General features: G+C 60.7%; 177 protein-coding genes, 1 tRNA gene and 41 pseudogenes (2 of these 219 cut by a window edge). 103 read left to right on the forward strand and 116 right to left on the reverse strand.

The genetic code is table 11. The features are described 5' to 3' along the window. Positions 1–248, forward strand: the 3' portion of a protein-coding gene (locus tag H9K75_RS23325; protein ID WP_226858459.1) for a DUF3014 domain-containing protein. The gene continues 214 nt to the left of window position 1, outside the view; the window shows 248 of its 462 coding nt (coding positions 215–462); its start codon lies beyond the left edge, outside the window; its stop codon occupies positions 246–248. Between the two features lie 194 nt (positions 249–442). Beyond that, positions 443–1306 (forward strand): ferritin-like domain-containing protein, encoded by an 864-nt coding sequence (locus H9K75_RS01935; RefSeq protein WP_226858460.1) that lies wholly within the window; start codon positions 443–445, stop codon positions 1304–1306. 25 nt (positions 1307–1331) lie between these two features. On the opposite strand, the gene prmB is transcribed toward H9K75_RS01935, so the two are convergent. The 11 genes and pseudogenes from prmB to H9K75_RS01990 form a co-directional block, all read right to left on the reverse strand. Further along, entirely contained in the window at positions 1332–2237 is a 906-nt protein-coding gene (prmB, locus tag H9K75_RS01940) for a 50S ribosomal protein L3 N(5)-glutamine methyltransferase (protein ID WP_187724561.1), read from the reverse strand. Next, positions 2234–3397, reverse strand: a complete 1164-nt coding sequence (gene dapE, locus H9K75_RS01945) for a succinyl-diaminopimelate desuccinylase (protein WP_187724562.1) — start codon at positions 3395–3397, stop codon at positions 2234–2236. The genes prmB and dapE overlap by 4 nt, the downstream gene beginning before the upstream one ends. Before the next feature lie 31 nt (positions 3398–3428). After that, on the reverse strand, positions 3429–4592 hold the full coding sequence (locus tag H9K75_RS01950; protein WP_187724563.1) for a PilT/PilU family type 4a pilus ATPase: 1164 nt from the start codon (positions 4590–4592) through the stop codon (positions 3429–3431). A gap of 38 nt (positions 4593–4630) precedes the next feature. Beyond that, on the reverse strand, positions 4631–5464 hold the full coding sequence (gene dapD / locus H9K75_RS01955) for a 2,3,4,5-tetrahydropyridine-2,6-dicarboxylate N-succinyltransferase (protein WP_187724564.1): 834 nt from the start codon (positions 5462–5464) through the stop codon (positions 4631–4633). Positions 5465–5479: 15 nt separating this feature from the next. Continuing rightward, a pseudogene (gene dapC / locus H9K75_RS01960) lies at positions 5480–6681 on the reverse strand (succinyldiaminopimelate transaminase). Between the two features lie 49 nt (positions 6682–6730). Then, positions 6731–7414, reverse strand: coding sequence for an electron transport complex subunit RsxB (locus tag H9K75_RS01965; RefSeq protein ID WP_187724565.1), 684 nt, complete (start codon positions 7412–7414; stop codon positions 6731–6733). Between the two features lie 18 nt (positions 7415–7432). Further along, complete coding sequence (locus tag H9K75_RS01970; RefSeq protein ID WP_187724566.1) at positions 7433–8740, reverse strand: polyhydroxyalkanoate depolymerase; 1308 nt, start codon at positions 8738–8740, stop codon at positions 7433–7435. Between the two features lie 220 nt (positions 8741–8960). Next, positions 8961–10057 (reverse strand): annotated as a pseudogene (locus H9K75_RS01975) (GTP pyrophosphokinase). 61 nt (positions 10058–10118) lie between these two features. Beyond that, positions 10119–11164 (reverse strand): annotated as a pseudogene (gene dusA, locus H9K75_RS01980) (tRNA dihydrouridine(20/20a) synthase DusA). Positions 11165–11173: 9 nt separating this feature from the next. After that, positions 11174–13031 (reverse strand): annotated as a pseudogene (locus tag H9K75_RS01985) (AMP-dependent synthetase/ligase). A gap of 123 nt (positions 13032–13154) precedes the next feature. After that, a complete protein-coding gene (locus H9K75_RS01990) occupies positions 13155–13790 on the reverse strand; it encodes a GntR family transcriptional regulator (RefSeq protein ID WP_187724567.1) in 636 nt (211 codons plus the stop codon). A 358-nt stretch (positions 13791–14148) separates the two neighbouring features. Between H9K75_RS01990 and scpA the strand changes: the two are divergent. From scpA to H9K75_RS02035, 8 genes and pseudogenes are all read left to right on the forward strand, one after another. Next, positions 14149–16316, forward strand: a pseudogene (gene scpA, locus H9K75_RS01995) (methylmalonyl-CoA mutase). Beyond that, positions 16313–17329, forward strand: coding sequence for a methylmalonyl Co-A mutase-associated GTPase MeaB (meaB, locus tag H9K75_RS02000; protein WP_187724568.1), 1017 nt, complete (start codon positions 16313–16315; stop codon positions 17327–17329). Before scpA ends, meaB begins: the two are co-directional and overlap by 4 nt. A 64-nt stretch (positions 17330–17393) precedes the next feature. After that, positions 17394–18925, forward strand: a pseudogene (locus tag H9K75_RS02005) (acyl-CoA carboxylase subunit beta). Continuing rightward, positions 18895–21000: an acetyl-CoA carboxylase biotin carboxylase subunit gene (locus H9K75_RS02010; RefSeq protein WP_264293945.1), complete on the forward strand. Its 2106-nt coding sequence runs from the start codon at positions 18895–18897 to the stop codon at positions 20998–21000. Before H9K75_RS02005 ends, H9K75_RS02010 begins: the two are co-directional and overlap by 31 nt. 193 nt (positions 21001–21193) lie before the next feature. Then, positions 21194–21921, forward strand: a pseudogene (locus tag H9K75_RS02015) (sulfite exporter TauE/SafE family protein). A gap of 68 nt (positions 21922–21989) precedes the next feature. Then, positions 21990–22811, forward strand: a complete 822-nt coding sequence (locus tag H9K75_RS02025; protein WP_404826398.1) for a YdcF family protein — start codon at positions 21990–21992, stop codon at positions 22809–22811. A gap of 92 nt (positions 22812–22903) precedes the next feature. Continuing rightward, positions 22904–23374, forward strand: a complete 471-nt coding sequence (locus H9K75_RS02030; protein WP_187724571.1) for a VOC family protein — start codon at positions 22904–22906, stop codon at positions 23372–23374. Between the two features lie 15 nt (positions 23375–23389). After that, entirely contained in the window at positions 23390–23809 is a 420-nt protein-coding gene (locus H9K75_RS02035) for a PaaI family thioesterase (RefSeq protein WP_187724572.1), read from the forward strand. A gap of 79 nt (positions 23810–23888) precedes the next feature. On the opposite strand, the gene H9K75_RS02040 is transcribed toward H9K75_RS02035, so the two are convergent. The 11 genes and pseudogenes from H9K75_RS02040 to H9K75_RS02080 form a co-directional block, all read right to left on the reverse strand. Then, entirely contained in the window at positions 23889–24707 is an 819-nt protein-coding gene (locus H9K75_RS02040) for an alpha/beta hydrolase family protein (protein WP_226858461.1), read from the reverse strand. After that, a complete protein-coding gene (locus H9K75_RS23330) occupies positions 24704–25090 on the reverse strand; it encodes a hypothetical protein (RefSeq protein ID WP_226858462.1) in 387 nt (128 codons plus the stop codon). Before H9K75_RS23330 ends, H9K75_RS02040 begins: the two co-directional genes overlap by 4 nt. Continuing rightward, the gene (locus H9K75_RS02045) at positions 25087–25644 is read right to left on the reverse strand and encodes a VOC family protein (RefSeq protein ID WP_187724573.1); all 558 of its coding nucleotides are present in this window, start codon (positions 25642–25644) and stop codon (positions 25087–25089) included. Before H9K75_RS02045 ends, H9K75_RS23330 begins: the two co-directional genes overlap by 4 nt. Positions 25645–25691: 47 nt before the next feature. Then, positions 25692–25976, reverse strand: coding sequence for an ATP-binding cassette domain-containing protein (locus tag H9K75_RS23335; RefSeq protein ID WP_226858463.1), 285 nt, complete (start codon positions 25974–25976; stop codon positions 25692–25694). Then, on the reverse strand, positions 25952–26404 hold the full coding sequence (locus tag H9K75_RS23340; RefSeq protein ID WP_226858464.1) for an ATP-binding cassette domain-containing protein: 453 nt from the start codon (positions 26402–26404) through the stop codon (positions 25952–25954). The genes H9K75_RS23335 and H9K75_RS23340 overlap by 25 nt, the downstream gene beginning before the upstream one ends. After that, on the reverse strand, positions 26397–26564 hold the full coding sequence (locus tag H9K75_RS02055; RefSeq protein WP_187724574.1) for an ABC transporter ATP-binding protein C-terminal domain-containing protein: 168 nt from the start codon (positions 26562–26564) through the stop codon (positions 26397–26399). The genes H9K75_RS23340 and H9K75_RS02055 overlap by 8 nt, the downstream gene beginning before the upstream one ends. Beyond that, positions 26555–27181, reverse strand: a complete 627-nt coding sequence (locus tag H9K75_RS02060; RefSeq protein WP_187724575.1) for an ABC transporter ATP-binding protein — start codon at positions 27179–27181, stop codon at positions 26555–26557. The genes H9K75_RS02055 and H9K75_RS02060 overlap by 10 nt, the downstream gene beginning before the upstream one ends. Next, entirely contained in the window at positions 27178–28110 is a 933-nt protein-coding gene (locus H9K75_RS02065; RefSeq protein ID WP_187724576.1) for a branched-chain amino acid ABC transporter permease, read from the reverse strand. Before H9K75_RS02065 ends, H9K75_RS02060 begins: the two co-directional genes overlap by 4 nt. Next, the gene (locus H9K75_RS02070; protein ID WP_187724577.1) at positions 28107–28991 is read right to left on the reverse strand and encodes a branched-chain amino acid ABC transporter permease; all 885 of its coding nucleotides are present in this window, start codon (positions 28989–28991) and stop codon (positions 28107–28109) included. The genes H9K75_RS02065 and H9K75_RS02070 overlap by 4 nt, the downstream gene beginning before the upstream one ends. Positions 28992–29003: 12 nt before the next feature. Next, a complete protein-coding gene (locus H9K75_RS02075) occupies positions 29004–30146 on the reverse strand; it encodes an ABC transporter substrate-binding protein (RefSeq protein ID WP_187724578.1) in 1143 nt (380 codons plus the stop codon). Positions 30147–30236: 90 nt separating this feature from the next. Further along, positions 30237–31360 (reverse strand): annotated as a pseudogene (locus tag H9K75_RS02080) (porin). 207 nt (positions 31361–31567) lie between these two features. Between H9K75_RS02080 and H9K75_RS02085 the strand changes: the two are divergent. Continuing rightward, a complete protein-coding gene (locus H9K75_RS02085) occupies positions 31568–32482 on the forward strand; it encodes a LysR family transcriptional regulator (RefSeq protein ID WP_187724579.1) in 915 nt (304 codons plus the stop codon). A 28-nt stretch (positions 32483–32510) separates the two neighbouring features. Here the strand turns inward: H9K75_RS02085 and H9K75_RS24510 are convergent, their stop codons facing one another. The 7 genes and pseudogenes from H9K75_RS24510 to leuC all read right to left on the reverse strand — a co-directional run bounded on the left by H9K75_RS24510 (position 32511) and on the right by leuC (position 38100). Next, a complete protein-coding gene (locus H9K75_RS24510) occupies positions 32511–32846 on the reverse strand; it encodes a Bug family tripartite tricarboxylate transporter substrate binding protein (protein WP_264294017.1) in 336 nt (111 codons plus the stop codon). Then, positions 32843–33309 (reverse strand): annotated as a pseudogene (locus H9K75_RS24520) (tripartite tricarboxylate transporter substrate-binding protein). The gene H9K75_RS24510 and the pseudogene H9K75_RS24520 overlap by 4 nt, the downstream one beginning before the upstream one ends. A 248-nt stretch (positions 33310–33557) precedes the next feature. Continuing rightward, positions 33558–33851, reverse strand: coding sequence for an antibiotic biosynthesis monooxygenase family protein (locus tag H9K75_RS02100; protein WP_187724582.1), 294 nt, complete (start codon positions 33849–33851; stop codon positions 33558–33560). After that, a complete protein-coding gene (gene leuD / locus H9K75_RS02105) occupies positions 33826–34521 on the reverse strand; it encodes a 3-isopropylmalate dehydratase small subunit (RefSeq protein ID WP_187724583.1) in 696 nt (231 codons plus the stop codon). Before leuD ends, H9K75_RS02100 begins: the two co-directional genes overlap by 26 nt. 4 nt (positions 34522–34525) lie before the next feature. Beyond that, positions 34526–35446, reverse strand: a complete 921-nt coding sequence (locus H9K75_RS02110; RefSeq protein ID WP_187724584.1) for a ketopantoate reductase family protein — start codon at positions 35444–35446, stop codon at positions 34526–34528. Between the two features lie 11 nt (positions 35447–35457). Then, a pseudogene (locus tag H9K75_RS02115) lies at positions 35458–36629 on the reverse strand (enolase C-terminal domain-like protein). A gap of 3 nt (positions 36630–36632) precedes the next feature. Next, a pseudogene (gene leuC / locus H9K75_RS02120) lies at positions 36633–38100 on the reverse strand (3-isopropylmalate dehydratase large subunit). Between the two features lie 169 nt (positions 38101–38269). On the opposite strand from leuC, the gene H9K75_RS02125 reads away from it, so the two are divergent. The 6 genes from H9K75_RS02125 to H9K75_RS02150 all read left to right on the forward strand — a co-directional run bounded on the left by H9K75_RS02125 (position 38270) and on the right by H9K75_RS02150 (position 43470). Then, on the forward strand, positions 38270–38998 hold the full coding sequence (locus tag H9K75_RS02125) for a GntR family transcriptional regulator (protein ID WP_187724585.1): 729 nt from the start codon (positions 38270–38272) through the stop codon (positions 38996–38998). 182 nt (positions 38999–39180) lie between these two features. Further along, positions 39181–40863 carry a hybrid sensor histidine kinase/response regulator gene (locus tag H9K75_RS02130; RefSeq protein WP_187724586.1) on the forward strand — a complete coding sequence of 561 codons (1683 nt, stop codon included), beginning with the start codon at positions 39181–39183 and terminating at the stop codon, positions 40861–40863. Between the two features lie 45 nt (positions 40864–40908). Further along, positions 40909–41565 (forward strand): response regulator transcription factor, encoded by a 657-nt coding sequence (locus H9K75_RS02135; protein WP_187724587.1) that lies wholly within the window; start codon positions 40909–40911, stop codon positions 41563–41565. A gap of 100 nt (positions 41566–41665) precedes the next feature. After that, positions 41666–42607, forward strand: a complete 942-nt coding sequence (locus tag H9K75_RS02140; protein WP_187724588.1) for a hypothetical protein — start codon at positions 41666–41668, stop codon at positions 42605–42607. Further along, complete coding sequence (locus tag H9K75_RS02145; protein ID WP_187724589.1) at positions 42568–42765, forward strand: hypothetical protein; 198 nt, start codon at positions 42568–42570, stop codon at positions 42763–42765. The genes H9K75_RS02140 and H9K75_RS02145 overlap by 40 nt, the downstream gene beginning before the upstream one ends. Before the next feature lie 285 nt (positions 42766–43050). Then, positions 43051–43470 (forward strand): ribonuclease HI family protein, encoded by a 420-nt coding sequence (locus tag H9K75_RS02150; RefSeq protein ID WP_187724590.1) that lies wholly within the window; start codon positions 43051–43053, stop codon positions 43468–43470. 92 nt (positions 43471–43562) lie between these two features. Here the strand turns inward: H9K75_RS02150 and H9K75_RS02155 are convergent, their stop codons facing one another. Both H9K75_RS02155 and H9K75_RS02160 read right to left on the reverse strand, forming a co-directional pair. Then, positions 43563–43880, reverse strand: a complete 318-nt coding sequence (locus tag H9K75_RS02155; protein ID WP_187724591.1) for a hypothetical protein — start codon at positions 43878–43880, stop codon at positions 43563–43565. 52 nt (positions 43881–43932) lie between these two features. Next, positions 43933–44931, reverse strand: a complete 999-nt coding sequence (locus H9K75_RS02160; protein ID WP_319016867.1) for a DNA-binding protein — start codon at positions 44929–44931, stop codon at positions 43933–43935. Positions 44932–45093: 162 nt separating this feature from the next. Here H9K75_RS02160 and H9K75_RS02165 point away from each other — a divergent pair, with 162 nt between their 5' ends. After that, positions 45094–46077, forward strand: coding sequence for a site-specific integrase (locus H9K75_RS02165; protein ID WP_404826399.1), 984 nt, complete (start codon positions 45094–45096; stop codon positions 46075–46077). Positions 46078–46173: 96 nt separating this feature from the next. Here the strand turns inward: H9K75_RS02165 and bioB are convergent, their stop codons facing one another. Beyond that, positions 46174–47226, reverse strand: coding sequence for a biotin synthase BioB (gene bioB / locus H9K75_RS02170; protein ID WP_187724594.1), 1053 nt, complete (start codon positions 47224–47226; stop codon positions 46174–46176). Between the two features lie 578 nt (positions 47227–47804). Here bioB and H9K75_RS02175 point away from each other — a divergent pair. The 6 genes and pseudogenes from H9K75_RS02175 (at position 47805) to H9K75_RS02195 (ending at position 50640) form a co-directional block, all read left to right on the forward strand. After that, positions 47805–48095 carry a hypothetical protein gene (locus tag H9K75_RS02175; protein WP_187724595.1) on the forward strand — a complete coding sequence of 97 codons (291 nt, stop codon included), beginning with the start codon at positions 47805–47807 and terminating at the stop codon, positions 48093–48095. A 20-nt stretch (positions 48096–48115) separates the two neighbouring features. After that, the gene (locus H9K75_RS23350) at positions 48116–48268 is read left to right on the forward strand and encodes an SRPBCC family protein (RefSeq protein WP_226858466.1); all 153 of its coding nucleotides are present in this window, start codon (positions 48116–48118) and stop codon (positions 48266–48268) included. After that, the gene (locus tag H9K75_RS02180) at positions 48265–48588 is read left to right on the forward strand and encodes an SRPBCC family protein (RefSeq protein WP_226858467.1); all 324 of its coding nucleotides are present in this window, start codon (positions 48265–48267) and stop codon (positions 48586–48588) included. The genes H9K75_RS23350 and H9K75_RS02180 overlap by 4 nt, the downstream gene beginning before the upstream one ends. Positions 48589–48741: 153 nt before the next feature. Then, a pseudogene (locus H9K75_RS02185) lies at positions 48742–48989 on the forward strand (50S ribosome-binding protein YggL). A 116-nt stretch (positions 48990–49105) separates the two neighbouring features. Beyond that, entirely contained in the window at positions 49106–49858 is a 753-nt protein-coding gene (aat, locus tag H9K75_RS02190) for a leucyl/phenylalanyl-tRNA--protein transferase (protein WP_187724596.1), read from the forward strand. Next, a complete protein-coding gene (locus tag H9K75_RS02195) occupies positions 49855–50640 on the forward strand; it encodes an arginyltransferase (protein WP_187724597.1) in 786 nt (261 codons plus the stop codon). Before aat ends, H9K75_RS02195 begins: the two co-directional genes overlap by 4 nt. On the opposite strand, the gene H9K75_RS02200 is transcribed toward H9K75_RS02195, so the two are convergent. Next, on the reverse strand, positions 50631–51332 hold the full coding sequence (locus tag H9K75_RS02200) for a pirin family protein (RefSeq protein ID WP_187724598.1): 702 nt from the start codon (positions 51330–51332) through the stop codon (positions 50631–50633). The two genes, H9K75_RS02195 and H9K75_RS02200, sit on opposite strands and share 10 nt — an antisense overlap. A gap of 126 nt (positions 51333–51458) precedes the next feature. On the opposite strand from H9K75_RS02200, the gene H9K75_RS02205 reads away from it, so the two are divergent. The 5 genes and pseudogenes from H9K75_RS02205 to H9K75_RS02225 all read left to right on the forward strand — a co-directional run bounded on the left by H9K75_RS02205 (position 51459) and on the right by H9K75_RS02225 (position 56660). Next, positions 51459–52403 carry a LysR family transcriptional regulator gene (locus H9K75_RS02205; RefSeq protein ID WP_187724599.1) on the forward strand — a complete coding sequence of 315 codons (945 nt, stop codon included), beginning with the start codon at positions 51459–51461 and terminating at the stop codon, positions 52401–52403. 245 nt (positions 52404–52648) lie between these two features. Then, positions 52649–53773, forward strand: coding sequence for an NAD(P)/FAD-dependent oxidoreductase (locus H9K75_RS02210; RefSeq protein ID WP_187724600.1), 1125 nt, complete (start codon positions 52649–52651; stop codon positions 53771–53773). 71 nt (positions 53774–53844) lie between these two features. After that, positions 53845–54818, forward strand: a pseudogene (gene gluQRS / locus H9K75_RS02215) (tRNA glutamyl-Q(34) synthetase GluQRS). Positions 54819–54873: 55 nt separating this feature from the next. After that, positions 54874–55596 (forward strand): tRNA (guanosine(46)-N7)-methyltransferase TrmB, encoded by a 723-nt coding sequence (gene trmB, locus H9K75_RS02220; RefSeq protein WP_404826400.1) that lies wholly within the window; start codon positions 54874–54876, stop codon positions 55594–55596. Positions 55597–55643: 47 nt separating this feature from the next. After that, positions 55644–56660, forward strand: a complete 1017-nt coding sequence (locus H9K75_RS02225) for a GGDEF domain-containing protein (RefSeq protein WP_187724603.1) — start codon at positions 55644–55646, stop codon at positions 56658–56660. A 6-nt stretch (positions 56661–56666) separates the two neighbouring features. On the opposite strand, the gene H9K75_RS02230 is transcribed toward H9K75_RS02225, so the two are convergent. Together H9K75_RS02230 and H9K75_RS24525 are read right to left on the reverse strand one after the other, a co-directional pair. After that, positions 56667–57383, reverse strand: coding sequence for a LysR substrate-binding domain-containing protein (locus tag H9K75_RS02230; protein ID WP_226858468.1), 717 nt, complete (start codon positions 57381–57383; stop codon positions 56667–56669). Positions 57384–57469: 86 nt separating this feature from the next. Further along, a pseudogene (locus tag H9K75_RS24525) lies at positions 57470–57586 on the reverse strand (LysR family transcriptional regulator); the annotation flags it as partial. Positions 57587–57818: 232 nt separating this feature from the next. On the opposite strand from H9K75_RS24525, the pseudogene H9K75_RS02235 reads away from it, so the two are divergent. Further along, positions 57819–58945: pseudogene (locus tag H9K75_RS02235) on the forward strand (YeiH family protein). 255 nt (positions 58946–59200) lie between these two features. Further along, on the forward strand, positions 59201–60241 hold the full coding sequence (locus tag H9K75_RS02240; protein WP_226858469.1) for a hypothetical protein: 1041 nt from the start codon (positions 59201–59203) through the stop codon (positions 60239–60241). 215 nt (positions 60242–60456) lie between these two features. On the opposite strand, the gene H9K75_RS02245 is transcribed toward H9K75_RS02240, so the two are convergent. Next, on the reverse strand, positions 60457–61329 hold the full coding sequence (locus H9K75_RS02245; RefSeq protein ID WP_187724604.1) for a hypothetical protein: 873 nt from the start codon (positions 61327–61329) through the stop codon (positions 60457–60459). Between the two features lie 373 nt (positions 61330–61702). Here H9K75_RS02245 and H9K75_RS02250 point away from each other — a divergent pair, with 373 nt between their 5' ends. Continuing rightward, positions 61703–62440 carry a metallophosphoesterase gene (locus tag H9K75_RS02250; protein ID WP_187724605.1) on the forward strand — a complete coding sequence of 246 codons (738 nt, stop codon included), beginning with the start codon at positions 61703–61705 and terminating at the stop codon, positions 62438–62440. Positions 62441–62695: 255 nt separating this feature from the next. Here the strand turns inward: H9K75_RS02250 and H9K75_RS02255 are convergent. Then, positions 62696–62771 (reverse strand) — tRNA-Lys (locus H9K75_RS02255). Positions 62772–62863: 92 nt separating this feature from the next. On the opposite strand from H9K75_RS02255, the gene H9K75_RS02260 reads away from it, so the two are divergent. After that, positions 62864–63565: a hypothetical protein gene (locus H9K75_RS02260; RefSeq protein ID WP_187724606.1), complete on the forward strand. Its 702-nt coding sequence runs from the start codon at positions 62864–62866 to the stop codon at positions 63563–63565. Positions 63566–63585: 20 nt separating this feature from the next. Beyond that, on the forward strand, positions 63586–64179 hold the full coding sequence (locus H9K75_RS02265; protein WP_187724607.1) for a 2'-5' RNA ligase family protein: 594 nt from the start codon (positions 63586–63588) through the stop codon (positions 64177–64179). A 164-nt stretch (positions 64180–64343) separates the two neighbouring features. On the opposite strand, the pseudogene H9K75_RS25335 reads toward H9K75_RS02265, so the two are convergent. The 4 genes and pseudogenes from H9K75_RS25335 to H9K75_RS02285 form a co-directional block, all read right to left on the reverse strand. After that, positions 64344–65949: pseudogene (locus H9K75_RS25335) on the reverse strand (alpha/beta hydrolase). Positions 65950–66044: 95 nt separating this feature from the next. After that, positions 66045–66560, reverse strand: coding sequence for a glycine zipper 2TM domain-containing protein (locus H9K75_RS02275; RefSeq protein ID WP_187724608.1), 516 nt, complete (start codon positions 66558–66560; stop codon positions 66045–66047). Positions 66561–66581: 21 nt separating this feature from the next. After that, positions 66582–67825, reverse strand: a pseudogene (locus H9K75_RS02280) (arginine deiminase). 67 nt (positions 67826–67892) lie between these two features. Then, a complete protein-coding gene (locus H9K75_RS02285) occupies positions 67893–69314 on the reverse strand; it encodes a basic amino acid/polyamine antiporter (protein ID WP_187724609.1) in 1422 nt (473 codons plus the stop codon). Positions 69315–69941: 627 nt separating this feature from the next. Between H9K75_RS02285 and H9K75_RS02290 the strand changes: the two genes are divergently transcribed. From H9K75_RS02290 to argA, 3 genes and pseudogenes are all read left to right on the forward strand, one after another. Next, positions 69942–70355, forward strand: a complete 414-nt coding sequence (locus H9K75_RS02290) for a COG4315 family predicted lipoprotein (RefSeq protein WP_187724610.1) — start codon at positions 69942–69944, stop codon at positions 70353–70355. A gap of 419 nt (positions 70356–70774) precedes the next feature. Further along, positions 70775–71964: pseudogene (locus H9K75_RS02295) on the forward strand (acyltransferase family protein). Between the two features lie 214 nt (positions 71965–72178). Then, complete coding sequence (argA, locus tag H9K75_RS02300) at positions 72179–73525, forward strand: amino-acid N-acetyltransferase (RefSeq protein ID WP_187724611.1); 1347 nt, start codon at positions 72179–72181, stop codon at positions 73523–73525. 45 nt (positions 73526–73570) lie between these two features. Here the strand turns inward: argA and H9K75_RS02305 are convergent, their stop codons facing one another. Further along, positions 73571–74440 carry a tripartite tricarboxylate transporter substrate binding protein gene (locus H9K75_RS02305; RefSeq protein WP_187724612.1) on the reverse strand — a complete coding sequence of 290 codons (870 nt, stop codon included), beginning with the start codon at positions 74438–74440 and terminating at the stop codon, positions 73571–73573. Positions 74441–74718: 278 nt separating this feature from the next. On the opposite strand from H9K75_RS02305, the gene H9K75_RS02310 reads away from it, so the two are divergent. Then, positions 74719–75120 (forward strand): MarR family winged helix-turn-helix transcriptional regulator, encoded by a 402-nt coding sequence (locus H9K75_RS02310; protein WP_187724613.1) that lies wholly within the window; start codon positions 74719–74721, stop codon positions 75118–75120. A gap of 394 nt (positions 75121–75514) precedes the next feature. Here the strand turns inward: H9K75_RS02310 and H9K75_RS02315 are convergent, their stop codons facing one another. Then, complete coding sequence (locus tag H9K75_RS02315; protein ID WP_187724614.1) at positions 75515–76375, reverse strand: DUF4034 domain-containing protein; 861 nt, start codon at positions 76373–76375, stop codon at positions 75515–75517. Positions 76376–76479: 104 nt separating this feature from the next. Here H9K75_RS02315 and H9K75_RS02320 point away from each other — a divergent pair, with 104 nt between their 5' ends. Continuing rightward, positions 76480–77157 (forward strand): glutathione S-transferase, encoded by a 678-nt coding sequence (locus H9K75_RS02320; RefSeq protein WP_187724615.1) that lies wholly within the window; start codon positions 76480–76482, stop codon positions 77155–77157. A 65-nt stretch (positions 77158–77222) separates the two neighbouring features. On the opposite strand, the gene H9K75_RS02325 is transcribed toward H9K75_RS02320, so the two are convergent. From H9K75_RS02325 to H9K75_RS02345, 5 genes are all read right to left on the reverse strand, one after another. Then, on the reverse strand, positions 77223–77729 hold the full coding sequence (locus H9K75_RS02325; protein WP_187724616.1) for a disulfide bond formation protein B: 507 nt from the start codon (positions 77727–77729) through the stop codon (positions 77223–77225). Between the two features lie 61 nt (positions 77730–77790). Further along, positions 77791–78918 (reverse strand): sulfate/molybdate ABC transporter ATP-binding protein, encoded by a 1128-nt coding sequence (locus H9K75_RS02330; protein ID WP_187724617.1) that lies wholly within the window; start codon positions 78916–78918, stop codon positions 77791–77793. Positions 78919–78971: 53 nt separating this feature from the next. After that, on the reverse strand, positions 78972–79883 hold the full coding sequence (gene cysW / locus H9K75_RS02335) for a sulfate ABC transporter permease subunit CysW (protein ID WP_187725872.1): 912 nt from the start codon (positions 79881–79883) through the stop codon (positions 78972–78974). Positions 79884–79933: 50 nt separating this feature from the next. Beyond that, the gene (gene cysT / locus H9K75_RS02340) at positions 79934–80809 is read right to left on the reverse strand and encodes a sulfate ABC transporter permease subunit CysT (protein ID WP_187724618.1); all 876 of its coding nucleotides are present in this window, start codon (positions 80807–80809) and stop codon (positions 79934–79936) included. Positions 80810–80932: 123 nt separating this feature from the next. After that, positions 80933–81934, reverse strand: coding sequence for a sulfate ABC transporter substrate-binding protein (locus tag H9K75_RS02345; RefSeq protein WP_187724619.1), 1002 nt, complete (start codon positions 81932–81934; stop codon positions 80933–80935). A gap of 229 nt (positions 81935–82163) precedes the next feature. Here H9K75_RS02345 and soxR point away from each other — a divergent pair, with 229 nt between their 5' ends. Continuing rightward, on the forward strand, positions 82164–82646 hold the full coding sequence (gene soxR, locus H9K75_RS02350) for a redox-sensitive transcriptional activator SoxR (protein WP_187724620.1): 483 nt from the start codon (positions 82164–82166) through the stop codon (positions 82644–82646). 19 nt (positions 82647–82665) lie between these two features. On the opposite strand, the gene H9K75_RS02355 is transcribed toward soxR, so the two are convergent. Together H9K75_RS02355 and H9K75_RS02360 are read right to left on the reverse strand one after the other, a co-directional pair. Continuing rightward, the gene (locus tag H9K75_RS02355) at positions 82666–83868 is read right to left on the reverse strand and encodes an MFS transporter (RefSeq protein WP_187724621.1); all 1203 of its coding nucleotides are present in this window, start codon (positions 83866–83868) and stop codon (positions 82666–82668) included. A gap of 144 nt (positions 83869–84012) precedes the next feature. Next, the gene (locus H9K75_RS02360; protein ID WP_187724622.1) at positions 84013–84924 is read right to left on the reverse strand and encodes a LysR family transcriptional regulator; all 912 of its coding nucleotides are present in this window, start codon (positions 84922–84924) and stop codon (positions 84013–84015) included. A gap of 179 nt (positions 84925–85103) precedes the next feature. Here H9K75_RS02360 and H9K75_RS02365 point away from each other — a divergent pair, with 179 nt between their 5' ends. Then, a complete protein-coding gene (locus H9K75_RS02365) occupies positions 85104–85748 on the forward strand; it encodes an FMN-dependent NADH-azoreductase (protein ID WP_187724623.1) in 645 nt (214 codons plus the stop codon). Here H9K75_RS02365 and H9K75_RS02370 read toward each other — a convergent pair. The 3 genes from H9K75_RS02370 to H9K75_RS02380 all read right to left on the reverse strand — a co-directional run bounded on the left by H9K75_RS02370 (position 85667) and on the right by H9K75_RS02380 (position 88375). Beyond that, positions 85667–87115, reverse strand: coding sequence for a DEAD/DEAH box helicase (locus H9K75_RS02370; protein ID WP_187724624.1), 1449 nt, complete (start codon positions 87113–87115; stop codon positions 85667–85669). The genes H9K75_RS02365 and H9K75_RS02370 overlap by 82 nt on opposite strands. Positions 87116–87221: 106 nt before the next feature. Next, complete coding sequence (locus tag H9K75_RS02375; protein ID WP_187724625.1) at positions 87222–87968, reverse strand: LrgB family protein; 747 nt, start codon at positions 87966–87968, stop codon at positions 87222–87224. Then, positions 87965–88375, reverse strand: a complete 411-nt coding sequence (locus tag H9K75_RS02380) for a CidA/LrgA family protein (protein ID WP_226858470.1) — start codon at positions 88373–88375, stop codon at positions 87965–87967. The genes H9K75_RS02375 and H9K75_RS02380 overlap by 4 nt, the downstream gene beginning before the upstream one ends. Positions 88376–88778: 403 nt before the next feature. Here H9K75_RS02380 and H9K75_RS02385 point away from each other — a divergent pair, with 403 nt between their 5' ends. The 6 genes and pseudogenes from H9K75_RS02385 (at position 88779) to H9K75_RS02410 (ending at position 94141) form a co-directional block, all read left to right on the forward strand. After that, positions 88779–89528, forward strand: coding sequence for an energy-coupling factor ABC transporter ATP-binding protein (locus H9K75_RS02385; protein ID WP_187724626.1), 750 nt, complete (start codon positions 88779–88781; stop codon positions 89526–89528). A gap of 18 nt (positions 89529–89546) precedes the next feature. Continuing rightward, a pseudogene (locus H9K75_RS02390) lies at positions 89547–90139 on the forward strand (CbiQ family ECF transporter T component). A gap of 16 nt (positions 90140–90155) precedes the next feature. Next, positions 90156–90752, forward strand: coding sequence for a biotin transporter BioY (locus H9K75_RS02395; RefSeq protein ID WP_226858471.1), 597 nt, complete (start codon positions 90156–90158; stop codon positions 90750–90752). After that, positions 90745–92235 (forward strand): AMP-binding protein, encoded by a 1491-nt coding sequence (locus tag H9K75_RS02400; protein WP_187724627.1) that lies wholly within the window; start codon positions 90745–90747, stop codon positions 92233–92235. The genes H9K75_RS02395 and H9K75_RS02400 overlap by 8 nt, the downstream gene beginning before the upstream one ends. Further along, positions 92235–93419 carry a thiolase family protein gene (locus H9K75_RS02405; protein WP_187725875.1) on the forward strand — a complete coding sequence of 395 codons (1185 nt, stop codon included), beginning with the start codon at positions 92235–92237 and terminating at the stop codon, positions 93417–93419. The genes H9K75_RS02400 and H9K75_RS02405 overlap by 1 nt, the downstream gene beginning before the upstream one ends. Next, a complete protein-coding gene (locus tag H9K75_RS02410) occupies positions 93416–94141 on the forward strand; it encodes a nitroreductase (RefSeq protein WP_187724628.1) in 726 nt (241 codons plus the stop codon). Before H9K75_RS02405 ends, H9K75_RS02410 begins: the two co-directional genes overlap by 4 nt. Positions 94142–94249: 108 nt before the next feature. Here H9K75_RS02410 and H9K75_RS23360 read toward each other — a convergent pair whose 3' ends face one another. From H9K75_RS23360 to H9K75_RS02425, 4 genes and pseudogenes are all read right to left on the reverse strand, one after another. Then, positions 94250–94558, reverse strand: coding sequence for a winged helix-turn-helix domain-containing protein (locus tag H9K75_RS23360; protein ID WP_226858472.1), 309 nt, complete (start codon positions 94556–94558; stop codon positions 94250–94252). Beyond that, complete coding sequence (locus tag H9K75_RS23365; RefSeq protein ID WP_226858473.1) at positions 94516–94911, reverse strand: response regulator transcription factor; 396 nt, start codon at positions 94909–94911, stop codon at positions 94516–94518. Before H9K75_RS23365 ends, H9K75_RS23360 begins: the two co-directional genes overlap by 43 nt. A 278-nt stretch (positions 94912–95189) precedes the next feature. Further along, positions 95190–95992: pseudogene (locus H9K75_RS02420) on the reverse strand (MetQ/NlpA family ABC transporter substrate-binding protein). Positions 95993–96101: 109 nt separating this feature from the next. Beyond that, positions 96102–97201, reverse strand: a pseudogene (locus H9K75_RS02425) (DUF6817 domain-containing protein). Between the two features lie 152 nt (positions 97202–97353). Here H9K75_RS02425 and H9K75_RS02430 point away from each other — a divergent pair. Beyond that, positions 97354–98829 carry a hypothetical protein gene (locus H9K75_RS02430; RefSeq protein ID WP_187724629.1) on the forward strand — a complete coding sequence of 492 codons (1476 nt, stop codon included), beginning with the start codon at positions 97354–97356 and terminating at the stop codon, positions 98827–98829. Positions 98830–98900: 71 nt separating this feature from the next. On the opposite strand, the gene H9K75_RS02435 is transcribed toward H9K75_RS02430, so the two are convergent. The 7 genes and pseudogenes from H9K75_RS02435 to H9K75_RS02465 form a co-directional block, all read right to left on the reverse strand. Further along, complete coding sequence (locus H9K75_RS02435; protein WP_187724630.1) at positions 98901–99566, reverse strand: methionine ABC transporter permease; 666 nt, start codon at positions 99564–99566, stop codon at positions 98901–98903. Positions 99567–99570: 4 nt separating this feature from the next. Then, positions 99571–100619: pseudogene (locus H9K75_RS02440) on the reverse strand (methionine ABC transporter ATP-binding protein). A 272-nt stretch (positions 100620–100891) separates the two neighbouring features. Further along, positions 100892–101590, reverse strand: a complete 699-nt coding sequence (locus H9K75_RS02445) for an SRPBCC family protein (protein WP_187724631.1) — start codon at positions 101588–101590, stop codon at positions 100892–100894. Positions 101591–101706: 116 nt separating this feature from the next. Then, positions 101707–102132, reverse strand: coding sequence for a hypothetical protein (locus H9K75_RS02450; RefSeq protein ID WP_187724632.1), 426 nt, complete (start codon positions 102130–102132; stop codon positions 101707–101709). A 178-nt stretch (positions 102133–102310) separates the two neighbouring features. After that, positions 102311–102889: a hypothetical protein gene (locus H9K75_RS02455; protein WP_187724633.1), complete on the reverse strand. Its 579-nt coding sequence runs from the start codon at positions 102887–102889 to the stop codon at positions 102311–102313. Positions 102890–102924: 35 nt separating this feature from the next. After that, complete coding sequence (locus tag H9K75_RS02460) at positions 102925–103440, reverse strand: hypothetical protein (RefSeq protein WP_187724634.1); 516 nt, start codon at positions 103438–103440, stop codon at positions 102925–102927. Positions 103441–103491: 51 nt separating this feature from the next. Continuing rightward, positions 103492–104520 (reverse strand): annotated as a pseudogene (locus tag H9K75_RS02465) (sulfate ABC transporter substrate-binding protein). Between the two features lie 150 nt (positions 104521–104670). Here H9K75_RS02465 and H9K75_RS02470 point away from each other — a divergent pair. Further along, positions 104671–104943 carry an oxidative damage protection protein gene (locus tag H9K75_RS02470; protein ID WP_187724635.1) on the forward strand — a complete coding sequence of 91 codons (273 nt, stop codon included), beginning with the start codon at positions 104671–104673 and terminating at the stop codon, positions 104941–104943. Positions 104944–105038: 95 nt separating this feature from the next. Here H9K75_RS02470 and H9K75_RS02475 read toward each other — a convergent pair whose 3' ends face one another. Then, entirely contained in the window at positions 105039–105983 is a 945-nt protein-coding gene (locus H9K75_RS02475; RefSeq protein WP_187724636.1) for a LysR family transcriptional regulator, read from the reverse strand. A gap of 103 nt (positions 105984–106086) precedes the next feature. Between H9K75_RS02475 and H9K75_RS02480 the strand changes: the two are divergent. The 13 genes and pseudogenes from H9K75_RS02480 to galE all read left to right on the forward strand — a co-directional run. Then, positions 106087–107090: pseudogene (locus tag H9K75_RS02480) on the forward strand (zinc-dependent alcohol dehydrogenase family protein). Positions 107091–107241: 151 nt separating this feature from the next. Then, positions 107242–109148, forward strand: a pseudogene (gene mnmC / locus H9K75_RS02485) (FAD-dependent 5-carboxymethylaminomethyl-2-thiouridine(34) oxidoreductase MnmC). 230 nt (positions 109149–109378) lie between these two features. Next, positions 109379–111231 (forward strand): annotated as a pseudogene (locus H9K75_RS02490) (nitrite/sulfite reductase). A gap of 41 nt (positions 111232–111272) precedes the next feature. Further along, positions 111273–111656 carry a DUF934 domain-containing protein gene (locus H9K75_RS02495; RefSeq protein WP_187724637.1) on the forward strand — a complete coding sequence of 128 codons (384 nt, stop codon included), beginning with the start codon at positions 111273–111275 and terminating at the stop codon, positions 111654–111656. A 32-nt stretch (positions 111657–111688) separates the two neighbouring features. Next, positions 111689–112621, forward strand: coding sequence for a sulfate adenylyltransferase subunit CysD (cysD, locus tag H9K75_RS02500; protein WP_187724638.1), 933 nt, complete (start codon positions 111689–111691; stop codon positions 112619–112621). After that, positions 112621–113991: a sulfate adenylyltransferase subunit 1 gene (locus H9K75_RS02505; protein ID WP_187724639.1), complete on the forward strand. Its 1371-nt coding sequence runs from the start codon at positions 112621–112623 to the stop codon at positions 113989–113991. The genes cysD and H9K75_RS02505 overlap by 1 nt, the downstream gene beginning before the upstream one ends. Before the next feature lie 140 nt (positions 113992–114131). Further along, complete coding sequence (gene fdxA / locus H9K75_RS02510; protein WP_187724640.1) at positions 114132–114455, forward strand: ferredoxin FdxA; 324 nt, start codon at positions 114132–114134, stop codon at positions 114453–114455. A 43-nt stretch (positions 114456–114498) separates the two neighbouring features. Further along, entirely contained in the window at positions 114499–115566 is a 1068-nt protein-coding gene (locus H9K75_RS02515; protein WP_187724641.1) for an NAD(P)/FAD-dependent oxidoreductase, read from the forward strand. Between the two features lie 419 nt (positions 115567–115985). Further along, positions 115986–117326: a TackOD1 domain-containing metal-binding protein gene (locus H9K75_RS02520; RefSeq protein WP_187724642.1), complete on the forward strand. Its 1341-nt coding sequence runs from the start codon at positions 115986–115988 to the stop codon at positions 117324–117326. Continuing rightward, positions 117326–118663, forward strand: coding sequence for a glycosyltransferase family 2 protein (locus H9K75_RS02525; protein WP_187724643.1), 1338 nt, complete (start codon positions 117326–117328; stop codon positions 118661–118663). The genes H9K75_RS02520 and H9K75_RS02525 overlap by 1 nt, the downstream gene beginning before the upstream one ends. Before the next feature lie 118 nt (positions 118664–118781). Next, on the forward strand, positions 118782–120887 hold the full coding sequence (locus tag H9K75_RS02530) for a TolC family protein (RefSeq protein WP_187724644.1): 2106 nt from the start codon (positions 118782–118784) through the stop codon (positions 120885–120887). Continuing rightward, the gene (locus H9K75_RS02535; RefSeq protein ID WP_187724645.1) at positions 120884–121948 is read left to right on the forward strand and encodes an HlyD family efflux transporter periplasmic adaptor subunit; all 1065 of its coding nucleotides are present in this window, start codon (positions 120884–120886) and stop codon (positions 121946–121948) included. The genes H9K75_RS02530 and H9K75_RS02535 overlap by 4 nt, the downstream gene beginning before the upstream one ends. A gap of 30 nt (positions 121949–121978) precedes the next feature. Next, positions 121979–122926 (forward strand): annotated as a pseudogene (gene galE, locus H9K75_RS25340) (UDP-glucose 4-epimerase GalE); the annotation flags it as partial. Between the two features lie 84 nt (positions 122927–123010). Here galE and H9K75_RS25345 read toward each other — a convergent pair. Then, on the reverse strand, positions 123011–123469 hold the full coding sequence (locus tag H9K75_RS25345) for a CZB domain-containing protein (RefSeq protein ID WP_226858670.1): 459 nt from the start codon (positions 123467–123469) through the stop codon (positions 123011–123013). A gap of 452 nt (positions 123470–123921) precedes the next feature. Between H9K75_RS25345 and H9K75_RS02550 the strand changes: the two genes are divergently transcribed. Beyond that, the gene (locus tag H9K75_RS02550; protein ID WP_187724646.1) at positions 123922–125202 is read left to right on the forward strand and encodes a purine-cytosine permease family protein; all 1281 of its coding nucleotides are present in this window, start codon (positions 123922–123924) and stop codon (positions 125200–125202) included. A 66-nt stretch (positions 125203–125268) separates the two neighbouring features. Here H9K75_RS02550 and thiD read toward each other — a convergent pair whose 3' ends face one another. Then, positions 125269–126120, reverse strand: a complete 852-nt coding sequence (gene thiD / locus H9K75_RS02555; protein ID WP_187724647.1) for a bifunctional hydroxymethylpyrimidine kinase/phosphomethylpyrimidine kinase — start codon at positions 126118–126120, stop codon at positions 125269–125271. Between the two features lie 282 nt (positions 126121–126402). Between thiD and thiO the strand changes: the two genes are divergently transcribed. The 12 genes and pseudogenes from thiO to H9K75_RS02610 all read left to right on the forward strand — a co-directional run bounded on the left by thiO (position 126403) and on the right by H9K75_RS02610 (position 137320). Continuing rightward, complete coding sequence (gene thiO, locus H9K75_RS02560) at positions 126403–127497, forward strand: glycine oxidase ThiO (RefSeq protein ID WP_404826401.1); 1095 nt, start codon at positions 126403–126405, stop codon at positions 127495–127497. Between the two features lie 26 nt (positions 127498–127523). Further along, positions 127524–127721 carry a sulfur carrier protein ThiS gene (thiS, locus tag H9K75_RS02565; RefSeq protein WP_187724649.1) on the forward strand — a complete coding sequence of 66 codons (198 nt, stop codon included), beginning with the start codon at positions 127524–127526 and terminating at the stop codon, positions 127719–127721. 43 nt (positions 127722–127764) lie between these two features. Continuing rightward, a pseudogene (locus H9K75_RS02570) lies at positions 127765–128588 on the forward strand (thiazole synthase). A gap of 7 nt (positions 128589–128595) precedes the next feature. Beyond that, positions 128596–129495, forward strand: a complete 900-nt coding sequence (locus H9K75_RS02575) for a thiamine phosphate synthase (RefSeq protein ID WP_187724650.1) — start codon at positions 128596–128598, stop codon at positions 129493–129495. Positions 129496–129561: 66 nt separating this feature from the next. Then, a pseudogene (locus H9K75_RS02580) lies at positions 129562–131090 on the forward strand (3-hydroxyacyl-CoA dehydrogenase). Between the two features lie 57 nt (positions 131091–131147). Beyond that, the gene (locus H9K75_RS02585) at positions 131148–131927 is read left to right on the forward strand and encodes an oxepin-CoA hydrolase, alternative type (RefSeq protein WP_187724651.1); all 780 of its coding nucleotides are present in this window, start codon (positions 131148–131150) and stop codon (positions 131925–131927) included. 75 nt (positions 131928–132002) lie between these two features. Beyond that, entirely contained in the window at positions 132003–132722 is a 720-nt protein-coding gene (locus H9K75_RS02590) for a Crp/Fnr family transcriptional regulator (RefSeq protein WP_187724652.1), read from the forward strand. Between the two features lie 75 nt (positions 132723–132797). After that, entirely contained in the window at positions 132798–133445 is a 648-nt protein-coding gene (locus H9K75_RS02595; RefSeq protein WP_187724653.1) for a trimeric intracellular cation channel family protein, read from the forward strand. Positions 133446–133650: 205 nt separating this feature from the next. Further along, on the forward strand, positions 133651–134778 hold the full coding sequence (nadA, locus tag H9K75_RS02600) for a quinolinate synthase NadA (RefSeq protein ID WP_187724654.1): 1128 nt from the start codon (positions 133651–133653) through the stop codon (positions 134776–134778). Positions 134779–134886: 108 nt separating this feature from the next. Further along, positions 134887–136122, forward strand: coding sequence for an L-aspartate oxidase (gene nadB / locus H9K75_RS02605; protein ID WP_264293952.1), 1236 nt, complete (start codon positions 134887–134889; stop codon positions 136120–136122). Next, positions 136107–136340, forward strand: a complete 234-nt coding sequence (locus tag H9K75_RS23375) for a hypothetical protein (protein ID WP_226858475.1) — start codon at positions 136107–136109, stop codon at positions 136338–136340. The genes nadB and H9K75_RS23375 overlap by 16 nt, the downstream gene beginning before the upstream one ends. 224 nt (positions 136341–136564) lie before the next feature. Further along, positions 136565–137320 (forward strand): IclR family transcriptional regulator, encoded by a 756-nt coding sequence (locus H9K75_RS02610; protein ID WP_264293954.1) that lies wholly within the window; start codon positions 136565–136567, stop codon positions 137318–137320. Between the two features lie 80 nt (positions 137321–137400). Here H9K75_RS02610 and H9K75_RS02615 read toward each other — a convergent pair whose 3' ends face one another. The 5 genes and pseudogenes from H9K75_RS02615 to H9K75_RS02635 all read right to left on the reverse strand — a co-directional run bounded on the left by H9K75_RS02615 (position 137401) and on the right by H9K75_RS02635 (position 144085). Further along, entirely contained in the window at positions 137401–138546 is a 1146-nt protein-coding gene (locus tag H9K75_RS02615) for a D-alanyl-D-alanine carboxypeptidase family protein (RefSeq protein ID WP_187724656.1), read from the reverse strand. Between the two features lie 113 nt (positions 138547–138659). After that, the gene (locus H9K75_RS02620; RefSeq protein WP_187724657.1) at positions 138660–140198 is read right to left on the reverse strand and encodes a 2-isopropylmalate synthase; all 1539 of its coding nucleotides are present in this window, start codon (positions 140196–140198) and stop codon (positions 138660–138662) included. 333 nt (positions 140199–140531) lie between these two features. After that, entirely contained in the window at positions 140532–141548 is a 1017-nt protein-coding gene (gene ilvC, locus H9K75_RS02625; protein WP_187724658.1) for a ketol-acid reductoisomerase, read from the reverse strand. A 108-nt stretch (positions 141549–141656) separates the two neighbouring features. Beyond that, positions 141657–142148 carry an acetolactate synthase small subunit gene (gene ilvN, locus H9K75_RS02630; protein WP_187724659.1) on the reverse strand — a complete coding sequence of 164 codons (492 nt, stop codon included), beginning with the start codon at positions 142146–142148 and terminating at the stop codon, positions 141657–141659. A 156-nt stretch (positions 142149–142304) separates the two neighbouring features. Next, a pseudogene (locus H9K75_RS02635) lies at positions 142305–144085 on the reverse strand (acetolactate synthase 3 catalytic subunit). 288 nt (positions 144086–144373) lie between these two features. Between H9K75_RS02635 and H9K75_RS02640 the strand changes: the two are divergent. The 8 genes from H9K75_RS02640 (at position 144374) to H9K75_RS02675 (ending at position 150009) form a co-directional block, all read left to right on the forward strand. Further along, entirely contained in the window at positions 144374–144946 is a 573-nt protein-coding gene (locus H9K75_RS02640) for an RNA polymerase sigma factor (protein ID WP_187724660.1), read from the forward strand. Next, on the forward strand, positions 144943–145407 hold the full coding sequence (locus tag H9K75_RS02645) for a DUF3619 family protein (protein WP_187724661.1): 465 nt from the start codon (positions 144943–144945) through the stop codon (positions 145405–145407). The genes H9K75_RS02640 and H9K75_RS02645 overlap by 4 nt, the downstream gene beginning before the upstream one ends. A 26-nt stretch (positions 145408–145433) precedes the next feature. Then, positions 145434–146300 carry a DUF3106 domain-containing protein gene (locus H9K75_RS02650; protein ID WP_226858476.1) on the forward strand — a complete coding sequence of 289 codons (867 nt, stop codon included), beginning with the start codon at positions 145434–145436 and terminating at the stop codon, positions 146298–146300. A 21-nt stretch (positions 146301–146321) separates the two neighbouring features. Beyond that, positions 146322–146894: an RDD family protein gene (locus H9K75_RS02655; RefSeq protein WP_187724662.1), complete on the forward strand. Its 573-nt coding sequence runs from the start codon at positions 146322–146324 to the stop codon at positions 146892–146894. 185 nt (positions 146895–147079) lie between these two features. Beyond that, positions 147080–147706 carry a c-type cytochrome gene (locus tag H9K75_RS02660; RefSeq protein WP_226858672.1) on the forward strand — a complete coding sequence of 209 codons (627 nt, stop codon included), beginning with the start codon at positions 147080–147082 and terminating at the stop codon, positions 147704–147706. Positions 147707–147720: 14 nt separating this feature from the next. Then, on the forward strand, positions 147721–148818 hold the full coding sequence (locus H9K75_RS02665) for a c-type cytochrome (RefSeq protein ID WP_226858477.1): 1098 nt from the start codon (positions 147721–147723) through the stop codon (positions 148816–148818). A gap of 185 nt (positions 148819–149003) precedes the next feature. Beyond that, complete coding sequence (locus H9K75_RS02670) at positions 149004–149423, forward strand: diacylglycerol kinase (RefSeq protein WP_187724663.1); 420 nt, start codon at positions 149004–149006, stop codon at positions 149421–149423. Beyond that, positions 149407–150009, forward strand: coding sequence for an LOG family protein (locus tag H9K75_RS02675; RefSeq protein ID WP_187724664.1), 603 nt, complete (start codon positions 149407–149409; stop codon positions 150007–150009). The genes H9K75_RS02670 and H9K75_RS02675 overlap by 17 nt, the downstream gene beginning before the upstream one ends. A gap of 13 nt (positions 150010–150022) precedes the next feature. Here H9K75_RS02675 and H9K75_RS02680 read toward each other — a convergent pair whose 3' ends face one another. Both H9K75_RS02680 and H9K75_RS02685 read right to left on the reverse strand, forming a co-directional pair. Then, positions 150023–150361 (reverse strand): P-II family nitrogen regulator, encoded by a 339-nt coding sequence (locus H9K75_RS02680; RefSeq protein WP_187724665.1) that lies wholly within the window; start codon positions 150359–150361, stop codon positions 150023–150025. Positions 150362–150433: 72 nt separating this feature from the next. Further along, the gene (locus H9K75_RS02685; protein WP_187724666.1) at positions 150434–152089 is read right to left on the reverse strand and encodes an NAD+ synthase; all 1656 of its coding nucleotides are present in this window, start codon (positions 152087–152089) and stop codon (positions 150434–150436) included. 209 nt (positions 152090–152298) lie between these two features. Here H9K75_RS02685 and H9K75_RS02690 point away from each other — a divergent pair, with 209 nt between their 5' ends. Beyond that, positions 152299–153495 (forward strand): GNAT family N-acetyltransferase, encoded by a 1197-nt coding sequence (locus H9K75_RS02690; RefSeq protein ID WP_187724667.1) that lies wholly within the window; start codon positions 152299–152301, stop codon positions 153493–153495. 45 nt (positions 153496–153540) lie between these two features. Here the strand turns inward: H9K75_RS02690 and H9K75_RS02695 are convergent, their stop codons facing one another. Next, on the reverse strand, positions 153541–154068 hold the full coding sequence (locus H9K75_RS02695) for a chemotaxis protein CheW (RefSeq protein WP_187724668.1): 528 nt from the start codon (positions 154066–154068) through the stop codon (positions 153541–153543). A 263-nt stretch (positions 154069–154331) separates the two neighbouring features. Between H9K75_RS02695 and H9K75_RS02700 the strand changes: the two genes are divergently transcribed. Further along, a complete protein-coding gene (locus H9K75_RS02700) occupies positions 154332–155402 on the forward strand; it encodes an MBL fold metallo-hydrolase (RefSeq protein WP_187724669.1) in 1071 nt (356 codons plus the stop codon). A gap of 128 nt (positions 155403–155530) precedes the next feature. Here H9K75_RS02700 and H9K75_RS02705 read toward each other — a convergent pair whose 3' ends face one another. From H9K75_RS02705 to H9K75_RS02790, 19 genes and pseudogenes are all read right to left on the reverse strand, one after another. After that, on the reverse strand, positions 155531–156022 hold the full coding sequence (locus H9K75_RS02705) for a TssQ family T6SS-associated lipoprotein (RefSeq protein WP_187724670.1): 492 nt from the start codon (positions 156020–156022) through the stop codon (positions 155531–155533). 77 nt (positions 156023–156099) lie between these two features. After that, on the reverse strand, positions 156100–158205 hold the full coding sequence (locus H9K75_RS02710; protein WP_187724671.1) for a serine/threonine protein kinase: 2106 nt from the start codon (positions 158203–158205) through the stop codon (positions 156100–156102). Between the two features lie 107 nt (positions 158206–158312). Next, on the reverse strand, positions 158313–159080 hold the full coding sequence (gene tagF / locus H9K75_RS02715) for a type VI secretion system-associated protein TagF (RefSeq protein ID WP_187724672.1): 768 nt from the start codon (positions 159078–159080) through the stop codon (positions 158313–158315). Between the two features lie 54 nt (positions 159081–159134). Further along, positions 159135–159926: a type VI secretion IcmF C-terminal domain-containing protein gene (locus H9K75_RS02720; RefSeq protein ID WP_187724673.1), complete on the reverse strand. Its 792-nt coding sequence runs from the start codon at positions 159924–159926 to the stop codon at positions 159135–159137. After that, a complete protein-coding gene (tssM, locus tag H9K75_RS02725) occupies positions 159914–162241 on the reverse strand; it encodes a type VI secretion system membrane subunit TssM (RefSeq protein WP_187724674.1) in 2328 nt (775 codons plus the stop codon). Before tssM ends, H9K75_RS02720 begins: the two co-directional genes overlap by 13 nt. Before the next feature lie 176 nt (positions 162242–162417). After that, positions 162418–164082: a DotU family type VI secretion system protein gene (locus tag H9K75_RS02730; RefSeq protein WP_187724675.1), complete on the reverse strand. Its 1665-nt coding sequence runs from the start codon at positions 164080–164082 to the stop codon at positions 162418–162420. Positions 164083–164171: 89 nt separating this feature from the next. Beyond that, entirely contained in the window at positions 164172–165500 is a 1329-nt protein-coding gene (gene tssK / locus H9K75_RS02735) for a type VI secretion system baseplate subunit TssK (protein WP_187724676.1), read from the reverse strand. Between the two features lie 24 nt (positions 165501–165524). Continuing rightward, positions 165525–166139 carry a type VI secretion system lipoprotein TssJ gene (tssJ, locus tag H9K75_RS02740; protein ID WP_187724677.1) on the reverse strand — a complete coding sequence of 205 codons (615 nt, stop codon included), beginning with the start codon at positions 166137–166139 and terminating at the stop codon, positions 165525–165527. A 200-nt stretch (positions 166140–166339) separates the two neighbouring features. After that, positions 166340–166918, reverse strand: coding sequence for an RHS domain-containing protein (locus H9K75_RS02745; protein ID WP_187724678.1), 579 nt, complete (start codon positions 166916–166918; stop codon positions 166340–166342). 57 nt (positions 166919–166975) lie between these two features. Continuing rightward, positions 166976–167794: a hypothetical protein gene (locus H9K75_RS02750; protein WP_187724679.1), complete on the reverse strand. Its 819-nt coding sequence runs from the start codon at positions 167792–167794 to the stop codon at positions 166976–166978. A gap of 108 nt (positions 167795–167902) precedes the next feature. Next, positions 167903–168079 (reverse strand): annotated as a pseudogene (locus tag H9K75_RS25350) (RHS repeat-associated core domain-containing protein); the annotation flags it as partial. A gap of 135 nt (positions 168080–168214) precedes the next feature. Continuing rightward, positions 168215–168574, reverse strand: a pseudogene (locus H9K75_RS25710) (hypothetical protein); the annotation flags it as partial. 560 nt (positions 168575–169134) lie between these two features. Continuing rightward, positions 169135–171978 (reverse strand): DUF6531 domain-containing protein, encoded by a 2844-nt coding sequence (locus tag H9K75_RS02760; RefSeq protein WP_187724681.1) that lies wholly within the window; start codon positions 171976–171978, stop codon positions 169135–169137. A gap of 372 nt (positions 171979–172350) precedes the next feature. Then, the gene (locus H9K75_RS02765) at positions 172351–172785 is read right to left on the reverse strand and encodes a DcrB-related protein (protein ID WP_187724682.1); all 435 of its coding nucleotides are present in this window, start codon (positions 172783–172785) and stop codon (positions 172351–172353) included. A 290-nt stretch (positions 172786–173075) separates the two neighbouring features. Continuing rightward, the gene (locus H9K75_RS02770) at positions 173076–173774 is read right to left on the reverse strand and encodes an ankyrin repeat domain-containing protein (RefSeq protein ID WP_187724683.1); all 699 of its coding nucleotides are present in this window, start codon (positions 173772–173774) and stop codon (positions 173076–173078) included. Positions 173775–174072: 298 nt separating this feature from the next. Further along, the gene (locus tag H9K75_RS23380; protein WP_226858797.1) at positions 174073–174705 is read right to left on the reverse strand and encodes a hypothetical protein; all 633 of its coding nucleotides are present in this window, start codon (positions 174703–174705) and stop codon (positions 174073–174075) included. A 281-nt stretch (positions 174706–174986) separates the two neighbouring features. Then, a pseudogene (locus H9K75_RS25360) lies at positions 174987–177292 on the reverse strand (type VI secretion system Vgr family protein); the annotation flags it as partial. A gap of 327 nt (positions 177293–177619) precedes the next feature. After that, positions 177620–178429, reverse strand: coding sequence for an ankyrin repeat domain-containing protein (locus tag H9K75_RS02785; protein ID WP_187724685.1), 810 nt, complete (start codon positions 178427–178429; stop codon positions 177620–177622). A 13-nt stretch (positions 178430–178442) separates the two neighbouring features. Beyond that, positions 178443–179243, reverse strand: a complete 801-nt coding sequence (locus H9K75_RS02790; protein WP_187724686.1) for a hypothetical protein — start codon at positions 179241–179243, stop codon at positions 178443–178445. A 371-nt stretch (positions 179244–179614) separates the two neighbouring features. Between H9K75_RS02790 and tssB the strand changes: the two genes are divergently transcribed. The 7 genes and pseudogenes from tssB (at position 179615) to tssG (ending at position 186673) form a co-directional block, all read left to right on the forward strand. Beyond that, complete coding sequence (gene tssB, locus H9K75_RS02795; protein ID WP_187725879.1) at positions 179615–180163, forward strand: type VI secretion system contractile sheath small subunit; 549 nt, start codon at positions 179615–179617, stop codon at positions 180161–180163. A gap of 42 nt (positions 180164–180205) precedes the next feature. Further along, positions 180206–181707, forward strand: a pseudogene (gene tssC, locus H9K75_RS02800) (type VI secretion system contractile sheath large subunit). 53 nt (positions 181708–181760) lie between these two features. Continuing rightward, positions 181761–182294: an Hcp family type VI secretion system effector gene (locus H9K75_RS02805; RefSeq protein WP_187724687.1), complete on the forward strand. Its 534-nt coding sequence runs from the start codon at positions 181761–181763 to the stop codon at positions 182292–182294. A 76-nt stretch (positions 182295–182370) separates the two neighbouring features. Further along, positions 182371–183159, forward strand: coding sequence for a type VI secretion system accessory protein TagJ (locus H9K75_RS02810; RefSeq protein WP_187724688.1), 789 nt, complete (start codon positions 182371–182373; stop codon positions 183157–183159). An 11-nt stretch (positions 183160–183170) separates the two neighbouring features. Then, complete coding sequence (gene tssE / locus H9K75_RS02815; protein ID WP_187724689.1) at positions 183171–183707, forward strand: type VI secretion system baseplate subunit TssE; 537 nt, start codon at positions 183171–183173, stop codon at positions 183705–183707. Further along, positions 183707–185577 (forward strand): annotated as a pseudogene (gene tssF, locus H9K75_RS02825) (type VI secretion system baseplate subunit TssF). Before tssE ends, tssF begins: the two are co-directional and overlap by 1 nt. A 10-nt stretch (positions 185578–185587) precedes the next feature. Then, positions 185588–186673 (forward strand): type VI secretion system baseplate subunit TssG, encoded by a 1086-nt coding sequence (gene tssG / locus H9K75_RS02830; protein WP_187724692.1) that lies wholly within the window; start codon positions 185588–185590, stop codon positions 186671–186673. A gap of 162 nt (positions 186674–186835) precedes the next feature. Here tssG and H9K75_RS02835 read toward each other — a convergent pair whose 3' ends face one another. Genes H9K75_RS02835 through tssH form a run of 3 tightly spaced genes read right to left on the reverse strand, consistent with a single transcriptional unit; the run spans position 186836 to position 190894 of the window. Continuing rightward, positions 186836–187306 carry a hypothetical protein gene (locus tag H9K75_RS02835; RefSeq protein WP_187724693.1) on the reverse strand — a complete coding sequence of 157 codons (471 nt, stop codon included), beginning with the start codon at positions 187304–187306 and terminating at the stop codon, positions 186836–186838. A 28-nt stretch (positions 187307–187334) separates the two neighbouring features. After that, positions 187335–188063 (reverse strand): hypothetical protein, encoded by a 729-nt coding sequence (locus H9K75_RS02840; protein ID WP_226858478.1) that lies wholly within the window; start codon positions 188061–188063, stop codon positions 187335–187337. Positions 188064–188083: 20 nt separating this feature from the next. Beyond that, positions 188084–190894 carry a type VI secretion system ATPase TssH gene (gene tssH / locus H9K75_RS02845; RefSeq protein ID WP_187724694.1) on the reverse strand — a complete coding sequence of 937 codons (2811 nt, stop codon included), beginning with the start codon at positions 190892–190894 and terminating at the stop codon, positions 188084–188086. Between the two features lie 287 nt (positions 190895–191181). Between tssH and tssA the strand changes: the two genes are divergently transcribed. The 5 genes from tssA (at position 191182) to H9K75_RS02870 (ending at position 195739) form a co-directional block, all read left to right on the forward strand. Further along, on the forward strand, positions 191182–192234 hold the full coding sequence (gene tssA / locus H9K75_RS02850; protein ID WP_187724695.1) for a type VI secretion system protein TssA: 1053 nt from the start codon (positions 191182–191184) through the stop codon (positions 192232–192234). A gap of 57 nt (positions 192235–192291) precedes the next feature. Next, positions 192292–193734 (forward strand): FHA domain-containing protein, encoded by a 1443-nt coding sequence (locus H9K75_RS02855; RefSeq protein ID WP_187724696.1) that lies wholly within the window; start codon positions 192292–192294, stop codon positions 193732–193734. Between the two features lie 127 nt (positions 193735–193861). Further along, positions 193862–194500: a type VI secretion system-associated FHA domain protein TagH gene (gene tagH, locus H9K75_RS02860; protein ID WP_264294021.1), complete on the forward strand. Its 639-nt coding sequence runs from the start codon at positions 193862–193864 to the stop codon at positions 194498–194500. Next, positions 194497–195294, forward strand: a complete 798-nt coding sequence (locus tag H9K75_RS02865; RefSeq protein ID WP_187724698.1) for a PP2C family protein-serine/threonine phosphatase — start codon at positions 194497–194499, stop codon at positions 195292–195294. The genes tagH and H9K75_RS02865 overlap by 4 nt, the downstream gene beginning before the upstream one ends. 133 nt (positions 195295–195427) lie before the next feature. Then, positions 195428–195739: a hypothetical protein gene (locus H9K75_RS02870; protein WP_187724699.1), complete on the forward strand. Its 312-nt coding sequence runs from the start codon at positions 195428–195430 to the stop codon at positions 195737–195739. Positions 195740–195911: 172 nt separating this feature from the next. On the opposite strand, the gene clpA is transcribed toward H9K75_RS02870, so the two are convergent. Both clpA and dnaE read right to left on the reverse strand, forming a co-directional pair. Then, positions 195912–198671: an ATP-dependent Clp protease ATP-binding subunit ClpA gene (clpA, locus tag H9K75_RS02875; RefSeq protein WP_187724700.1), complete on the reverse strand. Its 2760-nt coding sequence runs from the start codon at positions 198669–198671 to the stop codon at positions 195912–195914. A 91-nt stretch (positions 198672–198762) separates the two neighbouring features. Beyond that, a pseudogene (gene dnaE / locus H9K75_RS02880) lies at positions 198763–202306 on the reverse strand (DNA polymerase III subunit alpha). A gap of 170 nt (positions 202307–202476) precedes the next feature. Here dnaE and H9K75_RS02885 point away from each other — a divergent pair. Then, positions 202477–203274: an outer membrane protein assembly factor BamD gene (locus H9K75_RS02885; protein WP_187724701.1), complete on the forward strand. Its 798-nt coding sequence runs from the start codon at positions 202477–202479 to the stop codon at positions 203272–203274. Here H9K75_RS02885 and H9K75_RS25365 read toward each other — a convergent pair. Together H9K75_RS25365 and H9K75_RS02890 are read right to left on the reverse strand one after the other, a co-directional pair. Continuing rightward, positions 203225–203883: pseudogene (locus H9K75_RS25365) on the reverse strand (helicase C-terminal domain-containing protein). The gene H9K75_RS02885 and the pseudogene H9K75_RS25365 overlap by 50 nt on opposite strands. After that, positions 203835–205361, reverse strand: coding sequence for an ATP-dependent DNA helicase (locus tag H9K75_RS02890; protein WP_226858479.1), 1527 nt, complete (start codon positions 205359–205361; stop codon positions 203835–203837). Before H9K75_RS02890 ends, H9K75_RS25365 begins: the two are co-directional and overlap by 49 nt. Positions 205362–205580: 219 nt before the next feature. On the opposite strand from H9K75_RS02890, the gene H9K75_RS02895 reads away from it, so the two are divergent. Beyond that, complete coding sequence (locus H9K75_RS02895) at positions 205581–206417, forward strand: PP2C family protein-serine/threonine phosphatase (RefSeq protein ID WP_187724702.1); 837 nt, start codon at positions 205581–205583, stop codon at positions 206415–206417. 36 nt (positions 206418–206453) lie between these two features. On the opposite strand, the gene H9K75_RS02900 is transcribed toward H9K75_RS02895, so the two are convergent. From H9K75_RS02900 to H9K75_RS02920, 5 genes and pseudogenes are all read right to left on the reverse strand, one after another. Further along, positions 206454–207146, reverse strand: coding sequence for a hypothetical protein (locus H9K75_RS02900; protein ID WP_187724703.1), 693 nt, complete (start codon positions 207144–207146; stop codon positions 206454–206456). A 13-nt stretch (positions 207147–207159) separates the two neighbouring features. After that, entirely contained in the window at positions 207160–208257 is a 1098-nt protein-coding gene (zapE, locus tag H9K75_RS02905) for a cell division protein ZapE (protein ID WP_187724704.1), read from the reverse strand. 137 nt (positions 208258–208394) lie between these two features. After that, a complete protein-coding gene (gene lpdA, locus H9K75_RS02910) occupies positions 208395–209822 on the reverse strand; it encodes a dihydrolipoyl dehydrogenase (protein WP_187724705.1) in 1428 nt (475 codons plus the stop codon). A gap of 245 nt (positions 209823–210067) precedes the next feature. After that, on the reverse strand, positions 210068–211348 hold the full coding sequence (odhB, locus tag H9K75_RS02915) for a 2-oxoglutarate dehydrogenase complex dihydrolipoyllysine-residue succinyltransferase (protein ID WP_187724706.1): 1281 nt from the start codon (positions 211346–211348) through the stop codon (positions 210068–210070). Positions 211349–211401: 53 nt separating this feature from the next. Then, positions 211402–214280: pseudogene (locus H9K75_RS02920) on the reverse strand (2-oxoglutarate dehydrogenase E1 component). Positions 214281–214527: 247 nt separating this feature from the next. Here H9K75_RS02920 and H9K75_RS02925 point away from each other — a divergent pair. Continuing rightward, positions 214528–215562: pseudogene (locus H9K75_RS02925) on the forward strand (AI-2E family transporter); the annotation flags it as partial. Positions 215563–215663: 101 nt separating this feature from the next. Here the strand turns inward: H9K75_RS02925 and H9K75_RS23390 are convergent. From H9K75_RS23390 to H9K75_RS02935, 3 genes are read right to left on the reverse strand one after another with little or no spacing between them, the layout of a single operon-like run. After that, the gene (locus H9K75_RS23390) at positions 215664–216662 is read right to left on the reverse strand and encodes a Bug family tripartite tricarboxylate transporter substrate binding protein (RefSeq protein ID WP_226858480.1); all 999 of its coding nucleotides are present in this window, start codon (positions 216660–216662) and stop codon (positions 215664–215666) included. 36 nt (positions 216663–216698) lie between these two features. Then, on the reverse strand, positions 216699–217103 hold the full coding sequence (locus tag H9K75_RS02930) for an AtuA-related protein (RefSeq protein WP_226858481.1): 405 nt from the start codon (positions 217101–217103) through the stop codon (positions 216699–216701). A gap of 3 nt (positions 217104–217106) precedes the next feature. After that, a complete protein-coding gene (locus tag H9K75_RS02935) occupies positions 217107–218489 on the reverse strand; it encodes an acyclic terpene utilization AtuA family protein (RefSeq protein ID WP_187724709.1) in 1383 nt (460 codons plus the stop codon). Between the two features lie 83 nt (positions 218490–218572). On the opposite strand from H9K75_RS02935, the gene H9K75_RS02940 reads away from it, so the two are divergent. Beyond that, positions 218573–219496 carry a LysR family transcriptional regulator gene (locus tag H9K75_RS02940; protein ID WP_187724710.1) on the forward strand — a complete coding sequence of 308 codons (924 nt, stop codon included), beginning with the start codon at positions 218573–218575 and terminating at the stop codon, positions 219494–219496. Positions 219497–219793: 297 nt separating this feature from the next. Further along, a pseudogene (locus tag H9K75_RS25370) lies at positions 219794–219971 on the forward strand (transposase); the annotation flags it as partial. A gap of 16 nt (positions 219972–219987) precedes the next feature. Here the strand turns inward: H9K75_RS25370 and H9K75_RS02950 are convergent. Beyond that, positions 219988–220632, reverse strand: coding sequence for a hypothetical protein (locus tag H9K75_RS02950; protein ID WP_187724711.1), 645 nt, complete (start codon positions 220630–220632; stop codon positions 219988–219990). Positions 220633–220770: 138 nt separating this feature from the next. After that, positions 220771–221253: a hypothetical protein gene (locus tag H9K75_RS02955; protein ID WP_187724712.1), complete on the reverse strand. Its 483-nt coding sequence runs from the start codon at positions 221251–221253 to the stop codon at positions 220771–220773. 270 nt (positions 221254–221523) lie between these two features. On the opposite strand from H9K75_RS02955, the gene H9K75_RS02960 reads away from it, so the two are divergent. Further along, positions 221524–222504 carry an IS481 family transposase gene (locus H9K75_RS02960; RefSeq protein ID WP_187724713.1) on the forward strand — a complete coding sequence of 327 codons (981 nt, stop codon included), beginning with the start codon at positions 221524–221526 and terminating at the stop codon, positions 222502–222504. A 447-nt stretch (positions 222505–222951) separates the two neighbouring features. On the opposite strand, the gene H9K75_RS02965 is transcribed toward H9K75_RS02960, so the two are convergent. The 5 genes and pseudogenes from H9K75_RS02965 to H9K75_RS25380 form a co-directional block, all read right to left on the reverse strand. Continuing rightward, the gene (locus tag H9K75_RS02965; RefSeq protein WP_187724714.1) at positions 222952–223353 is read right to left on the reverse strand and encodes a hypothetical protein; all 402 of its coding nucleotides are present in this window, start codon (positions 223351–223353) and stop codon (positions 222952–222954) included. 158 nt (positions 223354–223511) lie between these two features. Further along, complete coding sequence (locus tag H9K75_RS02970) at positions 223512–223916, reverse strand: hypothetical protein (protein WP_187724715.1); 405 nt, start codon at positions 223914–223916, stop codon at positions 223512–223514. Then, a complete protein-coding gene (locus H9K75_RS02975) occupies positions 223904–224515 on the reverse strand; it encodes an RHS repeat-associated core domain-containing protein (RefSeq protein WP_187725881.1) in 612 nt (203 codons plus the stop codon). The genes H9K75_RS02970 and H9K75_RS02975 overlap by 13 nt, the downstream gene beginning before the upstream one ends. Beyond that, entirely contained in the window at positions 224464–228105 is a 3642-nt protein-coding gene (locus H9K75_RS02980; RefSeq protein ID WP_187724716.1) for a DUF6531 domain-containing protein, read from the reverse strand. Before H9K75_RS02980 ends, H9K75_RS02975 begins: the two co-directional genes overlap by 52 nt. A gap of 593 nt (positions 228106–228698) precedes the next feature. Next, a pseudogene (locus H9K75_RS25380) lies at positions 228699–230686 on the reverse strand (type VI secretion system Vgr family protein) (its annotated part continues 270 nt past the right edge of the window); the annotation flags it as partial.

A 230686-nucleotide genomic window follows, 5' to 3' on the forward strand; every position in this document is an offset into this window, starting at 1 on the left:
GGCTGGTCGCGGTGATCGACCACCTGCTGACCACGCCCGAGCCACAGGGGCCGCTGGCGATCAAGCTGGTTCAGGTCCAGGGCGAGGTGCCTTCGCAGCAACCCTGGTTGCGCTATGAATTTGCCGATCCCCGGCTGCAATCGCTCTCGTCGGGCCAGAAGATTCTGTTGCGCATGGGGCCGCAGAACACGCAGCGAATCAAGAGCGCTCTGCGGGCTCTGCGCGCGCAAATTGCGTCCAGGTCTTGATCGGGCAGGTCTGAATGCGAGCAAAACCCATTTAAATTGTTTCAAACCTTGTACGGCAGGCAGACTGTTGGCATTGACTTACATGCGCCGGCAGAACTGTCATCAAAATGTCCACAGGGGGAAACCCAAGGACAAAAAAAGGATTGCCTGCCACCGTTTTCATCGGCCGCGCGGGCATTCCAGGATCAGGACTGATGCAGCAAATATCGACACAAATCCCGCTCGGAACCGACCAGAACGAGCAGCCCGAACGTGGGCACTGGCAGATTGACGATCTGGATTTCGACGCCATCGAGCGAAGCGCGATTGAAGACAACGAGGATCTCTTCTACCTGCTGATGAGCGCCTCGTTCATCGAGACCGGCTCCGAAACCTACGCCGCCAATCTCGCCGAGCACTACAGCGAATATCCCGAAATCACTGCCTGGCTGCGTGACCGCTGGGAATCGGAAGAACTGCAGCATGGCACCGCGCTGCGCAGATATGTAGAGGCGGTCTGGCCGGAGTTTCCGTGGCAGAAGGCCTATGACAGTTTCTTTGACGAGTATTCCAAGCTCTGTACGGTCGAGGAGTTGCACCCCGACCGGCATCTCGAGATGGTCGCGCGCTGTGTGGTCGAGACCGGCACCACCGCGTACTACCACACGCTGCGCGAGCAAAGCGACGAGCCGGTGCTGCGCGAGTTGCTCGGCAATATCCGCAACGACGAGGTGGGCCACTTCAAGCACTTTCTCAAGTACTTCAAGCAGTTGCAGGAGAACGCCCCTGTGGCTCGAACGCGCATTGCCGGGGCGCTGTACGCGCGCCTGAAGGAATTGCGCGAAAGCGATTCGGATGTCGCGCTGCGCCATGTCTACGCCCATCGCGGTAACTACTTCGCGCAAAGCCAGCACAGCTTTGCCGACATCGCCCAGCGTGCCTACGAATTGATCAGCTCACAATTGCCCGCCGATCTGGCGGTGCGCATGCTGCTCAAGCCCTTGCTGCTGCCAGCCAGGCTCGAAGGCTATCTGCACGCGCCGATTGCCAGACTTGCGACACGCGTGATGGCGCCCTGAACCCTGAGAAGCTCCAGGACGGAAGTTACGCCTTGTTCAGGCTTTCAAGCGCCTGGCGGGTCACCAGCAGCACCTGTTCGTCGCCTGAACTGGTGTCGAGCCAGAACACCGGCAGGGTGGGGAAGGCGGCTTCAAAGTAGGGCTTTTCGTTGCCGATTTCGAGCACCAGCACGCCGTCCTGATTGAGTTTCTGCGCAAGCACCGCGAAGAGCGCACGCACAAAATCCATGCCGTCCGCGCCGCCTGCGAGCGCCAGTTCGGGCTCGGCGCGGTACTCGTCGGGCAGTTTGCTCATGCTGTCAGCGTTGACGTAAGGCGGATTGCAGAGCACCAGGTCCCAGCCATCTTCGAGCAGGCTCATGCCGTCGCTCTGCACGAGCCGGACCCGCTCGCTCAGTCCGTGCCTGTCCACGTTGATGCGGGCCACGGCGAGCGCGTCGGACGAGATGTCGGCGCCAGTCACCTGCACGTCGGGATAGGTCAGGGCGGCCAGGCAGGCGAGGCTGCCGTTGCCGGTACACAGGTCCAGCACCTTGTGAGTCTGGTCGCTGAGCCAGGCGTCGATGCTGCCGTCGGCCAGTAGTTCGGCGATGAAGCTGCGCGGCACGATGGAGCGCTCATCGATGTAGAACGCAACGCCCTGCAACCACGCTTCGCGCGTCAGGTACGCGGCGGGCTTGCGCGTGGCAATGCGCTGGTCGATCAGCGCGTCGACATGCGAGCGGTGTTCCTGCGAGACTTCGCGCTGCGCAACGGAGTCGGGCGCATCGTCGTCGAGCGGGCTGTCAAGCGGCAATCCAAGCTGCCAGAGCACCAGCCAGGCGGCTTCGTCGTGAGCATTGGTCGTTCCGTGGCCGAACGCCACGCCGGCCTGTTCCAGGCGGGTGGCCGAGGTGCGGATCAGTTCGCTGACGGTGGCGGCGGCGCTCATGCGCGCAGCGCTCCACGGTCGAGCAGTTCCAGCGTGCGCAGGTAGACGTTCTTGAGCGGCTCCAGGTCCGCGAGCGCCACGTATTCGTCGATCTTGTGGATCGTGGCGTTGGGTGGCCCGAACTCGATGACCTGCTGGCAGATCTGCGAGATGAATCGCCCATCGCTCGTGCCGCCGGTGGTTGAGAGTTCGGTGTCCACGCCCGTGACCTCCCTGATCGCGCTCTGCACCGCGCGCACCAGCTCGCCGGGCGTCGTGAGAAACGGCTGGCCACCGAGCGTCCAGCTCAGGTCGTATTCGAGACCGTGGCGGTCGAGCACCGCGTGCACGCGCTTCTTGAGTTGCTCGGCGGTGGATTCGGTGCTGAAACGGAAATTGAAGTCGATCACCACCGAGCCCGGGATCACGTTGGTTGCGCCGGTTCCACCGTGGATGTTGCTCATCTGCCAGCTCGTGGGCGGAAAGAACGCATTGCCGCGATCCCATTCGATGGACGAGAGTTCGGCCAGCGCCGGAACCACCTGATGGATGGGATTGCGCGCCAGTTGCGGATACGCAATATGCCCCTGCACGCCGCGCACGGTGAGCTTGCCCGACAAGGTGCCGCGCCGACCATTCTTGATCATGTCGCCGGTCTTCTCGACCGAAGTCGGCTCGCCGACGATGCACCACTCCAGCGGCTCGGCGCGTTCGCGCAGGCGCTCGACGACCACCTTCGTGCCATCGACCGAGGGGCCTTCCTCGTCGCTGGTCAACAGCAGCGCGAGGTTGATGTCCGGATCGGGCTGGGCGGCCAGAAACTCTTCAAGTGCCACGACGAAGGCAGCAATCGAGGCCTTCATGTCACTCGCGCCGCGTCCGTACAAACGGCCATTGCGGTGCATGGGAGTGAACGGCGGGCTGCTCCACTGCTCAAGCGGTCCGGTGGGCACCACGTCGGTGTGGCCCGCGAATACCAGGGTGCGCGCACCGGCCGAAGCCGAACTGCGCTTGGCCCAGAGGTTGCTGACGCGGAAATCATCCGGGCCGCTGTCCATGCGTTCGCAGACGAAACCCAGCGGTTCAAGGCGCGCAACGAGGATTTCGAGGCAGCCCTCGTCATGGGGCGTCACCGAAGGGCGGCTGATGAGCTGTTCGGTCAGAAGCAGGGTGGGGGACATGGGCGCTGAGAAATGACGGGATCAGGCGCTTTTAGTGCGGATGCACGTCGAGCACAATTTCGGTGAATGACGGCTCGTCGTCATCGACGCGCTGGTGCGCCTCGGCCTGAGCCTGCGCCGCCTTGGATGCGAGCGCGAAGTCGTTTTGCAGACGCCACAACAGATTGGTGGGAGAGTCGGCGTAGGCAAGACCTTCCTTGCGGTCGATCTTGTTGTCCAGAATCATGTGCGCCAGCGCTTCCTCAAAGGTCTGGGAGCCTTCGGCCATGGATTTCTCCATCGCCTCGCGCACGCCGGAGAAGTCGCCTTTTTCAATCAGGTCGGCCACCAGCTTGGTGTTGAGCATGACCTCCACCGCCGGCAGACGCGCGCCCTGCGGCGTGCGCACCAGACGCTGGGAAATGATGGCCTTGAGGGCCGATGCCAGGTCGCCGAGCATCGTCGGTCGGACTTCGACCGGGTAGAACGAAAGAATCCGGTTGAGCGCGTGGTAGCTGTTGTTGCCGTGCAGCGTGGCAAGGCAGAGGTGACCGGACTGCGCATACGCAATCGCAGCGGACATGGTTTCGCGGTCGCGAATTTCGCCGATCAGGATCACGTCGGGTGCCTGGCGCAGCGCGTTCTTGAGCGCCGTCTGCAGCGAATTGGTGTCGGAGCCGATCTCGCGCTGGTTGATGATGGCGCGCTTGTTGGTGAACTGGTATTCGACCGGGTCTTCGACGGTCAGCACGTGGCCGGTCTGCTGCTCGTTGCGATGATCGATCATCGAGGCGAGCGTGGTGCTCTTGCCCGAGCCGGTGGCGCCGACAACGAGGATCAGCCCGCGCTTTTCCATGATCAGGTCGGACAGCACGTCGGGCAGGCTCAGCGTGGCGATCGGCGGAATATTGTCGGGAATGAAGCGGATCACGACCGCATAGCTGCCGCGCTGGCGCAGCGCGCTCACGCGAAAGCGTCCGACGCCGTCGAGCGGCACGCCCATGTTGAGCTCGCCGGTTTCCTGGAGTTCCTCGATCCGGTGGGGTTCGACGATTTCCGAGAGCAGATTCAGAGGCGCCTCGGTCGAGAGCATCTGGCTGTTGATGGGAACGCACTGCCCATCGATCTTGATGAGCGCCGGCGCATGCGCCGACAGGTACACATCGGATGCCTTCTTTTCTGCCATGAGGCGCAGAATTCTTTCCATCGTGCTCATGTTCTATCTCCCCGGGTGTGGTTTTGAGTCGCTGGCAATCAGTCGCGCAGCAGGTCGTTCAGGCTGGTGCTCGAACGGGTCTTGGCGTCCACGGTCTTCACGATGATGGCCGCATAGGTGCTGTATGCCACGCCGTCCTTGGTGGTCTTGGGCAGATTGCCGCTGATCACCACCGAGCCCGAGGGCACGCGGCCAAAGAGGGTCTCGCCGGTGTCGCGATTGAAGATCGGGGTGCTCTTGCCGATGTATACGCCCATGCCGAGCACCGAGTTCTCTTCGACGATCACGCCTTCGACGACTTCGGAGCGCGCGCCGATGAAGCAGTTGTCTTCGATGATGGTCGGGTTGGCTTGCAGTGGCTCAAGCACGCCGCCAAGGCCCACGCCACCGGAGAGGTGCACATTCTTGCCCACCTGAGCGCACGAGCCGACCGTCGCCCAGGTGTCGACCATCGTGCCTTCATCGACATAGGCGCCGATGTTCACATACGAGGGCATGAGGATCGCGCCCTTGGCCACGAAGCTGCCGCGGCGAGCCACGGCGGGCGGCACGACGCGCACGCCGGTCGCCGCGATCTCGGCTTCGCTCATGCCTTCGAATCGGGTGGGGACCTTGTCGAAGAAGTTCAGGTCGCCCGACTTCATCAGCACGTTGTCCTTGAGCCGGAAGGAAAGCAGCACGGCCTTCTTGATCCACTGGTGCACGGTCCACTGGCCCACGCCTTCACGCGTTGCCACGCGCAGCTTGCCGGTGTTGAGCTCGGCAATCACGTGTTCCACGGCATCGACCACTTCCTTGGGAGCAGCGGCGGGAGACATGCTGGCGCGGTTTTCCCAGGCGTTGTCGATGAGGGTTTGCAGTTGTTGAGTCATGGATCTGTTTCGTCTTCAGGTTCGGGATTGGATGAACTTCACGATGCGTTCGGCGGCTTCGCGGCATTCGGCAGTTTCGGCCACCAGCGCCATGCGCACACGCTGCGCGCCTGGGTTGATGCCGTTCGCCTCGCGGGCCAGATAGCTACCGGGCAATACCGTCACATTGTATTGAGCCAGAAGCGCCTTTGCGAACTCGGTGTCGCTCATGCCCAGCGATTGCGGCACACCGGCCCACAGATAAAAGCTCGCATCGGGCAGCGCGACATCCATCACCTTGGCTAGCATCGGGGTGATTTCGGCGAATTTCTGGCGATAGAGGGCGCGGTTCTCCACCACGTGCTGCTCGTCGTTCCAGGCCGCAATGCTGGCCTGCTGGATCGTCGGGCTCATCGCGCCACCGTGGTAGGTGCGATACAGCAGGAAGGACTTGATCAACTCCGCATCCCCTGCGACAAAGCCGCTGCGCATACCCGGCACGTTGCTGCGCTTGGACAGGCTGGTGAACATCATCAGCCGCTTGAAGTCGGTGCGGCCCAGCCGCGTGGCGGCTTCAAGGCCGCCGAGCGGCGCCTCGTCGCGGAAGTAGATTTCGCTGTAGCACTCGTCGGAGGCGATCACGAAACCATATTTGTCGGACAGGGCGAACAGCTTTTCCCATTCGGACAGCGGCATCACCGCACCGGTCGGATTGCCGGGCGAGCACACGAAGATGAGTTGCGTGCGCTTCCAGACCTCGTCGGGAACGCTGTCCCAATCGACCGCGAAATTGCGCTCTGCGACGCTGGGCGCGAAATACGGCTGGGCGCCCGAGAGCAGCGCCGCCCCTTCGTAGATCTGATAGAACGGGTTCGGGCAGACCACGGTCGCGCCGGGCTTGCCCGGGTCGATGACGGTCTGCGCAAACGCAAACAGCGCCTCGCGCGAACCGTTCACCGGCAGAAGCTGGGTGGCGGGATGGACCTTGACACCATAGCGGCGCTCAAGCCATGCCGCGCAGGCTTCACGAAGCCTGATGTCCCCGGCCGTCGCGGGTAGGCGGCGAGACCATCCATACTGCCCGCCAGCGCATTCTTGATGAGCTCGGGCGTGGGATGTTTGGGCTCCCCGATGCCCAGGCTGATCGCGCGGTGTTCGGGTGCCGGTGTGACCCCGGCAAAGAGTTCGCGCAGACGCTCGAATGGATAAGGCTGCAAAAGTGAGAGCAGGGGATTCATGATTGCAATTATGGTGGAAGCCTGTGGCGCCGCAGGGCTTGCGTTGAAATCACCCGCGCCGCGCTCGCGCACGTTCGAGCGCGGCGGCGATCATGGCTTTTTTTGGATCGACAGGCTGTGCTTGCGTCGAAGGCGGCAAGGATGCGCGGGGCTGCTCGGGGGTGGTGACTGTGGGCAGGCGGGATGGGCGCGCGACGTGGCGCACGTAGCGCTCGCGTGCATGTTCGGCCTGCTGATCGCTCCATGCCGACCAGCCGGTCGCCGTGCCGCTCAGGTTCTCCAGGCCGATGCAGTCCACCGGGCACACGGGAATGCACAGCTCACAGCCCGTGCAGTGCTCGGCAATCACCGTGTGCATGCGCTTGTTCGCGCCGATGATGGCATCCGTCGGGCAGGCCTTGATGCACAGCGTGCAGCCAATGCACCAGTCCTCATCGATCACCGCGAGCGTGAGCGGGCCTTCAAAACCATTTTCGGGATTGAGCGGTAGCACCGGTTTTCCGGTGATGCGCGACAAGCGGGCGATGCCTTCATCGCCTCCCGGAGGGCATTGGTTGATCGCGGCTTCGTCGGTCGCAATCGCGCGCGCATAAGCCGCGCAGTCGGGATAGCCGCAGCGCGTGCATTGCGTTTGCGGCAGGGCCGCATCAATGACAACGGCCAACCCCTCGAGAGGGTTGGCCGCGTGGCTGATGGAGGTGTTTCCAGTCAAAGGGGCGCGCTGCTCGGGCATGCCCGATGTTATGCCGGATCAGGCTGCCTGACGGTTTGCAGGGGTAGCTGCCTGCTTGACTGCGGGCTGGTGGGCCAGCACGAAGTCACGAACGCGCGGATACACCAGTTCGCGCCAGCGGCGACCGCTGAAGATGCCGTAGTGACCCGCGCCGGTGACCTCCATGTGCGAGCGGTCTTCCTTGGGAATGCCGGTGCAGATGTCCTGTGCCGCTTCGGTCTGGCCGGAGCCGGAGATATCGTCCAGCTCGCCTTCCACGGTCAGCAGGGCGGTGGTCTTGATGTCCTGCGGGCGCACGCGCTCGAGCTGGCCATCGGGCGACTTCACATCCCAGGTGCCTTCGACGAGGCTGTATTTCTGGAACACGGTCTCGATGGTTTCGAGGTAGTAGTCGGCATCCATGTCGAGCACGGCGTTGTACTCGTCGTAGAACTTGCGATGCGCCTCGGCGCTGGCGTCGTCACCGCGCACCAGATCCTTGAAGTAGTCGTAGTGGCTCTTGGCATGGCGATCAGGATTCATCGCGACGAAACCGCTGTGCTGCATGAAACCGGGGTACACACGGCGACCCGCGCCCGGGAATTTCGACGGCACGCGGTAGATCACGTTGTTCTCGAACCAGTCGATGCTGTGCTGCGTCGCGAGGTTGTTCACCGCCGTCGGCGAGCGGCGTGCATCGATCGGGCCGCCCATCATGGTCATCGTGAGTGGCGTCGTCTCGCCGCGCGAGGCCATCAGCGAAATCGCCGCGAGCACGGGAACCGTGGGCTGGCAGACGCTCATCACGTGGCAATTGCCGTAGCGGGCCTGCAGATGGCGGATGAAATCCTGCACGTAGTTCACATAGTCGTCGAGGTGGAATTCACCCTCGGACGTGGGAACCAGACGGGCATTCTTCCAGTCGGTGATGTAGACCTTGTGTCCGCTGAGCATGGTTTTCACCGTGTCGCGCAGCAGCGTGGCGTAGTGACCGGACAACGGCGCGACGATCAGCACCGCAGGCTGATTCTTGAGCGCGCTGAGCGTCGGCGGATCGTCCGAGAAACGCTTGAAGCGACGCAGTTCGCAAAACGGCTTGTCGAGCTCGACGCGTTCGTGAATGGCGACTTCCACACCATCGACGTTGACCGTGGAAATGCCGAACTGCGGTTTTTCATAATCCTTGCCCAGGCGATACATCAGGTCGTAACCCGCGGCCATGCGGTGGGCCACGGTGGTCTGACTGAACGGGGTCTGGGGATTGCTGAACATTTTGGAAGCCACTTGCGCGAGTTCGGCAAACGGTTCCATCAAAGAGCGCTGTGCTTCGTAGAGGGTGTAGAGCATCAGTGAGTCTATTTGGAGTAATGTTGCAGTGCAATATAACAGCGGATTTGCCGGATTGTCAGACAGTGAAATCACCTACTCGCCGTCGGAGTTCAGCTTCTCAGAGGGGCCGGATCACATCTGATCTGCAGATACATTGCAAACATTTGTTATAAAACGACACTACCGGATAAAACTCTGCGTCGAATCGGTTACGAAAGCACCGAGTTTTTCGCCAATCTCAAAGGTTTTGCACCGGCACGTTCACCAAAAGCCACGCCTCGAACGCCTCTCTTGAGCTATTGCGCAGCGCACGGCGGAAAACCGCCTTGTCACCGAGATAGAGGCAGTGGCGGATCACCGTGTACGGGTTGAAGCTGCTGCCGGGGTTTTGCTCGTCGAAGAACTGCTTATAGCGTTTGACCACGGCGATGTTCTCGCGCATCAGGGCGTTGAAGCGCGAGCGCGTGATGCTCGGCACCCAGTCGCGCACGTCTTCCACGAACAGGTCCACCTTGTGTGGATCGAATTCGAAGTCCTTGAAGAAATGCTGCGCGATCTTCAGGAACGTGAAGGCGTTGAGTTCGCTGCCCATGGCCACAGCCTGCCGACGGCTGTCGTCGCCGGTCTCCGGATCTTCCGGATTGGCGGTCTCGTCCACGGCGCGCAGCAGCTCGGCATCGGTGGCATCGCGAATCTGCCGGAATTCGCGGTCGGCCAGCTCAAACAATGCCGAGAGCACATTGATGCGGCGCTTGAGTTCGGCGGGAATCGACTTCTTGTACTTGATCTTGTGGTCCAGCACGCTCCAGGAATCCTGAATGATGGTGCGCACCTGTAGCTCGAACGGAATGTGCGCATAGGCCACGTTTTCCGGCAGCGCGGCCTGCTGCGCGTTGAGGCGCAGATCAAGGTGAAGGCCTTTGTAGCCAAACGAGGCCTCGGTGCTTTCCACGGCGCTGACCTTGTCGGTCACGTCGATCACGTCGAAATACCGGCTGACGATCTCAGCGACCTTTTCCAGTTCATCCTCGTACAGGCAGACCACGCGCAGGCCCACCAGATCGGTGATGTAGTGCTGGATTTCATAGTGCAGGCCCGCTTCCTCCAGCGTCGCCCGGTACTTGCGCGAGAACTTGCGCAGGCATTCCTCGCGGTCCTTGACGCGCCCCTCGACCTTGGAAATCTCGATGCGCTCCCCTTGGCGAGCACCGACTGCAAGAGCGCGATGTAGAACGCACAGGCGTGTTCGAGCACCGGCAATTCCTGCCCGTAATACCGGTGGAACGCGTGTTCCTCGGGCAATAGATCGTTTTCTGTGGGCAAGAAGCTGGGCATGCGCAATACATCCGGAAATTCAGGTCTGCCGTGGCATGAACCAATGGCGTGGGGCTCAAGTCTACCCAGCCATGGCCGCCGCGTCTGCTCGTGACGTGGAAGCGCCGGGCGGGGTTCGCGCAATCTGCATGACCTCGCGCGCGGGCAGCGCTTTCAGCCGATGATCGCTCCACACCTGACGCCAGCGACGCGCTCCGGGCAACCCGTTGCGCAGGCCCAGCATGTGGCGCGCAATCGAGTACCAGTGCGTGCCGTGGCTTGCGGCCTCGGACTCCATGTAGTCGACCATGCGTTCCTCGACCCGCTCCCGCGTGAGGCCATTGGCCGCATCGCCGAAGAAAACCTCGTCCCAGCGCGCCAGCCACCACGGGTTGTGATACGCCTCGCGCCCGACCATCACGCCATCGAGCGACTGCAATTGCGCGAGCACCGCGTCATCCGCCACGAAGCCGCCGTTGATGGCAAATGTGAGATGCGGAAAATCGCGCTTCAACTGCGCCACGACGTCATATCGCAGCGGTGGAATCTCGCGGTTCTCCTTCGGTGACAGGCCCTTGAGCCAGGCATTGCGCGCATGGGCAATGAATACCGTGCAGCCCGCGTCCGCCACCGTGCCGACGAAATCGCGCACAAAGCCATATTCCTCGCCCTTGTCGATGCCGATACGGTGTTTCACGGTCACGGGCACGTTCGTCACCACGTCCACCATCGCCTTCACGCAATCGGCCACCAGTTGCGGCTCATTCATCAGGCACGCCCCGAACGCGCCGCGCTGCACGCGTTCGCTCGGGCAACCGCAATTGAGATTGATCTCGTCATAACCCCATTGCTCACCGAGCCTGGCGCTGTGCGCAAGATCAGCGGGCTCGCTGCCCCGAGCTGCAGCGCAACCGGATGCTCTTCGACGCCAAACCGCAGGTGCCGCTCGACGTCGCCATGCACCAGCGCACCCGTGGTCACCATCTCGGTGTAGAGCAGCGCATGGCGGCTCAGCAGCCGATGCAGATGGCGGCAATGACGATCAGTCCAGTCCATCATCGGGGCGACGGACATGCGCCACGGGCTGAAGCGCGATGGATTCGAAAGGGTTGGTGCGTCGGTGTGCATGCGGTGCGTTCAGCGTCCTGCTGCGGGTTTCTGGTACAGGCCGTCAATGGCCTCGCCGTAGTAGGCCATCAAATTGTTGCGCTTGAGCTTGAGCGTTGGCGTCATGAAGGCGTTTTCGATGGTCCACGTTTCGCGGGTCAGGTGGATTGCGCGTGGCACGGCGTAGCGCGCGAAGCTGGTGGTCTGCCTGGCGATGCGCGTGAGCGCGGCTTGCTCGACTTCGGACTTGCTCAGGTTGGCCGGGTCTTCGGGGTCGAGATTCAGTTCTTGCGCGAGCTTGCGCCATTCCTCTTCATTGATCGACGCAACGCAGGCGATGAAGGGGCGGTTCTCGCCCACCACAAAGGCCTGTGCGAAAAGCGGATCGCCGGTGATGGCCATTTCCAGATCGCCCGGGGGCACCTTTTCGCCGGTCGAGGTGACGATGATTTCCTTGATGCGGCCCAGAATGCGGATGCGATCGCCGTCCACCAGTTCAGCCTGATCGCCGGTGCCAAGCCAGCCGTCTGGCGAGAGAATGCGCGCCGTGTCCTCCGGGCGTTTCCAGTAGCCCTTCATCACGATGGGGCCGCGCACTTGCAGTTCGCGATTTTCGCCGATGCGCACCTCGACGCCGGGCAGCGGACGTCCGACGGTGGAGGGGTCATTGTCGGTCAGCGTGTTGACGGACACGACCGGCGTGGTCTCCGTCATTCCGTAGCCCTGGATCAGCGGCAGTCCAAGGCCCAGAAAGCACTTGGCGATGCCGGGAGAGAGCGGGGCGCCGCCGCTCACGGCAACGCGCACGCGGCCACCGAATTTCTCAAGCAAGGGCTTGGCCACGAGCGCGCGCAGAAGCGGCCAGGGAGTATGCGCATCCAGCCACCGTTGTTCTTGTGGTCCGCATCGTCCTTGGGCGCGGGCAGTCCTTGTCCGGCGCAAAAACGCGTCCAGCCGACGGATTGCGCGGCCTGAAAGAGTTGCATCTTGAAGCTGGAGGCCGACAACACCTCGAGCAGCTTGGCATGCACGCGCTCATAGATGCGCGGCACCGACACCAGAATCGTCGGCTTAACGATCATCAGGTCCTGCGCGATCAACGCGACCGAACGCGCGTAGGCCACGCAGCTTCCCGAGGCAATGGGGAGGTAATAGCCACCGGTGCGCTCGAAGGTGTGGGACAGCGGCAGAAAAGACAGAAACACATCGGACGCCACTGGCGAGATGCGCTGCATCACCGCCTTCACGTCGGCGATCACATTGGCGTGCGTGAGCATCACGCCCTTGGGTTTGCCGGTCGTGCCGCTGGTGTAGACGATGGCTGCCAGATCATCGGGAGCAGGGGGCGGAGGCAGTAATTGGTCTGCGGGGGCGTGCGCCACCCATTCGATCAGCGGCGCTACGGGAATCTGGTGCGAGCGTTTGTCACCGGCGGCGGGCAGCGCCTCGCCTTCGGCAATGATGACCCCGCGCAGATGGGGAAATCCTCGCATACGTCGGCAATGTTCTGCCATTGCTTGCTGTCGGTCAGCACCAGCAGCGCGACTTCGGCGTCGTTGAGGATGTAGGCGATGCTGCCCGGGTTGTCGATGGCGTGCAGCGGCACGGGAACGCAGCCGGTGGCCATGACGGCCTGATCGATGCACATTGCGTTCAGCCCGTTTGGCAGAAGAATGGCGACATGGGCCTTTTCCGGCAGGCCGGTTTCCGCGAGTGCGCGCGAATATCGGGCGATTTCGGTTTCCGCTTCGCGCCAGGTCAGGCTTTTCCAGTCACCATGCGCGTCGCACTGGCGATAGGCCTCCGCGTTGGGGGTGAGGCGCGCGCGCGTGGCGAGCAATGCTGGAAGGGTATGGACGTCTTGTAGTTCGGTGACAGGCGAATTCATGCGGCAACCAGTAGGGGAGACGGTGGCCCGCATGCGACGAGTATGTCGATCTGCACACGGGCATCTAAACCGGCCATCTTACCCATTGGCGGGAAAACCCGAAGCCCGGCATGTCACGCGAGTTCAGCCCGCCGCGTTCAGGCCCTCGGCAAAATGGCTTTGCATGGCCTTGCGCGCCGCTTCGGCGTCACGCGCATCGAAAGCCGCCATCAGCGAGGCGTGCTCGGCGAGCGAATCTGCAATCCGCCCCGATTTGAGCAGCGAATTGTGGCGGCTGAGCTTCATCACCCGGCGAAGGTCCTGCACCATCTGGAACAGCCATTTGTTGCTCGTGGCCTCAAGGATGCGCATGTGAAACTGCTCGTTGATGCCGAAGAATTTTTTGCGGTCAAGCGTCGCCTGTTCCAGTTCGGCGTGCAGCGCATGCAGCTCGGCGCGTTGCAAATCGCTGGCAAATTCGGCCACCCACGCGGCGGCATCGCTCTCGAGCAGCGCGAGCAGGTGGTAGACCTGCTTCATGTCCTCATGCGTGACCTCGGTCACCCATGCGCCGCGCCGCACCTTCATGGTGATCAGTCCCTCCGACGCCAGCACCTTGAGCGCCTCGCGCAGTGGGGTGCGGCTGATGCCGAACTCCTCGGCGATCTTCGCCTCGTCAATCCAGCTTCCGGGCGCCAGTTCGTCAGAGAAGATGCGCTGGCGCAGCAGCTCGGCGACTTCTTCATACAGCGCGCGGGGAGAAAGGGTGGCAATGCTCATAGGTAAGGGTCGCGGAAGTCAATCAAGGCAATGCACTCGCAAGAAAGCTGTAACGCAGGGGGGCAGGAAGCGATGCCACAGTTGCCGCACGAAAATGCTCGACTGCGGGTGATCAGCTTCGCGTTGTCATCGGTAACTCACAACTCGCTAAAATTGACGTATACGTCAATGTGATGCTGACCATCCCGCATTGCATAAATCACGTAGGTGACTAGCCAACGCTCCGAATTTCCTGCAAAGGCATGATAATTTACGCTGAATTCAAAATTTTGGATCAATAATTATGAATTCTATGCGTCTTTTTGCATAATGAAATTTGACCCGAGCGCTCCACTTCTTTCAAAAGACCTCATCTGCCATGACCGAAGCCTCCAAACCCCGTGACAACTTTGCCGCTCCCAGCATGGACGAGTGGCACAAAGCCGCCGCCAAGTCCGCACCGAACGGCGACGTGTCGGCGCTGAACTGGGTCACGCCGGATGGCATTTCGGTCAAGCCGCTGTACACGGCAGAAGACACCCAGGGCCTGCAATACACCAACACGCTGCCCGGCATGGAGCCCTATATCCGCGGTCCGCAGGCCACGATGTATGCGGTGCGCCCGTGGACCATCCGCCAGTACGCCGGCTTCTCGACGGCCGAGGAGTCCAACGCCTTCTATCGAAAGGCGCTGGCGGCGGGCGGGCAGGGCGTTTCGGTGGCGTTCGATCTGGCAACGCACCGTGGCTACGATTCCGATCATCCGCGCGTGACGGGCGACGTCGGCAAGGCCGGTGTGGCCATCGATTCGGTCGAGGACATGAAGATCCTGTTCGACCAGATCCCGCTCGACAAGGTATCGGTGTCCATGACCATGAACGGCGCCGTGCTGCCGGTGCTTGCGGGCTATGTGGTTGCCGCCGAGGAGCAGGGCGTTTCGCAGGACCAGCTCTCGGGAACCATTCAGAACGACATTCTGAAAGAGTTCATGGTGCGCAACACCTATATCTATCCGCCGCAGCCGTCGATGAAGATCATTGGAGACATCATCGAGTACACGAGCAAGAACATGCCCAAGTTCAACTCGATCTCGATCTCGGGCTACCACATGCAGGAAGCCGGCGCGAATCAGGCGCTGGAACTGGCATTCACGCTGGCCGATGGCAAGGAATACGTGAACACCGCCACAGCCAAGGGCATGGACGTTGATGATTTCGCGGGTCGCCTGTCGTTCTTCTGGGCGATCGGCATGAATTTTTATCTGGAGATCGCCAAGATGCGCGCCGCGCGCCTGCTGTGGTGCCGCATCATGAAGGGTTTCAACGCCAAGAAGCCCAAGAGCCTGATGCTGCGCACGCACTGCCAGACCTCGGGCTGGTCGTTGACCGAGCAGGATCCCTACAACAACGTCGTGCGCACCACCATCGAGGCGATGGCGGCGGTGTTCGGCGGCACGCAATCACTGCACACCAATGCGCTCGATGAGGCGATTGCGCTGCCCACCGAGTTCAGCGCCCGCATCGCGCGCAACACGCAGCTCATCATTCAGGAAGAGACCCACATCACCAACGTGATCGATCCCTGGGCCGGCTCCTACATGATGGAAAAGCTCACGCAGGACATGGCCGACGCCGCATGGACCATCATCGAGGAAGTCGAAGCCATGGGCGGCATGACACAGGCCGTGGATTCCGGCTGGGCCAAGCTCAAGATCGAAGCCGCCGCCGCCGAGAAGCAGGCGCGCATCGATTCCGGCAAGGACGTGATCGTCGGCGTGAACAAGTACAAGCTCGCGAAGGAAGACCCGGTCGACATTCTCGAAGTGGACAATGTGAAGGTGCGCGACAACCAGATCAAGCGCCTGAACGACATGAAGGCCAAGCGCGACCAGACGGCGGTTGACGCCGCACTCGCCGCGTTGACCGAATCCGCACGCTCGGGCGAGGGCAATCTGCTCGACCTGGCGATCAAGGCGATCCGCCTGCGCGCATCCGTGGGCGAGGTCTCCGACGCGCTCGAAAAGGAATTCGGCCGCCATCGTGCCGATACGCAAAAGGTGACCGGTGTGTACGCGGCAGCATATGACTCCGCAGAAGGCTGGGAAAAGCTCAAGGCCGAAATCAGCGACGCCGCCGAAAACCTCGGCCGCCGCCCGCGCGTGATGATCGCCAAGCTCGGCCAGGACGGCCATGATCGCGGCGCCAAAGTCGTCGCCACCGCGTTTGCCGACCTGGGCTTTGACGTGGACATGGGCCCGCTGTTCCAGACCCCGAGGAATGCGCCCGTCAGGCGATTGAAAACGACGTGCACGCCGTGGGTGTCTCCACCCTGGCTGCCGGACACAAGACGCTGGTTCCGGCGATCATCGAAGAACTCAAGAAGCAGGGCGCGGACGACATCATCGTCTTCGTCGGCGGCGTAGTTCCCGCGCAGGACTATGAATTCCTGTACGGCGCAGGCGTCAAGGGCGTCTACGGCCCCGGCACGCCGATTCCCGCCAGCGCGAAGGATGTGCTGGAGCAGATTCGAAAGGCTCAAGCGGCGTGACTCCGGCGCAGTTGTTAGAAGGCATCCTGCACGGCTCTGCCGCAGTGCAGCGCCGCGCCATGGCCAAGGCGATCACGCTGCTCGAATCGACCCGCGCCGATCACCGTGCTCAGGCCGATGAACTGCTCACCGCCATGCTGCCGCATACCGGCAAGTCGTTTCGACTGGGCATCAGCGGCGTGCCCGGAGTGGGCAAGTCGACCTTCATCGAAACGCTGGGACTGCACCTGGTTGCGCAGGGCATGAAGGTCGCGGTGTTGACCATCGATCCGTCTTCCACCGTGTCCGGCGGTTCGATTCTTGGCGACAAGACGCGCATGGAGCATTTGTCGGTCAACCCGAATGCCTACATCCGCCCGAGCCCGTCGAGCGGCACGCTCGGCGGCGTCGCAGAGAAGACGCGTGAGGCCATGCTGGTCTGCGAGGCCGCCGCTTATGACGTGGTGATCATCGAGACCGTCGGCGTGGGCCAGAGCGAGATCGCGGTGCATGGCATGACCGACATGTTCTGCGTGCTGCAATTGCCGAATGCGGGCGACGATCTTCAGGCCATCAAGAAGGGCGTGATGGAGTTGGCCGATCTCGTGGTCATCAACAAGGCCGACATCGACCCAAATGCGGCCACGCGCGCCCAGGCGCAGATCACGTCGAGCCTGCGCCTGCTCGCCATGCACGGCAACCCCGATCACGCGCATCACAACGAGGCGCTGTGGCAGCCCAAGGTCGTGCAGATCAGCGCGCTCAAGGGCGACGGCGTCGAAGGCTTCTGGCATGCGGTGCAGGAGTTTCGCCGCCTGCAAACCGCCAACGGCAAGTTGCAGACGCGCCGCGAAAAACAGGCGCTCTCATGGATGTGGGAGCGCATCGACTTTGGCCTCAAGCAGGCCTTCCGCCATCACCCGCAGGTGCGCGAGCTGTTGCCGCGCATGCAGGCCGACGTGTCGGAGGGCCGGATCGCCGCATCGACGGCCGCAAGAACGCTGCTACAGCTTGCCGCGCAGCAGGGCGAATGAGCGGCGCGACAAAACCATCAACACTCAACGCAAAACACCTAGCATTTCACTGAAAGAAGCGACCATGCAAGACATCCTTGAGCAACTGGAAAAAAAGCGCGAACTGGCGCGACTCGGAGGCGGGCAAACACGCATCGACGCCCAGCACAAGAAGGGAAAGCTCACCGCGCGGGAACGCATCGAACTGCTGCTGGACGACGGCACGTTTGAAGAGTGGGACATGTTCGTCGAACACCGGAACACCGATTTCGGCATGGAGAAAACCAAGATTCCCGGCGACGGCGTGGTCACCGGCTACGGCATGATCAACGGGCGTCTGGTGTTCGTGTTCAGCCAGGACTTCACGGTGTTCGGCGGCGCGCTGTCGGAGACGCATGCCGAAAAGATCTGCAAGATCATGGACCAGGCGATGAAGGTCGGCGCTCCGGTGATCGGCCTGAACGACTCGGGCGGTGCGCGCATTCAGGAAGGCGTGGCCTCGCTTGGCGGATATGCCGACGTGTTCCAGAGGAACGTGATGGCCTCGGGCGTGATTCCGCAGATCTCGATGATCATGGGTCCTTGCGCGGGCGGTGCGGTGTACTCGCCTGCGATGACCGACTTCATCTTCATGGTCAAGGATTCGAGCTATATGTTCGTGACCGGCCCGAAGTCGTGAAGACCGTGACGCACGAAGAGGTGACGGCCGAGGAACTCGGCGGTGCCATCACCCACACCACCAGGAGCGGTGTGGCCGACATGGCGTTCGAGAACGATGTCGAGGCACTGATGATGCTGCGCCGTCTCTACAACTATCTGCCGCTCAACAACAAGGAAAAGCCGCCCGTTCGCCCGAGCCGCGATCCGGCAGACCGCGCCGACTTGAGCCTTGACACGTTGGTGCCCGAAAACGCCAACAAGCCCTACGACATGAAGGAGCTGATCACCAAGACGGTGGACGACGGCGATTTCTTCGAGCTGCAGCCCGAGTACGCCAAGAACATCATCATCGGCTTTGCGCGCATGGAAGGCCAGACCGTCGGCATCGTCGCCAACCAGCCGCTGGTGCTGGCCGGTTGCCTTGACATCAAGAGCTCGATCAAGGCCGCGCGCTTTGTGCGCTTCTGCGATGCGTTCAACATTCCGGTCGTCACCTTCGTGGACGTGCCCGGTTTCATGCCGGGCACCAGCCAGGAATACGGCGGCATCATCAAGCATGGCGCGAAGCTGCTCTACGCGTATGCCGAATGCACGGTGCCCAAGATCACCGTCATCACGCGCAAGGCCTACGGCGGCGCGTATGACGTGATGGCCTCCAAGCACCTGCGCGGCGACGTGAATCTGGCCTGGCCGCACGCCGAAATCGCCGTGATGGGTGCCAAGGGCGCCGTGGAAATCATCTTCCGCGAAGACAAGAACGACCCCGTCAAGCTCGCCAGGCGCGAGGCCGAATACAAGGAGCGGTTCGCCAACCCGTTCGTTGCAGGCGCGCGCGGCTTCATCGACGATGTGATCCTTCCCCACGAAACCCGCAAGCGTATTTGCCGCTCGCTCTCGATGCTCAAGAACAAGCAGATCGAGAATCCGTGGCGCAAGCACGGGAACATCCCGCTCTAAGAAGAAATACGCACGGAGATTCCATTCATGTTTACAAAAATCCTGATCGCAAACCGCGGCGAAATCGCCTGCCGCGTCATCGCCACCGCCAGAAGATGGGCATCAAGACCGTGGCGGTCTATTCCGACGCCGACAAGGAAGCGCGCCACGTCAAGCTCGCCGACGAGGCCGTGAATATCGGCCCGGCGCCGAGCCGCGAGTCCTATCTGCAAGCCGAGAAAATCATCGCCGCCTGCAAGCAGACCGGTGCGCAGGCCGTGCATCCCGGCTACGGTTTCCTGTCGGAAAACGAGGCCTTTGCCAAGCGCTGCGAAGACGAGGGCATTGCCTTCATCGGCCCCAAGGCGCATTCGATTGCGGCCATGGGCGACAAGATCGCTTCCAAGAAACTCGCCAACGAGGCCAAGGTCAACACGATTCCGGGCTACAACGATGCGATTGCCGGACCCGACGAGGCCGTGGAAATCGCCAAGAAGATCGGCTACCCGGTGATGATCAAGGCCTCGGCCGGCGGCGGCGGCAAGGGCCTGCGTGTGGCGTTCAACGACAAGGAAGCGCACGACGGTTTTGCAAGTTGCCAGAACGAGGCACGCAACAGCTTTGGCGACGACCGCATCTTCATCGAGAAGTTCGTGCAGGAGCCGCGCCACATCGAAATCCAGGTGCTGGGCGATTCGCATGGCAACGTGATTTACCTGAACGAGCGCGAGTGCTCGATCCAGCGCCGTCACCAGAAGGTGATCGAAGAAGCACCGTCGCCGTTCATCAGCGACGCAACGCGCAAGGCCATGGGCGAGCAGGCCGTGCAACTCGCGAAGGCGGTGAAGTACCAGTCCGCAGGCACGGTGGAATTCGTGGTCGGCAAGGACCAGGATTTTTACTTTCTTGAAATGAACACCCGCCTGCAGGTGGAGCATCCGGTCACCGAATGCATTACCGGCCTCGACCTCGTCGAGCAGATGATTCGCGTGGCCGCCGGCGAGAAGCTCATGCTCACGCAGGCCGACGTGAAGCGCGAAGGCTGGGCGATTGAATGCCGCATCAACGCGGAAGATCCGTTCCGCAATTTCCTGCCATCCACGGGCCGTCTGGTGCGCTTTCAGCCGCCGGAGCAGAACATGTTCCAGTCCGAAGCAGGCATCAAGGACGGCGTGCGCGTCGATACCGGTGTCTACGAAGGCGGCGAGATTCCGATGTACTACGACTCGATGATCGCCAAGCTCATCGTGCACGGCAAGGATCGCAACGACGCCATTGCACGCATGCGCGAGGCGCTCAACGGCTTCGTGATTCGCGGCATCAGCTCGAACATTCCGTTCCAGGCCGCGCTGCTGGCGCATCCCAAATTCGTCACGGGTGACTTCAACACCGGCTTCATCGCCGAGAACTATGCCCACGGCTTCAACGCCGAAGACGTGCCGCACCAGGACCCCGACTTCCTCGTCGCGCTGGCCGGTTACATGAACCGCCGCTACCGCGCACGCGCATCGGGCATCAGCGGGCAGCTCACCGGCCACGAGGTGCAGGTGGGAGCGAAGTTCACCGTGGTGGTGCTTGGCGCAACCGGCGACAACAGGCATTACCCGATCGAGGTGACCGACTACGACCTGGCCACGCGTTCGAGCACCGTGACCGTCAACGGCAAGCCGTACTCGATCCGCAGCACCGCAGGTCTCGGCGACGTGCGCGTGCAGGGCGAATGCAATGGCAAGCCATTCACCGCGCAAGTGGAGCGCGGCACGGCCAAGAACCCGCTCGCGCTGCGCGTGATCCACAACGGCACGCAGATCGACGCGCTGGTGCTCTCGCCACGCGGCGCCGAACTGCACGAGCTGATGCCGTTCAAGGCCCCGCCCGACATGTCCAGGTTTCTGCTCTCGCCCATGCCCGGCCTGCTGGTTGACGTGGCCGTGCAGCCGGGCCAGAAGGTCCAGGCTGGCGAAAAGCTCGCCGTGATCGAGGCCATGAAGATGGAGAACATTCTGTTCGCCGCGCAGGATGGCGTGGTCAGCAAGGTGGTTGCCAGCAAGGGTGAATCGCTCGCCGTGGATCAGGTGATCGTCGAGTTCGAGTGATCGCTGATCGCTGAATGAAGAAAGCCGCAGTCGATCAGGGTTGCGGCTTTCTTTTTTCAAGCCATCAACGCATTCAACCCTTTGACCAAGCGCTTCGGCCTGGAATCGGTTACTGAGAAGAAAAGGGGGCGCAAAAATGGAGACACTGCTGGTCTACGTGGCGCTTGGGGTGGGGGCGGGCCTGCTTGCCGGAATGCTCGGCGTGGGAGGCGGTCAGGTCGTCGTGCCCGGCCTGCTTTATCTCTTTCACGTGAACCATTTCCCTGAGCAGCATCTGGTGCATCTGGCGCTGGGCACGAGTCTCGCGACGATTGCCGTGACCTCGCTGTCGTCCGCGTGGTCGCACTACCGGCTCGGCTCCATCGACATTCCTTTGGCGCGGCGCATGGCGCCGGGGATCGTGGTCGGCGCGGTTATCGGTGGGCTGATGGCGGGATTGTTTCCCAGCCATGCGCTCAAGATCGGGTTTGGCGTGTTCCTGATTCTGCTGGGAGTGCAGATGGCGTTCGCGCTCAAGCCGAGGCCGGGGCGCGATCTGCCGGGCAGCCTGGGACTGTCGATGGTCTCGGCAGCCATCGGCTGGGTCTCCGCCATCGTCGGCGTCGGGGCGGCAGCATGGTGGTGCCTTACCTCACCTGGTGCAACGTAGACATGAAAACCGCCGTGGGAACGGCTTCGGCTTGCGGCTTCTTTCTGGCAGTTGCGGGCATGGTCGGCTATGTGGCATCGGGCTGGAATGCGCCCGGTCTGCCCGAGTACAGCGTCGGCTATGTGTACCTGCCTGCATGGCTGGCGGTTTCGCTGCTGTCCATCCTGTTCACCCGCGTCGGCGCGACGCTCGCGCATCGCTTGCGGGTCACGAGTCTCAAGCGCATTTTCTCGGTCTGCCTGCTGGTTGCGGGCGTGCGCATCCTGCTTTGAATAGAAGGGGCGGTGTCTTCAATATCGGAGAATGCCCCTCTGCGCCTGCCATCTGCCCGTTCGTTCCCTTGAATAACACCGCCACCGCTCATTCGCCGAGGAAGATTCTCCAACCGCCGTGGCTGCGTGCGCTTTGCAGCGTGATCGGTATATTGCTGCTGGGTGACGCGCTCGTGCTGATGATGTACGGGATGTTCAACGTCGGCATCATCGTTCCTGCCGTGACTGGCACGGCGCTGCTTTGCATGGTGATCTGGCGGGGCCGGATTTCGCTGGCGCTTGAGCGGCACGCGCTGCTGCGCCGTTTGTGGCGATTGGGATGGATGGTATTCGCCCTCTGGCTGATCAGCCTGCTCGCGTTCTGGCTGCGGATCGCGCAGCAAACGCATGACGACAAGCCTGCCGCAGCCGTCGATGCCATCATCGTGCTGGGCAGCGCCACGCGCGACGGTCAGCCTTCGCAAACGCTGGCGCAGAGGCTGGATGTGGCCGCGAGGCTGGCCAGGGCGCAGCCAGCCGCGCTGGTGGTGACGAGCGGTGGTGTCGATTTCGGCGAGGTCGAAAGCGAAGGCCGGATCATGTCGCGTTATCTCGAGCAGAAGCATGGCATTGCGCCGCAGCGCCTGATCATGGAAGAGAAAAGCACCAGCACCGCGCTGAATCTTTCACTGAGCCTTGCATTGCTGGCGGAACGCGGCGTCTCGTCCAATTCCTCCATTGCAATCGTCACCAGCGACTTCCACACGCTGCGCGCGCTCGGGATTGCGCAGAAGGCCGGATTGACGAACGCACACACGGTGGGAGCGCCCACGCCGCTTTCGATCCGCTTCAATGCCTGGTTGCGCGAGTATTTTGCGGTGGCGAGCAGCTGGCTGCTACGCGAGTTCTGAAAAGCACCGAAAATGCAGACTGACCGAGCGGCTGGCTGACGGATGGGCCGCAACCTTCACGAAGAATCATCAACCCAAGGAGTACTAATCAAATGGCGAGCGAACAACGTCCTTTCCGCGTTTTGGGAATTCAGCAGGTAGCCATCGGCGGCACGGACAAGGCGCGCATGAAGACACTGTGGGTGGACATGCTGGGCCTTGAACAGACAGGCACCTTCCAGAGTGAGCGCGAGAACGTGGACGAAGACATCCTCGCCATGGGCAAGGGCGCGATGAAGGTCGAGGTGGACATCATGCAGCCCATGGACATCGACAAGAAGCCGGCCGTGCACACCACACCGCTCAACCACATCGGCCTGTGGATCGACGATCTTCCAAGAGCCGTGGAATGGCTCACGGCCAAGGGCGTGCGCTTTGCGCCTGGTGGCATTCGCCCCGGCGCTGCGGGTTACGACATCACGTTCCTGCATCCCAAGAGCAACGAGGAATTTCCGATTGCGGGCGAGGGCGTGCTGATCGAGCTGGTGCAGGCTCCTGCCGACGTCATCGCCGCTTTGGGTTGAAAGGAGCGCAGCAGAATGTCCAGCCACGTTGATCAGTTCAATACCGCGAGTGAGGGCACCTTGCCAGGTTTGCTCGGCATCCGCGCCGTCAAGGCCGCGCGCGGCGAGCTGCACACCGAAATGCCGGTGCGCGCCGAGCTTATGGCGCCCAACGGCTATCTGCACGCGGGCAGCCTCGTCACGCTTGCGGATACCTCATGTGGCTACGGTTGCCGTGCCATGCTGCCCGAAGGCGCGAACGGTTTCACGACCATCGAACTCAAGTCCAACCATCTTTCGACCGCCCGCGAGGGTACGGTGGAATGTGTGGCAACGGTCGTCCATGCAGGCCGCACCACGCAGGTCTGGGACGCCGTTGTCAAGCACCGTGAAACCGGCAAGACCCTGGTGGTGTTTCGCTGCACGCAGATGATTCTGTATCCAGTGCCCAGGTAGAGACCGCTGCCATTCAAGCCGATGCCCCGCTCGTCGGGGCATCGGCTTTTGGGGCGCGCTAACTCCATCGATCAACCAGTCAGTCAACGAAGCCGCGCTCCGCAAGCCACGCAAGACAGAGCGCTGCGGCTTGCTCGCGTTGATCGGGCTGGCCGATGAAATAGTGATTGGCGCCTTTCAGCACGGTAAAGGTTTTGTCCTTGGCGGGCACGGCGTCAAAGATCTGGCGCACATGGGGCTGCGGCACGGCGTCGTCGGCACTGTGTTCGATTGCAAGGAACGGAACCGTGAGCGATGCCGCGCAGCGCACGCCGTCCGCATGGGTGTCTTCCGGCGACCATTGCGAGAGCCAGGAACGCAGCGTGGAAAAGCGCGCAATGCCGATGGGTCCGTTGTTCACGGTTTCGGGAACGCCCATGAAACAGGTGCCTTCGGGACGGTCATTGGGCTCGATGCTGGCATCCAGAAATCGCGGGTCCGCGAGCGTGCGGTGTGTGACGAAGCCGCGCTCCACCTCATTGCCGCCGCGTCGGCGCAGCGCCGCCAGCGTTTCCTTGACCCAGTCCGTGCGGCGCTGAAGCCTCGCGCGTTGTGCGCTGCGAAAGTGCGCGAGGAAATCGGCATCGAACGGAGTGCGACGGTCGGGCGCGTAGAGATCAAGCTCCGGGTCGATCCGCTCGGGGTTGTTTTCGTCGAGCACGCTGGGATCGATCCACTCGGCCAGCATGCGCGCGCGCCCCGTGTGTGCCGCCTGGAAAATGAACGCGTCAGCCGCGGGCAGCCTGGTATTGGCAATGCCGCACGGATCGCCCGCCGCGGTCTTCTCGATGGTTGGTTTTTCTGCCTGCGACTGGTAGAGCAGCGACAGCGAGCCGCCGCCCGACCAACCGATGATCACGACCTTTTCGTAGTTCCAGACCTCACGCGCATGGCGGATATAGGCCCGAGATCGAGCACCACGCTTTCCATGATCAGCGCGCTGTCGTTGCGCTGGTAGCGGCTGCCGGCGCACAGCACGTGCGCGTCCTGACGCGCGAGTTCGCGCGGCATGGGCAGAAGCTGTAGGGTCGTGGCCGGATGCATGAACACCAGCAGGGTTTTCGAGGGGCGCCCCACGGGCGTGTAGCGAATGCCCTCAAGGTTGACCGTTCCGAGCGTGCCGACGAATCCATAGACGTCCTTGTAGGCGTTGGTTTCGTTCAACTGAAGATGCACCCACTCGGTCTGCACCGCGTACTCGACGAGGCGAGTCCGGTCGTCGGATGTTCGTGCGTGCGTCAAGGCTGACCTCCTGAGGACGTTGGTTGGCCAGCGCTCGACGCCAGCCGGGCTTGCTTTTCGATGTTCCATGCGGCGCAGGCTTCGTGTGCTTCCTTGCGGTAGCGTTGATGTTCGATGGCGTCGGCCGTGTCGGTGGTGAGTTCGAGCCGGATGCCATTGGGGTCGAAGAAATAGATCGAACTCACGAAGCCGTCGTGATCGACCGGCCCGATGACATCGATGCCTGCATCCACGAGCCGCTTGCGCGCAAGCTCGACCGCCTCGACGTTGTCGACCTTGAGCGCAAGGTGATTGGCCCAGCGCGGCGTGTTGGGGGAGGGCAGCGGGAGCGTGTTGTTGCCAAGGTCGAAAAACGCCACGCAGCTTCCGTCGTGCATCTCAAAGAACAGATGCACGTAGGGGCAGTGTTCCTGCGTGCTTGGAATGATGTCCTGGCGCACCACGTGGATCAGCGGCAGGCTGAGCAGGTCTTCGTAGAACCGGCGCGTCTCCTCGGCGTCCCGGCAACAGTAGGCAAAGTGGTGAAGCCCTCGAATCGGTGTGAATGCTTTCATTTCAGTACCTCGTGAATGGATTCGGAATGGATATCGCCAGTTCCGCCTCAGGCGGACGCGAAATAGAGTTGGGAAAGGTCTTCGCGCGCGGCCAGTGCCTCGGCGCGGTCGGCACAGACCACGCGGCCCTTGATGAGCACATAGGCGCGGGTGCTGTGTTGGAGTGCGATGTCAAGCTTCTGCTCGACCAGCAACATCGTCAAACCGGACTCCTTCAGGACCAGCAGCGCCTCGAGGATCAGTTGAACCACCTTTGGCGCGAGGCCCAGAAACGGTTCGTCGAGCAGCAGCACGCGTGGCCGGGACATCAGCGCCCGCCCGATGGCGACCATCTGCTGCTCCCGCCCGAGAGCGTTCCCGCAAGCTGATCGCGACGTTCCGCGAGACGCGGGAACAGCTTGAAGACACTCTCCAGACGCTCCGCGACGGTGTGCCGGTTGCGGTCCGCCAGGCGAATGCTTCCCAGCATCAGGTTGTCGATCACCGACAACGGCGTGAACACGTGTCGGCCCTCGGGCACGAGCGCAAGGCCGTGCGCTACGATACGATGGCTGGGCATTGCGAGCAGATACTCACCGTCCATGAGCACCTTGCCCGAACGCTCAGGGAGCGTGCCGGTCAGCGCGGCCAGCAGCGTGGACTTGCCGGCACCATTGGGGCCGAGCAGGGCCACGGTTTCGCCGCGATGCAGTTGCAGATCGACGCCGTGGATCACCGGCGTCATTCCCCAGCCGCCCGAAAGTGCGTGCACGTCAAGCATGATGTCGTCCTCCCATGTGGCCGAGATAGGCCTCGATCACGGCCGCATCCGCCTTGACGAACTGCGGGTCTCCGTCGGCAATCTTCTTTCCAAAGTTCAAGACCACGAGTCGTTCCGCCACATCCATCACGAGCGGCATGTCGTGCTCGATCAGCAGCACGGCGACACCTTGCCCGGCAACGCTGCGCACGATGTTCGCGAGATTCGCGCATTCGGAATGCGTGAGCCCGGCGGCGGGTTCGTCGAGCAGCACCAGCCTGGGCCTGGATGCGAGACAGCGCGCGACTTCCAGAAGCCGCCCTGACCGAACGACAGCGTGTTGACGTCCAGGTCCCGGCAGTGCGCAAGACCGACGAATTCGAGCAACTCCAGTGCGCGATCCCGTGCTCCCTGCTCCTCGCCGACGTGCTGGCGAACCTGGGTCAGCGTCTTCCAGAGCGGCCTTTGCAGGCGCGCGTGCATCCCCACCATGACGTTCTCGATGATCGACATTCCGGCAAACGGATGGTTGTGCTGAAAGGTTCGCGCGATTCCGCGCCGGGCGACCTCGTGCGTTGCTAGATGGTTCATCGGCACGTCGTCAAACAGGATCTCGCCGTCGGATGGCGCGAGCGCTCCCGCGATCATGTTGAACGTCGTGGATTTGCCTGCGCCGTTCGGGCCGATCAGGCAGACGATCTCTCCAGCGTGTACCTCGAGATCGAGCGCGGAGACCGCGTGCAATCCGCCAAAGCTGCGCGACAGATTTCTCGTCCTGAGCAGAACGGGAGTGCTCATGATCGGCCTCCGATGTGCTTGAGGCGCTGGCCCAGGCCGATCAGCCCGCGAGGCTCGAGCAGCACGATCAGCACCACGACGACACCAAACACCAGCACGTGGTAGTGGCCGATGACCGGAGCCAGATAGAGCGGCAGTGCAAACACCAGCACGGCACCGATGATCGCTCCCCACATGCTGCCGACACCGCCGACGACCACGGCGAACAGCAGCAGAAACGAGTATTCGACGCCGAATGCGGCAGGATTCACGTTGCGATCAACGAACGCGTAGCACATGCCTGCGGCTGCGGCCATGACACTCGTGGCCATGTAGGCAACGACCTTGGTGCGAACCACGTCGATGCCCATGGCTGCGGCGGTGTTCGGGTCATCGCGCACGGCTCTGCAGGCGCGCCCGAAATACGAACGATCAAGCGCGCGCAGGGCGGCAACGGTGCCGAGCAGCAACACGGCGATCACGGCGGTGAACGGAAGCCCCTCTGCGCGGATGCCGAATACCGACGGCACGGGGTAGTTGGCCAGTCCATTGGCCCCGCCGGTCAGCGACCCACCCTCGTGCTGCAACACGGTGACCAGTTGGGCGAGCGCGAGCGTTGCCAGCGCCAGGTAGAACCCGGTCAGTCGCGTCGAAGGGATGGCGACCGCCAGTGCGATCAAAGCGCACAGAACCAGCGCCAGCACGGCGGCCACGGACACCGGCAGTCCTGCCTGATAGCTGAGAATCACGACCGAGTAGGCACCCAGGCCGTAGAAGGTGAAGTGCGAGAACGCAAGCTGTCCCGCCACCCCAAAGAGAAAATTGAAGCTCAACGCCATGGAGACCCAGATCAGCAGCTTGCGGTACACATCGGTCTGGTAGGGGCCCATGGGAATGGCGATCACCACCAGCACCAGCAGAAGGCAGAAATAACGGATGCTGGTTTTCATCGTCCTGCCTCCGCGCGGCCCAGCAGGCCATGGGGTTTGAACAGCAGGATGCCGATGAGCAGCACCAGCGGCACCGCCATCGCGAGCCCCGAGGCGATTGGCAGATAGCGAATCGCCAGTTGCTCGGCAAGGGCCAGGACGATTCCACCGATCAGCGCGCCGGACACCTTGGTCGCGCCACCAATCACGAGTGCCGTGAAGCCCTGGATCGCCAGCGGCAGTCCCATCATGTAGTGCGCCGAGGTCATCGGTGCCACCAGCAGGCCCGCAAGCCCTGCGACCATGGCACCTGCCGCGAACGACAACGAGGTCACGCGTGAAAGCCGTATGCCCATCAAGGCTGCGGCGCGCCGGTTCATGGCGACGGCAGCGAAGGTCTTGCCGATCAGGCTGCGCTCAAAGAACAACCACACCCCGGCGAACACCACGAGCGTGACGACGATGGTCAACAGGCTTTGGCAGCTTCCCGCGATCGGCCCGATTTCAACGCGGCCAAAGCCCAGGCCAGGCGGGACGTTGTAAGGGTCCGGGCCGAACGCGAGCGACAGGCATTCGCGCACCACCACCAGCATGCCGAGCAGCACCAGCACGGCAGCCAGCGGCGGCGCCTGGCGCTCGATGAGCGGACGGATCACCGTGCGTTCCGTGGCCCAGCCGGCGGCAAACATGAAGACCAGAACGGTCAGCGTGCCCACCATGTATGGCAAGTCGAACCGCGACAATGCGAGATAACCGGCGAAGGCTCCTAGCGCCGCCCATTCGCCGACCGCAAAATTGATGATCCCGGTTGGCCGTGTGATCAGCAGATAGGACAGTGCCATCAGCCCGTAGATGCAACCGCTTGCCGAGGCGCTTACCAGCAACTCAAGTAGATCCTGCATGTGGGTGCTCTCTCAACGTGTGCCGACGTGCATCACGCGACCGGCCTTGTCGCCCTCATACACACGCACGACCAGCCCGTTCGGGTCGAAGCCGGTCCGCTTGCCGGGCGCAAATGCGTATTGGGAGCCCTTGGCACCCACCACGCCGGCATACCCCTTGGTTGCCTGCATGGCGTCCCGCACCCTGGACTTGTCCGTGCTGCCAGCCCTGCGAATCGCATCCGCCACCAGCATCATTCCGTCATAGCCGTAGCCGCTCAGGTTGTCGGGCTCGCTCCCATGGGACTTCGCAAAGGCTGCGACATAGCGCTGTGTTTCCGACTTTCCGGGATCGACGGCATCGACGAAAGAGACGCCATCGAGAAGTCCCTTGGCGACCCTTGGGTACTGAGACGAAGAGAGATTGAAATTTCCGAGAATCGGAGACTTGAGTCCCAGCAGTCGGTAAGAGCGCAGCATCAGCGTGTTCTCGGGAACCAGCACACCGGTGAAGAAGATGGCATCGGGGTTGGACGCGCGAATGCGCTGCATCTGTGCGTCGGCGCTGTTGGCACCGCGTGGTACCACCTCTTCGCTCACCACCTGGATATTTTCGGCCTCGATTCCACTTTTGAATGACTGCTGCGTAAGCTGTCCCAGCGCCGTGTTGTCACCAATGAGGGCGACACGCTTATAGGCCTTGCTGCGCGCGAACGCCAGAAGGGTCTTGATCTGCGCGGAACCCAGCGGGCCGGTCTGCCAGAAATTCGGGTTGGCAATCTGGGTGGTGAGCGTGTCGCCGCTGTTGCTCGGCGTGATGTGCGGCGTACCGGTTTCCACGGTCACCGACTGCGCCTGCTGTGTAGCCGAGGTCAGCGAGATGGAGAGTATGAACGCGGCTCCCGAATCGACGAGCTTTCTCGCGGCGGTGGCGGACAGGTCGGGGCGGCCTTGGTCATCTTCGATCAACAACGTGACCGGTTGCCCGAGAATGCCGCCCGCGCCGTTGATTTCTTCCGTAGCAAACTCGACGCCCTTCAGCACCGGGTCTGAATAGGCCTTGGCGGGGCCGACGCGGTCGGTGATGACGCCGATCTTGATGGGCGAGGGCGGGGCGGCAAGGCTGCCACCGGCCACCATCGCGGCGAGGGTGAATAGGGCCAGGCGCCGCTTCATGGGTATTGGTGATAGGTATCGCATGTTTGTCTCCTGTGCTGATTTTTTCGCATGCTGGCCGTGGCCAGCCTTGTTCATCGACTTCGAGTTTCAGAACCGGTGCCACATGCCCACGGACAAAGCCGAGACATCGGCTCCGGCGCGGGCCGGAGTGGCAACGACCGTGCTGCCCCACAGCCAGTTGCTGCTGGTGGCGTTGTTGTTCAGACGTCCCCAGGCCGCATAGAGGGCCGTGCGCTTGCTCAGCGCATGTTCGAAGGCCAGTCCCATCGTGAGCGCCTTGCCGTTCTCCACACCGTCCATGTGCCGGTACCGGCTCAGCATGAGCTGCGTGATGACAGTGTTGTTGGGAGAAACCGGTATGCGCGCGCCAAGCCATCCCGACTCCGAGCGCAGCGTGGTTGCAGCGGTCACCTTGAGGTTGTCGGTGGATGGAGTGAACCGGTAGTAGCCGCCGAAAAGCTTCACGAGGCTAAAGTCATACGCACCGCCAACGGCCCACGATTGCTGCCAATCGGGTGTTGCGCCCGCAGGAATGTCGGCCGCAAACTGGCGGCCCCGATGAACCGCAACGCTCGCGAAAGCCGGACCGCTCTGATAAGCGAGACTGGCGCCGATGGAGCGGCCCGCCGACTTGATTTCGTCCCCGGATGAGCCCATGACCCGTGCGGTCCAGGCGCCGTAGGTGCTGGAATAGAGCAGCGAGTTGTTGATGCGCGCTGCGGCCTGAAAGCCACCGGTAGCGGGCGTGGCGTTGGGACTTTGCTGGCCGATGCCGGTTCCCTGCGAGTTGCCCCAGTAGGTCTGACCGAAAGCGTCCGATGCGGCGATCAGCGTATTGATCGGTGAATACTGCCTACCCGCAGAGACGCTCCAGTGGGTCCCGAGAGTCCCAGGTAAGACTGCCTTCCGAATGCAGAACCGCCTTGCTGCAGCGTTCCCGTATCGGCAGCGAGCCCTTGTTCGAGCAATACGTTGGCCTTGAGGCCACCGCCGAGGTCTTCCGTGACCCTGAAGCCCAAGCGGGATCCGTAACCGGCACCCGAATCCAGGCGATTGGTTCTGAGTCGCTCGACCGGGTCATGTGACGTCGTGGTGGTAATCGACGCATCCACGATGCCATAAATCGTGACGGTTGATTGACTGTGCGCCAGTCCGGACGCTGCAGCGGCGAGCGGCAAGCAGATGGCGATTGGAATCGCACGTAGGTACATGGTTGTCTCCTTGGATTTTTCTAGGGAATGCTCTGAAGCGTTTTCAAACTGTCATCTCTCTTTTTCAATGCTTTTTTTATCGTTGAATCGATCTTCTGCATCTTGCGGAAAAGTATAGAAATACAGGGTTGTCGCCACAATACGAACGACTTATTTGTGGTATCAAGTAAATTGATACCACGATGCTTAGACAGGGGTGAATAAAAAATGGATCTTCGAGACTTCAATCTCAACCTGCTTTTTGCATTTGATGCCGTGGAACGCCATCGCAGCGTTTCGGCAGCCGCGCAAGAGCTGGAATTGACACAACCTGCGGTGACTGCGGCATTGAACAAGCTGCGGATACGTTTTGAAAATCCGTTGTTCGTTCGCACCTCCCACGGCATGCACCCGACACCGCGCGCGATGGAGCTGGCGCCTCATATCAAACGCATCCTCGAAGCCGTGCGACGGCTCGACGAGCCCGACACCTTCTCGCCGAAGACGACGAAAAATCACTTCAAGATCTATGTGAACGATGTGGGATTGGTCGCGGTGCTGCCCCGCGTGGTGGATCGCCTGAGTCACGAGACACCGAATACGCGGCTGACGGTGCTCGATATTCGCCAGGACGAAGTGGTCAGCGCGCTCGACAACGGCGAGATCGATCTGGCGATCGGCCATTTCTTTGACGTGCCGAATTGGGCGCGCCAGCAGTTTCTGCGCAGCACGCCCTATGTGTGTGCAATGCGCAAGGATCATCCGGTGATCAAGGACAGCCTGAGTCTGTCGCAATTTCTCGGATCACGTCACGCGCTGTACTGGACTCACGGATCTACATACGGCCGACTGGACGAAGCGCTCGCGAGAAGAGGGCACACACGCGACATTGCCCTGCGCATGCCGCGTCTGGGTGCGCTGCCATTCGCGGTGGCGATGTCCGATCTGCTGGTCACCCTTCCGGAAGATTTGGGCCTGGTGTTTGAAAAGCTCTTGCCGATCAAGCTGCTTCCCGTGCCGCTGTCAGTACCGGATATCCAGGTCAAGCAGTACTGGCACGAGAGATTGCACGCCGATCCGATTCATGAATGGTTTCGTAACCTGGTGAAGAACGTCATCAGCGAGGTCAAACTGCGCAAGTGAGCCGAAAGGCTCATGTCGCGCCGGAACGTCAATCGAGCCTGACGTTGGCCGATTTGACGATGGTGGACCAGCGCTCGATGTCCGAGTGCAAGGCCTTTTCGAACTGCTCCCGCGTTTCGACAATGGGAACTGCACCGAGTTCGCTCCAGCGTTTTTGCGTCTCCGGGCTGTCCATGACCTTTTGAAGCGTGGTCTGTAGCTTCGCCAAAATGGCCGGTGGCGTTTTCGCGGGCGCCATGATTCCATACCAGGACGACATGTTGAATTGCGGCACTACCGATTCACCCACCGTAGGCACATCGGGAATGATCGGCAGTCGCTGCGATGACGTTACGGCCAGGGCCTTGAGCTTGCCGGTCTTTATGAACGGCCCGCCGTCGCATAGGCCGTGACCATCAGCGGCACATTGCCGGCTACGGCGTCGGTGATCGCCTGACCACCGCCTTTGTAGGGAACGTGAACGAGTTTTGCGCCGGTTTTCACCTTCAGCAGCTCGCCGACTAGATGCCCGCGCTGCCAACACCCGCCGACGAGAAGTCGAAATTCTCCGCCCCGGTTTTGCTGCGGCCCACGAGTTCCTGAAGGGTGTTGACCTTGAGCGTGGGTGAGGCCACGATGACCAGTGGCACCATCGCGATGCGGCTGATCGGGATGAAGTCCTGCTCGGGCTTGAAGGGCAGGTTGGCGTAGAGCGCGGGATTGATGGCCATGGTGCCATCAGCCGCGAGCAAAAGCGTGTAGCCATCCGGCGCGGCCTTCGCGACCGCGTCGCTGCCGATGTTGCCATTGGCACCGGGTCGATTTTCGACGAATACCGATTGCCCCAATGCGTCCCGAGCTTGGCACCGACGGCGCGGGCGAGCACGTCACTCGTTCCCCGGCAGCAAACGGAACGATGAGCCGCACGGGGCGTTTGGGGTAGTCCGCTGCGCTCGCGGTAGTGTCCGCGGCCAACGAGCCAAACGAAATGCCGCAGGCAAGCGCCGTCAGCGACAGAGTGCAGACGGCGCGTCGTGTGAAATGGGAAAGGGGGCGCATGGTTTGTCTCCAGATGCTGTTTATGGGGAGGGAACGGTTATTCGGTCAATTCGGCAAAATGCAGGCTTTCGGGGCGCTTTGCGTAGTAGGGATCCAGCAAGGCTTTCCAGCTCACATGTTCCCGCGCCTGTCTGAAGGTGACCGTGTGATCTTCAAGGCGCTTCCAGTGCACCAGCAGCAGGTAACGCGACGGGGTTTCAACGCCTCGCCGCAGCTCGTGGGAGACATAGCCCTCTGCGTTGCGCAGCAAGGCCTGCGCCTTTGAGAACGCGCCCTCAAACGCACTCTCCTGCGCGGGCAGAATGTCAAGCGTGGTCAGTTGGAGCATCATGATTGGGGTCCGATGGCGTGCCGAAGTTGGATTCGTTGAACAGCCAGGGTTGCGCCTGCCGGTGGCGAGCCTCGAAGCTGCGTATCTGCGCGGCGCTTTGCAGCGTGGTGCCGATCTCGTCGAGTCCTTGCAGCAGGCTTTGGCGTCGTGCTTCGGCAATGTGAAATGGAACGATCTGCTGCGACGGCAGGGTGATGCGTTGGAGTTCCAGATCGACGTCCAATGCGTAGCCCTCGCGCGCCTCTACGTCGTTGAACAGTTGATCCACGAGTTCCTCGTCGAGTGTTACGGCGAGCAGGCCGTTCTTGAAACTGTTTTCGAGAAAGATGTCGGCAAAGCTGGGTGCAATCAGTACGCGAATCCCGTACTGCGTGATGGCCCAGGGCGCGTGCTCGCGGCTGGAGCCGCAGCCGAAATTGCGTCGGGCGAGCAGAATCGAAGCGCCCTTGTAGCGCGGCTGGTTCAGCACGAAATCGGGATTGACTCTGCGGTGGATGAGATCCGTGCCGAGTTCGCCCGGATCGAGGTAGCGCAGGCCATCAAACAGATACGGGCCGAAGCCGGTCCGCGACACCGATTTCATGAACTGCTTGGGCAAGATGGCGTCGGTGTCGATGTTGGCGCGATCCATGGGGACCACGATTCCGTGGTGGCGTGTGAACGATTGCATGGCGTCACCTTTGCCACTGGCGCTCACGCGCCTTGACCAGGCTGACGAGCGTGCTGTTGACGGGAGTCTTCACGCCGACGCTGGCCGCCTGCCGGGGAACCGCCCCATTGATGACGTCGATTTCGCTACAACGCCTGGCCTCGTGATCCTGCAGCGCGGAAGGTTTGGCATGGGGCATGCGCGCACCGAACTCACGCACCAATGCGACGGGGTCGGCCGCGGTGATGCGTATTCCCAGTGCCTTGGCCACCGTCCACGCTTCGACGGCGGCGGCGCGACTGACGGGCCCCATCTCCGGGTCGTCCATGACCTCGCCAACGGTCATTCCCGTGAGCGCGCAGGGGGCGCTGTAGGCCACGTTGCAAATGAGCTTCTCCCATTGCATGGCCTTGATGTCCTCGACCGCCTGCACGTCGAACCCTGCGCTGCGCCAGGCTTCGGCGACGTCCTCGACGCGCTTTGCGGGCAGCCCGGCGTAAGCACCGAAGCGCATCGCCTGCATTGCATTGTGGTGCGCCTTTCCCGGCCCCTGCAGGGATGCGCCGAAGCCGCTTGCAATGCCAACGATCAGCCGGTCAGCGCCCACGACGCTGGCCACCGTGTCTGCCGCACCCAATCCGTTCTGTATGGTCAGCATGACGGTCTGCTCGCCCAGCATCGGCAGCGACTGCGTGGCCGCCCGCTTCACATCGGCAGCCTTGACGGCGAGTATCACCAGATCCACGGACTCGTCCGGTGCATGCCGGTATGCGCGCATCGGCACGCTGTGTTCGCCAAGCGGTCCGCTCAATTGCAGCCCGTCGCGATGGATGGCATCGACATGCTCCGCCGAGCGGGAAATGGCGATGACGTCGTGTCCCGCGCGTGCCAGCAGTCCCGCGTAAACCGAGCCCATGGCGCCGCAACCCATAATTGCAATTTTCATGTGCAGCTCCTTCAGCCCTCGATAAGGCGGCGCACGACCGCGTCGAGACCCGGCTTTTCCTCGAGCCCGAATCCGGGCGCGTCGCTCGGCCGGGCGAAACCTTCGGCGACCATGCAGTCTGCCGGTAACCGCCAAACGGCTGGAATACTCCGGGATAGACCTCGCATCCACCCAGTCCCAGGCCCGCCACGATATGCAGGTTGATGAGATGCCCACCATGCGGGTAGACCTGCTGCCTTGAGAAACCGTGCGCCTCGAGCGCCTGCATCGTGACCATGTAGTCGGTCAGGCCGTAGCTCAGCGCGGCGTCCATCTGGAACACATCCTTGCCGGGACGCATGCCGCCAAAACGCAGCAGGTTGACGGTATCCACGGTCGAGAAAAGATTCTCTCCAGTGGCGATTGCGCCGCCGTATTCGTTTGCAAGCGCGGCGTTCAGCGCATAGTCGAGCGGGTCACCGATCTCTTCATACCAGCGCAGGTCGAGCGGGGCGATGGCGCCTGCATACCTGAGCGCCGTGGATTGATCGAAGCGGCCATTCGCATCGACCGCGAGATTCTGTCCACTGCCAGCCATCTGGATCGCGGCGTCGATGCGCACGAGGTCCTCATCGAGAGAAGCGCCGCCGATCTTGATCTTGAAGGCGTTGAATCCAAGATCCTGGTACTGCGCAAGCTCGTTTTTCAGGCGCGCGACGGAATCACCCGGATAGTAGTAGCCGCCCGCCGCGTAGACAGGCACCGGCGCTTGCTCTTCGGGCTGACGATTCGCGGCGCGGGCGATGGTGGCGTAGGCGGGCTCGCCGAGCAGTTTGGCGTTGAGGTCCCAGATCGCCAGCTCGAGCGCGCCCACGGCTGCCGCGCGATCTCCGTGGCCGCCTGGCTTTTCGTTGCTCATGGCGGCACGCAGTACGGCCGCAGCACTGAATTGGGTGCCGTCCGGCGAGAGCAGCTTTTCCGGTGGGGTCTCGAGCACGCGTGGAATGAAGCGCTCGCGCAGCAAGCCGCCTTGTGCGAATCGCCCAATCGAATTGAACGCCACACCTACCACCGGACGTCCGTTGCGGATCACGTCGCTGACGACCGCGACCAGCGATACGTTGTGCGTGGAAAAATTCACCAGTGCATTCGAGATCTGTCCTTCCAGCGGGACCGAAACTTCTCGTATGGCTGCGATTCGCATAAGTTACCTTGCTTGTTGTGTGGTTGAGATGGATGAAGGAGGCGTCCAGCCATCCGGGTCGCCGACATCGACGAAATGACCTGCGATGGCTGCGGCTGCGGCCATCGCGGGACTCACGAGATGGGTTCGGCCTCCGACGCCTTGCCGGTCTTCGAAATTGCGGTTCGAGGTGGATGCGCAGCGCTCGCCGGGCGACAACTGATCCGGGTTCATGCCCACGCACATGGAGCACCCGGCATCGCGCCACTCGAATCCGGCATTCACGAAGATGCGGTCGAGACCTTCGCGCTCCGCCTGTGCCTTCACAAGGCCCGAGCCAGGCACGACCAGCGCGCGGCGTATGCTCGGCGCGATATGCCGGTCCTTCACGATGGCGGCGGCGTCGCGCAGATCCTCGATTCGCGAATTGGTGCACGAACCGATGAAGATGGTGTCCGGCGCAATGCGGTTCAGCGGCATGCCGGGCTCAAGGCCCATGTACTTCAGGGCGCGCTCCATGCCGGCACGCTTGACGGGATCGGGCTGATCGGCAGGGTCGGGAATGAGGCTATCGATGTCGCCCGCCATATCGGGTGAGGTTCCCCACGTGACCATGGGCCGGAGCGCACTGACGTCCAGTTCTACAACGGAGTCGAACACGGCGCCGGCGTCGCTCGTCAACGTCGACCAGTAGGCAACCGCGGCCTGCCACTGTTCGCCGCCGGGCGCGAGGGCGCGGTCCTTGAGATAGGCGATGGTGGCCGCATCGACGCCGATCATGCCGCATCGCGCGCCGGACTCGATGGCCAGATTGCACAGCGTCATGCGGCCTTCCATGGACAACGCCTGCACCGCCGCGCCTGCGTACTCGACCGCGTAGGAGGTCGCACCGGCGCTGCCCAATTGCCGGATCAGCGCCAGAGCCATGTCCTTGGCCGTGACGCCCCTGGCGAGTTGACCGTTGAATCGCACGAGCATGCGCTTCGGCTTGCGCGCGCGCAGAGTCTGCGTTGCCAGCACATGTTCGACCTCCGAGGTGCCGATGCCATGGGCAATCGCGGCAAACGCGCCGTGAGTGCTGGTGTGGCTGTCGCCGCAGACAATGGTGGTGCCGGGCAGGGTGGCCCCGACTCGGGCCAACGACATGCACAATCCCTTGCCGCGCGTCGCCGAGGGGCAGAAGCGGCACGCCGGTATCGGCGCAGTTGCGGGTCAGCGTATCGATCTGGATTCTGGCAAGGGGATCGGCCACCGGCAGTGCACGGTTCGTTGTCGGCACGTTGTGATCGGGCGTCGCAAGATTGGCGCGCGGACGCCACGGGCTGATGCCGGAGAGGCGCAACCCCTCGAATGCCTGCGGACTGGTCACCTCGTGAAGCAGGTGCCGGTCGATGTAGAGCACGTTGGTTCCGTCCGCTTCGACGTTGACGACATGCGCGTCCCAGACCTTGTCGAACAAGGTGCGCGGTGACTGTGGCGTTGCAGGGGTCATGGGATGCGAATGTCCAGCGAAGATGAACCAACAAACAATATGTTGGTACATATTAAATTGCAGTCCCACCTAAATGTCAATAGGTGTTTCAGTGACGCCATGGCGCATTGCTACACTGGGGACAGCGAAACATCTGGGGGCCTCTGCAGAGGTCCTCTACCACCAAGCAATGGCTGTCACCCTCTATCAACGCGTTGCCGAAGACCTGCTTGCCAAGATCAAATCCCGCGTCTACGCAGAGGGGGCGATCCTGCCGTCGGAGCTGCAATTGATGGAGCAGTACGCCACCAGTCGCAACACGATTCGCGCGGCGCTGAAGCAGCTCGAAGACATGGGCCTGGTGTCGCGCAAGCGCAATCGCGGAACCATGGTGATGGGATTGCCCACGGCCAGCGCGTTTTCGCAGCCCCTGACCACGCTGGATGATCTGGTCAGCTATGCGAGCAGCGCCAAGCGCAAGGTCGCGTCCAGTGAGGAGGTGGTGCTCGACATTGGCCTCGCGCGCGAACTGGGTTGCGCTCCGGGCTCGCGCTGGATGCATATCGGCATGGAGCGCCGCGAGGACAGGGCGCAGGTGCCGCTGGCCTGGACCGACGCCTACGTGGACCCGCACTACGAGGGCATCCAGAAGCTGGCCGAAACCCATGCCGATCAACTGCTTTGCGATCTGCTTGAAGCGCACTACGGCCGCCGCGTCGTCGCGATCAACCAGACGATTTCGGCAACCGCGATTGAAGACCGCGTGGCGCGCAAGCTGCACATCGCCGAGGGAGAACCGGGCCTGAAGGTGATCCGCCGCTACCGGGATTCGGGCAAGGCGCTGGTGCTGGTGACTCGCTCCATCTACGCCGGCGGGCGCTACGAGGTCGCCACGACCCTGGTGCGCAATCAGGGTTGAACGGATCGCATTGCGTGTGTTTTTCGCTCCGGCGCGTTCGTTTTGAGCGCTCCGACATACAAATCATCTAGCATGTCTATCGTAGCTAGCATGGTAATAGCTCATTTTCCACCCCGCTGAGGAGGGGTAGCCAATCGGAGTCGATCCGCATCCACTGCTACCCGTGTTTTCTAAGGATGCGTATGTTTCAGGGCAACCCGTTTGAACGATTGAAGCAATTGTTCAAACAGACGGATTTGGATCGCTACGACCCGGAGCGTGGACAGGCCTTTCAGAGGCTGTTCGTCGCACCCACCTGTGCGATCTTCATGGCATTCATTGTCCATACAGGCAAGCTGCCACCGGACACGGCCCAATTCGCCCAAGTGTTGTATGGCGGGTATCTGGTGCTCGCAATCCTGCTGTTTTACTGGATCGTCAAGCGACCAGGCATTGATCCGTCGCGAAGGATTCTTGCAATGCTGCTCGACTATTCGGGCATCGCGTTCAGCCTGGCGATCGGCGGAGAGTACTTTCTCCCCATTTTCGCGGCGCTGGTGTGGGTCACCGTCGGCTACGGCATGCGATACGGCGTTCGCTACCTGTTTCTGGCCACCGGATTCGCACTGGTTTCGATTGCGGCGACGACGGTTTCGAGCGTCTACTGGCGCAGCCATCCATATGTGGTGGTGACGCTCACGCTCATCATTCTGATGGTCCCCGCGTATTTGCAGGGACTGCTGCAACGGCTGCATCAGGCATATCGGGAGGCGCTGGATGCCAACACGGCCAAATCGCGATTTCTGGCCCAGGCAAGCCACGATCTGAGGCAGCCGCTCCATGCGATCAGCATGTTTACCTGGTGCCTGCGGGAAGAAAATCTGGGCAGCCGGGAGCGCAATCTGGTCGAGGATATTGACCGCTCACTGGAGTCGGTCTCCAGATTGTTTCAATCCCTGCTGGACGTATCGACGCTGGACAGCGGCAGCGTCACCTCCAACCCCGAGACCATTTGCGTAGCCGACCTGTTTGACGACATCGCCCGTCACAACATGAGCGCGGCGCAGTGGGAGGGCGTCAACCTGCGCATTCGCAGACCCGGAATTTTCGTGAAGACAGATCCCGCGCTGCTGGCGACGATTCTGCAGAACCTCGTGGGAAACGCAATCAAGTACGCGCCCAACAACTCCGTATTGGTGGGATGCAGGCGGCACGGTCGCACGGCCTCCATCGTGGTGCTGGACCAAGGGCAGGGCATCGCGGCCGAGCATCTGCCTCATCTATTCGACGAGTTCTACCAGGTCAAGGAGCGCGGAAGCCGCCACGTCGAAGGCGTCGGGCTAGGGCTCTCCATCGTCAAGCGCCTCAGCAAGCTGCTGGGGTTGACGGTCTCGATACGGTCGAACCTTGGGCGCGGGACGAGCGTCACCCTCAGCGGCCTGGAAGTGGTTTCCGGCATCACGGAACCCGGTGTTGAATCGCGCTCCTACGTCAGTGGGGCGCTTGCCGGCTGCAAGGTTCTCTTGATCGAGGATTCCCGCGACGTGCTGCATGCGACCGCGATGATGATGCAGTCCTGGGGTTGCGAAGTACAGACCGAATTGGGAATGCCCAAAGAACTCGGTGACTGGGATCTGGTGGTCTCTGATTACGACCTGGGCGACGGGATGACGGGCGGAGACTGCATTCTGGCGCTGAGACGCCATATCCCCGCATTGCCCGCCTTGATCATGACCGGCCACGATATCGACCGGGTCGCCGCAGAAACGGAACAGCAGATACCGGTGATGGCCAAGCCGGTCAAGCCATCCGCACTCAAGAAAATGATGCTGTCGTTGACCTCCCAAAATGCGGAGCAGGCTCCATTTCCCTTGACAACGGAGTAGTCCGAAGCACACCGTTATTTTCGACTTGTCAGTTGAAGCGCAAAAATGAAGAAAAACGAAAATCAATATGGATACGGAATGGTGGTGGATGACCATCCTCTGGTTGCCCATGGAATCACGGAGTTTTTGACCCGCCATCCCATGCTTTCGCATGCCATGAACGTGCAGAGCACGGCCGCCGTGTGGCAAACCATTGCGGACCAATCCGAACCCGCAATCATCCTGGTCGACTATTGGATTGGCGACGAGAGCACCAGCGAATTCATACAGGAACTGCGCCGGAGATGTCCGCAGATTCGTGTTCTCGGCATCAGTGGTGACGCGAGAAGGCAGGAAATCACCGAGGCACTTCAACGATGCGGCGCACACGGTTTCTATGGGAAGAATGAGTCGGCGCAAAGACTCTTTCAAGCCGTGCAGGTGCTGCTCTCGGGCGCGGAGTGGTTCACTCCTGAGAAAGCACCGACCCCACGCGCCGTACCCCGCGACATTCCCGTTTCTGCCAGAAATCTGGGCCTGACCGAGCGTCAGGGACAGACGCTGTCACTGGTATTGGAGGGGAAGTCCAACAAGCAAATTGCACAGGAACTGGGACTCTCCGAGCATACGATCAAAGAGTATGTATCCGCGATCTTCATTCGCCTCGGGGTAAGCAACCGCACCCAGCTCATTCAAGCGATGCACGGACGCAGCGTGCAGTGATTTTTTTCGCCGAGGTGCCAACGCGAGCCGTGCAATATGTACCTTGATCCCCCGAAAGAGGGGAATCGCGAAAGTGTGCAAACCACTAGACTCAAAGTCTTTGCCTCGCGGGCTGAGTAACACTGGGAGTTGTGCAGATGAAGAATCGCTTGTTATGCGGAAAGAGTGCCTTGCTTCTGAGCGCCGCCACGCTCGCTGGCTGTGGGCTGATGCCGGCTCAGCAACAGCGGGGCTGTATCCAGGCGAGAGCAACGAGATGTGGGCCACGCCGCCGGAGTTTTCTGCGGTGGGCGAGCGCTGGCAAGCCCGTTTGAATGAAGGCAAGGCACTGCTGATTTTTGCCGTTCCCAAAACCAAATTCGGCGATGAAATCGACATCAGGCACGGCACAAGCACGTACTCATCCGGTACGTTGTGGTTCCACAGCAAAACGAAGAACGTCAAGGGCCTGTCGGTCACGCTGGGCAGCGACTCGGCGATTGCCTACCGCGTGATGTTCTATGAGCCGGGCACCTACAACATGGAGCATTTTTTCGGACTGATGCACGGCAGCCAATTCAACGAGAAAATGGCGGATCGCCAGCCCAAGCCATTGAGTGTCGGTGTCGTGGATTTCTCCGGCACGTACACCTACGAATGGGGATCAAAAACCGTCTGGCGCGAACCCAAGTATGAACGGCGGCGGTCGGAGCAGTTCGTGTGCAGCTACGTCATTGCAGGCACCGACCAATGCATCTCGGGCAACTATGTGCAGGGCACGCAGACCGTCATGACGGACGCAGGCGGCCGTGACAGCATACCCGTCAGCGAGAAAAGAAGCGCGGTGCACAGCCATGTGATGCTCAAGCAGCCCTTTGCGAGCATCACCGTCAATGCCGGTGAAGTGATCATCACCGACGGCATCGTGGGCAAACTACCCAACGTCGATTACGCCGACGATGCCTGCATGCCGACGGCCGACAAGAAGGCCGTTGTGAGTTGCGTGCGTTCGTCGCGGAAACGGTGCCAGTCAATCTCGAGCGCTTCAATGCCGAACAATTGAGACTGTCGGAGATCGAAACCGGCATTGTGATCAAGGCGCAAGGCATCGAATTTGATCGCAGCAAACGAAACAAGTCCGGAAACGGCATCTACGACACCAACGTCAAGATCAGCGATTCGATGCGCGCCGTGCTCAGTCGGGCTCAATATCGCCCTTGAAGATCCACGGCACTCCGCTGAACGAGAAGTACACGCCCATCTACGGCGGCAAGGCGTATGGCTTGTTTGCGAAATAAGCCGCTGAATTGGTTGCCAAGAGGAACGCGGGCCGTGCCAAATTCCTTGGCTTTGCCAAAGCATCGCGGTAGGACCATTTACTAGATACGATGTATATTATGTTAAATTACATATTGATCGATATGGGCCCCGCCCATGCAGTGGCTCAGAGCTTTCCTATCCACCACCCATTCCGCGACCGCTTGTCGCCTCAGTTAAGCTAACGCCATGCAAACGCGCACATGGCTGGTTTACATCGACGGCAGCGCCATGCCCAATCCAGGGCGGCTTGGCATTGGAGGGGTTGTGTACGCCCCGGACGGCGGCGTGCATCGGTTCAGTCAGCGGCTGCGGCGCGTTGGTTGCAACAACGAAGCGGAAGCTCGGGCCGGTATTTATGCGCTGGAATGGCTGCATGAAATGCGGGCAGCGCATGTGTTGATTCACACGGACAACAGCATTCTTGCCGACCAACTGGGCCTCGCAGTGCCCAAGCGTATCGAGCGCCTGCACGCCGTTTATGAGAAGGCCCGCAACTTGGCTCGGCAGTTTTCAAGTGTGCGCGTGCAATGGATTCCACGGCACAAAAACGCAATCGCCGATGCTCTGGCTCGGGCGAGGTTCACGCGCCGGAGCATGTTGCATTGAGGCACGCGTCTGCTTGCAGATTGATGGCAGAGCTTTGAGCTCGAAGGCGGGCCGGGCTCAGTGTTTCAGACGCGTTTTTTTGGGAATGCTGGTCATTTTCTTCCCCTGAGCGTGGAAGGCCGCGCTTGAGGATGTCCCGGTGCCACGGCGTTTTCAAGCTTTTGCAGACGTTCGGAAACACTGAGCAGATCTCTCAGCAATGCGGCCTTTTCATCCTGCATGATCAGCAACCTGTCTTCGAGCACCCTCACCCGTTCGCCAGAATCTGCCAGCAGCCTGGAAGTTTGTTTTTGCTGTGACTCCAACTGTGCCTCGGCGAGTTTTCCGGTCTGGCGGGCGCGATCCACTTCGGCGAGCAGGCGGCGCTCCTGGGCCGTTGCCCGCGCTTCGATGCGTTCGCGTTCCTGCACGCGTCTGCTTGCAGATTGATGGCAGAGCTTTGAGCTCGAAGGCGGGCCGGGCTCAGTGTTTCAGACGCGTTTTTTTGGGAATGCTGGTCATTTTCTTCCCCCTGAGCGTGGAAGGCCGCGCTTGAGGATGTCCCGGTGCCACGGCGTTTTCAAGCTTTTGCAGACGTTCGGAAACACTGAGCAGATCTCTCAGCAATGCGGCCTTTTCATCCTGCATGATCAGCAACCTGTCTTCGAGCACCCTCACCCGTTCGCCAGAATCTGCCAGCAGCCTGGAAGTTTGTTTTTGCTGTGACTCCAACTGTGCCTCGGCGAGTTTTCCGGTCTGGCGGGCGCGATCCACTTCGGCGAGCAGGCGGCGCTCCTGGGCCGTTGCCCGCGCTTCGATGCGTTCGCGTTCCTTGCGGTGTTCTTCGTCTTTGACCTGGGTAAATTGCCGCATGGCATCCATTGCGATGCGCTGTTTCGCCAGATCGGAGCGCAGCGCTTCGGCCTCGCTGGTCTTGGCATGAAGCATCTGCTTGGTCTCTTCGAGTTGCCGCGCCTGTTGAAGTATCTGTTGGTCCTTGGCGAACATGGCCGCTTCCAGCGCCGAGGCCCGCTCGGCAAAGCGTTGAACTTCGGCATCGAATAGCTCGCGCTGCGTCTGAAGGACTGCGGCTTCCTGCGAAAGCGACTGTTTCTGGCTCGCGATTTCCGCTTGGGCGAGATCGGATGCGATTTGCCGCGCCCTTCCCCACAGCGTCTTTGCGGCTCGAATGACGGGTGGCGGCAGATCCTCTGCGAAGCCGTGATCGATTGCATGGCTCGCATCAGTCGGCCCGATCAGAGAGGACGGCAGGTCCACGTCGGATTTCAGACGTTTGGCGAGTGCCGCGTACCAACTGTCGAGCATCGGCCCCACGGTATTGGGTGAGCCACGGCCCATTTGCAGCCGGATGCGTTCGATGGTCGGACGCTCGCCCCTGTCGAGCACCGCATCGGCTGCGGCCCAGACGTCCTCCAATTGGACTCCACGAGGGCCTCTCACACTGATCATTTGCGTTTCCATGGCCGACACCTTAAATTACCTACGATAAATGAAGATTATCGTCATTTTATAAGATAATTCATAATATACAATACGTATTACGTAATTTTTACTACATCCATGCCAAGTTTAATGCGATATGGCTCTGATTTCAATGGCTTTGCGCTTCTTGATCCGCTGAAATTGTCAGAAATCGCCTCGCAGGCAGTCGAGGAGTTGCTGCGCGAGGGCGAATCGGCGAACACGCTTGCCAGTTATCGCGGCGCGCTTCGGTACTGGGCCGCGTGGTATCAATTGCGATTTGGTCGGGTCATTGCCCTGCCCTTGCCGCCGAGCGCGGTCATGCAATTCATCGTCGACCATGCCGAGCGCACCACCGCGGCTGGGCGGCGGCATGAACTGCCCAAGGAAATCGACGAGTTGCTCGTGAGGCTGAAGTTCAAGGGCAAGACCGGGCCCATGACGCTCAATACGCTCACGCATCGCGTGTCGGTGTTGTCCAAGGCGCACCAGACGCGGCAATTGACCAACCCGTGTCAGGACGCCAAGGTGCGGGAGTTGCTGTCGCGAACCCGCCGTGCCTACGGCAAGCGCGGCGATCTACCCCGGAAAAAAGACGCGCTGACGCGCGAGCCATTGATGGCGATGCTGGAGACGTGCGACGACGACGGTCTTCGCGGATTGCGGGATCGCGCCCTGCTATTGTTCGCTTTTGCGACCGGTGGACGTCGCCGCTCGGAAGTCACTGGCGCGGAAATGAAGCATCTGCGGCGCACCGGCGACGATGCATACGTCTACCGGCTGGCGTACTCCAAGACCAATCAGGCCGCTGCGGATCGCCCCGAAAATCTCAAACCCATCGAAGGCATCGCGGCCAGATCCTTGACCGCATGGCTCAAGGCATCCGGTGTGACGGACGGGCGCATTTTTCGGCAGGTGCGCAAAAGCGGCGCCTTGGGCGACGCCCTGTCGCCGTCGGCTGTGCGCGATATCGTCAAATACCGGGCCGAGCAAGCGGGCCTGCCGGACACCTATTCGGCCCACTCCCTTCGCAGTGGCTTCGTGACCGAAGCCGCCGCGCAGAACGTGCCGCTCGCGGACACCATGGCAATGACCGGACATCGCAGCGTAGCGAGCGTGTTGGGTTATTTCCGCCCTCAGGAATGAGCAAGGCGAGGAAGCTGCTGGACTAGGGCCCGCGGGCGCAGGCTCCGGCATGGGCGCCTCGCTGATTGCCGGTCTGATCACGCGTGTCACTGGAACCTAGGCGCTCGCCACGGCGCTGCGTTTTGTACGAAGGCCCAGTTTTTCGATCAGGCGAGCGTCGTCGGCAGCCTCGGGGTTGCCCGTCACGAGCAGCTTGTCTCCATAGAAGATCGAGTTCGCTCCCGCGAGGAAACACAGTGCCTGAACCGCGTCTCCGAGTTGCTGTCGACCCGCGGACAGGCGAACGCGGGCCGCAGGCATGGTGATGCGCGCTACCGCAATCACACGCACGAAATCCAGCGGGTCCACGGGTTCGCTATCCGCGAGCGGCGTGCCGGGCACGCGCACCAGGCTGTTGATCGGCACCGACTCCGGATACGGTTGAAGATTGGCGAGTTGCGCGATCAGCCCTGCGCGGTGTGCGGGTGTCTCGCCCATTCCGACGATGCCGCCGCAGCACACATGGATGCCCGCATCGCGCACCGCCTGCAAGGTGTCGAGGCGATCCTGGTAATGGCGCGTGTTGACCACATCGGCGTAGTACTCCGGCGCGGTGTCGAGGTTGTGGTTGTAGTAGTCGAGTCCGGCGTTTCTGAGCGCCTTCGCGTGACGCGGCTCCAGCATGCCAAGGGTCGCGCAGGTCTGCAGGCCGAGCCGTTTGACTGCGGCGATCAGCTCGCTGACCTTTTCGACATCGCGATCCTTGGGCGCGCGCCATGCAGCGCCCATGCAAAACCGCGTGGCCCCGGCATCCTTGGCGGCCTGCGCTGCGGCGGTCACCTCGTCCACCCCCATGAGCTTCTGCGCCTGCACACCCGTGTCGAACTCAGCCGACTGCGGGCAATAACCGCAGTTCTCGGGGCAGCCTCCGGTTTTCACCGACAACAGCGTCGCCAGTTCCACGTCTGCATCGGGCCAATGCACGCGGTGCACGGACTGCGCTTGCCAAAGAAGCTCCATGAACGGCATGTCGAACAGTCGCTGAATACTCTCGATGCTCCAGATTTTCGTGGCGGTGTCTCGGTGCGCCGGTTTGAAGAACCTCACGTGCTGCTCCTGCACTGCACCGTCGGCACGCGCGGGCGGCTGGATCGGCTGGCTGCTTTTCATCGCGAATCTCCTTCTTTGTCTGAAGGCTGGGATTGTGTGAGTCCCGGCCATCCGTTGGGAAGGCCCTCGCCCGCAAATTGTGGGAATGAAATCCGTGCCGCCTACCTCGGACTACTCCTGCCAATTCGCTCGCGATTTGAACGCATTTGCGTGCCTGTTGAATGATGAAGGCGGAGCTTGGAACAGCGGCTCGCAAATCATCCGAAAAAGCGCGTATCCATGGTCAAGTTCGCCGAAAACTGTATGAGGGTTGATCGAGACCGTCATGCGGGAACTTGTGCGACCTATCTGTGTAGACAGGAATTCGCTCGATTCCTGCGTTTTTTGGGGTTTCGCAGGCGCTCGGCGGCGCAATACCCATCTTGTCCGCTCCGCCTACAACAGAGCTACTGGCGCAGGTCACACTGAATTGCGAAAATCTATCACCGTCCTATCCGCGGCGGAGTTGATTGATTGATTGATTGATTTATCAGGAGTGACAAACCCCATGCCCGTTCATCGAGATCCCGTACCACCAGCCGTCAATTGGCTGAACTGAGTGTTGCGGCCCCCAGGTCATTGCCCATCGGATGGCCCGCATGGCGCTGTCGTCGCCTGGCTCCATGTCCGCGCGTGACCAGAAGGAGTTCACTGGCATGATCATGGAGAAGCAGGTTGCGTTCGCCCAGTCGTGGTGGACGCTGTGCATGGAAATGGGCAAGGCGCAGCAGTCGTTTCTCTGGTCATGGTTGCAAGGCCCCGCCGCGTTGTCCGGGCAATTCACGCGCATGCCGCGAACGCTGGAGCGGATCAGCGCAAGATCCGTCGCGCCGATTCACCGCAAGGCGGTTCAGAATTCGAAGCGCCTGGCCGGCACCCGCCTGCTCTGAGCAAGACGCGCGAACGAGCCATGACAAGCCCGCAGACAGCTCCCTCGGTCAAGGTCACGATGCTGATCCGCAAGCCCGTGGCCGAGGTGTTCAATGCGTTTGTCGATCCCGACGTGACTACCCGTTTCTGGTTCAGCCGCGCGAGCGGCGCGCTCAACCAGGGGCCACGGTGACCTGGTTCTGGGATCACTACGGCGTGAGCGCTCAGGTGAAGGTGGTGACGCTGGACACCAACCGGCGTCTCGTGATCGAGTGGCCGTCGCGCGCCGAATGGTTGTTCGAGGAACGCCCGCACGAGGCGACGCTGGTGACCATCCACGCCTCGGGCTTCGAAGGCACGTGGCGGGAGCAGTACCAGCAGGCGCTTGATCAGACCGAAGGCTTCAATCTGGTGATCGCTGCGTGCAAGGCCTGGCTCGAATTCGGCGTCCAGCTCAGGCTCGTGGATGACAAGTCACCCGACTTCGAGGCTGCGCCATCGCAATTGCAATAAAGTACGGCGTTTCCACACAGGTCAGCCTGCAACCCGAACGGACGCGCGCGATCACATCACACCATGTCTCTGCCACCCAACAAAGAACGCAGCCGCCGCCAGCGCAAGAAGATGCACATCGCCGAGTTTCAGGAACTCGGCTTCGAATACGAAATGGATCTCAAGGACAAGCTCTCCCCGAAGCGCAGGAAGCGCTGATGGACAAGTTTCTTCACGAACTGATCGTCCCGCGCAAGCTGATGCTGGGCGGCTGGATCAGCGAAGGCTTCGTGACCGCCTATCCGCGTGGTTCGGCCACGGAAGATGATCGCAGCGCCGTAGAGAAATGGCTCAAGGCCGAGTTTGCCGATGCCGTCGTGCGCGTGAGCGAACTCAAGGATGCCTGGTACGTTCAGGGCTGATGCTTGCTCCGCATGCGGATTGATGGCGCGTCGGCGCGCGCTCCCTTTTCCCGAGGCGTTGCCGTTGAAGAGGGCAATGCAATACGATAAAGGTCGATACCGTGTTGCACCCACCCATGACCCATTCGCTGACCTGGCTTGACCCCGACGAACCGTTTCCACCCGTCAGCAAAAGCTGGGACCAGCAGTCCCCCGCGCCCGGCTTGCTGGCAGCAGGAGCAAGTCTCGAAGTCTGGCGACTCAAGGCGGCCTACGCCAATGGCATCTTTCCGTGGTTCAGCCAGGGCCAGCCGATTCTCTGGTGGAGTCCCGATCCGCGCATGGTGCTTTTTCCGCAGGAATTCAGGCTGCACCGCTCGCTGGCCAAGCTGATCAAGCGGTTTCGTACCCTGCCCTCATGCGAGGTGCGCGTGGACAGCGATTTCAGTGCCGTCATTCATGCGTGCTCGACCTCGCCGCGCTCGGGCCAGAACGGCACCTGGATCGTGCCTGCAATGATCGAGGCTTATGAAAAGCTGCATGAAGCGGGCGTTGCACACAGCGTCGAAACCTGGGTCGATGGCGAGCTCGTCGGTGGACTGTATTGCATAGCAATCGGTCGCGCGGTGTTTGGCGAATCGATGTTCGCCCGGCGAACCGACGCGTCCAAGGTCGCGCTGGCCGCGCTGGTCGGGCTTTGCCGCACGCAGGGCGTGGACATGATCGACTGCCAGCAGAACACCGCGCATCTCGCCTCGCTCGGTGCCCGGGAAATCACCCGGGCGCAGTTTCTGGACAATGTTTTGAAAGCGCGCTCGCACGATGAGCTCGACTGGAGTTTCAAGCCCGTATACTGGGATTCGTTGTTGTCCTCACCGTTTTCCGCGTGACCCAGCTCAATGATCTGCCACTGCAGTCCCTGCAGTTCTATGCGACGGCCCCTTATTCCTGCAGCTATCTGCCGGGACGGCTGGCGCGCTCCCAGGTCGCAACGCCCAGCCATCTGATTCACAACACCGTGTATTCGGATCTGGTGGCGCGCGGCTTCCGGCGCAGTGGCATGTTTACCTACCGGCCCTATTGCGATGGCTGTCAGGCCTGCGTGCCGCTGCGGGTGCTGGTCAACGACTACAAACCCGACCGCAGCCAGCGCCGCGCCTGGGCGCAGCATTCGCACCTGCAGGCACGCGTGCTGCGGCTGTGCTACCTGCCCGAACACTACCAGCTCTATCTGCGCTACCAGAACGCCCGCCACGCGGGTGGCGGGATGGATCACGACAGCATCGACCAGTACACCCAGTTTCTGCTGCAAAGCCGGGTCAACTCACGTCTGGCGGAATTCCGCGAGACCAACGAGGATGGCTCGCCGGGCGCGCTCAAGATGGTGTCCATACTCGACGTGCTCGACGATGGCATCTCGGCGGTGTACACGTTCTACGAACCCGACGAAAAGAGCAGCTACGGCACGTACAACGTGCAGTGGCAGATCCAGCAGGCGCGCGCGCTGGGATTGCCGTATGTGTATCTCGGCTACTGGATCGAGCAGAGCCCGAAGATGAACTATAAGGCGCGCTTTCAGCCGAATGAATTGCTCATCCACGGGCAATGGCAGCAGCGCAAGCCCGGGCAGGCGCAAGCTGCGCCCTCCCCGGTCCACGAGCCTCAGGGCTGAAGGTCGAACACCAGCACCTCAGCATTTTTGCCGTCGGTGATACGGATGGTGGACTCATCACTGAGCAGCGCCGCATCGCCTTCCTTGAGCAGTTCGCCGTTGACCTTCAACTCGCCGCGAATCAGGTGCACATAGGCCTTGCGCGCCGGGTCGATCCGGAGTTCGGCATGCTCGGCGCCATCGAACAGGCCGGCGTACAGCCGCGCGTCTGCATGGATGCTGACAGCGCCTTCCTGCGCACCGGGTGCCGCAATCAGGCGCAGCCGCCCCTTCTTTTGATCGGTAGGCACGGTGATCTGCTCGTAGCTCGGCGGCACGCCAAGCTCGTTGGGCTCGATCCAGATCTGCAGGAAATGCGTGGTTTCGCCTGCCGCATGGTTGAACTCGCTGTGCCGCACGCCGCTGCCCGCGCTCATGCGCTGCACGTCGCCGGGCGGAATGCCCTTGATGTTGCCCATGCTGTCCTGATGTGCGAGATTGCCGGAGAGCACGTAGCTGATGATTTCCATGTCGCGGTGACCATGCGTGCCAAAGCCCTTGCCGGGCGCAACACGATCCTCGTTGATCACGCGCAGGTTGCCCCAGCCCATGTGCCGTGGATCGTGGTAATCCGCAAACGAAAAGCTGTGGCGCGACTTGAGCCAGCCATGGTCTGCAAGTCCTCGGTCGTTGGAATGGCGAATGGTCAGCATGGGGAACTCCTTTTGTGGGGTGGCGGGCCGTGACCCGATGACTCCAATGTACTTGGGGACGTCGATTCAAAGTTGCAACCGCATTGAAGAGATCATTCAAACGCTTTGAATTAAACTCTATTCAATATGCAAAATTCGCGTAATGTTCTGACACCGGAAAATCTCGCCATGCTGCAATTGATTGCCGACACGGGCAGCTTTGCAGCGGCGGCGCGCGAATTGCATCTGGTGCCCAGCGCGCTGACCTACCGCGTGCGGCAGATCGAGGATGCGCTCGACGTGCTGCTGTTTGACCGCAGCGCGCGGCAGGCCCATCCGACGGAAGCCGGAGCCGAATTGCTGCGCGAAGGCTCGCGTCTGCTGGAGGATGTGGATGCCATCGCCAATCACGTCAGGCGCGTGGCAACCGGCTGGGAGCCACAGCTCACGATCAGCGTCGATCAGGTGATGTCCACGCCCACGATGCTGGAGCTGGCCGAAGCGTTCTTCGCCTTGAAACCGATGCCGCCCACGCGTCTGAAGTTCACCGATGGCATTCTCGGCGGCACGCTCGAATGCCTGACTTCGGGCCGGGCCGATCTGGCCATCGGCGTGGCCGTCGACACTCCGAGCATCGCAGGCCTGCAAAGCGCGGACATCGGGATGCTCGATTTCGTGTTCGTCGTCGCACCCCATCATCCGCTGGCAAGGCTTGCGGAGCCGCTGAGCGATTCGGAATTGCGTCAACACCGTTTGATCGCCGTAGCCGACTCGGGCAATCGCTCCAACGTCACCATCGGCATTCTGCCGGGTCAGGACGTGATGACGGTGGATTCGATGAGCGCCAAGATTCAGGCCCAGTTGCGCGGCATCGGCGCCGGATTTCTACCGGAGCCGATGGTGCGCTCCTACCTCAGCGCGGGCCTTCTGGTGGCGCGCGCCGTTGAGCGGCCACCGCGCACGCTGCGGCTGAGCTACGTCTGGGGCGCGGGCGCCCAGCGCAGCGTCGGCAAGGCGCTCGCCTGGTGGCTGGAGCAGCTCAAGAGCAAGACGACGCAGAAATCATTGCTCGAAAACCACCACCATTTCTGATCGATTCGATGGATCGTATTTCCCATGCGGAAAAACACGCAGCCGCGTTGAAAGCGGCGCATAAACCGTCCATAAGCCGTGTAGAGTGTGCAAGACGACTGCGAAATGCAGAGCAAGCGGGCCGCAACTTGCCCGGCTGTGCGTTTTGCGCTGTTCAGCCTTCGCGCTCGTGCAGTGACTATCCTGCTTGAGCGCGCAGACGATGTTGGTATTGACTGCATTTATCTTTTTAGACTGGGTCCGTCATGCAAGCTGCTCAATCCGGGAAATCAGAATCCGAACATCGCCCCTACGGCGGCATCCGCTCCAAACCCAAGCGAATTGCAGTGATTGGCGCGGGGATGGCAGGCATTGCCTGCGCCCGCACGCTGATGCAGGCCGGGCACGACGTGACGGTGTTCGAAAAGCAGCCAGAAGCGGCCGGGCGCACATCCGTGGAGCACTCGGTTTGCGGAACCTACGACGTCGGTGCGCAATACTTCACCGTGCGTGATTCCCGGTTTCAAAAGGCGCTGGACACCGTCCCGGGCCTTTGCCGCGCCTGGAGCGTGAACACCGTGCGCGTGCTCGACGAAGCCGGCCGCGTGGTTGCCGCGGCGCCGCCACCGGGTGAGCGCCACTGGGTCGCAACGCCCGCCATGGACGCACTCGTGAAGACCTGGGCTCAACCCCTGGCCGAAAAAAATCGCCTGGTGACCAACACCACCATCGTCGCGATCGAGCGCGACGTCGTCTCACCTGATCAGTGGCAGTTGCGCGCGCAGTTGCCCGACGGCGGCAGCGGCGTGCACGCCGGATTCGACACGGTGCTGCTGGCCGTTCCAGCGCCCGTCGCCGAAGACATTCAGGGCGAGCACAAGGCACTCTGGAAAGAGCAACTCGCCAAGGTGGAAACCGCGCCCTGCTGGACGCTGATGATCGGCTTTCCACAGGCCGTGCGCCCCGGGCTCACGACGCTCGGGCCACAGTGGAATGCGGCTCGCAGCACGCATCACCGCATTGCCTGGCTGGCGCGCGAGTCCTCCAAACCCGGCCGCTCGCAGGTCGAGCGCTGGACGGTGCAGGCCAGCCCGCAATGGTCGGAGGAGCATCTCAACGACGATCCGGCACGCGTGCAGGCCAAGCTGTTGCGTGCGTTCTCCGAAGTGACCGGCATTCGCGCCACGCCCAGCCAGATCGACATCCGCCGCTGGCGCCATGCGCGCACCATGATGCCGCTCGGCCAGTCGGCATTGTGGGACGACGTGGCGCAACTGGGCATGTGCGGCGACTGGTGTCTGGGTCACCGACTCGAGGACGCCTTCGTCTCGGGGCTTGAGCTGGCCCTGGCCTCGATTGACGCCGCGCATTCGAACAAGGCTTTTTCGTAGAATCCCCGTTTTGGGGCAACGCTGCATCAACGGAAGAATCGGCACCGCCCACGAACTGGACTGGGCGGTTGATGTCGGAAGCAGCGTTGGCACAAACAACAGGTTGGGCAGGAAGGTACACGGGGCGATTCGCGCCCTCGCCCACCGGCCCGCTGCACGCCGGCTCTCTGGCGGCAGCGCTGGCCAGTTGGCTGGACGCCCGCGCTGCCGGTGGACGCTGGCTGGTTCGCATCGAAGATCTGGACACGCCGCGCTGCAGCGAGGCCGCCTCGGCCACGATCCTGCGGCAGTTGGCAGACTGCCAGCTCATTGCCGACGAGCCTCCGCTTCATCAATCTTGTCGCACTGCCCGCTACCGGCACGTCCTTGAACAACTCGCCGGCCAGCATCTGGCCTATCCCTGTGCCTGCACCCGCAAAGACATAGCGCAGGTTCTGATCGCCCAGGGCGTGAGTCACGAGCGCCATTCCGAACATGTCTATCCCGGCACCTGCCGCGACGGAACGCACGGCCGGATTGCGCGCTCATGGCGATTCCATACCCAGCGCTTTCAGGACTCGGCTCCAGCCACCTTGCCGAGCGGCGATTCCCCGGGCATCTGCCGGGGCGGCGTGCAATGGACGGATCGCCGTCTGGGCAGCCAATTTCAGGATGTCGCAAGCGCCGTGGGCGATTTCGTGCTTCTGCGTGCCGACGGCATCTGGGCCTACCAGCTCGCGGTGGTCGTGGATGACGCGGACCAGGGAATCACGCACGTCGTTCGCGGAGAGGATCTGGCGGACAATACACCACGTCAAATCCTGCTGCAGGCCGCGCTGGGGTTGAGTTTTCCCGTCTACCTGCACACGCCGCTTGTGCGGGCGGCCGATGGCGAAAAGCTCTCCAAGCAGCATGGAGCGCCTTCCATCGACAGTTCCCGCCCCGTGCCCGCTCTGTGCGAGGCCGCGAGGACGCTTGGTTTACCGGCCCCGCAGCGTTGCTGGATGGCACACCCGGAAATGCCCTCGCTTTTTGGGTGAATGCCTGGCACAGATTCACCAATTAAGAAATTACAATCCATCTCTGTGACAACAATAATTTCAACTATTACACCTCGTACGGTGTCTGACACCCCGGCCGATCCGCAGGATGCCGATGGGGCTGCCGCTGGCGTGGCTCACCCCAAGGCCATCAAGAGTTTCGTGTTGCGTGCTGGCCGCGTGACCACCGGTCAGGCCAAGGCGCTGGAGACGCTCGGCCCGCGCTTCGTGCTCGACTATGCCGCCCGCCCGCTGGGTGCGACTGCGGCCTTTGGCCGTGCGGCGCCGCTGATTCTGGAAATCGGCTTCGGCATGGGCGACGCGACCGCGCACATCGCCCAGGTTCGGCCCGAGGACAATTTCCTGTGCTGCGAAGTGCATGAACCCGGTGTTGGCGCACTGCTCAAGCGCATTGGCGAAGGCCACATCGAGAACATCCGCATCCTGCAGCACGATGCGGTCGAAGTCATCGACCACATGCTGACCGAGGGTTCGCTGGATGGCGTGCACATTTTCTTTCCCGATCCATGGCACAAGAAACGCCACAACAAGCGCCGCCTGATCCAGGCCCCGCTGGTGGCCAAGCTCGTCACGCGCCTCAAGCGCGGCGGTTACATCCATTGCGCGACCGACTGGGAGCCCTACGCCGAACAGATCCTGCAGGTGCTATCGGACGATCCGCATCTGGCCAACACCGCCGATGGCTACGCGCCACAGCCCGCCTATCGGCCACTCACCAAGTTTGAAAACCGGGGACTGCGTCTGGGTCATGGCGTGTGGGACCTCGTTTTCAAGCGAACCTGAAACCTCTACCGAACGCCCCTATGGACGAGCCCCAGGATCCGTCAGCAATGGCACCTATCCTCCAGCACCTCGTGGAGATGACCGGTCACCGGGATCATCTGCGGCTGGAGGCGTCGGTGCTCACGACGGTGCTGCAACTGGGAAAGAACATGGAAGTGCGCGCGCTGGAGTTCTTCTTCAGCGACTCGCAGGTGATGGTGCGCCCGCGTAGCTGGACGCACCGCGGCGAGGTGATTTCCTCCGAGTGCGAGGCGCCATCCGACCCGGCGCGTGGCGTTCTCGCCAACATGCCCGAGCTGACCGAATGCCTGCGCGAGCATTGCGTGGCTGCGCTTCGAAGCAGCAACAACACCCACACGCTTTGGCTGCCGGTGTGGATCGAGGACAAGGCCTACGCCTGCCTGGAAATCACCCAGCCGCGCGCGTTCTCGCGCCGCCAGCGCGACATCATCATGGGCGTTTTTCAGGTCTACCAGAACTACCAGAATCTGCTGGACTACAGCGAACGCGACGCCCTCACCGGCCTGTTCAACCGCAAAACGTTCGAGGAACATTTCGCGCGCATCACCTCGCAGCCGATCACCGGCTTCGACCAGCTTGATACGGGAGCCGACGTGCCACAGCAGTGGCTTGCCGTGATCGACATCGACCATTTCAAGCAGGTCAACGATGTCTACGGCCATCTCTATGGCGACGAGGTGCTGATTCTTGTCGCCAACCTGCTGCGCTCGTCGTTTCGCGCGCAGGATCGCGTGTTCCGCTTTGGCGGCGAGGAATTCGTCGTGTTGCTGCGCTCGGCCACGCTGGAGCAGGCGAGCCAGGCATTCGAGCGCTTTCGCCAGACCGTCGAGAAACACATGTTTCCCCAGATCGGCGGCATCACGGTGAGCATCGGCTTCACCTCCACGATGGACGGCGCTCCCGTCGAGGTGCTGGGCCGCGCCGACCAGGCGCTCTACTACGCCAAGGAAAACGGGCGCAACCAGGTGCGCTATTACGACCTGATGCTCTCGCGCGGCGAAGTCAAGCCGCAGATCTCGCACGGCGAGATCGAGCTGTTCTGAGGCCGGCTAGCGAGAATTTTCCAGCAAGGTCACGAACGCCTTGAGCGCGGGCGTGAAATGCTTGTCACGGTGCACCACCCAATAGCACTGGCGGTCGGTATGCGGCATCTCCGATTCGAGCACGATCAAGCGGCCATCTTGCACATAGTCGTCGATCACAAAGCGCGACAGGCTGGCAATGCCCAGCCCCAATGCCGCCGCGCTGCGGATGGCCTCGGAGCTGCCCAGTTCGATGCTGCGCTGATAGCCGCCCAGATGTGGCAGCACGGCCGCATCCGAAGCCTCGCGCGTACCCGAACCCTGCTCGCGCACCAGCCATACGGCCTTGCGCAGGGCCTCGATGCTGATCGGCTGGCGCTTTTCGGGCAACGTCTCGAGCAAGGCATGCGATGGCGACGCGACCAGCACGAGTTCGTCACGCAGCCACGGATTGACTTCGAGCGCCGGTTCGTGCGACGGACCTTCGATCACGCCGACGTCAAGCTCAAACGACGCGACCCGTGCGCAGATTTCCGCGCTGTTGTTGATGGCAAGCCGCGCATGCCATGAGGCCGCGCGCGCATGGCGGTCGCCGAGATACTCCGCGAGCAATCGCGGCAGCACGTGATTGCCGAGCGTGGTGCTCGCCCCGATGCGCAGCATTTGCAGTTGCTCCTCGGGTGCCAGACCCATGCGCTCCACGTCCAGCGCACCCTCGAGCAACGCCTGCGCGCGCGGCAGCAATGCGCGCCCGTTGTCGTTGAGCAGCAGACGCCGCCCGTGCGGTCGAAAAGGCGCAGGGACAACAAGCGCTCAAGTTCGTTGATCGCGGAACTCGTCGCCGATTGCGACAGCGCGATGGCCTCTGCCGCACTCGCCGTACTGCCGGTGCGCGCGACGGCCATGAAGATCTGCAATTGCCTCAGCGTCAGGCGCAATACGTCCATGTGGATCTCCGTGAAAACTCCCGCGCTTTGCCCATGTATGGGCCATTTGGCGCTATCAATTTCTTTAGAAGTATTGGTTATTAAGCGATTTAATTATTTGATTATAGAAAAACTATCTGTTGGATGGGTGAAGGGAATTTTGAGACAGTTCGTTCCATTCGGAACCCGGTGCTATCGATCAGAGACCGTAGCCGCTCAGCCCGACGCACAACCGCAAAGAACAAACCCCATCATGTCCACAGTCAAAACAGCCAGCCACCACGCACCCGCGCCGACCGGCTCCGTCTGGGTCAAGCGTCTTCCGGGTGTGATGTTGTGCGCGGCCATTGCCGGGGTATCGTCATATCTCGGTCAGATCGACTGGTTCGCCTCCAAGGGCCTGAGCGTGCTCACGCTGGCCATCATCATCGGCATGGTGCTCGGCAATACGGTCTATGGCAGCTTGGCTCCGAGCGCCGGCCCTGGCGTGGGTTTCACCAAGCAGACATTGCTGCGCCTTGGCATCGTGCTCTACGGCTTTCGCCTGACCACGGCGGACATTGCCCACGTCGGTATGGCTGGTGTGGCAATCGACGCGCTCATCGTCGGCGGCACGTTCATGCTGGCCATGCTGATCGGCACGCGCTGGCTTGGCATGGACCGCACGCAGGTCATGCTGATCGGCGCGGGCAGTTCCATTTGCGGCGCGGCCGCCGTGCTCGGCACCGAGCCTGTCGTGAAAGCGCGCGCCGATCAGGTGACGGTCGCGGTCGCCACCGTCGTGGTCTTCGGCACGCTCTGCATTTTTCTCTACCCTGCCCTCTACCAGTGGAACCTGACCGCCGGTTTCATTCCCGGAGGCGCGAGCGAATTCGGCATCTACACCGGCGCAACCGTGCATGAAGTCGCCCAGGTCGTGGCCGCCGCGCGCGCCATGTCCCCGGAAGCCGCCGACACCGCCGTCGTGACCAAGATGGTGCGCGTGATGATGCTCGCGCCGTTCTTGCTGATCCTGTCCGCGTGGCTGGCACGCGGCGAGCGCGCCGAAGCCGGTGCCGACGGCAAGAAATCCAGGATGACGATTCCCTGGTTTGCATTCGGCTTCATCGCCGTGGTGCTGTTCAATTCGCTCAATCTGCTGCCCAAGGACGTCGTCAGCCATGTGAACAACGGCGCCAATGTGCTGCTGGCCATGGCGATGGCGGGTCTCGGTCTGACGACTCACGCGAGCGCCATCAAGAGCGCGGGGCCAAGCCGCTGGTGCTCGCAGCGATTCTGGCGGTGTGGTTGATTGTTGGGGGTGGTTTGCTGAATCATCTCCTGCTGGGGCCTGGGGAGACTGAAGGAGAGAAAAACAAAAGGAAAAATAACCAAAAATGATGCGCGGCGACCGATGCCGCCGCACCTTGCAAGCCTCCCGAAGCCCATCGGGAGGCTTTTTTCATTTCACCGGTATCACGATTTTCTGGATTCACCGAGGTCGCCAGACTGTCTCTCGTACAAGCCTGACTCGCGAGACACGACAGTCTGGAGACTAGGCCAAAGGTTTTGTGCGCACGCTCCCCCTCGCTTTTGGACTACAGCGCCTCCCAAAACCTTGACGACAATCAATTCGTTAACAATCAAGGAGCCGAAATGGTCACAACCACCTATGTAGACGACGAAAGAGTCGTGGTTCGCGGAGCACCTTTATCGGCGCCGGGATTTGAAGGCAGCGCCGTATCCTGGGCGGCAATTTTTGCCGGTGCGCTTGCCGCAGCCGTGCTGTCATTGCTGCTGTTCATGCTGGGAATCGGGCTTGGACTGTCGTCCGTCTCGGTGTGGTCCGGCAGAGGCGCTGATGGGGAAACCATCGGCTGGGCCGCCATTGTGTGGCTTGCGTTCACACAACTTGCTTCCGCCGGGGTCGGTGGATACATCGCCGGACGCTTGCGCACCAAGTGGCAAGGCGTGCACACCGACGAGGTCTACTTCCGCGATACCGCGCATGGATTTCTCGCCTGGGCCTTCGCAACCCTGCTGATGGTGGCCGTGATGGGCTCGATTGCGGGCGCGGCGATCACAGGCACGGTCAAGGCTGCTGGTGCTGTGGCAAGCGGTGCAGCCCAGGTCGTCGGCGGTGCCGTGGGAGCAGCGGGCAACGTTGTTGGCGGCGCTGCGTCTGCGGCGATCACGGGCGCTGCGGGAGTGGGCGCGGCCAAGGCAGGCGACGAAGGTTCGGATCTCAACTACTGGATCAGCAGCCTCCTGCGTAACGGCGGCCCTACCGAGCAGCAAAAGCAGGAGCTCAAGGATGGCGCACAGGAAATTTCCCGCAAGACCCAATCGGCGGCGGACGATGCCAAGGAAGTCTCGGTCATTTTTGCGCACTCGCTGCAAACAGGCGCGCTGTCTGATACCGATGCGAAATACGTCGCGCAGTTGATCTCGCAGCGCTCCAACCTCACGCAAGAGCAAGCCGAGCAGAAGGTCAAGGAATCGTTTGCCCAGGTGAAGCAGCAAATCGACAAGGCAAAACAAACCGCCAAGGAGGCCGAAGAAAAGGCCAAGGCTGCAGCAGAAGAGGCACGCAAGGCAACCGCCTATTCGATGCTCTGGATGGTTGTCGTCTTGCTCATCGGCGCATTTGTCGGAAGCCTGTCCGCAACCTTTGGTGGACGCCAACGCGACGCGTGAACGTGCACGCATCCACGCTTTGAACAATTGCAACCGCTCAGACCACCCGGAAAGGACGAATCATGAGATCTATCTTGCTTTGGCTAATTGGAATTCCCATCCCAATCATCATTTTGATTGCGCTGTTCTTCCACTGACCTGAAAAATGAGATGGGCCACGCCGTATACCCGGCGTGGCCCATTTTCATTTTGCTTGTCTGTCTGCGCCTGCCCTGTCAGTCGGTCGTCAACCCACTATTGGCCACGGATTCGATTCCGGCGCGAAGTGAATCGACAGTGGCCTCCGTGAGCTGCGCAGGCTGGCGCGCCGTCTCGCTCTTCAAGAGAACGCCCGTGGCCGTGCCAGCGGGGTTGGTGAGGCGTCGCGCAATGGCAAGCTCGGTGTCGCCGCCGGTGCCGCTGATGAATTTGCCCTCTCCATCATTGACGCTCACGGTGAATTGATAACCCCAGGCCAACTTCCCCGCCGAGGTCACGCGAATACAGATCACGGTGCCCACCGCTTCTCCGGAAATCTGGTGCTCGCACGCAAAGCGCCCATCGTCCGACAACACGAGGCCGTTGCCATGCGCACTTGCCGTGCCAACAGTCGAAAGCGCGACAAAATCGGCCAGCGGTGTCGTCGAGTTCAGGGGGCTGAACAACCAAATGCCCTTGAGGCTGGACGGCGTCGGTGTGTAAGCGAAATTGAAACGGGAAATTTCCTTCTCTGCTTCATTTGGAAAAGTGATGTAGCCCTTGGTGCCCGACACAAACCGCATCGACACGTTACCCGCTGTTCCCGTCTGAGTACCGGACCGGTCACCACTGCCGAGATATCGTCCGCCCTTGTAGGTGTTGAGTGGCGCCGTAAACTTGTTGTCGGCGATTGCACCCGCCGAAAGATAGAAGGTGGGGCTTCCGTTGGTCTCATATCCATACATCTGCATGACCAGCGTGGAGTTCTGGACATCGATGCCAAATCCCCGGCCCGGTTGACCATTGTTTTCCGACGTAACCACCCAGGTACCCGTCTGCGGCATGAACGCCTGTGCAACACTCACTCCCAACAATGCACCGACAGCAATGATCTTTTTAAATGTTTCCACGATGTATCCCGAGTAAATGAAAGATACGATCTTACTAAATATTTTTGCTATTGGCTTGCTTGGTTAATAGATATTAAGAAATCCGTTGCCAATGCCGCACATCGCTTGTATAGGAAGTTATCGTGCTCAACAGGCGCGCTGGCAACGTTCCGACTCGGCTCCTTGAGTGAAATGAGCTGCGCGGCTTTCTCCAGCGCGATCACCACTGGCGGCGCCACGACGTTGACTCATCGACCGCTCATGTCATGTGAAGGCCGACGCGCTGTTGACGCTGCATCCTGAGCGCTGGGCACATCGCGCGACAAAAGAACAAATTTGGGAAAGCCTGCCCTTCCCCAATGTTGCATTGAAACCCTTCAAGTAGCCTTGGGTCATGGATACCAGCCCCGCCAACCCTCAACTCATACGCTTCAGCGCTAACACACAAGGGCGTGACTTTGCCGTAGGCGACATTCACGGCTGCTTCACGGCGCTGCAGCAGGCCTTGGATCACATCAACTTCAACCCCACCAAGGATCGCCTGTTCTCAGTAGGCGACTTGGTAGACCGCGGGCCGGAATCCAACCTCGTGCTGGACTGGCTAAATCGCCCTTGGTTTCATGCAATCTGCGGCAATCATGACTTCATGATTTGGCGCAGCGCGCTAGGCGATCCGTACACAGAAGTTAACTACGTGGACCATGGTGGTGACTGGCTGGACAAGCTAGACCACGATAGACAGCGAAGGGTTGGCGAGCGGCTAGCAAAACTGCCCTTGGCGATAGAAGTAGAAACGCCCGAAGGCCTCGTCGGAATGGTTCATGCGGACTGTCCTTACGACGATTGGCAAGATATGCAGAATCAGCCCCTTTCGATAAGCGCCATCGATTGCTGCCTATGGTCGAGAGATCGCTATTTACGCAACTATGTTGCCCACATCCGCAACGTTCGCGCAGTCATACATGGCCATATAACAATTGATAAAGTGCAAAAGTTAGGCAATGCTATTTACATTGATACGGGAGGATGGCGAACAGACCGAGGGTATTTCACTTTTCTTGACTTGCAAACACTTGCACCAACCAGTGGACCTGGACCAGCCATCCCATTCATACCGCGTCGATACCGCTGACTACTCGTGCAATCATGCACTGTGCGAAGTTATGGATCGGGAAATCAACCTTACCGAGCTTTTGAAGCCGACATGCTGAATTTGTTCTTGCTTGGTCATGACCAAATTTTCAGGGCGCCAAAGAAACTTTCGATCACCGCGTTGTCGAAGCAGTTGCCCAGGATTGGTCAAGCTCAACACGCTTGTGCATTGCCATCTGGTTGATACCAGGAACGAAAAAAGGACTTAGGCGTTAACCTAAGTCCTTGAATTTGCTGGTAGGACGTGCGCGATTCGAACGCGCGACCAACGGATTAAAAGTCCGCTGCTCTACCAACTGAGCTAACGTCCCACACTTTGCGAGAAGATCTCGGGATCCTGGCTGATCCTCACAACTAGCAAGACTTCGATTATAGCCCAATATTTTGTAGCACTCGGCCAATCTTGCTGGCCGGCTGCAAATCACGGCACGTATCGTTTCGCAACTACATCTGTTTGCACTCCGGTCGCACTTGCCCGGCACAACTCACTCAGAATCGATCCTCCACCGTCGAGACAATCGCCGATCTCAAGCCCCGGGAAGGAGAACCCATGCAACGCAAAGCCTTTGCTCATTTCGGGAAAAATGCCTGCGCGTCGACGCTCGTGCTCGGCGCATTCATTCTTGGCGGCTCGGCACATGCTGCGCAGACCTGCTCGACCAGCATCAACAACACGTCCGTCAGCGGCGATGTGACGGTGCAAGGCAACTGCACCATCGAGAACTCCAATGTCGAAGGTGCAATTACGATGCGGCCCGGCGCGACATTGCTGGTCAGAAACTCGACGGTGTCGGGACCGGTCAGTGGCGACAAGGTGAAAAGTCTGGTGGCCGATGGCTCCAATCTGAACAAGGGTCTTGCGATCACTGGCGGCGTGGACAGCGTCAAATTCGTCAACAGCGCGGTGACAGGGGCCGCGGCCACCTTTTCAGGCGCTAGGTCGATTGAGCTTCACTTTTCCATCATCAGCGAATCGCTGGCAATCAAGGACGGCCCGACTCGGTTGACGTTGAACTCGTCGACCATCGAAAAGGGATTGAGCTGCCAGGGCGCGGTGAACTACAAGGCCGAAGGCAGCACGGTGACGGGACCGATGAATTGCTGATTGGCACTGGATCGTGCACATTGCCCCTGAACAACGAACTGCCGAACAAGCGCCCCAGGCATCATGAAACCATCGCGCATGTTGATTCTTGCCCAGCCTTCCACCAAGGTGCGCAGCCTCATGGAGGGGCGGTCCAGCAATTGAAGCTCGACAAGCGCCTGCAGGACCTGATGTTTCCAGCACGCAACTGGCACCAGACGTTCTGTGGCCCCTACGATGGCAGCGACGCGGTGAAACAGGCGCTCATGCATGCCGGCGATGCGCTCGCGGCGACAAAAATGCCCGCTTTTGTGTTGAGCCTGAACCGCATTCGCGGAGAAGGTGGTCGCCAGGGAATCCACTGGTCATTCTTCGCGCGCGGGCGCCCTCGCCCGTTCGACGAGGTGCTTGCTGTATTGAAAGACGAAGTCGTGCGGCAAGGTCTGGAAGCGGACGGCGGCCACCGCCCTCACGTCACGATCTGCTACAGGGCTTCCGAAACCTTGGAGACTCAAGCGATCACGCCGATCGATTGGGTGATCGACGAGCTTCTGCTCGCGGAGCGCACGGGTACGGGCAATGGCTGGACTTATCAAATACTCCATCGCTGGAAATTGCCGAACACCGCAATTTAACGTTGCGGGCCTGCTCACCCAGCGCCCATCGGCGTCATCAGTTCACGCCGTAACGCCATGTGAAGTAGCACGCGGCGACTATGCCGATGATCGCGAGAAAGGTCATGGTGCGTCGCATCGCAGATTCCTGCAAGTGAGGGGGAAAGACTGTCTTTGGCATCCTATCAGGGCTGACGCACGTTCGTGTTCGCAGCCTTCCGCCCTGTGTTTCGCGCTTCGGCCACTCGGTGCTTGAGCAGTTGGCGTCGCTCTTCGGGCCACTGCTCCGATATCCCCAGCAAAGCCGTCCAGGCGTCGACATAGTGATCGAAATGGTAGACATGTCCGAAGCCCTTGGGCGGCGATACGGCCACCATCAGATCGAAGCCCAGTTGAAGAAACGTCACGACCGGAATCCATACGATGTCCGTGGATACGTCCGGGCCCCGCGGCGGCTGCATCCATTCAGGTTTGCGCCACAGCGCCTGAGGATCGAAGAACGTCACCGCGTCGCTCGCATATTGGAGAAAGACCACCCGGTACGCCCCCAGCGCGCGGGCGGCATTTCGAGATGGTCTGTCTGCGCCGTGAAGCGCACCACGGCTCCGCCCCGTACCACGGGCAACCACGCGGTGGTGCCTGCATCTCGTGCAGCCACGGCATTGCGCCAGGTGGGCATGTTGAACGGCGGACCCGACCAGAGCGCACCGTCAAAGGGATCGTCGATCACCTGCTGAAGATCGTGACTCAGATCGGAATTCAGCGCACCAAGGCTCAGGCCGTGCAGGTACAGGCGCGGGCGGCGCGTCTTCGGCAGCGAGTGCCAGTGTTCGTAGATGAGCCTGAAGACCGCTCGCGAGGTCTCGACGCCATAGTCGGAATTGCTGAGCAAGGCAAGCCAGCTAGCGAAGTAAGAGTACTGCACGGCGACCGTTGCCACGTCACCGGCGAGCACATACTCGAGCGCGTCCTGGCTCTCCTCATCGACCCAGCCGGTTCCTGTGGGTGTGGCGATCACCAAATGCCCCCGGTCGAACGCGCCGATACGCTGTAATTCGGCCAATGCCAATTGCGCCCGCTCCATAGGCGTTTCGGCCGACGCCAGTCCCACGTAGACCCGCAGCGGCTCACGTGCCAGTTGATCGGTCAGCGCCTCGATCTGCTCGCGATCCGGGCCATCTGCAATCATGCGGCGTCCTTGCCGCGAGAGCGTTTGCCACGTCAGAAACGAGCCCGGGCCGCCACTTTTCAAGGAGTCCGTTGGAGCGGCGCGATCCTCTTCGATACGGGCGTCGAGTTCGCTGTAGACACCGTCAAAGAGATGCAGCGCGGCGCGGGCCAGCACCCCATTGCCCAGGCTCCAGAAGATCAGCGCCGAGGCCGTCAGGGCCAGAAACGTGGCGGCTCGGGCGGCAGGCGCCGCTTGAAACGTCGCGCCAGCGCCCTCTTCAACCGGGTGAACAGGCGCACCGTCACCAGCAACAACACGAACACGACAACGGCAATCACCGTCATCGCGAGCAGCCCGGAGGTGTTGAGGTCCGGTAACTGCATCAGGGCGCGCAAGCGGTTCTGCCAGACCACGTGCCACCACATCGCCATCACGATGGTGAGCCCGCAGACCGTGCCCGCCACCATCAGCGTTCGTCGTCGCATGCGACCACTCGCCTCGGGAAGCTCGAATGCCCGCCACAGTCCGCGCAACGCCCATCCAAGCCCATAACCCACCGCAAAACAAAGCCCGCTCAGCGCGCCTTGCAGGTATGGCGAGCGCGGAACCAGGGTCGGCATCAGAGACGCTGCGACAAACAACGCGCCAAGCACCAGTCCCGCGCCGCACAGCGTTGCGCCAAAGCTCGCGAACAGGCTGCGCAAAGCGGGCAAGCTCACACGCGCCAGATGAACCCGTCCGAGGTCAGGCGAACCTGATCGCCTACACGCAAGTCACCGGTGTCGGGCACGTCGAGAACATGCATCTGTCCCCGATGGCTTTGAATCGAAATACGAAACACGCTTTGCGGAGACTGCGTTGGCAGTGTCTGACCAGACTCGATGCGGTTGCCCACCACCGCCCCGCCCGCAACACCCATCACCGTTGCAAGCGTGCGTCCACGGCCACCACCGATCTGATTGCCAAGCACGCCACCGGCAACGGCGCCTACGGCGGCACCAGCACCCGAGGGCGTGGAGCGCTGCAACCGTGGCGTGATGTCCTCGATGCCGACGACGCGACCGACCACATCGGCATGCGGGAGCGGGAAAGAACTTGGGGCGGCTTCCGCCTGAACAATGCCGCCCGTGGAGGACGGCGGCTGGAGAGGAGCGGTCTGGGCACAGGCACCGAGCGCGAAGACCATCGCGACCGGCCCAAGGAATTTCAATTTTGGAATGGTTTTGAACATGATGAATCCCGTTGAAAAAGATCAGGCCGGATCGCGCACGATGGGACAGGTCATGCAATGGCCGCCTCCACGTCCGCGTCCGAGTTCCGCGCCGACAATCGTCACAACCTCCACACCCGCCTTGCGCAGGAGCGTGTTCGTATGAACATTGCGGTCATAGGCCATCACCACGCCCGGCGACAGGCACACCAGATTCGCACCGCTGTCCCACTGAGTACGCTCCCGCACGTAGGGGTTGCCGCCGGTTTCGACCACGCGCATCTGCTGTTGGCCTAGCGCCTCGCCGACGACCTGTACCAATGAGCCCTCGTCCTTGCGCAGATCAAGCTGCCCTGGCTTGTTGCCGGGGTGGTAGGAATAGCAGTGAATGTGATCGACGATGTCCGGGTAGATCAGCACGCAGTCGCGATCCGCGAAAGTGAAGACCGTATCGAGGTGCATGGCCGCGCGCAATTTGGGCATGGCGGCGACGATGACGCGATCAGCCGCCTGCTTTTCAAAGAGGGTCGATGCGAGCTGGCTGATCGCCTGACGCGAGGTGCGTTCGCTCATTCCGATCAACACCGTGCGATTGCCGATGGGCATGACGTCGCCGCCTTCGAGCGTTGCCAGCCCGTGGTCTTTGAGCGGATCGCCCCACCACACATTGACCTTGCCAGCGAACTCGGGGTGAAAGCGGTAGATCGCCGTCGTCAGGATGGTTTCCTCTTGGCGTGCGGGCCAGTACAGCGGATTGAGCGTCACGCCCCCATAGATCCAGCAGGTGGTGTCGCGCGTGTACAAGGTGTTGGGCAGCGGCGGCAGCAGGTATTCCGTCACCCCGATGCCTCGCGTATGAGCGCCAGATGCTCACCGCCCAGGTCACCTGGAAACTCGTTTGTGGACAGGCCGCCAATCAACAGCTCGGCCAGCGTGCGCGAAGAAAGCCCGTTCAGGAAATCGCGCACCTCGTTGAGCAGGCCGATTCCCATTTGATTGGCCACGACCTGATGGTCGAGAATCCACTCGCGGGCTTCCGGTATCGCTACCGTTTCGGCGAGCAGATTGTGCATCTCGAGCACCTCGACACCGCGCTGGCGCATCTTGGTGATGAAATCGAAATGATCGCGCCTTGCGTTGTCCACCCACATCACATCGTCAAACAAAAGCGCATCACAGTTGGAAGGTGTGAGCCGCTCATGTGCTCGGCCAGGTGCGCACACCATCACCTTGCGCAGCGTGCCGACTTCCGAATGCACGCCCAATTCGGGATTGCTCGTGTTCATGACTTTTCCTTTCAATCGGCCTTGAGTAAAACCACGCCGCCAACGATGAGCGGCGAGCACGCACGGATCAAAGAGCGATCCATCCCGTGCCAAGCGCAATGGCAGCGGCCAAACTACCCGCGCATGCAACCGCGAAGAGAATCATTTCGTAGCCTTGGAAAACGCGCCGCTTCTTCTCGAGCCGGGCCCAGAAATACAGCGCCGTTCCCGGTGCATAGAGCAGCGCGGACAGCAGCATGTATTTCATGCCTCCGGCCAGCACCATGAACGCCGTGTAGACCACGGCCACACCGGCCAGCGTCAGGTCCCTGCGACGCGTGCCCTCGGGCGACTGGATGCCGCCGCGGCGCGCGACGCTGAGCCCGAATCCGGCCACGAGAAGATAGGGAATCAGGGACATCACGCTGGTGAGGTTGAGCATCAGCGCGAACGCATCGCTCGACCAATAGGTGCTGATGACGAACAACTGAACCACGGCGTTGCTCAACCACAGCGCACTCGCGGGCACGTCGTTGGCGTTCTTGCGGGCGAAGATTTTCGGCATGTCATCGTTGCGCGCAGCCGCATAGAGCACTTCTGCGCAAATCAGGGACCACGCCAGATAGGCTCCGAGAACGGAGACCAGCAGTCCAAGGCTCACGAGCACCGCACCCCAGCGCCCCACGACGTGCTCCAGCACACCGGCAAGCGACGGCTGCCTCAGGGCCGCAATCTCGCCTTGCTCCATCACGCCATAGGGCAGCAGCGAGACGAGCACCATCAGGCTCAGCACCATTGCAAACCCGATGAGCGTGGCGGCGCCCACATGCGACCGCTTCTTGGCGTAGCGCGAATAAACGCTTGCTCCTTCAATGCCCAGAAACACGAATACCGTGACCAGCATGGTCAGACGCACCTGTTCCAATAATCCGGCATTGCTGTAAGTGCCCCATAAATTGGCACGAAACAGATCGGCATTAAAGGCAACGAGCAAAATCACGATAAACACCAGGATCGGGATGATCTTTGCGACCGTCACGACTGCATTGATCACTGCCGCCTGCTGCACGCCTCGCAGAATCAGGAAATGAAATGCCCAGATACCGATGGACGCCACGGCAATCGCGGAAATGGTGTTGCCGTCTCCAAAAAATGGAAAATAGGCTCCAAGTGTCGATTTGATGAGAATCCAATAGGACACGTTGCCAATGCAGGAACCTATCCAATAACCGAAAGCGGCAAGAAATCCCGCATAGTTTCCGAAACCCGCCTTGGCATAGGCGAACACGCCAGCGTCCAGATCCGGTTTTCTTTCTGCCAGTATCTGGAATATGCGTGCCAGCGTATACATGCCGACGCCCGCAATGGCCCATGCGATCAGCGCACCCACCACGCCGGTCGCGCTCCCGAAGGTCCTTGGCAGCGAAAAAATGCCCGCCCCTATCATGGAGCCGACCACCATCCCGATCAGTGCGGGCAAACCAAGCTTCTTTTCGTTCTCGCCGGGCATATTGGCTCTCCAAGTCAAACATTGAATCGAAATTTTTGATGATGGCCCGATCGACATTTACGCCACCCGTAATGACGCATCTCAATCACCGGTGATTCCGTTCACTGCATCTTTCTGGCCACCAAGTACGTAGGTTGTCAGAAACAGGTGAAATAAATCGACAAAAAAACCAATGAGGGTTTTTGCATGATTAAATCTATGGATGTGACACTCTCAATTAAAAGCAACGACGCACGATTTTGCGTAAATCTCTCAACGAATTGTCCAGCGTCATTCAATATGGATTTATGTATCAAATCCCTGCTCCACGCCTTATTCAGACCATTGAATGGCGGCAACGACAGGCATTCGCACATCCAGATTCGCAAGAATGTTTGATCTATGCCTCTTGTAATCGGGTCTGATATGGTGTTGCCGCGAATCTCCGCGCGCGCAAACAGCACAAAGTCGGGATGTCCGCCGACAATTCAGGGCGGGTCGCCAAGGCTACAGTCCCAACGTTGAAAGAGACGAGACTGGCCTCTCCATTCCGTCAGAACTCTCTCCTCTACGGCCCGGTTCGCTGAATCCACATTCCGACGATGCAACCGCCTGCAACCCGTTCACATGCTCAAAAAGGAATCCAACATGACCCGCATACTCCTCGCAGCTCTGATGGCCTCGGCTCTGGTGGCCTGTACGTCGAACAAGACCTCCTCCGCGCCGGCAACGCAGGCGCAGATGCAGACCCAGTCTCCAGCAACGGTCATGAACGGAGCTCTGGTGGGTCCGAACCAGATGACGCTCTATGTGTTTGACAAGGACGTCGTGGGTTCGGGCAAGAGCGTCTGCAACGGCAATTGCGCCACCAATTGGCCACCGCTGACCGCACCCGGCGCGGCCAAGGCCATCGGCGACTGGAGCCCGATCACGCGCGATGACGGCAGCAAGCAATGGGCGTACAAGGGCCGTCCGCTCTACAACTGGGCACGCGACACCAAGCCGGGCGACCGTACCGGTGAAGGCATGCTGGAGAACGCCTGGCACGTCGCAAGGCCCTGATCGCCTGGGGCCCACGCGCTCCTCGTCCACTGATTCGCAAAGGCGTCGCACTAGATGACGGTGCGGCGCCTTTGCGCGTTGATGAAGGCCGCTGGCGTGTGAGTTGCGTGAATGTGTAAGCCCTTTTTGAGGATTTCCCCATCTGCCCGGGCCGCCGCTTGTGATGGGGTTCAAAGCCCGATGTCAGAGTACACGCGCTGACAGTCCGTAGCGTTTTGAAAATAGATCACACCAACTTTGTCTAAAATCACTATCGATAGAGACAATTTAGGAACCGACCGCATGAATCGATCTTGCAGGGAATCCTTGGCTCGGAACTTGTGTCCCTGTGGGACATCAACTATCAGGTGCATTCACTGCACGCAGGAACAGGTGGCCCGCTCCCCTGTGCTCCTGATGTATTCATAAACCGCGGGATGATGCGTTCATCCCGAATGGAGGTGCCTGTTTTGGCCGTTAGCGATTTCAAGATGACATACAACCCGGCGCTCGATGGCCTTCGCGGCGTTGCGATCCTGCTCGTTTTGTTGTCGCATTCTCACGTGCCTTTGTTCGACGGCGCGTTCTTCGGGTGGATCTGTTCTTCGTGCTCAGCGGCTTTCTGATCACGTCGCTGTTGCTCATGGAATTCAAGCGCGACGGCAAACTCGGTTATTGGAATTTCTATCGCCGCCGCTTCTATCGGTTGATGCCCGCGCTCGCGCTGTTTCTTCTTGCCTATTGCATCTTTGCGCCGTTCATCTGGCCGGACCTGACGGATGTGTATTCCGACGCCTTGGTGTCCATCCTGTATCTGGCCGACTATGGCATCGCTTTCTTTGACAGCCCGAACACGATCCTGCACATGTGGTCGCTGTCGGTCGAGGAACACTTTTATCTGATCTGGCCGCCGCTACTCGTGGTGTTGCTGCGCTTTGCCACACCGGGCAAGGTATGGCGCTCGATCCTCTTGCTGTGGCTCATGGCCTGGGCCTGGCGCGTGATGTGGGTGTTCCAGGGGCAGCAGTTCTACGAGATTTTCTTTCGCTTCGACACACGCGCCACTGGTCTTCTAGCCGGAGCATTGCTGGCCGCGCTCATGGTCGAAAAGCCTGCGTTCACGCAGAACATCAAGAAGAACTTTGCGCATCTGATGTGGTTTCCGCTGGCCGTGCCGCTGCTCATGGAAATGGCCTGGGACAACCAGCAGGCGATGCTCTGGGGCATCACGGTTGTGGAATGCGCGACGCTGGTCGTGCTGATGGCCGTTCAAAAGCAATCCGGCGTGGTCTACGAAATGCTGAGCGCGCCGGCGTTGGTCAGGCTCGGCAAGCTCTCCTATGGCGTCTATCTGTGGCACTACCCCGTCGTGCGTTATCTGCGCGCCGAGTTTTCGTGGCCCGTCGTCGTGGTCGCGGGCTTGGCGATCTCCGTGGGCTTGTCGGCGCTTTCGTTCTACACCGTTGAACGTTGGGCGTTGCGTCTGCGTGACGGTGGCAAAAAAGTACCGCGCAAGCCGTCTACTGCCCAACCCGCTCGCCAACCCGTCCGGATCGAGCCTTGGCTGCAAGGCGGATCGCGCTCGGGCGCTGGCAGCCTGGCGATGGCGGCGCAGGCCAGGCAGAACTGACATCGCCGGATCGGCTACACGCCCGCCGGAAAGTCTCTCGCGAGAGCCGAAACTGTCGGCTATCTGAAACACCCCGTTGGTCCAAAGCTGGTGTAGTGCCGCTACACTGCGCACTGCGCACTGCGCACTGCGCTTGCGGCCCGGGGTCGGCAAGCGCTTTTTCTTCGCTCTTTTGGATACCGCACACGGCTCATTGCCAGTTCAAGCCCACACCATGTCCGCTGTCTTCAATTTCACCTTTGTTCCCTGGTTCCGGTCCGTGGCTCCGTACATCCACAAGTTCCGACACCAGACCTTTGTGGTGGGCATCACGGGCGAGGCCATCGCCGCCGGCAAGCTGCAGGGCATCGTGCAGGATCTCGCGCTGATCCAGGCAATGGGTGTCAAGCTGGTGCTGGTGCATGGCTTTCGCCCGCAGGTCAATGAACAATTGCGCGCCAAAGGGCACGAGCCGCAATACTCACACGGCATCCGCATCACCGACGAAGTGGCGCTCGATTCAGCGCAGGAAGCGGCCGGCCAGTTGCGCTACGAGATCGAGGCGGCTTTCAGCCAGGGTTTGCCGAACACACCGATGGCCGACGCGCGCGTGCGCGTGATCTCGGGCAACTTCCTGACTGCGCGCCCGGTGGGCATCGTCGATGGCGTGAACTTCAAGCATTCGGGACTCGTGCGCAAGGTGGACGTCGAAGGTATCAAGCGCACGCTCGAATCCGAGGCCATGGTGCTGATCTCGCCGTTCGGTTTCTCACCCACGGGCGAGGCATTCAACCTGACCATGGAAGAAGTCGCCACGCGCGTGGCCATCGAACTGCACGCCGACAAGCTGCTGTTCCTCAGCGAAGTGCCGGGCATCCGCGTGAAGCCGCTCGAACCCGACAGCGACGAGAATCCCATTGACACCGAATTGCCGCTGGCTGCAGCACGTCTGCTGCTCGCCCAGTTGCCGCCGCCGCAGACGCCCGCCGACGTGGGCTTTTATCTGCAGCACTGCGTGCGCGCCTGCGAACACGGCGTGGAGCGCAGCCACATACTGCCGTTCTCGGTGGACGGCGCGCTGCTGCTTGAAATCTATGTGCACGATGGCATCGGCACGATGATCATCGACGAGAAGCTCGAGGAGCTGCGCGAGGCCACGATCGACGACGTCGGCGGCATCATCCAGTTGATCGAGCCGTTCGAGAAGGACGGCACGCTGGTCAAGCGCGACCGCACCGAGATCGAACGCGACATCACCAGCTACACGGTGATCGAACACGATGGCGTGATCTTCGGCTGCGCCGCGTTCTATCCCTATCCCGAATCGAGCACGGCCGAGATGGCGGCCGTTACCGTGTCCCCGATGAGCCAGGGCACGGGCGACGGCGAAAAGCTGCTCAAGCGCATTGAACAACGCGCCCGCGCCATGGGCCTGAAGACGCTGTTCGTGCTGACCACCCGCACGATGCACTGGTTCATCAAACGTGGCTTTCAGCAGGTCGATCCCGACTGGCTGCCCGAAGCGCGCAAGAAAAAATACAACTGGGATCGCAAGAGCCAGGTGTTGGTCAAGCATCTGTAGTCGGCGGCGCGAAGGCTTTCCGGAAATTCAGATCGCCTCTCGTCATCACGGTTTGCTCGATTGCAGCAACTGGGGGTGAGCCACGGCAAGCTGCTCCCACGCCTTGCGTTGCCGCGCGAGCAATTGCTGCATGGCCACGGCACTGCTGCTGCTCGCGCGCGCGCCCATCTCGGCAAGCCGCGCTGAAAACTCGGGCGCGTCCACCACTTTGCGAACCGCCTTGTTGAGCAGTTCGCGGCGCTCACTGGCTACGCCATCCGGTGCCTGAAGACCGTACCAGACGGTCATCACGATATTCACACCGCTTTCGGTGAAGGTCGGCACATTGGGCAAGGTCGGCTGCCGCTTGGCCGACGTGATGCCAAGCGCGCGCAGTTTGCCCGATTGGATCATCGGCAGCAGCACCGGCATCAGCGCGAACGTGGTGTCCACCTGCCCCGAGATCGCATCGGAGACTGCCTGCGCCCCGCCCCTGTACGGTACGTGCAGCAGATCAATGCTGGCCGCGAGTTTCAATCTTTCCACGAAGGTGTCCAGCTGCGCGCTGGCGATGGTGAGCTTGCCGGGCTCGCTGCGCGAAGCCTCCAGAAAGTCACGCGGCGTTTTGAATGGCGCGTCGGGCTGCGTGGCCAGAACGAACGGGACCTCGGCCACGGTGGACAGCGGCTCCAGCTCCACCTGCGGATCGAATGACGGCTTGGGACCAAAGATGCTGTTGACGATCAGCGTGCTGCCGCCAAACAGCAACGTGTAGCCGTCGGCCTTTGACTTGACAACGAATTCCGAGCCGATATTCGTGGCCGCGCCCGGACGATTGTCGACGTAGACCGTGGTTCCCAGCTCCTTGCCCATGCCATCGGCGAGCATGCGTGCGATGGCATCGCTGCTTCCACCCGGCGGGAACGGAACGACCATCCTGATGCCTTGGGAGGGATAGTCTTCGGCTAAAGCGCAATCGAAAAGACCTATCCAAAATACGCACAGCATTGCAAAATTCAGCCTGCATCGGTGCATCATTCGTGAAACGCCATGCATATAGTTCATCCCTCTTTTGGTTATCATTGATTTTTGCAAATTTGACATCAAAAATCGCAGCAAATTCGGAATACTTCCAAAATAAATATAATTTGACTATGCACACAAAAGAACAATTGGATGAATTGCGGATAAAGCGCCGCTATGGCGTCGGACGCATGCTCTTGCTCGCGCGCAAGGACTTCGTGGCCCGACTGCATGCCGCCATGGGAGATCAGCTCAAGGACTTGCCACCCGCGGCCGGCGGCATGTTGCCCTACATCGATCTGGAGGGGACGCGCGGCACCGAGCTTGCGCGCCGCATGGGTGTCAGCAAGCAGGCTGCAGGCAAAGCCGTGCGCGATCTCGAGTCAACCGGGCTGGTCACACGCGTGCAGGATCTCTCGGATGCGCGGGCCTTCAAGGTGCAGTTCTCGACCAAGGGTCTGGAATACATGATGAAGATGCACGAAGCCATTGATCGCATCGAGGCCGACTACGCCGCCTTGCTAGGCGAAGGCAAGGCCCAGGCGCTGCGCGAGGCGTTGTGCGAAATCTCCTACAGAAATCCCCTGCCCTGAGCGCTGCGTTGAACACGCCGGCGAATCACGTTGGTCATGTTCAACGCCGAGGACACGCATCGGACATATTTTTCACATAGTTGATCCAAATCAATCTATAAACTCCGAAAGCATGTCTGCTCGTGTTTCACAGGCATCGGAGCGACAGTCAAATTACATATTGATGCGATTTAACTAACAGAATCACATTTTGATAAATCAAGAAATGAAAATAGCGAACCAGGTTGATTATCTGACCGCGATAACACATTTCAATTGATAGCTCAGAATTTCGTTCGTTAAAATCTATCAAGCTCACGAGAAGATCGCCTGAGGGCAATGATGTGGTGGCCCGCAGGGCCGCACGCCCGCCGCTTCGTTTTGCACGAAGCGCGCGCGTCGGCCTGATCAGGGTTCAGTAGTTGCGGACGATGCCCGCACGCGCGACTTCGGAGTTGTCGCACATGCTGCGAGCCTGCTTGTACAGCGCCAGCGCCTGGGCCTTGTTTCTCTCGATCACCTCGAAATGGTTGGCCTTCTCGAGCACCAGGTTGTATTTCAGGTAGTTCGCGGCATCGGAGGGCAGGGATTTTTCGGCCTGCGCCACCATGCGGTCGAGGAATTCGTACGAGACACCGTAGCGCGGCGTCAGAAAGCTGATGGCCTGCAAACGCGCTGCCACGTTCTTTGGAATCGCCTGATTGGCCGCCTCAAGCCACTGCGCCGCATCGCGCTCGCCCGCACGGCCCTGGATGCCGGCCAGACCGATCAGGCTCGCATACGGCAGCGAGAATTGGGGTTCCAGCGAAATCGCCTTCTGAAAATATCCGACCGCGACGTCGCTGTTCTTTTTTACCTCGCGTATTTGCGCGGCGCTGACCTTGTTGGCCGCTTCGGTGCCGCGAGCGGAGAACGCCCTGAGTCCGTAGAAGAGACCCATGTTGTATTGCGCAAAAAAAGACTGTGGCCGTTCGTCGAGCCACATGCGCAGCAGCTTTCCATCGCTGCCTGCCCGGCTTTGCAGATAGATGATCTCGCGCAAGGTCAACAGGTCGCCGCCCGGTTGCGAGAGCCGTTTCCTGGCCTGCTTGGTCAACAGGTTGTCGAGCTCCGCAAATTTGAATTGCTCAAGCAACTCCACGCGCTCGGTGTCTTCCATATCGGCCACGTCCGATGGAATCAGCGCGCATGTGCCCGCTTGCGCCGTTGACCAAAGACTGGCGCTCAGCGCTGCGGCCAGCAGTGCGAACTTGATGGGCCGTTTTGCACTTTTCATGGGAATCCTCCCTCTCTCCGTTGGAAATTTTTTCTGATTTCGATTCTGACAGAACTCGCTGGCACCGCACGTCGCAGCGCTTGCTGCTGTTGGACAATGGGCACATGACTTCGCTCGCGCTGCCCATTCTCTATTCGTTTCGCCGTTGCCCCTACGCCATCCGCGCGCGGCTGGCGCTGGCCTATGGACGCATGGCCTGCGAACTGCGGGAAATAAAATTGCGTGACAAGCCCCAGGCCATGCTCGAAGCGTCGCCCAAGGCGACCGTGCCCGTGCTGGTGTTGAGCAATGGAACGGTCATCGATCAAAGCCTCGACGTGATGCTGCACGCGCTGCGCATGCGCGACGATGACGGCTGGCTGCAACCGCACAAAGGATCGTTGCAGGACATGCTTGCACTGATTGCTCGCAATGACGAGTTTTTCAAACCCGCGCTGGACCGAACCAAGTATCCGGACCGCTACCCGAGTGACGAACGTGTCGCCGCGGCTAGGGACGCACGTGAATGGCTTGGCGCGCTGAACAACCGGTTGGAAAACACCGACTACCTGTTTGGCCTCCACGCAAGCCTCGCCGACATGGCGCTGCTCCCTTTCGTGCGCCAGTTCGCAGCCATCGACAAGGAGGCGTGGAGCCGCACGCCGTGGCCGCATCTACAGGCATGGCTGCAGCGATTTCTGGATTCCGCGCTGTTTGCCGAGGTCATGCAAACGCATCCGGTCTGGCAGCCCGGATCGCACGGGCCGGTAGTCTTTGGCGCAGAGCGTGCATCAGCCACCTGATCCATGTGGATGCACTCAGTGCTTGTCAGCCTCTGGGCCCGGCTGAACCGTGGGAGGGGTTCGATTCAGCGGCGTGCGCCGCCGCGCATCAGTGCAATTAGAAGCACGATGGCGAAAAGCACAAAGCAGACAAAGGACCAGTTGGCGATGGAGCCGCCGAGAAAGGTCCAGTCGATGGCTGTGCAGTCGCCAGAGCCACGGAAGATCATTGGCAGCGAGCGGCTGATCGGATAGTTTTCGATCATGCCGTAGAAGTCGCGTCCGCACGTGGCGAACTCGGGTGGATACCACTGCAGCCAGCTCTGGCGAGCCGCCACGAAAGCGCCGAAACCGGCCATCAACAACGCAAGAAAACTGAAGGTCTTCCACCAGCCGGCGCCGCCGCGCAGCGCGCCGATACCCGTGAACACTGCCACGCCGATCAGCGCATAACGCTGCACGATGCACATCGGGCAAGGCTCGAGCCCCACGACGTGCTGCAGATACATGCCAAAGCCGAGCATGGCGATACAGGCCAGGCAAATGAGCCCGAGAAGCTGGCGCGGAGCCCGGGAAATCCAGTTGAAAACCACTTTTTTGTCCTTAGGGAAACCGGCATCTTACCCATGCCGACCTCCCATGGGAAAACAGACGTCAGATACCGGCAGCTTGGTCCAGAAAAACCTTGGCGTGGCGCGGTGTCACCACCAGCATCTCGCCCTCGCGCAGTCCCTGGTCACGAAACTGCTGCGCCGGAATCTGTGCTTCTATGAGCGACTCCGAGGTCGTATTGTCCGTCGATTGGTTATCGGATTCGGGAATAAGTTCCAGACGCGCAATCGGTCCGACAACGATGGCGCGCGACAACTGCACCACGATGCCGCGCGGACGGCCCTGCGCGTCGAGCGCCTGACCGGGCGAGTAGCGCTCCACATCCAGATCGTGCGGACGAACGAAGGCGAAGGCCTTGGCCTCGTGCGCGTTCTTGGCATCCGCGCTTTCGAGTTGCATGCCGTCGTCGAGATACACGCGGCCATCGCTCGCGCGGCCCTTGAACAGGTTCACGTCGCCAAGGAAGCCGTAGACGAATGGGCTGGCAGGATTGTCCCAGACCTGCTGCGGCGTGCCTTCCTGCTCGATTCGCCCCTTGTTGATTACGACCACACGATCGGCGACTTCAAGCGCCTCTTCCTGATCATGGGTCACGAAGATCGAGGTCACGTGCAGTTCGTCATGCAGACGGCGCAGCCAGCGACGCAATTCCTTGCGCACCTTGGCATCGAGCGCGCCGAACGGTTCGTCGAGCAGCAGCACCTTGGGCTCCACGGCCAGCGCGCGCGCAAGCGCGATCCGCTGGCGCTGGCCGCCCGAGAGCTGAGAGGGATAGCGGTCGGCGATCCAGTCGAGCTGCACCAGCTTGAGCAGATTCATCACCTTCTCCTTGATCTGCGCCTCGCTCGGGCGCTGCTTGCGCGGCTTCACGCGCAGGCCGAACGCCACGTTGTCGAACACGGTCATGTGGCGAAACAGCGCGTAGTGCTGGAACACGAAACCCACGTTGCGGTCCCGCACGTGCACGTCGGTCGTGTCTTCGCCGCTGAAGGAAATCACACCAACGTCTGCGGTTTCAAGCCCCGCGATGATGCGCAGCAGCGTCGTCTTGCCGCAACCCGAAGGGCCGAGCAGCGCGATGAGTTCGCCGGATTTGATGTCGAGGCTGACGTCGCGCAGCGCCTGAAAATCTCCGAACTGCTTGCTGACGTTGCGAATTTCGATACTCATGTCTGTGTGTTCCTTGTCCTGCCCTGCTCCATCCGGCAGCCGGGCGAAAAACCTCAGGTGGTCGCCGGGCGCTCGGGCGGCATCGCCGCAGCCGCTGCGAGTTGCTTCTCGGCCTTCCACTCGGCCACCGACTTGATCACCAGCGTGACCACCGCCAGCAATGCCAGCAGCGAAGCGGCGGCGAATGCGGCTACCGATTGGTACTCGTTGTAGAGAATCTCCACGTGCAGCGGAATGGTGTTGGTCTGCCCGCGAATGTGACCTGAGACCACCGACACCGCCCCGAACTCGCCCATCGCGCGCGCATTGCAGAGAATCACGCCGTACAGCAGGCCCCATTTGATGTTGGGTAGCGTCACATGCCAGAAGGTCTGCCAGCCGCTGGCACCGAGCACGATGGCGGCCTGTTCCTCGTCGTTGCCCTGCGATTGCATCAGCGGGATGAGTTCGCGGGCAATGAACGGAAAGGTCACGAAGATGGTGGCCAGCACGATGCCCGGAACCGCGAAGACGATCTTGATGTCGTGCGCGGCGAGCCACGGCCCGAGCCAGCCCTGCGCGCCGAATACCAGCATGTACATCAGGCCGACGACCACTGGCGAGATCGAGAACGGCAGGTCGATCAGCGTCGTGAGAAACGCCTTGCCTTTGAAGTCGTACTTGGCGATGCACCATGCCGCAGCCACCCCAAAGACCAGGTTCAGCGGCACGGCAATCGCCGCCGTGATCAGGGTCAGCTTGATGGCGGACCATGCGTCGGGCTCGCGCAGCCCGGCCAGATAGGCGTCAAGCCCCTTGCGCAGCGCTTCGGTGAACACCGCCGCCAGCGGCAACACCAGAAACAGCAGCAAAAAGACCATCACGATGCCGATCAGGATCCAGCGAACGGCACGTGGCTCAGTGGTGCTGAGCTTCTCGGGCTTGCTGTTCTTGCCGGGTGCCGTGAGGCGGTAAGCGACCAGCACCAGCGCCAGAATCGCGCCGATGACCTTGAATAGCAAATAGTGCGATTCGTTCACAGCGGAGCCCCCTGGCGCTTGCGCTGCCACGCCTGCAATCCGTTGATGACCAGCAGCATGATGAACGAGAAGAACAGCATCGTCACCGCAACAGCGGTGGCACCGGTGTAGTCGTATTGTTCAAGCTTTCCGATGATGATCAGCGGCGTGATTTCGGAGACCATGGGCATGTTGCCCGCGATGAAGATCACCGAGCCATATTCGCCGATCGCCCGCGCGAACGCCATCGCAAAACCGGTGAGCAGCGCGGGCGTGATGCCCGGCAGGATCACCTTGCGGAAGATCTGCCAGCGTGTGGCGCCCAGGCTGGTCGCGGCTTCTTCGAGTTCCTTCTCGGAATCCTCGAGCACCGGCTGAACCGTGCGCACCACGAACGGCAGGCCGATGAAGATCAGCGCGATCACCACGCCGTTCGGATTGAACGCGAGCTGGATGCCGAGTGGCTCCAGGTACTGCCCCACCCAGCCATTGCCCGCGAGCAGCGCGGTGAGCGAAATGCCGGCCACGGCCGTTGGCAGCGCGAACGGCAGATCGACCAGCGCATCGACGATCTTCTTGCCGGGAAACTGGTAGCGCACCAGCACCCAGGCCACGAGCAGCCCGAACACCAGGTTCACGCAGGCCGCGATGAACGATGCCCCGAACGTGAGCCGGTACGAAGCGAGCACGCGCGGCGCGGTCACGGCGTCCCAGAACTGGGGCCAGGTCATCTGAAAGGTCTTGAGGAGCAGCGCGGCCAATGGAATCAGCACGATGATGCTCAGGTAGAAAAGCGTATAGCCCAGCGTGAGCCCGAAACCGGGCAACACACGCTTGGGACCGCGCCGGGCAGAGCCTGCTCCCGGCGTTGCATTCAGCACCGCAGCGGTCATAGAGAAATTTCGTGGAGGAGATCAGGAAACAGTGGCGTGGCGCGCACACCGATGCGACCCAGCCCGGCAGCCGCCAGGCAAACGTCGCATCATGATGAATGCGCGAAGTAGCTCAGGGGCGCTTTACTTACTGTAGAGCTTGTCGAACTGCCCGCCGTCGTTGAAGTGAACCTTCTGTGCTTCTCCAAGCGATCCGAAATACTTGGCCACGGTGAACTGCTTGATCGGCTTGAACACGTCTGCATGCTTCTTGAGCACCGCTTCCGAACGTGGACGCAGCGCGTGTTTGGCGGCGATTTCCTGCCCTTCGTCCGAATACAGATAGTTCAGGTACTCGGTTGCCAGCTCGCGTGTGCCCTTCTTGTTCACGGTACGATCAACGATGGCGACGGGGTTCTCGGCCACGATGCTCACCGATGGGTGAATCGCGTCCACCTTGCCCTTGCCGAACTCACGTTCCACGGAAACAACTTCCGATTCGAAGGTGATCAGCGCATCGCCAATATTGCGTTGCAAAAAGATGCTCGTGGCATCGCGCCCGCCCTTGCCCAGCACCGGCACGTTCTTGAACAGCTTGCTCACGAACTCCGCAGCCTGCGCATCCGTGCCGCCCTTTTCACGCACATAACCCCATGCGGCCAGATAGGCATAGCGGCCGTTGCCGCCCGTCTTGGGATTGACGACCACGACCTTAACGTCGGGGCGGATCAGATCTTCCCAATCCTTGATGTTCTTGGGATTGCCGTTGCGCACCAGAAACAGCATGGTCGACGTCGTGGGCGACGCGTCGTTCGGGAATTTCTTCGCCCAATCCTTGGCGACCACGCCATTGCCAGCCAGAAAATCGATGTCGGTCGTGGTGTTGAAGGTCACGACGTCGGCCTCGAGACCGTCGTTCACGGCCCGCGCCTGGGCACTCGAGCCGCCATGCGCCTGATCGACCTTCACGTCCTTGCCCTTGGTCTTTTTGTAGTGGGCGATGAAGGCCTGGTTGTAGTCCTTGTAGAACTCGCGCGCCACATCGTAGGAGACGTTCAGCAGCGAGGTGGATTGAGCGGAGGCCACGCCACTGGCCACCACGGCAACGGCGGCAATCAGGGTCTTGAGCGAGCGGGTCGAAATCATTGTGTTTGCGTCTCTTCGTTGACGTGTCAAAAGTGAACATCATTGTGGGGACGTAGTCTTAAAACTCGAACAACTATATTCTTGTTTGTTTATTCATATTTGGCATATAGAAGCACTGGTGCGGCTTGGAAGGCGATTTGTACAAGGCAACGCTGGAGCGCACCTCGTTGCCGGATAGTATTCCTCCAGTTAAAGTCAGCTTTAGGTCAAGAGAAAAAAGGAAGTCGACATGACAGTCCGAGACGATGAGCTGCTTCCAATCGGCACCATCGCGCAGCGCAGCGGCGTGAACGCATCGGCGCTGCGTTACTACGAATCGCTGGGGTTGATCGAATCGGTGCGCAGCAATGCGGGCCATCGCCGTTACCGGCGCTCCACCCTTCGCCGCGTGGCCTACGTCGTGTTCGCGCAGCGGCTCGGTTTTCAACTGGAAGAAATATCCGGGCAGCTCAATGGACTGCCGAAACACCATGCGCCCACAGGCGATGAGTGGAATAGCTTGTCGCAGATATGGATCCATCGCGTTGACGAACGCATGCAGGATCTGATGCACCTGCGCAAGAGTCTGGAAAAATGCATCGGCTGCGGCTGCCTGTCGATGAAGGTATGTGACGTGTTTAACCGAGCAGACTGCATTGCCGAAAACGGCGTTGGCCCCCGGTCGTGGCTCGGCGACACGCTGACGCGCTCCGAGTCACCAGACGACGAATAGCCGCCCGAGCGCGGTAGGGTCATTTCAGCTTGCGCGCCAAAATGGCTCCAGCCACGGCCAGTGGCAAAAGCATCCACGCCACAAGAACCCATCCACCGGCTTGCGCCAATGCGCCCGCAGACATCGGCCCTACCAACTGGCCCACATAGCTGCCTTGCAACATGAAGCCGATGGTGGGTGCGATCAAGGTCGGGCTGGGTGCGACCTTGGGAGCAATGGCCGTCAACGCGCCCGGTACTCCACCCATGCACCCGATCATGATCGCCGCGCAAACCGCTGCCACCACGGGCGGGAGTTTGAGCCAGAACAGCATGGGAATGCAGATTGCCGCGACGACAAACCCGGCAGACACAATCCGGTGGGACGCAATGCCGCGTCGCATCAAGGCACCTGCGCTCATGTTACCAAGTACATTGGCCGCCACGATGCCCGCGCTAACAAACCCTGCCTGTATGGGCGTCAATCCCAGCAGATCGCGCAGCAACAACGGCAAGAAACCGGAAAACGCAAAGTAGATGACCGCGTAGAGCGCAAAACAGATCGCGATGAACTGAACGCTGCGCGCCGTGCCCACGGTGTGAATCGCATCCCATAAGCGGGTCCGTTTTTGATGACTGCCGGTACCAGCAACACTGGCTTGCGGCGGCATGGCGGGAAGTCCCAGCAGGATCACAACCGCGAATGCTGCAGCCAAGCCTGCATTGACGTACCAGATGGCAGGCCAGGACAGCGGCATGCCGACCGATGACGCCAGCGTCGCCACCAGCATGACCAACGCGATGCCGCCAGGAACGGCCGTGCTCGACAGCGCCATCGCCAGATCACGGTCTTTTTCGGACGCCTGGCGACCCACGACACTGGATGCGCAAATCAGCAAGGTCACTACCGCCACACCTTCCAACACGCGCGATGCCAGCAGCAATCCGATACTCCCAGCGCTGGCACCCGCAAAGCTCGCCAACGCCACCACGCCCAGACCCGCTACGATGACCTTGCGCGAATCCCACCGTGCAATAAGCACCCCGAGCGGCATGGCAAGAACAGCGCCGACAATCGCCAACGCCGAAATCACCAGACCCGTCTGCCGCAGACTCAGATGCAATGGTTCACCTTGAAGCAACGGCAACGCGATGATGGCCTTGCCGATCTGGAACGATGCGATCAATGCAGCAAGGATGGCCAGCGCAATATTGCGCCAGGACGTGGCAAGAGGTGCATTCATGGCAGGTGGTTCCAAATGGATGAGCGGTTGCTCTTGGCATATGGCTTGGCATATGGCTCGTGGAAAGCTGCAATGTAGAAATTAAAGTGCACTTTAAGTCAACGCCTGGGTCGACCATTCGGCTCTTCCACCCTTCAAAGCGCCTCAGTACGAAAAGTGATCGCCAAGGGGAACGGCCTCTCCCAGAAAGTCCAGAAACGCGCGCACGGCCGGAAGCAGCCCGCGCCGCGATGAAAACACCGCGTGCACGATGCCTGGCGATTGCGACCAGTCCGGCAGCAGCTTCACGAGTCGGCCATCCTCCAGCTCCTGACGGCACAGATAGTCCGGCAGCCAGCAATACCCCGTGCCGGCCACGGCGGCAAACTTGAGCATCAGCAAATCATCGACCACATAGCGCGGTTTCAACTGCAGCGAATGCTTGTGCCCGTCGGGGCCGATGATTTCGAGCGTGTAGCGGCCATCGGACGATGGCATGGTGATGCTGTCCAGCCGCTCCAGATCCGCAAGCGTCCTTGGCGTGCCCTGCCGGTTGAGCAGATCGACGCTCGCGACCAGCAATTGCCGTCCGTCGCCCAGGCGCTTGACGACCATGCTGCCGCTTTCCTCGAGCGAGCTGCGAACGCGCAGCGCCACGTCGAAGCCTTCCTCGACCACGTTCACGGGCCGGTTGAGCAAGCGCATCTCGACGCGCACCTCGGGATAACGCTCCATGAACGTCGGCACCAGCTCACCGAGCACAGTCTGCGCGAGCGTGACCGGGCAGGAGACGCGCACGGTGCCACGCGGCGTGCCCTTGACCTGCGCGACCGCATCGGCTGCGGCGAGCGCCTCGTCGCGCATGGCGATGCAGTGGCGCAGATAGGTCTCGCCCACCTCGGTCAAGGAGAGCTTGCGCGTCGTGCGCTGCAACAAACGCACGCCCAACTGCTGCTCAAGCTCCGTCACGCGGCGCGACAGCCGTGACTTGGGAATCCCGAGACTGTGGCTCGCGGCGGTGAAACCGCCCCGCTCCACCACCTCGGCAAAAAACAGCATGTCGTTCAGGTCTTGCATCGTGAATACGTTAATTGGCTTGAAATTCAGAACAATCTATCGCGAAATTGCCGTCTTATCAATTCATTGTCTCATCACCACAATACATCCATTCGCAAATCGAACAAACCAAGGCCATAGCAATACACAGCTATCAGATCTGCGACTTACCGAATAAACCCTTTGGACAACGAATCATCATGCAATTGCTTCACATCGACTCCTCCATCACCGGCGACAACTCCGTTTCGCGTCTGCTCACCCGTCAGATCGTCGATGCCTTCCTGGCAAGGCATCCCGACACCAAGGTGAGCCGCCTCGATCTGCTGACCGATGCGCCGAATCACTTCACCGCCGACGCCATGGCGCCGCGCACCGGCCAGACGGATGGCCTGTCCGAAGCCCAGGTGCGCGAGAACGCGGTGTCCGAGCGCCTGCTCAGCCAGTTTCTTGCGGCCGACGTGGTCGTCGTCGGCGCACCCTTCTACAACTACACCATCCCCACGCAACTCAAGGCGTGGCTCGACCGCCTCGCACAACCGGGTCGCACCTTCCGCTACACCGCCACAGGTCCCGAAGGGCTTGCCCAAGGCAAGACGGTGATCGTTGCCTCGACGCGTGGCGGGCTGTATTCCACGAGTGCCGAGGGTCAGGCGATGGAACATCAGGAAAGCTACCTGAAGGTGATGTTCGGCTTCTTCGGCATCACCGACGTGCGCTTTGTACGCGCCGAAGGTGTGGCCCTGGGTCCCGATGCCAAGAGTCAGGCACTGGCAAGCGCGTACGAGGACATCGACGCGGCAGTGACGCTCAGCGATGTCCTGGAACTCGCCGAAGCGGCCTGATCGAGGAAATAGAAAACCCGCACCGCTCCAGTTGAAAATGAAAAGCGACAAAGGCCGGATTGCTCCGGCCTTTGTCGTTGGTGCTCACGGTGTCGGGGTTTGCTGACGATGGCCTGAGCGGCGCGCAGCTTGTCCTTCTTGCTCATGCGCTTGCCCTTGACGCCACCGTCGTTGCCGTCCTCGTGCGGTTGGCGCGCGGGAGCGGTTTCCGTCACCGGATACTGCGGCAGCGTCAGCAACTCCAGGTCCAGTGCATTGCGTCTGGCGATCAGTTTCCAGTGTGCTTCCGTGGCGGGAGTGACGAAGCTGATCGCCACGCCGCTTTTGGCGGCCCGGCCCGTGCGGCCGATGCGATGGGTATATTCGACGGGCGAACGCGGCAGGTCGTAGTTGATCACGAGAGGCAACTCATCCACGTGAATGCCACGTGCGGCAAGATCGGTGGTAATCAGCACCTGCCACTGCTGATTCTTGAATTCCTGAAGCACCTGTTGACGCGCGCCCTGACTCAGGTCGCCGTGAAATGCAGTGGCGTTGATCTGGCGGTCATAGAGCTTGTTGGCCACATGTTCGGCGCTGTAGCGGCTTGCCACAAACACCAGCATGCGCTGCCCCGGATGCTGCTGTACCAGTTCATACAACAAGGCGGTGCGCTTGTTGGTGTCGAGAAGATAGGCGCGCTGCTCGATGGTCGCGTCCTGCTGATGCGTGGACGCGATCTCGATGCGCTCGTGATCCGGTCGCAGCAGGGTTGCGACCAACCCCTGAACGGCGGGCGGGAACGTGGCAGAGAGCAACAGCGTCTGGCGCTCGGCAGCCGCCGGCACGAGCGCCATCACTTGATGCAGTTCTTCTGCAAAACCGAGATCCATCAACCGATCCGCTTCATCGAGCACCCAGGTGCGAATCGTCTTGAGCTGCAAACGGCTGTGTTCCACCACGTCGAGCAGACGTCCGGGCGTGGCGATCACCATGTCAACGCCTCCGCGCAGCGCCATCAGTTGGGGATTGATCGACACCCCGCCGGTCAGCACGCCAACCTTGGGGCGCTTGCCCAGAGATTCGCCCAACTGGTAGATCAGTTCGGCAACCTGAGCCGCCAGTTCGCGCGTGGGCACGAGGATCAGCGCCTGCGTCTGCCTCGCGCCGCCCTGCCGCGTGGCCGCATCGCTCAGCATCCAGGCTTGCAGCAGCGGCAGCACATAGGCAGCGGTCTTTCCTGTGCCGGTGGGTGCGCAGGCCAGCAGGTCGCGTCCGGCCAGGACGACCGGAATGGCCTGCTGCTGAATGGCGGTCGGGGCAATCAGGCCACGGGAATGCGCGGCCTGGGCCAGCGAGGGCGCGAGGCCCAGATCGGAAAAGGACATGTATTGCATTGGGCGGAACGCGCCGCCGGTTGGAGACTGAAAACGCAAGCCGCTATTGTCGGGCCTGAGTGGGCGCTGCGTGCGCGATGCCCGGGAAGAACCCGCGTTATTTCAGCGCGAGCACCAGAATCGGCATCAGCAAGGCCGTGAGAATGCCATTGAGTCCCATCGCCAGCGCCGCGAAACTCCCCGATACCGGGTTGATCTGCAATTCCCGCGCCATGCCGATGGCATGAGCGGTCAAGCCAATCGCAAAGCCACGCGCGGCCGGATCGCTGACCTTGAGCAGACGCAGCAAGGGATGCGAGATCACCGTGCCGACCACGCCGGTGATGACGACCGCCACGGCAGCCAGCGCCGGTAGGCCGCCAAACCGCTCGGCCATGGGAATCGCAATCGGCATGGTGGCCGACTTGGGCATGAGCGATGCGAGCGTCTGCCAGCTCCCACCCAGCGCCCAGGCGATGCCGACGGCGCCCATCATCGCCACCAGAGAACCCGCCAGCAGCGCGATCAGCAACGGCCTCCAGATGCGTTTGAGGCGATCAAGCTGCGCAAACAGCGGTACCGCAATCGCCACCGTCGCGGGGCCCACCCACCAACTGAGCGGTCTGGTGGCCACGGCGTAAGTGGTATAGGAGGTGCCGCTCGACCACAGCACCAGCATCACCACCAGCGAGGTCGTGGCGACCGGCACCAGCAGCGGGTTGCCGCCAAATCCGCGATACAGCTTCTGCGCGGCAAGGTAGGCAGCGAAGCTCACGCCGATCCACAGAACTGCGGCCAGCATGAAGGCATGCCAATCGGAAAACGGCTGCGGCGCGTGCGCAAGCGCCGGGAAAAGCGAGTTCATGCCTTGCCCTCCGTCGGCGCTGCTTCTGAATGTGCCCCGGTGTCCGTCTGGCCTGCTTGCCTGCGCAGCAAATGCTGAAGAATCACCGCAGTGACCCCCAGCGTGATCACCGCCCCCGCCACACCGGCGACCAGAAACGGCAGCCACTCCTCACGCACTCGGCCAAAGTTGTCGATCAGGCCGACGACGGCTGGTGCGAGCATCAGCATCATGTTGCGCAGCAAGCCGCCGCTGACCTTGCCAAGCGCCGCCGGAACGCGGCCAAGCACCACCAACGCCACGGTCAGGCCCACGAGACCCACGAGCGAACCAGGCACGGGCAAATTCAGCGCGCGCACCAGAAAATCGCCCGCCAGCTGAAAGACGACCAGAGCGGCAACCGACAAGGCAATGAAGAACAATGGCACGGCGTATCCACGAAAAGAAGGGAGCGGGAACGTGCGAGCTTACCCAAGAGTGTCATTCGTCGCTGGCAGTGCGAAATCAGGGGCAGATCCGCTCCCGAATGAGCCCGAAAGGATGCTAATTGCTTGGACTTTGGCGAGTCCGATGCCACGATTTGACGGCAGTTGACTGCAAATACATGCACGTTCGCAGCACCAAATTGTTGTTGCCTCTAAATACCCTACATCTACCAGCAACTTCGCTCATCACGACGGTTTCCTGCGAGCAAAATAACCGAAGTTAGAACACGTTTTTCAGAGCAATTAAATTCACTTATGGGCGAATTCAAGGTGCGTTGGGGTCATTTGTGATCCATAGAATGAAAAGAACGAGGCCTTGCCGCCCGTGTTTCATTTTTCGACGCTCATGCTTGCTCCTTTTTGCACCTCTTCGAACGACGCCGCTGAAAGCCTGATCAACATCACGCTCACAGACGTGGTGCTTGACCGTGGGTGCACACGGGTGTTCGACTCGCTGAACCTGACGCTGAACGAGCCACGCATTGGCTTGATCGGTGACAACGGGGCGGGAAAGACGAGCCTGCTGCGCCTCTTGTGCGGACTCGAGGTGCCACAGGCCGGGAATGTGTGCCTGACTGGCTTGAATCTTGATGAGGCGGCGCCAGCGCGTGCGTCGCTCGCGGGGCTGATGTTTCAGAACCCGGACGACCAGATCATCTTCCCCGTGGTGGTTGAGGAAATCGCGCTCTCGCTGCGCGCGCATGGCATGAAAAAACCGCAGGCGTTGCAAGCCGCGCGCGACCTGCTCGCAGAACGCGGGCTCGCAAACTGGGCCGACCGGGCGATCAGCAGCCTGAGCCAGGGGCAGCGCCAGCATGTGTGCTGGCTGGCGCTGCTCGCCGCTCGCCCTCGCGTGCTGCTGCTCGACGAACCGTTTGCCAGCCTCGACCTCCCGGGGCAGGCGCGCCTTGCGCGCGATATTGCCAACGCACGCCAACAGGTGCTCGTCTCGACGCATCTGCTCTCGCACGTGCGGGACTTTGCGCGCGTCATCTGGCTCGATCAGGGTCGCGTTCGCGCGGACGGACCGGGTGCCGAGGTCTGCGCGGCGTATGAGGCCGACGTCGCTTCACGCGCCGATGCGAGCGCGGACTGAGGCGCGGGATCGATCCACATGGGAAGCCTCTACAGCGACATTCCAACCTGGCTGCACCGCATTGCCGCCGGCCACAAGCTGCTCGTGCTTGCGGTGCTCGGCGCGCTGCTGTTTCTCACCTCGTCGCCGCTCGTGCTGGCTGCTGCCGCGCTTGGCTGCGCACTGCTCTGGCTTTCGCTGGGCAGGGCCACGGCGGGGCCAGGCGCCTGCTGGTGTCGGTGCTGATCGCCGCCTTGCTGGTGGCGGCGTTCCACATCTACATGGGCAACTACACGGTCGCGGCGGTGAGCACGCTGCGACTGGCCTGTGCCTCGGTGCTTGGCGTGGCGTTCACGGTCAGCACGCGGCCATCCGACATCGTCGACGTGCTGGAAAAGCTGCTCGCGCCACTCTCGCATCTGGGCCTGCATCCCGAGCGTCTCGCACTGCAGATTGCGTTGATGCTGCGCTTTACCGAACACTTTTTCACGCAGTGGCAAAAGCTGGCCGACGCCTACCGGCTGCGCACCGGACGACACGGTGGCTTCCGGCTGATTGCGCCACTCGCCATCCACATGCTGCATGCCTCGCGCCGCGTCGCCGACGCGCTGTGGGCGCGCCTTGGTCATTGAAAACAGGAGCCCATCCATGAAACCCCAAACTCTGCACACCGTCTCCCGCTCGACCGCCTCATCGATGGCGCAGGTCGCGCTGTTCGCGGCCCTCATGGCCGTGCTCGGGCTGATTCCGAAGATCGATCTGCCGATGGGCGTGCCGATCACCGCACAGTCGCTGGGCGTGATGCTCGCGGGCGTGCTGCTCGGGCCTAAGCGCGGATTCCAGGCGATGGCGCTGTTTCTGCTGGCCGTGGCGGCGGGCCTTCCGCTGCTGTCGGGCGGACGCGGCGGCATAGGGGTGTTCATGGCCCCGTCGGCCGGCTATCTGATCGGCTACGCACCGGCTGCGTTGATCGCGGGTGCCATCATGCGCGCCGTGCCGCAACGCAGCCCGGGGGTGATTGCCGTAGGTGCATTCGTGGCGGCGCTTGTCGGTGGCCTGCTCGCGCTGCATCTGTTCGGCGTGCTCGGGCTGATGCTGCTCGCGCACCTGTCGCTCAAGCAGGCGGTGATCGCGACCTTGGCCTTCGTGCCCGGCGATCTGATCAAGTGCGTGCTCTGCGCACTGGTCACGCACACCGTTGCGCGCGGTCTGCCTGATTGGCAGTTTGGCGGCCGACGTGCCTGAACCTGAAGCACACGCCCTGGCCGCCGCGCTGCACGATTTTTGGGAATTGGTGCACGGCCCGCTCGCGCACTGGGCGCGGTTGACGCCGCATGCCACGGCTTTGCGCAGCGAATCGCGCAGCCTCAGCTTTGCGCAACTGCAAGGTGAGGTCGAACTGCGCCGCGAGGCCATCATCGCGCAGCAAAAACCCGCCATGCTGCTCGTCGATGCATCTCGCGGCACGCTGGAGTGCGTGATCGAATTTCTGGCCGTCATCGCGAGTGGCAGATGCGCCGCCGTGGCAGATCCAGAATGGCCGCAGCCCGTACACGAACGCGTGCAGGCCTGCCTTCCGGACGCGCCAAGCCGGTTGCATGCGGCCACGCCACTCGCTGCCTTCTACACCGGCTTCACCTCGGGCAGCACAGGCATGCCCAAGGGGTTCATGCGCCACCACCGCTCGTGGGCGGAGAGCTTTCGCGTAGGCATTGCAGATTTCGGAGCGGTCGCCGCGCAGCGCGTGCTGGCGCCGGGGCGGATGTCGCATTCGCTGTTTCTGTTCGGCGTCATGCACGGTCTGTGGTGCGGCGCAGGCGCCCTGGTGCAGGAGAAATTTTCGGCGCTGCGCTGCCTGCAATGGCTGGCCGAAGATGCCGCTGCGGTGCTGGTCGCCGTGCCGAGCCAGTTGCTGCTGATGCTGCAATGGGCACGGCAGCGCCGCATGGCGCCGATTCCCCGCGTAGAACTGGTCCAGATCAGCGGTGCGCGCTGGATGCGCTCGCAAACTCCTGCGCTCAAGGCGCTGTTTCCCAATGCGCGCATCGTCGAGTTCTACGGCGCGTCCGAAGCCAGCTACGTCGCGTGGATGGATGCGGACAGCAACGCCTGCGCCACGGCGGTGGGCAGACCGTTCAGCAATGTGGAGCTTTCGATCCGCTCGGTCGAAGGTGAGGATGGCGAGAACGGCCTGATCTACCTGCGCAGTCCCATGGTCTTCATGGACTACGTGGGCCAGCATGTGGATCGCACCGGCGTGCTGCGCGACGGCGACTGGCTGTCGGTGCGCGACATGGGGCACGTCGATGAGCAGGGTCTGCTGCATCTGGCCGGTCGGCAAAGCCGCATGATCGTCACGCGCGGCAAGAACCTGTTTCCCGAGGAAGTTGAAACACTGCTGCAGGATCACCCGGCGATTGCGCGCGCCTCGCTCCAGGGCGTCGCAGACGGGCTGCGCGGCATGCAGTTGCATGCGATTTTGCAATGGCGCGATCCTGCCAACGCCTCCCCGCCCACGGCGCAGCAACTCGCGCAGTGGCTGCACGCGCGCACCGAGGCATTCAAGCTGCCGCGCCAATGGTGGACGGCCAACGAGTCCTGGCCGCAAACCAGCAGCGGCAAGACCGATCACCGGCAGTTGGCCGACGCGCTGCAACTGGCCCTCGCGGGCGAGCCTTGCGAGATTCTTCGACCACTGTGCGCACCCAGCACGGCGAGCGCGCCATGATGCAGCCCGCCACACCCATCATCGCGTGGGCCCGCAGCCCCGTCGCACCGATTGGCGGCGCCTTGAGCGCCCTGCTTCCACACGAGCTGGCCGCGCCGGTGCTGCGCGAGCTGCTCGCGCGCGCCGGCGTGTCGCTGCGGCACGTGGATGCGGTGGTGCTCGGCAATGCGCTAGGCGCGGGTGGCAATCCGGCACGCATGACGGCGCTGGCCGCAGGTCTGCCGCAAAGCTGCGCAGCATTCACCGTGGATAGCCAGTGCTGCTCCGGCCTTGACGCCATCGCCATGGCCACGGGGTTGATCGCCTCGGGACAGGCCAGTGTGGTGATCGCGGGCGGCGTCGAGGCCTGGAGCCGCGCACCGATTCGCCAGACGCGTCCGATGCACGCTGATGAATCCGCACAAACCTACGAACGACCGCCCTTCGCACCCGATCCCGCGCAAGACCCGGACCTGTTGCAGGCCGCAGCCGATCACGCCTTCGCGCTAGGCATCACCCGCGCCGAGCAGGATGCATACGCGGTTGCCAGCCATGAACGCGCGCTGGCGGCCTCGCGCGATGCCACGGTGGCCGTTGCCGGGCTCGACCACGATGCCTACCCGCGCAGCATCGGGCTCGCGCGTGCCGGGCGCATGCCGATTCTTGCGAGCGCGGCAGAAGACGTTGAGCGGCGTTGCTCATTGAGCGCGCTCGACATCTCGCCCAAGGCCGATGGCGCCGCGATGGTCTTGCTGGCCTCGACGCGCTTCTGCCAGCAATGGGGAATTGCGGCGCGCACGCATTGGCTGGTAGGGGCGAGCCTCGGAAGCGCGCCCGCCATGCCGTTGACCGCTGCTGCGGCGGCGGCAACCAGAGCACTTGCGCTGCCAGCCGCCAGCTTGCCGGAAACGTCGATGACCGCCCGCGACATGCATGCCATCGAGCTGCACGATGCGTTTGCCGCGCAGGGTCTTTCGTTCTGCCGGAGCCTCGGCATTGCGCCGGATCGCATCAACGCGAGCGGCGGCGGTCTGGCGCGCGGCCATCCGATAGGCGCGTCGGGTGCGGTTGCTCTCGTGAGCCTGTTGGGCACACTGCAGCAGCAGACCGCCAACTCCCATCACAAAGCCCTGGGCCTTGCCGCCATCGCCGCTGCCGGCGGGCTGGGATCGGCCTGCATCGTGCAGATGGACGGCGCGTCATGAAGAATGCGGAACCCGTCGCGAGCCATGACCTGAGCGCGGCGCTTGGCTTTCTGCACGACCGCCGCTCGGTGCGCGCCTACACCGCTCGCGACGTGCCGCAGGCGTTGCTCGCGCAATTGCTGTGTGCCGCGCGTGCGGCACCGAGTGGAGCCAATCTGCAACCCGGCAGGTTCATTCAGGTGAGCGGCACCGCGCGCGAGACACTGAGCAATGCGTTGATCCACCGCGTGCGCGGCGGGCACGAGGAGCGCGAGGACTATGGCTACTTTCCTCGCCCCATGCCGATGCTGTTGCGCAAACGCCAGGTGGCCGCAGCGCAGGCCTTGTATGGCGCGCTCGGCATTGCGCGTGGCGACGAGGCTGGGCGGGCCGCGCAATTCGAGCGCAACTACCGCTTCTTCGACGCCCCGGTTGCGCTCGTCGTGACGATTGATGCCGCGTTCGGCGCGGGCGGCTACATGGATCTGGGAATGGCGCTGCACGGACTGCAGCTCGCCGCCTCGGCCGTCGGCATGGGCAGTTGCGCGATCGGCGCACTCGCCTCGCATGCCGACACCGTGCGCCGGGTCCTCGATCTGCCCGAGGACCAGCACATCGTATGCGGCGTGGCGCTCGGCTGGCCCGACGGCGACGCACCGGTCAACCAGACTTTCACCGAACGCGCGCCCTTGCACACCTGGTTCGACGTTCGCGACGGGTTGCCGCCTGCGTCCCCCGAGTGATCAGACCCTGCGCCTTGCGTCCCATCCCAAGACTGCACGATGCGATCCCGTGCGTGGTGTGAACAGGCCCAGGAACTGACTATTGCATTCCGCTCATGGGCATCCCGCTCATGGCACGAACACCAGTCCCTTGCCGAAGACCGCACGCACCGGCAGCATCAACTGGGTTCCGGCGAGCGTCTTGCGGCGCAGTCGCATCAGCGACGACTCGATGCGATGAAAGCCGTCCTCCGCTTCGGCGTGCCCCATGGCCTTGACCAGATTGGCCTTGGACACCATGCCGCCGTTGGCCGCCATCAGGCATTCGAGCAGTTCGCATTCACGGCTGGTCAAACGGATCGTGCGCTGGTTCGGAGCGATCAATCGCGGCACGCTCAGATCGAGACGCCAGGAATTCTGTTGCTCGGCGTTGGACACGCGCATCTCGAGCTGGCGAAGCTGGGCACGAATGCCGGCCCGAGTTCGGCAAGCGACAACGGCTTCACGAAGTATTGCAACGCTCCGGCATCGAGACTCGCCACGCGCGCACCCGAATGCGCATTGAGCGACAGCACGATGGCCGGAATCCGCTGTGCCACAAGACGGCGCACCAGCGCAAGACCCGACTCGACGCCGAGGTCCAGATCGACAATCACGAGATCAGCCTTTTCCTTGAGCAGACCGATATAAAAGTCTTCAATCGAACCTGCGCCCCAAGTCGTGTAGCCGGACTCTTCGAGGAAACGGCACACGTGCATTCGATGCGCCTCGTCCCCGTCTACGACCGCCACCGTGAATTTGACTGATGATGTGAGAATTTGTTGCATATTGAAACTACAAGTTTTGGAAAATTTTCTCCATCCACATGTGGTTGCGCCATGCTCAAAACCACTTAGTCACTCACAATGTGTATTTCATTGCTACAGTCTATTGTAAATAATTGTTAGGCTTTTATTGCAACTTTTACACAATTACTTTAGCCAATCGAGAACGGTTTTAACATCTCAGATAGCTGTTACCCAGCCCCGAAAAAAGCCACTTCGGCACTGCGTGGCTGGGTTGGACCCGATCAGAATGCCGGGATCACCGAACCCTTGAATTGGGTTTCGATGTGCTTGCGAACTTCGTCTGAGTGATAGGCTTTGATTAATTTGCTCACCCAGGCCTTGTCTTTATCAGTATCTCTGACGACAAGAATATTTACATATGGATTTTTCGCCGACTCAAGCGCAATCGAGTCCGTCTTCGGATTCAGGCCCGCAGAAATGGCGAAATTGGTGTTGATCGCGGAAGCGTCCAGGTCGTCAAGCGAACGCGGCAACTGGGCGGCGTCGAGTTCCACAAAGCGCAGTTTTTTGGGGTTGGACACCACATCGAGCGGCGTGGCCTTGAGGCCCGCGTTCTCCTTGAGCTTGATCAAACCAAGGCTTTGCAGCAGCAACAGCACACGGCCCCATTGGTGGGATCGTTGGGAATACCGAAACGCCCACCCTCCTTGATCTCATCCAACTTCTTGATCTTCTTGGAGTAGATGCCGATGGGGAAATTCACCGTGTCGGCCACCCAGCCGATCTTGTAGCCACGGTCCTTGACCTGCGCGTCGAGGTACGGACGATGCTGGTAGCTGTTGGCGTCCAGTTCCCCGGCAGCGAGCGCCGCGTTGGGTTGCACGTAGTCGGCGAATTCAAGCACCTGAATCGTCAGACCGTCTCTCTCGGCCACCTTCTTGACTGCCTCCATGATCTGCGCGTGCGGGCCGGCGGTCACACCGAGCTTGATGGAAGTCTTGTCCTGCGCCCAGGTCGGGCCGGACAGCACCGCGACTGCCGCCAAGGCCAACGCGGATTGAAGGAGGGAGCGTTTGGAGAACATGATGTACGGCTTTCTGCCAACTATGCGAAGCCGACTATCGTAATTCACGCGCCTTGCGGGCTATTAGATTCGTTTTGAATATGCATACAACCGCAAGATATGGAGCAACTCAGGTTCGCAGCGCGAGATTGTTGAGTTTGTCAAGGCGTTCGGGCCAGGTGCCCTGCTCTGCCGATTGCAACAGAATTCGCGTCCACGCGATCCAGGCGTCCCATTGCACGCGCTTGTCCCAGGCGTTGCCCCAGGCGCTGAAGCACTGCAATGCGCTGTTCGCCGCAAGCACCGCCTCGTCCTGACGCCCTGCCGACAGATATACCTGCGCCAGAACCATCTGCGGCTCACCGACCCATGGGTTCAGGCGCACGGCCTGTTCCAGCACATTCGTCACCACGTCGAGATCCACCAGCGGCTGGTCGAGCTGTATCACCGACCAGTACAGCGAGGTCGCTGCCGCATCGTCTTCCCTGGTCACGCGCTGCGTGCAGTTGTCGAACACCGGCGGCATCGGCAACTGGTGCTTCAGACCCGGGTGCTGAAGCGCGAGCCCGAGTTGCGACAACTGCGAGATCTTGCGGCTCGGCGGACGCATCGGTCCCGGCCAGAGTGACGCGGCCCAGTGCACGGACTGCTTGCGCGAGGTATCGACGTTGGGCGAGCGCGAGTAGATCTCCTCCTGCCAACTGAACCACTGCTCTATGGTGTCGGCCATGCTCACGATGATGAAGGTCGCCACCTCGTGCGGCGTGAGCCGCACGGTCGAGCGCGGCGCGGGTCCGTTGAGTTCGAGCTCCATGCCGCCATCCGCATCGAAATCCCGCTCCAGCACCTTGTTGACGAACTGGTTGCGGCTCATGGTGCAAAACAGATGCACGAGGCGCTCGGCCGGCTCGCCCACCAGCTCCTGGAGCCGCTCACGCTCGGTGCTCGCATCGAACTTCACCAGATCGACGAATGCGTTGCCGTACACGCTGTGCAGCAGGCCGAGCAACTGCACATCGCGTGGCTGTTGCCACAGCGCGAGCGAACGCGCGACGCCGTAGAGATGGTGGCGAAAAGTCCCGGCCTTGTGCCAATCCTGCCCACGCCGCGCGCGAGCACGGTCGGCAAAACGTGGGCGAGTTCGGGATCGCTGGCGATCCAGTTCTCGTCGAGCAGCGGCTGTGCGCGGGCGAAAAGACTTGTGTCGAGGCTATGCCATGGCAGGATCATCGATAAGGCCCTGGATCGTCTTGCAATTGAAAGCGTGACTATGCATGCAAATGATGGCGCCTGCATCCGGAGAAATCCCGCCTGTCACACCGTGAAAACCACGATCTGCAAACGCCACCGCAAGTCATGGGCGCGACCTATGATGTTCGTCCATGAGCAAAGCCATCACCTGGATTCTGGTCACCGTCTTCGCGCTCGCGCTGGCGGCATTGGGCTTTCTGCTCGCGGCCAACTGGCAGGATGAGCCGCTGTCCGAAGCCTCTCGCAGAACCCAGGTCTACGTAGCGCCCATCGGCAACCAGCTTCTAGGCAATGGTCATGTGCTGCTGATGGGTCTCGACGCACCGCCGCCCGAGAAAGCCAGGGCAGATGCGGTGGAGCCCGCGCGGCAACTCGGACTGAAAATCCTCCAGCGCGAGCAGGAGCGCTGGAAATGGAACGCGCGCCACGGCTCTCTGGATGCAGACGCCGCACCCAAGCTGCTCGACCCAGGCAACGCGGCCATCACAGCGGCGCAGATTCTTGCGGAGGATTTGCGCTGTGCGCCCGAACAATCCGATTGCATCGCCTGGGCCGTGCAGCATCGCAAGCAACTCGCTGCCGCGGACCCGGCACGGCGCGCGGTGCTTGCACGCCTGGCCGCCATTGCCAACGCGCCGCAATACGCCAACGTCTTTCCCATCCATCACGCGGCGCAAGTGCCACCTGTCGCCGTGCTTCGGGCCGGGGCGGAGTTGCAACTCATGCAGGCCGCGCTGCTCTGGAACGACAAGGCGTATGACAAGGCGCTCGATCAACTGGAACTGACCGAACGCATGCGCCAGCGCATCGCGCAGTCGAACAATCTCGTCGCGAGCGTTTTCGCCACCTCGTCGCTGAATCACGGCATCGTCAAATGGATCAGCAATGTCATCACGCGCGATGGCAAACGCCTGCGTCCTCAGGATGCGGAGCGGTTGCAGAAAATTCTGGAAGCGCCGAGGATTTCGCTGCGAAACGGCATGTATGGCGAAATGGTCTCGTCGGCCAGTGTCATTCAGTCGCTCGGTATTGCGCTGAAGTTGCCGCCCGTTCAGGCGAAGGAGTCAACGGCTGACGCGAAAGCCGCGGACTCCCGGACCGAAAGCGTGCTGCACACGCGCCGATTCATCAATGAACGGCTCTTTCTGCCCCATCAGAGCACCAACATCGCTACGCAAGGCTGGCAACTGACGATGGACCTCGCGGACCTACCGCCAAATGAGCTTCAGGCCGCGCAGGAAGCTGCCGCCGACAAGCGCAAGGCATTGATCGACGCGCGCCCGCGCTGGCTTGGTGCGCGCAACATCATCGGAGCACGACTGTTTGACCAGCCGACCGAATCGGCGGACTACGTGCAATACATCCGGCGCGGTATCGATGTGGATGGATTTCGGCGGCTGGCGTTGTTGCAACTGCTGGCCGCGCAGCAGCGCGTGGCCGATGACGGCATGCCGGCGTGGTTGGCCGCAAGCCCGGCGGCGTTGCGCAACCCCTATGACGGCCAGCCGATGCCATGGGATTCCGCCTCGCGAAGCCTGAGCTTCGAGGGCAGCGTCGAGCAGCCGCAGAATCCCGGGAGATCGAAAACCTATCGCGTCAACTTTTGAACGCATTCGACACAGTCATCAAAGGCGAGAGCCTCAAGATGACTTGTGGCGCAGCGCCCCAACCCGGGCGTTTACCGGTGGCTCAAGCGCCTTACCGCCCAATCCCCCAGGCTCTGGATCGCCTGCACGAAGAAGATCAGCACGATCACCACGGCCAGCATGATGTCGGGCAGAAAGCGCTGGTATCCGTAGCGAATGCCGAGATCGCCCAAGCCTCCGCCGCCAATGGCGCCGGCCATGGCGGAATACCCCGTCAGGCTCACGAAGCTGATCGTCAGGCCCGCGACGATGCCCGGCAGGGCCTCCGGCAGCAGCACCTTCCAGACGATCTGGCTGGTGGTCGCGCCCATCGATTGCGCGGCTTCGACGAGGCCGTTGTCGACCTCGCGCAGCGCGGTTTCAACCAGTCGCGCGACAAAGGGCGCAGCGGCCAGCGTCAACGGAACGACGGCGGCCCAGGTGCCGATCGACGAGCCGGTGATCAGGCGCGTGAACGGAATGATCGCCACCAGCAGAATGATGAACGGCGTGGAACGCACGGCGTTGACGATCCAGCCGACAGTGTTGTTGAGGGGTGCGTTTTCCAGTACCCCGCCCCGGTCGGTGAGGCGCAGGAACACGCCGAGCGGAATGCCGATCAGGCCACCGACGAGACCGGACACGCCGACCATGATGATGGTTTCCCAGAGCGACTGCGCGAACAGCTCCAGCATCATTTCAGAAAAATTCTCGAACATTGCCTCAGCCCTCCAACTCGACTTCCTGAACCTGCACGCCCTGCGAGCGCAGTTCGGTGATGCTGGCATTCAGGCGCTGGACCTCGCCGCTGGCATACACGGCCAGCAAGCCAAAGGTCTGATCCTGGATTTCATCGACCTGACCGTGCAGGATCGACAGATCGAGTTCGTAATCGCGAATCAGGCGCGAGAGTATCGGCTGATACGCCTGATCGCCCGAATACGACAGGCGCAGCAAGCGGCCCGTCACGCCCTGGCTCTGCGCCACGTCGGAGAGCTTGCGCACGCGGTCGAGCACGCTCGCTGGCAGCTCCTGCGGCAAGATCTCGTCGATCAGGCTCTTGGTGATGTCCTGCTCGGGCGCGTGAACACATCGATCACGCGTCCCATCTCGACGATGCGCCCTGCCTCGATCACGGCGACGCGATCAGCGATCTGCTTGACCACCTGCATCTGGTGGGTGATCAGCACCACGGTCACGCCAAGCTCGTTGTTCACCTTGCGCAGCAGATCCAGGATCGAGCGCGTGGTTTCGGGGTCGAGCGCCGAAGTGGCCTCGTCGGACAGCAGCACCTTGGGGTTGCTTGCGAGCGCGCGCGCAATGCCCACGCGCTGCTTCTGCCCGCCCGAGATCTGCGCCGGATAGCGGTCGGCAAGCTGGGTCAGGCCGACGAGATCGAGCAGCGGATCGATGCGCTTTCGGATCTCGTCCTTGCTCATGCCCGCGAGTTCCAGCGGCAGCGCGGCGTTGTCGTAGACCGTGCGCGACGACAACAGATTGAAATGCTGAAACACCATGCCAATCTGTCGGCGCGCCTGACGCAACTCGTTGTCATTGAGCTTGGTGAGGTCACGGCCCGCGACAATCACCTCGCCCGAAGTCGGACGGTTCAGCAGATTGATCACGCGCACCAGCGAACTTTTGCCCGCACCGGAGCGGCCGATGATGCCGAAAACCTCGCCCGCGCCGATGGAAAGGTCGATGCCGCGCAAGGCCTCGACAGGGCCTTTGGAGCCCTTGTAGATCTGGGTAATACCCCGTAAATCGATCATGAATGCAGAAAAGAACACGCCGCGGCAGCCTGGTGGAGTCCACCAACCCGCAGCGGCGCTTTCAGGAATGAATTGGATGGCTTGAAATGTAATCGTTCGTCATAAAAGTGACAACGAACAATCCGTTAAGTAATAAGACCCACTGGTTATAAGCAGAGGTGGTCTGCACGGTGTGCAGCGCCGCCGCAGGCACTCGCTCAAAAGGTGACCCGGGTTCGCCCGTATTTTAAGGCGATTCCCAAGGCGATCTCCGGGCGTTACGCGCGCAGGCCCTAACGCGCATCGCTCAGGGCGCCGCCGTTGCTGGCAGCACGCGCGTTGCCACCATTCGGCGCGCTCGCAGAGCCAGAGGCATGGCGGCGCTTCATCTCCCGAAGCAAGGCCGAGAACTGCTCCGCCGTTTCGCTTTTCATCGACGCGGGCCCCACGACCGGCGGCAGCCAGAATCCCGGCTCCACGTCCGCGTGGTAGACCAGCCGCGTCGCGTTAGCACCTTCGTTCGACAGGATCATCTCGCTGTCCATGGCCTTGACCGTCCCTGCAACCGCATGGGCGCGAATGCGCTGCATCGGCACCAGTTCGATTTCCCGCGTGGAGTCATACTCTTTCGAAAACGGCCCGAATCTCGCCGTGCCACTTTGTCTGAGCAAAAGGTGCTGCGCATCGCCCTGCTTCTGCACCGAGCTTGTCGCCAGATTGGGAACAATGCGCGGCATCGCCGAGAAATCGACCAGCACTTCCCAGACGGTTGCGAGCGGCACGTCGATGTGCATGACGATGTCCACGCGGAACCTGTCACCGTCCCGCACCACCGACACCGACCGGGATGGAACCAGCCCCTCGGCCTGACGGGCAACCGACGAGCCACCCTGCGGCGGATAGTCGTCCGCACGCGCACCAACCACGGCGCACAAGCCAAGCCCCACCCCAACCAGCAGGACATTCGTGCACTTGAGGCGACGACGGCTCATCTTCGGTCACTCCTATTCGAGGTGACCAGTCTCCCGTATCGGAGACGAGGCAAGTGCCAGAAATGGCGGCCAAGTCTTGTAGGCGGCGCGGCCAGTGCCTAAAGCTGTCGCTCGTCTTACTTCGCTGGAGGCTGCGGACAACAGGTGTCCGTCTTGGCACAGCCAGGTTGAACTGCAATGGTCACGGTACCCAACCCATGTCTTATACCCGATGACATGAACGAATCCGCATAAGTTATCTTGACATTGTCCGTATTCAAGGCGTCCAGAATTCTGGCGATGCCACGCATGCGCAAGGTCGCCAAATCGAGAGATCTGGGCTCTCCTCGTACAGACTTCGCCACAACGATGGCGTACTCGACGCCGAGCCCATCGCGCCAATCAATAAACCACTCCGCCAATGCCTTGGCTTCGTCAACGCCCAGAGCTGTCGATAGAGGTTCAAAATCGACATCGTGTTGAAGCCTTCCCAAGCTACAAGCAGATACGGGGATCGACAGACATAAACTAACCGCCAGCACAAAAGCGCCAACTCTTGGCATATCAAATCCCTCATGGTCGCCCCGCTCTCGCTTTCGGAGGGTCGAAAGGTACGCCCAAGATATAAGATGCTAGGCTATCCGCATTGTTTCGAATATTTTTCTGTTGTGTTTGCATCGCAGAGTTAACTATCCCGTAGTAGTGATCTTTCGAGTTGAACACGGTCTCGAAGTGAGTCACTTAGTGTACAAGTGTATGAAGCTGCGATTCGCGCATAGATAACGCCGTGCTTCCAAAAAATCGACCATCTTTATCCAATTGACAAAAACCTAGAGCGATCATAATCCGGTACTCTTTAGTATCAATCTTGCATACTGCAGCCTTTACTGTTGCCAGAATATCTGCCGAACAGCCCGCCTTAACCGCGTTTTCGCTCGTATGTGGAACGAAATTAACAGGTTTGAGACTGTTAAGCACATCTATAGTCGAAACCACTCCATCTAACAAATATTTCCTCGTTCCGTCATCATCCTCATTAAGCCACTCTTTCGCGCGTCTTTTCGCTTCACCATTCCACAGTCTTAGTTCCCCCAACCGTGACCTCGCCAAACGGACCGCTTCATCGCGCAATCCCATGATATGTTTTCCGAATTCCTCGCTGTCGAGGGTTACGCACATTCCACCGAACTCTGAAGTTGTTACTCCTGCTGTTGAATTCGAAAGCGCCGGCATTCCAAAAATACCATTGGTTTGAACGCCTACCGCCTTGCGCGCTGGCGCAACGCCGTTAACTGGGCCCGGAATAAGAAATAGTGGCATAGTTCTGAGCATGTTCGATGTACACAATCATCATGCTACACAAAAGCAAAATCACAAAATATCAACTCAATTCTGAGCGCGCCCACCCACCGAGCATGCGGTGATTGTTGGCATGACGAGGCCAAATTCCGCCTTCCTCCGCCCGAGATACGGATTGACCGGGATGGATGGGCGAGTGTGGATCGGGCGCGGGTGGCAGGCGCATATTGCCTGACTGGCGCGCGCAAGCCCCAGGCGAGCGCTGTGACCTGCAGAAGTTGTTTGCGGATGGCTTGTTGTGTGTGGATCGACATGATGTGAGTGTCCTCGTTGAATCGACGTTGGTATGGCTTGATCGAAGGTGTGGCATCGCTGCCTTCACGGTCATCCAGACAACATCGGCTCAATGCGTCCGCAACAGGAGAGCAATCGGTCAGCAGCAACGCATCGACAGCGGAGAAAAAACCGTGTCCGTTGAGGCGCGACATTCGCTCGCGGTCGGCCTCGTCGGAGCGAATGCCCAACGGTTTGGCGAGTCGCGTGAACAGGTTGCGTACGGAGCTTGAAATCATGGTCTTCACCTCTCGACGGTCATGCGCTGCTGCGGCCGGCGTTCAATCCGCTCAGTGCAGCTTCTTGGTATAGATCTGGTCAAAGCTGCCGCCGTCGGCGAAATGCGCCTTGTCTGCCTTGGCCCATCCACCGAAGGCCTGATCGATGGTGACGAGCGTCAGCGCGGGAACTGCTTGTCGAACTTGGCCTTGGCCTTTTCGCCGGTCGGGCGGTAGAAGTTCTTGCCCGCGATTTCCTGGCCTTCGTCGGAGTACAGGTGCTTGAGGTATTCCTCGGCCAGGGCGCGCGTGCCCTTCTTGTCCACGACCTTGTCCACGACGGCGACCGATGGTTCGGCGAGAATCGACAACGACGGCGCGACGATCTGGAACTTGTCGGGGCCGAATTCCTTGAGCGCGAGAAACGCCTCATTTTCCCAGGCCAGCAGGACATCGCCCACGCCGCGCTGCACAAAGGTGATGGTCGATCCGCGCGCGCCGGTGTCAAGCACCGGAACGTTCTTGAACAGATTGCCGACGAACTCTTTGGCCTTGTCCTCGCTGCCATATTTGCGCTTGGCAAATTCCCATGCGGCCAGATAGTTCCAGCGCGCTCCGCCCGAGGTCTTGGGTTCGGGTGATCACGCCGACGCCGGGTTTGACAAGGTCGTCCCAGTCCTTGATGCCCTTGGGATTGCCCTTCTTCACGAGAAACACGATGGTCGACGTATACGGCGCCGAGTTGTGCGGCAGACGCTGCTGCCAATCGGCCTTGACGAGACCGGTTTTGGTGAGCGCGTCGATGTCGCCGCCGAGCGCGAGCGTCGCGACGTCGGCGTCGATGCCATCCAGAATCGAGCGCGCCTGCTTGCCCGAGCCGCCATGAGACTGCTTGAACTGCACGTCCTGCCCGGTTTTGGCCTTCCAGTGCTTCGCGAACGCCTGGTTGTATTCCACATAGAGTTCGCGCGTAGGATCGTAGGAAACGTTCAGGAAACTGACGGGATCGGCCGCCAACGTCGGCACTCCTGTCAGGGCCAAGGCCCCCAATACGCCGAGTGCGGCTGGAAACTTGATAAAGTGACGGCGAAGTTTCTTCATGGCGTGCTTTCTTGTACTGTTGCTTGAATGAATACGGCGCGACCTGCTGTTTGCGACCGATGCCATGCATTCTGAAATTCATTGTTCAAAACTGGAACGAATAAAATTTCAGTTCTATATTCAAAATTCGTCTAATAAAGGATCTCCCCCATGGCACGTACCGTCCAATGCATCAAGCTGGGCACCGAAGCTGAAGGCCTCGATTTCCCTCCGTACCCCGGTGAACTGGGCAAGCGCATCTATGAAAATGTGAGCAAACAAGCCTGGGCCGACTGGCTCAAGCACCAGACCATGCTGGTCAATGAAAACCGCCTGAATCTGGCGGATGCGCGTGCACGCCAGTACCTGGCGCGCCAGATGGAGAACCATTTCTTTGGCAGCGGTGCAGATGCAGCGCAGGGTTATGTGCCGCCGAGCGAATAAGGCAGTGGATCGCTTGGAGAAGTGGTTTCGCTAAAACCACTTCTTTGGCGGCGGCGCAGACTCCGCCCAGGGCTACGTTCCCCCAAGCGAGTAACTCAAAGCGGGTCACCGATTCCGGTCAGCGCCAGTTTCTGCGGCAAGCGCTCGGCCAGCCTGTCGATTGCCAAACGCGTCTTGAGCGGCAGCGTCGGCGCCTTGGGCCACACTGCGTTCAGCGCATAGCCATACGGCGAGGGCTCGTCGAATACGCGCACCAGCTTGCCCTCTGCCAATTCGCTGGCCACCAACCACGCTGGCAACCGCGCCAGTCCCATTCCCTGCCGTGCGGCAATCGCATTGGCTTCGAGACTGTTGCTGGTAAAGCTGACGTTGGCCGGCGCGCTGAACACCAGCGTGCGTCCCAGTTCGTCATGAAACTGCCACGGGTGCGGGCCGCTTGCCCTGGCGTACCCGACATACCGATGCCTGAGCGGCTCGGCCATCAGCGATTCCATACTGGTCGGGCAACCTGCGCGCGCCAGATATTCGGGCGAGGCGTAAACGCCCATCCACTGCGCTCCCAGCGAGCGCGCCGCGAGCACTGCGCTGCTTGGGAGCGGGCCGCTGCGAATGGCGAGGTCGATGCGCTCTTCCACCAGATCGACGACACCGTCGCTGAACACCACGTCGATCACCAGATCGGGATGCGCGAGGGCAAGTTCCATGAGCACGGGTGCCACCAGTTCGCGGCCCACGAGCACGGGCATGGTCACGCGAAGCTTGCCTCGTGGCGCGCGGCGCCCGGCCTCGACGGCCAGATCGGCGGAATCGAGTTCCCTCAGCGCGCGCCGGCAATGTTCATAGTAGGTCTGGCCATCTTCGGTGAGGCTCTGGCTGCGCGTGGTGCGCTGAAAAAGCCGTGTTCCCAGCCGTGTTTCGAGCCGCGCGACGCTCTTGGCAATGGCAGAGCGCGTGAGCTGAAGGCGCTCGCCTGCCAGTGCGAAATTGCCTGTTTCCACCGCAGCAACAAAGGCCTCCACACCGGCGAGTCGTTCTGACATTGATGAATTTTCCTCTCTATTGAATCGATTGAAATACACCACTGCGGATTTTCTGGCGCCGATAGTATTCAGTTTTGAACTCTTGATCAACGAAGGCTGCCTCATGACCGATACCTTGCAACGCTGGGAATTCACTAATTTCGGGTTTCAGAACTTCAAACGCACGCAGGCTGCCGTGCCAGCGCCGCGCGCCGGCCAGATCGTGGTGAAGGTGGATGCTGTCTCCCTCAACTACCGTGATCTGCTGCTTGCCAACAACAACTACGGCTGGACGCCGCCCCTGCCGTTTGTACCGGCGTCCGACATGGCGGGCGTGGTGGCGGCGGTGGGCGAAGGCGTGACGCGCGTGGCTGTTGGGGACCGCGTGATCAGCACCTTCGTCACCGGCTGGGTCGACGGCGCCGCGCCGCCCGAGGCGTCATCACTTGGCGCGCCCGGCCCGGGCATGCTCGCCTCGCATGTGGTGTTCGATTCGCAATGGGTGATCAAAGCGCCCGACACGCTCAGCGCCAGCGAAGCAAGCACCCTGCCTTGCGCGGCGCTCACGGCGTGGTTTGCGTTGGTTGAACAAGACCATTTGCGCGCGGGGCAAACGGTGCTGATCCATGGCACCGGCGGCGTGGCGCTGTTCGGGTTGCAGATTGCGCGCCTGCACGGCGCACGCGTGATCGTTGTCTCGGGTAGCGCAGACAAACAGGACAAGGCACTGGCATTGGGCGCGCACCAAGTGCTTGAACGCGACGCGGACTGGGCCAAGCAGGTTCTGGAACTCACGCAAGGCCGTGGCGCCGATCACATCCTGGAAACCGTGGCGGATCAAACCTTGGAAAATCACTTCAGGCCATGGCATCGGCAGGCGTGGTCTCGATGATTGGCGTGATCGGCGGCGGCGAATTCACTGGTTCGGCGTACCAGACCATTCGCCAGCGCGGCACGATTCAGGGCATCAGCGTGGGGCACCGCAACGCGCTCGAGCGTATGGTGCGGGCCATCGATCTCAATCAGCTCAAGCCCGTGATCGCTGCCGAATATGCGTTCGACGACGCACCGCAAGCGTTTGAGCACCTTGCCAGAGGCGCGTTCGGCAAGGTCGTGATTCGACTTTGAGCGGCCATTGAGAAGCCACTGACCGGCAATCGACCGGCAATCAAGCGGCGATTAGCCGTGATCAACCCGGATTTGCGGCGCGAACAGGCGTGGTGGCGACCGGGCAGCGTAGAGTTGCCGGTTCGCCGCCACTCTTCAAATCGAACGCGCCATGCCCGAGCCCCTAGACTGGCTTCCCGACGGAACGCCCTACAGCCAACGCTTCCAGGATCGCTATCACAGCGACGGCAACTTCGGGCTCGACCAAGCCCGCGATGTTTTCATGCGCGGCTGCGATCTGCCCCAAGCCTGGGCGAATCAGCCGCAATGGCGCATTCTCGAAACCGGTTTCGGGCTCGGCCTGAGCTTTTTGGTCGCTTGGCAGGCCTGGCGAGCCGACCCGGCGCGGCCGAACATCCTGCATTTCATCTCATGCGAAGCATGGCCGGTGAGCGCTGCTGATCTGCTGCGCGCGGCGCCCGCCGAGCTTGAGCCGCTTGCGCGCGAACTGCATGACCAGTTGTGGGGATTGCTCGCGGGCGTGCACCGCCTATCGTTCGACGGGGCCGCGTGCTGCTCACCTTATATATAGGCGACGCGCAAACCATGCTGCGCCAGCAGATGCCCGAGGCCGACAGCATTTATCTCGACGGTTTCAGCCCGCAGGTGAACCCCGATCTCTGGAACGCCTACACGATCAAGGCCATTGCGCGCTGCTGCCATCGCGGCACGCGGCTGGCCACCTGGACGATTGCGCGCGCGGTGCGCGACGATCTTGCGCAGTGCGGCTTTGACGTTCAGAAAGTGCCCGGTGTCCACCCCAAGCGCGACAACCTGCAGGCCGTCTACAACCCACGGTGGGAGCCCCGGCCCGTGCGCGGGCTGCTGCCCGACGTCTCGGTAGCCGCGCCGGGCAGTTGCCTGATCATCGGAGCCGGACTCGCGGGAAGCGCGTGCGCCGCCAGTCTTGCGCGGCGCGGCTGGCAGGTCACGGTGCTCGATGCCGTCTCGCCAGCGGCGGGCGCCTCAGGCCTGCCTGCGGGCGTGTTTGCGCCGCATGTGTCGCCCGACGACAGCATGCTCTCGCGTCTCTCGCGTGCTGGAGTGCGCGCGACGATGCAGGTGCTGCAAGGCATGGAGCGCAACGCGGACTGGAGCGACTGCGGCGTGCTCGAACACCGCGTGGACGCCACTCCGGGCGTTCCGGCAAGCTGGAACGACACAGCCGCTCATCCTGGCGCGGACTGGAGCCGCCCTGCCACGCCCGCTGAGCGTGAGCGCAATGGCGTGCCAGCCGATGCCGTGGCCTGCTGGCATCTGCGCGCGGGCTGGGTCAAACCGCCAGCGCTGGTGGATCACCAGTTGAGGCATGCGAACATCCGCGTGAAGGGTCAGGCGCGGGTTGCCCGGCTGACGCGCGAATCCGGGCAATGGCTGGCGCTTGATGCACAAGGAACGCCTGTGGCCCGTGCCGACATGGTGATCATCACCGCCGGCTACGACAGTCATGCGCTGCTGCAAGAGCGCTGGCACCTTCAAGCCTTGCGAGGCCAGATCAGTTGGGGCCTTCACGCGGACGTGAATACCCAGGCGCCATGGCCCGAACAACCCGTCAATGGTCACGGCAATCTGGTTCCACAAGTGCCGCTTGAGGGTGGCGCGGGCTGGGTTCTGGGCTCCACATTTGAGCGTGACGTGACCGCGCTGCCACCGAGCGCCAACGACCGAATCGCCGCGCTGGGCTCCAATTGGGACAAGCTGCGTGACCTGGTGCCACCGCTTGCGACAGCGTTGCACGCCGACTTCAGGATCGCCGAGCAGGCAGATTCTGTATCCACAGCGCAGCGCAGCACGGTTCGCAGTTGGTCCGCCGTGCGCTGCGCCTCGCACGACCGCCTGCCCATCGTCGGTCCGGTAGATCATCGGGCCGCGCCGGGCCTGTGGGTCTGCACGGCCATGGGCTCGCGCGGCCTGACGCTGTCGGCGCTCTGCGGCGAATTGCTGGCCGCGCGAGCGCATGGCGAGCCGCTTCCGCTCGAAGCCAGGCTGGCGCATGCCTTGAGCAGCGAGCGACTTTAGGACCAATTCACCATCACACGGGATCGCATCGTGTGAACCGGTTCTCGTCTAAGCATATGCCTCTTATGCTTTTTAGACATATATGCGTGAATAAATATTCGTTTGAAATCTTAAGAAAGGCTTCTACATTCTGGCAACAGTCATAGAAAAGCGCCACGCAAGGTGTTCGGTGACGGTCTCTGCGGACCGCGCCAACCACCGGCTACCCCACTTTCGAAGCAGCCAGAGCCATGTACCAATACACAGAATTCGACAAGCAGTTCATCAGCCTTCGCGCCGAGCAATACCGCGACCAGTTGGAGCGCTATCAGGCGGGCAAGCTCTCCGAGGACGAATTCAAGCCGCTGCGACTACAAAACGGCTGGTATGTCCAGCGTTACGCGCCGATGCTGCGCGTGGCCGTGCCCTATGGCGAACTGTCGAGCACTCAACTGCGTGTGCTGGCCCGCGTGGCGCGCGAATACGACCAGCCCGACGCCACGCTACTGGCCGACGCGCAGGCCACGCAGGAAAAGCTCGGCGACATTCCGCTTGCCGATGGTCGCCGTATCGGCACCGCATTCAAATATGGCTACGGCCACTTCACCACGCGCACCAACGTTCAGTACAACTGGATTCCACTCGACAAGAGCGCCGACGTGATGGATCTGCTCGCCTCGGTGCAACTGCACGGCATTCAGACCAGCGGCAACTGCATCCGCAACATCACGAGTGATGCGCTCGCCGGTATCGCCGACGACGAAATCGCCGATCCGCGTCCGTTCGCGGAAATCCTGCGCCAGTGGAGCACGCTGCATCCCGAATTCGCCTTCCTGCCGCGCAAGTTCAAGGTGTCGCTCAACGGCGCCAAGGAAGATCGCGCCGCGCTCGGCTGGTATGACGTGGGCCTGCAACTCGTGAAGAACGATGCGGGCGAACTGGGTTTTCGCGTGCGCGTGGGCGGCGGCATGGGCCGCACGCCGGTGATCAGCCCGGTGCTGCGCGAGTTCCTGCCGTGGAACCAGGTGATGAACTATCTGGAGGCCGTGATCCGCGTCTACAACCGCTATGGCCGCCGCGACAACCTGTGGAAGGCGCGCATCAAGATTCTCGTGAAGAGCGAGGGCCAGAGCTACATCGATCAGGTGAACGAGGAGTTCCGCGCCATCGTCGAGGACGAAGGCGGCCCCACACCATCACTCAAGCGGAATACGACCGCGTGGCGGCCAATTTCAGGGAGCCCGAGCTCGACCTGTCGCACTCCGACGCCGAGGCCGAAACGCTTGCGCTGCTGCGCACGGCAAGCAACGAACACAGCGACTTTGGCCGCTGGCTGCACAGCAACGTGCTGCCGCATCGCCTGCCGCAATTGCGTGCGGTGGTGCTGTCCTTCAAACGACTTGGCTATGCGCCCGGTGACGCAACAGCGGACCAGATGGACGCCGCTGCCGATCTGGCCGACCGCTTCTCGCACGGCGAGCTGCGCGTCACGCACGAGCAGAACCTGATGCTGCCGTGGGTGCGCCGCGACCAGTTGCCCGAGCTGTACAAGGCCGCCAAGGCCTTGGGACTCGCCAAGGCCAATATCGGCCTGCTGACCGACATGATTGCCTGCCCCGGCGGCGACTTCTGCTCGCTTGCCAACGCGCGCAGCCTGCCGATTGCCGAAGCCATCACCGAGCGTTATCAAGACCTTGACGAGCTGTGGGACCTGGGCGAGATCGACCTGCACATCAGCGGCTGCATCAACTCCTGCGGCCACCATCACAGCGGCCACATCGGCATTCTTGGTGTCGACAAGGACGGCAAGGAGTGGTACCAGATCACGCTCGGCGGCGCGGATGGCACGCATCTTTCCGGCCCGGCAACCCCTGGCAAGATCATCGGCCCGTCGTTCAGCGCGGCCGAAGTGCCAGGCGTCATCGAGGCGCTGCTGCAGACCTATCGCGATCTGCGCGTAGCCCTGCCGCATGACACCGCCAGGGCCGCGCATGGCCAGAAGCATGAGAACTTCATCGACACCGTGCGCCGTGTCGGCATCGATGCCTTCAAGGCTGCGGCGAATGGCGCCCGCCAGACCGCTCACGCTGCCGTGTCGGCCTGAGCCAAACAGACAAGACCAGAAGATCGCGAGAACGAACCATCATGAAAATCTTCGCAGCCAACGAACACCAGCCGGTCACCGAAGACCAGAAACACATCATCGCCCTGCCCAACGACGCCGATCCGCTGGCGGTCGATCTGGGCGGTGTCGAGCGCATCGACCTGCACTTTCCCAAGTTCACCGATGGCCGCGCGTTCAGCCAGGCACGCCTGCTGCGCCAGCGCCGCAAATTCGCGGGCGAAATCCGGGCAACCGGCGACGTGTTGATCGATCAGCTCGTGCAGATGGCGCGCTGCGGTTTCGATGTGGCCGTGCTGCGCGAGGGCGTGGACATTGACGACGCCCAGCGCCAGTTCGATCGCTTTCACGCGTTCTATCAGGGTGACGTGAGTCATCCACTGCCGCACTTTCGCGAAGCCGCCTGATCCCGCTCCAACGCCATTCACGACGAGAAAAAATGAACGCCCGTACCGAACCTGCGCTGCTCTCGCAATTGAGCAACCGACATCTGGATGCGCTCGAAGAAGAAACCATCTTCATCCTGCGCGAGGTGGCCGCCGCATTTGAACGCCCCGCCCTGCTGTTTTCGGGCGGCAAGGATTCGCTCGTCATGCTGCGCTGCGCCGAAAAGGCGTTTGGCGCGGGCCGCATTCCGTATCCGCTGCTGATGATCGACACCGGACACAACTTCCCCGAAGTGACCGCGTTCCGCGACTTCCGCGCGAACGAACTCGGTGCCGAACTCATCGTGCGCAGCGTCGAGGATTCGATGGCGCGCGGCACCGTGCGCCTCGCGCATCCGGGCGAATCGCGCAACGTGCACCAGTCCGTCACCTTGCTCGAAGCCATCGAGGAATTCCGCTTCGACGCGCTGATCGGCGGCGCACGTCGCGACGAAGAAAAGGCACGCGCCAAGGAGCGCATCTTTTCGCACCGCGACAGCTTCGGCCAGTGGCAGCCCAAGGCGCAGCGGCCCGAACTCTGGACGCTGTTCAACACGCGGCTGGCACCGGGCGAGCATTTCCGCGTGTTCCCGATCAGCAACTGGACCGAACTCGACGTCTGGCAATACATCGACCGCGAAAAGATCGCACTGCCGTCGCTCTATTACACCCATCAGCGCGAGGTGATCGAGCGCAAGGGCCTGCTGGTTCCGGTGACCGAACTCACTCCACCGCGCGATGGCGAAGAAGTCGTGACGCGCGACGTGCGCTTTCGCACCGTGGGCGACATCACCTGCACCTGCCCGGTGGAAAGCACGGCGGCAACGGCCAGCGACATCGTGATCGAAACGCTGTCCGCCGAGGTCAGCGAACGAGGCGCCACCCGCATGGACGACAAGACCAGCGAAGCCTCGATGGAAAAGCGCAAGAAAGACGGATATTTCTGATGAGCACCGAAACGATTGAATCCCCACGGCCCCAGGAGGCCGTGGCACCACACACCGACCATGATTCCGCACTGCGTTTCATCACCTGCGGCAGCGTCGATGATGGCAAGTCCACGCTGATTGGACGCCTGCTGGTCGATACCCGCGCGGTGCTGCAGGACCAGTTCGCGGGCATCACCAAGAGCGGCGAGACCGATCTGGCCCTGCTCACCGACGGCCTATCGGCAGAACGCGAGCAAGGCATCACCATCGACGTGGCCTACCGCTATTTCTCCACCGAACAGCGCAAGTTCATCATCGGCGACGCGCCGGGCCATGAGCAGTACACCCGCAACATGGTGACCGCGGCATCGAGCGCCGATGCGGCCCTCGTGCTCGTGGATGCCACCAAGCTCGACTGGAACAATCCCGCGCTGGAATTGCTGCCCCAGACGCGCCGCCATGCGCTGCTTGTGAACCTGTTGCGCGTGCCTTCGCTGATCTTCGCCGTGAACAAGCTCGATGCGGTCGAAGACCCTGCGCTCGCGTTCGCGCATATCCGCAGCCGGTTGGCGGCGTTTGCGCACGATGCGGGCATCACGGTGCGCGCCACGGTGCCGGTGTCCGCGCTCAAGGGCATCAACGTCGTGGATGCGACGAAGGGCTGGGCGGGCTACGAAGGGCCCAGTCTGCTGCAACTGCTGCACACCTTGCCGTCCACGCCGGCCGATCAGGATTTGCCGCTCGCCTTCCCCGTGCAATGGGTGGAGAAGTTCTCGTCCTCGGCGAACACCTCGCAAGGTCGCCGCGTTTTCTGGGGCCGCGTGGCCGCCGGAGCCGCCCGACCCGGCCAGCAGGTCACGCTGCTCCCGAGCAACCAGACCGCGACCATCGCCCAGGTGCTCGACCACGTGCGCCGCGCGGGCGACGTCGATGCGGGCAACAGCGCCGGTATCGTGCTTGATCGCGAGGTCGATGTCTCGCGCGGCGACTGGATCGTGGCCTCCGTGGAAAACACGCAGGCCAGCGCCGAAGACGATTTCGAGGATGCTCCGGGTACGCGCCCCGCGTGGCCAGGCCAGCGCGAGTTGCAGGCCACGGTTGCCTGGATGGACGACGAGCCGCTGGTTCCGGGCCGCGTCTATCTTGCGCAGCATGGTCACCGCTGGATCAAGGCCAAGGTGCGCCGCGTGGTACACCGCCTGAACATCAACACGCTGGCCGAGGAAGACGCCGACAGGCTGGAGGCCAACGCCATCGGCCACGTCGAGTTGCTGCTGCAGGAAGCCGCGCCCCTCGCGCCGTTCGCGCAGGCCCGTGCGCTGGGCTCGCTGATTCTGGTCGATACTGCCAGCCACAAAACGGCAGGCGCCGTTTTGGTGCAGCAGTAAGTTTTGCAAAGCAGACATTGATGTGGTTTAACTCGGGGCGAATTCCCCGAGTTACCGTACCGCAGCAAGGGATGCGCCCCTGCATGGACGCTTAGCGCCTAAAATCAGGGAATTCCCGAAATACAAAAACACGATTTCACATGACTCACGTCGTCACCGAAAACTGCATCAAGTGCAAATACACCGATTGTGTCGATGTTTGCCCCGTTGACTGCTTCCGCGAAGGCCCCGAATTCCTCGTGATCGACCCCGACGAATGCATCGACTGCGCGGTCTGCATTCCCGAGTGCCCGGCCAATGCCATCTTTGCCGAAGAAGACCTGCCTGCCGACCAGCTTGCATTCATCAAGATCAACGCCGATTTGACGCCCAAGTACAAGAGCATCACCAAGCGCAAGGAAGCGCTGCCCGATGCCGACGACTGGAACGGCAAGGCCGGCAAGGTTCAATACATCGACAAGTGATCAGGGTCGCCGCTTTCGGCTACGAAACCCGGCCCCACACCACATGACAGAGACCGCCGACGCCGAAGTTTTTGCAGTTCTCCCTGCGCTGGAGGTGGATGCCGTCGTCATCGGTGCCGGTCCGGTGGGCCTGTTCCAGGTATTTCAGCTCGGCCTGCAAGGCGTCAAGGTCCATCTCATTGACGCGCTGCCGTACCTCGGCGGCCAATGCGTCCAGCTCTACCCCGATAAGCCCATCTATGACATTCCCGGCATCCCGGTCTGCACCGGGCGGGAACTCGCGGAGCGGCTCACCACGCAGATCGGGCCATTCGCACCTGTCACGCATCTGAACCAGCAGGTCTCGGCCTTGCAGCGACAGGCCGATGGCCGCCTGTTCTTGCAGACCAGCACCGGCACGCAATTGCTCACGCGCACGGTTTTCATTGCCGCCGGCGTGGGAGCCTTCGTTCCACGCGCCGTCAAGGTCGAGGGCATCGAGACCCTGGTCGGCACGCAAGTGCTCTATCACCCTCCCGAAACGGGTGCGGCCAAGGACAGGAACGTGATCGTGCATGGCGGTGACGAGGACGCCGTGCGAGCCGCTGTCGCCGCCGCCGGGATCGCGCGCAGCGTGACGCTGCTGCACCGCCGCGACGTGTTTCAGGCCGATGCTGCGGATCTGGAGCGGCTGGCGCAACTGCGCGATGCGGGTCGTATCCGCGTCGTCGCGGCGCAGATCACCGGCATCGAAACCAGCGAATCGGGCCAGCTCACCGCCCTCAGCCTGCTCGATGCCGAAGGCGAGCAACGCTCGGAGCCGCTGGACCTGCTTCTGGTCTATCTGGGCATTTCGCCGCGCCTCGGCCCCATTGCCGATTGGGGACTGGCGCTCGAGCGCAAACAGCTCGTGGTGGATACCGCGAGCTTTATGACCGACGTGCCCGGCATCTACGCCGTGGGCGACATCAACACCTATCCCGGCAAGCGCAAGCTGATCCTGTGTGGCTTTCACGAGGCCACGCTGGCAGCCTTCGCCGCGGCCGAATATCTGAGCGGTGCACCGGTCGCGCTTCAGTACACCACCACGAGCAGCAAACTGCACGAACGCCTGGGCGTCGAGCACGGCTGATTTCCTCGCGGCACTCCTCCCTTTTCGGTGGGAACAAACCCCTTTTTCGCATCTGGAAAGACGCTGGATGCACACAAACGTGTCGTACAAGCATCAGCGACAAGGTGACGAATGTATGCGCATGTTGGTTGGAACCTCGGGTTTACCATAGGTCACCAAGTCCCATTCGAGCCTTCCTACAAGGGAAAAACAGGGTCCGCAGGTTCCGTCTGATCACCGAATCGCGCCGGATCGCTGTTTCTTAACATTACTACTTGACGACTGATTGTCACTCTACCGGCTTCTCCAGACTGATAGCCTCCATTTGTTGCAATGAACGGAATCCGGCTAAGACATGCAAACCCACGATGCATGTCCACCGCTTTCCAGCCTGCCTATGAATGAATCCACGAGAGGTGATGTCGGTGAATGAAATGACCATGAACAAAAGCGTGGCGCTACACGGTGCTTCGCTGGTGACCTTTTCGCAGAGAGCTGCGGGCCCGAGCGCAGTCGCCAACGAACTGAGGTTCGCTACATGGGACGATTTCCTGGCATCGGGCGCGCGGGCTACGGGATTCTTCCTGGAGGACTGCACCCCGGATCTGCAGGATGAATTGCTCTGGCAGATTCGCCAATCGCGCTGGTGGGAGTTCTGGGTCGCGCTCGGTCCCAAGGCCCCGTCTTCGAGCGCCGAGACCCTGGCCGATGCGCGTCAGAGCCGCGACAAGGCTGCCCAATCGGCAGCGATGGTGCAGGCGGCGCGTACCGGCCTGCCCCATGGTGCGCATCTGGACTTCGAAGAGCGCCTGCTGCAGTTCCTGTTCGTGCGCGATGGTGCCAGCCTTCAGCCGGTGCCTGATCGGCACAGCCACTACCTCTATCGCTTTCCGCTCGCCGAAGCGCTCGGTGCCGACGAAGAGCGCGTCACGCGCGTGCTCCTGGATCTGCAAAGACGGCGCTTCCTCGAACCCGGCGTGCTGATCGACCGCGTTCGCCATTGCCGCAAGTGCAGCAGCGCCCATCCGCACTACCACGACGTATGCCCGCACTGCCGCAGCATCCAGATCGAGAAGTCGGCAGCCCTGCACTGCTTTACCTGCGGCCACGTCGCGCCGCAGGCCGACTATGTGCAGGATTCCAAACTGGTCTGCCCACAGTGCAATGCCCACCTGCGCCACATCGGCGTGGACTACGACCGCCCACTGACGCAGTACGCCTGCGCCGATTGCCATCACGCCTTCGTCGAGGCTTCGGTGCAGGTGCGCTGCCTCGATTGCGGCGAACTTGCTGAACCCGATGCGCTCGACGTGCGCGGCATAGCGCCGCTGCGCCTCACGGCGCGCGGGCGGGCGGCAATGCGCGAAGGCTCAAGCGTCGAGCACGCGGTCGCCTCGGAGTTCTCGCAACACGTTCCGCAGACCGCATTCAGCCAGGCACTGGGCTGGACGCTTCGGCCCTCGGGCGATGCGCCCAACGCGTCCCTCGTCGCCATGGAACTCACCGTGCAGCAGCAGGATGCGCGCGGTCTGGCCCTGATCGACGAAGGCGTGCGGCGCATGCATGAGCTGCTGGTGGACAGCGACATCAGCACCGTGGACGCCGATGAGCGCCTGTGGTTTCTCGTGGGCGACGGCGCCAGCCTGATTCACCGCGTGCGAGCCATGTATCCCTCGGGCAGCGACGCGCAGTTGCGTACCGCCTTCATCGACCTGAGCGACGTGGGCGAGGCGCGCGACCCGCGCCAGCTGATGTCGCGCCTCAAATCGGAGCTGATGTAATGGTGTTCGATACCCTTGACCAGGCCATTCACGCTTTTGAAGTGTTGAGTGCAGGCTCCAACGCGCGAAGCTTCAGCGAGTTGGTTCTCAAGTTCTTCCCGTTCGTTTTGCTGCTGGAGTTGCCGCTGTATCTGCTGGTGGTGGCAGGCATCGCGCGCTACGGCGTGCGCCGATTGCGGCGCGACCAGCAGCGCGAGAAGTACCCTTCGGTGTCGTGCCTGATCACCTGCTATTCGGAAGGCGACGACGTGAGCAAGACCATCGGGTCGCTGGCCCACCAGATGTACCGCGGGCACATTGAAATCATCGCGCTGATCGATGGTGCCGTGCAGAACAAGGACACCTATCTCGCGGCAACGTCATCGCTCGCGGCGGTGAACGCGCTGCCCAATCGCAGGCTGATCGTCCTGCCCAAGTGGCAGCGCGGCGGGCGCGTGTCCTCGCTCAATGCGGGCCTGAGCATCGCCACTGGCGAGGTCGTGATGGCGCTCGATGGCGACACCTCGTTCGACAACGACATGGTCGCGCAGGCCACACGCCACTTCGACGACCCCAACGTGGTGGCGCTTGCCGGCTGCCTGCGCGTGCGCAATGCTGCGGACTCGCTCGTGGCGCGGCTTCAGGCGCTTGAGTACATGCTCTCGATCGGTGCAGGCAAGACCGGGCTGGCCGAGTTCAACATCATCAACAACATCTCGGGCGCGTTCGGCGTGTTCCGCACCAGCTTCATCCGCAACATGGGCGGATGGGACGCAGGCACGGCCGAAGACCTCGACATCACCATGCGCATCAAGCAGTACTTCGGCCAGAACCCGAAGCTGCGCATCGCGTTCGAGCCGCATGCCGTCGGCCACACCGACGCACCCACGAGCTGGCGTGTGTTCTTTCGCCAGCGCCTGCGCTGGGACGGCGACCTGTACTACCTGTTCGTGCGCAAGTACCTGCAGAACATCCGTCCCGGGCTGCTGGGCTGGAGGAACTTCCTGTTCACGCTGGTCAACGGCTTTCTGATGCAGGTGATCATGCCGTTCTTCATCGTGTTCTACACCGGCCTGATGCTCTGGTATCTGCCGCTGGGTTCGGTGCTTGGCGTGCTGGCGTTCGTCTACCTGATCTACCTGGCCTCGGTGATCCTGTTCTTCCTGCTCTACGTGGTGGCGATTTCCGAGCGACCGGGCCAGGACATCGGCTACGTGGTCTTCTTGCCGCTGGTGCCGCTTTTTGCGTTCGCCACGCGCGTCAACAGTGCGCTCTCGCTGCTCCAGGAAGCGGTTCTCAAGTCACACCTCGACTCATCCATGGCACCTTGGTGGGTGCTCAAAAAAACAAAATTCTGATGAGATACACACCCTTTGCCCACAGCCTGGCGGCTGCCGGACTGCTGGCGATCGCCCATGGCGCAATCGCGGCACCGCTGACGCAGATCGAAGACGCCGCGCGGCCAATGCAGGCAACGTGCTGGCCAGCCGTGCCGAACGCGCTGCGGCTTCCGCGCGCCGCGACATCGCCGAGAACCAGAATGGAACCCGCGTGTTCGCGGGCACCGGCCTCACCGACGCGAACGAGCCCGTGACCGACACCTATGTGCGCAACTACCGCCGCGCCAATCTCACCATTGGCGTGCGCTGGACGTTGCTTGCGGGCCGCCTTTCGCAAAAGCAGAATGTCAAGCAGGCGGAGTGGGACATCGCCCGCGCCCAGATGCGCGAGGACATGGCCGGCAACGATGCCGTGCGCCAGGTGCGCGTCGCCGCCGTCAAGGCCGCCTACGCAGACCAGCGCGCTGCCTTGGCGAACGCGTTTCTGACCGAACGCGAACGCGTGCAGGGCCAGATCCAGGCGCGCAGGCAGTCCGGCACCATGCTGGGTGCGGAGGCGATGGAACTTGCAACGCTCAACGACGAGGTCAATGCCCAGCTCAAGCGCCAGAAGCAGGCCCAGCAGGATTCCGAACAGGCTATCCGCCGCATCGCAGGCATCGAAGGCAAGCTCGATCTGAGCACTCCAGCCTGGCCCGAAACCTGCTTCGACACCGCGCACCTGATGCGCGAAGACGGACGCGGACAGGAGGCCGAGCAACAGTTGAACGTGGCCGCGGCGTCCTCGCAGATGAAGCTGCTCGATGGCGGCATTCTCAACAGTGTCGAAGCGGGTGTGCAGGTCTCGCACTCGCGCATGAAGGACTGGCCCGGACAGGACGGTCGCAACAGCGGTGTGCACCTCGATGTCGCCGTGCCGCTGGGCTGGCGTCAGGTGCGCGATGCGCGCATCGGCGAATGGTCTGCCAAACGCCAGCAGGCCGAGGCGCAACTGCAGGAGGCCCGCTCCCTGCGCCAGTACGACATCGACAAGGGTTTGCGCGAGCGTGCGCTGCTCAAGTCGGAATGGACCGATGCGCAGACGCGTTTGAAGGCCGCGCAGGAATCGCTGCGGGTCGCGAATCTGCGTCGCCCGGCCCTACAAGGCGAAGGCATCGTCGAACAGTTTCAGGCGCGCATGGCCGCCTACAAGGCCAGCGTGCGCGTGGTCGATGCGGCCGAAAAATACAGTCTCGCGGAAGCGGAATTGCTTGCCCTCGGCCCGGAATGCGCCACGCAGGAGCAGCCAAAGTCGGCGTCTGCGGTAACGCCGCAATTGCTCGCATCGCTTGGTGCGTCGCAAACGCAGACGGTGTCCGATGCGGGCAATGCGGCTCCGGTCATGGATACCGCGCAACAGCAGGCCGCGGCGCCGGTCGCGCAAGCTCCTCGCGCCGGTGCGAATCCGAATGCCAAGCCACCCACGTCCGGCAAACCGGAAAAGCCCGCGCAAAGCGTGGCTTCGATGCGCAGCAAGATCGGCTGGTTCGTGTGGGATGGGCAAAAGCTGCTCAGTGATCCGTCGCGCCTCGATCAACTGCCCGCGCATTCGGGTCGACTGCTGCTGTCCTTCACGGCGCAGCAACTCCAGAAAATGCGTGCCGAAGACTGGAAGGATTTGCGCGCGCGCGCCAACCAGCGCGGCATGCGACTGGAACTGCTGCTGGGCGATCCGGGCTGGGTCACGCCCAAGGGTCGCCCGACGCTGATCAGCCTGCTCACGTCGGTGCAGGGCCTGCCGGTCGATGGATTGAATATCGACCTCGAACGCAGCCAGCTTCCGAAGAACAGCATGACGCAGGAGCAATGGAAGCGCGAGGCCACAGCGACCATCCGCGAAGTTCGCGCGGTCACACCGTGGGAACTCGCGCTGACCACGCACCACCGCGATCTGGACGACGCTGCGTTTCTCTCCGCGCTGCGCAGCGCGGGCCTCAACGAAGTGGTGCCCATGATCTACACGCAGAACGCCAAGCGCGCTGCGCAGTTGACCGAAGACCTGCTCGCGCATTCCTCGGGCCTGCATGTGAGCCTCGCGCAAAGCATCGAGCCCATCCTGTCCAAGGAAGAAAGCAGCTTTCATCAAGGCCGCAGCCGATCCGTTCAACGCTGGACAGCCCTGTCGAAGGACCTGTCGCGCAATCCCCTCTTCTCTGGAGTCATCGTGCAGTCGATGGCCGACTACCAGCAGGCCAAACCATGAAAATCAATTTTGAAACCCCACCCGTCAGTGCGACGGAATCCGAAGGCCTGGCCGTTCGCTATGCCCAGGCAAAACGTTCGCCGCCACGCTGGCGCTGGCGCCTTGTGTTGCTGCTGCTGGCGATCATGCCGGTCTATCTGCTCGTGCGATTTCTCGTCGGCGCTTTCTGGCAGGAGGCACCCGGGCTGGTGATGATGCAAAGCTCGCTGATTCGCGCGGGCGTGATCGGCCACGTCACCTATCTGGCCCCCGAAGGCAAGGAACTGCAGCGCGGCGAAGTGCTGGCGCGTGTGGAGCGCTCGGTGCCCGTGACGCTGCCCAGCGGCCTGCAATCCACTGGAACCACGCCCGTGACCTCCGATCCGCGCGAGCCCGCCTTGCAGGAAGCGCTGGGCCTTGCGGGCCGCCAGCGCGACCAATTGCAGCAGCGCGTGAACCTCATGCAGAAGCTGCGCTCGCAGGATGCGGCGACGGTGCAGGAAGTGCAGTCGGCGCAGCTCGAAGTGCTTCAGGCGCAAACGCAGATGGCGCGCATTCGCGGCGAATTGGCGCAGCTTCAGAACGAACGCCAGCGCGCCACGCTCGGCGTGCAGCAACTGGCCGCGCGAAACAATCCACCGACCGCCAACATGGAGCGCAAGGAAGAAGTGGTCTATATGCCCTACACCGGTACGGTCGCGCGCCATCAGGTGGCCGAGGGCGAATGGATCGACACCAACACCGATCTGGTATCGCTGCTCAGCACGCAGGCCCCGGTGGTGCATGCCTACCTGAGTCCCAAGGAGCTGGATCGCGCATCGCCCGGTCAACAGGCGACGCTGGTGTTCCAGGATGGTGGCCGCGTGGCGGCGCAGGTTCTGGGCGTGACCGCCGAAGCCGAGCGCCAGCCTGCCGAAAGCGTTTCGCCGCTGGTGCCACGCAATCTGTCGGTCGTCGTACGCCTTGAGCCTCTCGAGTCGCTGCCGGAGCGCTATCGGGTCTTTCGTCTGCCGCTGGAGGTGCGCTTTGAAGGCCCGAAAACCTGGCCCTGGCTCAACAATCTGGTCGCCAAGGTCGGCTGACCCGCTCGCATTGCGAATAGTGAGGACTGCATGAAGCATCGGGTACTAGTCACCGGCGGCGCCGGTTATATCGGCACGCATACCTGCACCGCGCTGCTTGATCAGGGCTGCGAGGTCACGGTGGTCGACAACCTCAGCAACGGCACGGCCGAGGCCCTGGAGCAGGTCAAGCGCCTGACGCAGCAGAACCTGACGTTGATCGAGGCGGACATCCGTGATCGCGAGTCCATGCACCGCATCCTGCGCGAGGGCGACTTCGACGTGGTGGTGCACTTTGCGGCGCTCAAGGTGCTGACCGAGTCGCTCAGCGATCCCGTCAAATACTACGACCACAACGTGGGCGGCACCGCCGTGCTGCTCGAAGCCATGCAGGCCGCGGGCGTGCGCAATCTGGTGTTTTCCTCATCCGCTGCGGTCTATGGCATGCCGGAGACCGTGCCCATCGACGAGAACGCGCCGCTGCTCGGCTCCAATCCTTACGCGCGCACCAAGGCCATCGGCGAATCGATCATTGCGGATCAGGTTCGCGCCGATCCGCGCTGGCGCGCGGTGTGCCTGCGTTACTTCAACCCCGTCGGCGCGCACGAGAGCGGGCTGATCGGCGAATCACCGCTGAACGTTCCGACCAACCTCATGCCCATCGTCTGCGAGGTGGCTCTGGGCAAGCGTCCGCGACTGCAGATTTTTGGCGACCAGCATCCGACGCCCGACGGCACCTGCGTGCGCGACTTCATCCACATCATGGACCTCGCGGAAGGCCATGTGCGCGCCGTCGAATGGCTCATGCAGAACCCCGGGCAGAACTGCCTCAATGTGAATCTGGGCACGGGCAACGGCCATTCCGTTCAGCAACTGGTCAACGCGTTTGAAGAAGCCAGCGGCAGGCGCATTCCCTGCGAAATAGCACCCGTGCGGCCCGGCGAGGTTCCGAGCGTGTTCGCCCAGGCCGATCTGGCACGCGACGTACTCGGCTGGCAGGCCAAGCGTCCGCTCGACGCGATGTGCGCAGACGCGTGGCGCTGGGCCAGCCGGGCGCGTGAGCGCGCTCGGCCCCGGGGACCCTTATGCGGCTTTCGGTTGCAGATCGACCACTTCCACGTACAGCGAGCTGAGCAGCCCCATCACCTTGATCGAATAGCGCGAGTAGTCGCCATGGCGCAGTTGGTCATTGGCCTCCTGTGTGTGCTTTTCGTCATGCATCTGCACGATGCGCCCCGCAGCCAGATGGAACTGGCCGTGCGACACCTTGAGTTCGCCAAACGACGGCAGATGGCCGAACTCCGCAGCGCCGCGTCCATTGATCCACTTGCCGAGCAGGCACTGGTCATCACGACAGATCGTGCGGTAGTCGAGCTTTTCATCGGACTCATCGGCCAGATACCTGGACAGGCGGCTCTTCCAGTTGCGATGTGCCTGAATGGCGGTGGTGAAATCGAGGCCACCTGCCGTCTGGTCCGATTCCTTGATCGCACCCGCGATGGGCGCCGCCGCTGGGGCGATTGACTGAACCGCGCCTGTCACGGGCGCTGCCGAAGGCTGAATTGCGGGTCGGTGGGCCGCGCTTCTGGCGGGGAAGGTTCAGTTTGCTTGCTGCCGTTCTTGATCCAGTCGAAAAATCCCACGTTGCGCTCCCATCATGCAAAGATTTCATAAATTTGAATTGATCGCATCAAATCGATCAATTCAGTTAATAAATGTTATCTTGATAAAAATCAAAACGCCAATAGATTTTTACGAATTTTGGATCTTTTTGAGACTGTAGGAGATTGACAACTCCCGCCAAAAAACCCTTCGACTTACGGGCGAATCGCTATACTCGCGCGGTCTTGCTGGGGCGTGATCAATGCGGCAATTTCCAGCGCGTCGACGCCGACGAATGACACCGCGCCGCACGGCCATCATTCGCATGGTCGTCACGGGGAATTCACCCTCGCCCAGCCCCACGCGTATCACTTGACTCGACCGGAGCGTGCATGCCTTCCACCCCCTCCCCATTGGCCAACGAAGCCCTTGCGCCCCTGCCCGCCGATCGGCGCGTGTTCCGCTGGCACGACCATGCGGCGCTGTGGTTCAACCTTGGTGTCGGGCTGCTGGTCATGCAGGTGGGTGCGTTTCTCATACCTGCCCTGAGCATGCCGCAGGCGCTGCTTGCCATCGTGCTGGGATCGCTCGTCGGCGCCGGGCTGCTGGGCTGGGTGGCGCAGATTTCCTGTGACAGCGGCCTCGCGAGTGCCGGCCTCATGCACACCGTCTACGGCCGCAGGTTCGCAAGCCTGCCGATCATGCTGAACATCGTGCAACTCATCGGCTGGGGCACGTTCGAACTGGTGGTAATGCGCGATGCCAGCGTCGCCATCGCGCGGCAGTCCGGCGTTGCCTCGCAAGCGTGGTGGCCTGTGGTGGCAACGCTGATCTGGGGCGGCGCGGTGGTCGCGCTGATCAGTGGCTCAATGGTGCAACTGGTGCGCAAGCTGATTGCCCGCGTGGCCCTGCCCCTGGTCGTGCTGTCGCTGCTGTGGCTGACCTGGCGGTTTCTGGCCGTGGCGCTTGATCTTGGCTTTCACGTGATCTGGGATCGGCCCGGCGACGGCAGCATGGGCGTCATGCCCGCACTCGATCTGGTGATCGCCATGCCGATCTCATGGCTGCCGCTCGTGGCCGACTATGCGCGCCATGGGACGAGCGGCAGGGGCGCGCTGCGCGGCACCTGGATCGGATATGCGATGGCAAACATCTGGTGCTATTCGCTCGGCGTGCTGGTGGCTCTGGTGCTGCCGAGCGCCGACCTCGTGACCGCGCTTCTTCTCGCGCAGGGTGGCCTGATCGCGCTCTCGCTGATCCTGATCGACGAGGTCGACAACGCCTACGGCGACGTTTACTCGGGCGCGGTTTCCACCCACAGCCTGCTGCCACGCTGGAGCGTGCGCCGCTGGGGCATGCTGATCGGCGTGGTCTGCACCTTGCTCGCGCTGGTGTTGCCGATGCATAGCCTCGAACCTTTTTTGCTGCTGCTCAGTTCCGTGTTCGTGCCGCTGTTTGGCGTGATCCTCGGCCGACTCTCGGGAGCCGGTGGACGCACGCAGCAATGGCTGGCCCAAGCCGGTCAGGTGCATTGGCTGCCCGTGGCGATCTGGCTGGCGGGCATCGCCTGCTACCACCTGCTGCCGCTGCTTGCACCGGCATTGGGTTCGGCCATTCCGACCCTGGCGATCTGTTTTGTGCTGACGAAACTGCTGGCTTCGCCGCGTCAATGAACGCAGGTTGCCGGATTTGAAAATCCGGCATGCGGTTGATAAGCCGTCCTGGCGGCTATCGAAAGATCAGCCGATCACCACCTGCGCGACGGGCGCGTAACCATGGTTGAGTGGCCCATGGCCGTGGCCGGTATGCACGTCGGCTCCGGCCTGGATCGCGCCCAGAATATAGGCACGCGCATTCTCCACGGCCTTGAGCAGCGTGTCCCCGAGCGCGAGTCGCGAGGCGATGGCCGACGACAGCGTGCAGCCCGTGCCATGCCCGTTATGCGTGGCGATGCGCTTGGAGCCCAGTCGGTAATGATCGCCGCGCGAAAGCGCCAGCATGTCCACTACCCAGTCGCCCGGAAGATGACCGCCTTTGAGCAACGCGGAGCGCGCGCCGAGATCGAGCAAGGCATTCGACGCGTCCTGCAAATCGTCCTCGCTTGCAATCTTGCGCCCAAGCAACCAGCTCGCCTCATCGAGATTCGGCGTCACGAGTTCGGCCAGCGGAAACAGCTCGCCGACCAGCGCGGCTTCGGTTTCCTGCGCGATCAGGCGGTCGCCGCTGGTGGCGACCATCACCGGATCGAGCACCACATGCGGCAATTGAAAGCGCCGGATTGCATCGGCCACCACCTGCACCACCTCGGGCGAATGCAGCATGCCGATCTTGACCGCGTCCACGCCGATGTCTTCCACCACGGCGTCGATCTGTGCCTTGAGCATCTCCGGCGGAATGCCGTGAATGCCGCGCACGCCCAGCGTGTTCTGCGCGGTGATTGCGGTAATCGCCGTCATCCCGTAACAACCGAGGGCGCTGAACGTCTTGAGATCGGCCTGGATGCCCGCGCCGCCACCGCTGTCGGAACCTGCGATGGACAGCACGCGGGCGTAGTGCCGACGCGGCTGCGTCGTCTGTTGATCATTGCTCATGGCAAAAATTATCCTGCATTCCCATGCCCCTGCGTCCACGCGCCAAATCGCCAGCAATTCCCACGCGAGGGACATGAAACAGCTCAAGGTTTTCAGCATCGTCATTGTGTTGTAATCTCTCTTCGGACGAAACAGGGGTGCCCATGTGCAAGCATGCGGCTGAGAACATACCCTGGGCCTGCGCCCGCTACCCGATCCAGACAATGCTGGCGTGGGGAGTTTCTGCAATGCGGCACCGGCGTGTTTTGTCCTTTTGTTGCCTACAAAGCTGGAATGGACGGAATGCTTTCTCTGCAAAAAAACTCCACGATCACGATTCTGGGCGCGGGTCTGATGGGCCGCCTGCTGGCCGTCGAACTCGCACGAAAAGGCCATCGCGTCGAGGTTTTCGAGGCGCAGGGAGCCGACGCAAGAGGCTCTGCCGCGCACGTCGCGGCGGCCATGCTCGCGCCGCTGGCCGAATCGGCCGTGACCGAGCCCGGCGTGGTGCGCATGGGGCAATATTCGCTGCCGCGCTGGAGGGAGTTGATCGGCCAGCTCTCGCAACCGGTGTTTTTTCAGCAGAACGGCACGCTGATTCTCTGGCACCGGCTCGACGCCGGCGAGGCCCAGCGTTTTCAGCACAAGCTCAGCCAGACGCAGTCGCAGATCGCCGATCTGCCGCCACTTCAAATGTTGAACGGCACACAGGTCGATGCGCTCGAGCCTTCGGTCGCCACGCGTTTTGCCAACGGCATGTACCTGCCCGGCGAGGGTCAGCTCGACAACCGCCAACTGCTTGCGGCGCTCGAATTCGCGATGACCGAACTGGGCGTGAAGGTGCACTGGAATACACCGAGATCGGTCGAGGATTTTCACCCCGGCAGCGCCGGCCAGCCCGACTGGCTGCTTGATTGCCGCGGTCTGGGTGCCAAGCCGCGATGGAATGCGCTGCGCGGCGTGCGCGGTGAAGTCGTGCGCCTACATGCGCCCGAAGTCACGCTCGCGCGTCCAACCCGGCTGGTGCATCCGCGCTATCCGATCTACATCGCACCCAAGGAAAACCACGTCTTCGTGATCGGTGCGACGGAGATCGAATCCGACGACATGTCGCCCGCCAGCGTGCGCTCCGCGCTCGAGTTGCTGTCCGCCGCTTACGCGGTGCACTCCGGCTTTGCCGAGGCGCGCATCCTCGAGATCGGCACGCAATGCCGCCCCACGCTGCCCGACAATCTTCCTGCGGTGCGCCGCGTAAGCAAGAATGTGCTCGAAGTGAACGGCCTGTACCGCCACGGCTTCATGATTTCGCCAGCGATGCTGGATGTGGTCATGCAGGTACTGGAGACCGGACAATCCGAACTCGCGCCCCGTTTTGATCTTTCCGTGCGGCTCGACTAAAGCGCGCGGCACCAAGGCCCCACACCATGAACGTGACCGTCAACCAGAACTCCGTCGATTTGCCAGACAACGCCAGCGTCGCCGACCTCGTTGCCCAGTTGCAGGCCAAGCCGCCGTTCGCCGTGGCGGTCAACATGCAGTTCGTGCCCAAGGCGAGCTACGCCACGCACGCGCTTGCGCAGGGCGATTCGGTTGAACTGATCTCGCCGGTCACGGGCGGTTAAGCAGACCCCAGGCACGGCACACACAAGGAAGGTTGAACACAGCATGTCCACCCACAACCCCGACAACAACACCGCCAATGATCCCTTCGTGCTCTACGGCCAGACTCTGCAGAGTCGGCTGATGCTGGGCACGGCGCGCTATCCCTCGCCCGCCGTGCTACAGGCGGCGGTCGCGCGTGCCAAACCCGGCATGGTGACCGCGTCACTGCGCCGCCAGGGCAGCAACGCCGCCGAGACCGGCAACAGCTTCTGGGAGCTTTTGCGCAGCCTGCGCGTGCCGGTGCTACCCAACACGGCCGGTTGCCATAGCGCGCAGGAGGCCATCACCACGGCGCAGATGGCGCGCGAGGTGTTCGCCACGCCGTGGATCAAGCTCGAACTGATCGGCGACGATTACACGCTGCAGCCGGACACACTGAACCTCGTCTCGACCGCCGAGCATCTGATTCGCGAGGGTTTCTGGGTGCTGCCCTACTGCACCGAAGATCTGGTGCTGTGCCAGCGTCTCGTCGATGTGGGCTGTCAGGCCGTCATGCCCTGGGCCGCGCCCATCGGCACCGGTCGTGGCCCCATCAACCCGTATGCGCTGCAAATGCTGCGCGAGCGCCTGTCCGTGCCGATGCTGGTGGACGCGGGCCTCGGCCTGCCATCGCATGCCTGCCAGGTGATGGAATGGGGATTCGATGGCGTGCTGCTGAACACCGCCGTGGCGTTGGCCACCGACCCGGTCGCCATGGCGGGCGCGTTTGCCGACGCGGTCTTCGCGGGCCGAGCCGCGCGCATTGCGGGCGCGATGACGCCCAGGCCTCCGCCCAGCCCAGCACGCCCGTGCTTGGCACGCCGTTCTGGCACCACAACAATGGATGATCGGCCAATGAACTCCATTCAAGCCATGCAGCAGGCGATTGTCGACGCGCACTCGCGTGATTTCGCCGACTTTCCCGCTCAACCCGGACCCACGCCGACAGAGGATGACCCGGTCTACCGAGCCGCCCTCGCCGCGTGCAGCCAGCTCGGCTTCATCGCGCAGGATGCGGAATGCGTCGCGCGGGCATGGCAGGCGCAAACGCTGCGCATCGGCACCTTTGACGCGAACCACTGGCCGCAGGAGCCCGCAGACTTCGGCTTGCAACCCGTGCCACACGCGAGGCCATTTGCGGCGTGTCCGAGACATCTGGGTCTCTACGCCGTGCTGCCCGACGCCACCTGGGTGGGCCGCATGGCCCGCGCCGGGGTGCCCACCGTGCAACTGCGCTTCAAGTCGAGCGATCCGCAGGCCATAGAAGCCGAGGTGAAGGCCGCCGTCAAGGCCGTCGAACATACGGGCGCGAGCCTCTACGTGAACGACCACTGGCGCGTTGCGATTGCCGCAGGCAGCTACGGCGTGCATCTGGGACAGGAAGACCTCGACGCGCTCACACCCGATGAAATCGGCGTCCTGCGCGACTCGGGCGTGCGCCTTGGCGTCAGCACCCATGGGTATGCCGAGATGCTGCGCTCCGATGCGGTCGCGCCGAGCTACATCGCGATGGGCGCGGTCTTCCCCACCACGCTCAAGCAGATGGCGACCGTGCCGCAGGGCGTGGCACGGCTTGAGCGCTATGCCGCGCTGATGCGCGACTATCCGCAGGTGGCGATTGGCGGCATCGGCATCGAGCAGTTTCCGCAGATCCTCGCCACCGGCGTGGGATCGATTGCCGTGGTGCGCGCCATCGTGAATGCGGCCGACCCCGAAGCCGCTGCCGCCGCGATGATGCACGCCATGAAGGAATGACGTCGGGAAAAAATCTCACGTCTGGCAAGCCACACGTGCGAGCACTCATGCCGCCATAATCGTGGCATGAGCAGCACCACCATTACTTTTTCTCAGGTCGGCCTGGTTGGCACGGGTGCCATGGGCCGTGGCATTGCACAGATCGCCGCGCAGGCGGGCAGCAAGGTCTGTCTATTCGACACCAACCCGGAAGCTGCGGCATCCGCCAAGATGCAGATCGAGCAGCAATGGCAGAAGCTCGCCGAAAAGGGCAAGATCGACCCGGCCAACGTCGAGCGCTGGTCCGCGCTGCTGACGCCCGTCACCGCGCTGAACGACCTCAGCGAATGCGACCTGATCATCGAAGCGATTCTCGAACGTCTGGACGTCAAGCGCGAATTGTTTGCAGAGCTTGAGAACATCGTCACCAGCAACGCCGTTCTCGCCACCAATACCTCGTCGCTGTCCGTTACGGCGATTGCCGCAGGCCTGAAAACCGCGCACCGTTTCGCGGGCTACCACTTCTTCAATCCCGTGCCGCTCATGAAGGTGGTGGAAGTCATCGCGGGCCTGAAGACCGACGCGCCCACCTGCGAACGCCTCACGCAATATGCACGCGAGATGGGCCACACGCCCGTGACGGCACAGGACACACCGGGCTTCATCGTCAACCACGCGGGCCGTGGCTACAACACCGAAGCGCTGCGCATCCTGAACGAAGGCGTGACGGACATCGTGACCATCGACCGCATCCTGCGCGATCAGGTCGGTTTCAAGCTCGGCCCGTTCGAGCTCATGGATCTGACCGGACTCGACGTGTCGCATCCCGTGATGGAGTCGATCTACAACCAGTACTACCAGGAGCCACGCTACCGGCCGAGCGTCATCGCCGCGCAGCGCGTGGCCGGGGGCGTCTATGGCCGCAAGACCAGCGAAGGCTTCTACCAGTACGACAACGGCGTGCAGCAGATCCCCGAAGAGCCACCCGTGCCCGTGGTCGAGAGAATGCCGCCGGTCTGGGTATCGACCCGCGCCGCGCGCCGTGCAGAGCTTTATCAACTGCTCAAGGATCTCGGCGCCAAGGTCGAGACCGGACAGTCGCCATCCGCCGAGGCGCTCACGCTGGTTGCTCCGCTCGGCTTCGACGTCACCACGGTGGCCGTGGTCGAGCGGCTTGATCCGGCACGCACGGTCGGCATCGACATGCTGGTGGAAGATGCTGCGACCAAACGCCGCGTGCTCGCCACCAATCCCGCCACGCGCACCGACTACCGCGACGCCGCCCATGCGCTGTTTGCAAGCGATGGCAAGAAGGTCTCGGTGATCCGCGACAGCGGCGGCTTCGTCACGCAGCGCGTGGTGGCCTCGATCGTCAACATCGCCAGCGACATCTGCCAGCAAGGCGTTTGCTCGCCGCAGGATCTGGAGACCGCCGTCACCCTCGGCCTCGGCTATCCGATGGGCCGCTCGCCATGGGCAACCGCTGGGGACCAACCAATGTGCTCGAAGTGCTGTTCAACATGCAGACCGTCTACGGCGACACGCGCTACCGGCCAAGCCCGTGGCTGCGCCGTCGTGGTGCCATCGGTCTGAGCCTGATGCACGAAGAGGAATGATCTCGTCGCTCGTTTTTTTCTTTCCCACCTTCTCCCATAACAAGAGACAAGCCCGCCATGCCCGCCGAACTCCAGAGTGTCAGCCATGACCACACGATGGTGCTCACCATCAACGATCCGCAAACCCGCAACGCGCTGGGCCCCGACATCTATGCCGCCGGTGTCGAGGCGCTGAACGGCGCGGAGCGCAATCGCGACATACGCAGCGTCATCATCACCGGCGCGAACGGCATGTTCAGCGCCGGAGGCAACCTCAACCGGCTACAGGCGCGGCGTCAGGAAAGCGCCGAGGAACAGGCACGCGGCGTGAACGCGCTGCATGGCTGGATCGACACCATCCGCAACTTTCCCAAACCGGTGATTGCCGCCGTCGAGGGCGCCGCGGCGGGCGCGGGTTTTTCGCTGGCTCTGGCGTGCGACTTCATCGTCGCCTCGCGCGAGGCCACGTTCATCATGGCCTATTCGCGCGTGGGCCTGTCTCCCGACGGCGGCGGCACCTGGAGCCTTGCCAACGCGTTGCCGCGCCAGTTGGCGATGGAGATACTCATGGGCGCTGACAAGGTGGACGTGCAGCGCCTGCACACGCTTGGCGTGATCAACCGCGTCACGCAGCCGGGTCAGGCGCTCGACGACGCGCTCGCATTCGCCGCCCTGCTCGACCAGCGCGCGCCCAACGCGCTTGCCAGCATCAAGGAGCTGGTTGGCGATGCGCGTTCGAACAGCCTTCACGCCCATCTCGATCAGGAACGCGACCATTTCGTCAAAAATCTCTCGCATACCAATGCCGGTGAAGGGATTACCGCATTCTTTGAAAAACGTCCTGCGCGTTATCAGTAAGATGGTTGCCACACCGCCGCGACGCGCATCACACCGTTGATGGCCCGCGGCCTGTCCGTCACTCCCAATCAGCCTATGGACGAGCCGATTCTCAACATCGAAGAACGTGCAGCGATCAACAGTGGTCGCTGGTTTTCCTCACTCTCGCCTTCGTTGCGACACGACATTCTTCGATGCGCCTATGTGAAGCGGTTTCGCGACGGCGGCCTGATCAGTGCACGCGGTGACCCGCCGGACGAATGGATCGCCTGCGCGCGCGGTGCGGTGCGCGTGAGTTCGACCTCGATCTCGGGCAAGCAGATCACGCTGACCTATGTAGAGCCCGGCATCTGGTTTGGCGACGTCGCCATGTTCGACGGGGATCGCCGCACGCACGATGCCTATGCCCACGGCGATTCGACCATTCTGTGCGTGGCAAGAGCCGACTTCAAGAAAATCCTCTCGCAGCACGCCGAACTCTACGACGCCTTGCTGCAACTGCAATCGCGCCGCATCCGCCAGCTCTTTGGCCTTGTCGAAGACCTGAACACTCTGCCGCTGCGCTCGCGCCTTGCCAAGCAGTTGATCCACCTGGCCCGCAGCTACGGCGTTCCCAGTCTGGCAGAGGGCGACGAGATTCGCATTGGTCTGCAACTAGCGCAGGAAGAGTTGGCGCAGCTGCTGGGCGCTTCCCGCCAGCGCGTGAACCAGGAGCTCAAGGCCATGGAACGCGAAGATGCCATCCGCATCGAACCGGGCGGTCTGGTCGTGCGTGACCGCTCCAAACTCATGCGCATCGTGGACTCAAGCCACTGACGCTTCGCCATCCGCCCGGGCCTGACGCATCGAACCGCTGGAAAACGCGGGCAGATTGCGGCCACAATTCAGCCCATGCCTCTCAACACGCCTCAAATACTGGACACGGCGCGCCAGGTTCTCGAAGTTTCGGCCACCATTGCGTTCGCGCTCTCCGGCGTGCTCAAGGCTGCGCACAAACAACTCGATGTCGTGGGCGTCAGCGTGGTGGCCTTCATGGCGGCGTTCGGCGGCGGCACGCTGCGCGATCTGCTGCTCGACAATCGGCCATTCTTCTGGGCGAGCAGCGACCACCTGGTCTGGGCCGTGATGATCCTCTGCGTCCTGGCCATCGTGTTCCTGCGCCAGAAGCACTTTCACATCACCGAACGCGCCATGCTATGGCCGGACATGCTCGGGCTGGGCCTCTTCACCGCCGTGGGCGTGGACATGGCCACCGAGGTCGGCATGTCGCCGCTGATCAGCGTGCTGATGGGCGTGGTCACCGGCGTCTTTGGCGGCGTGCTGCGTGACGTGCTCTGCGGCGAGATTCCGCAGGCCTTCAAGGATCACCAGCCCTATGCCGTCTGCGCCATGGTCGGTGGCTGCGTGGACCTGGTGCTCAGGCAATGGCTCGGCGCGTCCGAGACCACCGCCATGCTGGCCTGCGTGGCGGCCACGGCGGGCCTGCGCGCGATGGCGATCTGGCGGAAATGGCGCATTCCGTCATGGCAGGTGGAGTGAATCGTTTGAAGTCCCTGCGGCGGACGTCCTGAGAACGCGCCAACACACCAAAACGCACTTTTACACACGATGGCGCACGCCGCTTTCAGTGTCCAAGCCAGTTCCAAACAGTCGACGAAAAGAGATTGAAAATATTTTTGATCATATTGCTCATTTTGAGCATAATTCGACATCTCCAATGATCAAGGAGCAAGGAGACAAGGCCATGCAGCAATACCGAGCCGTGCAGTACGACCATCCAGACGGTGGCGCTTCTCGCGTGAAAGAAGTCTGGGCACGCGTGCCCGCCGAACCTGATCGACACGAACGTGACACCAGCTTGCAGCGCATTCGCGCGCTGCTGCAAAAGCGCGATGCCGTGATCGTCGCTCACTACTATGTGGATGGCGAACTTCAGGAACTCGCACGCGAGACTGGTGGCTGCGTCGGCGATTCGCTCGAAATGGCGCGCTTTGGCGCGGAGCATCCCGCCTCCACCCTCGTCGTCGCGGGCGTGCGTTTCATGGGCGAGACCGCGAAGATTCTGAGCCCGGAAAAAACTATCCTCATGCCGGACGACGAGGCCACCTGCTCGCTTGATCTGGGCTGTCCGGCAGACACGTTCAGCCAGTTCTGCGACCAGCACCCCGAACGCACCGTGGTCGTCTACGCCAACACCAGTGCGGCGGTGAAGGCGCGTGCGGACTGGGTCGTGACATCGTCGGTCGGCAAGGAGATCGTTGCGCATCTGCACGCGCGCGGCGAGAAAATCCTGTGGGCACCCGATCGCCACCTGGGCGCCTACATCCAGCAGCAAACCGGCGCCGACATGCTGCTTTGGCAGGGCTCATGCGTGGTCCATGACGAGTTCAAGGCGGACGAGCTGGCGTTGCTTGCGCACGAGCATCCCGAGGCGGCGATTCTCGTGCATCCCGAATCGCCTGCGCCGGTGGCGGCGCTTGCGCACGTCGTCGGTTCGACCACGCAACTGATCGCGGCGGCAGGTCGGCTCGAGAACGAGACCTTCATCGTTGCCACCGATCAGGGCATCCTGCACGACATGCGCAAGCGCTATCCACGCAAGCGATTCATGCCGGCGCCCACCGCGGGTCAGGGTGCCACCTGCAAAAGCTGCGCAATGTGCCCGTGGATGGCGATGAACAGCCTTGGCGGAATCGAACGCGTGCTGACCTCCGAAGTCGGTGCCATCGAACTGGACGCCGCGCTCGCTCTTGCGGCGCGCACGCCGATTGAACGCATGCTGCGGTTCGCGGCCGACGCAAAGCAGCGCGTGCGCGCCAGCGGCGAGTTCGCGCAGGACGCCGCACTGTTCAAGCACTATGGTCCGGCCTGAGACTCGCGCCCACATGAGCGCCCTGCCCTCCACCGACGTGCTGATTCTCGGCGCGGGCCTCGCGGCAATGACCACGGCGCTTTCGCTTCCCGGCATCTGCGGATCGACATGCTCAGCAAAGGCCGGCTTGACGAGTGCGCGAGCGCCTGGGCGCAGGGCGGCATCGCGGCGGCGCTCGACCGCGAAGACAGCGTGGAAGCGCATGTCAGGGACACGCTGATTGCGGGCGCGCACATCAACGACGCCAACGCGGTTCGCGACATCCTCGCGCAGGCGCCTGCGGCCATTGCGTGGCTGGCTGCACAAGGCGTGGAGTTTGACCGCACGACCGAAGGCAGCGATCTGCATCTGACGCGCGAAGGCGGACACAGCCATCGCCGCATCGTTCACGTGAAGGACCAGACCGGGCGCGCGGTGCACGCCGCGCTCACACGTGCCTGCCGCGCGCGCGGCAACATCCGCATGCACGAATCGCATACGGCGCTGGAACTGCTGCATTGGCGCACGGAGTCGGAGCACATCTGCACGGGCGCGCTTGTGCAGCAAGCCGATGGGCAACTGCGGCGGTGGTTCGCGGACCACACCGTGCTCGCGACCGGCGGCCTCGGACAATTGTTCGCGCGCAGTACCAACCCGTGGACCTCCACGGGCGATGGTGTCGCGATGGCGGCACGTGCCGGATGCCGGGTGCAGGATATGGAGTTCGTGCAGTTTCACCCCACGGCTCTGCAGGTGGATGGGCGTGCCGCCGGGCTCATCACCGAGGCCCTGCGCGGTGAGGGTGCCGTGTTGCGCCTGCCCGGCGGCGAGCGTTTCATGCCGCGCCACGACGCGCGGGCCGAACTGGCACCGCGCGACATCGTCTCGCGCGCCATTCATGCAGAAATGCACCAGCATCGTCTCGCCTATGTGCATCTCGACATTTCGCATCGGCCACGTACCTGGCTTGCGGAACATTTCCCGGGCGTGATGCAACTGTGCGCCGCGCATGGCATCGATATCGCGACGCAAGCGATTCCCGTCGCACCCAGCGCGCACTACGCCTGCGGCGGCGTGCGTGTGGATGTTCACGGGCGCACCGATCTGCACAACCTTCATGCCGTGGGCGAAGTGGCGTGCACCGGCCTGCATGGTGCCAACCGGCTTGCGAGCAATTCGCTGCTCGAATGCGTGGTCATGGGACGTGGAGCGGCCCACCGCATCGCCGTGTCCGATCCCGCGAAAAACCCGCCTCGGCCCGCCGCCCTGGATGCATACCCGCCCGGAACAGGCGCATGGGGCCGGAACTCGAGCGGCACTCGCGCGTTGCTGGCCTGCTCGCACAACAGATGGACGAATGCGTAGGCATTCGGCGCGATCAACAGGGCTTGAGCCAGGCGGCTCGCCAGATCGGTGAATGGCTGGCGACGCGGGAACTAGACCACCCTGCTCTGCGCAACCGGCTTGAGGCCTGTCGCCTGATCGTGAATGCCGCGCTGGTGCGCAGGCAAAGCTGCGGAGCACATGCGCGGGACGACGATCCAGAATTCCGTGCGACCGGTGCACAGGTAGCAACGATCTGAATCAACAGGCACGGTTCACTGTCGAAGCATGCAGAGCTTTGACTAGCCCCGCACGACTGCAAAATACCGCTACCATAAAGATAGCATTGAAGTCTTTCCGCAAACCATATCGCTGCAAAGCAATTTCACAAGATAAAATGCCGCACATCGCGAGACCTATGGTTTGCCATGAAAAAAAACTACTCAGACACCCCTGCCAAACCAGCGTCCAGGTCCTGGAACGCATGTTCATGCTGATCGACGTGCTGGCCTCACGCGAAGAGGCCATTTCGCTCAAGGAAATCAGCGAAAAGACGGGCCTGCACCCGTCCACCACACACCGCATCCTCAATGACCTGACGATAGGTCGCTTTGTCGACCGGCCAGAATCGGGCAGCTATCGACTCGGCATGCGACTGCTCGAACTCGGCAATCTGGTCAAGGCGCGCCTGTCGGTGCGCGATGCGGCGATGGCGCCCATGCGGTCGCTGCACAAGCTGATCCAGCAACCGGTGAATCTGAGCGTGCGCCAGGGCGACGAAATCGTCTACGTGGAGCGTGCGTACAGCGAGCGCTCGGGCATGCAGGTGGTGCGCGCCATCGGCGGCCATGCGCCGCTGCATCTGACCTCGACCGGCAAGCTCTTTCTGGCGGCCGACGACCCGCAACGCGTGCGCGCCTACTCGACCCGCACGGGGCTGCCTGGACATACGCGCAACAGCATCACGCAATTGCCGATTCTCGAGCGCGAACTCGGCAAGGCCCGCCAATACGGCATCGCGCGTGACAACGAAGAGCTGGAACTCGGCGTGCGTTGCATGGCTGCGGGCGTGTTCGACGACCAGGGCCAGCTCGTCGCGGGCCTGTCAATCTCTGCACCGGCAGATCGCCTGGACGAGAACTGGCTGCCCAAGCTGCAGACCACGGCGCGCGAAATCTCGCAGGCGCTGGGCTTCATCGAAGGACAGCGCACGGCGTTCAACGGGCCGGTCGCCAACTAACCAAGCGTTTGGACCCGTCAAAAGCAAAAACCGCGCAGTGCGCGGTTTTTGCTCTTTGCAGCCTGGAAGAAGCGCGCTTGTCAGCTATTGCCGTGCTCTGTGCGAGCAAGCATATGGCCAGCGGGATGCGAGCGTTGCTCGACCCAGGTACGCACGCGCTCTGCGTCCGCGAGACGGCTGAACTTGCCTGCGGAATCAAGGAACACCATGATCAGCTTGCGACCCGAAACCTGAGCCTGCATCACAAGGCAACGACCCGCCTCGTTGATGAAGCCGGTCTTCTGCAGGCCGATGTCCCACAGCGGGCTCTTGACCAGACGATTGGTGTTGTTGAACTGGAGCGTGCGGCTGCCGACTTCCACCTCGTAGCCCGGCGAGGTTGTCAGTTCGCGCAGCAGGGCGTCGTTGTGCGCCACGCTCACCAACTGGGCGAGATCACGTGCGCTCGACTGGTTGCCGCTCGACAGTCCGGTGGGTTCGACATAGTGGGTCGAACGCATGCCGATCTGGCGAGCCTTCGCATTCATGCGCGCCACGAATGCCTCGAGGCCACCGGGATAGGTGCGCCCGAGCGCGTGGGCCGCGCGGTTTTCGCTGGACATCAGCGCCAGATGCATGAGTTCGCCACGCGTGAGCGTGGTGCCCACGGACAGTCGCGAACGGCTGAATTTCTCGGTGTCTACATCGTCCTGGGTGATGGTGATGGACTCGTTCATGTCGAGACGCGACTCCGACACCAGCAGGCCGGTCATGAGCTTGGTCAGCGAAGCGATCGGCAGCACTGCACCTTCATTCTTGCTGAGCAGCACTTCCTGCGTGTCCTGATCAATCACCAGCGCCACGCTCGATTGAAGCGACAGCGGATCCTGCACTTCATGCAAGCCGGCAATCTTTCCGAACGACTGCGGTGGCGGGGTAAAGGCAACGGCGCGCAACGGGGCCTTGGCGCTGCGCGCGGCCAGACGCGTGGTGGTGGTCTTACCCTTCGAGAGGGTCACCGCCACGCGGGCGGACTTGCCGCGCGAGACTTCCGCCGTCTTGCGCGCCTGCTTGTCCGAAGACTTTGCGACCGGGCGCTTCTCGGTTGCGGAAACTGCAGGTTTCTTTGCCGCGACGGCTCTTTTTTTCTCGGCTCCATGCGCGGCGGGAGCGGCCAGAGACACGCTCAATGCCACGAAGGCCAATGCATGAAAGAAACGTGCTGCGATGCGATTTCGGACTTGCATCAATATGCTCCAGGCGGCAATAAACGGTTGCAGTTTACACAATCAAAAAAAGTCACACAAGATCAAGACCTTACGCGACTCTTCAAGAAAGTGAGTTAATTATAAAACCGCTCTCATCCTTGTGCGGCTACTCGCTCCGATTTACTTTGTAACTTATTCAACGCACTCAGATAGGCTTTGGCTGACGCAACCACGATATCAGGATCGGCACCCACCCCATTGACCACGCGGCCGCTGCTCTGCAGGCGCACCGTGACCTCGCCCTGGCTCTCTGTGGAACCGCTGATCGCGTTCACCGAATACAGCACCATTTCGGCTCCGCTTTTCACGTGCGATTCGATGGCCTTGAGCGAGGCATCGACCGGTCCGTTGCCATCGGCTTCACCCTGGACTTCCTTGCCTTCGGCGGTAAAGACCACTTTCGCGTGAGGGCGTTCTCCGGTCTCACTGTGTTGAGAAAGCGACACAAAGCCAAACGAATCCTTGTGCGATATCGCATGTTCATCACTTACCAACGCCAGGATGTCTTCGTCAAAGATATCGCTCTTGCGGTCGGCCAATTCCTTGAAACGCGTGAACGCAGCGTTGATCTCGCCTTCGCTCTCCATCTCCACACCAAGCTCCTGCAAGCGCTGCTTGAATGCGTTGCGGCCCGAGAGCTTGCCCAGCACGATCTTGTTGGCCGCCCAGCCCACGTCTTCCGCGCGCATGATTTCATAGGTGTCGCGCGCCTTGAGCACACCGTCCTGATGGATGCCGGACGCATGCGCGAACGCATTGGCACCGACCACGGCCTTGTTGGGCTGCACGACGAAACCGGTGGTCTGGCTGACCATGCGGCTGGCGGCGACGATGTGCTGCGCATCGATGTTCACGTCAAGACCGAAGTAGTCCTTGCGGGTCTTGATCGCCATGACGACTTCTTCGAGCGAGCAGTTGCCCGCGCGTTCGCCCAGACCGTTGATCGTGCATTCGACCTGCCGTGCACCGCCGATCTTGACCCCTGCCAGCGAGTTCGCCACGGCCATGCCCAGGTCGTTATGGCAATGCACGGACCAGATCGCCTTGTCCGAATTGGGAATGCGCTCACGCAAGTCCTTGATGAAGTCGCCGTAGAGTTCGGGGATTGCGTAGCCGACGGTGTCGGGCACGTTGATGGTTGTCGCGCCCTCCTTGATGACGGCCTCGAAGACCCGGCACAAAAAATCCGGATCGCTGCGGTAGCCGTCTTCGGCGCTGAATTCAACGTCTTCACAGAGATTGCGCGCGAAGCGGATCGAGCTGACGGCCTGCTCGAACACCTGCTCGGGGGTCATGCGCAGCTTCTTTTCCATGTGCAGCGGGCTCGTCGCCAGAAACACGTGGATGCGTGCGCGATTGGCTCCCGCGAGCGCCTCGGCAGAACGCGCGATGTCGCGGTCGTTGGCGCGCGACAGCGAGCAGATGGTCGAGTCTTTTACCGCACCGGCAATCGAGCGGATGCATTCGAAATCGCCATTCGAGCTGGCCGCAAAACCGGCCTCGATCACATCGACCCTGAGTCGCTCCAGCAGACGGGCGATGCGCAGCTTTTCATCCTTGGTCATCGAAGCGCCTGGCGACTGCTCGCCGTCACGCAATGTGGTGTCAAAAATAATCAGTTTGTCAGTCATCGTGGTCTCCAGAGCGCTGCAGACAGGGCAGCTTCGTCAGTTGAGAGGAAGAAACAACCCGTATTCCAAGCGCAAAAAACAAAAGGCCCGCTGCGCTTGCATACGGGCCATGAGATGAACAGTTCGCTCGCGCGCCAACATCACAGCCCGAGGGGCAGTAGAGCTAGGGCGAGAGCCAACGTTTTCATAGGGGAAGAATGTAGCACAAGCCAACCGGATTGAGGCAAGGGATTACGGCAAATCGGTCAGCCGAAAGTCCATAAAAAAACCACCCGAAGGTGGTTTTCGTGGAGCCCCCGCAGCGCGCGCGACCGCGCCGGGTCTGCTCTTCTCTTAGTTCCTGGTTTGATCGACCAGCTTGTTCTTGGCGATCCAGGGCATCATGGCGCGCAGCTTGCCGCCAACCACTTCGATGCTGTGATCCGCGGTATTGCGACGACGCGCGGTCATCGATGGATAGTTCAGACGGCCTTCCTGAATGAACATCTTTGCGTAGTCACCATTCTGGATGCGCTTGAGGGCGTTGCGCATCGCTGCGCGCGACTGCTCGTTGATCACTTCGGGACCGGTCACGTACTCGCCGTACTCGGCGTTGTTCGAGATCGAGTAGTTCATGTTGGCGATGCCGCCTTCGTAGATCAGGTCGACGATCAGCTTGAGCTCATGCAGGCATTCAAAGTACGCCATCTCGGGGGCATAACCCGCTTCGACCAGCGTCTCGTAACCCATCTTTATCAGCTCGACCGCGCCGCCGCACAGCACGGCCTGCTCGCCGAACAGGTCGGTCTCGGTCTCTTCCTTGAAGTTGGTCTCGATGATGCCGGCCTTGCCGCCGCCGTTGGCCATCGCGTAAGACAGGGCGAGATCACGGGCCTTGCCGGACTTGTCCTGATGCACCGCAACCAGGTGAGGCACACCGCCACCCTGGGTATAGGTGTTGCGCACCGTGTGGCCAGGAGCCTTGGGAGCCACCATCCACACGTCGAGGTCGGCGCGTGGCACGACCTGGTTGTAGTGCACGTTGAAGCCGTGAGCGAAGGCCAGCGAAGCGCCCTGCTTGATGTTCGGTGCGACGTTGTTGGTGTAGACCTCGGCGATCTGCTCGTCGGGCAGCAGGATCATGACGACGTCGGCGGACTTCACGGCATCATTGACTTCCATGACGTTCAGGCCGGCCTTGCCGACCTTGTCCCACGAAGCACCGCCCTTGCGCAGGCCAACCACGACCTTCACGCCGCTGTCGTTCAGGTTTTGTGCGTGCGCGTGGCCCTGGCTGCCGTAGCCGATGATGGCAACGGTCTTGCCCTTGATGAGGCTCAGATCACAGTCTTTGTCGTAGAAAACTTTCATTTCGGCTCCGGGATTGATATGGGTGGTTGAAACGGAAAACTGGAAGAAAAAGAGAAAAAAGAAATGCGGCAGGCACCCTGCGCATGAGGCGTCGTTCAGGACGCTGGGTTACACGCGCAGAATTCGTTCGCCCCGGCCAATGCCGCTGGCGCCCGTGCGCACTGTTTCGAGAATGGCGGTGCGATCAAGGGCTTGCAGGAACGCGTCGTTCTTGGTCTGGTCGCCCGTCAATTCGACCGTGTAGCTCTTGTCCGTGACGTCGATGATACGACCGCGGAAGATGTCAGCCATGCGCTTCATCTCCTCGCGCTCCTTGCCGACAGCGCGCACCTTTACCATCATGAGCTCACGCTCGGTGTAGGAGCCTTCGGTCAGATCGACCACCTTCACGACCTCGATTAAGCGGTTCAGATGCTTGGTGATCTGCTCGATCACGTCTTCCGAGCCGGTCGTCTGGATGGTCATGCGCGACAGCGATGCATCCTCGGTGGGTGCCACGGTGAGCGATTCGATGTTGTAGCCTCGTGCGGAAAACAATCCGACCACGCGAGACAGGGCTCCGGGTTCGTTTTCCAGCAGAACGGCAATGATGTGTTTCATGATGCGCGAGTCCTCTTTTTGCTGCCCTCCCCGGTGCCGGTAAGCATCGGGCTCGACAGACAATAGATTCATCAAAAAGGGCGTCATTCTGAGCGAATGACAGGAAGTTCCGATCCGGGAGAAACCCCGGATCGATTGGATTTGCAAAGTACAGGTCTACAGGTCTTCGGAGCCGAGCAGCATCTCGGTGATGCCCTTGCCGGCCTGCACCATCGGGAACACGTTCTCGGTGGGGTCGGTGCGGAAGTCCATGAACACCGTGCGGTCCTTGAGCTTGCGGGCCTCGCGCAGTGCGGGCTCCACATCCTGGGGACGCTCGATCAGCATGCCGACGTGACCATAGGCCTCGGCGAGCTTCACGAAATTGGGCAGCGAATCCATGTAGCTGTGGCTGTAGCGGCCCGAGTACTCGATCTCCTGCCACTGACGCACCATGCCAAGGTAGCGGTTGTTCAGCGAGCAGATCTTGATCGGCGTTTCGTATTGCAGGCAGGTGGCCAGCTCCTGAATGTTCATCTGCACCGAGCCTTCGCCCGTGATGCAGAACACTTCGGACTTGGGCTTGGCCAGCTTGATGCCCATCGCATAGGGAATGCCCACGCCCATGGTGCCGAGGCCACCGGAGTTGATCCAGCGACGCGGCTCGTCGAAGCGGTAATACTGCGCCGCCCACATCTGGTGTTGACCGACGTCGGACGTGACGTAGGCGTCGGCGTCCTTGGTCATGTTCCAGAGCGTGTCCACCACGTATTGCGGCTTGATCACGCTGGTGTTCTCGCGGTCGTAGGCAAGGCAATCACGGCTGCGCCAGGCCTCGATCTGCTTCCACCACTGTGCGAGCGCACCAGCGTCCGTGCGGGTGGTGGTCTCGCGGATCATGTTGATCAGCTCGGTCAGCACGTCCTTGACGTCACCCACGATGGGCACGTCCACCTTCACGCGCTTGGAGATGCTCGAAGGATCGATGTCAATGTGGATGATCTTGCGATCATTCTGCGCGAAGTGCTTGGGATTGCCGATCACGCGGTCATCGAAGCGCGCGCCGACCGCCAGCAGCACATCGCAGTTCTGCATCGCATTGTTGGCTTCGATCGTGCCATGCATGCCGAGCATGCCGAGGAACTTCGGATCGGACGCTGGATAGGCACCCAGGCCCATCAGCGTATTGGTGACCGGGTAGCCGAGCATGTCGACGAGCGTGCGCAACTCATTGGACGCATTGCTCAAGATGACGCCGCCACCGGTGTAAATATAGGGACGCTTGGCGGTCAGCAGCAGTTGCAGGGCCTTGCGGATCTGACCGCCGTGGCCCTTCTTGACGGGGTTGTACGAGCGCATTTCCACGCTCTGCGGATATCCGGCGAAGGCAGCCTTCTTGAAGGAGACATCCTTAGGGATGTCCACCACCACCGGTCCGGGACGGCCGGTGCGTGCAATGTGAAACGCCTTCTTCATCGTCGCCGCGATATCGCGCGCATCCTTGACGAGGAAGTTGTGCTTGACGATGGGGCGCGTAATGCCCACGGTATCGCATTCCTGGAAGGCGTCCAGACCAATCGCTGGAGTTGGAACCTGGCCGGAAATGATCACCATGGGGATCGAATCCATGTAGGCGGTGGCGATGCCGGTCACGGCATTCGTGAGGCCCGGGCCGGATGTCACCAGCGCAACGCCTACGTCGCCCGTGGCGCGGGCATAGCCATCGGCCGCGTGAACTGCTGCCTGTTCATGGCGCACCAGCACGTGCTGCATGGTGTCCTGCTTGTACAGCGCGTCGTAGATGTAGAGAACGGCTCCGCCGGGTAACCCCAGATGTACTGGACGTTTTCTGCCTGAAGCGACTTGATGAGGATTTCGGCTCCCATCAAATCTTGGGAACCGGCTGCGCCGCTGGCTGCTGCGGCTGCCGAAGTCATTTCGGCCTTGGAGATTTCCATGATGAACCTTTGTGAATTTCTCTAACGAAAAACCTTGGGTGCCCCTCGGTCGAGCTCTCGTGAAGCCGCCTTGGAACTTGAGGCCTCGGTCATGAGCGACATGAGTTCTTCGCCGAACCGGGACCCGTTTGCGTTCTTTGTTGCAGTGCACATTATTGCACTTTGTGGGCGTTCACACCGCCATCTGCTCAAAAAAACTACTCTGATGTCATAATCGCCGGATTACCAACCTGTTGGCTGACATCATTGCGCCAGCCTCGCCAGTCCCGTTCAGGGATAGTTTAGCTTTTGGCCTCCGAACAAGAACTGTCAGACTTCCTCAAGAGCGTTGACAAACGTGCCTTCAAGCGCACGGTTTATCACGTTCGCGATGATGAGGCCGCACTGGATATCGTCCAGGACAGCATGATCAAGCTGACGGAACACTATGGCGACAAGCCCGTCAATGAGTTGCCGATGCTGTTTCAGCGCATCCTCTCGAACAGCACGCTCGATTGGTTTCGTCGCCAGAAAACCCGTAACGCTTTGTTCACCAGCCTGAGCGATTTCGAGAGTTCGAGCGACGATGCGGGCGATTTCGATCTGCTGGAGAACTACGTCATCGAGGGAGATGCACGCGAGGCCAGCCAAAGCGCCGAGGACCAGATCCGGCGCAAACAGATCTTCAACGAAATCGAAAAAGAGATACAGGAACTGCCCGCGCGTCAACGGGAAGCCTTTCTCATGCGTTACTGGGAGGAAATGGATGTTGCAGAAACGGCGGCAGCGATGGGCTGCTCCGAGGGCAGCGTCAAAACGCACTGTTTTCGTGCCGTCCAGACACTGAGCAAGGCATTGAAGGCAAAAGGAATCGAGCTATGAACCGTCATATCTCTGAAAATTCGATCAATACAGCGGCGATTGACCGCTTCGGCCTCCGGCTGGTGGCCCGCCTCAACGAGGGTGGCCAGGATCTACCCTACGACATCGTCGAGCGCCTGCGCGCTGGCCGCATGCAGGCCCTGGACAAGCGCAAGCGCCCGCTCGTCGTGGTTCATCGCCCGGTGGTTGCCGAGCCGGTGGTGCTCGGTGCCGGTCATACTGCGTCTCTGGGCGGCGGCTGGGGTAGCGAAGGCGGCAATTGGTGGCGCGCCCTGGTGTCTGCGGTTCCGGTCGCGGCACTGCTTGTCGGTCTGATCGTCGTGGGCGTGAACCAGAACGAGGCAGGTGCCAATGAAGTTGCAGAAGTGGATGCAGCCCTTCTCACAGATGACCTTCCTCCAGAGGCCTATACTGACCCCGGTTTTCTGCAATACCTGAAAACATCCGAACACAAACCTTGATTCTGATCGGTTGACCACCGATTTGCATGCTGAGATTGGCGCCCGACGTATCCGACCGTTCACCTTCTAGCCATGCAGCCGCCATCGTGGGGCTGCTGGCTTTGGCATGCCTGTCATTCGGTGCCTTCAAAGCCGTCAATTATTTGAATATCGCGCCGACGATCGACACGCCGCCGGCTGCCCTGCCCTCCAATCGCCCGAATATCCGCCCGAACTCCACCTTGGTGCGCATGCCCGTGGGCGTCAATCTGGGCGGCCCCATGTGGGGCGAACTCACCAGCTCGCAAAAAGACGCGCTTGCGCCTCTGGCCACGCGCTGGAATCAATTGAGCGAAGCCCAGAAGCGGCACTGGCTCACCCTGGCGGCGAATTTCGATTCGCTGAGCGAGCAGGAACAGGCGAAGATGCTCAGCCGAATGACTGAGTGGGCCAACCTCAGTGCCCAGCAACGCAGCCAGGCGCGCCTGAACTTCGCTGCCACCAACCGCCTGATGCCCGATGACAAGCTGGCCCAATGGGAGGCCTATCAGGCGTTGAGCGAGGAAGAGAAGAAACTCCTGGCGGCCAAGGCCGTGCGCAAACCATTCGGCGCGGCCGTGGTGGTCAAATCACCACCCTCCAAAAAGCTGGTCCGGATTCCCGCGGCCACGACGGTTGCGCCAAATCAACCCAACCCGCCCAAGATCCCACCGATGTCGGACTACCATGTCCCGCACATTTTCCCGCCTCCGGTGCCGCCGCAACCCAACACGCCGATCACGGTGGAAACGGCTCCGGTCCAGGGCGCTTCGGCAACGGCTCAACCGCTGCCGCCCATGTCCCCGGGCTCGGCATCGGCTGGCGAAGAACCAGTCGACCTCCGGGATATCACTTCCGTCAATTCGCCCCAGTAACCTCGCACAACCTTCCGCCGAATGAGTTCCCCGCTTCCCCACGAGCCCCTCGCCCGACCAGACTCACCGACGGATCTGCCCCCGAATTCGGAAGGCACCACGCCGTCGCTCAGACGTCGCATGGCGTGCTGGCTCTATGAGGGCATGTTGATGTTCGGCGTGGTGTTCATCGCGGGTTATCTCTACAGCTCGCTCACCCAAACCCGCAATGCACTGGACAATCGCCACGGGCTGCAAGCCTTCCTGTTCCTGATTTTCGGAATCTACTTCGTGTGGTTCTGGGCCAAGGGCCAGACGCTGGCGATGAAAACCTGGAACATTCGGGTCGTGGATCGCGACGGCAAGGCAATTACCCAGACACGGGCGCTGGGTCGCTACGTACTGAGCTGGGTGTGGTTTCTGCCGCCCCTGATACTCATCAGCCCGTTTCGCCTGAGTGGCGGTGAAATCCTCGTCCTCGCCACTGGCTGGATCGCAGTCTGGGCGCTGCTGAGCCGCTTTCACCCGGAACGGCAGTTCTGGCACGACGCGTGGGCCGGAACCCGGTTGATCCACTCGCAGCCGCTGCCGAGAACACGCAAGTCCGGACGTTGACGCTCGCCCCGCGAGCCGCGCGCCAGAAACTGATCTGAGGCTCCGGACTACATCGTCATCGCGTGTTGGTTTTTATGATTTTCCGAGAGTCATAAATCAAAACACACCATGCCACTCCACGACATTCGCGAATCGCGCCGGTTTGCCTGCGCGACCATTGTCCCAACGCTGTTGGGAGCCATCGTCTGGGCGACCACCGCCGCTCCGGTGTCGGCCCAGATTGCAGCAGGCGATGCGAAGGCCGGTGCCGCGATTGCGCAAAACGGTGTTCCCCCGCCGTTGCCGCGTGCGCCACTTGCCACGGTGCCAATGGAGAAGGTTCGGCAGCGTTTCCACCACTTGCGGGAACTGCTTTTGCTTATTTGCGTGAACAACTCGGTGCGTTCGCCAATGGCTCGCGCAATCAACCGGCCATGGCCCCTATCGCCAAGGCCTTGTCGGACAAGGACAAGGCCGACGTGTCCGCCTACTACGCGGGCCTTCCCTCGGGCATTCCTGCGGCCAGCAGCGCGCCACAAACGCCCAAGCCGGACGACGCTGGCGCATGGCTCGTGCTGCGCGGCCGATTGAGCGACGGCATTCCGGCGTGTGCGAGCTGCCATGCGACGAATGGAGCGGGCGTGGGGAACACCTTCCCCGCCATCGCGAAGCTCGGCGCCGTCTACATGCAGCAGCAAATCGACGCCTGGAAGAACAACAGTCGCGGTCCCGGCCCACTTGGACTGATGCAGACAATCGCCAGGAAGCTCAGCAATAACGACGTTCAGGCGGTTGCCGACTACTACGCCAGGCAACAGCCAGGCAAGAATTGAAGAGGGAGCCGCGAATGACCGAACCACAACTCCACCGTCAAAATGCCGGCTACCAGGGCCTGAAGATTTTTGCCACGCTGATCGTGCTGGTGGTGCTCGCAACTGCCGTGTTCTTTGGGCTCAAGGTGAACCGGACCATGAAACAGATCGAGCCCGCGCTTTATCCCCCGGTGGCGACAGCGGGCGGCAGCGCCGTCACTGCTCCGGCACCTACTCCAGCGTCACCGGCTGCGTCTTCAGCCCCAACGGCTTCCGCTCCTGCGCCTGCGGCACCGAGTGCCTCTTCCCCTGCGGCCTCGGCGGCAACCGCATTCAAGCCGCCACCGGAAAACAAGATTCCCGAAGGCCCGATGGGCGACGTGATTCGCAAGGGCGAGCAGATTTTTCTGCACACCGGAGCCAACGCAAAGCAATTCGTCGGCAACTCGCTCAACTGCGTGAACTGCCATCTGGACGCGGGTCGCCAGCCTGATTCGGCGCCACTCTGGGGTGCCTACACACAGTATCCGGCGTATCGCAACAAGACGAAGAGCGTGGATACGTTCTCCGAGCGGCTACGCGGCTGCTTCATGTACAGCATGAACGGCAAGGCACCGGAGCACGGCGATGACGTGCTGGTGGCACTCGAGGCCTATGCGTATTGGCTTGCCAAGGGCGCGCCGGTGGGCGAGAAAACATCTGGCGCTGGATATCCCAAGCTGGAAAAAGCCGCGCAAAAGCCGGATTTCGACCGGGGCCACAAGGTCTTCGAGGCGAAATGCGCGCTGTGCCACGGCGCGGATGGTCAAGGGCAGAAAAGTGGCGATGCACAAGTGTTTCCGCCTTTGTGGGGACCGAAATCCTACAACTGGGGTGCCGGCATGACCGACATCGACAAGGCGGCCGGCTTCATCAAGGCCAACATGCCGCTGGGTCTGGGCAATAGCCTGAGCGATCAGGAAGCGTGGGACGTCGCGGCATACATCGACAGCCAGGATCGCCCGCAGGACCCGCGCTTCACCGGCAATGTCGCCGACACGCGCAAGAAATTCCACGATTCCGAGTTTTCGATGTACGGCATCGAGGTCAAGGGAAGATTGCTCGGCCAAGGTCCTGGATCAGCGGCAAGATGAGGCTCGCTATCATGTCCTTTGGCCCGTTCACGCGGTCACTTCTGCGCTAGGATGTGAGGGAATTCCCTGCCCGAGGCCACTCTCAACGCAGGTGCTGTGCGCACCGCGTATGGCAGGTTCGTTCTGACTTTCTTGTCGCAATCCCACATCTGCGCGCGTGCGCAGGAAATAACAGCCCGCATTTCATGGCAGCGTCCCCTCCTCCCACCGATCACCCCGGCCACGCCCAGAAATCGCGCAACGGACTTGACCGGCTCGTCTACGCGTTCGGTTTTTCGCTTCAGGGACTACAGGCTGGCTGGCAGGAAAAAGCCTTTCGTCTGGAGGCCTGCCTGGCCATCGTGATGATTCCGCTCGCCTTCTGGTTGGGACAAAATTGGATCGAAATTGCGCTGCTGACAGGTGCCGTCGTTTTGATACTGATCGTCGAGTTGCTCAATACCGGCATCGAGGCCGCCATCGATCGCATTGGCCCGGAATGGCATGACCTTTCCAAGCGCGCCAAGGACATGGGCAGCGCCGCCGTCCTGCTCTCGGTGCTGCTGTGTGTCGGCATCTGGGCCGTTCCGCTCTATCAAAGGTTAGTACATGTCCTCGTCTCCTGATCCAGCGTTTTCGATTTGCGTCTACCTCGGCTCGCGCCCCGGAGAAAAACCGATCTACTCGAAAATTGCCACCGAAGTAGGCCAATGGATTGGCGGGCACGGAGGCCAGCTTGTCTATGGAGGTGGGCGCAGCGGACTCATGGGCACGGTTGCCGAAGCCACGCGCAAGGCTGGCGGCCGGGTCGTCGGAGTGATTCCCAGGGCTCTCGTCGAGAAGGAAGTCGCCAATCGCCATTGCGACGAGTTGCACATCGTCGAAAACATGCACGAGCGCAAGGCGATGATGGCCGAACGCAGTGACGCCTTCATCGCCCTGCCTGGCGGGATAGGCACGTTCGAGGAATTGTTTGAAATCTGGACCTGGCGCCAGCTCGGCTATCACGACAAGCCCATTGGCCTGCTCAATGTCGATGGCTACTACGACGGGATGCTGAGCTTTCTGGCGACAAGCGTGGAGTCCGGCTTCATGGGCGAATGGCAGATGGATCTGATCGCCTCCGGCACCGACCACGATGCGCTACTGCGCAGGCTGGTGCAGGAGGCCGGCGACAATATGTCGCAGATTCCGCTACGGGAAGTGATCTGAGGCGCCGGGGCGCTCAAACTGCCGCGTCGTCCAGATCACCCGTGCGAATGCGGATGACACGTTCGACCTCGGTGACAAAGATCTTGCCGTCGCCGATTTTTCCGGTGCGCGCGGCGTTGACGATGGCGTCCACGCAGCGTTCCACGTCTTCTTCGCGCACCACCACCTCGACCTTCACCTTGGGCAGAAAGTCCACCACGTACTCGGCGCCGCGATACAGCTCGGTGTGGCCCTTCTGACGACCAAACCCCTTGACCTCTGTGACGGTGAGACCGGTCACACCGCAATCGGCCAGCGCTTCGCGTACCTCTTCGAGCTTGAATGGCTTGATGACGGCGGTGATCATTTTCATGGCGGGAACTCCTGATGAATATCGAAAACGGAACTGGCTTGGCGATCCTGCCCTAGAGTGGCCGCTCGCTCGTCAAGCCCGAAACTTGTTGGTGATGGGATAGCGCCAATCCTTGCCGAAACTGCGCCGCGTCACGCGCACGCCGACGGCGGCCTGGCGACGCTTGTATTCGTTGATCTTAATGAGTCGCGTGACCCGGTCGACGTCGGCCTGCGAAAAACCCGCAGCAACGATGTCGGCAATCGCCTCGTCGCGCTCCATGTAGCGCTCGACGATGGCATCCAGCACCTCATAGGGCGGCAGGCTGTCCTGGTCTTTCTGGTCGGGACGCAACTCGGCACTGGGCGGACGCGTGATGATGCGCTCGGGAATGGGATTGAGTCCCGTGCCGAACGGATCGTGCGCGTTGCGCCAGCGCGCCAGCGCAAACACGCGCGTCTTGAGCACGTCCTTGATGACCGCAAAGCCACCTGCCATGTCGCCATACAGCGTGCAATAGCCGGTCGCCATCTCGCTCTTGTTGCCGGTGGTGAGCACCAGCGAACCAAATTTGTTGGACAGCGCCATCAGCAACATGCCGCGAATGCGCGCCTGTAGATTCTCTTCGGTCGTGTCTTCGGGCAGCCCGGCGAAATCTGCCGCGAGCGCGGCCTTGAACGCCTCGAACTGCGGCGCGATGGCGATTTCCTGGTATTGCACGTGCAAACGCGCTGCCATCTCGCGTGCGTCGATCCAGCTGATGTCCGCCGTATAGGGCGACGGCATCATCACGGTGCGAACGCGGTCGGCACCGAGCGCATCGACAGCAACCGCCAGAACCAGAGCCGAATCAATGCCTCCTGACAGCCCCAGCACGACGCCCGGGAAACCGTTCTTGCCAATGTAGTCGCGCACGCCGGTCACGAGCGCGGCCCAGAGTTCGGCCTCCCAGCTCATCACCGGAGCCAGGTCGCCGGACAGGCGAATCGCGCCTCCCTGCACTTGCTGCACGTTCACCGACGCCAGTTCCTCGGCAAACGACGCCGCGCGCATCGCCACCTGGCCATCGGCATTCAACGCGAACGACGCACCTTCAAAGACCACCTCGTCCTGTCCGCCGTAGAGGTGCGCGTAGACCAATGGCAGACCGGTTTCCGCCACGCGTGCCCGCATGGCATTCTCACGCTCCACGGTCTTTCCCAAATGAAATGGCGATGCGTTGATGCAGACAAGGAGTTGCGCTCCGGCATTCGCCGCCGCCTTTGCGGGCTCGGCATACCAGGCGTCTTCGCAGATCAGCAGCCCCATGCGCACGCCATCGACCTCGAACACGCAGGTGTCGTTTCCGGGGATGAAATAACGTTGCTCGTCGAAAACCTCATAGTTGGGCAGACGCTGCTTCGCGTAGGTCTGCTCGATGCGGCCGTTGCGGATCACGCTGGCCGCGTTGTGGCAACGATGGCCAGGTTCATTGGCAATGCCATCGGGATGACCGACGACCAGCGTGAGATCGGCGAATCCGGCCGTCGCGGTCGCGATCTCGGCGAGCGCCTTGTCACACGCCGACAGGAATGCGGGACGCAGATACAGGTCTTCTGCCGCGTACGCGGTGAGCGCGAGTTCCGGCGTGAGCAGCAGGCGCGCGCCCTGCGCGTGCGCCTCGCGCGCGGCCTCGATGATCTTCTGGGTGTTGCCCGGGATGTCGCCCACAACGAAGTTGAGCTGGGCAATGCTGATGGGGAATGACATGGTGGGAGAAAGAGAGACTGCGGGCAATTATGTCATCGCGTTTTCAATTTCGTGGGTCGCGGTACAAAACCCGCAGCGCACTGCTCAAAAACAAGGCAGCCTTGGCCGAAACCGGCTCGCCCGCGTGGGGCCGCTCATCTCCCTCCATTTTCGAGGGTGAGCACTTTGCGCCATCATCATGACTCCCCATTTTTCCTCCGAGCCGCCAATTGCCCGCTGAATCGAAGTCCCCATCCGTCGAAGAACCAGCCAGCTACTCGCTGGAGTTGCTGGACTCCGCACTCAAGGTCGATGCTGCTGCCTGGGACCGACTGCTCGCAAGCCAAAGCCATCCCACGCCGTTCATGCGCCACGCCTACCTCGCCGCAATGGAGAGCAGCCGAAGCGCCACCCCGGAGACTGGCTGGACGCCCGTGTTCTGCCTGCTCAAAAAGAACGGCACGCTCGAAGCAGCCTGCGCCCTCTATGCCAAGACGCACTCCTACGGCGAGTACGTTTTTGACTGGGCGTGGGCCGACGCCTACCAGCGGCACGGCCTGACCTACTACCCCAAGGGCGTGCTCGCCGTGCCGTTCACACCCGTTCCGGGCAGCCGGTTGCTTGCGGTGAGCGGCGAGGCGCGCACCCTGCTGCTCAAAGGATTGATCGACTGGGCAGAGGAAGCCGAGCTTTCGTCGATCCATATGCTGTTTGCAAGCGACGCCGACCTACGGGCGGCCACCGATCTCGGCCTGATGCTGCGCCACACCGTGCAGTTCCATTGGCACAACCGTCATCCGCATACTGGCGAAGTCTTTGAGTCGTTCGATGATTTTCTCGCCTCGCTCAATCAGGAAAAACGCAAGAAGATCCGGCAGGAACGCCGTCGCGTGCACGATGCCGGCATTGAATTCGACATCATCGAAGGCCCGCAATTGAGCAACGCGGACTGGGATTTCTTCTACGATTGCTACGAGCGCACCTATCTCGAACACGGCAACGCTCCCTACCTGACCCGTTCGTTCTTTGAACGCATGCAGCGCGACATGCCCGAAAACTGGGTGCTGTTCATTGCGCGCCAGGGCGATGCGCGCATCGCCTCCAGCCTGATCGCCGTTCAGGACGGCGTTGCTTATGGCCGCTACTGGGGAGCGCTCGCGCGCGTGGACAATCTGCATTTCGAGACCTGCTACTACCAGCCGCTGCAGTGGTGCATTGAGCGCGGACTCGCCCGTTTTGAAGGCGGCGCTCAGGGACAGCACAAGATGGCCCGTGCATTGATGCCGGTGCAGACCCACAGCGCGCACTGGCTCGCCCATCCTGGATTTGCCGAGGCCGTCGAGCGCTTTCTCGAACGCGAAGGCCAGGGTATCGCGCAATACATGGACGAACTGAACGACCGCAGCCCGTTCAAACGCAATCCCTAGAACCACAACCAACGCGACAGGCTGTATCTCCCAGCGTTGTCCGTTCTAAGTCTCAGTCGCCGCAGTTGCCTGTTGCAGTATCCCCAACTCCGCGGGGCTGAGGAGCGCAGCGATATCCACCACGATCAGCATCTGCCCATCCGCTTGGGCGATCCCGCGCACATAGGCGGTGTCCATCGCGCCCTGAAAATGCGGCGCCGCCTTGATGGCATCGACCGGCAGCGCCACCACATCGGCGACAGCATCCACCACCGCACCAAGCAACATGTCGCCGACCCTGAGCACGACGATCACCGTGAACGCGTCGTAGCTCGCTTGCGCGCAGCGCAGTTTCAACCGCAAATCCACCACCGGCACGATCATCCCACGCAGGTGAATCACGCCCTTGATGAATTCCGGCGCATGTGCCATGCGCGTAGGCACCTCGTACGAGCGAATCTCCTGCACGCTCAAAATATCGATGCCGTACAGTTCCTCTCCCAGCCGAAACGTCAGGTACTTGGAAGTCGGAACACTGGGCGTCTGCGCCCCACGAAGCGGTGGGCCGGAACGCAGAGGAGAAGTGAGCAGCATGATGCAAAGAATGGCGGGCCGAACTGGCCGCGCCATGTTATCAAGCTCCTGGCAATGCCGCGCAAGTACCCACAACGATCCGAGCCCTGAACTTCAGACGTAGTCCAGATCGCCCGATTTCGCGCCAATGAAGCGTCGATTCGGTGCACGCAGGCTGCTTAAGCCGCACGTTGCAATTGCAAACCGATTTCTGCGTTGCGGGCCAAACCAGATTTCACATTCTGTGGCTATGATTATCGATTCGTCAACAAACTATAACCACCATGCTGCAGCATATCTGGCGAGTGCGGGGACTACGCGCTCTTGGTATTGTGTCCCTCCCCTTTGTTCTGACTGGCTGTGCGGCATGGATGCAGCTTACCGGCGAATCCGAAGAAAATGCGGCACAGCCTGCCGAGGCGGCGCAGGTTGCGGAAGAGTCCGTCGCTGCGTACAACCGAAACGATCAATCCCCAGGCTTCTTCAGAATGAAGATGGGTACTTATCTGGTCACCGTTCTATATGACGGGAGTTTCGAAATCAACAGCAAGCTGATGAAAGGCCGCACTCAAGCGCAGATTCTGAATCTGTTGAAGTTGTCGAAACAGCCGCGCGCAGTTCGCACTTCGGTGAACGCTTTCCTGCTTGACGACGGAGAGCGCGTGATCCTGGTGGATGCGGGTGCGTCGACTGCCTTGGGGACAAGCATGGGCAAGCTCGCTACCAGCCTCCAGATGTCGGGATACAAGCCCGATAGCGTCCAATTCATCCTACTCACGCACCTGCACCCCGATCATGACGGTGGTTTGAATGTGGACGGCGCCGCGGCGTTTCCCAACGCGGAGGTTTACGTGCCGGAGCAGGAGGCGGCCTATTGGCTCTCGGGCGAGCGCGGCAAGGACAACCTGCCCGTCTACAAAGGCGGGCTTGGATCGACGGCAGCCTATAAAGAAGCGGGAAAATTTCATACCTTCACCGTCGGAAGCTCACCGATTCCTGGTGTGCAATCGGTTCCATTGCCGGGTCACACGCCGGGCCACACCGGGTATCGCATTCGCTCGGGCAAGGAAAGTATGTTGATTTGGGGAGACGTGGTGCACAACGCGGCCTTGCAGCTCAGCGATCCCACGATCACCGTCGAGTTCGACATGGACCAGAGCAAGGCGCGAGCCACGCGTGCCAAGGCCTTGAAGGACGCAGCCACATCGGGTGAATGGATTGCGGGATCACACCTGCCGTTTCCCGCGATTGGACGAGTTCAGGCTGCCGGCAAGACAAGCTACCGTTGGCTACCAATCGACTACGCCCAGGCCATGATGGATGCCGATACCCGGCAACCAATGGACGGCAAGTGAGTTGGAACCCGGGATTGCCTGCATCAATCGAATCGAATCAAATCGACACGCAGTGAATCCCCAAACAAAAATGGCTCCTGCGAGGAGCCATTTTCGTTACCGGGGCACACCCTATTTCGACGTTTTGCTCACGTCGGCTTTTGCCTGCTTGAACGCTGGCCCCATACGGGATGACCACTTTCCGCGTTGCTCAATTCAAACGCGGGATCAATTTTCAACAGTTGCAGAAAGGTTGCGCGGCACTGATTTGCGTTGTTGTTCACGCAATAACTGAACGCAAGATATTTGAGCGACTTGATCTGTAGCTCCGGCCATGCACGGCTGAATACCGGCTCACGGAAGATCCGAATGGCATCAGGATAATTGCCATCGTTGTATTGAGCCAGCCCTTCGGCAAACCGCCGCTCCACAGCCGTCAGCGCCGCATTGTCGTTGGTTGCAGTCGGTTCTGCCTCAATGCGCTCGGCGCGAGACGTCGGCGGGGGTGGTGGCTCGGGTGGAGGTGGCTGAACCGGTATCTCTACGGGCGGCTCTGCTTTTTTGGGCGGCGCGCTTTCACAACCGCTCAATACCAAGAGGGCCACGACAACCGGGGCCAGCACATGAACATTTTTGAGCATCTCGTCTATTCCTTCGTTGACTCGGGAGTGGCGGGACTGCCAGCGCCGCTACGGTGAATCCCCAGCGGTTCTGGCAATCAGCGGCCAAATTTGTAGCTTACGGAGGCATCTTTCTTGTCCTCCACTTTCACACTGGTGCTGTAGCTTGGAAAGTCGGCATTCTCGATCACTATACGGTGGTCACCTTCCGGCAACCACATCCTAACCATTGGCGGTGACGTGCCTTTTTCCACGCCGTTGACAATCACCTTGCCCCAGGGCCTGATCGCAAATTTCACGAAGGCTCCGGGTTTGTTGGGGACCGCAGAGGTCGCCGCCGATTCACCCGGAGCAGAGGCCGTCGTCGCACTGGATCTTGTCGGCAGTTCACGTCCGGATTCGCTGGAATTTCCAGGCGTGGATGCACCGGGCAGAGTGCGCCCTGTTTGCGGAGCCGATGCAGAAGGCGACTGGCTCACCGCCGTACCGCGACCGCCGTCGTTGGTGGTGGGCTGCGCAGGTGGTACGGGACTGACTGGCGGTACTGGCGTGCTGGTCACGGTGGCCGACGCAGGTACCACCGCAGTGCGCGGCGTGACCACGGGACTGCTCGCGACAGGCTCCGGTTCGCGGGCATCTTGCTCGCGGATTGCTGCGGGCGAACTCGCGGGCGGCACTGGCGTTGTCGGCTCCACGCTTGCCTGTTGCGCAGGTTGCGCGGAACGCTCACTCTCCGTCGACACCTGCACTGGCGGTGCCGGGGGCTGACTGCTCCCACCAAGGAAATACGCGGCAAGCGCCAACACGGCCAGGGCGGCAACCGCGCCGCCCGCATACATTCCCCAAGGTCGCCGGCGATCAACCTGCGGCGGACTCCGAGGCTCGCGCCGCGGTTGCGTGGGTGGATTCTTGGCAGTTGGAGGTTTGTGCGCCGGGACGGGCTCTTGCTTCGCCGTCTTCTTCGCGGTCGGCTCGCTCGGTGCCCTGGATTCGGGAACGACTTGTCTATCCGCATCGGTTGCGGTGGCGACAGGTTCGGTATCCTGCACGACGGTTGCAGTCGGCTCCGATGTCGTGTGGACTACCTTGTCCTCAACAGGTGCGCCGACAGGGGCCGGCGAGGCTGGCTGGCTCGTCGTCCATTCCTCGTGCGCGGGTTGCAGCAAGGCGTTGCTTGCGGCTGAACCCACAGCCTGAGGTTCCTGCGATGACGATGACGATGACGCGGCTTCTTCGGCATGCAGGTCGCGTGCGGCCTGCTGGCGCGCAGCTTCGGCAGAGGCGGCCACTGCGGCACCGCTCAACGTGGGCAGCACCTGATACGGAGAAACAGGCGCTTCGTTGGCGAACAGTTCAGCCGCAAATTCCTCGATGGATTGCGGCCGATCGGGCGGAAAGAGTGCCAGCGCGTGATCGACGGCCCTGGAGAATTGAGGGGTGAACGGCAGATCCGGCTGGGCACTGAGCTTCTTGATGGGATCCTTGACAAGACGCGCCACGGATGCGGTGGGAGCCTTTCCCGCCGCCGCGAAATAAAGCACTGCTCCGGCGCCGTAGATGTCGGTCCACGGGCCCTGGCGCATGGACTCGTCGTCGGCGTATTGCTCGATGGGCGCAAAACCCGGTTTGAGAATCACCGTCAGCGCCTGCGTCATGTCTCCGATGACCTGCCGCGCCGCCCCAAAGTCCAGCAGCATCGGCGCGCCGGAATCGAGAATCATGATGTTGTCGGGCGAGAGGTCGCGGTGATAACAATTGCGCGAGTGGAGCAGCTTCAACGCATCGAGCACCGGCGCAATCACCTGCTTGAGCCAGCCCTCGTCTCGGCCGCGTTCGGGATCGTTCTGCAGGATCTGGCGCATGGTCTTGCCCTGGCAATACTGCATGACCATGTATGCCGTGCCGTTCTGTTCCCAGAAGCGATGAATGCGGATCAGCGAGTGATGCTCGAACTGCGCCAGAATGCGTGCCTCTTTCAAAAAGCTCTGCAACCCGGTTTTGAAGGTGCTTTCGTATTTCTCGAATCGCGGCAACACGATGCCGTCGGCATTGCGATAGGCAATGGCGCCCGGCAGATACTCCTTGATGGCGACCGTGCGCTCCAACTGGTGATCGTGTGCGAGATACACAATCGAGAAGCCCCCTTCACCAATGACGGAAATAATCTCGAATTCACCCAGACGGGTGTGCAGAGGCAAGCTCATGGGCGTGCCAGCACTTGGCGTGGGCCCTGGTTGGCTCTCGGTTGATTCATGCACCATGGAAATTTTCTCTTTGTTTACTGCACCGCGTCATCACTCTATCCCGGATGTCAACGGGTGGCACGGCCAAACAGCCACGTCAGCAATTGGCCGTCGAGCGCAGATTCATACGCCAGCGCCTTGAGTTGAGCGCCACCGGCAGGATGGGTCCACCAGAAGCTCGGGCTGTTCGCACTGTGCAGGCTCGGCATGATGTCGGGCCACGGAAAGGCCGATTCGCGCGTCGCAGGTCGTGTGTTCATATCAGATTCGCAAGGGCCACCCGTTCCGCTCGCTCCCAGAACGTCCAGAATGTCGGAGCCGCTGCCCGTCATCGGGTTGCTGTAGGCCTGCGAAGCCGGAGCCCAGCCTTGACGCCACTGGGTGAGCACGTTGGCCCAGATCGAATCCAGCGTCGCACGTGGCCACGCGCGGCGGATGGCGATGTGCAACTGTTGTCCCGTGAGATGCAGCAGCATGGGCAGTTCCATCACCAGTTCGGTGGAGCGCAATAGATCTTCTCGCTGAAATACATACCCGACCACGAACGGATATTGCCGCCCTACCCGATCCACGCTCGGCGCCAAACTGCCGGCGACGACATAGGGCATGTTCATCGGATTGAAAGGGACGAGGAAATTCCACACCGCACTGCCGGCCATGGAGTCGCGCCAGCTGTCACCAAACTGCGAACGTCCCTGCATCATGCCCGCCTGAAGCCAGTCCTCGAACCGCGCACGTACCGCCGTTCTCGGATTGCTCCACAGGAAATCACCGTGGCTTGGCAGCTTGCCGCCCCAGATGATTTCTACTTTGGATAGATCATTGGTGTTGAACATGTGTCGGGGTCGGTGTCGTTATTGCTGCAATTCTCTTTCGAATCAATGGGTTCGTTAGCCCGGACAACTGAAGGTCTGCAGTTGGTTGAGTCGGAACGGATTCTGCACGCTGCCTGCCGTCACTTCGAACACCACCTTCTTGCCACCGACCAGCGCCGTTGCCGTGAATGACTCGGGGCGAGACCCCGCGGCCAGCGTGAGCTTGTCAAAGAAACGATGCAAGGCCCATGCGCCATCTGCCGTCATGGCATTTTGCCCGCCAGACTTGTCGGTAATCTGCAATGACACCTGCTGGCGACCTCGCGGCCCCGGCCATGATACGGGCTGACTCATCTGTGGGCCGTGGGCGTAGCGGAGTACCGTGCCGTCCACGTCCAGCGCCATGTTCGAAATGGAAGGATCCATTTCGACCACCTTCATCTCGATGCGCAGTTTCGGCAGCGAGTCGCCTGAAAAGAACACGCTCTTGATCACGCTGGCTTTCTGAAACGATCCGAGGTTCGCCCCGCCGCCAGTGGAGCTACCGTCGATGCTCTTTTTGTACGTCCAGGTGGTCGTATCGACGATCTGAGCAAGATTGCGGTTGAAAAAGTCATCCATCAGGCCACCGCTACCGAACAGGCGCGCAAAATCCTGCGGCGTGACATCGTCCGTGGACCCGCGATTCAGCGGATAGCGACCAGCCAGGGCCTTGCGGCAAAAATCGCCGACATTCGCGCGTAGCTCCGACGTCACCTTGGCATTGGCCATGCTCGCAATCTCGCGACTGCCCGTGTTGGCAATGCCGCCCAGCATCGCACCGAGCGGCGCAGGCAGGCGTGAGGCTTCGGTCTTCAATCGCAGCACGGTGTCGTTGCTCGGCGGCGTGCCCCCGAACGGTGCGCCGCATCGGCCGCGATCAGGGTGCCGTAGTATTCATCCAGCGTCTTGAGCAGCGAGTCGATGGGCATGTTGCCCTGAGTCTGCTGGCCCGGCGCGCCAACGAGCCGACGCAGCGGCTCGAAATAATCATCGACGATACGTTCATCGCGCGTCGCGCGCGTGGCCTGGGATCCGGGCACCGGCCCCACCACACGTTCGAAATCATCGCGCGTGTTCTTGAGTTTCTGTGCCATCTTGTCGACCACCGTCTGCTGCCCTTTTTCCGGCTCACGCAGCAACGTGGTTTCGCGAACCACGGCGCGCAAAAAAAGGGGTAGCGGCGAGTCTGGGGCGGAGAGCACCGCCATGCGCTGGATCGACGATTGCAGCGAATCGCTGGGGATCAGTTGCACGTCCTGCATGAGTTGCGACCAGGTCTGCTGGTACTCGCGAAGGTACAGCAGCCGCACCTCGCGCACGAGCTTGCCCTGCATGGCCTCGCCGAGCTGGGCCTTGATGCTTTGCTCGCCGAGACCCAGCACCCAGCCCTCGTCGTCGCTGACCTCGGTGACAACGCCAGCCACCGATTTGTCGAACAGATCCCAGTAACCCTGATAGGTGAACAGGCCGGGAACGCCTCGATTGAGCGGTTGTCCACTCTTGCGCATGAACACGTTGGCAGCCTGCGGCCCCGCGACGTCCATGATGTTGAACTCACGCATGCTCTCGCGCATCAACCTGCTGCGCAGCCGGAAGTACACGCGCTGCGCGGTCGACAGGCTGGCCAGACGAGTACGCACGCTGCTCACCAGTTCCGTGTTGATCGGGAACGGCGAACTCACAACCCGGCCGTCGGCGAACAACGCACTCACATGCTGCTCGATGCTCTTCGCCGTCGCCGGATCGGCATCGGGCAGCAAAAAGGTTTTGATGTCGGTGATCACCCAGTCACGCATCGTCTTGGGCGAATAGTGCTCGGGTTGCTGGAGCATCAAATAGGCTCTGAGCGCTTCGTACAGATATTCCAGATTATTGGCAGGAGGATTTCTGAGCGTGGCTTCGAGTCGTTTGGAGACGAATGGCAGCAGCCCGTTGTCCAGCATCCGCTGGTAGGCGTTGTCGGCGGCAGCACTGACCTTCGCGCCCTGGTAGAGACCGTAGCGGTAGTTCGTTGGCGGATCATCGCTCTGGAAATCCTTCATGTCGCCGATACCCTTGACCTGCTCCAACAGCTTCAGCAAGCCGCCGAGATCAGCCGTGTTGGCGTCGTAGTGCGCAATCGATTTCGATGCCTGTTCGGCGTTGTCGCTCGCCTGCGCAAGATATTGATTGTTGTTGCCGTAGCTGATCAGCCAGGCCGCAATGGCACCGAGCAGCAACAGTACCGACAAGCCATATCCGAGATAGGTAAACAGGCGCGTACGCCGCTCCCACTTCACGTTTCGACCGGCAAGATGCGACTCGGCGAAGATCACCTTGACCAACAGGTCGTACAGGAAATAGCTCTTGCCGGAATCCGTGTTCTGCGCGGTCGGCACGTGGCCTGCGGACGAAAACTGTTTGCGCAGGCTGCCGAGCACGCGATCGTAGACCGTGCCTTCCTGCGTTCCGCTGCTGAAGTACACGCCGCGCAGCAACGGCTGCTGCGTCAGGCGCGATTCGGCGAACACGAAGTCAACCGCCTTCGCAACTCGTGCCTGCAAACCGGCGAACTGCTGCGGGAATGCGTAGATGTAGTTGCGCCGACGCAGTTCCTGCTCGCGGGCCAGATGCGCATCCTGTACGCTGAAAAGCGATTGCTCCAGCGCTGCCCATTCCTGCTGGAACGCGGCCTTTGTTGGACGATTGGTTTTGGACTTGTCCGAATACGGAAAGGTGAAGCCCCAGACCTGCTTGCGCTGCTCGTTGCTGTAGCCGCCGAAGAAGTCATTGAAGCCAGCGAGCAGATCCACCTTGGTCACCCATAGATAAACCGGCAGTTCGATCGCAAACGAACCCTGCAGCTCGTTGAGACGCTCACGCAGTGCCGTGAGGTGCTGCACCAGTTCATCGTCGGTAAAGGTCAGCAGGTCGGAAACGCTCAGCGTCAACATGACGCCGTTCACCGGTTGCCTCGGGCGGTATTTCTTGAGCAACCCCAGAAAGCCCTGCCACTCCGTCTTGTCCACGTCTTCGTTGCTGTCGTGCGTCGTGTAGCGTCCGGCGGTATCGATGACGACCGCCTGGTCGGTGAACCACCAGTCGCAGTTGCGCGTTCCGCCCACGCCTTGAAGCGCGGCCTTGCCGTACTGGCCGGCCAATGGAAAATCCAGCCCGAATTCACAAGCGCCGTGGTCTTGCCCGAACCCGGGGCGCCGACGATGATGTACCAGGGCAGTTCATAGATGAACTTGCGCCCCAGATGCCGTTGTGCGACTTGCCGTCCACGCGCATCGACTTGAGCGTCCTGGCGGCCTCGGAGAACCGTCCTTGAAGTTCAACGACCTCGTCGCTCACATCGGAATTCTTGCGCTGCGTCTCTACCGCGTCCTTGATGCGACCGATGCGGTCGAACAGGAGATTGTTCACGCGTCGGCGACGCCAGAACGACACCAGCAACCACAGGAAATACAGGCCGAACAGGCAACCGATGATCCACCAGCGCACGCGCATGGACTCCAGCGGCCGGTAATCCGCAAACGCGAACAGCGGCCCCGCAAACCACACGAACAACGACAGCGCCAAGACACCGACAAACACCCAGAAGGCGCGGCTCACGAAGAAACCAAAAATACGTCTCAACCAATACATCATCTTTTAGCCTCCGGTGAGGCAGGCTGTGCGGGGCGGCAGACGGGTTGGTTGCCAGCGGCGCGGACGCTGCCGTGGGCGCGGCGAACAGCACCACCTCCACGCGTCGATTGCGCGCGCGTCCCTCAGCGGTCTTGTTGTCGGCCACCGGCTGGGCATCGCCGAGCCCTTGCGCACGCAAACGTCCGGGCGCTACGCCCCGGCTTTTCAAAATCGCTGCTACCTGTTCGGCGCGTTCGCGTGAGAGTTCAAAGTTGGATGGATAACGGGCCGTCCGGATCGGTTGATTGTCGGTATATCCGCTCACCATCACGTTCCCTTGCCGCGTAGCCAGCGCATCCGCGATTCGCGTAAGCACCGGCATATACGCGGGAAGCACATTGGTCGAGCCCGATGCAAACAGCCCGTCGCCACGCAGCACGATGGTACTGCGGTCCGCCTCGTCATGCACGGTCACCAGGCCCTCACGAATCTCGGGTTCGAGGAACTTGCCGAAACGCACTTCGGCCGGTCTTGCCGCAGCCACCACCGGTCGATTCAGGTGCAGGCCGTTGATGCTGGAGAACAGCGAATCCGAGCGATTGGCCAGCGAGAACGAAAACCACAGAAAGCATCCAAGGCCGATGAGTGCGGCCAGGCAGGCGACGACCCAGGCGGGCAGAAGCCGCCAGCCCTGCGGGCCACCACCGCTGGCGCCCTTCCAGTGCGGCGAAAGAGTGTCGTCACTGCCGACGCCCAGGTCCCGCAAAATGGTCCAGAGTCGCTGGCGCAGCGTTTCCAGTTGCGCGCGTCCATTGTCGACAACGCGAAACCGCCCTTCCAGGCCGAGCGAAATGCAGTAGTACATCAGCTCCAGCAAATCACGATACTGCTGCGGATTCTGCGCAAGCTTCGAGAGCAACTGAAAGAACTTCTCGCCGCCCCAGGTCTCGTTATGAAAGGTCACGAGCAGACTGTGCCGCGACCACACGCCCGAGCCGCCCCAGGGCGTCTGGGCCGCAGACTCGTCGAGCAGCGTGCACAGGCAATAACGGGCACCCACGACCGTCTCGGGTGCGACGTTGAGCGAGCGCGCGCGTCGCTCGAAGTCATGAATCTTCTCGATCAGAAACTCACGAAACCGGGCCGGGTCACCCATCTGTGCCGTATTCCGAATCTGGGGCACGAGATTGAGAACCGGATTGGCCGCCATCACCAGTGGATTGGAACCACTGACGACGTCCGGCAGGTCAAGCACCTGAGCCGTGGCCGCCCCAGGCTGAGGACCGGCTGCCGCGTCTGAGGCGACGTGCGGCTGTTGCTCGGTGCCGAAAAGCGCATCTATGGACGTGAATGAGGGTGGACTGGACACAAAGATTCTTTTTCAGTTTTGTTCAGCGCTAGCACGCCGGTCTGGCCAGATCGGGCGTGCACCATAACTGTTCAGCGAACGCTCTGGCCTCAAGGTTTGATGGCCCAGAACTCCAACCGCAAGCCCGGAAAATCGCCGGCGATATGCATGGCGACACCACCTGAGCGCTGCAATTGGTCCCACAACTCGTTGGTCGTGTCGAGCTGGAAATAGTTGTAGTTCGCGTGATAGGGCAGCTCGCGCGGAGCAATCGGCATCGGATGAACGCGCACGCCCGGCAGGTGCAGGTTGACCAGATCGCGAATCTTCTCCACCGGGCCAATCTTCACCTGGGTCGGGAACCGCGAGCGCACCACGTCGGCAGGCAATTCGGCGAATACCGCCAGCACGAAGCTCGCCTCCTTGACCAGATTGAGATCGGGAATGACACCGACGCGCACGCCATACTGCCGCTCGTGCAACTCGATCGGGATCGCATTCTGTTCGAGCACCATCGACAGCGAACGCCGAATGTCGGCCACCAGCGCCTCAAAGCACGGGCTCGGCTCGTCATGGTCGTACACGGGGTATTGAATCGGCCTGCGACCTTCGCGCGTGAAGGTCGACAGCTCGCCCGCGAGCTCCAGCAGATTCCCATAGACACGTTCGGGATGAAGAATCTGGTGGTCGCGCAGATGCGTGATCATGGGCTGCCAGCGGTTGATGATGTTGAGCATCATGAAGTCGCCCACTTCCGCAATACCGCCGCGCCCCGGCTGCAGCACGCGCGCCGCAAGCGCCTCGCCGCGCTGGTGCAGCAGCCCGGCGATGTCGTCCACCATCGAATGCAGCAGCGAACTCTGGCCATAGGTGATCGACGGTTGTATGAACCGGTGGTCGATCACCACCGTGCCGTCGTTTCGCCGCTCAAGCACATGCACCACGCCGATGCGCAGCCACTCGTCCGTGATGCGTGACGCGGGAATCAGCTTGGCGCGCATGTGCGCCACCTGCGCGAGCGCGGGTTCGCCCGATTCCGAATTCGAATCGGTCAGATCCGCATCCTCGGCGGTATAGCGCGCGAGCACATCGTCGTCCTGGAAACTCAGCTCCGTGGCGAACACCCGGCGCATCGGAAGCGCGAGATAAATGCGTTCGTCCTTGAGCGCCTTGTCCACCTCCAGCGGCTCGACCATGGCGTCCTGCCCGGGAAAGCTGAACGGCGTGCCATCGGGGAACACTCCCACCGCTTTCACGAGCGCAATCTTGCCGAGAGCAAGCGCTTCGAGGTCCAGCACCAGTTCCCGAAATCCCCAGAAATACGGCTCGGCGGACATCGCACGCGAATGCGAGAAAAACTCCAGATAGCGCTCTTGCTGCTGGAAATGTTGCGGTCGCAGGAACATGCCTTCAGACCACACCACCTTGCGTGAATACATCTCTCGACTCCCTCTGGAAGCAATCTAATAGTTTCGGATCAAAACACCGACATCGTCAAAACGGTAGCGAAATGCCTCCCGGCAACTTGGGCATGCCGCCTCCCCGAAACCACCCGTAGGCACAGGAACCTCCTGCACATTGGACGTCACGGTCACCTTGTTCGGCCCGACAGCCACCTTGACGATGGCGGTGTCAAACGAAGGCTGGAACACCGCAAACCGCCCCAGTTCCTTGGGCGCTGGAAGCGGCGCAATCCCGCGCCACACGGCCTTGTCCAGATCCCGGTAGGCCACGAACACGCCCAGCAGACGCTCATCACCCGAAGCCTTGCCCAGCAACACCTTCGCCTCTCCAGGCTGGAGCGTGATCGTCTCCTTGGACACCAGCTCCGAGCCCAGAATCTGATCGTCCTTCTCATACAGCGTGAAAAAATCCGCCGTGCTGAAGGCACTCATCCCGCGCAAGCGATACACCTTCACCTGCACAGGCGCAGCCTTGCCATTGCGATCAGGGTTCAACGCCTCATCCGCCGTGATCACCACGGTATACGGCGCAGGCATCGACGCCCGAGGCCCGGCGCAGCCCGCCAACAACAACGAGGTCCCCAGCAAAACCAACCCGGTCAGCAACTTCTTCATGATCTGGCAACTCTATGAATGCTTAAAATCTAATAGCAATCGCTAATTATTACAAAATATTGTGTCAGGCCGATTGAATAGCGCAACCGCCAGTCAAAAATGACTTTAGTGTGCAACAAAACCGAGGATAACCGTATGCTTTCGGTGAAAAATTCGCGGATCTGATCGCTCTTGGCCTTTGAGGAAGACGAACACCAGACTCATTGACTTGTAACATACTGCCATCCTCGCAACTGCGGCAGCCTTTTCTTGGCCATCTCGTCCCATTCACAGCACCGCCTGCGTGCTGCCTCTCTGCCCATCTTCAGAAAAGACCCTTGACCCAGCGCATGCACCCGTTGGCCTTCGAGTGCCTTGATCTCCCATTTTTCGCTGACCGTTGCACCCCACGTCTTGTAGCTTGCCTGCCAGATCAGTTGGCCTTGCGCGTTGCTCAGCTCCTGCGGCATGCCCACCTGGTCGGTATGAAAGTAGTACACGTTGCAGAGCTTAGCCGAGGCCGACTGGCCGTCCGTGCCCGTCGCGCTCCAATGCTGATGCGCCTGCGCGCTCAAGGCCTCCCAGTACTGGGCTTCCAGCGAGTCATTGGCTGCTGTCTTTGAAGGCACTCTATCGTGTGCCGGAGTCGTAGCGGGCGGTTGCGCGTCATCGCGCGTGCCCATCCCTCCCGCATCTGCATGTTCGCCATCCGCATCCAGCCTTGCCAATGGCACGTAGCTGTCCGGTTCATATACGTAGCTGATGAGGGCACTTCCCCGCCGCTCCTCGATCAGGCGCATCCCCTCCCAAATGAAGGTGGTCGTGCCAAACGAAGAAAAACTTAGTCTTTATACTCTTCAGCGCAATGAGTTCAAACTCAAGCTGTCTACTCTATCCTGCAAAAGTTCAATCATCTTAATCTGCTTCTCACATTCTGCTTGAATGATATTTTCATATACATCTTTTGACGCAGAAGGTGGCGTATATACATAGTCCAGATAGTTCAAAACCCTTTCCGCACAATTTGCAGTATGATTTTCATCGTTTTCCTGCAATGCAATTGCCATACTAGTAGCAGCACCGAAAAGCTCATCTAGACCACCAGATTCATCAGAATCGGGATCCCATTCCACCGCCTCTAACTGCGAAATTGTATTGTCATCAACAGCTGGATCATTCGAATTCCAGCACGAATTAATGGCCGTTCGCAACAATTCAACCGCCGATGGTTCAATATTTGTTTTCACCGAATCCAAAATGTCTTTTTGTTGGAATAAATAATTTACACACCAAGCTCCAAATCTTCCTTTATTAGCTGCGTCCAATTTCCGCGACTCATGCTGAACACGATCCACATGACTTACTATATCAATCATAAACACCTCCAATACCATCCACACTAGGTTTGCAGTGCACACAAGGTGCATTTGTTTGTTTACCCCCCAGGAAATTCCCTTTCTGGTCACCTGGGATCCTTCAGGAATATTTCGAATTATAATTTGCTCCGCGTGATTAACATTAATGGGATTCCCCTCCTTCGGCAACGCTGAACCCTTACCGTGTATTATATTCGCTTCAGGCACTCCAAGTTCCTGTAATCTCGCCCTTTGCCTTGGGTTTAATTTTCCGCTACTCCCTGCCGCATACAGTGTCGTTTTTCCATTCGGTAATTTCACCTCGAAAATAGATACGGTAGAATTACGTATTGATCGAGCATTTGGAATTTTCCCCCGGCAAGATTATGAACTTCTCTAGCTTTACCACTCAATCCCCGCAAGCTAATCCCAAGGATCAATCCACGAAATCGGATTCGGCGAATAACTCCCTAAATTAATCCCACCCAGCAGCCCAATCGGATCCGGACACACAAACCTTCCGATATCCGCATCGTAGTACCGAAACGTGTTGTAGTGCAGCCCTGTCTCGCGGTCCAGGTACTGCCCCTGAAATCTCAGGTTCTGCTGTCTCTCTGCCTCGTCTTCGGGGAAGTCTCCCTGATCCAGCGCATGCACCCGTTGGCCTTCGAGTGCCTTGATCTCCCATTCTTCGCTGACCGTCGCGCCCCACGTCTTGTAGCTTGCCTGCCAGACCAGTTGGCCTTGCGCGTTGCTCAGCTCCTGCGGCATGCCCACCTGGTCGGTGTGGAAGTAGTACACATTGCAGAGCTTGGCCGAGGTCGACTGGCCGTCCGTGCCCGCTGCACTCCAATGCTGATGCGCCTGCGCGCTCAAGGCCTCCCAGTACTGGGCTTCCAGCGAGTCATTGGCTGCTGCCTTTGAAGGCACTCTATCGTGTGCCGGATTCGTAGCGGGCGGTTGCGCGTCATCGCGCGTGCCCATCCCTCCTGCATCTGCATGTTCGCCATCCGCATCCAGCCTTGCCAATGGCACGTAGCTGTCCGGTTCATATACGTAGCTGATGACAGCACTTCCCCGCCGCTCCTCGATCAACCGCATCCCCTCCCAGATGAAGGTGGTCGTGCCAAACCGATCATGCTTGGCCACGCGTCGGCCCAGTGCGTCGTAATCAAAGCGCGTGACCTGCGTGGTTTCGTGTTCGGTGCCCGGTCGGCGCGTGGTACGCACTTCCGCAAGGTGATTGTCGTCATCCCAGACAAAGCTTTGATCCGTGTGGCGCCCGCTGAGCTTGCGGATCAGGCGCGCGTGACCATCGTAGAAGTAGCGTTTGTCCTCAAACACCCGCACCAGGTTGTCGCGCACATAGCCGCGCTGGGACAGCGCCGTGCCGCGCTGTACGGCTTGCTGGGTCGCGCTGTCCTGGATGTTGCCAGCGGGATCGTAGCCAAAGCTCTCGTTGGCCGCCTGAGGCAAGGGGTTGCGTATTCCTGGCAGTGCGCCGCGCGCCGTCTGCAGGATGCGCCCCGTGGCATCGTACTGGTGTCCCGTGTCACCCCGCAAGCTGTGCCGGCTCGCCCGCAACTCGCCGACTTTGTCGTAGCGCCAGGCCTTGAGCAACCCGGCGCTGGAAATCGAGCGCGTGCTGGTGAGCGGCTCACTCAATCCCTCCAGTGCTTTTTGCCACGCTGGTTCCCCGCGTGGCCGGGGCCGAAGCCCTGGCTGACAATGCTTGCGGATTGGCTCCAGGCACCGGTCATGCGTCCCACGGGGTCATATGCGTAGCGCGTCTGTATCGTGCCCTGCGTGCGCAGGATTTCCTGGTGCAGGTTGTCGCGCTCGATGTCACAGATGAGTTGGTGCACGGCCAGCGCATCGGGCTTCGCGCTCTCGCGCCGCTGGTAGTTGATTTGGTGCAGGTGACCCGAGCCGTAGTACAGGTAGTTCAGCGCCCGCTCCTGCGGCCGCGCGTCGCCCGGCAGGGTTGGCAATCGCGTTTGCGTGCGGTTGCCCAACGCGTCATGCTGATGATGCAACGTGTGGAAGGTGCCGTTTGAATGCTCCAAGGCCGTCTCGGTGATCAAGCGTCCCAGTACGTCATAGACAAACGTGGTCGTGTGCAGCGGTTGAAGGCTCTCGCCATTCGCTGCATCGACTCGCCACTTGACTGCGGAAGTGAGTCGATCAAGTTCATCGTATTGGTAACGATAGCAATACTCGCCGGTGCGCTTTTGCAAAAGCCTTCCGGCAGCGTCACGCAAAAGTTCTGTTCGACGCGGTTGTGGGCCGTCGTGAACGGAGGCTGCGCCGTGGTGATCGCCCCAGCCAGCGATTTCGGGCGTGCTACCTTGTGTGCGCGCCCCAGCGACAACCGCTAGATCATCGCCCAACGCAGGGTGGTGCGTTACGGCCATCGGCCAGCCGGCCTTGTCGTATTCCACCGTCACGCGTTGGCCGCCAACGCGGTGCTCTTCAACCAGTTGATCGCCTGCGTTGTATTCAAACGTGAACGACTCCCCGTTCTCGTTGGTCAAACGAGAGAGACGACGTGCGTGGTCATATTCCATGTGGATTTGACGGCCTTCCGCATCCTCGCGAAGCGTCAATTGTCCACGCAGGTTCCAGGCGAAACGCGTGCTTCGGCTCAGTGCATCGCGTGCACTGACCAGTCGACTCGCTGCGTCCCAGTCGTAGGATTGGTGCGCACCATCGGGCAGGCTCTGCGCTCGCAGGTTGCCGTTCGGGTCGTGTGTGTACTCGGTAACCTGGCCCTTCGCATCGGTAACACGCGAAAGGTATCCGCTCCCGTCATAGGCGTAGTGTGTAGTCTGCGCGGAGCAGTCCTTGTATTCGAGCATTTGCGCTCTTGCGCTCCAGCGCAGTCGCTTGACTCCGCCCTTGGCATCAGTGACGCGCAGGACAAGACCGCGGTTGTCATAGGCGAAGAGCGTCTCGCTGCCGTCCGGAGCAGTGTGGCGTGTGAGATTGCCATGGTCATCGTAGGCAAACCGGTCTGCACTACCGTCGGGAGCCGTATCGAGCCAGGGCAAGCCCAGGGGCGTCCAACTGGTGCTCCAGGTCCGACCGAGCGTGTCGGTTTCGGCAGTCTGCAAGCCGAGTTCGTCGTAGCGATAGGTGGTAGTCGCCCCACTGGGCTCCACCAGACTCAGAAGCTGCTTCAATTCATCGTATGCGGCGCGCCATGTTGCGCCCATCGGATTGGTGTAGCCAAGGATGCAAAACTCTGCATTCCAGGCCCAGTTCTGTTCACGTCCCAGTTGATCTACCGCCGTCGTATAACCCGCCACAAGATTGGGCTCGACCGCTCCATCGGCAGGCACTTCTGACAACATGCGATAGCTGATGTCGTAGCTTTCGCCATCGTTGGTCCAATGGCGCACCACGCGCGCCCAGCGCCCCTTGCCGTGCCACTCGTAGCAGCACTCCAGCCCTGCCGCATCCGCGTGCAAGGTCATCAAACGATCGGCGTTATAGGCAAATCGGCGCGCGGGCTGGCCGTTTCGATCCCACACCTCCGTCAGTTGTCCAGCGCTGTCATATCGGTAGCGAACCAACACGCCGGGGCTCTCGTCCGGCGCTGGTGTCGTGATGCCAATCTCGGCCAGCCGCGCCGCAGCGTCGTAGCGCAGATCGAGCAGGCGTCCGGTGCTGTCGGTGATTTGGTGCAACTGAAACAATGTATTCCAGCGCAGTTCGATGTAGTTGGCGTTGCGATCTTCGATGCGCAACAACTTGAGACGTTGCTCGCCGGCCTGATCTTCCAATGGCTCAAACAGCCAGTATTCCCCGTCGATCGACTGGGTAAAGTAGCGACCTCCATCGCTTCGCCATAACCAGTAGCCTTCGCTTTGGCTGTAGACGCCCGTGCCGGGCTCTAGTTGAGGAAACTCGATGTCGCGGCCTTGCTGGTCGTAGAGTGTCGCGACCGGCTCGCCCTTCTTGTTGTGGCCCACGACCAGTTCGACGGAGAACGGCACGCTCCAGCCTTGGCCCAGCATGCCATCGCCGCGCACATCGTGGCTGCTGTACAAGCGCTGCCACACGAGTGGCATCGGCCCCGGCAGCACAAAGTCCAGATCATTGGCACCGGCGAGAACCTTCCCTCCGGTGGCTGCCATCACGGGGTTGCCCATTGAGCTGACGAGACCCCACACACCCACGCCCGCCGACAGCGCTCCTTCCACGAGACAGGGAACCGCCGAGCGGCCCTGTCGTGCGAGCTTCGGAAGGCAGCGTATTCCTCGCGCCAGCATGGCAATGCTGAGGACGGTGACGATGGCTTTGGAGATGAACGGTACTTCGTCGGCAACATCACGCACTCTGGCTTTGGGTCCGCCCACGATGACGTCTGGTGAGCCTTCACTGATCTTCGCGCCACAAGTCGTTTGATCGTCCTTGCGCGACATGACCCAGGTATTGACGAAGACGGTCTCCGCACCCTCTGCCAGATAAATAGGGGGCGAGTGCTTGGAGCATATCGCCATGTCAATGGGCGCCTCGGGACTGGCCCGTGCCGCCCCTCGTGCTTTGCTATTGATGAACACGTTGAAGGACGCCGTGCTGACCATTCCCGTGACGGTGATTTTTTCTGGAACCAGTTTGTCCGCAATCCAACTGCCTGCCTCAGCGCCGAGATAACCACCACCGAAGCGCGCCAAGCCAACGGCAGCCCCCACCACCAACGGCGCGGCTGCACCTCCGGTTCCAATGATCGCGACTGCCGCGGCGCCAGCCGCAGCACCAACGACAATCCCACCAATCAATCCCCGGCAAACTTGGCCCAAAAGCGGGCGTGCGCATTCGTGTGGGCAATGGGATCATTAAGCCGCGCTGCAGGATTTCCTTCCATGGCGTTACTAGTTCTGTCGAAGTTGGAAACTGCGGACGACCATTGACCACGCTCGGATAGCTTCGTCGTCAAATGGTTCAAATCCGCTCATGGTGACGATCAGCACACGTCGAGTGTCTGCCAACAGCAGCGCAACCTGCCGTTGGTGAATGCCTTGGTCGTTTTGCGTGAATGCTCCAGCGAATTCGAGCACCTCGCCAGCGCCTTCGATAGCAGCCAACGGGGTGGGCGCAAGCACTACTTGATACCCCTTCACCTGCGTGGCGAGATCCCCTAACTGGCGCTCGGTAAACTGCTTCAACGATTCGCCCGGTCTCAGCTCATCGCGACTGATGATGTAGGTCACACCTGAACCATCGGGCATGGCTAGAACATTCATGGTTCGGTCAATCCGATCTTTCAGGGGTAGATCGATGGAGCCTTCATTGAACTGGTAAAGCATGAGGTGATTTGACGATGAGGTTGAGTGCCCGGTCAGCCGGGATGATGAATGAGATGAATTGTTTTGATAACTCTGTCAGCGCTCTTTTGCTAAGGGGATCATGACTCTTTCGCCTCTTCCGCATCATCGAGCGCACTGATAAGGGCAAACCACTTTCGACAAGCAGCGAGCACAAGGGTATTGGCATAGGTGATCAGTCGATACGCCCTTATCAAAACTCACGGTGTATCAGCGCTTGTGTCCTGCGGGGACTACAACCTCTTCGCCTCTGGCGCGCATCTGGTCCCGAACTACTTCCGGGGCTCGGGTGGCCATTTCACGCCCTTGGAGACGATCAAATCGCGCAATTGCTCAAACTGGGTGCGCACCGGCCCAGGTTGCATTCGATCCAACGTCAACTTCACCGACCAGCCAATGGTGGCACCATTCACCGTATAGCTATCAACCTTCGCACCATGCTGAACCAGGTACAACGCGATATCGGTGTGATCCGCAGTAATCGCCTGATGTAGAGCGGTACGTCCGATGCTGTCGCTCGCATTGATATCTGCCCCTCGCTGCAGAAGTACCTGCACCAACGCCAAAGAGCCACTGCGCGGGCCGCAGGCTAACTGCAACAACGTCGTGCCATGTCGATTTCTCTTGTTTGGCGACATGCCTCCATCCAGCATAGCCTGAAGCAGCTTCAATCCGGTGGCGTCATCGGGCTTTTTGCGGTTTAAGAAAGCATAGTCGAGCGGGCTGCCGATGTCTCCAATGGGTGGAACCGCCGGATCCACGCCTAAAGACACCAATGTCTTCACGGCTTCAAAATTGAGTGAATCAGGCTGGATAGCGAACCACAGTAATGTCATCCCCTGCCGTCCCGGCTGATTCAGATTTTGACCCATTGCCAATTGGCGCAAACGCGCCATGTCGTTGGACTGAATGGCCTGCGCCATCTCCAACATGCGTCCATCGAAGTACTGTGCGGAGTCCTTGGTTTTCATAGTCTTGCCCATTCCTTGAACATTTATCCCAACTGCGAGCGCGCCGAGGGCCAACAAAGACTTGCCCCATTGACGGCGAGCAGCGAAAGGGCTTTGTATTGTTTGTTGCATTGGAGTCAGTTCTTTGCGGATGCGGAATTGACCTGTTGCATGCTGCCAAAGGTAGCGTTTTCCAACGCATCGACTGATTGATCAATGCCATGACGTGCTATGGGACTACCTGAGCCTGACAGCGTATGCGGCACACCCACTGCGTTTGGCATGGCTGCTGCAAGCCCCACTTTTCCAACGCCGCCAGTTATCGCACCGGGGACACCCCGACCGCATACCCAGTAGAAATGGCTCCAACTGTGCCTCGGACGCTCTGCTCCTGCGCTCCAGTCAATACATCTCCATCAATGCGATACGCCTGGATATTCTCGGTGCTTGGCGTATGCACCGTTCCACCATATTTGGCGACGGTTCCGTCATTCAGACCGGATGAATTGAAGGTAGTTGCTGGTCGGCCACTTGCACGCGAAGCTGCAGAGGCCATGCCTCCACCAAGCGAATGCCCGGAAAATTCAACGTCAGCTCCTGACTCATTCACGTTTTTCCCAACGTTCACCGCGCTACGGTAGTAGTCCGAATCTAGTCCCACCCCTTGTTGCACATTATTTTTCCAGTCCTCCATTTCTTTCATTCGCGTGCCGCGGAACGCTACGACTGGCTTCGCGTCAGGACCTAGCACGGCAGGATCAGGTTCGTAGACTTGGGTGCCATACTGGAGATCCTCAGGCGTGAGCCCATATTTCTTTAACGCGGCAGCATCGTTGCTAACATTGTTCCATCCCGGAGGAGGACCTTTTTCCGGTGCATAGGTGTCCTGTGAAAGTTTCGCCATCTGCAACGCATTGGCATTCTTCTCCGCATCGGCAATCGATGCGGCCAACTGGTCTCGCTGCGGCCCTGGGGCATTTGCTCAAGCTGTTTCTTGGCATCTGCCAACTGCTGCATCTGCAGCGCCAATTGGGCCGCCTTTTCGGGCGGAGGTGCTTCGGCTCCTACCGGCGCCGCGCAGTTGAGATATATCTTGCCGCCGCGCTCGTCGAGCTCCTCAGTGAAACTGAACAAGCCTTTCTTGCCTTGCAGCACAATGGTTCCATCGGCCATCAAGACGATCGCGGATTCACCGCAGACCAGCGCAATGCGCTTGCCGGCCTTGATGAACACATCGTCATTCTTGCCGTGCACCAGCACCGACTTCTCTCCCACCACATTAGCGTTGGCGGCGGTGGAAGTCATCGACGCGTCCGTCTTCGCGAGAATGTTCGTCGCGCCGCTCAACGAATGCGAAATGATGTCGCCAGCCGACACCGTGGTGATCTGCCCGCCGCTACTGACTTGTGTAACGATGCCGTTCTTGACGAGTTGCGTGTACTGCGCGCCGGTAGTCACCGTCATCGGTCCTTGAGATCGCATGGACACGCTTTGTCCGGAGCTCACCACCACCGGTTTGGGACTGATCATCGTCTGTCCTTCCGGACTCACGATGGAGACGATGGGCTTGTCGATCTTGCGAGAAAGATCAAGCAGATTCTGTGCATCAGACAGCGCGGGATCCATGTTGCTGGATACACTCGATTCGCCACTGTCTTCGCTTCCACCACCCAGGGCCGCGGCGGCGGTGTTTACCATCCCTGCTATGCCTGGGATACCTCCCAAGCCACCTATTCCAGGCAGTCCCTGCATCAAACCGCTGAAGTCACCACTCTTGCTTTTGATGGCGGCTGCCAGTATTCCCTTGGTTGCATTGATCGCCTGCTCGGTTTCCTGAATCAGCGAACGGCTTTGCGCGAGCGTCTCGCCCATAAACTCATGACCATCCGGACTGTCGTGCGAGATCTTTTCCTTGAAATCCGAAGTGTAGGTAGTGATCAAAAGGCCCTTGTCCGCACGGATTGCCCCCCACTCATTCGTACGTAACTCAAACCCATAGCTACGCTTGGCCTCCGAACCCTGATTAAGCAAGTAACCCATGTGGAGATGGGTATTGCCGTGGTCGCTCGACAACTCCAGATGCTCGATACCCTTTTGGTCTTCAAAGCGCAACATGTTCTTGCCGCCGCCGCCCTTGCTCCAGTTCGTCTGCGTGCCCGACTGAGTTTTGTGCTTGGGCAATTCCCATGGCGGCATCTGCAGCGCGTTGTAGACGCGCCCGGTAATGATCGGATAGTCCGGATCACCATTCAGAAAATCGACGATCACTTCCTGACCGATGCGCGGAATGTGCATGCTGCCGTAGTTCGCACCGGCCCAAGTCTGGCTCACGCGAATCCAGCAACTGGAGTTTTCGTCGAACTTGCCGTATCGATCCCAGTGGAACTGGACCTTCACGCGGCCGTATTTGTCGGTGTAGATTTCTTCACCGGCCGGGCCGGTAATCACGGCTGTTTGTGGGCCGGTAGTGTGGGGCTTCGGGTGACATGCTGGCTGCGATAGGAGGTGCTCTTGGGCACCGCGTCGAAGCCGATTCGGTAGGTGGTTGGGCTGTCGGTGCCGTCGCGCTTACTGCTGCCCGAGCCACCGGAACCATCGCTTCGGCGCACGTTCTCTTCAAACCGGTAGTACGCGGACTCGATCAAGTATTCCTTGTTCTGGTCGTCGCGAATATACTTGCTTAGGGTGAAAAGATAGCCTGGAGCAATGTTTCTGGCATTGCCCTCGCCGTGGGCGGCTTCTCGTGGCGCTTTCTGTTGCTCGATACGGATGCGGGCGTAGTTTTCGCCGTCGCCCACCTCCGTGTATCCACCGGGCCACTTGTAGATCTCGCGATTGTCTTCCTTGTGGCCTGCTGGCTGCTGTTCTTTGGTATCCAGGATGGCTTTGGGCTTCTCGAAATCGTAGTCATCTGCCGCGAAATGGCCGCTCGCGATGTCTTCGCCAAAGCTCCAAGTATCGACAAAATCCTCGTCATGTACATGCGCAGCCTTCGCGCCGCTGTAGTACGGGATGGTGCTGGGACCACTCGGTAAAGGCGCGTGCGCGCCGATATCGTCGGCAAGCACCAGTTGATGGCTCCCCTGAGCGTGGGAAAAGAAATAATAGATCCCCTCAGACTCCATGACTCGCGAAACAAAATTAAAATCAGACTCGTCGTACTGCACCATGTACACCCAATTACGGTAACTCCCCGTGAGTCGATCGTCGATGGTGATGTCGTACTTCGAAAGAACATCCTTGACAATGTCAGGGGCTTTCATGTTTTGAAAAATCTTGAAGTCAGTGCGTCTGGTCGCATGCCAGAAGTTTGGGCGGAGCACCGCCATATAACTGAAATAGTCACCATCGCGACCAATGTAGGTAAATTGCACCACTTGGCCTGACAGAAAGCGTTTACCACCTCCACCAACCTCGGTGGTCAAATCGATTTCGACGCTCAAATCCTTGCCCAGCAGGCTTTTGGCGGAAATCGATGAATTTTTGCTGATCAGGCGCACCCGAAACTCAAACAGGCGAGAGACCTGCTCGGTCCCCACCAACGAGCGGAACTCAAGGTCTTCCCCACAGGACTGTGTGCGATGAACGTACGATTTGTCATGTTATACGCCTTACTTTATTGCTTATAGATTTACCGAATCAATGATATTCAGAAAATGTAGAGATTTAATGACATCAATTTGAACGAAAGTGGTTGTCCGTTGGCGGGCGCCTGCGCGCGAAGATGATCATGCGCGGCTCTCGCTAGGCGTGAATAGCGCTCGAATCAAGAGATCGGCAGTCTCTTCAACCATGGACGTTGTCGTCCTAACCCTACTTTCATGTTGAAAATAAATTTGTAACACTTAATGTAATTTTGAAAAGAATCATCGTGAATTCAAAATTTCGTCAAATATCTCTGTTCGTTTCAACCGTTTCGCCATGTCAACCGAACTTCGCCCTTTCGCGTCCTTGAGATCAGGATCGGCACCTTGAGTCAACAGAAGGTGCGCCAAAGCCGGCTTGTTTGAGATGATGGTCCAATGCAATGCAGTAAAACCTGCGTTGCGATTGCGATCCTGGGTGCTAGGAGAAACCCCTTTTTGGAGTAATATTTTGGCGATATCAAGCTCTTCATCCGGTCTGTACCGCGCATCTTTCAATGACCGGGAAATTGCACTTAAAGCCGTGTAGCCACCATTATCTGCTCCATAATGGATTCCGGCACTAGCACCAGAATTCAAAAGCAGCCGGGATGTTGAATAACGATTGTTGGCAAGCGCAAATATGAGCGCTGATTCTCCCACGGGGCTCAGCGGAGTTTCCGTATCAGCGCCTTTATCGAGCAACAATTGAACGTCAGCATCCAAGCCGAGCGCAGCAGCAGTACTCAAAAGACTCGCGTTGAAGGGGCCACCACAGCGACTCAATGGAAAACCTGCATTCAGTCGCTTTTCCAGTTCCTCTTGATGATTCTTCGTCATCAGCAATTGGAACGGATCCAAGGCCAAGCTGGGCTTTTCGCCAATATCTTTAAAGAATTCCCTGCTATCGGTAACGATTTGTGGGCAGACCACCGTTTTCGCGGGAATTGCAGAGGTATCCGCATATACCAATCCGCACGTCGAAAGGAATATGAAAAATAGAACTATTTTCAAATAAGCGATAATATGATCGGGATCCTGCGAATAGTTCATTGCGATCTCGGCCCTATCGGTGCTTAGCCACCCAGCTATCCATCGCAGCCTTGGCGGAGCTGTAGTCACCAGAGGAGAGATACCCGGAGATTTCCTGGTACTCGTCGCCTGCAATGTCCATCGGTGTCCCAGTCCAGCCCGGGTGAAAGCCAGCCAACGTATCCAGGCGGAATCTCAAAGCAATAACACCGACGGATCGGCCAGTATCCGGATCCAGCGCTGCCATCTCAAACTGCAATATCGTGCCTCCAACGCGAGAAACGGCGCTTCCAGCGGCCGTTCTCACCGACGCGTTGGATTTGGCAAGTGGGACCAACTCAGGCTTGGATTCCACATAACCACGTGCCTGCGCATTGGTTTTCACCCTCTCATACCAGCCGTCCATGTAGCTTTGCGCATCGCCCGGCTTTGTCAGAATTTTTGCGCCCGCCTTTACGGAATTTTCAAATTGGGAAATTTCCTTTGGGTTCCTGAAGAGCGGGGATTTCTGAAGCTCCATCCAGGCGCGCGGATTCTTTTGCTGGAGCTCTTTCATTGCGGCTCGAAAACCCGCCTCGTCGTGTGAACGCAGGTAATCGAGCATTTCTACATATTCCTTCAATTTCGGAATATGTTTTTGAGCGGCAGCGGTGTATTCCTTGGCCTTCTGGTAGTCCGATTTATCACGAGGTTTTTCGCCGCAGAACATTCTGGCATAGCACCGATTGTCCGTTTCGCCTTGTGGCGCATAACGCTCCCCTGCATGTGGGTCCGGCGGCCTGTCTGAATAGACCAATCCACCGCTGGCATTTTGATACTTGTAAAGAGTTGCCACGATTGAAAACCAACAACAAGGACATACGCATGATGATATGCAATTGTTCGCAATTCTGACTGACAAAAATGACAATAAAATGGTAAGCGTTTGCGTCTGCTCCTTGAGGGACGCCTCCCTGATCGAGGAGCCCCCTCGACCGTTCGTCAAAATTCCGTACGGGACAACAGTCATCGCTTCTGAGGTGGGACAACATTCTAGAAAAATTTACGATGATTTAAATAAGTTACAAAATAACACCCTAGGAGATTTTTTTCGATTCACGCAAATTCAACGAAATTCATGTACGCTAACAGCTGGATTGGTAATATTTACCACCACTGGCAACTTTGAAAGCATTGGTTGGAAAAGATATGACTACGAGCATGAACATGAAGCAGCGCCTTGCTGCGAGAGGGAAAAGCGGACAGAAATTCATCGCTCGCAATCGCGCGCCACGGGTGCAGATTGAGTACGACGTTGAGGTCTACGGCTCCGAGAAGAAGATTCAGTTGCCCTTCGTCATGGGCGTGATGGCTGATCTTTCGGGCAAGCCGGCCGAGCCGCTCCCCGAGATCGGTGATCGCAAATTCCTCGAAATCGACGTCGACAACTTCGATGCGCGCATGAAGGCGATCAAGCCACGTGTGTCTTTTCAGGTGCCCAACACGCTGACCGGTGACGGAAACATGGCGGTTGACATTAGTTTTGACAGCATGGATGACTTCTCTCCCGATGCAGTCGCCAAGAAGGTCGATTCGCTGAGCAAGCTGCTTGAAGCGCGAACGCAATTGGCCAACCTGCTGTCGTACATGGACGGCAAGTCTGGTGCCGAGAACCTCATCGCGAAGGTTCTGGCTGATCCCGCGCTCATGAAGGCGCTGTCGTCCACTCCGAATCAGCAACCCACGGAAAAGACGACAGGGGCCGACGAGCAGTAATCACCGCTTCGTCGCATGCAAACAATTTCGAGGTCACACTGAATGGCAATCACTGAAAAACAAGGCTTGGGCCAGACGGCAACGCTGGAAACGGACGCGTTTGCTTCGCTGCTGAACAAGGAATTCAAGCCGAAAACCGAGCAGGCGCAAGAGGCCGTCGTATCGGCGGTGCGAACGCTTGCCGAGCAGGCGCTCTCCAACACCAACATCATTTCTGCTGATGCCTACCGCACGGTCGAGGGCATGATCGCGGAGATTGATCGCAAGCTCTCCGAGCAGATCAATCTGATCATTCACCACGACGACTTCCAGCGTCTGGAAGGCACGTGGCGCGGGCTTCACTATCTCGTGAACAACACCGAGACCGACGAGATGTTGAAGATTCAGATCTTCAACATCAACAAGAAGGATCTGGGTCGCACGCTGCAGCGCCACAAGGGCATTCTGTGGGATCAGAGTCCGATCTTCAAGAAGGTCTACGAAGCGGAATATGGTCAGTTCGGCGGCGAGCCATTCGGCTGCCTGGTGGGCGACTATCACTTCGACCACAATCCACAGGATGTCGCGCTGCTGACTGAAATGTCCAAGATTGCTGCGTCGGCGCATTGCCCGTTCATCGCAGGCGCGGATTCCAGTCTGATGCAGATGGAATCGTGGCAGGAGTTGGCGAACCCACGCGATCTGACGAAGATCTTCGGCAACACCGAATACATCAAGTGGCGTGCATTGCGTGACTCCGACGACGCACGTTACCTCGGTCTCACGATGCCGCGTTTTCTCTCGCGTCTTCCCTACAGCACGAAGGAAAATCCGGTCGACGGATTTGATTTCGAGGAAGACACCGCAGGCGCGAATCACAACAATTTCTGCTGGTCCAATTCCGCTTATGCGATGGCGACCAACATCAATCGTTCATTCAAGTATTACGGCTGGTGCACGTCGATTCGCGGCGTGGAATCCGGCGGTATCGTGGAAGACCTGCCGGTGCACGTGTTCCCGAGCGATGATGGCGGTGTGGACATCAAGTGCCCGACCGAAATCGCCATCAGCGATCGCCGCGAAGCGGAGCTTGCAAAGAACGGCCTGATGCCGCTCGTGTACCGCAAGAACAGCGACGTGGCCGCATTCATCGGCGCGCAATCGCTGCAAAAGCCTGCTGAATATTACGACGCAGACGCGACGGCCAACGCCAATCTGTCTGCGCGGCTGCCTTACCTGTTCGCGTGCTGCCGTTTCGCTCATTATCTGAAGTGCATCGTCCGCGACAAGATCGGTTCCTTCAAGGAGCGCGGCGATGTGCAGCTTTGGTTGAACAACTGGATCATGAACTACGTCGATGGCGATCCAAACAATTCATCCGAATCCGTCAAGGCAATGAAACCGTTGGCTGCGGCCGAGGTTGTGGTTGAAGAGATCGAAGAGAACCCGGGTACTACTCGGCCAAGTTCTTCCTGCGGCCCCACTACCAGCTGGAAGGCCTCACGGTGTCGTTGCGCCTGGTATCGAAACTGCCATCTGTGAAGCAAGCGGTTGCGCAGTCTTAAGTCCGAGAGTGTATTAAATCAATTTGGAACTCATTTTTAAGGAGGAAGAGTAAATGGCAGTTAATCGTTTGAATAGTCCTGTGGCCAACGTAGCGCCTGAACAGCGCGTCGGTGGTGTAGTCGATATCTATTGCAAGATCGACGGTGTCGAAGGTGAATCCGAAGACTCCAAGCACAAGGGCTGGTTGCACGTTGAGTCCATCGCCGGCGGCGTGGCAAATGCAGGCGCATTTGCATACGGTGGTGGTGGTGGCTCGGGTAAGGCGCAATGGCAGGACATCACCGTCCGTGGCCGTTTCGACAAGTGCTTTGCCACGCTGATGAAGAAGTGCGCATCTGGTGAGCACATCGGCTCGGTCGAGATTTCTGCTTGCAAGGCCGGTGGCTCGCAACAGGAATTCCTGAACATCAAGATGACCAACGTGCTGATCTCGTCGTTGAACCTGTCTGGCGCGGAATCCACCGAGCCGATGTTCGACTGCGGCTTCAACTTCCAGAAGGTCAAGGTCGAAGGCAAGTCCCAGACCAACTCCGGCTCGATGGGTGGTGCAGTGACCGCCGAGTGGGATCTCAAGACCAACGCCTAATCCGCGTAGCTTGTTATTCCAAGGGGGCAACAGGCCCCCTTTTTCTTCAATTGGCAGACTCTCCAACGACAGACCCATGGTTGAACTTCAGTTGACCGACAAGATTTCGCAAGTGCAGGATGCCGTGCGCCAGAGTCCATCGGACGATAAGCTGCGCGTGCACCTGTTTCAGCTCTACGCCCAGTCGGGTAAATGGCAGAAGGCGCTCTCGCAATTGCAGGTTGCGGCCCAGCTCGACGAAAGCCACAAGCTCCTGGCCCAGGCCTACCGCCTTGCGCTGCGCGCGGAGACGATGCGCCAGGACGTGTTCGCAGGTACGCGCACGCCGCAGGTGCTGGGCAAGCCGCCGCAGTGGGTTGGATTTCTCATCGAGGCCCTTCAGGAAGAAGGCAAGGGCCAGGCCACGCAGGCAGCCGAGCTTCGCATTCAGGCGCTGGATGCAGCCGAGCCCGTGGCTGGTCGCATCAATGAAACACCGTTTGAATGGATTGCCGATGCCGACTCACGCATTGGCCCGGTGCTGGAGGTCTTCGTCAATGGCGACTACTACTGGCTGCCATTTGAATCGGTGGTCGAGGTGAAACTGGACAAGCCCGAGGATCTGCGCGATCTGGTCTGGCTGCCGGCACATGTGAAGCTGGTCAACGAAGGCCTGCATCCCGTCATGCTGCCCGCGCGCTATCCGCTCGTCGAGGGTGTTGCCGAGGATGGTCATCTGCGGTCGCGCCTGACCAGCTGGACCGAAAATTCCGAGGGTGAATGGGTGGGCCACGGCGTGAAGGTTTTCGCCACGAATTCCAAGGAAATGTCGATTCTGGACGTTCGCCAGATCCGCCTTGACTCCAAGGCAGTAGAAGAAGACTGAGTTCATTGCGTATGGATCAAGCGGACGGTTTCAAAACCCCGAGCTACGGCACTGCGGACCGGCTGCTGCCGACCTTGCTCGACCGGCTGACGGACAACGCGCCCCAGCGCGACAAGGATGCAGTCTCTGAGCGCACCGTCACGCGCAAGCAGTTACGCCAGATCATCCTGCGCGATCTCTCGTGGCTGCTCAACGCAACCAATGCCGAGGCCGAACTGGCACTCGCAGACTTTCCCGACGCACGCTCGTCAACACTGAATTTCGGGCTTCCGGCGTTTTCGGGCAAACGCGTCTCCGACGTGAAGCTCTCCGATCTGGAAAAAGCCATAGAGGGAGCCATTCAGCGGTTCGAGCCCCGGGTGATGCCCCAGACGCTCACGGTGAACGCCAACGTGGCTTCGGACGACGAGGCCGCGCACAATATGGTGGTGTTCGAGATCCGCGGCCAGATCTGGGCCCATCCCTACCCCATCGAGATGCTGCTGAAGTCCAGCATCGATCTGGAGACCGGCTCAGTAACCCTGCTCGACCAGATGGGAGACAACTGATGGATCCGCGTCTGCTCGATTACTACAATCGCGAACTGGCCTACATCCGCGAGCTCGGCCAGGAATTTGCGCAGGAGCATCCCAAGATCGCAGGCCGCCTCGGCATGAAGGGCATCGAGGTCGCCGACCCATACGTTGAGCGCCTGCTGGAAGGCTTTGCGCTGCTCGCGGGCCGCATCCAGCTCAAGATGGATGCCGAGTTCCCGCGCTTCTCGCAGCGGCTGCTCGAACTCATCTACCCGCATTACCTCGCGCCCACTCCGGCCATGGGAATCGTGCGTCTGCACCCAAGCGAAGCCGAAGGTGGCATCACCGGGGCGTTTCAGGTGCCGCGCCTGACGGTGTTGCGTGCGCCGATATCGCCCGGCCAGGTGACGGCCTGCCAGTTTCGTACCGCGCATGATGTCGAGCTGTTGCCGCTCGAGGTGAAACAGGCCTGGGTCGAAGGTCTCGCCAACGATGTGCGGGTTCCGGCAAATCAGAAAAAGGTGGTCAGCAGCCTGCACATCGTGCTTGAAACGCATGGTGACCGCGACATCTGCACGGTGGATTTCGACAAGCTGCCGTTCTACATCGCAGGCCCGCCGACCGCGCGATGCTGCTGCTCGAGCTGATCTGCGGGCGGCTTGTGGGCGGTGCGATCAAGTGGAGTGCCGCAGGACGCGAGCATAGCGCGTGGCTGCAAGCCGCACAGGTGAGCGGCATGGGCTTTGAGAACGACGAGGCGCTGATACCCTACGGTGAGCAGAGCTTCAGCGGCTACCGACTGGTGCACGAATACTTTGCCTGCCCCGACCGGTACCGATTCTTCAAAATCAGCAAGCTGCGCCAGGTGCTCAAGGACGTGAAGTCGAAGCGCGTGGAAATCGTGCTGCATTTCGACCGCGCAGCCACCGAACTCGAGAAGGTGGTCTCCGAGAGCCACTTCCATCTCTTTTGCACGCCGGTGATCAACCTGTTTCCGAAGAAGGGCGACCGCATCGACGTGTCGCTCATGCACTTCGAGCATCACCTGCTTGGTGATCGCACTCGGCCACTGGACTACGAGATCTACTCGGTATCGGAAATCCAGGGATATACCGAAAACAATACCGACGTGCAGACTTTCCTGCCCATCTACGAAACGCTGGGAGCGCAGGAGGGTTCGCAGCAGTCGCTGGCGTATTTCTCGCTGCGGCGCGAACCGCGCAAGCTCTCGGAAGTCGCGCGGCGCAATGGTCCGCGCACCGGCTACATCGGCAGTGAGGTGTACGCGCAGCTCGTGGATCGCCAGGACGCGCCCTACCCGCACACGCTGAGCCGCATCGCGCCCGAGATGCTGTGCACCAATCGCGACCTCTCGCTGCTGATCACCTCGGCGGGTGAGCGCAACTTTCAGCTCTCGGTTTCCGCGCCGGTGCAGCGCGTGGAGCTGGTTACCACCCTCACACGCCCCACATCCTCGATTGCCGAGCGCAAGACCACGTGGCGGCTGCTGAGCCATCTGCAATTGAACTATCAGACGCTTACCGATGCCTCGCCCGCCGAAGGTGCAAAGGTGATGCGCGAACTGCTGAATCTGTATGCCCAACTGAGCAAACCAGAAACGGCGCAGCAAGGCGACGCCATTGCATCGGTGAGCGTCACGCCCATGTATGCGCGCATGCTCCAGCCCGGCCCCATCGTATATGGGCGCGGCGTGGACATCCACCTGACGGTGGATCAGTCCAAATTCGGCGGCGCCAGTCCCTGGCTTTTTGGCGCGGTGCTCGAGCGATTCTTTGCGCGTCACGTCGGCATCAATTCGGCAACACGTCTGAAGATGAGCACGTTGCAAGGCGGCTCGTTCGCACAGTGGGCCACACGCCTGGGCATGCGCCCTTCTGCGTGAGCGTGTCGGCATGAAACCGGTAAGTGACATGGACAGCTCGATCACACCAGGCGGCAATGCGCATCACCCGTCGTCAAGCGCGCTCGCCCACCTGGTGCGCGCCGAACTGCCCCAGGCCGAGGCGCTGGATCTCTTTGCGCTGTTGCGCCATCTCGATGCGACCTCGCGCACGGCGCGGCTTGGCACCTCGCAGACACCGCGCGATGACGTCGTGCGGTTGGGCCAGCACCCTTCCACGATCTTCGCGCCCTCCACGGTCCACAGTGCGCTTGCGTCGGGATATGGCGGGCGACCGCTGGTTCGCATTCTGAGCTTTGGCGTCTTCGGCCCGAATGGCGCACTGCCGATCCATCTGACCGAATATGTGCGTGAGCGCCTGCACAACCATGGCGATCATGCTCCTGCTGATTTTGTGGACCTGTTCCACCACCGCTTCATCAGCCTGTTCTACCGTGCATGGGCCGATGCGCAGTCGGTCGTGCAACTGGATCGGCCGGGCATCGACAAGTTCAGCTTCTACGCAGGCGCACTGGTGGGTCTGGGCTTTGACAGCAGCTGGAACAGTGACTCGATCGAGGACAGCGCCAAGCTCTACGCGGCGGGACATCTGGTGCGTCTCACGCGCAATCCAGAAGGGCTTGAAAAGCTCGTAGGCCACTACTTCGGTACGCGCGCTGCGGTCACCGAATTCCTGAACACCTGGATCCGGATTGACGAGCCCGACCAGACTCGACTGGGCGGTTTCTCGCAGAACAACCAGTTGGGGGTGAACGCCATCGCGGGCAGTCGCGTCAAGGACGTGCAGGCCAAGTTTCGCATCACGCTCGGCCCCATGGATCTTGCCAAGTACGAGAGCTTTCTGCCTCCTCACATGAACAACCGCAAGCTGCGCGACTGGGTGCGCAACTACATCGGCATTGAAATGGATTGGGATGTCGAGCTACAGCTTCGCGCCGATCAGGTGCCGCAGTGCGCGCTCGGCGGCGGCACACGCCTTGGCTGGACAAGCTGGATGGGGCACCGCACGACCGATGCGCCAGCCAACGATCTGCGGCTCAATCCCGAGCGTGACTCGCGGCGCTTGAAGCGAGTGTGAGACGAGGATTGGTGCGGAGATCTTACCGCCCGGCAATCAATCAATCGCTCACAAGGCCCAGATCGCGCTCATCGTTGGCATTGCACTTGGGCGACTCGTCGACCTCGTAGCCAAAGGCCAGATAGAGCGAGTGCACCCTGCCTCGGGCCGTGGAAATAAGGTTCAGGCCTTCCGCTCCAAAGCACAAGCGAGCCCGCGTGACCGCAGACCCGTCGCTGCGCCCCAGCACCGCGAAGCCGCCGTTAGAAGATGCTTTCGGGCCGACATCGCGATACCGACAAAGCCGTTCTCTCCCCAGTTTCCCGCCAGCGGACGCTCGAGCATGTAGCCGACCACGGGCCGACCGCTGCCATTCGTGACTTGCTCTGGCACCGAGGTCATGGCCTTGAGTTCGCCGCGCGGGATGCGGGTGCAGCAGCTCGTCCTGGCGCCTTTTTTTCTCGCCCCTTGGACCGATTTCGTTTGTATCGAGATCGCCTGATCATCAGGCAGCGGTTCGGTGAAGTAAAAGCTCGCCCTGCCCTGCGGTGTGACGCTCACCAGCCCGGCGACCACCTGTCCCGCCTGCGCAACTCCGCACAAAGCAATTCCCGCCAGCGCGGCGAGCAGAGCGTTCTTGCCCATACGCATCATGTTGACTATCCCGCCCTTCGCTGCGAGGTTAGTGCCCGTCCGCAGACCAGTGCGGCGGATCACTGAGAAGCTTGTGCACGCCATACGTCGCGCCCACCGCGTGGAGATCCGAAGCCTTCTTGATGGTGACCTTCTTGCCTTTCTTGTCCGTGATCGTCTTGTTGGTCATGCCGCTCACCTGCATGTCGATGGCCGTGCGGCCCGCATGATTGGTGGTCAGCGACGGACGATGCACGATCTCGTATGCCCGCACCATTGCTTTGGCCGCATTGACCGATTGGGTCTTGTTGCCATGGTTCCACTCGATGTCCACGCCCGTCATCGCCGGCACGCGATCCGGTTGAATCGTGCCCTTGGCGATGTCCCAGGCATAGTGCATGAGGTAGGCCCGCTCCGGTGGCCGGTAGGTGGCGCTGATGCTGACACTGCCACCCGCCGCATCGATTGCGGCGATGAAGGCGTTGACCGCGTCGCGAAACGAGGGCGTGAGATCGGCGGTGGACGTACCCGTGGGAAATTCGTTCACCCAGGACGCGCCACTCAGCCTGCGCTGGCTCAGCGCTGCGGCAGGCAAGGCAGACAGCGCCTCGGCGGCCGTGGCGGCTGGGGCGATCGCGCTTTGCGCCTTTGCATTCAGCGCGCCCGTGGGTACGCAGGATTGCACATCCGCAGAGCAGCCGTGGGCGAACGGGCTGTGGAACAGCTCACGGTTGCCGACGGTGTTGCCCACGGGCCCGGGAACGATCAGTACGGGCATGATTCACTCCTTGTTCTGGCTCACGCAAAATCAAGCGTCAGGTCCTTGCCATTGGACGCGAGCCGCACGGACGCCAGCGGCTCCCCGTTCATCGTGCGATGCAGTATCTCGCGGCTGACGCCCGCCAACACATGGTTGGAGAGAATCGCATCGACCATGCGCCCGCCCGATTCGATATCGGTGGCGCGCGACATGATGGCGTCCACCGCCGTCTTGTCCCAGTCGAACGCGATCTGGTGATTCTCCGACACACGCCGGCGAATGTGGCCCAGCTTGAGCGCCACGATGCGCGCCAGCATGTCGGGTGCCAGCGGATAGTACGGGACGACGGTCAGACGCCCAAGAAATGCCGCCGGGAATACCTTGAGCAGCGGATCACGCATCGACGTGGCCAGCGAAGTGGCATCGGGCAGCAGGTCGGGATCGTTGCACATGCTCATGATCAGATCGGTGCCGACGTTGGACGTCAGGATGATCACCGTGTTCTTGAAGTCGATGAGTCGACCCTCGCCATCTTCCATGAAGCCCTTGTCGAACACCTGGAAGAATATCTCGTGCACGTCCGGGTGGGCCTTCTCCACCTCGTCGAGCAGCACCACGCTATAGGGCTTGCGACGCACCGCCTCGGTCAGCACACCGCCTTCGCCATAGCCGACATAGCCGGGCGGCGCGCCCTTGAGCGTGGAGACCGTGTGCGCCTCCTGGAATTCGCTCATGTTGATGGTGATGAGGTTCTGCTCGCCGCCATAGAGCGACTCGGCCAGCGCCAGCGCCGTCTCGGTCTTGCCGACGCCGCTCGGGCCCACCAGCATGAACACGCCAATGGGCTTGGACGCATCTTCCACGCGGGCGCGCGAGATCTGGATGCGCTGCGCGATGATGTTCAGGCTGTGATCCTGGCCGATCACGCGCTTGCCGAGCGTATCGGCGAGCTTGAGCACAGCCGCGATCTCGTCCTTGACCATGCGTCCGACGGGAATGCCGGTCCACTCCGAGACCACGGTGGCGACAGCCTGCTCGTCCACTGCCGGTAGCACGAGTGGCTGCTCGCCCTGCAATTGCCGCAGCTCGTTCTGCACGGTTTCGAGCTCTTGCTTGAACGCCATGCGCTCTTCTTCGCTCAGTTCGGGTGGCGCGTCCACCGCATCGGCAATCTCCTGCACGGCGTGTGACGCTGCGACCGCATTGGCGCCGGTGTTTGCCTCGGCAGATACAGAGCCGCCCTGCTCCTGCCCCTCCGCCTGCAGATGCGGCAGGGGTGACAGACTGCCCAGCGCCGCCTGTGGATTGAGCTTTCTGCGCAGCTCGAACACCTTCTGCACGAGCGCGTGCTCGGCCTCCCAGCGTTTTTGATGCTCGCCGAGGTGCGCGGCAAGTTCCTCGAGCCGTTTGGCAATCTGTCCGGCACGCTCGGCGTGACCAATGCCAATCGATTCTTCGCGCAGCAATATCTCGCGCTCGGTGTTGAGCAGCCCCATCTCGCGCTCAATCGCCTCGACCTGGACAGGGGTCGCGTGCTGCGTGAGCGACACGCGCGCGCAGGCCGTATCCAGCAGGCTCACCGCCTTGTCGGGCAACTGGCGCGCGGGAATATAGCGGTGCGACAACTGCACTGCGGACTCGATCGCACGGTCCAGAATCAACACCTTGTGATGCGCCTCCATCTGCCCGGTGACACCGCGCAGCATCGCAATCGCCTTGTCTTCGGCGGGCTCGTGGATCTGTATGGTCTGGAAGCGCCGCGTGAGCGCGGGATCCTTCTCGATGTACTTCTTGTACTCGGCCCATGTCGTCGCGCCGATGGTGCGAAGATTGCCACGCGCGAGCGCGGGTTTGAGCAGATTCGCCGCATCGCCGGTTCCCTGCGCACCGCCCGCACCTACGAGGGTATGGATCTCGTCGATGAACAGAATGATCTTGCCGGGGCTGGCTTGGACTTCATCGATCACCTGGCGCAAGCGCTGCTCGAATTCGCCCTTCATGCTCGCGCCCGCCTGAAGCAGGCCGACGTCGAGCGTATAGAGCGTCACGTCACGTAGCGGCGGCGGCACGTCTCCGGCCACCACGCGTGCCGCAAATCCTTCGACCACCGCCGTCTTGCCGACGCCCGCCTCGCCCGTGAGCAGCGGATTGTTCTGCCTGCGACGCAGCAGAATGTCAATGATCTGGCGGATTTCATCGTCGCGTCCGGTGATCGGATCAAGCTGCCCCTGCCGCGCCTTGTCGGTAAGGTCTACCGCATACTTCTTGAGCGCACTGCCCTTGCCCCCACTGGCGCTGCCCACGGCCTGACTGGCCTCGCCAGCCTGGGCACCACCGGACATCCCACTGCCGTCGCTCGCCGGCTGGTTCTCTTCAGGCGAGGCCTTGATGATCTGCACGAGATCGGCCGCCACCAGGTCCGGTTGCAGCTTGCGAAACTCGGGCGACATACGGTGCAGCACCGCACGCAGGTTGGTCGTCTTCAGGATGCCAACGAGCAGATAACCACCACGGATCACCTCGTCGCCATACAGCAGCGTTGCATAGATCCAGGCTCGCTCGATGGCCGTGTCGATGTGCTCCGAGAAGTCCACGATGGCGGTAGCGCCGCGCGAGAGCCGGTCCAGCTCTGCCGTGATGTCCTTCTCCAGCGTCGCCGGGTTGAGCTGGTAGTGCTTGACGAGCAGCCGCATGTCCGAATCCTGATCCTGCAGGATCTGATGCATCCAATGCACCAGTTCCACATAGGGATTGCCTCGCAGCTTGCATGTCACGGTTGCAGCCTCCGCTGCCCTGAACATCTGGGCATTGAGCTTGCCAAACAGATGATTGCGACTAATTTCTGACATCAGTACCTCAAGCGATATCGACCAAAATGGGTGCGCAAAGATATCGGATGATGTATGAAGCTCCCCTTTTTTTGTTCTCCTGCCCGCCCAGCCTGTGACACAGGCCGACGCGCACATGGAACTCTTTGGTATTCCAGCACGGATGCCATAAAGAAAGAAGCTCACAGAAATCCAGGCATCTCTTAACTGCGCGGATTTCAACAACCTATTATCCGAATTACACGCACATGAACTATCATCAACGATAGCATAGAGAAACGAAAAATCCGAGTGGACAGGAGTTGACGGTGGAAGATTTCAACATCGGTGTGGATTGGACAACACCCATTTCTGCGGACGAACCCTCGGGGAAAAACACCGAGTACGACACGAAATTCGCCGAACTCGAAACCGCAGCCATTGCAACAGCAGAGCAGCAATACGGTGACACCGTCATCGCCGGCAAGGAGCCCGACTGGCAGCAGACGCTCAGACTGGCCGCTGAGTTGTCCGCGAAGACACATGATCTTCGTGTGCTGCTGCTGATGACGAGAGCGCTGACACGCCTGCATGGCCTGGAGGGCATGCGCTACGGTATCGCCAGTGTCAACACCGTGTCCGGGAATTTCTGGGAATCCCTGCACCCACAACTGGTGATCGATGAAGAGTCCGATCCGCAAATCCGGTTCAGCGCGCTCAGCAATTTTGCCGATATCGACGGCCTCGCCTCCGATATTCGCCAGAGCGTCGTGCTCACCAGTCCGCTCGGCGTCTTCACCGTCAAGGATCTTGAGCGGTTGCTGGATCAGGGCTCGCTCGAAATCAATGGCGTGACCATCACCGACGCCCAGCTCGAACAGGTGGTTGCCGACGTCCGCAGATCGGCAGATGCGCCGATGCTCGACGTGCCGGGAAAAATCGTCGCGGAGATCGAGGCGCTTCAAAAGCTCTATGCGGAAAAAATGGGTTCGGAATATCAGCCGGACCTGGCCCCGTTGATGCGCCCGCTACAGAAGATTGCCGTGCTTCTGCATGGACAGGATCGCTCTTTTCAGCAAACGGGTTCGGGCTCCGGCGAGCAGGACGGTGACGGTGCGGGGACTGCGGATTCCGGTCATTCGTCAGGCAGTGCCGTCAAAGGAGTGGGCGGCATCAATTCCAGAAGAGATGCGGTGCGTCAACTGGAACTCGTCTCTCGTTATCTCGAGATCAACGAACCCACGAATCCCGCTCCCTTTCTCATCCGCAGAGCCATGAAGCTGATGGAAATGAACTTCATGGACATTCTCAAGGAAATGGCGCCCGAAGGCTTGAATCAAGCCTCATTCATCACGGGCATCGAACCGGAACAAGACGCTTGACCAACGGCCACTCGGGACTTCTGACGCGCCGCAGGTGATCATGCGAAAGGATCTGAAATGCAACTGCATTTGATAGCCCACTCGGGTTACGCAAATGAAACGCAAGCACCCATCGAGGGGTGGTTTGGTACCGAAGGTGGCACCGTGGGCCGCGATCCGCGTTGCAACATGGTGCTTGTCGACCCAATGCGCAGGATCTCGCGGATCCAGGCGCAGATCATCTGGGAAAACAATGCTTTCCATCTGCTCAATGCAAGCACCTCGAATCCGATTTACGTGAACGGACGGGAACTTGCGCCGGGTGCGCGCCTGGCGATCGGTGCAAAGGATGAATGGCGCACCGGCAACTACGTCATCTCCGTTGAACAGGCGACTCATGCAGCTTCCGCGCCTTCGGCGCTCGTTACGCAAATACCAGTCAGGCGAGAAGCCAGTGATGCTGCCTCGGTACTTCAGCCAGTGGAGCCGCATTCGCCGAGTCTCCATGTTCCATCAGATGCAGCGGGGCTGTTGCCGCCGCAGCCTTTGGCTTCGCCAATAATCGAAAAGCACCAAGGCCCCGCTTCCGCATTGAGAGGGCCTTTCGACGATCTGCTGAGCACGCCGGTAGAGCAGCCTCCTGCGGCTCAGGCGTACACGGCCGAGAACAATGCTGCACAAGCCCATCTGCCAGGCGACCCGTTCGCCATGCCGACGGCACCGATTCAGCAGCCCGCAGGCCGTTCTTCATCTCCTGCCAGCCGAAGTGATCCGTTTGCGGACCTCATGTCCGGCCCCATAGACGCGCAACTGTCATCCGCGCCAGCCAGCCAGATCAGACGAGGTACTTCGAGCGTCATCCCCGATGACTTCAACCCCATGGCATCCGGTGGAGTCGCTCACCGCAATATCGACGATCCGCTCCAGAACATGTTTCAGTCGGGCAACGTCAAGGAAATGTTCCCGGAACGCTCCTTCGATGCCATCTTCCAGCCGAACGAAGGCTCCATCGACTCCATGACGCTTGATCCGCTGCACACGGACAAGCACCAATCGTTCATGGACGCGTCAACCAAGGTGGATCCGCTGGATCTGTTTTCCCGGGAACGCGTGGCGGGAGACCTCAATCCCGAGGTACTGTTCGGTAACGACAAACCAGGCGGCCCGGTTCAACGTGACCACACCTCCGAAATGGGCTCGTATTTTCGGGCACCGCGCGCGCTGCACGAAGAAACGTTCGCAAATGATGCGGTCTCCGAGCGCCCCTTGCCGTCAGCCGCTTCGTCCGCAGAGGAACTTCCCGACCCGCTCGCGCCATTTTCACCAGCGAGTGCTCCGCCCGCTCACCCAACTCAGGCGATGGCAGAGACAACGCTCTCTGTCCCTCCCCCTTACCGTCCGCCGACCCAACGCCTCCTACGGCCCTGCCACAACCTGCACCGCCATCGAGGGTCGAGAGTCTGGATGTTTTCTTTGATCTTGGCGGGCCTTCCGACAATACGGTGCTGGGCCAGGAACTGACTCCGCTCCCTCCCAGTGTTGCGGAGTCGATCCACCCGATGCATGATCCGGTTGAGCCACACCCGGCCCCCTGCCTCCTACGGACGGTCCGCAATTGCAGAAGCGCGTCCCGACAACGAATGCCGCGTTGCAAGCCGAGGCGTCCGCCACGCCAAGCGAGTCGGATCAAGAATTGCTTGCCGCTTTCAAACGCGGCGCTGGGCTTTCCGATTGTCGTTACCCCCAGCAACTGACCACCGACATGATGTACATGATCGGCCAGATGCTAAGCGGCAGCGTTCAAGGCTATATGGATCTGCTCGGTTCGCGCGCGGCCACCAAACAGGAGGTACGCATAGCAGTCACCCTGATCAATGCCGAAGCCAACAATCCGCTCAAGTTCCTGCCGACGGGTGGGGCCGCGCTGGCTCAGATCTTTGGCCCCAAGATGCCGGGATTTTTGCCAGGGCCGGCGGCCATTGAAAACGCACGCCTCGACCTTCGCGCGCATGAAGTGGGAATGATGGCTGGAACGCAAGCGGCCGTTCAGGGTCTGTTCGAGCGTTTCGATCCGCGAATCATCGAGGAGCAACTCGACGCGCAGGGACGCCAGCGAACCCTGTTTGCGGCGCAGCGCAATGCCCGTCTCTGGGAGATGTATTGCAACTACTACCGATGGCTCAAGGACGAGATGAAGAACCAGACACCTGCGTCCTGGGGCGCTGAATTCCACAGCGCCTACCAGACAGAGACCGAGAGCATTGAAAGCAAAGGAACCAGCAAGTGACGACCATTCAGCCGCTTCCAGTAGACGAGGATTCCGTGGCGCTGACCCACTACACGCTCTCGAACCAGGGTGATCGGAACTACAACGAAGACGCCTACTGTCACGCGCATGACCGTGGCATCGTCTCGTTTGCGGTCGCCGATGGAATGGGTGGAACCTCTGGCGGCAGGCATGCTGCGGCACTGGCCGTTTCGACCATCAGACAAAGCGAGTTGAGCCTGGATCCGAACGAAATGTCGCGCCAATTCCTGGCCATTTCGACGGCGATCAAACGTGAACAGATCGCCCACCCCGAGATGTCCAACATGTGCACGACGATTGCGGAACTGCGCATAGACACCTACTCCCAGCAAGCCATCTGGGCACACTGGGGAGACACTCGCATCTACTGGTTTCGCAACAATGAATTGGTCACCATGACCGAGGACCACAGCGTCGTACAAAGCCTCGTGTCAGCAGGACTGCTCTCGGAAGAAGACGCAGCTAACTATCCCAAACGCAATGTGCTGCTCGGAGCCGCCGGAGCAAACAGCGAGGTCGAACCCAGTGTTCTACCAAGCGCCGTAACCGTCACCGACGGCGACGCCTTCCTCATCTGCACGGACGGCGTATGGAGCATGGTCAACACCTCATTCATTGAACGCACCCTCAGCCAGGCCGTCAGCGTTCAGGACTGGATCGATGAAATAATGAAACAGGTCGCGCTGGTCGGCAGCGGCTCGAATGACAACTTCACGGCCACCGGGGTCTGGATCACCGCGGGCAGCGAGAAGACCATTGCCATGAGGTTGTGATCAGGCCGGATCAACTCATCACTATTTCGCGACCCGGCGCGCACTGAGCTTGCGTTGGCTGCGCTTCGATACCGTCGCTCCGCACTACGTCATCGTGTCCTTGATCTCGGCAGGTGACGCATAAACTGCCCAAATGAACTCAAAGCAAACCATTTTAGATCGTGAGTTATTTGCTGAAGCCTTGCGCCACATGGGCGAGGAAGACCTGTTGTATCTCAATCGCATGGTCATTGAGCGCCTGAATTTACTCGCCCAAGTCAAAAGCACCGTGCAACTGGCCCAATTTACCGAGGGCGACCGCGTTGAATTCACCACGAACCAAGGAGTCATCAAACGCGGGACAATCGTTCGACTCAACAAGAAAACCGCAAGTTTGCGCACTGATGATGGGCAAGATTGGAAAGTTTCACCCTCGTTGCTACGCAAGGCCAGTGACAGGACGTGATTCTGTGGTCGTTGTCACCCCGTTGTTTGGCGGCTGCAAAACGCCAGCAAAGTCCTCCATTCCTTACGACCCGCCGAAAACTTCTAAGCACATTTGCGGTATTTCCACATACAAAAGCCCGCAGCTCTTTCAAGCTGCGGGCTTTGTTTTAGGTAGCGGACTGACTATTTAATCAGTCTGCCGTCGCCTCTTCCGGCTCGGCGGGTTCCGACTTGGTGCGCTCCTTCTTGGCGAGCGACTGGATGTCGAGCTTGACCTCGGAGGTCTCGTTGCCCTTGTCGTCGGTGCCGACCTCGATGTCGACGGTCAGGCGGCCGCCGTCGGTGAGCTTGCCGAACAGCAGTTCGTCTGCCAGTGCACGACGGATCGTGTCCTGGATCAGGCGCTGCATTGGGCGAGCACCCATGAGGGGATCGAAACCCTTCTTGGCCAGATGCTTGCGCAAGTCGTCGGTGAACGTGACTTCGACCTTCTTCTCGGCGAGCTGTTGCTCCAGTTGCAACAGGAACTTATCCACCACGCGCAGGATGATCTGCTCGTCGAGCGGCTTGAAGCTCACCATCGCATCCAGACGGTTGCGGAATTCCGGCGTGAACAGGCGCTTGATGTCGCCCATTTCATCGCCCGCCTGACGCGGGTTGGTGAAGCCGATGGTGGCCTTGTTCATGGTCTCGGCGCCCGCGTTCGTCGTCATGATGATGATGACGTTGCGGAAGTCGGCCTTGCGTCCGTTATTGTCGGTCAGCGTGCCGTGGTCCATCACCTGCAACAGCACGTTGAAGATGTCCGGATGCGCCTTCTCGATTTCGTCGAGCAGCAGCACCGCGTGCGGCTTCTTGCTGATCGCTTCGGTGAGCAGACCGCCCTGATCGAAACCCACGTAGCCCGGAGGCGCACCGATCAGTCGGCTCACCGCGTGGCGTTCCATGTACTCGGACATGTCGAAGCGGATCAGGTCCACGCCCATGATGTAGGCGAGCTGCTTGGCCGCCTCGGTCTTGCCGACTCCGGTCGGGCCGCTGAACAGGAACGAGCCAATCGGCTTGTCGCCCTTGCCCAGGCCCGAGCGTGCCATCTTGACGGCGGATGCCAGCACCTCGAGCGCCTTGTCCTGACCGAACACCACGCTCTTGAGGTCGCGCTCGAGCGTTTGCAGCTTGCTGCGATCGTCGTTCGAGACATTGGCGGGCGGGATGCGCGCGATCTTGGCCACGATCTCTTCGATCTCGGCCTTGCCGATGGTCTTCTTGCGCTTGCTCGGCACCTGGATGCGCTGGGCAGCACCGGCCTCGTCGATCACGTCGATGGCCTTGTCGGGCAGGTGACGGTCGTTGATGTACTTGGCCGAGAGTTCGGCCGCAGCCTGTAGTGCCGCCAGCGCGTACTTGACGCTGTGGTGCTCTTCAAAGCGCGACTTCAGACCCTTGAGGATGTCGACGGTTTCCGCCACGGTGGGCTCGACCACGTCCACCTTCTGGAAGCGACGCGAGAGCGCCGCATCTTTTTCGAAGATGCCGCGGTATTCCGTGAACGTGGTCGCGCCGATGCACTTGAGCTGGCCGCTCGAGAGCGCCGGCTTGAGCAGGTTCGATGCGTCCAGCGTGCCGCCCGATGCAGCGCCCGCGCCGATCAGCGTGTGGATTTCGTCGATGAACAGAATGGCGTTGGGCTTGTCCTTGAGCGACTTGAGAACGCCCTTGAGACGTTGCTCGAAATCGCCGCGGTACTTGGTGCCCGCCAGCAGCGCACCCATGTCGAGCGAGTACACGGTGGCCTCGGCGAGGATTTCCGGCACGTCGTTCTGGGTGATGCGCCAGGCAAGGCCTTCGGCAATCGCGGTCTTGCCCACGCCGGCTTCACCCACGAGCAGCGGGTTGTTCTTGCGGCGACGGCAGAGGATCTGGATGGTGCGCTCGACCTCGTACTGGCGACCGATCAGCGGATCGATCTTGCCTTCCTTGGCGGCCTGATTCAGATTGAGCGTGAACTGCTCGAGCGGCGATGCCTTCTCGTTGCGTTCTCCACCGCCCTCTTCGGCCTCGGGCTGACCTTCGGCCTTGGTAGGCTCCGGCGGCTCGCCCTTCTTGATGCCGTGGGCAATGTAGTTGACCACGTCGAGGCGCGTGACGCCCTGCTGGTGCAGGTAGTACACGGCGTGCGAATCCTTCTCGCCAAAGATCGCCACCAGCACGTTGGCGCCGGTGACTTCCTTCTTGCCATTGCCCGTGGACTGCACGTGCATGATGGCGCGCTGGATCACACGCTGGAAACCGAGCGTGGGTTGGGTGTCGACTTCGTCCGATCCTGCGACCTGCGGCGTGTTGTCCTTGATGAAATTGGTGAGCGAGGCGCGCAAATCATCAATGTTTGCGGCGCACGCGCGCAGCACTTCTGCGGCGCTTGGGTTGTCTAGCAGTGCAAGCAGCAAATGCTCCACGGTGATGAACTCGTGGCGCTGCTGGCGGGCCTCTACGAAGGCCATGTGCAAGCTGACTTCCAGTTCCTGGGCAATCATGTGAGAACTCCTTTTTCGCTTGCGTTTCAGAGATTGACTGTAGATCGGGGCGCCATGCCAATTATTCAACTGGCTCGCACACACATTGCAAAGGATGCCCGCCTTGTTGGCGGCGTCGAGAACTTGTTCGACCTTGGTTGCGGCAACGTCACGGGTGAAAACCCCGCAAACGCCTTTACCGTCCAGATGGATCTTGAGCATGATCTGCGTGGCCGCCTCGCGATCTTTCGAGAAAAATTCCTGCAGCATCACAACGACGAACTCCATCGGCGTGTAGTCGTCGTTGAGCATGACCACCTGATACATCTTCGGCGGCTCCGTGCGCAGCGTGCGCCGCTCCAGCACGACCGAGCCGCCATCTTCCTGCTTGGGTCGGGTCTGGGGTAGCTTGGGAGTCGTGGGAGGTTTGGTTGCCATGAAGATTATTCTAGCCAGCTAAATTCTGCGGTTCGCGGTTCAATTGGAGCCATATTAGTAGTTTTCAAGCGGCAAAGTTGGGTCCATGGTTTCAGCCGTGGTCGTACACCACGGACACCGCCCCGGAGCCGGCCATGCTGCCCCAGGCCGCAAGGGCCGCGTCGCTCGGAAAGAAGCTGCTGGCCTCGCCGAGACTGAGTTCGGCCACCGCCGCGCCGCGGTCCGAGTCGATCTTCATGTCAAAACGCACCTTCAGGCCGCGCCTGAGGATTTCGCCATGGTCGGTTTCCTCCACTCGTGGCGGAAATTCGCGCACCAGCGCTGCCACATCGGGCAGGTTCTCGCGAACCGCCACGCGCAGGTATTTTGCGTATTTGGCGCGCGCCGCTGCCAGATCCGAGATCTGCAGCACCTTGACGCGCAGCCCACCGCTGAACCGGTCAAGCTGCAGGCGACCGGCCACGACCACGAAATCGTCCTCCTTGATCGGACCCGATGCCGCGATCACGCCCTCGTCGGCCGAGGCCTCGATGACCTTGGACTTGTCGTCGAGCTTGAACAGCGCGAGCTTGCCGCGTTGTCCGGTGATCACGCGATAGTCGGTCACGATGCCGGCGATGGTCTGCACCTCGCGGTTGTCCTGCAACTCCTCGATGGAGGTGCGCACGAACTTGCGGACCTCGTGCGCCACCTCGTCGAACAGATGGCCCGACAGGTAGAAGCCGATGGCGGTCTTCTCCAGCGTCAGTCGCTCCTTGATGCCCCAGGGCGTCACATCGGCGAGTTCGGGCTCCTTGGTGCTCGAGCCCTGAGCGTCGTCGCCCATCATGTCGAACAGGCCACACTGGTTGGCGTTGGCGTGCGACGCGGCGGCAAACTCGAACGCGGTATCGAGTGATGCCGACAGCGCCGCACGGTTCAGGTGAATCGAATCAAATGCCCGCCCTTGATCAACGCCTCCACCGTGCGCTTGTTGATGCGCGCGCGGTCCACGCGCACGCAGAAATCGAACAGGCTGGTGAACGGACCCTTCACATGGCCCTGCGGACCCTCCCCCGGCCTTCGCGCGCGGCGATGATGGCCTCGATGGCGGCCTGCCCGGTGCCCTTGATGGCACCGAGCCCGTAGCGGATCACCTTGTCGGTGACCGGCTCGAAGCGGTACATGCCGCGATTCACATCTGGCGGCTCGAAGGTCATGCCGAAATTCTTGACCGCGTCCTCGTAGAGCACCTTCAGCTTGTCGGTGTCGTCCATTTCCACGGTCATGTTGCCGCAGTAGAACTCCGCCGTGTAGTGCACCTTGAGCCAGCCGGTGTGATAGGCGAGCAGCGAATAGGCGGCCGCGTGTGACTTGTTGAAGCCGTAGCCCGCGAACTTCTCCATCAGGTCGAAAATCTCGTCGGCTTTCTCCTCGCTGATGTCGTTTTTGGCCGCACCCTCGCGGAAGATCGCGCGGTGCTTGACCATCTCCTCGACCTTCTTCTTGCCCATCGCACGGCGCAGCAAGTCGGCGCCGCCGAGGCTGTAGCCGCCCAGCACCTGCGCGGTCTGCATCACCTGCTCCTGATAGACCATGATGCCGTAGGTCTCGGACAGCACGTTTTCCACGAGCGGATGCGGATACTCCACCACTTCCCTTTTGTGCTTGCGGTCGACGAAGCTCGGGATCAGGTCCATCGGGCCCGGACGGTACAGCGCGTTCAACGCGATCAGATCTTCGAGACGGCTCGGCCTGGCCTCCTTGAGCATGCCCTGCATGCCGCGCGATTCGAACTGGAACACGGCCTCGGTCTTGCCATCGGAGAACAGGTTGTAGGTTTTCGCGTCGTCGAGCGGAATGTCCTCGAACGCAAAGTTCTCTTTGCCCTTGTGGCGCTTCTGGATGAATCCGCGGGCAATTTCGAGGATCGTGAGCGTGGCGAGCCCCAGAAAGTCGAACTTCACCAGGCCGACGTCTTCCACGTCATCCTTGTCATACATGGCAACGGCCGACTCGCTGCCCGGCTGCTGATAGAGCGGGCAAAAGTCGGTCAGCTTGCCGGGCGCGATCACCACGCCGCCCGCGTGCATGCCGATGTTGCGGGTCACGCCTTCGAGCTTTTGCGCCATCTCGATCACCGTGCGCACGTCTTCTTCGTTGCGGACACGGTCGTAGAGCATCGGTTCAAGCTCGAGCGCGTAGTTGTTCTTGTCGCCTTCCTTCTTCTGCTCGGGCGGATAGGCCAACGTATAGCTCATGCCCGGCTTGCCCGGCACCAGCTTGGAGATGCCGTCGCAAAACGTGTAGCTCATGTCCATCACGCGGCCCACGTCGCGGATCGCGGCCTTGGCCGCCATTGTGCCGAACGTGGCGATCTGGCTCACGGCGTTCTTGCCGTATTTCTGCTTCACGTAGTCGATCACCCGGTCGCGATTGCCCTGGCAGAAGTCGATGTCGAAGTCCGGCATCGAAACACGTTCGGGGTTCAGGAAACGCTCGAACAGCAGTGCATATTGCAGCGGGTCGAGGTCGGTGATCCTGAGCGCATAGGCAACCAGCGAACCCGCACCCGAGCCACGGCCCGGCCCCACGGGGCAACCATTGTTCTTGGCCCATTGGATGAAGTCACCCACGATGAGGAAGTAGCCCGGAAATCCCATCTGCAGGATGGTGTGCAGCTCGAACTCCAGCCGCTCGACGTAGCGTGGCCGCGCCTTGTCGCGCCGGGGCTCCTCGGGGAACAGATAGGCGAGCCGTTCCTCCAGACCCTGATAGGACGCATAACGGAAATAGTCGTCGATCGGCATGCCGTTGGGCGTGGGAAAATCCGGCAGGCGCGGTTTTCCGAGCACCAGCGTGAGGCTGCAGCGCTTGGCGATTTCGAGCGTGTTCTCGACGGCAGACGGCAGGTCGGCGAACAGCGCCTCCATCTGGGCCGCGGTCTTGAAATACTGTTCACGCGTGAACCGGCGCACGCGGCGCTGGTTGCCGAGAATTTCGCCCTCGGCGATGCAGACGCGCGCCTCGTGCGATTCGTAGTCGTCCGCAGTCGCGAACTGGATCGGGTGTGTCGCGACCACCGGCAGGTTCATGCGCGCCGCGAGCTGCACCGCCTGGGTCACATGCGACTCATCGTCGCTGCGGCCCGCGCGCTGTATCTCCATGTAAAACCGGTGCGGGAATATGCGCGCGAGTCGCGTGGCGATTTCCTTGGCCGTGGCCTCGTCGCCGCGCATCAATGGCTGCCCGACCGGTCCCGCCTGCGCACCAGAGAGCGCGATCAAACCCTCGTTGAGTTCGTCCAGCCACTCCCATTTGACCAGGGGCACGTTTTTGACGACGTTGCTGGTCCAGGCCCGCGCGAGGATTTCCGACAGGCTGAAATATCCCTGATCGCTCTGGATCAGCAGGATCATCCGGGCGACCGCGCTGGTATCGCCCTCCATAGGCACGCTGATTTCCGCGCCGACAATGGGTTTCACGCCCTTGCCGCGCGCTTCCTTGTAGAACTTCACCCCTCCGAACATGTTGTTCAGATCGGTGAGTGCCATGGCGGGCTGGCCATCCTTGGCGGCCGCTTTGATGATCTCGTCGATCCGGTTGGTTCCATCGACGACGGAAAACTCGGTGTGAAGGCGCAGGTGAACAAACATGGAGTGATTGTAGAAACTTGTGCGAGCCATGTGGCCGACGCAAACCCCCATGCGTCACGCGGCGCATACAATGCCCTCTTGCCAACGATTTGCGGCCGGTCGGCATATCCCTATGCGGCTGGTGGCTAAACTGAATGCTCAATTCTTCCTCTGCGGGAAATACTGCCTTTATGTCGCGTCTGAATCTGCCCCTGTTCTCTGCATTGCTGGCTGCCGGCCTTCTTGCGGGCTGCTCCAGCACCAACGTGGACAAGACTGCAGGCTGGAGTCCCAACAAGATTTATTCAGAAGCGCGCGACGAGGCCAATTCCGGCAGTTTCGACAAGGCCGTGCCGCTGTTCGAGAAGCTCGAAGGCCGTGCCGCGGGCACACCGCTCGCGCAACAGGCCCAGCTCGAAAAGGCCTACGCCCAATACAAGAACAACGACAAGGCCCAGGCGGTCGCCACGCTCGACCGGTTCCTCAAATTGCACCCGTCGTCGCCCGCGACCGATTACGCGCTGTACTTGAAGGGCATCGTCAATTTCAACGAAGATCTGGGCATGTTCTCGTGGTTGTCGCGCCAGGACCTTTCCGAGCGCGACCAGAAGGCTGCCAAGGATTCCTTCGAATCGTTCCGGGAACTCGTCACGCGTTTCCCCGAATCGCGCTACACGCCGGACGCCCGCCAGCGCATGACCTACATCGTCAACTCGCTGGCACAGTATGAGGTGCACGTGGCGCGCTACTACTTCGAGCGCGGCGCCTACGTGGCCGCCATCAGCCGCGCGCAGGTTGCCGTGGCCGACTACAAGGAAGTGCCGGCCGTCGAAGAGGCGCTCTACATCATCATGCGCTCCTATGACGCGCTGGGCCTTGAGCAACTGCGCGACGACACGCGCCGCGTGATCGAGGCGTCGTACCCGAACAGCGAGTTTCTCAAATCCGGCTTTGCGAAGAAGAGCGATCCGTGGTGGAAGTTCTGGTAGTCGCGCCAGCGTTGCCATCCGCTTGCAGCTTCGCCAGTCGCGCGACCTCGTCGTGAAATTCGGCCTCTGAGGCCAGACGCCGCATCGGCGGCAACTGGCGTTGCAGCCATTTGCCATATCCCTTGGCGAGGCGCGCATCGGCCACCACCAGCATGCCCGAATCCGTCTCGCCGCGAATCAGCCGCCCCGCTCCCTGCCGCAGAGCCATCGCGGCCTCCTGAAGCGCGAATTCCTTGAACGCATTGCGACCCTGCCCGCGAGAAACTGTTCGTAGGCTTCGACCAGCGGATCGGTCGGCACGGGAAACGGCAGCTTGTCGATCACCACCATCTGCAACGCGTCACCCGGCACGTCGAAACCCTGCCAGTAGGTATGCGAGGCGACCAGCACGCAGCCTGACCGCGCGCTTGCCGTTTTTTCATCAAGGATCGACGCCTGAAACCGCTCGGCAATCTGGCTTGAGGTCAGGTCGCCCTGCACCAGCAAGGCGATCTGTGGATGATCGGCAAGCTGCTTGCGAAGCACGCGAGCCACTTCATCCATCGCACGCAGGCTGGTCGTCAGAAACAGCGTTCGCCCCCGAGGCTCACAAGAGAATCGACAAGCCATCGCGCCAGCGCCGCCGCATGCTGCAAATCGTTGGCGGAAGGCAAGTGATCGGGAATGAACAGCGTGGCCTGCGATGCGTAGTCAAACGGGCTCTGAAGCCGCATGACGGTCGTCGACTTTTCCAGCGCCAGTGGCTCCGTGAACCAGTCAAGCGCATCGTTGGTGCCCAGTGTGGCGGAAGTGAAGATGAAGGCGCGCGTCTCTTTGGCGGCCTCATCGTCGTCCCAGGCACTGGCTTCGGCAATGGTCGCCTCCGCCGAACGTGCGGTCGCCCACAACCGCTGTAGATCGGGTCCCGCGCGAAACGGCGTCTGTGAAAGATGCACGCCGTCGCTGGTCCGACTCAGCCAGCGCACGCGGGAGCGATCCTCGGCCGAGGACAGCGCGCCCAGGTTCTGCAGCATCACCACGGCACGTTGATGCAGGCGCAGCAGATCGGGCGAGGCGACGGTGACGGCATCGAGTTCGGTCAGCGCGGTGCGCAGGCCTGTCTCCAATGCGCTCCACGCCTTCGCCCACTGCGCGCCGGATACGCCGTCGGGTGCCTCGTCCTGCCACGCGATGCGGCTGTTGTCCGGCAGCGCCGCGCAGCACACTACCAGCGCTCTGGCCGCGTCCAGCAGCTCCATGGCGAGGGCCGTCCAGTCACGCCAGCCCTGCGCCTCGGATTGTCCGGTCTGTCGTAGATCGTTGGCGAAGGCGATCACCTGGCGCGAACCGAACTCCAGCCCGAACGCCTGCTGGCCTACGGCATTGAGCGAGTGCGCTTCGTCGAAGATGACCACCTGCGAATGGGCCAGCAACTCGGGTTCGCCCCCATCCTGCGCCGCCGCCAGATCGGCAAAGAACAAATGGTGATTGACCACCGCGACATCGGCCGCCATCGCCAGGCGTCGTGCCCGGTAGACGTGACAGTCATCGTAGCGCGGGCATTGGCCGCGCAGGCAGTTGTCGCGCGTGGAGCTGATTTGCGATTGCAGATGCCCGTCCGCATGCAGTCCGCCCAGTTCCGCGAGATCGCCACTGCGCGTCGATTGCGCCCAGGCGCGTATCACCAGGAGTGGTGAGGTGGTCACTCCCGCCTCCAGCAGTCCCGAGACGGCCTGATCCAGGCGATGCAGGCACAGATAGTTGGCGCGGCCCTTGAGCAATGCAACGCGGCGATGGATCGCCCGGTGCCTGCCCAGAATTTCCTGCAATCTCGGCAGGTCGCGATGCACCAGCTGATCCTGAAGCGCCTTGGTTGCGGTGGAAATCAACACGCGCCTGCCACTGAGCAGCGCCGGCACCAGATACGCAAACGTCTTGCCAATGCCGGTTCCGGCCTCCACCACCAGACATCCGCCATCCTCGATGGCGCGCGCCACCGCTGCGGCCATGGCCATCTGCTCCTGCCGGGGCCGGAAGCCCGCCAGACTCTGCGCCAGCGCTCCGCCGTCGTCGAGCACGGACCGCGCATCCGATTCCCACTCCGTCATGCGCACCACCCCGCCGTCGTCAAGCAGGCCGCGAAAAAGGGAAAACCCGTGGGTTTCCAGTCGAATTCAGGGAAATCCATAAATTTCTGTAGATTCAGAATCACTTTTTACGCAACAATCATTGCAAGAGGAAGCCGATAGTGATCCACAGATTAAACTTCGGCGAGGGGCGCTCAGCGGTTCCAATGCGCCAAACAACGAAACAGAAAAAATCCCGCCATGTCCAAAGCCTTTCGACTGACCGCATCCACCGGGATCCACAAGGGAGATCGGGAATACCAGCAAGACCGGGTCGCCTTGCTGTCACACCCGCGATTCAACGGCTGCGTGCTCGGCATTGTTGCAGATGGAATGGGCGGGCGCAGCGGCGGACGCAAGGCGTCCGACCAGGTGCTGCTCACGGCGCAGCAATTGTTTGAACGCTATTCCCCCGATGTCGACGACGGCCCCACGATGCTCAAGCATATCGTCACCGAAGCCCACATCGTCATTCGCCTGACCGCCATTTCGACCGAGCAGGAACCGCACAGCACGGTGGCCGCGTTCCTGATCACGCCGCGCGGCGAATGCCACTGGGTGCACGCCGGCGATTCGCGCATCTACCACGTGCAGTACGGACAACTGATCCAGCGAACCAGTGACCACTCCTATGTGCAGTCGCTGGTGGATCGCGGCGAGATCACCGAGGCCGAGGCGCACAACCATCCGCACTCGAACATTCTCGTGGGCTGCCTTGGCACCGAGGCCGATCCTCCGGCAGCGTCCCACATGATCAACAACTTGCAACCAGGCGATGTGATTCTGGCCTGCAGCGACGGCGTCTGGCACTACTTCGCCCCTACCGAGCTGGCCTCGGTCGCCAACTCGCTCACGCCGCGCGAGGCGACCGAGTTCCTGATCGACAAGGCCCGCGCCCGCGCGCGCGGCACGGGAGACAACCTGTCGCTCGTGATCGTGAAAATCGATGCGCTCGAAGAGGAAAAGAAGGTACCGACAACCAACGACCTCGCACGTTCGGAAGGCCACAGCGTCGGCAACTACGTGCCTACGCGCTGAACTGCGCCCTGGACTTCAGCCCGGAAATCGCGGAAATCACTGCGCGCCGGATGCCGCCGGATTCGGCAGAGGGGCCGCTCCGGGTTTTCCGAGCCGCGCCGCATCATCGATATCGCGCTCGTGCTTGGCGCGGCGTTCGGCCGCCTTGCGCTGCTTGGCCTCGTATTGCATGCGTGCACGTTCGACCTTGCCGGGCTGGCTTGCCTGACGATGGGCCTGTTCCTGGGCATTGGCGGCCTCGCGCGACTTCTGCTGCTGGGCGCGCTGCTGCGCCTCTGCCTCGCGCTGCTGAACGCTTTGCTCACGCGATTGCGCGTCCGCCCCGGGGTCGCGCGCATCGTTGCGTGCGCGCCCGGACTCGGCCTTCTCGCGCTGCTGTTCCTCGCTCTCGCGGATGTCGCGCAGACGCTCCTCGGCACGTTCCCGGCGTTCGGCCTCGTTGAGCTTGAGTTCGCGGCTGCGCAGCACACCGTCCTCGGCGCGCGCCTTGGCACGCGCCGATTGCAGACACGACTCCACCACGAACCGCTTGTAGCAATCGGCCTCTTGCTTCACAAGCCGCTGCTCGATCTCGGCGCGCTGCTTCTGGATGCCCGACCGCTCCGCGTCGCGCTCGGCCTGTACGCGTTGCGATGGGTCATCGGCCTGAGGCTCGGCGGACTGGACAAGGCTTCCCAGACAGGCCAGATGCAGGGCGAAAAGGCTGGTTGCCCAGCGGGTACGACTCATGTGGAGCTTCATGTCAGGTCAGATGGGTATCCACCGTGCGGCGTTCAAGTGCCAGATATTCCTTGGACTGCATCTCGTTCAGACGCGAGACGGTGCGCGGGAACTCGTGCGCCAAGGGTCCTTCAGTATAAAGACCCTCGGGCGCCGTCTCGGCCGAAATGATCAGCTTGACCGAACGGTCATAGAGCACGTCCACCAGCCAGGTGAAACGCCGCGCCGCAGACGCCATGTTCACCGGCATGTGCTTCACGTTGGACAGCAGCACGGTGTGGAATTGCGTGGCGATTTCCAGATAGTCATTCTGCGAGCGTGGCCCCGCGCAAAGTTCGTTGAACTCGAACCAGACCACGCCCCCGGCGCGGCGCTTGGCGCGGATCTCTCGCGCCTCGATGTGCAGCACCGGATCTTCGTCGTCCACTTCGGCAAGCTGGTTGAACGTGGCCTCCATCGCAGCCTCGGCCTCGGGGCCAAGTGGCGTGTGATAGAGCTTTGCGTTTTCGAGCGTGCGGCGGCGGTAGTCCGTGCCGTTGTCCACGTTGACCACTTCCATGTGCTCGTTGAGCAGCGCAATCGCGGGCAGGATGCGGTCGCGGTGCAACCCGTCGGGATAGAGATCGTCGGGCTTGAAGTTCGACGTCGTCACAAAGCCCACGCCGTTCCTGAACAGCGAATCGAGCAGGCGGTAGAGAATCATGGCGTCCGTGATGTCGGCCACGTGAAACTCGTCAAAACAGATCAGCTTGTATTTCCTGGAGATCTTCTCGCCCAGCACGTCGAGCGGATTCTGCGTGCCCTGCATCTGGTGCAGTTCGCGATGCACCTCGCGCATGAATTCGTGAAAATGCAGGCGTGTCTTGCGCTTGATCGGAACGGCGTTGTAGAAGCATTCCATCAGAAAGCTCTTGCCGCGCCCCACCCCGCCATACATGTACACACCCTTGGGCAGGTCCGGGTGATTGATCAGCTTCTTGAATGCGTTGGAGCGCTTTTGCTTGTAGTTGCTCCAATCGTCGGCGCAGCGCTGCAGTGCCTCCACCGCGCGCAATTGCGCCGGATCGCTCTTGAATCCCTTGGTGGCGAGCGCTGCCTCGTAAGCCTCTTTCACATTCACCGTCGTCTCTCCCAAACCTTGAAAATACCAAGACCTGTTCACACAATCCACGAAGATCGCTGGGTGTGAGCAGGTCCTGGGGCAGAGCTATCGCGAAGTCCCGAAAACCCGGAACCGACTTCAGCGATGATGTTGAATCAGAAGTTGAGCGTGCGCTTGTCCACGGCCAGCGCCGCTTCCTTGGTGGATTCCGACAGCGATGGGTGAGCGTGGCAGATGCGGGCGATGTCTTCGCTCGATGCCTTGAACTCCATGGCCACAACGGCTTCGGAGATCAGCTCGGAGACCATCGGCCCGACCATGTGCACGCCCAGAATTTCGTCGGTTTCGGCATCGGCGATGAACTTCACCATGCCGGTCGTGTCGCCCAGAGCGCGTGCGCGGCCGTTCGCGAGGAACGGGAACGAGCCGGCCTTGTACTTCACGCCCTGCTCCTTGAGCTGCTGCTCGGTGCGGCCCACCCACGCCACTTCGGGGCTTGTGTAGATCACGAAGGGGATGGTGTTGAAGTTCACATGGCCATGTTGACCGGCGATGCGCTCGGCCACGGCCACGGCCTCTTCTTCGGCCTTGTGGGCGAGCATCGGGCCACGCACCACGTCACCCACGGCCCACACGCCAGGCAGATTGGTCTTGCAGTTCTCGTCCACGACGATCTGGCCGCGCTCGTCGAGCGCGAGGCCCACGGCTTCGGGGTTCAGGCCGATGGTGTTGGCGGTGCGGCCAATCGAGACGATCAGCTTTTCCACTTCCAGCGTCTGGGCTTCGCCCTTGGCATTGGTGTAGGAAACGGTCACGCCTTTCTTGCCGGTCTTGACTTCGCCGACCTTCACGCCGAGCTCGATCTTCAGGCCCTGCTTGTCGAAAGCCTTCTTGGCTTCCTTGGCGATCTGCTCGTCAACGGCGGGCAGGAACTTGTCCATGCCTTCGAGCACCGTCACTTCCGAGCCAAGACGACGCCAGACCGAACCCATCTCGAGACCGATCACGCCGGAGCCGATCAGGCCGAGTGTCTTCGGGGTCTTCTCGAGCGCCAGCGCGCCGTCGTTGGACAGGATGAACTCTTCATCGAACGGCACACCGGGCAGCGCACGCGCGTTCGAGCCAGTGGCGATGATGATCTGCTTGCCGGTGATGGTTTCCTCTTCCTTGCCGGCAACCTTGATTTCGTAGCCGCCATCGGCAGCCTTCACGAACGAACCACGGCCGTGGAAGAACGTGACCTTGTTCTTCTTGAACAGGTACAGGATGCCGTCGTTGTTCTGCTTCACGATGCCTTGCTTGCGCGAGATCATCTTGGGCACGTCCATGTCCACCTTCCCGGTAGAAATGCCGTGATCCGCGAAGTGCAGCTTCGCATGGTCATAGTGCTCGGACGACTGCAGCAGCGCCTTCGACGGAATGCAACCCACGTTGGTGCAGGTGCCGCCGGGAGCCGCACCGCCCTGCGCGTTCTTCCACTCGTCGATACACGCGACGTTGAAACCCAGTTGCGCTGCACGAATTGCAGCGATATAGCCGCCAGGGCCTGCGCCGATGACGACGACGTCAAATTGCTTGCTCATGTTTTGAATCTTTTCTTGTCAGTTGCTGGAAAAAACCCACCGAGAGGCCATGCCAAGGGTGGGTTTGCGCTTTCCGTGAATTTGTAGTCCGGTACAGATCACTGCCCATGAGTCTGGCGCGGCCGATACCAGCAGCAGCCGCGCAAGGGCCGCCCCGCCGCGCTGGCTGCGTCCCCCTTCCCGCTTTGCACAGCAAAACGAGAGAAGGGGGAAGGCGCACAGCGCCACAGGGGGTTGTTCATGATTTACAAATCGAACAACAAACGGGATGGATCCTCCAGCGCGTCCTTCATCGCCACCAGACTCAGCACGGCTTCGCGGCCGTCGATGATGCGGTGGTCATAGGACATTGCCAGATAGTTCATCGGGCGGATCACGATCTGGCCGTCTTCGACCACGGCGCGGTCCTTGGTGGCGTGCACGCCCAGAATCGCGGACTGAGGTGGGTTGATGATCGGGGTCGACATCATCGAGCCGAAGGTACCGCCGTTGGAGATCGAGAAGGTGCCGCCGGTCATTTCGTCAATGCTCAGCTTGCCGTCCTTGGCCTTCTGGCCGAATTCGGCGATCTTCTTTTCGATGTCGGCAAAGCTCATCTGATCGGCGTTGCGCAGGATGGGCACGACCAGACCGCGTGGCGAACTGACGGCGATACCGATGTCGAAATAGCCATGGTAGACGATGTCGTTGCCGTCGATCGATCCGTTCACCGCCGGGAACTTCTTGAGCGCGTGCACGGCCGCCTTCACGAAGAACGACATGAAGCCGAGCTTGACGCCATGCTCCTTGGTGAACTGGTCCTGGAACTTCTTGCGCAGGTCCATCACCGGAGCCATGTTCACTTCGTTGAACGTGGTCAGGATGGCGTTGGTCGATTGCGATTGCAGCAGACGCTCGGCAATGCGCGCGCGCAGGCGAGTCATCGGCACGCGTTGCTCCGGGCGATCGCCCAGGTTAACCGCAGGGGCGGCGACTTGCGGCAAGGCCGCGGTTGGCACGCCGGTCGGGATGGCAGCGCCGCCCTTGATTGCCGACAGCGCATCACCCTTGGTCACGCGACCATCCTTGCCCGATCCGGCCACATTGGCGGCGGACAGGTTGTTGTCGGCGAGGATCTTGGCGGCCGCAGGCATGGCAACGCCGGCCTTGCTGTTGTTGCTGGCCGATGCCGCTGCGGCAGGGGCAGCAGCGGCGGCAGGTGCCGGTGCGGGAGCCGCGGCAGCAGCAGGCGCTGCCTCGGCGGCTGGTGCTGCGGCGGGAGCCGGGGCCGCAGCGCCTGCGACGGCTTCGGTATCGATCTTGGCGATCACTTGCTCGGCGGTCACGGTGGCCCCGTCGCCTTGCAGGATTTCGGCCAGAACGCCTGCCGAAGGAGCCGGCACTTCGAGCACGACCTTGTCGGTTTCGATCTCGATGAGGATTTCGTCCACCGCAACGGCATCACCGGCCTTCTTCTTCCAGTTCAGCATGGTGGCTTCCGTGATGGACTCGGAGAGCTGCGGGACTTTGACTTCAACAATAGCCATTTTTCTATTCCTATTCGTGTTTTGTACTGATGGGTACGAGCGGGTTTCCAGCCTTACTTGGTCAGGACAAAACCCTTGAGCTTGCCAAATGCGCCGTCGATCAGTGCCTTCTGCTGCTCCTGATGCAGGTGCGAATAACCCACGGCGGGCGACGCGGAGGCGGCGCGACCGGAGTAGCCGAGCTTCTGACCGTCCAGCATGTTCTCATGGATGTTGTGCTGGATGAAGAACCAGGCACCCTGATTCTGCGGTTCGTCCTGGCACCACACGATGTCGCTCGCGTTGCTGTACTTCTTGACCTCGGCAGCGAATGCCTTGTGGGGGAAGGGATACAGCTGCTCGACACGGATGATGGCCACGTCGTCCTGCTTGGCTTCGGCGCGCTTCTTCACCAGATCGTAGTACACCTTGCCCGAGCAGGCGATGATGCGCTTGACCTTGGCGGCGTTCTTGACCACGGCTTCGTCCTGCTCCGGCAGCACCGTGTGGAACGAGCCCTTGGTGAATTCGGTCAGCGGCGAGGTCGCGTCCTTGTTACGCAGCAGCGACTTGGGCGTCATGATGACCAGCGGCTTGCGCAGGTTGCGGATCTGCTGGCGACGCAGCACATGGAAGATCTGGGCGGCAGTGGTCGGCTGCACGATCTGCATGTTGGCGTCGGCGGCAAGCTGCATGAAGCGCTCAAGGCGCGCCGAGCTGTGCTCAGGGCCCTGGCCTTCGTAGCCGTGCGGCAGCAGCAGCGTCAGGCCGTTGATGCGGCCCCACTTCACTTCGCCCGAGGCGATGAACTGGTCGATCACCACTTGCGCGCCGTTGGCGAAGTCGCCGAACTGGGCTTCCCAGATCACCAGCGTGCTCGGATCGTTCGATGCGTAGCCGTATTCGAAGGCCAGAACGGCTTCTTCGGACAGGATCGAATCGATCACGGTGAACGGGGCCTGGTTGTCGGCCACGTTCTGCAGCGGAATGTAGGTGCCTTCGCTCCACTTTTCGCGCTTCTGGTCGTGAATCACGGCGTGGCGGTGCGTGAACGTGCCACGGCCGCAGTCTTCACCCGACAGGCGCACGGGGTAGCCGGAAGCCACCAGCGACGCGAACGCCATGTGCTCGCCCATGCCCCAGTCAACGTTGATCTCGCCACGGCCCATGGCGGCGCGGTCGTCATAGACCTTCTTGACGAGCGCGTGCGGCGTCACGCCTTCGGGGATCGTGGTGATCCGCTCGGCAAGGCGCTTCCACTCGGCGAGCGGGATCGCGGTGTCGCCTGCGTCCGTCCATTTCTGGTTCAGGAACGGGCTCCAGTCCACGGCGTACTTGCTCTTGAAGTTGGTGAGCACCGGATCGGCCGTGTGCTTGCCCTCGTCCATCGCAGCGCGGAACGCCTTGACCATGTCGTCGCCCAGCGTGTCGCCCAGGCCCTGGGTCGCGAGCTTGTCGGCGTAGAGCTTGCGGGTGCCGGGATGCGCGCCGATCTTCTTGTACATCAGCGGCTGCGTCAGCGCAGGCGTGTCCTGCTCGTTGTGACCCAGCTTGCGGAAGCAGATGATGTCGACGACGACGTCCTTGTCGAATTCCATGCGGAACTCGAGCGCCAGTTGCGTGGCAAGCGCCACGGCTTCCGGATCGTCACCGTTCACGTGCAGCACGGGCGACTCGATCATCTTGACGATGTCGGTGCAATACAGCGTGGAACGTGCGTCGCGCGGATCGGACGTGGTGAAGCCGATCTGGTTGTTGATGATGATGTGCACCGTGCCGCCCGTGGAGTAGCCACGGGTCTGCGCCAGCGCCAGCGTTTCCTGGTTCACACCCTGACCGGCAAAGGCCGCATCGCCGTGCACCAGCACCGGCAGCACCTGCTTGCCGCGCGGGTCGTCGCGACGATCCATGCGCGAGCGCACCGAGCCTTCGACCACCGGGTTCACGATTTCCAGGTGCGAGGGATTGAATGCGAGCGACAGGTGAACCGGGCCGCCAGGAGTGGTCACGTCGGAGCTGAAGCCCTGGTGGTACTTCACGTCGCCGGATGGCAGGTCTTCGGGAGCGGTATGGTCAAACTCGGCGAACAGGTCCTTGGGCATCTTGCCCAGCGTGTTCACGAGCACGTTCAGGCGACCCCGGTGGGCCATGCCGATCACGACTTCCTGAATGCCCTTTTCGCCTGCGGAGTTGATCAGTTCGTCCATCGACGCGATGAACGATTCGCCACCTTCGAGCGAGAAGCGCTTCTGTCCAACGTATTTGGTGTGCAGGTAGCGCTCCAGGCCCTCGGCTGCGGTCAGGCGGTCGAGAATGCGCTTTTTCTTGGCGGCGTCGAAGTTCGGCTTGCTGCGGATCGACTCCAGCTTTTGCTGCCACCAGCGTTTCTGGTTCTGGTCGGTGGCATACATGTATTCGGCGCCGATGGTGCCGCAATACGTTTCGCGCAGAGCGTTGATCAGCTCGCGCAGGGTCATGGTTTCCTTGCCGAAGAACGTGTTGCTGGTGTTGAACACGGTTTCCTGATCGGCATCGGTGAAGCCGTAGAACGACGGCTCCAGCTCGGGAATCTCGGGGCGCTCGGTGCGCTTCAGGGGATCAAGATCGGCCCAGCGCTGACCGACGTTGCGGTAGGCGGCGATCAGCTGTTGAACGGCGGTGCGCTTGCGGCCCAGCTCCGAATCTGCACCAGAGGCAACGACGACCTGTGTGCCACCCTGCTTTGCGCGTTCGGCAAAAGCGTTGATGACGGGCAGGTGCGGCACGTCCTTGGCGTTGCTGCCGTCCACGGCGGGAACGTGCTGCAGAGCGTCGAAATATTCGCGCCAGGAATCGGGAACGCTGCCGGGGTTGGCCAGGTAGCTCTCATACATTTCTTCGACGTAGGGGCATTGCCGCCGAAGAGATACGTGTTGCCTTGATAGGCTTTGTATACGGATGTGGGTTCGCTCATATACCGCTCACCTCCGCTTCCCTGAAGGAAGCATTAGCTGGTTAGTAAACCTTCCGCGACACGGCTGAACCGGTTGGCGGATGCGACTGTGGCAGGGGAAGGGCCTAAGTACGGGCGCTATTGTGCCACTGAACTTCATACCGCGTATGTCGGCTTGATGTCGGACAGGCGCTGAAACGCGGGCCCACATGCTATCGCTGGGGCCCAACTCGCGTACATTTGCCGGAATCTGCCCGAAACTCGCCTTATGAAATCGCAAACATTACAGCAACGCACCTTCCTGTTGATCCTCATCCTGGTGACGCTGGCCTTCTTCGGAATCCTCTGGCCCTATGCGTTTGCGGTGTTCTGGGGTGTTGTTTTGGCGATCCTCTTCGCCCCGCTGCAAAAATGGCTATTGCAGCGCATGCCCAAGCGCAAGAACACCGCAGCGCTGATCACGCTGACCATCTGCCTGATTCTGGTGATTCTGCCGCTGCTGCTCATCATCACGTCGCTGGTCTCCGAAGCCGCGGTCATCTACGAGCATCTGCGATCCGGCCAGCTCAACGTCGGCAGCTACCTGCAGACCATCACGAATGCCCTGCCCGACTGGGCCATGGAGATGCTGGATCACTTCCATCTGACCTCGATGGCCGAGATCGAGGAGCGGCTCTCGAAGTTCGGCGCCCAGGCCAGCCAGTTCCTTGCCACCAAGGCGGTGGACTTCGGCTCCAACACGCTGCAATTCGTGGTGGGCTTTGGTGTGATGCTGTATCTGCTGTTCTTTCTGCTGCGCGATGGCAGCGCCCTCGCCGCGCGCATTCGCGATGCCGTGCCGCTCGATCCCGTGCACAAACGCAAGCTGGCCGCCAAGTTCACCACGGTGATCCGCGCCACGGTCAAGGGCAACATCGCCGTTGCCGCCGTTCAAGGCTCGCTCGGCGGGCTGATCTTTTGGATCCTGGGCATCCAGGGCCCGGTGCTCTGGGGCGTGGTCATGGCCTTTCTCTCGCTCTTACCCGCCGTCGGCGCGGCGCTGATCTGGGTGCCTGCGGCCATTTATTTCTTCGCCACCGGTGCCATCTGGCAAGGCGTGGTGATGGTGGCCTTTTGCGCCGGCGTCATTGGTTCGGTGGACAACATCCTGCGCCCTCTTCTCGTCGGCAAGGACACCAAGCTGCCCGACTACATGGTGCTGATCTCGACCCTTGGCGGCATGGCGATCTTCGGCATCAGCGGCTTCGTGATCGGGCCCATGGTCGCGGCACTGTTCAACGCGGTATGGGACCTGTTCTCGCCACCTGCGGGCAGCGAAGACGAAGAGGAGTTGGCGGCGCACTCCCCGCATCCGAGCACCACGACCGCACGGGACAATGATCCGAGATCCTCGTCGCTTGAGGATTACTCCGGCTCGATACCGGCGGCCTTGATTACCTTGCCCCATTTTTGGGCATCGGTGGCCTGGAACTGCGCCAGTTCTTCGGGCGTCGTCGTCCAGGCTACGGAACCTGCGGTTTCATAGAACGACTTCGCCGCCGCGCTCTGCGTCGCATGCTTGAGCAGTTCATTGAGGCGCGCGATCACCTCCTTGGGCGTGCCCGCAGGCGCATAGGCTGCAAACCAGTAGCCCATGTCGTAGCCCTTCACGCCCGCTTCTTCCAATGTGGGCAGATCGGGCAGTTGCGCACTGCGCGTCCTGGTGGAGTAGCCCAGCGCCTTGAGCTTGCCCGAACGAATCTGCGGAATGCCGGTCGAGGTATCCGTGATCATCATGTCGATCTGCCCACCGAGCAGATCCGTGATCGCCAGCGGATTACTCTTGTAGGGCACGTGCAGGATGTCCACACCGGCAAGCTGCTTGAGCATTTCACCCGCGACACGGCTTGACGAGCTGCCGCTACCGAAGGACAGCTTTCCGGGCGACTTCTTGGCCGCCGCAATCAGTTCGCCCACGTTCTTGTACGGTGACGAGGCATTCACCACCAGCACCTGACCGCCCTTGCCCAAACCCGTGACCGGAGCAAGGTCCTTGACCGGGTCATATGGCAGCTTCTTGTACAGATGCTGGTTGGCCGATTGCGTGGTGTTCGTGGTAATCAGGATCGTGTAACCATCGGGCGCAGCCTTGGCGACATACTGCGCGGCGATCATGCCGCTTGCGCCGCCCTTGTTGTCGACAACGACGGCCTGCCTGGTGTCTGCCGTCACCGACTGCCCGAGCGCACGCGCCAGCAAATCGGTCGCGCTGCCAGCGGCGAACGGCACGATGAAGGTGATCGGCTTGGCGGGATAGTCTGCCGCCTCGGCCTGCGCGGCCATGGCGACGACAACGGCGCCGAGGGATGCGGCCAGAACGCTGCGGCGGGAGAACGAAGAAAAAGAGTCAGTGCAAACGCGCATGGGTATGTCTCCTTGGTTTTCAAATGGGGGAATTTTTCAGGGTTGCTCGTCATCGCTGCCCGCGAGGAAAACGCGCAGCTCGTGGGGCACGTCAATCTCGATATCCAGCAGCAGAAACGACAACGCCTTGCCGTGACTGTCCAGATTGAGTGCATCGTTCACGCCGCCGTCGAGCACGTCGTCAAGCACGAAGTTCATCGCATGCAGGTTTGGCAGCACGTAGCGTTTGACGCGGCCCGGGCGGCGCAACGCGAATTGCGCGGCCACGCGTTCCTCGGTGAGTTCGCGCAGCAGCAAGTCCCAGAACACCGGGTGCCAGGCAATCACGCTGATGTTGGATCGATTGCCCTTGTCGCCGGTTCGGCCGTGCGCCAGCCGGTGCAACGCAACGGGCTGGGCGGAGGATGTGAGCTTGTCGGTCATGATTTTTCCCGTCTGCATTGGTCACTCAACGAAGGCAAAACGCTCCTGGACCGCATCACGCGGCACCAGGCAGGACACCGTGCCGAGCCGCGCGCGAATCGCCGAACGCACGCCCCCGCCGCCGGCAGGCCCCGCGCAATAAAGCGCATTCACCTCGCGCGCAAGCCGCAATGCGTCGGCACGATCTTCACGTTGCCATGACAGCCTGAGCCGCACATCGCGGGCCGCGCGCAGGCCTTTCAATTGCGCAGCGCTTGCGGTGTTCAGCCATTCATTGGCATCGTCGCCAAAGACGCTGTTCACGCCGATGAGATCCACACGAATCGCCGCCTCGCGGCCCAGCCGTTCGCGAATCACGTCCGCCGCGAGCAAGGCCCTGGCGCCCGCCCGCGCACCGGCATACGAGATTTCCGCCTCGGCAAACCAGCCCGCCTCGAAGCACACGTTGACCTTGAGCGTGGCCGGGCGCTCATGCCCCTTCACGCCTTCGAGCCGCACCTGATTGAGCGCGACTTCCTGCACGCGCGCCTCGCTGATGTCCGCCGTCACGTCGGGCGTGAGATATGCCGAGGGATCATGCAGCTCATACAGCAGTTGCTCCTTCACCGTGCAACCGTCGATGCGCCCGCCGGTTCCGGCGGGTTTGGAAATAGTGCAATCGCCGTTCGCATCGATGTCGGCAATCGGATAACCCACGTTCGCAAGATCGGGAACGTCCTTGTAGCCGGGGTCGGCAAAATAGCCACCGGTTACCTGCGAGCCGCACTCGAGCAAATGCCCGACCATGGTCGCGCGCGCAAGCCGGTCCCAATCCTGCATCGACCAGCCGAAATGCGCGAGCGCCGGGCCCAGCACGAGAGATGGATCCGCCACGCGCCCGCACACGACGACGTCCGCTCCGGCACGTAGCGCATCGGCAATCGGCTGCGCGCCGATATAGGCATTCGCACTCACGATGTTCTGCGATGGCAGGCGCTCGCCCAGCGCCTCGACCAGCATCGGCCGGTGCCGTTCATCGAGCAGGTCGTCGCCCTCCACCACCGCGATCTTCGGGCGCCGTGCCCCCAGTTCTTCGGCCAGTGCCAGAATGCGCCGCGCCGCGCCACGCGGATGAGCCGCCCCAAAATTGCTCACGATGCGAATGCCATGTTCGAGACACAGCGCCAGCACCGGGCGCAGCAGTTCATCAAGTAGTGGCTCGTAACCCGCGTCGGAATCGTCGCGAAGCGCCAACTGGGCGAGCGCCAACGTGCGTTCGGCCAGCGTCTCGAACATCAACACCGAGGGCTTGCCAGCGGCAATCAGATCGCGAACGATGGGCAGCGCCGCGTCCGTGCGATCACCCGAAAAGCCCGCCGCACATCCGATCCGCAAGATGTCCGGCAGCACATTGGACTGTGTCATATGGCTGTCTCCTGATGGCGAATGTAGGGGTGTTGCGTTATTCTGTTAAATCGATAATCAAAATGAATTAATCCAATATTCAAATGAATATCTCAAGCAGACAGATCGATGCCTTTCTGGCGCTCGCCGCGCAGCGCAACTTCACGCGCGCCGCCGCGCAATGTCATCTGTCGCAGCCAGCCTTCAGTGCACTCATCAAGGTGCTGGAAGAAGACCTGGGCGTGCGTCTGTTTGATCGCAGCACGCGTCATGTCGAACTCACGACCGAAGGCGCGAATTTCATGGAATCCGCCGAACGCATCCGAAGCGAAGTGAACCAGGCCATTTCCGGCATGCGCGACGCCGCCACCCTGCGACGCGGGCGCGTGGCCATCGCACTGCTGCCATCGCTCGCGGCGGGCTGGCTGCCGGAGCGGCTGGCGGAGTTCCGCGAACGCTTTCCCGGCATCGAAATCGAGATCGCTGACGTGCTGTCCGAACCCTGCATCGACAGGGTCGCGAGCGGCAAGGCCGACTTCGCACTCGCGGCCATCCGCGCCGACACGCCCGATCTCCAGGCCGAGCCTTTCTGCAGCGACGACTTTCACCTCGTCTGCAAGCCCGACCACCCACTCGCCAAAGGTACGCGCAAACACCCGATCACCACCATCACGCCACAGGAACTGGCGAAATGGCCCTTCATCCACATGGCCCGCCACAGCAGCGTGCGCCAGTTCCTCGAAGCCGCCTTGCACCCACTGCCCATGAAAAGCGTGATGGAAGTCGAGCAACTCGCCACCGTCATGGGCATGGTGCGCGCGGGCTTGGGAATCAGCGCAATTCCAGCGCTGGCGCTGTTTCATTTCCAACAGCAAGGACTGGTCACGTGGCCCCTGCCTTGGCCCGAACTCACCCGCCAAATCTACCTGGTCCGCCGCCGCGACCGAAGCCTCTCGGTTGCGGCGCAGGCGATGTATGCGCTGCTTATGGAGAAACGTCCCAAGGGGTCGTTTTTTGATGAGAATTGATAATTCTCATTTAAATCGAACACCTGCTATTAATTCGCAGAGAAATGCAATACCAACGCCAAGCACCTCAACAACAGATATTTTTTCTAGAGATTCCCATTTTCAAACTCATATTGGTCATCTGTTAAAACAGAAAAAGAAAATATCATCCTGAATTCCATCACCGCTCCATGCCTCGAAAATATTCCTCGGCTGCCACACCGACAAAAACGATAATGCATATACGAAATTTAGGGAAGGCCTGCAAAACTCCCCTGAATGCAGTCACCATCACCACAATTTTGCGATCATCGCCACATGAAGCAAATCAGTCTGGGCTTGAACCTGTCGATCAAGAAGACGCGCAAGCGCGAATTTCTCCGGGCGTCCAGCGTTTCTCGTTGAGACGATGCTGCGCATTCATTAACTGCAGCAATGGTTCAGTCTGAGTGATCCGGCCATGAAGGAGTCCTTATCAGAAGATGAGTTTTTCAGACATTCCCTAATTTTGATTAATACAGTTTCTTGACAACACGAGAATTTCCATCATATCTTGCAAAATAAACTGATAACGCATATTTTTTTCCAGCCCAACTCAACACACATGTCGCCAATTCCTCATCGTTAAAATGATGGCAGGATATTATTTTATTTTTCAAAAAAAATTGCGTCGTGTAAATTAATGATTTATCGTTCCATGGTTCAAGATATATGTATTTTGAAGTGTATTTGTAATACATTAACGAGATGGATAAAAATAAATATTTATCCACTTTCTTAGCAGCACGAATTTCTTCGCAAGTATTGTCTGGACAATATTCCAAGAATAAATTTTTATTTTTTCGATGAAATTTCATCCCTCCATTGGGCGCGCCTTCGAGAAACGTCATTAATTCATCGAGATGGTTTGGATTCTTCGACGATTCATTCGCCTTCGCTTCAATGTTTGGGATAAACAGTAGGAATAGTGCCCCCATCAGAAAGCGCAGGGACACCATTTCCAGGTTCCAATTGAATATACCAGTGGTTGCGAGTAGGCCGGTTTTAAAACAACTCGAGTTGAGTTCCGTTGAAGCCGCAGGATTTCGTGCAGGCAATAACATCCCCATTGTTAGCAGGATTTTATGTAGAGATAACAATTGCGATTTCATAATCATGATGGATAGCTTCGTTTTTCTGTCTTACCGGTCACCAAAAGACTAAAATCTCAATTTCCAATATTCCCTTACGCAGGTTTTCATACAGTTTAAACATTAAATGAAAGAAAACGCATACCTCAAGATAATATAAAATATTCAACGTCCATTTCTTTTTAAGTATGTTGCGTCGGGGGTGTCAGCTGGATTATTTGAAAAAAATTCAATATACTCAGCTTTTGGGGTTCCTTTTTTGGGCGATCGACATTTGACATACCAGATTCTCATTTGAATACCCGTCTTCAGGTCGCTTATTTTAACATCGCCACCAAATGCTGAATATGCCGACGTAAGGTTATTAATATTAACGACAATATTCTTGTTGGTATCTACGCTATGCAGTATTAGCTCATTATTATTGATTTCCATCAAAATACCCGCCGCATTGTGATAAGAAACTATTGCTTCCGAATCCGGGATAGGGGTACTGCATTTTGAGGTCGCCTCGTTTGATAATGAGATTAATAGTACGAAGAAGGCGATGTACTTGTAATTTGTTTTCATTCCTTTACTGCCGGTTTTGTCATTTGCATCAAACCAGTCGCCGTTGATGCACCAGGGATAGTCTGAAAACTCATCCATCTCTCAAAAATGAAACGCAATTTTTTTTAAAATCTTATTATTTTGAAATTATTTTTAATACGAAACAGATAAAAATTAATATCTCCACTAAAAACATATCCAGCAATCCAAAAATAAATGGAGAAAATATTTTATAGGCAAAAATAATAAAAATGACAAGAATAATTATCCAATCTCATGTGATCATATTCCCCGTAGAAGCTGGGCACTCATCGAAGCCAGAGAGGTAATGCGCGGCGTCATCAAGTCTTTCAAAATGGAGCCGATCACATGAGCCAAGTGCACGCCCAAGCCCGCACCACCCCGCGAACGAGAGCCGAGATCAAAGCCTCGACAGAGACCTTGGCTCAACTGGCCGAACGCTACAACATCAGCCGCGCCACCGTGCTCAAGTGGAAACATCGGGAGACACCCGATGATCTTTCGCATAGGCCTCACAAATTGCACACGACACTCTCACCCGTGCAGGAGGCCATTGCGGTAGAGCTGCGTTGCCTGCTGCCGCTTGATGATTTGGTTGCGCTGGTGCGTGAGTTTATCAATCCGCATGTCTCGCGTGCGGGCCTTGACCGGTGTCTGCGCCGTCACAGCGTTGCCAACTTGCGTGAGCTGCAAGCCAAGGCGCAGGCGGATGCCGGCACAGACACACAGCGGCCCGCCAAGACCTTCAAGGACTACGAACCGGGCTTCGTACATGTGGACATCAAGTACCTTCCCCAGATGCCCGATGAACAGCACAGGCGCTATCTGTTCGTCGCCATCGACCGCGCCACGCGCTGGGTGTTCATGCACATCTACGGCGATCAAAGCGAGGACAGCAGCGTGGACTTCCTGAACCGCCTGGAGCATGCAGCGCCCATGAAGATCGTCAAGCTGCTCACGGACAACGGCAGCCAGTTCACTGATCGATTCACCCGCCGGGCACGCCAGCCCAGTGGTCAACATCAGTTCGATGTGCGCTGCAAGGCACTGGGCATCGAGCATCGCCTGTGTCCACCACGCCACCCGCAGACCAACGGCATGGTCGAGCGTTTCAATGGCCGAATCAGCGAGGTGCTCAAGCAAACGCGCTTTGCATCAGCCGCACAGTTGGAGGCAACGCTGATGAGCTACGTGAAGACCTACAACCACCAGATACCTCAACGCGCGCTCGATCATTTGGCTCCTGTTCAGTCAATGAAAGATTGGTATTCCAAGAAGCCTGAGCTATTCAAAAAACGGGTTTATAACCAATCGGGACCTGACAAATAATGAACACCAAACTAGCTTTTTTGAACATAAACTCACCCAAAGGTTAAGCAATTCTCAAGCTGCTTTATATCGCAATGATCGAGAAGCGGATTTATTTCAATCTTGCCGATCCAGCTGCGGTCATCCCATAATCGGCCTTGTATCTCCTCCAGCTACATTGCAGCCGCAGTTTTAGGCAACTGATTGATGATTGGTTTCTAGTGGGCATATAAATAGCTTTCCAACTGAGCACTCCGGGCTGTATCTGCGCCCATTCGCATACACTGTTGTGCGCCCGAGTGTAGAGCCGACTCATGTAGTTGATTTCGTTTCGAAGAGCTCAACGCATTGCATATCATCGCTCCTGCCTGGAAGCTTGCTCAGCTTCTGCGGGGAATATGATCACATGAAAAGGAGCATCTATCAGCTGGCTGTTTGGGTGAGGCTGAGTCGCCTGAAATGAATGCTTTACCGACGACTAGTTAGTTTTTTCTTCAACATAATGCAGAATCTTTTATCTTGGAGGCTCATGCATTCCTTACTAAGATTGCTCAGTATCTTTTTGGAGTCGATAGCGGTAATTGTGTCTGATCCTGCTTTACGTACTACGGAATTTCCTAAGAAAATATCCTTATTCGCTTCTTTTAAAAATGCTTTCACGCCACCCGGCGTGGAGAGTAACCTTGCTTCTGTTTGTATATAGGCGTAGCTCAAAGCAGAGGTGTCGCATGCATTATATTCTTTGTAAAAAATAGAATAATCATGCCAATTTTCAATGCTTGAAAGTTTTTCCTCAGCATATTGGGCGTCGGCTTGATTGCAAACGGTTGACGATGCAAATGCAAACATAGGTAGCCCGGCTATCATCATGAAAATGATAGTGATGTAACGAATTATGCTAAATTTATTCAAGCAGGGCAATGTTAGTGGTCCCATTATTTAATCAATTATGACCAGCGTCGGCTTGTTTCCCCTGTTTTTGATTAAATCGTGAAAGCAATTGTATGGCTTTTTTGAAAAATTCATGATCATTTAAAATCATCGTCTGATCTAGATTTTAAAAATAAAGAACGCACCCATCCTGTCAATGCTATAAAGGTGATCCCGGGTGTTATCAATAAAGAGATGCCAATATCAATAAAAAGAGACAAGCCTTGATCAAAGCTTCCAGTGACATGGGAAATTAGGCGTGCAAAGCAAAACCATAACCCTGCCGCTGCGATTGAATACGCGGTCAGCTCTAGCCATTGAATTGAGCGCTTTGGTGATTTTTTATGATGCCAGATGAATAATGCACAACTCACCCAAATGAAGTAAATAAAAATCCACAGCGGCCTAGTGGCAGTATATTCCTTAGGTGAAAATATCCATATACATGTTATTAATATGATTAACGTGCATAGCCCTGCTAGGGTTGCCTTTAGTTCTCGCACGAACACGCCTCTCTTGCTTTTATCATGGCGACGGAACCAAATGGCATCAAAAATGCACCTGCAACTTCTGCAGTTCCTGACACTATGGTGGATAATCCAGTCAGCTTTGCTCCCAACGAATATCCCAACGACAAACTTCCCGGATAAGCCCTCATAAGTGCATTGCCTGCAATTCCAGGACCTTTTGCGATGGCCATTTTTTCTCCACCAATTTTCATGCCCTCCTCGATAGCTTGGGAAGCATTCGGATTTGCATTCGGTATATATTGCTGGACATTACCAAAATTTATAGCCTTGGCTAGGGCGCCACCATAATTGTCGGTTAAGTATTTTTGCACACACGGGTCGTTCACCGGAGGCTGGGGTTTTGGAGTCAGAATGCGTACATTTTCCAAAGGTATTCCATGAATAAGTCCAAGAGGATCTATAAAACTAAGTGGATTCGCTTTTGCATAACTGTAATTATTTATATCACCATTTAAGCCAATTGGATCTTGGGTGATGTATCTGATCATTTCTTTTTGATAATATCGATATCGATTGTAATTTAATCCACTTTCCTCATCGTACTGTTGTCCCTGAAATCTAAGGGCTGCAATAAGGTTGTGTCAGAGTCTTGAGTAACTATTCCATTTGCATTTGTTTCGACTCTCCATTCGATCGCATTCCTCTGAGTTATTAAATCCAAAGGGCTACCCAAATGATCGCATCGATATAGATGAAGTTGCCATTGATTAGTATCAGCATCTTTCAAAACTAACTCTTTTAACGCCATGGATTGCATATCAATCGGTTTCATCCCCTGTAGCTGTATTTTCTTGAACCTGCTTTTCTTTAATTCGGTTTCTATATCTCCCAGCATTGCAAGAGTTTGAGTGTCCATTGAAATATCGTGTTGTTCCTTTAGCTTCTGGGCAAGCTTTTTTTTCTGCCCAATTTTATCCCCCTCCAGACGAATCATTGGCACAAACGTATCAGGCTCGTAGATCGTAAATACCTGCCGCCTATCTTTTTCAGTCAGCACGAGCCTGTCCCCATCCCAGCCAAAGTACGTGGTCTCAACGTCTCCCACAAGCTTGCCGTCCCCATCTCCTTGCTGCACCTGCTTGACCATTCGCCGCCCGAACGGGTCGTAGTGATAGTTAGCGCCTCGTACGGCATCATCCGATTCAAATCCGTAGCGAACCAGCCGGTGGCTGCTGTCATAGATGTAGTGGTGCTGCTCGTTGTTCTTCGCGCGGTGCTTGCGCCGCAGGTTGCCCCACGCGTCGTATCCGTATCGGAACTCGCCGTCGTCCAGAATGCGGTTGTCCATCCATCTTGGCTCAGTATGGTTGGATTGGCTTGCGTTCACGTCCCCCAGCAAGTTGAAGTCGCGGTCCTTCAGGTGCTGCCTTACTGTTTCTTCCCACTGGTCAACGGGAAGATGTGCCTGCTGGTTTTCAAACAGCCGGTTGCCAGCAGGATCGAATTTGTAGTGCTGCAATTCAAAGCCCGGCTGGACGGCGCTGATGAGTCTTCCCGCTTTGTCATACCCGTATTGGTGCAGCCCGTTCGCAGTTTCGATTTGCGTGAGTTGGCCAGCCAGGTCGTAGTGGTGCACGCGATGGAGCGTCTGGTCTTCGCCTATGAGGGGACTGTGGGCCTCCAGGTGCGACAGACGCGACAGGTTGTCGTAGGTCCGGCTGATTTGCACTTCGCCGAAGGTGCGCCGGGTTTCACGGTGCAGCTTGTCACGCTCGAAGTCGATCAGGGTCTTGCCGCCCAGCACCACGCCGTGCAGGTGGCCCGAGCCATAGGTTTGCCATTCGATGGATGGCAGGCCTTCGTAGGTTGTGCGGGTTTCGGTGCCGAGTTCATCGAACTGGCGCTCCACGCTGTGCTTCCAGACTTCGTTGCCTTGTGCATCGCTGATTTGCTGGATCTCTTCTGTAACCCGGCCAAGCGCATCGCGCAGGAACTCCACGCTGATGCGGTTGCTTCCGATTTCTGTGTGGTGCCAGGCCTTCGCCATGACGCCGCCTTCGCCATATTGAAAGTGAAGCGTTGATTGAATAACTGCCTCAACCACTTCATCCTCGCGCTGGCCTCCGCTTCGAATTTGGTTTTGACTTTCGTAGAGCCCTGTCTCGCGCGTTAGCAAGCGCCCCGCTTTGTCATAGGTGAAGCGATGAGTCAGGCCTTCATCCCTGCTTGTGGTCACCTCACCAGCCGCATTGAACGTGTAACTCTGAGTGCGCTTGTCAAAGTTGACCTGTCTTGTGAGCCGGTCCATCAAGTCATACTCAAACGTTGTATGCGCTCCGTTCTCATTGGTCAGGCGGATCAAGCGGCCAGCGTGGTCATATTCGTAGTGCTGCGTGAGCCCGCCATAGTGATACACCAACATTTGCCCAAGGGGGTCGCGCTCAAAGCGTATGGTGTTTCCGTCTGGGCCCGTGACCGCCATCAGATCGCCGGCTGCGCTGTAGTCGTAGCGGGTGGTTTGACGCGCGGCGTTGGTGTGGGCAACGATGCGACCTTGTACGTCGTATTCATTCGCAAAGCCCGAGCCTTCTTCGCCTTGCGTACTGATGAGCTGGCCCCAGCGGTCATAGCGATAGCGCGTGGTGCTGCCTGAGCAATCGCTGTAGCGGATCAGTTGCTCTGCCGTATTCCAGGTGAGGTGTTTTTCGCCGCCTCGGGCGTCCTGGACAACGCTGGGTTGCGCGCTCCGCTCGTCGGGGTAAACATACCGGGTTGTGTTTCCAAGCGCATCACTCGTGCTGGCCGTGCGGCCCTGGTCATCGTAGACAAACCGCGTGGTCATGCCGCTGGCGCTACGGCTTTGAACCATCTGGCCTTGCGCGTTGTAGTCCCAGCGGCTTTGGGATCCATCCGGCAGCGTCACCGATAGCAGTGCACCCGTCGCCACATCCAGTTCAAAACTTGTTTCACGTCCCAGTGCATCGATGCTGGCGGTAAGCCGGCCACTCGCATCAAACCGGCTTTGCGTCGTTGAGCCATCTGCCTGCTCAATCCTTACCACTCTTCGCAAGCCTGCTTGTCCTTCAAAGTGATAGGTTTTTCTGCGCCCAAGGCTGTCCGTCACCGTTGCCGAATCCGGGTGGTAGTCGAACCGGTAAGACAGTGAGCCTGGACGGTGCTGTCCCACTACTTTGCCTGTTTCGTTATATGCGTAGGTGACAGGCTCACGCCCAGCGTATGCGTGCGCCACCATGCGGCCCGGAAGCTCCGTGTGATATTGAAAGCTGCGCTGCAGGCTGCCATCGCGGCCATATACCGCGACCAGTTCCCCGCGCGGGTTGTATTCGTAGCGCACCAGCAGTTGGGGTAGGGGCTGAGCGCCGTGCGGGTCGGTATCCTGTGGATCGTAGGTCAGATGCACGGCCATCAGGCGCATGCCGCTGTCTGCTCCCCAGCCCTTCAGGCCGTCGTTGGCGATATGAGCCAGTTGCTTCAGCTCCAGCCGGTATTGCCTGCCAACGCCGTCTTGCACGGCGTTCATCCATCCCGCCGCATTGCGCGCGATTTTCTTGACGTGGCCAAAGCGATCAGCCGTGCCAAGAAGATGAAGACGCGTGTTGTCGATTTCTGCTTGCGGCGGTTGTGGCCCGAATATCCACCAAGGCCCTAACGCATCGTTGGTGACAAAGAAAAGCGATGCATTGCGGCGGTCATCCAGATGCAATGCGAGCCATGCCATGTTCAAGCGTGCCATGGGCAGTTCGGGGATTTCGTCGAGGCACTCAAGGCCGCCACGTACTATCCACAGGTTCTCGCTACGGCTGAAAGCGGCCATGCCAGCAGAAAGAGGATCGAACCGGATGCTGCGGCCTTTGCTGTCGTTGAGCGTCAGCTGTGTAGCGGACTGCTGCAGCGACACCTCATCAGGTAACCACCAACCGGGGCCAAGCAATCCAACGGGCGCGGGAGTGTCGGTCTGATAACTTGAATAGTCGCGTGACACCACAAAAGGCAAAGGTCCCGGCAACGCAACATCGATTTCGTTGGTCTGAACCTTTGCACCAAGCATGGCGTTCACCGGGTTGCCATCCGACACGCCCCTGGGGCAGGTGGAGCAGGCCACCCCTCCTGAAGTGCCGATATAGACGGTGCGCGAACCCTGCGTGATCGGTCCGCCTTTTAAAGTCATGTCCGTCTGACGCGCTGCTGGTAATCCTGTCATTTCTCATCCTCTCTTCTGATCTTGCTTTTCTCTTTTGGTTTTTCAGAACGTCATCATCGGTACGCCCGACTTGGGCGCACTGACCGGCGCCGAAGGGGAGGCTGCCCCATCAATCCACCCGTCATGTTCAAAGCCCCGGCGATCGCGCTGAGCTTGCCATTGCCTGCACCCATGGAGTTGGCGAGGCCGGCGACCTTGCCCGCCGCGCTCAGCGCTCCCCCGAGTGCCGAATTGCCGCCCCCGAGCATCGCGCCTGCTGCGCCTGCCAAGCCGCCGAGGCCTCCACCGCCAGCGCCCATGAGACCGCCCACGGCTCCGGCCAAGCCACCAAGGCCGCCCATGCCGCCGCCCATTCCGCCCATCCCGCCGAGGCCACCCATTCCACCCATGCCGCCCATTGCACCACCGCCAGTATCCGAGGCCACAAAGGAGTTGCCACCGGGCGGCCCGCCTGCGCCTGCGGGAGCGCCAGCCCCACCACCCGCTTCACCGCCCGCTCCATCACCAGCCCCTCCGCGTTCTCCTTCACCTTCACCGCCTCCCTCCTTGCCGTCCTCCTTGGGCGTGGCTGGCGGCGTTTTGCTCGCGCCACAGTTCCACTGCACCATGCCGGCATCGCCATTGAGTTCCTTCTCGGCCTGCAGCTCGATGTGCGCGCCCTTGAGATAAATCCCGCCATCGCTTTTGAGCACGATCTTCGCCTTGCCGCAGACCAGTTCAAAGTGATCGCCCACCGTGTGCACGGATACCTTGCCGACGTTCTCCTCCTTGCGCTCACCCACCTTGAACTCCACCTTCTTGCCGATGGTGGCGGTATAGGTCTGACCCACCATCAGGCTCTTGCTCATGCCCACCTGGCTCGCCTGCATCAGGCCTACGAGCGAGTTCATCGCCAGGCCCACATTTCGGCTGTAGGCAAAGCCGATGTTCATCATCTTGGCAATGCCGGTGTTCTCCATGTAGGTGATGCCGATGGTCTCCTTCTTGTTCTTGCCAATGTCGATGGTCTCGTTCTTCCCGACATCTTCCGTGCGGTTGTCCCCAATCGAGATCTTCTCGTCGTGATCCACCCGCTCCTTGCGGTTCTGGTGAATCGTGATGGTCTCATCCAGATCCACTTCCTCGGTGCGCCACCCGTGCACGTTGATCTTCTCGTTGCGATCCACGATCTCCGTGCGGTCGCGGTGAATCGTGTTGAACTCATCCCGGTCGATCACCTTGCGCCGGTCGTTGCCCACCCACTTGTCCTCGTCGTGCTCGACCTCCGTGAGCTGGTCCTTCTGCGCGTGCAGCCACAGTTGCTCCTCGCCCTTCTTGTCCTCAAAGCGCAGCGCGTTGGCATCGCCCGCACCGTTCTTCATGCCCGCGCCGCCCGCACCACCGCGGCTGGAGTGGGTCTTGATGCCCGACTGCGTCTTGTTGGCCGGTAAGTCCCACGGCGGCATCTGCATGGCGTTGTAGACCCGGCCCGTGATGATCGGGTAGTCCGGATCACCGTTCAAAAAGTCCACGATCACTTCCTGCCCGATGCGCGGCACGTGCATGGAGCCGTAGTTCGCGCCCGCCCAGGTCTGGCTCACGCGAATCCAGCAGCTCGAGTTCTCGTCGTTCTTCCCGTAGCGGTCCCAGTGGAATTGCACCTTCACGCGGCCATACGGGTCGGTGTAGATTTCTTCGCCTGCGGGGCCGGTGATGACCGCCGTCTGCGGGCCTGTGGTGTGCGGCTTGGGGGTCGTGCGCTGGCTGCGATATGGAACCGATTTGGGGATGACGCTGAAACTGATGCGGTACGTGGTCGGGCTGTCGATGCCCGCGCGCTTGGCAGCGCCCGAGCCTCCTGCTCCATCGCTTCGGCGCACGTTCTCTTCAAACCGGTAATACGCCGACTCGATCAGATATTCCTTGTTCTGATCGGCTCTGGGGTATTTGCTGAAGGTGAACAGGTAGCCCGGTGCGATGTTGCGCGCATTGCCTTCGCCCTGGGCGACTTCGCGCTGGGCTTTTTGCTGTTCGATGCGCACGCGTGCGTAGTTCTCGCCGTCGCCCGCATCGGTGTAGCCACCGGGCCAGTCGTAGAGTTCGCGACTGTCCTCGGGTGGCCTGCGGGCTGCTGTTGCCTGGTCTCGAGCAAGGCCTTGGGCTTCTCGAAATCGTAGTCGTCCGATGCGAAGTGGCCGGAAGCGATATCTTCGGCAAAGCGCCAATCGTCAATGAAGTCGACGCTGTGGATGTTCGCAGCCCGGTTGCCGGGGTAATAGGAAATGGTGGTCGGTCCGTTGGGAAGAGGGCCGTGGCTTCCGATGTCATCCGCCAGCACCAGCTTGTGGCTTCCCATGCTGTGCTCAAAGAAGAAATAGCCGCCCTCGGCTTCAAGCAGGCGTGAGATGAAATTGAAATCAGTCTCGCCGTACTGGACCATATAGTCCCACGCGCGATAGCTGCCGACGAGCCGGTCATCAATCGTGAAACCGTAGGGGCCCAGCACTTCCTTGATGATGTCCGGCACCTTCTTGAACTGGAAGATCTTGAAGTCCGAGCGCCGCGTCGCATGCCAGAGCCAGGGGCGCAGCACCCCTTCATA

This window comes from Diaphorobacter aerolatus, from assembly GCF_014489535.1.
GTDB lineage: Bacteria > Pseudomonadota > Gammaproteobacteria > Burkholderiales > Burkholderiaceae_C > Diaphorobacter_A > Diaphorobacter_A aerolatus.

Excerpts from the sequence above, each read along its gene's own strand:
- H9K75_RS01935 (WP_226858460.1), top strand. The coding sequence starts at position 443 with ATGCAGCAAATATCGACACAAATCCCGCTCGGAACCGACCAGAACGAG.
- prmB (WP_187724561.1), bottom strand. The coding sequence starts at position 2,237 with ATGAGCGCCGCCGCCACCGTCAGCGAACTGATCCGCACCTCGGCCACC.
- dapE (WP_187724562.1), bottom strand. The coding sequence starts at position 3,397 with ATGTCCCCCACCCTGCTTCTGACCGAACAGCTCATCAGCCGCCCTTCG.
- H9K75_RS01950 (WP_187724563.1), bottom strand. The coding sequence starts at position 4,592 with ATGAGCACGATGGAAAGAATTCTGCGCCTCATGGCAGAAAAGAAGGCA.
- dapD (WP_187724564.1), bottom strand. The coding sequence starts at position 5,464 with ATGACTCAACAACTGCAAACCCTCATCGACAACGCCTGGGAAAACCGC.
- H9K75_RS01965 (WP_187724565.1), bottom strand. The coding sequence starts at position 7,414 with ATGCCCGAGCAGCGCGCCCCTTTGACTGGAAACACCTCCATCAGCCAC.
- H9K75_RS01970 (WP_187724566.1), bottom strand. The coding sequence starts at position 8,740 with ATGCTCTACACCCTCTACGAAGCACAGCGCTCTTTGATGGAACCGTTT.
- H9K75_RS01990 (WP_187724567.1), bottom strand. The coding sequence starts at position 13,790 with ATGAGCATTGCCACCCTTTCTCCCCGCGCGCTGTATGAAGAAGTCGCC.
- H9K75_RS02030 (WP_187724571.1), top strand. The coding sequence starts at position 22,904 with ATGGCGAGCGAACAACGTCCTTTCCGCGTTTTGGGAATTCAGCAGGTA.
- H9K75_RS02035 (WP_187724572.1), top strand. The coding sequence starts at position 23,390 with ATGTCCAGCCACGTTGATCAGTTCAATACCGCGAGTGAGGGCACCTTG.
- H9K75_RS02045 (WP_187724573.1), bottom strand. The coding sequence starts at position 25,644 with ATGAAAGCATTCACACCGATTCGAGGGCTTCACCACTTTGCCTACTGT.
- H9K75_RS23335 (WP_226858463.1), bottom strand. The coding sequence starts at position 25,976 with ATGGTCGCCATCGGGCGGGCGCTGATGTCCCGGCCACGCGTGCTGCTG.
- H9K75_RS23340 (WP_226858464.1), bottom strand. The coding sequence starts at position 26,404 with ATGCTTGACGTGCACGCACTTTCGGGCGGCTGGGGAATGACGCCGGTG.
- H9K75_RS02060 (WP_187724575.1), bottom strand. The coding sequence starts at position 27,181 with ATGAGCACTCCCGTTCTGCTCAGGACGAGAAATCTGTCGCGCAGCTTT.
- H9K75_RS02065 (WP_187724576.1), bottom strand. The coding sequence starts at position 28,110 with ATGAAAACCAGCATCCGTTATTTCTGCCTTCTGCTGGTGCTGGTGGTG.
- H9K75_RS02070 (WP_187724577.1), bottom strand. The coding sequence starts at position 28,991 with ATGCAGGATCTACTTGAGTTGCTGGTAAGCGCCTCGGCAAGCGGTTGC.
- H9K75_RS02075 (WP_187724578.1), bottom strand. The coding sequence starts at position 30,146 with ATGAAGCGGCGCCTGGCCCTATTCACCCTCGCCGCGATGGTGGCCGGT.
- H9K75_RS02085 (WP_187724579.1), top strand. The coding sequence starts at position 31,568 with ATGGATCTTCGAGACTTCAATCTCAACCTGCTTTTTGCATTTGATGCC.
- H9K75_RS02100 (WP_187724582.1), bottom strand. The coding sequence starts at position 33,851 with ATGATGCTCCAACTGACCACGCTTGACATTCTGCCCGCGCAGGAGAGT.
- leuD (WP_187724583.1), bottom strand. The coding sequence starts at position 34,521 with ATGCAATCGTTCACACGCCACCACGGAATCGTGGTCCCCATGGATCGC.
- H9K75_RS02110 (WP_187724584.1), bottom strand. The coding sequence starts at position 35,446 with ATGAAAATTGCAATTATGGGTTGCGGCGCCATGGGCTCGGTTTACGCG.
- H9K75_RS02125 (WP_187724585.1), top strand. The coding sequence starts at position 38,270 with ATGGCTGTCACCCTCTATCAACGCGTTGCCGAAGACCTGCTTGCCAAG.
- H9K75_RS02130 (WP_187724586.1), top strand. The coding sequence starts at position 39,181 with ATGTTTCAGGGCAACCCGTTTGAACGATTGAAGCAATTGTTCAAACAG.
- H9K75_RS02135 (WP_187724587.1), top strand. The coding sequence starts at position 40,909 with ATGAAGAAAAACGAAAATCAATATGGATACGGAATGGTGGTGGATGAC.
- H9K75_RS02150 (WP_187724590.1), top strand. The coding sequence starts at position 43,051 with ATGCAAACGCGCACATGGCTGGTTTACATCGACGGCAGCGCCATGCCC.
- H9K75_RS02160 (WP_319016867.1), bottom strand. The coding sequence starts at position 44,931 with ATGGAAACGCAAATGATCAGTGTGAGAGGCCCTCGTGGAGTCCAATTG.
- bioB (WP_187724594.1), bottom strand. The coding sequence starts at position 47,226 with ATGAAAAGCAGCCAGCCGATCCAGCCGCCCGCGCGTGCCGACGGTGCA.
- H9K75_RS02175 (WP_187724595.1), top strand. The coding sequence starts at position 47,805 with ATGGCGCTGTCGTCGCCTGGCTCCATGTCCGCGCGTGACCAGAAGGAG.
- H9K75_RS23350 (WP_226858466.1), top strand. The coding sequence starts at position 48,116 with ATGACAAGCCCGCAGACAGCTCCCTCGGTCAAGGTCACGATGCTGATC.
- aat (WP_187724596.1), top strand. The coding sequence starts at position 49,106 with ATGACCCATTCGCTGACCTGGCTTGACCCCGACGAACCGTTTCCACCC.
- H9K75_RS02200 (WP_187724598.1), bottom strand. The coding sequence starts at position 51,332 with ATGCTGACCATTCGCCATTCCAACGACCGAGGACTTGCAGACCATGGC.
- H9K75_RS02205 (WP_187724599.1), top strand. The coding sequence starts at position 51,459 with ATGCAAAATTCGCGTAATGTTCTGACACCGGAAAATCTCGCCATGCTG.
- H9K75_RS02210 (WP_187724600.1), top strand. The coding sequence starts at position 52,649 with ATGCAAGCTGCTCAATCCGGGAAATCAGAATCCGAACATCGCCCCTAC.
- H9K75_RS02225 (WP_187724603.1), top strand. The coding sequence starts at position 55,644 with ATGGCACCTATCCTCCAGCACCTCGTGGAGATGACCGGTCACCGGGAT.
- H9K75_RS02240 (WP_226858469.1), top strand. The coding sequence starts at position 59,201 with ATGGTCACAACCACCTATGTAGACGACGAAAGAGTCGTGGTTCGCGGA.
- H9K75_RS02250 (WP_187724605.1), top strand. The coding sequence starts at position 61,703 with ATGGATACCAGCCCCGCCAACCCTCAACTCATACGCTTCAGCGCTAAC.
- H9K75_RS02275 (WP_187724608.1), bottom strand. The coding sequence starts at position 66,560 with ATGTTCAAAACCATTCCAAAATTGAAATTCCTTGGGCCGGTCGCGATG.
- H9K75_RS02285 (WP_187724609.1), bottom strand. The coding sequence starts at position 69,314 with ATGCCCGGCGAGAACGAAAAGAAGCTTGGTTTGCCCGCACTGATCGGG.
- H9K75_RS02290 (WP_187724610.1), top strand. The coding sequence starts at position 69,942 with ATGACCCGCATACTCCTCGCAGCTCTGATGGCCTCGGCTCTGGTGGCC.
- argA (WP_187724611.1), top strand. The coding sequence starts at position 72,179 with ATGTCCGCTGTCTTCAATTTCACCTTTGTTCCCTGGTTCCGGTCCGTG.
- H9K75_RS02305 (WP_187724612.1), bottom strand. The coding sequence starts at position 74,440 with ATGGTCGTTCCGTTCCCGCCGGGTGGAAGCAGCGATGCCATCGCACGC.
- H9K75_RS02310 (WP_187724613.1), top strand. The coding sequence starts at position 74,719 with ATGCTCTTGCTCGCGCGCAAGGACTTCGTGGCCCGACTGCATGCCGCC.
- H9K75_RS02315 (WP_187724614.1), bottom strand. The coding sequence starts at position 76,375 with ATGAAAAGTGCAAAACGGCCCATCAAGTTCGCACTGCTGGCCGCAGCG.
- H9K75_RS02320 (WP_187724615.1), top strand. The coding sequence starts at position 76,480 with ATGACTTCGCTCGCGCTGCCCATTCTCTATTCGTTTCGCCGTTGCCCC.
- H9K75_RS02330 (WP_187724617.1), bottom strand. The coding sequence starts at position 78,918 with ATGAGTATCGAAATTCGCAACGTCAGCAAGCAGTTCGGAGATTTTCAG.
- cysT (WP_187724618.1), bottom strand. The coding sequence starts at position 80,809 with ATGACCGCTGCGGTGCTGAATGCAACGCCGGGAGCAGGCTCTGCCCGG.
- H9K75_RS02345 (WP_187724619.1), bottom strand. The coding sequence starts at position 81,934 with ATGATTTCGACCCGCTCGCTCAAGACCCTGATTGCCGCCGTTGCCGTG.
- soxR (WP_187724620.1), top strand. The coding sequence starts at position 82,164 with ATGACAGTCCGAGACGATGAGCTGCTTCCAATCGGCACCATCGCGCAG.
- H9K75_RS02355 (WP_187724621.1), bottom strand. The coding sequence starts at position 83,868 with ATGAATGCACCTCTTGCCACGTCCTGGCGCAATATTGCGCTGGCCATC.
- H9K75_RS02360 (WP_187724622.1), bottom strand. The coding sequence starts at position 84,924 with ATGCAAGACCTGAACGACATGCTGTTTTTTGCCGAGGTGGTGGAGCGG.
- H9K75_RS02365 (WP_187724623.1), top strand. The coding sequence starts at position 85,104 with ATGCAATTGCTTCACATCGACTCCTCCATCACCGGCGACAACTCCGTT.
- H9K75_RS02370 (WP_187724624.1), bottom strand. The coding sequence starts at position 87,115 with ATGTCCTTTTCCGATCTGGGCCTCGCGCCCTCGCTGGCCCAGGCCGCG.
- H9K75_RS02375 (WP_187724625.1), bottom strand. The coding sequence starts at position 87,968 with ATGAACTCGCTTTTCCCGGCGCTTGCGCACGCGCCGCAGCCGTTTTCC.
- H9K75_RS02385 (WP_187724626.1), top strand. The coding sequence starts at position 88,779 with ATGCTTGCTCCTTTTTGCACCTCTTCGAACGACGCCGCTGAAAGCCTG.
- H9K75_RS02395 (WP_226858471.1), top strand. The coding sequence starts at position 90,156 with ATGAAACCCCAAACTCTGCACACCGTCTCCCGCTCGACCGCCTCATCG.
- H9K75_RS02405 (WP_187725875.1), top strand. The coding sequence starts at position 92,235 with ATGCAGCCCGCCACACCCATCATCGCGTGGGCCCGCAGCCCCGTCGCA.
- H9K75_RS02410 (WP_187724628.1), top strand. The coding sequence starts at position 93,416 with ATGAAGAATGCGGAACCCGTCGCGAGCCATGACCTGAGCGCGGCGCTT.
- H9K75_RS02430 (WP_187724629.1), top strand. The coding sequence starts at position 97,354 with ATGAGCAAAGCCATCACCTGGATTCTGGTCACCGTCTTCGCGCTCGCG.
- H9K75_RS02435 (WP_187724630.1), bottom strand. The coding sequence starts at position 99,566 with ATGTTCGAGAATTTTTCTGAAATGATGCTGGAGCTGTTCGCGCAGTCG.
- H9K75_RS02445 (WP_187724631.1), bottom strand. The coding sequence starts at position 101,590 with ATGAGCCGTCGTCGCCTCAAGTGCACGAATGTCCTGCTGGTTGGGGTG.
- H9K75_RS02450 (WP_187724632.1), bottom strand. The coding sequence starts at position 102,132 with ATGCCAAGAGTTGGCGCTTTTGTGCTGGCGGTTAGTTTATGTCTGTCG.
- H9K75_RS02455 (WP_187724633.1), bottom strand. The coding sequence starts at position 102,889 with ATGCCACTATTTCTTATTCCGGGCCCAGTTAACGGCGTTGCGCCAGCG.
- H9K75_RS02460 (WP_187724634.1), bottom strand. The coding sequence starts at position 103,440 with ATGATTTCAAGCTCCGTACGCAACCTGTTCACGCGACTCGCCAAACCG.
- H9K75_RS02470 (WP_187724635.1), top strand. The coding sequence starts at position 104,671 with ATGGCACGTACCGTCCAATGCATCAAGCTGGGCACCGAAGCTGAAGGC.
- H9K75_RS02475 (WP_187724636.1), bottom strand. The coding sequence starts at position 105,983 with ATGTCAGAACGACTCGCCGGTGTGGAGGCCTTTGTTGCTGCGGTGGAA.
- H9K75_RS02495 (WP_187724637.1), top strand. The coding sequence starts at position 111,273 with ATGAAAATCTTCGCAGCCAACGAACACCAGCCGGTCACCGAAGACCAG.
- cysD (WP_187724638.1), top strand. The coding sequence starts at position 111,689 with ATGAACGCCCGTACCGAACCTGCGCTGCTCTCGCAATTGAGCAACCGA.
- H9K75_RS02505 (WP_187724639.1), top strand. The coding sequence starts at position 112,621 with ATGAGCACCGAAACGATTGAATCCCCACGGCCCCAGGAGGCCGTGGCA.
- fdxA (WP_187724640.1), top strand. The coding sequence starts at position 114,132 with ATGACTCACGTCGTCACCGAAAACTGCATCAAGTGCAAATACACCGAT.
- H9K75_RS02515 (WP_187724641.1), top strand. The coding sequence starts at position 114,499 with ATGACAGAGACCGCCGACGCCGAAGTTTTTGCAGTTCTCCCTGCGCTG.
- H9K75_RS02520 (WP_187724642.1), top strand. The coding sequence starts at position 115,986 with ATGAACAAAAGCGTGGCGCTACACGGTGCTTCGCTGGTGACCTTTTCG.
- H9K75_RS02525 (WP_187724643.1), top strand. The coding sequence starts at position 117,326 with ATGGTGTTCGATACCCTTGACCAGGCCATTCACGCTTTTGAAGTGTTG.
- H9K75_RS02535 (WP_187724645.1), top strand. The coding sequence starts at position 120,884 with ATGAAAATCAATTTTGAAACCCCACCCGTCAGTGCGACGGAATCCGAA.
- H9K75_RS02550 (WP_187724646.1), top strand. The coding sequence starts at position 123,922 with ATGCCTTCCACCCCCTCCCCATTGGCCAACGAAGCCCTTGCGCCCCTG.
- thiD (WP_187724647.1), bottom strand. The coding sequence starts at position 126,120 with ATGAGCAATGATCAACAGACGACGCAGCCGCGTCGGCACTACGCCCGC.
- thiO (WP_404826401.1), top strand. The coding sequence starts at position 126,403 with ATGCTTTCTCTGCAAAAAAACTCCACGATCACGATTCTGGGCGCGGGT.
- thiS (WP_187724649.1), top strand. The coding sequence starts at position 127,524 with ATGAACGTGACCGTCAACCAGAACTCCGTCGATTTGCCAGACAACGCC.
- H9K75_RS02575 (WP_187724650.1), top strand. The coding sequence starts at position 128,596 with ATGAACTCCATTCAAGCCATGCAGCAGGCGATTGTCGACGCGCACTCG.
- H9K75_RS02585 (WP_187724651.1), top strand. The coding sequence starts at position 131,148 with ATGCCCGCCGAACTCCAGAGTGTCAGCCATGACCACACGATGGTGCTC.
- H9K75_RS02590 (WP_187724652.1), top strand. The coding sequence starts at position 132,003 with ATGGACGAGCCGATTCTCAACATCGAAGAACGTGCAGCGATCAACAGT.
- H9K75_RS02595 (WP_187724653.1), top strand. The coding sequence starts at position 132,798 with ATGCCTCTCAACACGCCTCAAATACTGGACACGGCGCGCCAGGTTCTC.
- nadA (WP_187724654.1), top strand. The coding sequence starts at position 133,651 with ATGCAGCAATACCGAGCCGTGCAGTACGACCATCCAGACGGTGGCGCT.
- nadB (WP_264293952.1), top strand. The coding sequence starts at position 134,887 with ATGCTCAGCAAAGGCCGGCTTGACGAGTGCGCGAGCGCCTGGGCGCAG.
- H9K75_RS23375 (WP_226858475.1), top strand. The coding sequence starts at position 136,107 with ATGGACGAATGCGTAGGCATTCGGCGCGATCAACAGGGCTTGAGCCAG.
- H9K75_RS02610 (WP_264293954.1), top strand. The coding sequence starts at position 136,565 with ATGTTCATGCTGATCGACGTGCTGGCCTCACGCGAAGAGGCCATTTCG.
- H9K75_RS02615 (WP_187724656.1), bottom strand. The coding sequence starts at position 138,546 with ATGCAAGTCCGAAATCGCATCGCAGCACGTTTCTTTCATGCATTGGCC.
- H9K75_RS02620 (WP_187724657.1), bottom strand. The coding sequence starts at position 140,198 with ATGACTGACAAACTGATTATTTTTGACACCACATTGCGTGACGGCGAG.
- ilvC (WP_187724658.1), bottom strand. The coding sequence starts at position 141,548 with ATGAAAGTTTTCTACGACAAAGACTGTGATCTGAGCCTCATCAAGGGC.
- ilvN (WP_187724659.1), bottom strand. The coding sequence starts at position 142,148 with ATGAAACACATCATTGCCGTTCTGCTGGAAAACGAACCCGGAGCCCTG.
- H9K75_RS02645 (WP_187724661.1), top strand. The coding sequence starts at position 144,943 with ATGAACCGTCATATCTCTGAAAATTCGATCAATACAGCGGCGATTGAC.
- H9K75_RS02650 (WP_226858476.1), top strand. The coding sequence starts at position 145,434 with ATGCTGAGATTGGCGCCCGACGTATCCGACCGTTCACCTTCTAGCCAT.
- H9K75_RS02655 (WP_187724662.1), top strand. The coding sequence starts at position 146,322 with ATGAGTTCCCCGCTTCCCCACGAGCCCCTCGCCCGACCAGACTCACCG.
- H9K75_RS02665 (WP_226858477.1), top strand. The coding sequence starts at position 147,721 with ATGACCGAACCACAACTCCACCGTCAAAATGCCGGCTACCAGGGCCTG.
- H9K75_RS02670 (WP_187724663.1), top strand. The coding sequence starts at position 149,004 with ATGGCAGCGTCCCCTCCTCCCACCGATCACCCCGGCCACGCCCAGAAA.
- H9K75_RS02675 (WP_187724664.1), top strand. The coding sequence starts at position 149,407 with ATGTCCTCGTCTCCTGATCCAGCGTTTTCGATTTGCGTCTACCTCGGC.
- H9K75_RS02680 (WP_187724665.1), bottom strand. The coding sequence starts at position 150,361 with ATGAAAATGATCACCGCCGTCATCAAGCCATTCAAGCTCGAAGAGGTA.
- H9K75_RS02685 (WP_187724666.1), bottom strand. The coding sequence starts at position 152,089 with ATGTCATTCCCCATCAGCATTGCCCAGCTCAACTTCGTTGTGGGCGAC.
- H9K75_RS02695 (WP_187724668.1), bottom strand. The coding sequence starts at position 154,068 with ATGCTGCTCACTTCTCCTCTGCGTTCCGGCCCACCGCTTCGTGGGGCG.
- H9K75_RS02700 (WP_187724669.1), top strand. The coding sequence starts at position 154,332 with ATGCTGCAGCATATCTGGCGAGTGCGGGGACTACGCGCTCTTGGTATT.
- H9K75_RS02705 (WP_187724670.1), bottom strand. The coding sequence starts at position 156,022 with ATGCTCAAAAATGTTCATGTGCTGGCCCCGGTTGTCGTGGCCCTCTTG.
- H9K75_RS02710 (WP_187724671.1), bottom strand. The coding sequence starts at position 158,205 with ATGAGCTTGCCTCTGCACACCCGTCTGGGTGAATTCGAGATTATTTCC.
- tagF (WP_187724672.1), bottom strand. The coding sequence starts at position 159,080 with ATGTTCAACACCAATGATCTATCCAAAGTAGAAATCATCTGGGGCGGC.
- tssK (WP_187724676.1), bottom strand. The coding sequence starts at position 165,500 with ATGTATTCACGCAAGGTGGTGTGGTCTGAAGGCATGTTCCTGCGACCG.
- tssJ (WP_187724677.1), bottom strand. The coding sequence starts at position 166,139 with ATGAAGAAGTTGCTGACCGGGTTGGTTTTGCTGGGGACCTCGTTGTTG.
- H9K75_RS02745 (WP_187724678.1), bottom strand. The coding sequence starts at position 166,918 with ATGCGCCTGATCGAGGAGCGGCGGGGAAGTGCCCTCATCAGCTACGTA.
- H9K75_RS02760 (WP_187724681.1), bottom strand. The coding sequence starts at position 171,978 with ATGGCGATATGCTCCAAGCACTCGCCCCCTATTTATCTGGCAGAGGGT.
- H9K75_RS02765 (WP_187724682.1), bottom strand. The coding sequence starts at position 172,785 with ATGCTTTACCAGTTCAATGAAGGCTCCATCGATCTACCCCTGAAAGAT.
- H9K75_RS02770 (WP_187724683.1), bottom strand. The coding sequence starts at position 173,774 with ATGAAAACCAAGGACTCCGCACAGTACTTCGATGGACGCATGTTGGAG.
- H9K75_RS02785 (WP_187724685.1), bottom strand. The coding sequence starts at position 178,429 with ATGAACTATTCGCAGGATCCCGATCATATTATCGCTTATTTGAAAATA.
- tssB (WP_187725879.1), top strand. The coding sequence starts at position 179,615 with ATGAAGCAGCGCCTTGCTGCGAGAGGGAAAAGCGGACAGAAATTCATC.
- H9K75_RS02805 (WP_187724687.1), top strand. The coding sequence starts at position 181,761 with ATGGCAGTTAATCGTTTGAATAGTCCTGTGGCCAACGTAGCGCCTGAA.
- H9K75_RS02810 (WP_187724688.1), top strand. The coding sequence starts at position 182,371 with ATGGTTGAACTTCAGTTGACCGACAAGATTTCGCAAGTGCAGGATGCC.
- tssE (WP_187724689.1), top strand. The coding sequence starts at position 183,171 with ATGGATCAAGCGGACGGTTTCAAAACCCCGAGCTACGGCACTGCGGAC.
- tssG (WP_187724692.1), top strand. The coding sequence starts at position 185,588 with ATGAAACCGGTAAGTGACATGGACAGCTCGATCACACCAGGCGGCAAT.
- H9K75_RS02835 (WP_187724693.1), bottom strand. The coding sequence starts at position 187,306 with ATGATGCGTATGGGCAAGAACGCTCTGCTCGCCGCGCTGGCGGGAATT.
- H9K75_RS02840 (WP_226858478.1), bottom strand. The coding sequence starts at position 188,063 with ATGCCCGTACTGATCGTTCCCGGGCCCGTGGGCAACACCGTCGGCAAC.
- tssH (WP_187724694.1), bottom strand. The coding sequence starts at position 190,894 with ATGTCAGAAATTAGTCGCAATCATCTGTTTGGCAAGCTCAATGCCCAG.
- H9K75_RS02855 (WP_187724696.1), top strand. The coding sequence starts at position 192,292 with ATGCAACTGCATTTGATAGCCCACTCGGGTTACGCAAATGAAACGCAA.
- H9K75_RS02870 (WP_187724699.1), top strand. The coding sequence starts at position 195,428 with ATGAACTCAAAGCAAACCATTTTAGATCGTGAGTTATTTGCTGAAGCC.
- clpA (WP_187724700.1), bottom strand. The coding sequence starts at position 198,671 with ATGGCAACCAAACCTCCCACGACTCCCAAGCTACCCCAGACCCGACCC.
- H9K75_RS02885 (WP_187724701.1), top strand. The coding sequence starts at position 202,477 with ATGTCGCGTCTGAATCTGCCCCTGTTCTCTGCATTGCTGGCTGCCGGC.
- H9K75_RS02890 (WP_226858479.1), bottom strand. The coding sequence starts at position 205,361 with ATGACGGAGTGGGAATCGGATGCGCGGTCCGTGCTCGACGACGGCGGA.
- H9K75_RS02895 (WP_187724702.1), top strand. The coding sequence starts at position 205,581 with ATGTCCAAAGCCTTTCGACTGACCGCATCCACCGGGATCCACAAGGGA.
- H9K75_RS02900 (WP_187724703.1), bottom strand. The coding sequence starts at position 207,146 with ATGAGTCGTACCCGCTGGGCAACCAGCCTTTTCGCCCTGCATCTGGCC.
- lpdA (WP_187724705.1), bottom strand. The coding sequence starts at position 209,822 with ATGAGCAAGCAATTTGACGTCGTCGTCATCGGCGCAGGCCCTGGCGGC.
- odhB (WP_187724706.1), bottom strand. The coding sequence starts at position 211,348 with ATGGCTATTGTTGAAGTCAAAGTCCCGCAGCTCTCCGAGTCCATCACG.
- H9K75_RS23390 (WP_226858480.1), bottom strand. The coding sequence starts at position 216,662 with ATGCGCGTTTGCACTGACTCTTTTTCTTCGTTCTCCCGCCGCAGCGTT.
- H9K75_RS02930 (WP_226858481.1), bottom strand. The coding sequence starts at position 217,103 with ATGCAGACGGGAAAAATCATGACCGACAAGCTCACATCCTCCGCCCAG.
- H9K75_RS02935 (WP_187724709.1), bottom strand. The coding sequence starts at position 218,489 with ATGACACAGTCCAATGTGCTGCCGGACATCTTGCGGATCGGATGTGCG.
- H9K75_RS02940 (WP_187724710.1), top strand. The coding sequence starts at position 218,573 with ATGAATATCTCAAGCAGACAGATCGATGCCTTTCTGGCGCTCGCCGCG.
- H9K75_RS02950 (WP_187724711.1), bottom strand. The coding sequence starts at position 220,632 with ATGATTATGAAATCGCAATTGTTATCTCTACATAAAATCCTGCTAACA.
- H9K75_RS02955 (WP_187724712.1), bottom strand. The coding sequence starts at position 221,253 with ATGGATGAGTTTTCAGACTATCCCTGGTGCATCAACGGCGACTGGTTT.
- H9K75_RS02960 (WP_187724713.1), top strand. The coding sequence starts at position 221,524 with ATGAGCCAAGTGCACGCCCAAGCCCGCACCACCCCGCGAACGAGAGCC.
- H9K75_RS02965 (WP_187724714.1), bottom strand. The coding sequence starts at position 223,353 with ATGATGATAGCCGGGCTACCTATGTTTGCATTTGCATCGTCAACCGTT.
- H9K75_RS02980 (WP_187724716.1), bottom strand. The coding sequence starts at position 228,105 with ATGACAGGATTACCAGCAGCGCGTCAGACGGACATGACTTTAAAAGGC.